This is a genomic window from Buttiauxella cochleicola (assembly GCF_021282435.1).
GTDB lineage: Bacteria > Pseudomonadota > Gammaproteobacteria > Enterobacterales > Enterobacteriaceae > Buttiauxella > Buttiauxella massiliensis.
On record NZ_JAJSOT010000001.1, the window covers coordinates 576,716 to 807,401 of the forward strand.

Consider the following 230,686-nt stretch of genomic DNA (forward strand, 5'->3'; position numbering starts at 1 on the left):
TCTATCACACCATTTGCCGGGTCGATGCGCATTAGAGACAGAGTGCCCAGCGCATCGCCGCTTTGGGTATCAACCACTGCGTAATGCATGGGATCGTGGCTTTGCGTCGCGCTCTCTATGAAATCGGCAAATTGCTGAAGGCCCACAAAGGGACCAACACTCAAATATGTCCAGCCGCTGTTGTCTTTTGCCGTATTCCACGCAGCCCAAAGTGAAGCGGTATGAGAAGGTGCCAGCGGTTCAAGGCGGCTATAACGCCCTTCCAGCACTACACGCTGTGGTCGCGGGCAAGGCTGCCAATCCGGAAGTGCATGGCCAATCGGTTGTTGATGTTCATTTAGAGTCAATTCAGGCCTCCACGGGCGCAATAACGATAAGTTACCTGAATATAAACAAGTTATGGCATAACAAACAGAGCCATAATTTTTGTGGTAAACCAGACCATAATATCTAAATTGCCACCAGCCCCCTGACCCCATCGGTTTCCATATCGGTACCCTTGCCACGCTGGATAATCGAACCGCGCGACATCACCAAATAGTTATCGGCAAGCTGTGCGGCAAAATCATAAAACTGTTCCACCAGCAAAATAGCCATATCACCTTTAGCGGCAAGGCTGCCAATAACCTGACCGATCTCCTTAATTACCGATGGCTGAATCCCCTCTGTTGGTTCGTCCAGAATCAATAATTGTGGTTTACATGCCAGCGCACGACCTATTGCCAGCTGCTGCTGCTGGCCACCAGAGAGATCGCCACCGCGCCGTTGTTTCATCTCTTTAAGCACAGGGAAAAGCTGGTAAATTTCTTCAGGTACCTGCTTTGCATCTCGCCCTGCAAAGCGTGAAAGCCCCATCAGCAGGTTTTCCTCCACCGTCAGACGCGGGAATATTTCGCGCCCTTGCGGCACATAGGCAATTCCCGCCTGCACACGCTGGTGTGGTTTACGGCTGGTGATGTTGCTCTGCTGCCAATTTACGCTGCCTGATTTTGCCGGGATCAGCCCCATCAGGCATTTCAATAGCGTACTTTTTCCCACGCCATTGCGCCCCAGCAGGCAGGTGACTTCGCCGATTTTGGCCTCAAAGGAGACACCACGCAGAATATGGCTGCCGCCATAGTATTGGTTTAGATCGTTGACCTGTAACATTTCATCTCCCCAAATACACTTCAATCACCTGCTCGTTGGCCTGCACTTCACGTAGCGAACCTTCCGCCAGCACCTGGCCCTGATGCAATACCGTAACGTGATCGGCAATGGTTTCCACAAAGCCCATGTCATGTTCCACCACCATCAACGAATGCTTACCCGCCAGCCCGCGAAACAGCTCGGCGGTATACTCGGTTTCGGCATCCGTCATGCCTGCTGCGGGTTCATCAAGCAGCAGCAAATGCGGTTCCTGCACCAGTAGCATGCCGATTTCGAGAAACTGTTTTTGCCCGTGGGAAAGCAGCCCGGCTTTGCGATGGCGTTCCGCCCCAAGGCGCAAAGTCGCCAGCATTTCGTCGATGCGATCCCGCTGTTCAGAGTTGAGTTTCGCCCGCAGGCTCGCCCACACCGACTTATCGGTTTTCTGCGCAATCTCAAGGTTTTCAAACACCGTCAGCGCTTCAAACACCGTCGGCTTCTGGAATTTGCGGCCAATGCCGCGTTGAGCGATATCCGCCGGTTCTAAATGCAGCAAATCGGCCGATTGGTCGTAAAAAGCCCGCCCGCTTTGCGGTTTGGTTTTCCCGGTAATCACATCCATCAATGTCGTTTTACCGGCACCATTCGGGCCTATCACACAACGTAATTCGCCAACGCCAATATTGAGCGACAAATCCGTCAGCGCTTTGAAGCCGTCAAAACTGACATTAATGTTTTCCAGCATCAGCACCGGATCGGTTTGATCGCGGAATCGGTCAGCCTCGTACTGCCGAGTAAACAGCGGTTCACCTGGTTGCATTATTTTTCTCCCTTACGCAGCAAGCCAATTATGCCGCGCGGTAAAAACAGGGTAACGACGATAAAAATCAGCCCCAGGAACAGTTGCCAGTATTCCGGCACCGCCATGGTGAAATAGCTTTTTGCGCCATTGACTAAACCCGCACCGAGGATCGGGCCGATCAACGTCCCGCGCCCGCCGAGTGCCACCCAGATAGCCGCTTCGATAGAGTTGGTTGGCGACATTTCACCAGGGTTGATGATGCCAACCTGTGGCACATACAACGCCCCCGCCAGCCCGCAAAGTACCGCAGATAACGTCCATACCAGCAGTTTGAAACCTTTCGGATCGTAGCCGCAGAACACCAGGCGGTTTTCCGCATCGCGCACTGCCGTTAATACCCGCCCAAACTTGCTGCGCGCAAGCGCAAAACCTATTCCCAGACTTGCCAGCAACAACAGTGCCGTGGCGATAAACAACCCGATGCGCGTGCCCGTGGCGGTAATCGGTATACCTAAAATAGTGGTAAAACCGGTGAAGCCGTTATTGCCGCCAAAGCCGGTTTCATTACGAAAGAACAACAGCATTCCGGCGTAGGTCAGCGCCTGGGTCATAATCGAGAAATAGACGCCTTTGATTTTTGAGCGGAAGGCAAAAAAACCAAACACCAACGCGAGCAGCCCCGGCACCAGCACAATCAGTGCCAACGCCCAGGCAAAATGCTGAGTGCCCCACCAGAACCACGGCAGTTGCTCCCAGGAAAGGAACGACATAAACGCGGGTAGCCCGTCGCCTGCTGCCTGGCGCATCAGATACATTCCCATCGCGTAGCCGCCAAGGGCAAAGAAAATGCCGTGCCCAAGAGACAACAGTCCGGCATAGCCCCATACCAAATCCAGTGCAACCGCAACGGTGGCATAACAGAGGATTTTACCGACAAGGGTCAGCGTGTAAGTTGAAAGACTCAGTGGATGGCTGGCTGGCAACAGCGTCAGAAACGGCAATGTCAGCATCAGCACCACAATCAGCGCCCCCAACACCATTGAGATGCGCGGCGCTTTGCGGGTGAGTGTTAACGTCAGCGGTTGGCTCATCAGTCAATAACCCTCCCTTTCAGGGCGAACAGGCCTTGCGGGCGTTTTTGAATAAACAGAATAATCAGCACAAGGATGAGGATTTTGCCCAGCACCGCGCCAATTTGCGGTTCCAGTATTTTATTGAAGATACCCAGCCCGAATGCCGCAGCCACGGTTCCCGCCAGTTGGCCCACACCGCCGAGCACCACCACCAGGAAGGAGTCGATAATGTAGCCTTGTCCCAGTTCCGGGCCGACATTGCCAAGCTGCGACAGCGCTACGCCGCCAAGACCTGCAATGCCTGAGCCGAGGCCAAACGCCAGCATATCTACACGTCCGGTTGGCACGCCGCAGCAGGCGGCCATAGCACGGTTTTGGGTCACGGCTCGCACATTCATACCAAGACGAGTTTTGTTCAGCAGCAGCCAGGTAAACAGCAAAACCAGCATCACAAAACCGATCACCACCAGGCGATTCCACGGCAAAATCAGGTTCGGCAGCACTTGTACGCCACCAGACAACCACGAAGGGTTGGCGACTTCCATGTTTTGCGCACCAAACACCATGCGCACAATCTGAATCAGCATCAGGCTGATGCCCCATGTCGCCAATAGTGTTTCCAGTGGGCGACCGTACAAATGGCGAATCACCGTGCGTTCCAGCGCCATACCGATTCCGGCAGTAATCGCAAACGCGACGGGCAACGCGACAATCGGGTAAAACGTCAGCCATGCCGGGGCGTAGTGCTGAAAGACGCTTTGCACCAGCCATGCGGAGTAAGCTCCCAACATCAGCATTTCGCCGTGCGCCATATTAATCACGCCCAGCAAACCGTAGGTAATCGCAAGCCCGAGTGCGGCCAACAGCAAAATAGAACCTAACGAAATCCCCATAAACGCCTGGCCGAGAATGTCGCCGAGCATTAAACGATGCTGAATTTTTTGCAGGCCTTCGCTGGCGGCTTTGCGAACCTGCGCATCAGGTTCGGTCTGTGCGTCAGTCAGCGGTTTGAGCAATGCTTGCGTATCGGGATCGGCAGAATGGCTCAGCAACTCCACAGCGTTCAGACGTACTTTGGCATCAGTGCTTGCAAGCTGAAGTTGGGCAATCGCGCCTTCAAGAGCGGTGCGAACATTGTCGTCAGTCTCGATCTTGAGCCGCTGTTCCAGCAAGGGAAGCTGGTCTGGTTGCGCCTCGCGTTGTAAAACTTTCGCTGCCTGCAAACGTTGAGTGACGTTGTCACTCACCAATTGATGGCTGGCAAGCGCACTGCCTACAAGAACGCGTAACCGATTAGTCAGGCGGACTTTTTTATCGCCCACCACCAGGTTTTCTTGCGCTAAAGCGGTGAGTAACGGCAAACGTTTAGCGTCCGGTGCCGCCGCCCAGTTTTGCAGCAGTTTCGCCTGTTGCGTGCGGTTCGCTGCGGCAAAATCTTCGGCATCTCCGGCGCGGGCGAAGCACGGCAGCAGCCAGGCCATGATTAACAGCCAGCGTACATATTTCATGGGCGTCTCCTTGAACTCGATCGGTTCCCTCTCCTTGAAGGGAGAGGGAGAGAACTAGCTAGTTGCTCGCCATTTTCACAGGCTCTTCAGACTTCTTGTCGTTGCCTGCAATGAACGGGCTCCACGGCTGGGCGCGTACCGGTGCATCGGTCTGCCACACCACGTTGAACTGGCCGTTACCTTCAATTTCGCCAATCATCACCGGCTTATGCAGATGATGGTTGGTGGCGTCCATAGTGAGCGTAAAACCAGATGGCGCTTTGTAGGTTTGCCCCGCCATCGCCGCGCGTACTTTGTCGACATCTGTGGTTCCGGCTTTCTCCACCGCCTGCGCCCACATATGAATGCCGACATATGTCGCTTCCATCGGGTCGTTGGTCACTACCGTGTCGGCGTTCGGCAATTTATGGGCTTTGGCGTAGGCCTTCCATTCGGCGACAAACGCCTTGTTGGTTGGGTTATCCACGGATTCGAAGTAGTTCCACGCCGCCAGGTTGCCGACCAACGGTTTGGTGTCGATACCGCGCAACTCTTCCTCACCGACCGAGAACGCCACTACCGGCACATCGGTGGCTTTCAGGCCCTGGTTGGCGAGTTCTTTGTAAAACGGTACGTTGGAGTCGCCGTTAATGGTGGAGATAACCGCGGTTTTGCCGCCTGCGGAGAATTTCTTAATGTTGGAAACAATGGTCTGGTAATCGCTATAGCCAAACGGGGTATAAACTTCTTCGATGTCTTTATCCTGCACGCCTTTGGAATGCAGGAACGCGCGCAGAATCTTGTTGGTGGTGCGCGGATAAACGTAATCGGTGCCCAACAGGAAGTAGCGTTTCGCCGCCCCGCCATCCTCGCTCATCAGGTATTCCACCGCTGGAATTGCCTGCTGGTTAGGTGCCGCACCGGTATAGAACACGTTTGGCGACATCTCTTCACCTTCATACTGCACAGGGTAGAACAGCAGCCCGTTCAGCTCTTCAAACACGGGCAGCACCGATTTGCGCGATACCGAAGTCCAACAGCCAAACACCACCGCCGCTTTGTCCTGGCTCAGTAACTGGCGGGCTTTTTCAGCGAACAGCGGCCAGTTGGAGGCCGGATCAACCACCACCGGTTCGAGTTGTTTCCCCAGCACGCCGCCTTTGGCGTTGATGTCCGCGATGGTCATCAGTGCCACATCTTTGAGCGGAGTTTCAGAAATCGCCATCGTGCCGGAAAGTGAATGCATGATGCCTACTTTGATGGTGTCGGCGGCCTGAGCGCTAAACGCCAGACCCATGCTGATAACGGACGCAGAAAGCGCAAAAGCTTTAACAAATGTACGACGGTGCATAGTCTTCACTCCCAAAGTGTATTAACGAATAACCCCATGCTTCGCCTGATGAAGCATATGGAGAGTAATTTGACGGACCTCTTTCTGACTTGCGGCTATATGGTCGTGTAAGCGGGTCTGCGCCTCCTGAAGTTGACGGTTCAAAATGGCGAGCAAAATCTGTCCATGCTCGAGATATGTGGCACTTACGCGCGGTCGCTTGGTGAAATCCAGCCGCCGCACAATACGAATTTTTTCGGTGATTTCGCGATGTACCCGCGCCATTTCCGGGTTTCCTGTGGCCTCAACCAGCGTCATATGGAACACCTCGTCGTGGCTGGCAACTTCAGCGCCATCGGCCAGTTGCGGCGCATCAATCCAGAACTGCTTTAATGCCTGGAGCGGCAGCGGTCGCACCTCTGCGGGCAACATACACAGCCGTTTTACGGCTTCGAGCTCCAGCACAATGCGCAGATCGTAGAGCGACTCCAGATGGTCGAAATCCACCGTTTTAATTTGCCAACCACTACGCGGCTGCACTTCGACATAGCCTTCTTGTTCCAGCGCATACAATGCCTGGCGCACCGGCGTACGGCTCGCCGCCATACGCACCGCAATGTCGTTTTCGCTAAAGCGATCCCCTGGCAGAAGCTGGAAATCGAAGATTTCCTGTTTCAATAAGCGGTAGATACGCTCGGCGATGCCTTCGGGTTTCTTATTCACACCGCATCCAGCCACAGCAACGCATCACCGGGCCCTACCTGGCGACCCTGCTGGCAACTGATACGAATAACGGTGCCATCGCAAGGTGCGCTCACCATCAACTCCATCTTCATGGCTTCCACCACTATCAGCGGCTCGCCCTGCTTAACAACTTGTCCTGGTTCCACAAGGATCTTCCAGATATTGCCGTTGAGATCCGCGCTCACCAGCTGACCTGGCTGGTCTTCAACCACCTCTTGTGCCACTGACATTGCGCTCTCGACGGCGCCACTTTCCTGCTCCTTCCAGTGCGCGACTTCACTGACAAACGCTTGCTGTTGGCGTGAGCGGAAATCAGCAATGTCGTCGGCGTTGTCGGCAAGGAAGGTGGTGTAAGCGGCAAAATCAAACTCGACCTCTTCAACACGCACCTGGGCACGTCCTTCACGGAAGGCGGTGCGAAATTCAGTCAGTTCGTCTTCGCTGACCGGATAGAAACGCACCTGGTCGAAGAACTTCAGCAGCCATGGTTCGTCGCCAAACTGTTCGTTCTTGAGGAATTTGTTCCAGATAGGCAACGTGCGCCCAACCAACTGGTATCCACCCGGTGAATCCATGCCGTAGATGCACATATACATGCCACCGATACCCACGGTGCCTTCGGCAGTCCAGGTGCGGGCCGGGTTGTATTTCGAGCTAAGCAGGCGGTGGCGTGGGTCGAGCGGCACCGCGCACGGTGCACCCAGGTACACATCCCCAAGGCCGAGAATCAGGTAGCTGGCATCAAAGAGGATTTTTTTCACTTCGTCGCGGTGCGCCAGCCCATTGGTGCGCTGAATGAAATCGACGTTATTGGGCAGCCACGGTGCATCGGCACGCACGGTTTCTTTGTAACGCTCAACAGCGGCGAGCGTGGCGCTGTCTTCAAAGGCCATCGGCAGGTGCACAATGCGCGACGGGATCTTAAGTTTCGTGACATCGCCCAGCTGTTTTTCCAGGCTTAATAACAGCGTCAGTAATTGCGACTGGGAAATATGCTGGCTGTCATAACGCACTTGCAGCGAACGCACGCCCGGCGAAAGCTCTTCAATACCGGAAACACTGGCCTGCTTGATGGCTTTCATCAGCAGATAAATACGCAGGCGCAGCGCCAGATCCAGCACGTTGTCGCCGTATTCGATAAGCACGTAGTTGTCACCCGCCTGGCGATAAACCACGGCGGGTAAATCACTCTGCGCATCCAGTTCTGCGAGAATCGCCGCACTTGAGGTAGTAGTCGGTGTAATCGACGGGTGCAAATCCGGCAGCGTTAGCACATGCAGCAAATTGGTGACCGCCACGTCCTGGGCTATTTCCAACGACTGCGCATGTTCAAAGGTAATCGCGTGGAAGCGAATTCGGTCACCAGGCTTCACCTGCCCGACTTTCCATAGTTCCGCTTTCGCGATGGTAACCGGGCAGACAAACCCGCCCAGGCTTGGGCCATCACGCGTCAGGATCACCGGGAAGTCACCGGTAAAGTTCACCGCGCCAATCGCGTATTCACAATCATGAACGTTGGAAGGATGCAGCCCCGCTTCGCCACCGTCAGCCCGCGTCCATTGAGGTTTAGGGCCGACTAAACGCACGCCAAGGCGGTTCGAGTTGTAGTGAACCTGCCACTCGCTTTCAAAGAAAGTTTGCATGGATTCAGGGGTGAAGAAATCAGGTGCACCATGCGGCCCGTATAACACTCCGATTTCCCACACATCGCTGTATTGCGGGATAACTGCCGGTTCCGGGGTTTGTGGCAGTGAAATTGGTGCCGGTGTGGTGCACGCAGGTAAACACGGTTGGGAAATCGCCAGCACATCTGCCACGCGCAAAGTACGTCCGGCGTGGCCGCCGAATTGCCCAAGGGCAAAGGTCGAACGGCTACCGAGATAAACAGGCACGTCGAAACCATTGCGTACCGCCAGATAAGTTCGGCAACCGGAAGTCGCCCGCCCGAGTTTCAGCGTCTGCCCCGCTTTGACAATCACCGGTTGCCAGTATGGGATCGCTTCATCATCCAGCGTTGCCGGGCAATCAGCACCGGTTAATGCGATGGTCGCCGCGCTATGAAAGCGGAGCGTCGGCCCCTGTAGCGTAAATTCGAGCCCTGCGGCAGACGGATGATTCCCCACAATGCGGTTTGCGAGACGGAACGCAAAATCGTCCATTGGCCCGGATGGTGGCACACCGATATCCCAGTAACCAAGACGCCCAGGGCTATCCTGCACGCTGCTCCAGGTGCCGGGCTCCAGCACTTCAATGGCATGAGCCTGATAAACCACATCATCCAGCAGACGCGTCCACATCACCCCGGCTTTAAATTCCGCCATTTGGACAATTTGACGCAGGTAATCGAGATTGGTCGCAATACCGTGCAAACGTGTAGCGGCTAAAGCCGTGTTCAGTTTACTTAACGCCTGCTGACGATCGTCGCCGTAAACGATCACTTTAGCGATCATCGGATCGTAGAACGCGCTGACTTCGCTGCCGGTACTTACCCAACCATCAACGCGCACATCTTCCGGGAAGAAAACATCAGTCAGCACGCCCGGACTTGGCTGGAAGTTTTTCAGCGCATCTTCGGCGTAAATACGTACTTCAATGGCGGCCCCTTTTGGCGGCTGCGCCATGCGTTGCCAGTCAAGCGTGACGCCTGCGGCGACGTGAATCATGCATTCGATAAGATCCAGCCCGGTGACCATTTCGGTGACCGGATGCTCGACCTGCAAGCGGGTATTCACTTCGAGGAAATAGAACGCATCGAGGGCGGCGTCATAGATAAATTCCACGGTGCCTGCGCTGCGGTAATTCACCGATTCCCCCAGAGCCACTGCTGCTGCATGAATAGCTTCTCGGGTCGCCTGCGGTAAATTTGGCGCGGGGGTTTCTTCCACCACTTTCTGGTTACGGCGTTGCAATGAGCAATCACGCTCACCGAGTGCCACGACTTTGCCTTTACCATCGCCAAAAATCTGTACTTCCAGGTGACGTGCGCGGTCAACAAAACGCTCAATAAATACGCCATCGTCGCTGAAAAACTGCTGACCCATGCGTTTTACGCTCGACCAGGCTTCAACCAGGCTCGCGTCATCTTCACAGCGCGTCAGCCCAATCCCCCCGCCGCCTGCGGTGGTTTTCAGCATCACCGGGTAGCCAATTTCAGCCGCCGCAAGTTGTGCCTCTTTCAGGGTCAGCAACAAGCCCGTTCCGGGCGTCATCGGTACGTCAGCTTTAAAGGCCAGTTCACGCGCACGGTGTTTCAGGCCAAAGTCACGAATTTGTTCGGCGGTTGGGCCGATGAACACCAGCCCGTTATCAGCACAGGCCTGGGCAAACTCCGCGCGTTCCGACAAAAATCCGTAGCCAGGGAATATCGCCTGCGCACCGCTCGCTTTAGCAGCGGCAACGATCTTCTCAATATCGAGGTAACTGTCCGCTGCTTTTTCGCCACCCAGCGCAATCGCCACATCGGCATCAATTACATGCTGCGCGTTAGCATCAGGGTCGGAGTAAACAGCAACGCTGCCGATACCCATTTTTTTAAGCGTTTTAATTGCCCGAACGGCAATTTCACCGCGGTTAGCTATCAACACAGAGCTAAACATTGTCGTCTCCTTAAGCGCTATGGTGGCGGGCAAGCCAGGCTTTCCAGCCGCCCCACGCGGTGATATCCGTGGCATCAGAGAGTGCTGCAGGTTCGCAGATAAACCCTTTCACGTTGCGACCATCTTCAAGCGCCAATGTGCCAATCCCCAGAGGGGCCGGGATTTCCGCCACAAACTCACCAAAGCGCGCCAGCGGGATATCCCAAAGCTCCACGGCAATCGGCTGCCCTTCGGAACTACGTGCAAGGCCCGGTTTCGGCGGCTGAGTGTTGGCAAGCGCGTAGAGGCGGTAATTGGCAGCGGTGTGCGATTCTTCGATAAACACCGCATTACGCGTGGTGAGCTGGTGGTTAAGCGGCATTCCGCGCAGATGTGCGCCCACCACAGCAACGCGAACGTGATTGGCTGATGGTTTTTCGGCATTACTCGCAGGCAGCGTTTTATCGGTCGCGCCCAATGGCAAATTCAGCGCCTGCTGCCAGCTTTTCCCGAAGTGACTCAACGCCTGGTCATGCCATGCGGGTGCGATAAGCGTTATCCCGGCAGGGATTCCATCTGCGCGGAAATCACCCGGCAGTGCCAAAGCACAAAGGTCAGCCAGGTTAGTGAAGTTGGTATAAGTCCCAAACTGAGAGTTGTAGCGCACCGGTTCCTGCGCCATTTCAGCGAGGGTATGAATGGTCGGAGACGTTGGCACCACCAGCGCGTCAAACTCGCTGAGCTGTGCGTTAATTTTCTGCGCCAGCTCAGCACGGGTGTATTCCGCCTGCCAGGCATCGCAGGCCGTGTAATTCAGACCATTTGCCACAATGCCGCGCACGGTTGGGTCCATGGCTTCAGGCATGCTTTTAAAAATCTCGCCAACCGCAACGGTGCGCTCAGCCACCCATGCGCCGTAATACAGCTGCTCGGCTAACTGGTTAAAGACGTTAAAATCAATCGGCACCAGTTCCGCACCTTGCTGTTGCAGACGCGCCAGGGTTTTGGCGAATGCGTTTTCGCTTAAGGTGTCGCCGAAAAATTCAAGACGGTCGGGAATGGCAAAACGGAGTTTTTCACTAAAGCGTGCCGGAGCAGTTTGCGGGTTGTTTCGAGAGTACGGATCTTGTGGATCGTAGCCACCAGCAACAGCGGCAACGGTTTGTGCATCTTCAACGGTTAACGCGAACACCGAAACACAGTCATTCAGGCGACACGCGGGCACCACGCCTGCGGTAGAAATCCAGCCTTTGGTCGGTTTCAGGCCGACGATATTGTTAAAACCAGCCGGGACGCGCCCGGAGCCTGCGGTGTCGGTTCCCAGCGAGAAACACACCAGGCCGCGTGCAACCACAGACGCCGAGCCCGAACTCGAACCACCGCTGACATATTCCGGGTTAAAGGTATTTTTCACCGCACCAAACGGTGAACGTGTGCCGACTAACCCGGTCGCGAACTGGTCGAGGTTAGTTTTACCTACCACAATTGCACCAGCCGCTTTCAGGTGTGCGATTACCGTCGCATCTTTTTCTGGTGTGTAGGTAAAAGCAGGACATGCAGCGCTGGTGGGCATTCCGGCGACATCAATATTATCTTTCGCCGCAAAAGGAACGCCTAATAAAGGAAAATCGGTCGCTTGTTTTTCACCAGAATTAATCGCCTGAAAAACCGTGGTTAATTGCGCATAGATTTCGTCATGCGTCGCAATATATATCCAGGCGTTATCATCACGGGATAAATCTGCATCTAATTGCTGATATGCCGCTACAAGTTGTTGCGGATGCTGGCGGTAACTGGCTACCCATTCAGACAAAGTCGCTACTGACATAAACTGGAATCCCATCTGGTATACAAGATGAGATGAATAAAGCATTTAGCGTGCCAGGTATTTACGGCGCTGATAATCAAGAGATTTAAATATACCTAACAACGCATCATTCATTTTTCGCACTCTTATAGAGCGAATGGTTAAGTTATTTATCCAGAAAGGTGCAAATAAACCATGTCATATTATTTTCTTATGTTTATTAATAAATCGGTCGTTTTGTAGAGTGGATAACCGCGGTGCACATAAAAAATGTCATGTTCATGATTTGATAGTGTGATCAACCACCAGGAAAGCAAATTAACCATACAATACCCTAAGTATTGTCTTAAATACGGCATTAACACCGAATTCGGATGCGCAAATAGAATACGATTCCATCACAGATCGAACTTAGGTATAGCGCCAATAGCTGCTTATACTTCCTTAAAATGTCTAAAGGCAAACGAACATGAATAAGCCCGCCTCTACCGGTTTATTGCAGCAACCTAAACCGTTTTTTATGATTTTTTTTGTTGAGTTATGGGAGCGTTTTGGATACTACGGCGTGCAAGGTATTCTGGCCGTTTTCTTCGTTAAAGAGCTCGGTTTTTCACAGGAACAGGCCTTTGTTACCTTTGGTGCCTTTGCCGCTCTGGTTTACGGGCTGATCTCAATCGGTGGTTACGTTGGCGATCATTTATTAGGAACAAAACGCACGATGGTTCTTGGTGCCGTGGTACTGGCGCTGGGCTACTTTATGACCGGTTTGTCGCTGCATAATCCTGATATGATCTTTATTGCCCTGGGCACCATTGCGGTGGGCAACGGGCTATTTAAAGCCAACCCGGCCAGTCTGCTTTCGAAATGTTATCCGCCAAAAGATCCCCGTCTGGACGGCGCATTCACCCTCTTTTACATGTCTATCAACATCGGTTCTTTGTTGTCTTTGTCTCTTGCTCCCGTCATTGCCAACAAATATGGCTACGCCGTTACCTACAACCTGTGCGGCATTGGCTTAGTCTTCGCATTGCTGGTTTATTTCTGCTGCCGTGGCATGGTGCGCGACATCGGCTCGGAACCCGATAGCAAACCGATGAGCTACAAAAACTTACTGCTGGTTTTAGCGGGAACTGTGCTGATGATTTACGTTTGTGCCTGGCTGATGCATAACGTAAAAGTGGCCAATATTGTGTTAATTGTGCTGTCCATTATCGTGATTTTCCTCTTCTTCCGTGAGGCCGCGAAGCAAAACAAAAGCGATCGCAACCGCATGTACGTCGCTTTTGTGCTGATGATTGAAGCGGTACTGTTTTACATTCTGTATGCCCAGATGCCGACATCGCTGAACTTCTTTGCTATCAATAACGTGCGCCATGATATTCTCGGTTTTACTATCAACCCCGTCAGTTTTCAGGCGCTGAACCCATTCTGGGTGGTGGTCGCCAGCCCTATTCTGGCTTCGCTGTATACCCGTTTTGGTGCCAAAGGCAAAGATCTGACGATGCCTGCCAAATTCACTCTCGGCATGTTCCTGTGTTCGTTAGGCTTTTTAACTGCCGCCGCCGCTGGTATGTGGTTTGCTGACGCGCAAGGGCTGACCTCACCCTGGTTTATCGTGCTGGTGTATTTGTTCCAGAGTTTGGGTGAACTGATGATAAGCGCGTTAGGTTTAGCAATGGTCGCAGCGCTGGTGCCGCAAACTATGATGGGCTTTATTCTCGGGATGTGGTTCCTGACCCAGGCCGCGGCCTTCCTGCTTGGCGGCTACGTTGCCACCTTCACGGCAGTGCCAGAATCCCTTAACGATCCGCTGCAAACGCTGCCGATTTATACTGGTGTGTTCAGCAAAATTGGCATCACGACCTTTGTTATCGCGCTGATTATGGCCGCAATGGTGCCGTGGCTAAACCGTATGATGAATATGCAACCGGAAGTGAAAACCGCTTAACTTCTTCGTCTTTGTTTCTTATCACGCCGCCTTCAACGAAGGCGGTTTGTGATAACACTTTCTGAAACTTAAATAATGGTGCCGCCTTTCGTTAAGGCTTCGCGGCGCTCTTCAGACTCCGCTTTATGGTGATGGCCTTTCTGCGCAATGGCGATACGCAAGCGCTGTTGCTGCGCATAACGATCTTCGCGACTTAATTCTGCATCATCGCTCAACTCAATCAGCAATTCGTTCATATGTTCAATAACATTCTCAGCGAGTGCTACATCTACGCGGGCAATTACGTCTTCAAGGTGCGCCATAACAATCTCCTCTATTTTTGTACCGACACCCTAACCTTTTCAGGTGAGGAATCAATAAATTTATCTCTATCGCTATGACTCGGAAGCAATTTTTACAAGGGTAAGCATCACCGTCCTGCCCGCTCACTCATGCATTTTGCAGAACGCGTCCAGAGCATGGGACAACGCAGCCGGATTTTCCCACGACATTGAATGCCCGCAGTCTGGTAGTACTGTAGTCGTGATTTTCAGGGTTTGAACTTTAGTGAAATCGCTATCGGGCAGGGAGCTTTCACCGAATATTAGGTTTTTGGGTATCTTCAGATGAGCGAACATTTCAAACCAGTTATTCCCGGTTATCAGGCTATCGGCCCCTCGCCAAACAGCCCAGGGTGCGGCAACCGATAAACTTCCTGCCCAGGGGCCCTTTTCTTCTGCAACCAAAGACGCATGGATGCAAGCGACATAATTATCTTCTGTGTAGCTGCATATTTGTTTGCTGAAAAATCCGCCTCCTGGGTGGAAGTTGGGTTCAGAAACAATCAATGCGCACTGACCTTCAGTTAATTGTTGAGAAGCCTCAATACAGATACTGCCTCCCATACTGTGGCCATAGAGAAAGAACTTTTTCAGATTGAGATGGGAAATCAGTTCGGCAACGACTGCAGCCTGCTCGGCAATGGAATAACTGAAATCTTTAGGTTTCTCGCTGTAGCCGTAACCCGGAAGGTCGATAAGAATCGCTCTTCTGCCGGAAAAGTTTTTATCGGCAACCACTCGAGGGTATTCATAAGAGGCAGCACATCCAAGACCGTGAACAAACACCAATGGCGTTCCTGTTCCGGGCAGATCCAGCCAGCGAACGCGGCAGTTTGCTATAGAGGAGAAAAATGATTCCATACCATTAATCTTCAGAAGCAGGATGGGAATAAACACCCAATATTTTGTTCATATTGATGCCGGTGACAGCAAAACCGTTAGTTTCATAGACCTGTCTGGCTCTGCGGTTATCAGCAGCTACGCGAAGTTTGATCTGGTTATAACCTTGCTGAATTAGCTGCTCTTCCAGACATTTCATCGCCTCACTACCCAGCCCCTGGCCACGAAACTGGGGAAAGAGATAAAAGTCGTTGATGTAAATAGATTTAAGTTCTGAGTCCGGCTTATACCATAGATAGCCAATATGCTGTTCTTCACCCAAGTGAGTTTGTGTAATACATAACACAACCTGCCCGGCACTCTTTTCACCGTCCGGGAAACTTGCCTCTGTCTCACGTCGTGCCTGTAACAAAGCATCCGCTTCCGACAGTCGATAACTACTGGCTATCTCACTTGCATAATCCACAACGAAGTAATCAACAAATGCCAGAAAATCATGGCTTAACATAGGTTTGAACGTAACCATTTTTCATCCTTGTTTGTGTTTTTGCCGAGTCCAAAATATGACGCCTCCCAAAGCAGGAAGCGTCAGTTGAGATTAATTCAATTTCGCTTTCGAGAAATCACTGCCATTCAGGCTAACGCTATAACCTGTCACATTACTGCGTGTTGCGTAGAAAGTTTTACCGTTAGCCAGTGGTATCCACGGGGCTTGTTGGTAGAACACTTCTTGCGCCTGCTCATAGAGTTTAGCGCGCGCAGCCGGGTCGCTGGTCAGTTTCGCTTTTTGGGTTAACGCATCGTAATCTTTGTCGCACCAACGTGCTGCGTTAGAGCCGCTCTTGATACTGCCGCAACCAAGCAGCGTATCTGCGAAGTTATCCGGGTCGCCGTTATCGCTCATCCAGCCAAACAGTGCGGAGGAGTGTTCGCCCTTACGCATGCCTGAAAGGTATTCGCCCCACTCAAAGGTGACGATTTTCGCGTTCACACCCACTTTTGCCCAGTCATGCTGAATCATCTCGGCAATACGACGTGAGTTCGGGTTATATGGACGCTGCACCGGCATTGACCACAAATCCGTATCGAAGCCCTTCTCAAGCCCTGCTTGTTTTAACAGTGCTTTGGCCTTTTCAGGATTGTAGGTGCGATCGTAGAGATCTTTATTGAAACCCAACATTGTTGGCGGGATTGGGGATTTCGCAATCGTACCTGACCCCATAAATACCGCATTGATAATAGCTTGTTTATCCACGGCGTAGTTCAACGCCTGGCGTACCAGCACGTTATCAAATGGCTTTTTGGTGGTGTTAAACGCCAGATAACCGACGTTCAGGCCATCTACCGTGTGTAAAGTCAGATCTTTGTCAGCTTTAATAGCGTCAAACTGCACCGGAGCCGGGGCTGGGATAATCTGGCATTCGTTCTTCTGCAATTTTGCCATACGCGTCTGGACGTTGGGTGTAATGGAGAAGATCAGATGTTTAGTCGGCACTTCACCATTCCAGTAGTTCGGGTTCGCGACATAGCGAATCAACGAATCTACTTTATATTCCTGCAACGCAAACGGCCCTGTGCCGATTGGCGCAGTATCTACTTTTTCAGGCGTGCCCGCTTTTAGCATCGCATCAGCATATTCTGCTGAAAGAATTGAAGCGAAATCCATCCCCCAGTCTGCGAGGAATGCCGCGTTAGGTTCACTCAGGGTGAACTGAACGTGATTATCATCAAGCTTTTTAACTTCGGTTATCAGCTTATCGAGTCCGACATCATTGAAGTATTCGTAAGTCGCCTGCGACACATTGTGGTACGGGTTTTTCGGGTCCTTCTGGCGCATGACTGAGAAAACGACATCGTCAGCATTGAAATCGCGGGTCGGCTTAAACTCTTTATTGCTATTGAACTTCACGCCTTTGCGCAGGGTAAAAGTATACGTTTTACCATCCGGGCTGATTTTCCATTCGGTCGCCAGTGACGGAACCGGTAAGTTGTCGCTTGGGCGAAATTCAACCAGGCGGTTATAGAGCGTTTGCGAACTGGCAACAAACGTAGGGCCGGAGCTGGCAATTTGTGGGTTGAAGGATTCTGGTGAGGCCTCTGAACAATAAACTAGCGTGTTATTCGCTGCAGCCAAAGCAGCCGTTGCGGGTAAGAAACTGCTGAGCAACAGTGCGAGAAGTGTTTTCCCTGTCGACATAGTTGTGCCTTTTGTATGCTTGCCAAATGAAAAGTGAACTTATAATTTTGAGCGTCAATAACACCATAGCTCTTAAATTCTGACAAATAACAAAAGGCTCTCAGGTTATTCATTAATAGTGATATTCGTGCATTTTTACGCCACCAGCAGCACAATACACCACCATATTCATTTACAATGACGTAACAAACCTCTGTAAGATCGCACGCGAAAAAGGCGTATCGCTCACTGCGGCTAATAACGCATCACGGTCTTTGCCTTTCATCGCCACTCTTTCACTACGGCTGGTAATGATTTTATTCATCACTGGCGTACTAAATTCTGGGTGGAATTGCACCGAAAGTGCAGTCGATGAATAGCGGATAATTTGGTGCGGATCGTGACTGGATGCTGCAAGTACCACGGCACATGACGGTAGCGTGAGCACGCTTTGCTCGTGGCTTAAAAACGTATAAAAAGATGTTGGCAAACCTTCAAGTAACGGGTCATGAAGTGCTGCATCATTCAAGCTGACGGCAATTTGCCCCACTTCGCTGCCTTGCGGATGGTAATCCACCGCACCGCCTAGCGCGTATGCCATCAATTGGTGCCCGTAACAGACACCTAATACCGGAACCCCCGCGCCGATAATCTCACGCAACCAGTTGGCCGTGCGCTCACTCCACTCTTCATGGTCGGTGACCATCGCCCATGAACCCGAAATCACCGCACCGCTAAACGTACCCGTCGCTGGCAGCGGCTCACCTTCGAACGGGCAAACAACTTTAATTGGGCCAACATCACCTAATGCGGCTTTAAACCAGTCAGGCTGTTCGCCAACAGCCGCGCGAATATCAGTGGGAGGATGGCCCATTTGAACCAGCAATAAAGGTAGTGTTTCTGACATTGATTGAACGCCCTTTTGATTTTGGGATGACTTTAATCAGTAGCACAAAACCTGCGGTCGCCCCAAAGACTTAAGTGCAATCGCCCGATAATTAGAAAAAAGTGTCATCTCTTCCGCCGTTTGCCTGTGCCGGAAATCCGTAAAATGGAAAGTGTGAAAATGGCTCAAGCGGAGCTGAAAACAGCAGGATTGATGACGTGGCAAAAACATTATTGCGCAGCGGATGCTTAGATGACTTCCTTTCGCTAGGCGAAAACGGGCAAACGGTTTTCGACTCAGCGCTACAAATTCGCGAAACATTACGCTTACGCAAACAGCAAGCGGTGGTCGACAGCCTTGCGATACCTCAACCAAACGATGAAGGCGATCGTGTTGACTGGTACGCCCCCTTTGAAGGCAGCGTTGTCAGTTGGGCTGCTGCCAGTGATGAGCAACGTAAAAAAGCCCTGCGCTATCTCGATAACTGCCAGGCCAATATCGCCTCGCTGATTCAGCGTTGCCAACAGGCGGAAAAAACGTCCATCCAGCTTTTTGGCTCGTTACTCGCCAATACATTGCAGTTTCCGGGTAGCCAGCATGTTTATCTGGTAGACGGGAAACCGGTCATTACTTTTTGGGGCTTTGTGACGCTTAATAGCAGTGCCCGTCCTGATCCACTGGATTGCTTACGCATTGCTGAAGAACACGAACCGGTTATTGAGTTCCTGCCCGAACCGCCGCCTGCTGCGCCACCTGTCGTGGTGTTAAGCGAGCCCGATGAGCCACTCTATTCCGTGGCGGCACTCACACCTGTGGCAGTTCAAAATGATGAGCCATTGGTATCAGCGCCAGAGCCTGAAGTCGTGCGTGAAACTCCCGTCACGAAAAAGCCGAAGCGTTGGTTGCTACCTGTTGCAGCCGCCATTATCGCCTGCATCGCTGCTCCACTTTCTTATTATCTGGTATCGGCACCCCATGCCGAACCTTTAGCTCAGAAACAAGCGGAAGTTAAACCTCAGACCATCGCTCCAGCAGCCATTCAGGCAGCACCGGTGGCCCATGTGTCAACTTTGCCTGTCACTCAAGCCGCGGTCGTTGAACCACCAGCGCCGGAACCAGAACCTGCTGCTGTTACAACGACAACACCGGCAGCTGAAATACCTAAAGGCGCACTAGTTTTACCGGCTGATTCGCTAAAAATTGGCTCGACTAAATTCCTCAACGGCAACTGGCGTGTGGCCATCAACGTTAAAGATTCCATCACCGGCAAACCGCCTACGCTGCGTTATCAAATTGCCAACAACAAAGGCAATGTGCGGCTGGTGCATGGCGACAATATTGTCTGCAAAGCAGAAGTTTTCTCAGGGCTGATGCAGTCCGGTACGTTGATGATCAAAACCCGTGGCAATGCGCGTTGTAGCGATGGCTCACGTTATCCGCTGCCGGAAATATCCTGCAAACCTGGCGAGAACGATGTCGCCGAGTGCAGTGGGCGCTACGAGGAGGACACCGTGGTTCCTGTGACATTTAAAAAAGTGGGTGATTAATCAATGTTTGCCACTCTGTATCCCTATAAGTCGAGCGTGACGCTCATTAAAGACAGCGGCATTCAGTTTCTGGATTTCGGCCTTGCTCCGCAGCCTAATGCTCCGCATACCGGGCGCTTTGTGCGTAAAACGGCGAACGGCCCGCTTTTGCGCCTTGATTACGATGTGATACCGGGCAAATTTACTCTGCCAGGCTCGCAGGGCTCGGCTCCAGAGGTAGTGAAACCGGAAAGCACCATTACGCTTGGCCATTCCCTGAAACTACTGGATAAAACCTGGCTGCCGCTGCCATTCCTGCGTTTTAATCCGCCACGTACTTTTGTGGGCGGCCCGGATAACTGGGCACGAGTGCAGATTCGTTGCCTTGAAACACCGGACTCGGCTGGAAACACCGTACGCATTACCATCGCACTGGATACAAAAATCCTGGCCGATGATAACCCTGCGGCCCATTTGGCTCCCACGCAAAATGATGTCCGTAACGGAGCCCGTTTTGCACTTGCGTGGCACAACGAAGAGATTAACGACTTTATCGATCAAACCTGGGTTGATGGCTGGCTGCGTGAAGTGTTCACGCAATTCGCCACCCGCCATGAATCCAGAACAGAGCGTGAAATCAGCAACGCGCTGAAAACCTTCGAGTACCAGGCGCACTATCTCAATATTATCGAAATGCTCGGCGCACAGCTTTCAGTGCCAGAAGTGAAAATTGTCACCGCCACGCTGCAAGCCCCGGCGATCCCTGTTGATCTGGTGCTGGATGTCGGCAATACCCACACCTGTGGCGTATTGATTGAAGACCACGGCGAAGCCAATGACGGCCTGCGCCAGACTGCCGAGCTGCAAATTCGCTCGCTCAGCGAACCACAAACCATCAACGAAGCGATGTTTACCAGCCGCCTCGAATTCTCTGAAGCTAAATTCGGCAAACAGCATTTCTCGGTGGAAAGTGGCCGTGACGATGCGTTTGTCTGGCCATCGATTGCCCGCGTTGGCGATGAAGCTCGCAGCATGGCTTCTGCCCGTTTAGGGACCGATGGCGCAAGCGGGATCTCCAGCCCGCGCCGTTATCTATGGGATGAAACCCCGGCCAACCAGGATTGGCGTTTTAGCCAAATGGGTGTGAAAACCCAGCGTGAACCACTGGCGACCGCTTATCCCCTGATGAACCTGATGAATGACGACGGGCAGCCGCTCTATTCCTTACCGCTGGAAGACCGCCTGCCAGTGTTTTCGCCACAGTACAGCCGTAGTTCGTTAATGACGCTGATGCTGTGTGAGTTGTTGGCACAGGCGCTGATGCAGATTAACAGCGTCGGCTCACGCCAGAGTATGGGGCATCTCAATGCACCACGTCAGCTACGCCATCTGATTCTAACACTGCCTTCGGCGATGCCAAAACAGGAGCGTGAGATCTTCCGCCAGCGAATGCAGGAAGCAGTAGGTCTGGTGTGGAAAGCGATGGAATGGCACCCGACAGATGATGGTTTCACCAGCGAGCGTGATTTCCAGAAAAGTGTCGTCCCAGTCCCTGATGTTCAGATGGAGTGGGACGAAGCCACTTGCGGGCAACTGGTGTGGCTGTATAACGAAGCGTTGGTCAATTACGCAGGGCAAACGGGCAACTTCTTTAAAAGCCTCGCTCGCCCTGACCGCGAGTTAGCCGCTGATGAGCTGCCGGGCAAAACGCTACGCGTCGCATCCATTGATATCGGTGGTGGCACGACCGATATGGCTATCACCCAGTATCATCTTGATGATGGTGTCGGCAGCAATGTGAAAATTGCTCCACGTCTACTGTTCCGCGAAGGCTTTAAAGTCGCAGGTGATGACATTTTGCTGGATGTTATCCAGCGCTGTGTGCTCCCTGCATTACAGGCACAAATTCACCAGGCAGGTGTGGTTGATACCACCGGACTGATGACCACGTTATTTGGTGAGTCCGGGCGCATGGACACGCGAGGTACGCTGCGCCAACAAACCGCGCTGCAACTGTTTATCCCTCTTGGGCATGCAGTGCTGTCTTACTGGGAAAATAGCGATCCCGACGATCGCCACGCAACACTCGAGGCGACATTTGGCGAACTGTTGGCCCAACGCCCAACAGATAACGTGATTAATTACGTTCAACAGGCTGTGCAGCACGCGCTGCCTGCTGATGCTCCGGCGTTTGATCTGTTCAGCGTGCCATTACAGGTTGAACTGGCATCACTACAAGAGGCGTTACTTGCAGGGCAATTCACTCTGACCGCCCCGCTTCAGGCGCTGTGTGAAGTGATAAGTCACTATTGCTGCGATGTGCTGTTGGTCACCGGGCGTCCGGCCTGCTTGCCAGGCGTGCAGGCATTATTGCGCTACCAACAACCGGTTCCAGTGAACCGCATAGTCTGGTTGGATAATTATCAGACTCATGAATGGTATCCATTTAGCCAACAAGGCCGTATTGGCAATCCGAAATCTACTGCCGCTGTTGGTGCCATGCTGTGCAGCCTGGCGATGGACTTGCGCCTGCCAGGTTTTAATTTCAAAGCCTCTGACATCCAGGCGTACTCCACTGTGCGCTATCTGGGTATGCTCGATGGCAACAATACATTGGTTGAGAAAAACGTCTGGTATCGCGATATCGATCTCGACGATCCGAAGTCAACGCTTGATACCCGTTTGCATTTCCCGCTACGCGGCAATGCTTGTCTCGGTTTCCGCCAGCTTGATGATGCCCGCTGGCCTGCCACGCCGCTGTATACACTGGCGATTAACTCACCACAGTTGGCAAAAGAGATAGCCGGTGAAGGTGTGCTAAATGTACGCCTGCAACAAACTCGCGAAGCCGATGCTTTTGTGCTGGCGGAAGCCTGGTTGCAGGATGGCAGCAAAGTGCCACTTAACCAGCTCAGTTTTAAATTGAATACCCTGGCAGGAAGCTACAGCGGAGCCAGCCATTACTGGATTGACAGCGGGAGCGTGTATCAAAAATGAATCCAATAACCTCAACGCTGCACCCTTTAGTGGACTGGGTACAACAGACGCGCCAGACTGTTACCCTGGTGGAAAATGAAGCAGATGGGCTGCTGCATAAACTGGCTACACTCCAACAGCGTCAGCACCAACTTGACTTACAGGCGGAGCAACCGCTAACAATTGGCTTATACGGCCACTCGATCGCGGGCAAGCATCACCTATTGACCACGCTACTGGGCGATAATCATGAACGTATCGAGATTATGCTCGGCGGAAAAGTGCTGGATTATCTGACGCACATTAACCCCGGGCATGCGCCAGGTATTGCCGTGCGTTTTACTCGCCGCGAACTACCGGTTGCGGAACATTATCCGTTGCTCATCACGCTGTGCAGTACCAGTACGCTTGCCCAACGTATGATTCGCCAGTATCACACCAACAGCGCTACCCGTTTTGCGCAGCCTGAGGTGATCGCATTAAAGCTTAAAGAGTTACAGTCTCGCCGCCAGGCACAACCGATGCCAGGGCTGACACAGCTGCACTTCTCCGATATTACACAAACTTACCAGCAAGTGGTTCGCCGCCAACATCATCTGGATAACACGCTGTGGCAGCAAATGGCCGAGCTCCTGCCGTGGCTGAGCTGCGCCGATCAAGCCACATTGCTGGCACCACTCTGGGGAGATAACGCCACTATTACCGCTCACTGGCAGCATCTTGCACAGACGTTGAATCATTTAGGTTATGCCCATCAGGTTTTAGCTCCCGCCAGCCTGCTGGTGGATACCTTCCTGCTTCCGGTAGAAGGCTTCTTGATCCCCACCACGCCTGACGAACCAGAGATGAATGCGGATGTGCTGGTTTGCCCTCTGGTCAATCAACAAGCCGGGACACAGACCAGCCTCGCTCAGCAGGATTTACAGCAGTTGAGCGCTGAAATCACGCTTTCGCTTAACTATCAGCCGCGCCTGGCACAGGTTGAAGTGGTCGATATTCCCCTCGCGCAACTTGATGATTATGCACAATATCTACAGCCCGATAAATTAGTGGTATGCAATGCGGCAGCCGAGCGTCGGGAAGTGAATGCAGTTGGTAAAATGCTGGCGCGTTGGGTCGATAAAACCCAGGCCAGTAATGCCACAACGCCAGGTCTGATTTGGGCGATTACTCCGCGCGATGCCCGTTTTAGCGGCGCTAACCTTGATGAAGGCGTGCAACGTGTTATAGGTCTGCCGGGTAAACGTTGGGGGACTTTGCAAGCGCTGGATAGCCGTAATATGCACCGTTTGCTGGAGTGGCTTGCCGATGCGCTGGTTCCGGCACAGCGGACACTGCGTATTGAGATGTTGCAGGCCGCGCTGAATGCGGAAGTCAGCGCCCTATTCACCCATATGATTGAAGACGAAAACCTCACGCCGGAAAGCGCACGTTCTCAGGCTGAAGGTCTGGTGCGCGCGCTGCAATCCCACGCGGCCCTACATGGCGAACTGCTGGCAAGCTTATTGCCGGAGCGCCATGTCTTACAGCAACGTTGGGTAAGCCACCAGCAATTACGTAGCCAGCAGCCAGCAGGTTTCCATCTGGATATCGATCTGTTTACAGACGTAGACAGCAGCGAAACGCAAACGCGCAGCCCTGACAGTTTTGCCACCGTAGTACATCTGTTGTGGATTAATCATTTGCGTCAGTTGGCAACTCGCCACGAGGTTGCTCATCTTTCCGGGCTGGATAACACTCAACTTCAGGCACTTTGCCAATTGTTGATTGTCGCCAGTTATCGCCTGAAATTACCCGAACAGCTAGAGTCGGCATTGCGCCACGGTGATGGCAGCATGGCGCAAGAAATCACCTGTGTGACAGCCGTATTAGGCGATTTTGTTAGCTGGTTGGGTTATGCCCACGTTGATCCAGCTTTGCGCCCGGCAAGTCGGGTGAATAAAGGCTCACCTGTGTTTGCACCACAAAAACAGGCTACAGCCAGCACCCGCCTGGTGCGCTTAGGTGAGCAACCTGCGCGCGGCAATACGCTTTACGTCTATGACTGGCTGGTGGCGCTATATACCCGCGCGGTGGAAAACATCGGCTATCGCCATCCGCTGGATGTGAGCGATGCTCAGAAAGAAGCATTGAAAGGATTGCTGAAAAAGGTAGATAAACAGATTCCGTAAAAAGAATAAGCAATAGCGCCACCCGGCACTCATTCACATTAAGTCGGGTGGCGCTGCACTTATCCCCCTGCAAAAGAGTTTGTTACCACGCGATCACAAAACAAAAGTATCGCCTGTTGCAGGAGCGATCACATCCGGCAACCACAACCGTCCCCATGCACCGGTACAATGGCACCCCATTACTTTCTGAATTTTTTGCTGGTGTAAAAAACGTCTGATTCGCAGTAATTCTGGCGGCAACGCGCTGCGCAGATGGAAACCGCCAATCAATGCATAGATCTGCTTAATCCCCGTGATATTTTGGCAATGGCGCACAATATTTATAATTCCCCGATGCCCACAGCCAGTAATAATCACTAGCCCATGGTCGGATTTATAAATAAGCACACCTTCATCTATAACGTAATCCATAGCAGCACTGTTACCACTTATAATTCCGTATGCCCTGGGTTCATCCACGTTGATTTCCCCCGACCACAAAAAACGCTCGCTGATAGGCACAGGTATGCGGCTGTACTCCATTTGATGGCGAGAATAATCAATGTCTAACGAGAGCTTTTTTATTTTTCGGCTAAAACCCGCCAGTTTTAGTGCTGCAAAGCGTTCATTGGCTATCTGAGGATGGCAGATAATACGACTGTTATTGGGCAACCAGGGTACACCACCACAATGGTCATAATGGCCATGTGAAAGTACCGTCGCAGTAAGAGCTGTGAGATCAACGCCCATCAAGGCCGCATTATGCAGAAAACTATTATCAGGGCCGGTATCGAACAAAACCGAGGTTGTTTCATCCTTAATCAACAGGCTAAGCCCAGCTTTAGCAAGCAACGATTTCTCTGCCCCGGCAGCCCGCCTATTTTCCAGTAATACCTTGATAGTTAATGGCATGTTCGCCCCTTCCTGAGAAAAATCCATCATCGCCCAGTATAGGGAGTTATGTCGAATGGCGCACTGACAAGGTGCTCAGAAATCGAAGGAGTGCCTCATTCCGAAGGGATTGAGAGTTGAGCTGATTCCTTTCCCCGTAAGCACATTAAATTGCTGGGAAAAGCATTTAATCCTCACTACACTCGATGACACCTTAACATTTAAATAACAAAAGAGGTGTCACATGCCAGGAACATCCCCTGTCTCTATTTCGATGCTTATTAATGGACTGCCCGTTGATGCACAAAACCAGGCAACTTTTGAACGCCGCAATCCGCTAGATGAGCACGTCGCGACAATCGCACCTGCTGCCACCGTCAATGACGCTCGTGCAGCCGTTGAAGCTGCAAGCCTGGCATTTGTCGCCTGGTCACAAACTCCGCCAAACCAGCGCCGGGCTTTGCTTTTAAAAGCCGCTGATGCGCTGGAAGCCAAACAAGCCGCATTTGTCGCCGCGATGGCGGCCGAAACAGGTGCTACCGCTCAGTGGGCTGAATTCAATGTGCATTTAGGTGCCGGGATTCTGCGTGAAGCCGCAGCCCTCACCACACAAATTAATGGTGAGGTTATTCCATCAGATGTGCCAGGAAATCTGGCAATGGCAATCCGCCAACCTGCGGGTGTCGTGCTGGGAATGGCACCGTGGAATGCCCCAGTGATTCTCGGCGTGCGGGCTATCGCCACACCTCTGGCCTGCGGTAACTGCGTAGTACTGAAGGGTTCCGAAATCTCCCCCGCAACACATGGTTTGATTATTGATGCACTCAATGAAGCCGGATTCCCGGCGGGTGTGGTCAATTTTGTCACCAATGCGCCACAAGATGCGGGAACCGTTGTGGAGGCGATGATTGCTCATCCCGCAGTGCGCCGGGTGAACTTCACCGGTTCAACGCACGTCGGGAGAATTATTGCGCAAACTTGTGCTCGCTATCTCAAGCCCGTGGTTTTAGAGCTGGGCGGCAAAGCACCGTTGTTGGTTCTGCATGATGCTGATATTGATTTGGCGGTGAACTGCGCGGCGTTCGGAGCCTTCGCCAATTCAGGGCAAATCTGCATGTCAACCGAGCGCATTATCGTTGACGAACGGGTAGCCGATGAGTTTGTAGCAAAATTTGCAGCTAAAGCCGCCAGTTTACCCTGCGGTGACCCGCGCCTCGGCCCAACTGTTCTGGGCTCGGTTGTCGATGTGCAGACGGTTTCCCGCTGCAATGATTTGATTGATGATGCGCTGGCAAAAGGTGCAAAACTGGTAGCCGGTGGCAAAGCGGACTCAACCCTCATGCCTGCTACAGTGCTGGATTTTGTCACTAATGAAATGCGCATTTACCACGAAGAGTCCTTCGGGCCGGTAAAAGGGATTATTCGTGCGAAAAGTGATGACGAAGCGCTGGCTATCGCCAATGACAACGATCTTGGCCTGTCTGCTGCGGTTTTCAGTCGCGATACCGCTCGCGCATGGAATATTGCCAGCCGCATTCAAAGTGGAATCTGCCACATCAATAGCCCAACGGTACACGATGAAGCGCAGATGCCATTTGGCGGTGTGAAAGACTCAGGTTACGGACGTTTTGGTGGGCAGGCAGGCGTACGTGAGTTTACCGAACTGCGCTGGATAACGATGCAAACACAGCCGCGACCGTTACCATTCTGATGCGGTAAGAAACGTACGTTAACCTATTCTGGCGTACGTTTTTCGGCAAACAGCCGTAATGCTGCTGAAATCGGGCTGTAAATCGTGAACTTGAAAGATACCCGCTGCGTGAGGCAATTTCGCCAATCGGCAGCGCGGTGGTTTGCAACTGAGGCAGCGCATACGACATGCGCACCTCTTTGTGCCCTTATGATTTCATTTTGTGCCGAAACGCTCAGTGATTATTAAATTCCCACAAGCGGTTGAAATTTACATCATTCAAATTTCTGTCGGCGGCATTATTACCGTTAAATGGCCGTGCGGTCGTGGCAGCACTTCCCCACGGCGACAGAGAATCATAACCACTATCAATCGTTGAGTTCATCACCACCACCTGGCTGTTCGAGGTTTTACCCGGCAAATAACCGGTCGTTTTTGCGCCTTGATCCCAGGCCCGTCCAAGTTTTGCAAAGTAGCCGTTTTTGAAACCGCCATCGCTGGTAAAGCGGCTGTTTTTCACCAGGAACCCGTAAGGGTTATCCGGCAGCGTGTTAGGTGCCAACACAAAGGCTTCCTGGGACTGTCGCGATGAGACAGTATGGAAATGCACGTTATCAAACACTGCATTCGCGCGGCCAAACACGTAATCCACATCGCCTTCAATGTAGCTGTCTTTGATGAATACGCGGCTGACTCTGTCTGTTACGTAGCGGTTTTTCTCATCGCTGGTATTAACAAAAAAAGTATCCTGGCGGCCAATCAAACGCACATTTTCAATCTGCACTTTGTCGCCATCGGTTCGCAGGGCCACGCCCTGATGCGCGTTACCATCCACGGTGTCGAGCAGGGAATTAACCACCGTCAGATTGGCAAGCTGGAAACCATGATTTTGCGACCAGAGAACGGCTGCACACGTGGTGGCGACCACCGGCGTGGTTTTGTTAGCACAGGTTTGGTACATCTCCCAGGCCGGATCACCCGGTTGATATTGCCCGCTCGGGTTGACGGTTTTGCGCCAGACTTCCGGTGAAATCATTGAGTCGAGCGCCAGTTGAATCGTCACCTGCTGCGGGTTTTCACCTGCGCCAAACAGCGTGACTGGCGGTGCATTCATCGGAATGTAAACCGTGCCTTCATAGACGCCTGGCAGGATTTTTATCACAACGCGCTGGTTCGATTTCGCAGCCTTTAATGCGGCATTCACCGCCTGCTGCACTGTTTGGTACGGCGCGTCTTTGCCGACAACCCATGGCGTATCAATATCTTTTAAATTCAATGCCTCCGGTTGCCACGGCTCATTTTTCGCCATCGCAATTATTCCGGCACGGGCGAAGACGTTTTGCTCCGTAAAATGAGCCGCCTCGCTCTGGCTAAGAACCGGGCGAGTGCTGCTCCCTGGTGCCTTGTGAGAGGTGAGGTTTGGTGAACTGCATCCTTGCAGTACCAGAGGGATACAAAGCACAGCTAAAGCAGAGTAGCGAGGTAATGACATACGTTAAGCCCCGGTCTTTTATAAATGTTTTATTTGAAAAACCAAAGGCCAATTTAAATAAAACATCATTTTAAAAACATGAGGAGCGCGGCATTTTCGCAATTGCTCCCAGGGAAATATCGGTAGCTGGTATTTATTTCTGTTTTCTGCCAGGATTTGTTTATTCATCAACCAACTGAATATATAAGGAGGAACCCATGCTGCTGTTTCGTGAAATTTTGTTTATTTCACATACCTTTGGTGATCGTCATAGCTCAAGCGTTATCGATATCGCACTGCGATAATCCGGCTTGAGCGAAGCAACCAACTGCAATCCCTTCCCTCGGGCTTACCGGGTTATCGTCAGCCATATTTGACGAGGCGTTTTCGCGCCTGTAACTCTTGAGTAAGCAACAATGAGCACATTATTAACCGCACAATCCCTTAGTCTTGATACCGCTTTCGGCCCGCTGCTGGCTGATATCACCTTTACGCTTAAAAAAGGCGATCGCCTGGGCTTAATCGGCCACAACGGCTGTGGTAAAAGCACCCTTCTTAAATTGCTTGATGGCACAATCGAACCCAATAGTGGCAGCGTGACGCGCGCACATCACTGCTTATTGGCGCGTGTCGAACAGCATTTACCTGAAGATTTACATTCACTCACCTTGCTTGAAGCCGTGATAGCGAGACTGAGTGAAGCACAACAACATACCGATGGCTGGCGAGCACAGGCGCTCTTAGCCAGCATGGGTTTTGATGAAAGTGCCTGGCAACTCACCGCCGGAACGTTAAGCGGTGGGCAACACACTCGTTTATTATTGGCGCGTGCGTTGATCACCGAGCCGGATCTCTTGCTGCTTGATGAACCAAGCAACCACCTCGATTTGCCCACACTACTGTGGCTGGAGCTGTTCTTACGTAACTGGAACGGCAGCTTTGTGCTGGTTTCTCACGATCAACATCTCTTGGATAACGTCACCAACGGAACATGGATCCTGCGTGACCACGGACTTAGTTTCTTCCAGCTACCCTGCTCTGCAGCCCGCGCAGCGCTTGAAGAGCGTGACCGTACCGATGCACACCGCCATCAGGCCGAGCAAAAGGAAATTGACCGCATTGCGGCCAGTGCGAAACGTCTGGCAATTTGGGGCAAAGTCTATGACAACGAAGACCTCGCCCGTAAAGCTAAGCAAATGGAAAAACGCATCGACAAACTTAAGGACAGCCAAACCGAGCTAAGTGCTGCGAATCTGTGGCAACTGATACTCAAAGGCGAGGCATTACCCGCTAATCGCCTGCTGGAAATGGAAAATCTGTCGGTAAGTCCGGCACCGGATTGTCCTCCACTGTTTAACCTGACTATGCAGCGCCTGAAAAGTGGTGATCGGGTGGCAATAATCGGCAAGAACGGTTGCGGAAAATCATCTTTATTACGCCTGCTGTGGCAGCATTATCAGCAGTCGCAAGATGAGTCCTCAATCCGCCTGCATCCACGCGTAGAGATGGGTTATTACGACCAGACACTTCATCAGTTACGTGACGGTGACACCTTGCTCGAAGCACTCGAACCTTTTGCGCCGTTATCCGAGCGCGATCGCAAAATGGCGTTGATCAGCGCCGGTTTTGCCTGGTTACGCCATGGCCAAACGGTCAGCACTTTGAGCGGAGGCGAACGATCCCGATTGCTGTTTGTTGGCCTGACTCTTGCGCGGTATTCACTATTACTGCTTGATGAGCCAACCAACCACCTGGATATGGAAGGCAAAGAGGCGCTGGCAGAAACGCTGCAAAGTTTTGAAGGTGGCGTGTTGCTGGTCACACACGACAGGACATTAATCGCCAAAAGCTGTAACCGCTTCTGGTTGATTGATAATGGCGAATTGAGCGAGTGGCACTCACTTGAGGGGCTATATTCGCAGCTGACAAATGACAATGTCGATATCGTGACAACGTCACAGAAAGACGAGTCATCTACGGCGGTTCAGGTTCATTCGGAAACTGAAAGCTGGTTGGAACGCCTGGTTGAGCTGGAGGAGAAGCTTGCGCAGGATTTAGCACGCAAGCAAAGCCACCAGAAACCAGCGCTTCAGCAGCAATGGCGGATGGAGATTGCCGCGCTTAATCTCCGGCTGGAACTCGAGTAAACGTTAGCGTCGGATGTCGCGGAGCTAATCCGGCCTACGAGGTAACACCATTCATTTAAGCTAATGAATTAGGGGAAACGCCGGGATTTGGTTCCCCGGAGGGACGCCAAACCCGGTGGTCGCCCCGGATATCTCATTCTTAAACTAACGGTGTAACCTACGAGGGGCATTTTCTGGGAGTTTATAGGGTGGATTAGCGCAAGCGACATCCACCGATTCACATCATCTAAAATGTTGCCCAGTTATCGTCTTCGTCTATAACGGTTTTAGCGGCCTTAGCTGTGGTTTTCGGCTTTTCAGGTTGCGTTTTTACAACGTTGGGCTGGTGGCTTAAACGAAATGTTCCTACGGCGGTAGTCAGGCGTGCTGCCTGCTCCTCGAGAGAATTCGCCGCAGCACTGGCTTCTTCAACCAGTGCCGCGTTCTGCTGCGTCACATTATCCATCTCGTTTATCGCGATCCCGACCTGCTCAATACCACGACTTTGCTCATCCGATGCCGCCGCAATTTCTTGCATGATATCGGTGACACGTCGCACCGCGCCGACAATATCCGTCATAGTTTCGCCTGCATGGGCAACCTGACTTGAGCCACTATCAATGAGCGATACTGATTCACTGATAAGCCCCTCAATTTCTTTGGCAGCTTGTGCACTGCGCTGTGCCAGAGTGCGTACTTCAGTCGCTACAACAGCAAACCCGCGCCCTTGTTCACCGGCTCGCGCCGCTTCAACCGCCGCATTCAGTGCCAGAATATTGGTCTGGAAAGCAATGCTGTTGATGACCGCAGTTATCTCGGAAATTTTCTTCGAACTGGTAGAGATATTGGTCATGGTTTTCACAACACTTGAGACAATGCGCCCACCGTCACCGGCTTTGTGGGAGGCTTCTTCGGCAAGCCTGGTCGCGTGATGGGCGTTATCTGCGTTCTGTTTCACCGTAGCCGTTAACTGCTCCATACTGGCCGCCGTTTCTTCAAGTGCCGCCACTTGCTGTTCAGTACGCGCCGACAAATCGGTGTTCCCGGCAGAGATCTCGCTGGTGCCCTGATAAATCGCTTCGGCCCCCATGCGCACTTCGCCAACCGTATTCACCAATGAAACCTGCATATCCTGCAAGTTCTGATTCAGTTTGCCGATTTCACTGTTGCCGAACGATTGCAATGGCTGGGTTAAATCGCCTTTGGAGATATGTTCGATGCGCGTTGCAGCCTGTTGCAGAGGTTGAATAACCACGCGGCGTAATACGACAAAGGTAAATATCGTCAGGAGCAGCGCGACCGCAAATGCGCATGCCATGACCATCACACTTAAATGTGAGCGGGCCTGGGCTTGCTCATGAAGTGCAACTGCGCGCTCGGTACGAATCTTCGCCGCTTGCTCTAACACCTTGTTATAGTCGGAATCCAGCTTGCGGGCCTCTTCATTTTCATGATTGATGATGGCCTCAAACATGCCGTTTTTGGCATATTTCATCATCGGCGCCATACCTTTATTCAGATATTCATCAAAGCGTGTGCGTAGCTGGCTATCCAGTGCTTCACCCGCCTCAACTTTGTCGGCACGAGCCATATAAATATCGAAACTGGCCTGCGCTTGTTTAATCAGCTTTTCTGCCTCAGCGATATTAAATTTCATATCATCCATGTCGGCCACACGCCCTGCGGCCCCTGCATGGATGATATTCAGTCGCGCACTACGCAAATTAGTCGAGCTTTCCGAAAGCCCAATCCGTACCTGAATTTCGTTGGTCACATCTTGCAGCGCTTTGTCGCTCTGGATCAAAAAATAGCTCGCAAGCCCTACACATAAAGCGAACAGCACTAAAATCCCAACCAGAATTGATGTAAACAGCGGCACTAATCGGATGTTGTGCCAGAAACGAACAGCCCCTTGTGGGGAGATTTTTGTAGTTGCCATGTCCTTGGTTTCTCTTTTTGTAAAAAGGTGTTTCTGTAAAAGAGTCATCGGCCATGAGAAACAAAAGATTGAACAAAAAGTTGTCGTTTTGTGGAGGGGTTAACAAATCATCGATGAATAGTTATACAGATCACAGTTTAGCCCTGAAATTAGTAAGGCTTACATTCAGGTTAAACCGGAGTAAACTGACTGTAACGGTAAATGGCGTAACCGCGTGCGGTCGCTCAAAGGACAACAATTAAGCGTTATGAAATTTAAATCTGCAATCAAACCCTATCGCGCTGCAGCCGGTGGCTGGGGCTCTCTTGAAGCAACTACCCGCTTTGTTATCGACAGTAAACATGCCATCAAAAACCTGCGCAACTTGATGCGCATGAACAAAGCCAAAGGGTTTGACTGCCCAGGTTGTGCATGGGGCGATGACAATAAAAGTACTTTTAGCTTCTGCGAAAATGGCGCGAAAGCAGTGACATGGGAAGCAACTCGCCGTTTTATCGATAACGAGTTTTTTGCTAAACACAGTGTCAGTAATCTGTATCAGCAGAGCGATTATTTCCTTGAATATCAAGGACGACTTACTGAGCCGTTGCGTTACAACCCGCAGACTGACCATTACGAAGCCATTAGCTGGGATGACGCACTGGCGCTTATCGGTCAGCATATTAAGGCATTGGATAATCCCGACCAGATGGAACTGTACACCTCAGGACGCGCCAGTAACGAAGCGTCTTATCTGTACCAATTATTCGGTCGCATGATGGGAACCAATAATTTCCCGGACTGCTCGAATATGTGCCATGAAGCTAGCGGCAGCGGGCTTAAACGCAGTATCGGCGTCGGTAAAGGCACCATTCATTTAGATGATTTCGACAAGGCTAATGCCATTTTTGTGTTTGGCCAAAACCCAGGTACTAACCACCCGCGTATGTTGCATAGCTTGCGCCACGCAGCTGAGAACGGCGCACAAATTGTGACTTTCAATACCCTGCGTGAACGCGGTCTTGAGCGTTTTGCCGATCCGCAAAAGCCATTAGAAGTTGTGACACCACTGGCCGGTAAAATCAGTAGCTACTATTACCAGCCGAATTTGGGCGGTGATATGGCCGCGATTCGCGGCATGGCAAAAGCGCTACTGGAAACCCATCGTCAGAAACTTGAGAACGGTGGCACGGGTATTTTCGATGAAACCTTTATTGCTGAGCACACTCTTGGCGTGGAAGCATGGTTTGCTGAAATCGACAACACGTCCTGGGAGCACATTACCCAGCAATCCGGATTGAGCGAGCAGCAATTGCGTGATGCCGCGACTATCTGGCAGCAGGCCGAACGTGTGATTTGCACCTGGGCGATGGGCATTACGCAGCACAAACACTCCCTGAACACCGTACGTGAAATCGTTAACCTGCAACTTCTGGGTGGCCATCTCGGAAAACCTGGTGCGGGCCTGTGCCCAGTGCGCGGTCACAGTAATGTACAAGGCAACCGCACGATGGGCATTGATGAAAAACCATCGGCTGCATTACTCGATAGCCTTGCAACTCATTTCGGTTTTGAGCCTCCGCGCGCGCAAGGCCATAACACCGTTGAAGCTATTGCGGCAATGCTACGTGATGAGGTCAAAGTCCTGATTACTCTTGGTGGCAATCTTGCGGCAGCCGCACCAGATAGCCCTCGCACCGAGGAAGCTCTGCAACGTTGCGGCCTGACGGTTCATATCAGCACCAAACTTAACCGCAGCCATGTCGTACCCGGCAAAGAGTCACTGATTTTGCCAACGCTTGGGCGTACTGAAGAAGATATGCAGGCCAGTGGGCGGCAGTTCATCACCGTTGAAGACTCATTCAGCATGGTGCACGCATCTGAAGGTATCGGGAAACCGATTGCTGTAACGCAGCGTTCAGAAACCGCCATTGTTTGTGGGATTGCTAACACCGTTCTGGGGCAAGAAAATCTCGACTGGCTGGCATTATCAGCGGATTACAATCTGATTCGCGACCATATTGCGGCCACCCTTCCTGGCTTTAAAGATTTTAACCAGCAGTGTGAAAAACCAGGTGGTTTCTACCTTGGTAACGCGGCGGCCGAATTACGTTTTAATACCCCAACGGGGAAAGCGGAATTCAGTGCCGCCCCTCTTCCGCAATCATTATTTGGTGATTTAAAAGCCCCATTTGCGCTGCAAACCTTACGCTCGCACGATCAATATAACACCACAATTTACGGGTTGGACGACCGTTACCGTGGTGTTTACGGGCAGCGTGAAGTGTTATTTATTAACCCGGAAGATCTTGCGGCACTTGAGTTGCACGAGGGCGACCAGGTAGATATCGAAACGATATGGAACGATGGCATCACACGCAAAGTCAGCGGTTTTAAAATCGTGCCTTACAACATCCCGCGCGGCAATCTGGCAGCCTATTACCCTGAAACGAACCCATTGGTTCCTCTGAGCAGCGTCGGCGACGGCACCGGGACGCCAACATCGAAATCAGTACCGGTTAAAATTTGCCGTACTGCTCCCGTTGAAACCCTGCGTATAGCTTAAACAAGCAGTTCCTCTCTGCATTTGTCGGGTAGCCCACGTTACCCGACCTCCCAACCCATCCCGCTACCAATTCGCAATAAATGCGAGATTTCTCATTAACAACTTTGCAATATCATAACGGAAGATTATGATACCCCAACATTAACCATTTGGTTCGTTATGCGTAATTCACTTTCGAGATAACGCTAAATACAGTCACCACATGCGTTTTTGTTTACACCAAAAGGTACAAATCAGGCGATCTCCTGCAACAAGGAGACGTTGTTGCATATGAAGCTGAAGGAACACGCTTCAACAGGAGAATGTTATGGCAAATCTTACTCCCCCGCGCGGCCTGGCACTTGGGCTGCTGTGGGTTCTTGGCGGGCTAATGGCACTTATTGGCCTCGCGATCGGTATTGGTGGGGCTTATTTAGTTGCCCTGGGCGGCAGTTGGTATTTCTTGCTGATGGGCATTGTGATGCTCATTTCTGCCATTTTGATTATCAAGAAGAAAATCGCCGGGCTGGTGCTCTATGGCCTGGCATTCGTCTGCTCAATATTTTGGGCAATTAGCGATGCCGGTTGGGACTTCTGGCCGCTGTTCTCGCGCCTGTTTACCTTTGCGGTGCTCGCCTTCCTTGCTGCCATTGCATGGCCCATTTTACGCACTGCCCAAAGCACGGTTCCGGTAAAAAAAGGGCCGGCATATGGTATTGCGGCTTTGCTCGCAGTTTGTATGTTGGTAAGCGCAGGCTGGATGTTTGTGCCGCAGGTGCAAGTTGCCGCCAATGAAGACGTCCCGGTAAAACCCGTCGCACCTGATGAAGTACAAAAAGACTGGAAGCACTGGGGCAATACCACCCACGGCGACCGTTTTGCCGCCCTTGATCAAATCAACAAGGGTAATGTCTCGGAGTTGCAAGTAGCCTGGACCGCGCATACGGGTGATATTCCCCAAAGCAACGGTTCGGGCGCAGAAGACCAGAACACCCCATTACAGGTTGGAGACACACTTTTTGTCTGCACACCGTACAGCAAGGTGCTGGCGTTGGATGTCGACTCCGGTAAAGAAAAATGGCGCTATGACAGTAAAGCTACAGCACCGAACTGGCAGCGCTGCCGTGGTTTAGGTTATTTCGAAGAAACGACTCAACAAGCTGCCGCTACTCTTGCCGAACCAGCGCAGCCCGCTGCATGCCCTCGCCGTCTTTTCCTGCCTACTACCGATGCGCGCTTAATTGCGATCAACGCTGATAACGGTAAGTTGTGCGAAGACTTTGGCGACCACGGTACGGTCGACCTGAAAGCTGGCATGGGTGAAGTTAAACCGGGCTATTACCAGCAAACCTCTACACCTCTTGTTGCCGGTAACGTGGTGGTAGTTGGTGGCCGTGTGGCAGATAACTTCTCCACCGGTGAGCCTCCGGGTGTGGTACGCGCTTATGACGTTCACACCGGTAAACTGGCATGGGCATGGGATCCGGGTAATCCGGCTATCACAGGGTTGCCACCTGAAGGCCAGACTTATACACGCGGCACACCAAACGTCTGGTCTGCCATGTCTTATGATGCAAAACTCGGTCTGATTTACCTACCAACTGGTAACGCCACACCTGATTTCTTTGGTGGAACGCGTACTGCACAGGACGATAAATACAGCTCATCTATTGTTGCAGTTGAAGCAACAACGGGCAAAGTGCGCTGGCATTTCCAGACTACGCACCACGATTTATGGGACTTCGATTTACCATCACAGCCACTGCTTTATGATTTACCCGATGGTAAAGGCAGCACTACGCCAGTGATTGTTCAGACCTCCAAACAGGGCATGATTTTCATGCTCAACCGCGAGACTGGCGAGCCGGTAGCGAAGGTAGAAGAACGCTCTGTGCCACAGGGCAATATCGAAGGTGAGCGTTATTCGAAAACCCAGCCGTATTCGGTCGGGATGCCCATGATTGGCAACGAAACCCTGACTGAATCGGATATGTGGGGTGCGACACCAATCGATCTGCTGATTTGTCGTATCGAGTTCAAAGGCATGCGCCACGAAGGGGTTTACACGCCACCGGGCCTTGACCGCTCCTTGCAATATCCAGGGTCGCTGGGTGGGATGAACTGGGGTAGCGTTTCTGTTGACCCGAATAACAGCCTGATGTTCGTCAACGATATGCGTCTGGGTCTTGCAAACTACATGGTGCCTCGTGCCAATGTGGCGAAAAACGCCAGCGGTATCGAGATGGGTATCGTTCCAATGGACGGCACGCCGTTCGGCGCAATGCGTGAGCGTTTCCTCTCACCACTGGGTATTCCATGCCAGAAACCACCGTTTGGCACGATGTCGGCCGTTGATCTGAAGTCAGGGAAAGTTGTCTGGCAGGTTCCGGTGGGGACGGTACAAGATACCGGGCCACTGGGGATTCGTATGCATTTACCGATTCCAATTGGCATGCCTACGCTTGGTGCATCGCTGTCGACTCAGTCGGGCCTGTTGTTCTTCGCAGGTACGCAGGATTTCTATCTACGCGCGTTTGATACTGCAAACGGCAAGGAAATCTGGAAATCCCGTCTGCCAGTTGGTAGCCAATCTGGGCCGATGACCTATGTGTCACCAAAGACCGGCAAGCAATACATTGTGATTAACGCAGGCGGCGCACGTCAGTCTCCTGACCGTGGTGATTACATCATTGCTTATGCGTTGCCAGACGCGAAATAAGCCATAAAAAAACGGGTGCTTATCGCACCCGTTTTCAGTTACTTCACATCCACCTGATAGAAAATGTGCTTACCAAACGGATCGACTTCATAACCGCTCACTTCTTTGCGAACAGGTTCGAAAATCGTTGAGTGAGCAATCATCACCGCAGGCATTTGGTCATGCATCATCTGCTGTGCTTCTTTATACAGTGCCACGCGTTTTTCGTGATCGCTTGAAGTACGCGCTTCAAGAATCAACTTATCAAATGGCTGATAACACCATTTTGCCGAGTTAGAGCCGCCATCCGCTGAACGACAGGTAAACAGTGGGCCGAAGAAATTGTCCGGATCCCCTGTGGCCGTGGTCCACCCCATCAACGCCGCCTGATGCTCACCACTTTTCACACGTTTTAAATACTCGCCCCACTCAAAGGTGACAACTTTTGCCGTGACGCCAATTTTCGCCCAGTCGGCCTGAATCATCTCCGCCATCCGCTTAGCGTTAGGGTTATACGGACGCTGTACCGGCATCGCCCACAGATCGATGGTCAGGCCATTAGCAAAGCCCGCCTCTGTGAGTAACGCTTTGGCTTTTTCCGGGGCGTATTCGTAATCTTTGAGCGAATCATCAGCACTCCACACGCCTGGTGGCAGCAGATTTTTCGCAGCCGTTCCGGTGCCACGGAATACCGCGTCAATAATTGCCGGCTTGTTAATAGCCATTGCCAGCGCCTGGCGTACTTTCACATTATCCGTCGGTGCTTTTTGGGTATTGAATGCGAGGAAACCGGTATTTAGCCCTGCTTTTTGCATCAGGTTGATGTCAGCATTTTCCTTCATGCGCGGCAAATCGGCAGGATTTGGGAATGGCATCACCTGGCACTCATTTTTCTCAAGCTTAGCTAAACGCACTGAGGCGTCCGGGGTAATGGAAAATACCAGCTTGTCGATTTTTGCCTTGCCCTGCCAGTATTCAGGGAATGCGGTGAACAGAATGCGTGAGTCTTTTTGGTACTGCGCAAGACGGAAAGGTCCGGTGCCGATAGGGTCCATATCCACACGTTCTGGAGTGCCCGCTTTTAGCATCGAATCAGCGTACTCGGCGGAAAGTATCGAGGCAAAATACCAGCCAAGGTCAGCAATAAATGGCGCTTCTGGGTGAGTCAACGTGAATCGAACGGTATTATCGTCAACTTTATCAATCGAGGTAATTAATTTGCCAAACTCGAGACTTTCAAAATTGGAATAGTTTCCATTAGAAACGTTGTGATAAGGATGCTTTGGATCTTTCTGGCGCATAAACGAGAAAATGACATCGTCAGCGTTAAAATCACGGCTTGGTTTAAAGTATTTATTACTCTGGAACTTCACCCCTTTACGCAGATGGAAAGTATAAACTTTGCCATCTTCGCTGACATCCCAGCTTTCTGCGAGGCTCGGCTGTAAGTCGGTAGTACCTACTTTAAAATCTACTAAGCGGTTATAAACCGGTACAGCGCTCGCATCAACACTGGTTCCCGATGTATATAACTGCGGGTTGAAGTTTTCTGGTGAACCCTCGGAGCAATAAACTAATGTTTTAGCTGTAACAGTAGAACTGACTGTCAGCGCGGCTATTATCAATGCAAGTTTTGTGGTTTTTGTTGTGATGGAAGTTTTCATGCCTGCCCTATTATTTATAATTTTCACCCAGGATAGTGCTTGTACAAAGCGACTTAATAAATAACATTAAAAGTCGATTTCAAACAAATGAATATATCCAGTAAAGAGGAAGTCATGGCATCACAACTCTCAGAACAATTAACACAACGTTTCTTCCGTTATCTGGCGATCACCAGCCAAAGCCAGGCCGGTGCCAGCACCCTACCAAGCACTCCTGGCCAACATGAAATGGCACAATTGCTGGCGCGTGAACTCCGCGAACTCGGTCTTGACGATGTGATTATCGACGAACATGCCACTGTCACTGCAGTCAAAAAAGGCAATGTTCCCGGCGCACCACGCGTTGGGTTTATCACACACATCGATACCGTCGATGTTGGGCTTTCACCGGATATTCACCCGCAAGTGCTGCGCTTTAACGGAGTGGATCTTTGCCTTAACCCGCAACAAGATATCTGGCTGCGCACCGCTGAACACCCGGAAATTCTCGCGTACCCGAACGAAGAGATAATTTTTAGCGATGGCACCAGTGTGCTCGGCGCAGATAATAAATCTGCCGTAACCGTGGTGATGACGCTACTGGAAAATCTGACACCAGAGATGAAGTACGGCGATATCGTTGTCGCTTTTGTACCTGATGAAGAAATTGGTCTGTGTGGCGCAAAAGCGTTGGATATGGCCCGTTTTAACGTTGATTTTGCCTGGACTATCGACTGCTGTGAATTAGGTGAAGTGGTGTATGAAAACTTTAATGCCGCGCACGCCGAAATTCGTTTTACAGGCGTGACCGCGCACCCGATGTCAGCAAAAGGTGTTTTAGTTAACCCACTGCTGATGGCACATGATTTCATCAGCCATTTCGACAGAAACCAGACACCGGAAAATACCGAAGATCGTGAAGGTTATATTTGGTTTAACGGTATGCACACCACACAAAATGAAGCGATATTGAAAGCCAATATTCGTGATTTTGACACTCAGAATTTTGAAGCGCGTAAACAGCAATTGCGCGATGTCGCAGAAATAATTGCCGCGCAGCACCCTACCGCGAAAGTGGATATTTCAATCAGCGACACTTACAGCAATATTAGCAATGCGATTAATGACGATCGTCGCGCCATTGATCTTATTTTCGAAGCGATGAAGGCGTTAGATATCGAGCCTAAGATCATTCCTATGCGCGGTGGCACCGATGGTGCAGCACTTTCGGCAAAAGGGTTATTAACGCCAAACTTCTTCACGGGCGCGCATAATTTCCATTCTAAGTTCGAGTTTTTACCGCTGAGAGCTTTTGAAGCATCTTATAACGTGGCGCTGAAGTTGTGTTTGTTAGCAGCTAAATAAGTCCGGTCTTTTCGTAGGTCGGGTAAGCGCTAGCGTCACCCGACAAAACGGCGAATGACGCCTTCAGCCGAACCACCCTACACAATAAAGACTAAACTCCGTTGATTGATGCGCCGCCATCCACCAGTGAAGCGGTGCCCGTCACAAATGACGATTCATCAGACGCGAGCCAAAGTACCGCTCGCGCGATTTCTTCCGGTTTACCTACCCGTTTGAGCGCGTGCAACCCGGTAATGAATGCCTGCGATTCCGCCGTATTATTCATATCGCGATACATATCGGTATCCACCGCGCCCGGTAAAACTGAATTCACGCGAATATTCTGCGGGCCAAATTCCGTTGCTAACGCCTGCGTCAGCCCAATTAACCCGGCTTTGCTGGCGGCATATGAGGCGACTTGTGGGAATGCGAAGGAATAGCCGACGAACGTAGACGTAAAGATCACTGAGCCACCGCCGTGTTTGAGCATTTCGGCAATCTGGTGTTTAGCTCCGAGGAAAGATCCAGTTAGGTTGATGGCAACCGCATTGGCAAACCCTTCCGCTGAGACTTCAGTACTCGGGCCATTTTCACCTAACGTCCCCGCATTGTTGAAAGCGATATCGAGACGCCCCCATGTTTGCACCGCTTTTTCCACCAGCGCTTTAGCGTAGGCTTCTTCGCGTACATCGCCCGTTACGGCGACGGCCTCGCCTCCCGCAGCTATGATTTCATCAACCAGTTGAGCAAGTTCGGCTTCACGTCTGGCACCAACGACCACTTTTGCGCCTTCAGCGGCGAACAGTTTGGCGGTGACATATCCGATGCCAGAACTGGCTCCGGTAACAATGGCAACTTTATCGGCTAATCGTTTCATGAGAGGACCCCAGTGGAGCGGTCAGAATTTGACCGCTCATGGAGTATAGAAGTGGAGTCGGGCTTACGCCGTAATCTGTTCCATCGCCTGTAAAATACGCTTATCAGAAATCGGATAAGGCGTACCCAATTGCTGCGCAAAGAAGCTCACACGCAGCTCTTCGATCATCCAGCGGATCTCCTGCACGTCTTCGTCAACCCGGCGTGCTGGCGGCAGTTTGTTCAGCCACTGCTGCCAGGTTTGCTGCACGTGTTCCACTTTCAGCATTTGCACGCGGTCACGATGCGGATCGACGGCCATTTTCTCGAGGCGTTTCTCAATGGCATTCAGGTAACGCAGCGTATCGCCCAAACGTTTGTAGCCGTTTCCGGTGACAAAACCGCGATAAACCAGCCCGCTCATTTGGGCTTTTACATCCGACAAACCCAGCGCCATGGTCATATCCACGCGCCCTTTCAGCCGTTTGTTAATGTTGAAAACGGCAGTGAGGATTTGTTCGACCTGCTTCGCAATCTCTACCACCGTGTCATTGAGCTCGGCGCGTACCTTCTCATGCAGCGCGGCAAAGCCCTCTTCGCTCCAGACCGGGCCGCCTGCCTGCGCGATAAGTTTATCGACGCCACAAGAAATGCAGTCATCAATCAAATCCAGCACCTTGCCGTACGGGTTAAAGTACAGGCCGAGTTTGGCTTTGTTCGGCAGCTTTTCATGCAGGTATTTAATCGGCGATGGGATGTTAAGTAGCAGCAAACGGCGCAAACCACGCCACATTGCCTGTTGCTGTTCAAGCGGGTTATCAAATAGCTTGATTGCCACGCTCTCTTTTTCATCCACCAGCGCCGGGAACGCCTTCATGCGGTAATTGCCGCGTTTCTGCTCGTAGCTTTCCGGAAGCTTACCAAAGCTCCAGATATGCAGGCCACTTTGTTCAATACCGTCATCGGCAACCGCCGAGAGCGTTTGCTGGACTTTCTCTTTCAGCCCACCTTTCAACTCGGTGAGGTCTTTACCCTCTTTGAGTTTCTTATTATTTTCATCGACGATACGGAAAGTCATTTTCAGGTGATCGGGCACCTGATCCCAATGCCATTCTTCGCGGTCGATAGTAATGCCCGACATGCGGCGGAACTCACGCTCTAAACTTTCCAGCAGCGGCAGTTCCAGCGGCGTCGCTCGGCCTAAAAACGCTTCGGCGTAGTTTGGCGCAGGCACAAAGTTACGGCGTACTGGCTTAGGCAATGACTTAATCAGCGCAATAACCAGTTCACGGCGCACGCCCGGAATTTGCCACTCAAACCCGGCCTCTTCGACCTGGTTTAATAGCGGCAGCGGAATATGCACCGTCACACCATCGGCATCAGCACCCGGTTCAAACTGGTAAGTCAGGCGCAGCTTGAGATTGCCCTGATGCCAGAAGTTCGGGTAGTCGAGTTTGCTGACCTGTTCTGCACCCTCTTTAATCAACATGCTCTTTTCGAAATTGAGCAGGTCCGGGGTCTCTTTGCTGACCTGTTTCCACCAGTTATCAAAGTGGCGCGCAGAAATCACATCGTGAGCAATGCGCTGGTCGTAAAACTCAAACAGCGTGTCGTCATCCACCAGAATGTCGCGACGACGGGATTTGTGTTCAAGTTCTTCAATTTCATTACGCAGCCTGAGGTTGTCGCGGAAGAACGCATGGCGCGTCTGCCAGTCACCTTCCACCAACGCGTGGCGAATAAACAGCTCACGGCAAAGTGCCGGGTCAACCTGGCTGTAATTCACGTTGCGGGCAGCAACAATCGGCAAGCCGTACAGCGTGACTTTTTCTGTCGCCATCACCGCACCCTGCGATTTCTCCCAGTGCGGTTCGCTGTATGAGCGTTTTAATAAGTGTTGCGCCAGCGGCTCAACCCATTCCGGGTCGATACGAGCGGCAATGCGCCCCCACAGGCGGCTGGTTTCCACCAGTTCAGCAACCATCGTCCATTTTGGCGGTTTCTTAAATAAACCGGAGCCAGGGAAGATAGAGAAGCGAGCATTACGCGCGCCGGTGTATTCCTGTTTATCGGCATCTTTCTGGCCGATATGGGAAAGCAAACCGGTCAATAATGCGCAGTGAACCGAGCGGAAATCCGCAGGTTCGCTGTTAATTGGCAAGCCGAGTTCTTTCACTACCTGGCGCAATTGGGTGTAGATATCCTGCCATTCGCGCACACGCAGGTAGTTCAGGTAATCGAGCTTGCACTGGCGGCGGAACTGGTTCGATGACAACTCTTTTTGCTGCTCGCCGAGGTAGTTCCACAGATTCACAAAGCTAAGGAAATCAGATTCTTTGTCCTGGAAGCGACGATGTTTTTCATCCGACGCCTGCTGTTTGTCCATCGGGCGCTCGCGCGGGTCCTGAATCGACAAACCGGCGGTGATAATCATCACTTCGCGCACGCAGCCAAATTTCTGCGCTTCCAGAACCATTCGCGCAAGGCGCGGGTCGACTGGCAATTGCGCCAGCTGGCGGCCTGATGTTGTCAGTTTATAAACGCTGAGATCGGCATCGCTGGTGATAGCACCAAGCTCTTCAAGCAGGCGCACGCCGTCCTGAATGTTGCGTTTATCCGGCGCTTCGACGAACGGGAACGCGGCAATATCGCCAAGGCCAAGCGAAGTCATCTGCAAGATAACGGATGCCAGGTTGGTACGCAGAATTTCCGGATCGGTAAATTCCGGGCGCGACAGGAAATCGTCCTCGGAATAAAGACGAATACAGATCCCGTCAGAGACACGGCCACAACGACCTTTACGCTGGTTTGCCGAAGCTTGCGAAACCGGCTCAATAGGCAAACGCTGGACTTTGGTACGGTAGCTATATCGGCTGATACGCGCCGTACCCGGGTCGATAACGTATTTAATGCCCGGAACGGTAAGCGAGGTTTCCGCGACGTTGGTTGCCAACACAATTCGACGCCCAACATGCGACTGGAAGACGCGGTTTTGCTCGCTATTCGATAAGCGCGCATACAGCGGCAGCACTTCGGTGTGCGGCAGATTCAGCTTGTTGAGCGCATCAGCGGTGTCGCGAATTTCACGCTCGCCGCTCATGAAGATCAGAATGTCTCCGGCACTTTCGTGGCCGAGTTCATCTACCGCATCAAAAATAGCCTGCAGTTGGTCACGGTCGGTATCGTCGGCATCTTCAACTATCGGGCGATAACGCACTTCCACCGGGTAAGTACGGCCCGAAACTTCGATAATCGGCGCATTATTGAAATGGCGCGAGAAGCGTTGCGGATCGATGGTCGCAGAAGTGATGATGATTTTTAGGTCCGGGCGACGCGGCAATAACTCACGCAAATAGCCCAGCAGGAAATCGATGTTCAGACTACGTTCGTGCGCTTCATCGATGATGATGGTGTCGTACTGCATCAACAGGCGGTCTTGCTGAATTTCCGCCAGCAGGATGCCGTCGGTCATCAGTTTAACCATGGTGTTTTCACTGACATGATCGGTGAAACGCACTTTATAACCGACGCAACCGCCCGGCTCCGTTTGCAGCTCTTCCGCAATACGATTGGCAACGGTTCGCGCCGCCAGTCGACGAGGCTGCGTATGGCCAATCAAGCCTTTTACGCCGCGCCCCAGATCCATACAGATTTTTGGAAGCTGCGTGGTTTTACCTGAGCCAGTTTCCCCCGCCACGATAACCACCTGATGGTCACGAATGGCATCGAAAATGTCCTGCTTTTTCTGACTTACAGGCAGATTTTCTGGGTAAGTGATTTTTGGGCGCGAGGCTTCACGCAGCAGGACCTTACCGGCGGCGGAGTCAATCTCTTGCGCAAGTGAATCAAGCACAGCCTGCTGCGATTCAGGATTTTTCACCTTCTTCGCGCCATGTAAACGGCGCGAGAAGCGTTGTCTGTCGCGTAGCATTAAGCCATCAAGGCGAGAGAATAATGAGGACAGTGAGGGTTTTATGTTTTCCATTACGTAATCATCTGGGCAGCGCACTGCCTGGTAAGTCTGTATCGTCAATTAGCGCTAGATTAGCACATCACACCTTTTGACGCCTTGTTCAATAAAATCGAACATTGAGTTCGATATATTGCGCTATCACTGCAAGCGGATTGTGAATAATCTACACCACAGCAACGGGCAATCAGTCCCGAATGAACACAACAAAGGAATCACCCATGAGCAAAGTATTAGTCCTGAAGTCCAGCATCCTGGCAGGTTACTCTCAGTCAAATCAGCTGTCCGACTATTTTGTTGAACAATGGCGTGAAGAGCATAGCGCAGATGAGATTACCGTGCGTGATCTGGCTGCGAACCCAATCCCAGTATTGGATGGCGAGCTGGTTGGCGCACTGCGTCCAAGCGATGCGCCACTGTCACCACGTCAGCAAGAAGCTCTGGCGCTGTCTGATGAACTGATCGCCGAGCTGAAAGCTCACGACGTAATTGTTATCAACGCACCAATGTACAACTTCAACATTCCAACACAGTTGAAGAACTATTTCGACCTGGTAGCCCGTGCTGGCGTGACTTTCCGTTACACCGAAAAAGGCCCAGAAGGTTTGGTAACCGGCAAACGTGCTGTGGTTCTGACCAGCCGTGGCGGTATTCATAAAGATACTCCTACCGATCTGCTGGTTCCGTATCTGAACATTTTCTTAGGCTTTATCGGTATTACCGATGTGAACTATGTGTTCGCTGAAGGTATTGCGTACGGCCCTGAAGTAGCGACTAAAGCGCAAACTGACGCGAAAGCGGCAATTGATAGCATCGTTACTGCGTAATTTTTAGATGGTAATTTTTGAAAACGGCAAACTTTATGTTTGCCGTTTTTTATTTCTACAACAAAATAAAGATCAATAAGAACGACGAGACTAAAAAAGAAAGCCCAAACCATTCAGTATAAAGTAATGCAAAAGCGAACAAAGTATTCATTACCCACCAAAGGAATATGCGTTTTCGCAGTCCATGCCAGTCATATTCTGGATAACAGAGATTTAGAATATAAATAGTTAAAGTTGTCAGGATAATCAAAATGTTATCATCCGTGAAACGCAGGCACAGCTAGTGAGTGGGCGCTGTATACGTTCATTATGCGAGGGAGGTAATTTAAGCAATGTTAACTGTGTGAAAATTGTTTTGCAATTAGTGTTATTTGATATTGATAAACAAAAATAAGCACATTAAATCAATGAATTGCATTTAATTAACACATCAATAAATACTTTATACCTATGCATTACAAGAAATGCATTCACGGAACGGATTATATTGAGATAAATATTAATGGGGAATAAATAAGAAATGGGAAATAAGAGAGGCGGTTTATAACCGCCTCTCCTGGGGAACTTAATTAGCCAATTAATTGCTGGGCTGTTTTCTCAACCAACGCCAGCAGGACTTTAATATCCTCAAGCGTAACGGTCGGATTGAGCAGAGTCAGCTTCAGGCAAGTGACGCCGTTATGCTCAGTCACACCTACGTTTGCGCGGCCAGAGTCCAGCAATGCATCACCAATTTTCTGGTTCAGCAGTGCAATTTCTGCGTCGCTAGTAGAGGCCATTTGCTCAGGACGGAAACGGAACAGAACGCTCGCCAGTTGTGGTTTCATCACCAATTCAAGAGACGGCTCTTCAGTAACGTACTGCGCAACTTCTTGTGCAAGTGTCACACCATGATCGATGATCGCGGCGTATTGCTTCTGACCTAATGCTTCCAGACCCATCCACAGTTTCAGTGCGTCGAAACGGCGAGTCGTCTGCAAAGATTTAGACACCAGGTTTGGCACGCCAGCGGCTTCATCGAACTCAGAGTTCAGATAAGCCGCCTGATAGCGCATCAACTCGTAGTGGCGCGCTTCTTTCAGCAAGAAAGCACCACAGCTGATGGTCTGGAAGTATTGTTTGTGGAAGTCCAGGGTGATGGAGTCCACTAACTCAATACCGTCCAGATAGTCGCGATATTTCTCGGACATCAACAACGCACCGCCCCACGCTGCATCAACATGCACCCAAATCTGGTGCTCTGCTGCCAGGGTGGCGATTTCACGCAGCGGATCAATTGCGCCAGCATCGGTAGTACCCGCTGTTGCAACAATCGCCAGGATCTGTTCGTCGTTTGCCTTAGCCTGTGCCAGTTTCTCGCGCAGATCGTTAATATCCATACGCGCGAATTCATCGGTTTTCACCAACGTCACTGACTGGTAACCGAGGCCCATTAAAGCCATGTTCTTCTGCACTGAGAAGTGTGCGTTTTCAGAACACAGGACTTTAATCTTTTTCAGGTTGCCTACCAGGCCATCTTGCTGGATGGAGTGGCCCTGGCGCGCAAAGAACGCGTCACGAGCCAACATCAGGCCCATCAGGTTGCTCTGGGTGCCACCACTGGTGAACACGCCAGCATCGCCTGCCTGATAACCCACTTGAGCACGCAGCCATTCAATCAGCTTCATCTCAATGATGGTCGCAGACGGGCTTTGATCCCATGAGTCCATGCTCTGGTTTGTGGCGTTGATCAATACTTCTGCAGCCTGGCTGATAACCAGACTTGGGCAATGCAAGTGCGCGACACACTGCGGGTGATGCACCGACAGGCTGTCTTTTAAGAAGTATTCGATCGCACGCTCAATAGCGACCTGGTTGCCCAGGCCCTGAGGATTAAAATCCAGTTGAATGCGTTCACGCAGTTCAGCAACAGATTTACCCTGATACATCTCAGGTTGCTGCAACCACTGCACAACAGCCGCGCTGGTCTGTGCAATGGCCTGCTGGTAGGCTTCAGTGCTTTGCGCTGAGCCTGCCAGGATAGGATTTAATTCAGACATCGAGGTCATTAACTCCACTCAAACAGGCTTGATGCCAGCCGCTAACAGCGCCTGCTCAAACTTATCGAGGAAAATAGCCAGCTCATCATTAGTGATAAGCAAAGATGGTAGCAGACGCAACACGACGCCATTACGGCCACCACGCTCCAGAATCAGCCCTGCTTTGAAGCAGTTCTTCTGCAGCAATGCGGACAACTCAGCATCAGCTGGGTAGCAACCCATATGATCTTTGGCTTCGTTTGGTTTAACGATTTCGATACCGATCATTAAGCCAAGACCACGAACCTGGCCAATGACCGGGTAACGTTTTTGCAGCTCAGCCAGTTTGCTTTTCAGCCACTCGCCCTGTGCTGCAACTTTGTCAGCAATCTTGTTTTCGGTCAGATGCTTCAGAGTTGTCAGACCGGTTGCCATCGCCAGTTGGTTACCACGGAAAGTACCGGTGTGGTGGCCTGGTGACCATGCATCAAACTCTTTCTTAATGCCCAGAACAGCCAGTGGCAAACCACCACCAACCGCTTTAGACATAACAATGATGTCCGGCTCGATACCAGCATGTTCGAAGGCGAACAATTTACCGGTACGGCAGAAGCCAGCCTGAACTTCATCGATGATCAGCAGAATGCCGTGTTCTTTGGTGACTTTGCGAATGCGCTGCAGCCACTCAACAGGAGCTGGGTTCACGCCGCCTTCACCCTGAACCGCTTCCAGAATGACGGCCGCAGGTTTGCGCACGCCACTCTCAACGTCGTTGATCAGGTTTTCGAAGTAGTAAGTTAATGCTTTCACGCCAGCTTCACCGCCAATACCCAGCGGGCAGCGGTACAGGTGCGGATAAGGCATAAACTGAACTTCAGGCATCATGCCATCAACCGCTTCTTTCGGTGACAGGTTACCTGTTACGGAAAGTGCGCCATGAGTCATGCCGTGATAGCCACCAGAGAAGCTGATGATGCCTGAACGACCGGTAACTTTCTTAGCCAGTTTCAGCGCAGCTTCAACTGCATCCGCACCGGATGGACCGGTGAATTGCAGGCAATATTCTTTACCCTGACCTGGCAATAAAGAGAGAAGATATTCCGAGAACTGATCTTTCAACGGTGTTGTAAGATCCAGTGTATGTAACGGCAAGCCGCTGGTAATGACATTTTGGATGCTTTGCAGCACGTCAGGATGGTTATGCCCAAGAGCAAGCGTACCCGCACCGGCCAGGCAATCAAGATATTGATTATTCTCAACATCAGTGATCCAAACACCGTTGGCCTGCGCAATTGCTAAAGGCAATTTACGTGGATAACTTCTGACATTCGATTCAAATTCAGCTTGACGCGCCAAATAGGTTTCATTGTTACCATTGAATGAATTAGCACCTAAACTATCAATACGGACTTTATCCGTCATCATATCTCTCCCACAGCTGCCGGTTCGTTAATTTGGCAGTTGAATTAATGAATGTAGAAAAACTGAGCACCATGTAAAAAACGCCGTCAATATAGGTTCTTTTTACTCCCTACTCAATATTTTATTTTGTGAATGTCTGTATGTTGTCCTAATGTTTTTATCTTGTACTTATTTTATGAAAATCAGTGCATTATCTACGCACCAGCTTCTTGTGCTGTGCATTTGCCTTTGCGTAGTCATTAACTTCACTTATTTGCATTTTTACAGCTAAATAATTCGATACGCCCAATCTCAGTATGAGATGCAACGAGGTACTGTCACGTAAATCCTACCTAACAGATACGACCGTTCATGAGGAGGCTGTTTTCTTAATCGAGAATGTACTTAAAAAATATAAGGTGAATATTTTAAATAGAATAAAAACCAATCACTGGTTTTAAATTAAGCTGCTGAGAAAATAAGCTTTTTATTTCGGATGCTATATAAATATATGTTTATAGCACCTAAACGAGACCAGCATTAAGACCTCTGATTGGTAACCGTTTGATGCTATACAACAACTGATCCACTTATTCCTTAATGACGGATTGAACCAGGTTGCCTGAGGTTGCCCGTGTGCCCAAAAGCCGGCATTGGCGAGGATGAGGATGTAGGGTTGATAGTCTGCGAATCGCTCCCACTAAGACCAGCTACGGTATCGCTAGTCCCAAGGCCGGCAACTGTATCACTGCCTATTAAGTCGACGGTTCCCGTTTGTTGACTGCTGCTCGATGAACTGCCTGAGCCCGTATTACTTGCTCCAGAGTTCATCGTTAATTGCGCGAACGCCGCTGTGGTAACCAGAGATAGCACCACGGTCAAAATAATCTTTTTCATTAGTTGTTCCTCATCCAGTACTCATATCTGTATCCATAGTACGGAAGAAAAGAGTGGCTTTTTGTCCCTATACTATTTCACGCATACAGGTAAATGAGCGGACTTCAGAACAACGGTATCGCTAATACATGCGTGTACAATCCGTGTCATCAAAGCAACTTCAGTGTAGCCCAGCGCCTTGTGTCACGAGTTATTTTTTCATCCATTGGCCGTTAATGCCGCGTACGAATTCGCCCGGTTGTGCGCGAGCCACCAGCTTCTGCCCGGCCAATTCTGCGACCTGGTTTGCTGAGATATTGTTGCTGTCTGCCAGTTTCTGATAATTTTCCGCACGCGCTTCGTTAATGCTTTTCACCAACGCCAGCGTCTCTTTATCTTGTTTGATTGGCGCAACATAACCGCTTAGTGTCTCCCCCACACGCCCTTGCTGGCGTGCTTCAGACAGAGTTAACGCCAATGCCTGTTGGCTAAGTAATATGCTTGCCAGTAAAACACTCTTAACGATTTTGTTCATGAGCTTCACTCCTGACCAAACAAATCGCTGCGGTTTTTAAGCAACGTTTCAACGTCTTTATCGACTTTAATATGAATCTCATGCTCGATTTTCACGTTCATATTAATGGTGATAGGTTCTTTTGGCGCCGCGACTTCAATACGCGGCGTGCATCCCGTTAACCCGGCAATCCCTGTCACCAGGAGCATAGCGATGACGATTTTCATTGTGTTTCCTCACAAGCTTTATCGCGAGCCTGGCAGCGCACATCCGGCAGTTCGGTATGTTGCTCAAGCCAGGTTTGCAAATTGTCCCCAAAACGCAGGCTGCGCCAAAGCGTAAAGAGGTTTTCCTGATGGCTGTAGTTCAGCCGCACTTCATTCCTTTTCCCTTCAACCTGGCTTGTGCCCTGCACATTCGCCCGCAAAGTTAGCACGCCAAGGTTATCTAAATTGATATCTGTCCAGGAATGAGAAATCTCCATATAACGCAGCCAGTTAACCGCAACACCTGCAGCAATATTGTTCTCAACAATGGCATCAGCCATATCTTTATCCAGCCGCAATGTCAGTGGGCCAGGGTTTGTCAGCCAGCCACCTTTAATGATCCATTGTGGATGGTTAAGCCACAGCGGCAAGGCACCATTCACACGCCCGGACATAGTGAACTGCTTGGGATTGACCGCAGTAATCAATTCGCTCGACGAGATATTTTCTAAGCGTAGCAAGGCTGCATCGCGTTGCGGCATGCGCAACTGCTGCATTCGTAATTTTCCACCCAGAAGATCCACATTAACGTTACTGAGCATCAACGGCTGCTTTTCACTCCATGGATACCAGCCTTCGAGATCGGCCGTGACATTGGTCGCGGCAATCTGATTTTTAACTTCGGCTATCCGCAATGTGACCGGACCATCAGTCCCTAATCGCCAGGTGCTGTGGCTAAAACGGAATGGCAGCACAAAATCAACACCATTGATTTGGTTATCCGGCAACCAGACGCTGCCATTTTTCACCACGCCATGGCCGCCGGCCTCAAACCCTTGCCCTGCGGCTGCGGAAAAAGCAACCTGTGAATAGAGCGAGCCATCTTTTAAAGTCATTTTCCAGTCAGCGGGGATAAGCGACTGGAACACAGTTAAACCTTGCTGTGGCCACCACGCATTACCGCGCAGGCGCACACCATCCCAGCGGCCATTCACACGTACCGGGCCAATACTCCCTGCGTGGAGGTCACCTTTATACTGGAATGAAGAAGGATCTTCGCCCGTCACGCTAAAGGTTAATGTTGACGGCGGTAACGTACTGCCACCGCTGAAAGTCGTTTCTCCCGCATTGAGGATAAACGCGCCATCAAAAGTTGGAGCTGTTTGTGCACGCTGCCAGTGAAGAGGCCTCTCCAGGTTCAAGCGTGGTTCAGTGACCAGCATTGAGCCATACTCAAGCTTGTCAAAGCCGGTAGAAAGCGAGCTAAGTTCAATCACGCTATCGCGCCACACTCCTTGCCCACGCACATCCCACTTAGCCTGCATCGGGGTAAACTCACCCTTGCCCCAATACTTCCACCGCCATAGCCCAGCATCTGGCAAAAAGTCATCCGCTTTACCATCCAGATGCAGCTCGAAATTACCCATCTGGTTTTCGTGTGCGCGAACAATTGCCTGCAACCGCCCATCGACACCGCGCTGCGTGACACTGACTCCGGCCAGTGGCCAACGAATTTCATCGACATCGATGGAATCGATGACTCGCCCACGTGATCGCAGTAGAGCGCCTGGACGGAACAACAATTTTGGATCGGCAATCGCCCCGCTAATTTCACCCGGCAGCACTGCGTAAAACACCATGCCATCTTGTTTTGCTTCACCGGTTAATTGCACCGGTAAGGAGCTGTTGATCATGCTGAGCTTCCCGGGGCCAATATTTAACACCGCGTTGGCTTTCCCGGCACTCCCCTGCGTGACGACGTTCATACGCCCGCTGATTAAGGCCTTTTCCAGCCCCTGCTTCCAGTCATCAACCCGTAAAGCAATGCCACCTCGCAGCGGGAACCCGGCATAGGGCCAGAACCACTGCCCACCATTGACTTCAAAAATGTTCTCACTGATGGTCCATGGCAGCGTCAACAATGCCTCAGCCGCAGCAGGCTTCTTCAGTGAAAATGAACCCTGATCATCGTTCCAGTTCAGAACGACATCGACCAGTTCAGGCTCTTGTGGAATGCGTAATTTAGTTGCGAGATGACCCTGTTCAGGCAGTTTATCGGTAAGCGGAGGTAAGGTAATGGTGCCGACAAGTTCCAGCGGGTCCATACCAGCAAAAGCCTGAATCTTTAACTTTTGCAGATTGAGCATTTGACCGTTTAGCTGCGCATCAACGCTGAGCGATGGGCCTTGGTAGTGAACCGTTTGCTGCTGCGGTGTTAACGTTAAACGTAAACCGCCGGAGAACTGTTGAAAGGGGGTTACATTGACCCTATCTATAGTAAGCAGGCTTTCAGGCAGCAGTGATTGCCACTCGGCCAAAGTACGCGGTGCGGCAGGGCCAGATTCGTCGAGAGGAATTTTACTCAGGCAATCAACGTTAAGATTGAGCGTATCAAGATGAATGCGCCAGCGTTTGGGGTGGCTAAGAGTGGCATCTTTTATCGTCGCCAGCTCGCAATCCCCGGCAAGATAACGCAAATCAGGAACGATTATCGCACCACGCGTAAATCGTGGGCTGGCTTCCATAGCAATGCGTGTCCCTTGCGGCAGCCAGATACCGGCAAGCGTTGGCAGCCAATGGGCTATAGTCATCAGAAGCGTTAACGGTAGTAGAATGAGTATCAATACCAACGCAATAATGGCTTTATATTTACCCTTCATGGGTGGTTAATATCCTGATTCTGCGACAATTATGTGCCCATTTAAACAACATATGCGATCATTCTTGCATTATTTGGACCGGGCGTGAAGGTCGTGCCTGGTATAAGCGTAGCCAACCTTGCGTTAGCAGTAGAATTTCATGCTTGAAAATAAATTTTAATATTTGTAAGAATATTTTAAGCGTGATAATTTTACATCAATATTATTCTGGAGATAAGTCTCATGAAACTGGCAGTGTATAGCACAAAACAGTACGACAAAAAGTATCTGGAGCAGGTTAACAATGAATATGGCTTTGATCTTGAATTTTTCGACTTCCTGCTAACCGAAAAAACAGCCAAAACTGCTCATGGTTGCGATGGTGTTTGTATCTTTGTGAATGACGACGGTAGCCGCCCTGTTCTCGAAGAACTCAAAAGGCATGGTGTGAAGTTCATCGCATTGCGCTGCGCGGGCTTTAACAACGTCGATCTCGACGCTGCTAAAGAGTTAGGCCTGCCGGTGGTACGAGTACCAGCTTATTCACCAGAAGCCGTAGCAGAACATGCACTCGGCATGATGATGTGCCTGAACCGTCGTATTCACCGCGCTTATCAGCGTACCCGCGATGCGAACTTCTCTCTTGAAGGGCTGACTGGCTTCACCATGTACGGCAAAACCGCCGGTGTGATTGGCACCGGTAAGATTGGTATTGCTGCGCTGAGAATTTTGAAAGGCTTCGGGATGCGCTTGCTGGCGTTCGATCCGTACCCAAGTGCAGCCGCACTTGAACTGGGTGTGGAATATGTCGATTTGCCAACGCTGTTCGCACAGTCAGATGTTATTTCACTGCACTGCCCTCTGACGCCTGAGAACTATCATTTACTTGACCAGGCTGCATTTGCACAGATGAAAGATGGCGTGATGATTATCAACACCAGTCGTGGCGCTTTGATTGATTCCCAAGCCGCTATTGATGCGCTGAAGAACCAAAAAATTGGTGCACTGGGAATGGACGTTTACGAGAACGAACGCGATCTGTTCTTTGAAGATAAATCTAACGATGTGATTCAGGATGACGTGTTCCGCCGCCTGTCGGCCTGCCATAACGTGCTGTTTACCGGCCACCAGGCATTCCTGACTGCGGAAGCGTTAACCAGCATTTCCGAAACGACGCTGGAAAATTTGCGTCAGTTAGAGAACGGCGAGCCTTGTGTTAATCAGGTGAGCTAATCAATGGCGGATGGCGCAACGTCATCCGCCATTTTTAAGATTATACCCAGTGGATGAATCCATAAATTTGCTACAATCCCCAGCAACTCATTGATGAACTGAATAACTTAGGGAAAAGAAGATGAAAAAATTAGCTTCAATTGCTCTGGCTGCAATGGTACTGGCCGGTTGCGCCCAATCGAACGACAAATCCTCTGTCACCGCACAAGACCTGCAACACCACCGCTATGTTCTGCAAAGTGTTGACGGCAAGCCGTTAACCGGCATTGATCGTACGCCGGAACTGAGTTTCGGTGAGAACATGCACATTGCAGGCAGCATGTGTAACCGCTTTATGGGCCAGGCGACGCTTGAAGGCGATACGCTGAAAGCGAAAGGTCTGGGAATGACCATGATGATGTGCGCGGAACCGCAGCTTAACGGGCTGGATCACATGATTAACGACATGCTGACTACGGGCGCAAAAGTTGACTTAGCTCCGCAACAACTGACGCTCAAAACCAGCCAGCATACTTTAGTTTATAAACTGGCCGATCTGGTCAACTGATTAGGCTAGTACGCCCCACAAGTCCCGGCGGCAAGCGCATTTTCACTACAGCGTTTGCCGTTCGGCATCGCACACATACCGATTGCTGAACCATCAAGCTGACGAGCAACACTCAACGTCCCACCAATCATTGCACAACTCGCCTGCCCCTGATTTGACATTGCTGCGCGCATACCAGGCGGTACGTGAGCTGCAGTGGCTTGTTGAGGTGGTTCACTACTACATGCCGACAATAACAGTACGGCAAATCCCGCTAAAAACGCAGCTCGCATTACTCTTCTCCCCCTGAACGTTGCAAAACCTAAGAATCATAAGCGCAGGCGTTGCGTTGCGTCGAGGCCGTAAAGCCATAAAATGTGTGTGATTTTGCAATAGAGATCACTTTATTGCGCAAAACATAACCACCCACCCCTTTTCACGACTTCAATCAAGGTTCAACACAAGACACAAAAGCGAAAATCACCTCCTGTGAGCTTTGCTAGAATTAAAAGATTATTCTTCGACTCGCGCAGGCATGCGGGTCTTTTTCAGTATTTATTGCGCAATGTAAGGGTGTCTCCATGATCACAATCGACGGCAATGGTGCAGTCGCGTCAGTGGCATTTCGCGCCAGTGAAGTAATTGCCATCTACCCGATTACTCCCAGTTCAACCATGGCAGAGCTTGCTGATGCATGGTCGGGGGACGATCGCAAAAACGTGTGGGGCGATACGCCACGCGTCGTAGAAATGCAGTCTGAAGCGGGCGCCATCGCCGCCGTTCACGGCGCGCTGCAAACCGGCGCGCTTTCCACATCATTTACTTCATCGCAGGGTTTACTGCTGATGATTCCGACACTCTACAAACTGGCAGGTCAACTGACGCCGTTTGTGCTACATGTCGCGGCGCGTACTGTTGCCACCCACGCGCTCTCTATTTTTGGTGATCACTCGGACGTGATGGCGATTCGCCAGACCGGCTGCGCTATGTTGTGCGCCAGCAGCGTTCAGGAAGCACAAGACTTCGCGCTGATTTCGCATATCGCTACCCTAAAGAGTCGCGTGCCATTTATTCATTTCTTCGATGGTTTCCGCACATCACATGAAATCAATAAAATTGTCCCGATGGCCGACAGCACCATTCTGGAACTGCTGCCGCAAAAAGAGATTGATGAGCACCGCGCCCGTGCGCTAAATCCTGAGCATCCGGTGATTCGTGGTACCTCCGCTAATCCGGATACTTATTTCCAGTCACGGGAAGCCAGCAACCTTTGGTACGATGCGGTGTACGAGCACGTTGAGCAGGCGATGAACAGCTTCGCCGCCACCACTGGCCGCCAGTATCGCCCGTTTGAATACTACGGCCACCCGCAAGCCGAACGCGTGATTATCCTGATGGGCTCTGCCATCGGGACATGTGAAGAAGTCGTCGACGAATTACTGACGCGCGGCGAGAAAGTCGGCGTGCTGAAAGTTCGCCTGTTCCGCCCTTTCTCCGCCGACCATCTATTAGAAGTGCTGCCAGAAAGCGCGCGCCAGATTGCCGTGCTCGACCGCACCAAAGAACCCGGTGCGCTGGCAGAGCCGTTGTATCTCGACGTGATGACTTCACTTGCCGAAGCATTTAACCGTGGCGAACGTGAAACGTTGCCACGCGTGATTGGCGGGCGCTACGGCCTCTCTTCAAAAGAGTTTGGTCCGGATTGTGTGCTGGCGGTATTTAACGAACTGAAAGAAGCTAAACCGCGCCCTCGCTTTACGGTCGGGATTTACGACGACGTCACTAATTTATCCCTGCCATTGCCAGAAAACACTCTGCCGAACCGCGCCAAACTCGAAGCACTGTTTTACGGCCTGGGCAGCGACGGCAGCGTGTCAGCCACCAAAAACAACATCAAAATCATCGGTAACTCGACGCCGTTCTTCACCCAGGGTTATTTCGTCTATGACTCGAAAAAAGCCGGTGGCCTGACTGTCTCTCACCTGCGCGTCAGCGAGCAGCCGATTAACTCGACCTACCTGATTGATAAAGCAGACTTTGTTGGCTGCCACCAGTTGCAGTTTATCGACAAGTATCAGATGACCGAGCGCCTGAAACCGGGCGGTATTTTCCTGCTCAACACGCCTTATAGCGCGGACGAAGTGTGGCACCGCCTGCCACAAGAAGTGCAGGCAGTTCTGAACCAGAAAAAAGCGCGTTTCTTTGTGGTCAACGCGGCGAAAATCGCCCGTGAATGCCAGTTGGGTGCGCGTATCAACACCGTTATGCAGATGGCATTCTTCCACCTCACCAATATTCTGCCGGGCGACAGCGCGCTGGCGGAACTGCAAGGTGCGATTGCTAAAAGTTACAGCAGCAAAGGTCAGGAACTGGTCGAACGTAACTGGCAGGCGCTGGCATTAGCGCGTGAATCCCTCGCCGAAGTGACCTTGCAGGAAGTGAACGAAAGCAGCCCGATGCGCCCGCCAGTTGTTTCCGATGCGGCACCGGATTTCGTCAAAACCGTCACCGCCGCGATGCTCGCTGGGCTTGGCGACGCGTTGCCAGTTTCTGCACTGCCACCAGACGGCACCTGGCCGATGGGCACCACGCAGTGGGAAAAACGCAACATCGCCGAAGAAATCCCTATCTGGAAGCCGGACATTTGTACCCAGTGTAACCACTGCGTTGCCGCCTGCCCGCACTCGGCGATTCGCGCCAAAGTGGTGCAGCCAGAAGCGATGGAAAACGCCCCTTCCGCCTTGCAATCTCTGGATGTGAAATCACGCGACATGCGTGGGCAAAAATACGTGTTGCAAGTGGCACCGGAAGATTGCACCGGCTGTAATTTATGTGTCGAAGTTTGCCCGGCGAAAGATCGACAGAACCCGGAAATCAAGGCCATCAATATGATGTCGCGCCTTGAGCACGTTGAAGAAGAAAAAGAGAATTACGATTTCTTCCTCAAGCTGCCTGAAATGGATCGCACCAGCCTCGAACGCATTGATATTCGTACTTCTCAGCTGCTGACGCCGCTGTTCGAATACTCCGGCGCCTGTTCTGGTTGTGGCGAAACACCGTATATCAAACTGCTGACCCAGCTTTACGGCGATCGCATGTTAATTGCCAACGCCACAGGTTGCTCGTCAATTTATGGCGGTAACTTGCCTTCAACACCGTACACCACCGATGCCAATGGGCGCGGTCCGGCCTGGGCGAACTCACTGTTTGAAGACAATGCCGAATTTGGTTTAGGTTTCCGTCTGACCGTCGATCAACATCGCGCCCGCGTGATGCGTCTGGTCGGTAAGTTTGCCGACAAACTGCCTGCTGAACTGAACGAACAGCTTCACGCCGAGGCCACTCCAGAAGTGCGCCGCGAGCAGGTTGCTGCCCTGCGCCAGCATCTGGCAAATATCGACGATCCGGACGCGCGCCAGTTAATCACCGACGCCGACGCGATGGTCGAAAAATCAATCTGGCTAATCGGCGGCGACGGCTGGGCGTATGACATCGGTTTTGGCGGCCTCGATCACGTGTTAAGCCTGACCGAAAACGTCAACATTCTGGTGCTCGATACCCAGTGTTATTCCAACACCGGCGGCCAGGCGTCGAAAGCCACGCCGCTGGGCGCGGTGACCAAGTTCGGCGAACACGGCAAGCGTAAAGCACGTAAAGATCTCGGCGTCAGCATGATGATGTACGGGCATGTTTATGTGGCGCAGATTTCGCTCGGCGCGCAGCTTAACCAGACGGTGAAAGCGATTCAGGAAGCGGAAGCCTATCCGGGCCCATCGCTAATTATCGCCTACAGCCCATGTGAAGAGCACGGTTATGACCTGGCGCTCAGTCACGATCAGATGCGCCAGTTGACGGCGACCGGCTTCTGGCCGCTATATCGCTTCGACCCGCGTCGTGCCGATGAAGGCAAACTGCCGCTGGCACTCGACTCTCGCCCACCGTCGGATGCATTGGCTGATACGTTGATGAAAGAGCAACGTTTCCGCCGCCTGAATGCACAGCAGCCAGAAGTTGCCGAACAGTTATGGAAAGATGCCGCTGTAGATCTGCAAAAACGCTACGACTTCCTGGCTCAGATGGCAGGAAAAGCGGAAAAGGCTGACAGCGAGTAACCGCTCTGTTTCGCGCTTATCTTCCTCTCAATAATGGAGTGAAGATAAGCGCGAGCATCATTTCAAAACAACATTTCAACTTAATCGGCCTCTTGATTCATAAATGAGCACCACCTCGCCTTTTTCTTATTAACGGCATGTTATATCTCAGTTAATCATTCGAAAAAGGAAAGGTTATGTTAGGTCGCTCTCTACTCGCAACGTCAATATTGCTGTCTATGAGTGGTGCCGCACTGGCACTACCTGAATTTCCTGTCTGGCCCCAGGGTGAAGCACCGGGTGCAAAAAACAGTCTGGTTAAACAAGAAACGGTCGACAGACGCAAGGATGGCGGGCTGGCTGACCGCGCGGTAACAGGTATTCGTACCCCAACCATCACTGCTTATTTGCCTAAAAAACCCAACGGTGTGGCGTTGTTAGTCACGCCTGGCGGCTCCTACCAACGCGTGGTTCTGGACAAAGAAGGCAGCGATCTGGCCCCCATTTTCAATGCCCACGGCTACACCCTATTTGTGATGACTTACCGTATGCCGGCTGATGGACATGCGGAAGGTTCAGACACGCCACTGGTCGATGCTCAACGAGCTATTCGTACCCTGCGTGCCGATGCTGAAAAGTGGAAAATCGATCCACACCGCATTGGGGTACTGGGGTTTTCGGCGGGCGGCCATGTCGCAGCAAGCCTGGGAACGCGTTACAACGAGTCCGTTTACCCAGTAACGGATGAAACAGACAAACTCAGTGCGCGCCCTGACTTTATGGCACTGATGTATCCGGTGATCACCATGCAGGAAAGCATCGCCCATCCCGGGTCGCGTAAAGCCTTGATTGGTGAGAAACCCACGCCTGAGCAGATAAAGAAATATTCACCGGAGCAAAATGTGACGGCCCAGACGCCGCCAACGTTTATCGTTCATGCGGTGGATGACCCTTCTGTGCCAGTTGATAACAGCCTGGTGATGTTCTCGGCCTTACGCGCCCAGCACGTTCCGGTGGAAATGCATCTTTTCCAGGAAGGTAAACATGGGTTTGGGATTCGCGGTGCAGCCGGTTTGCCTGCCGCCAGCTGGCCGGAATTATTGATGAACTGGATTAAGGCGTTGCCCGCTTCTGAATAATTCGAGTTGCAGCCAGGCGACAAGGGAACATAGCCAACACCGCTGCAACTCGTGTTAAGAAAGGTATTACTTAAAGCTAATACGCACAACATCATCCGGGCTGGTCGGTTCTTTCTCACGGCTACCCGGTTGCTTCACGCTGACAAACAGCTGCTGCCCATCTGGTGACAACGCCAGGCTATTTGGCAATGCAGGCGTGTCGATGGTTTCCAGCACTTTGTAGCTTTTCGCATCAATCACGCTGACTTTGCCTGCTTTGCGATGCGTCACGTAAACTTCGTTGCGCGTCGGGTTGAACAACACATCCAGACCCAGCGGCACATCCACTTTGTTCAGCACTTTGCTAGTTTTGGTATCCACAACCAGTAGCTGCGGTGTCTTAGAATCGCTGACAAACGCACGGTTGTTGGCGGTATCCAGCGCAATATTCAGATAAAAATGCTCGCCTTCGGTATCCAGTTTTGTGCGCGAGATAACCTTGTTGGTTTTGCTGTCGATAACAATAAATTCGTTGTCGGCATTGGTCATATAAATACGCGATGATTTCTCATCAATAGCCAGCCCTGTCGCCATTTTGCCCAGATCTTTAATGGTATCGCGCAGCGTGAGCTTATCGCCATCAATCACCCACAGTACGCTGGACTCACCCAACCCACCCATATACAGCGTGTTGGTGGCTTCGTTAACCACTAACTGGCGCGGCATTAGCGGGCGCACAGTTTCAGTTCGTTTAGTCTCATCCACCACCAGTGATTTAATCACATCACTTGTTTTGCTGTTGATGGCCGTCACCGCGCTGCTGGTGGTGTTGCCAAGGAACAACGTACCAGTGGTTTTGTTGAACGCCACGCCGAACGGCTTCAGGTTGTTATGAATAGCCTGAGTCACTTCGAGCGTTGCCGGGTCAAGGCGGTAAACCACACCGCCTTTATCCAGTTTGCGGCTTTGGGAAGTGGCAACATACAGTGCGGATTGGTCCGCGCTATAGGCCATTTCATACGCGCCTTTGCCAACGGGTTTTCTTTCGACCGTGAATGAGGTATCGGCAAATAGTGAACTGGAAAACAGCAGGCTGGTGAGCATTAAAGCAGGCAATGCACGCAGGCGGGTTTGTGGTAAAGCAGACATAAATATCCTTATCAATAGCACGGACAAACCCTTTGCTAACAGCACGTTAGCAAAGGGTGAAAAATACCATTGATAATTATTATCATTTATAAATGAGAAAGTAAATCATTACACCTGCAAATAGACCACCTGTGTTTGCAGATACTCATTCAAACCGTGGCGGCCATCGGCACCACCAATACCCGATTTACGCCACCCGGCATGGAAGCCCTGCATTGCTTCAAAGTTTTCACGGTTGATGTAGGTTTCGCCGAACTTAAGGCCCTTAATGGCCTTCATCGCGACATTTAAATCACGCGTGTAAATCGAAGACGTCAGGCCGTAGTCACTGTCGTTCGCCATTTCAAGCGCCTGCTCCAGCGTTTCAAAGGTGGTGACGGGCAGCACCGGGCCGAATGTTTCATCATGCATGATGGCCATATCCTGGCGCACATCCACCAGCAGCGTTGGCGGGTAGAAATACCCTTTGCCTTCCGGCGCTTTACCACCCAGCACCACTCGTGCGCCTTCGCTAACAGCTCGCGCCACTTTCTGCTCGACGCGTTCCAGCGCTGCGGCGTTAATTAGTGGCCCCATCGACACATCATTGCGCTCTCTAGTATTCCCAAAACTCACCTGTTTAAACGCTTCGCTTAGACGGGTAATAAATTCGTCGTAAATGCCTTTTTGCACGTACACACGTTCCGCACAGTTGCACACCTGCCCGGTGTTGATCATGCGTGAATCAACAATCGATTTCACCGCGATATTAAGGTCAGCATCGTCCATCACAATGGCTGGCGCTTTGCCGCCCAGCTCAAGGCACACTTTGGTGATGTTTTTAGCCGCCGCCGCCATGATTTTTTCACCCGCGCCAACGCTCCCGGTCATGCTGACCATCGCGACTTTCGGGTTACCCGCCAGTTCTTGCCCTACCGTTTCACCGCGCCCCAGCACCAGGTTAAACACCCCTTTTGGCAGCCCGATATCATGGACAATCTCCGCAAAAGCGATGGCGTTGTTTGGCGTAAATTCGCTGGGTTTGATAACAATGGTGTTGCCGGTAATCAGCGCTGGTGCGAGTTTGCGGGCAATCAGGAAGAACGGGAAGTTCCACGGCAAAATCCCGGTGGTCACGCCAAGCGCACGTTTGAACACCAGAATGTTTTCACCCGGGCGGTCACTTTGCAGAATTTCACCTTCGTAACGGCGCGCCCATTCCGCCATGTAATCGAGATAATCTGCGGTGAAGGCCACTTCCACTTCAGCCAGTTGCTGGGTTTTCCCGCCTTCGGCAACAATCAGTGCGCTGATGGTTTTTGCACGCTCACGAATCCCGGCAGAAATTTTACGCAGCCAGCCTGCGCGCTCAATGGCGGGCAAAGCTTCCCAACCGGCCTGTGCTTTATGCGCCGCGTCAATCGCATCACGGGCGTGCTTTGCGTCACCGTCAGGAATGCGGGAAATGAGTTCTTCTGTTGCAGGGTTAATCACATCAATCCACTGATCGCCCTGCCACTCTACAAATTGACCATCAATATACATCGGGTGTTGTACAGGTGCTGTCATGACCGGTTCCTCTGTGCTTGCTGTTTTTATGTTTCGCTTATGTGAAATTAATGTAAATACTCTAGGTGTCACAAACAGCCAGTCAGCATAAATGATGATGAACTGTGATGGATCTCAATAAAAACAACGGAAAAGAAGCCGTTTGGTTATAGCTGGAGAGGAGAAAAATGACCGTTTTAAGAATCTTCAGCAGAAAACGGTCATGATGTGAGAATTAGAGCAGTTGGCGGGCTGTCGGATAGTCAGTTATCAGCACGTCGATATAACCGCCGTGCAGCGCACCACGAATGGCATTGGCTTTGTCATTCCCGCCTGCAAGTGCCACCACATGCGGGCAGTCGTGAACCTGGCTCAGTTCCATGCCGATAACCGGATCTTCTTCTTTGCTCAAAACCGGCTCGCCCTGCGCATTGAAATAATGCAGGCAGATATCCCCCACCGCACCGCGTTCGGCGAGGGTTTTCAGCATTGCTTCGCCATAATAGTTGCCCGAATTTTTCAGCAATTGCGACGGTTCAAGCTCACCGATACCCAGAATAGCCACGTCCACTTCGGCGAATTTATTCACTACTTCGGCGACATCGTCGCTGGCGACCAGTTTTGCGCGCTCTTCAACAGAATGCTCGATGCTTTGCGACGGCAGCAGCCAGGCCGGGCAGTCGAGTTGCGCGGCGAGATTTTGCGTCAGAATCGTCGCCTGCACGTTGCCGTTCGGCCCCACGCCGCCGAGAAGTTGAATCACGCCACGCGCTTTAATACTTTGCGGGTGCAGCTCATCAACCATCGCGCGAATGGTGGAACTCCAGGATGAAATCCCCACCAGATCGTTTGGCCGCAAACGTGTTTCCACATAATGCGCCGCCGCACTGCCAATCGCGTGTTTGATTTGCGAGGCTGGAGCTGATTCGTCGACATCCACCACAATCGCCTGGCGAATACCGTACTTTTTCTCCAGCGCCTGTTCGAGCGAGAGAAAAATATTGGCGGGCTGGATAACACTGATTTTTACCACGCCCTCTTTCTGGCAGCGTGTGATGGCGCGTGAGACAAATGACTGCGACAGGTGCAATAACCCGGCGATTTCTGACTGCTTCATCCCTTCTACAAAGTAGAGCGTCGCAATCTTGACCAACAAACGTTGTTCATCCTGCTTTGACATGTGCGCCTCCTGATTCTCTACCTGATATTTTTATTCAAGCCTGCATAAATAACAAGACAGCATTCCTTTTGCCGTTAATTCGTACAATTTGTGATCACATTCGCCTTTTTATCATTTTGATCAATTCCACATGGACAGAACCATGAGTGGGGCATATCGTTACATTGAATAATAAATCATGCTTGAATATATATTCAATGTGGAGATAAAAATGAAACGTACCCTACTGAAGACCTCACTCGTTGCCGCTCTGCTTGCTTCATCTGCCAGTCTCTATGCCGCTGATAATGGGCTGATTGCCATTATTACCCCATCGCATGACAACCCATTCTTTAAAGCTGAAGCCGATGGCGCGATGGCAAAGGCAAAAGAGCTGGGCTACACAACGTTGGTCGCGTCGCACGATGATGATGTGAATAAACAAAACCAACTGATTGAAACCGCTATTGCCCGCAAAGCAAAAGCCATCATTCTGGATAACGCGGGAGCGGATGCCACCGTCGGCCCATTAGAAAAAGCCAAAGCCGCTGGAGTCCCTACTTTCCTTATCGATCGTGAAATCAACAAAACTGGCGTCGCCGTGGCGCAGATTGTTTCCAATAACTACCAGGGCGCGCAGTTGGGTGCCGAGAAGTTTGCCAAATTGCTTAACGGCAAAGGCAAATACGTTGAATTACTGGGCCGCCAGTCAGACACCAACGCCCACGTGCGTTCACAGGGCTATCACGACATTCTCGACGACTACCCGGATATGAAAATGGTGGCCCAGCAAACAGCAAACTGGAGTCAGACCGAAGCCTTCACCCGCATGGAATCCATCTTACAAACTCAACCTGACATCGTCGGTGTGATTTCGGGTAACGACACTATGGCCCTGGGTGCAGAAGCCGCCTTAAAAGCAGCTGGCAAGACCAATGTCATCGTGGTGGGTTTTGACGGTAGCGACTATGTGCGCGACTCGATTATCGCCAAGAGCAATATCAAAGCCACCGTGCTGCAACCGGGTTGGGAGCAAGCGCAAATGGCGGTGGTGCAAGCAGATTATTTCCTGAAAAACGGCAAACCACAGCTACAGGAAAAACAGTTGATGGACTGCGTGTTAATTGACGATAGCAATGCCAATCAGCTGAAAACCTTCAAGCTGGCTAAGTAGTCCAGGAGGCTGTATGTCGCTCAAACAATGGGGTATTGGCTGGTTATGTTGCAGTGCCCTGTTGCTCACTGCCTGCCGGGTGGTGGATCTGGATGAAAACGGGCAACCGATTATTCCTCCCGATCCGAATGCGAAAGCGAGTTTCGCAAACCAGACACCCGCGCAGATAGCGCAACAAACCTGGAACAGCAAAGTACTGACTCCCGCGCAGAGCCATGCACTGGATAGTACTGCCCTGAAAACCCGCGCTGCCAACGCCAACAACGAAAGTGTATTCGTCAAAGTTCAAGGCAAAGTCGACAGCGTTTCCCTGGATAACGAACGCGAACGCACGTTGACCGTGACCGTCAATGACCAACCACTGCAGGTGCAAGTTGGGCCGATGATTCGCGGCAATGCAATCCGCGATGCGACCGGCTACAAGTTCGAAGATTTCACTAACCAGGTGCAGTTCGCGCAGCTGTCAAAAGCCTATAACCGCGAAGCAGCAAAACACCTGCCGAAAGTCGATGAAAGCTGGCAGCAGCAACCCGTCACCGTAGTGATGGCGGTGACAATGCGCAATGGCGCACTGAGTGACGCGGCGGCAATTTCACTGGAACGGGGGCAACCATAATGTCGCAAGATCCTATCATTCTGCGCACCCGTGGTATTTCGATGCTGTTCCCCGGCACCGTGGCGCTGGACAACATTGATTACAACGTCTGGCGCGGCAAAGTGAATGTCATCATCGGTGAGAATGGCGCGGGTAAATCAACGCTGATGAAGATTCTGGCGGGCGTTCAACAACCGAGCCTCGGTGAAATGCGCCTGAATGGTGAAGTTGTGCAGTTTAACAGCACCCGCCAGGCCGCCGCGCATGGCATCGGCATGGTTCACCAGGAGTTAAACCTGTTCGAAAACCTGACGGTTGCCGAGAACATTTTTCTCGGGCGTGAACTGCAACACGGTTTGTCACCAATTGATGAAGCCAAGCAGCAGGCACGCAGCGCGGAATTGCTCCAGCGCCTGGATCAGCCGATTTCCCCGAAAGAGATAGTCGCAAACCTGAAAGTCGGTCAACAGCAATTGGTAGAAATCGCCAAAGCGCTGGCTGAAGACGCGGACATCTTAATTCTTGATGAACCGACCTCGGCGTTAAGCAAAACCGAAGTGGATATTCTTTTCCGGGTGATTCGCGAACTCACCCGCCAGGGCGTCACCATTATTTATATCTCCCACCGTCTGGAAGAGTTAATGGCGATTGGCGATGTGATTACCATTCTGCGAGATGGCAAATTCCAGGCCGAAGCGCAGGTCAGTGATATCGACGTGCCGTGGATTGTGCGCGAAATGTTAGGCAGCGAGCCGGTGTCCAGTTTCCTGAAACCCGGGCGTGATTTTGGTGCCGCGATTCTGGAAGCCGAACACATCACCTGCGTCAATTCGGCAGGAAACACGGTGGTGAACGACGTCAGTTTTCAGGTACGCGCGGGCGAAATCGTCGGTATTTATGGGTTGATGGGCGCCGGGCGCACGGAACTGTTTGAATGCCTGTTGGGTACGCAACGTAACTATCTGGGCAAATTATGGCTCGACAGCAAACCGGTGCCGCCGCGCCTTGCCACCGCCGAACGCATTCGCATGGGAATGAGTCTGGTGCCTGAAGACCGCAAACGTACCGGAATTTTCCCGATATCGTCGGTCGCAAGCAACCTGACGATTGCCAGTTTATGGCGGCGTTTGCAGCGTGGTTTTGCGATTTCGCAGGTTGATGAAACGGCGGTGGTGGCCAGCACCATTGGCAACCTCTCGATTAAAGTTTCATCACCGGAAGTGGAAATTCAGGCGCTGAGCGGTGGGAACCAGCAAAAAGTGGTGATTGGCCGCTCGCTGCTGACCAACCCGAAACTGCTGCTGCTCGATGAACCAACGCGTGGAATCGACGTGGGTGCGAAAGCCGACGTGTTCCGCATGATGGTTCAGCTTTCCGCACAAGGGATAGCCGTGGTGTTTTCCACCTCCGATCTCAAAGAGATCATGGCGGTTTCCGACCGCATTCTGGTGATGTCAGGCGGGAAAATTACCGCTGATATTCCCCGCGAACACGCCGAAGAGTCGGCATTGGTTTCCGCTAGTGCACAAGGGTTCTGATATGAAAACGAATGATACTGTCGCGCTCAACGCCAGACCAGGCTCGCCGTTCAGCTCGCGGGAAAATCTGCTGCTGTTACTGCTTAAACTTCGCACTTTTATTGCGCTGTTTTTGATAGTTGGCTTCTTCGCCATCATGGTGCCGGATTTTCTCGCCATGGGCAGCATGGTGATCATGATTAAACACATTGCTATCAACGCCTTCCTGGCGCTCGGCATCACTTTTGTCATCATCACGGCTGGCATTGACCTGTCGATTGGCGCCACGCTGGGCCTGTGCGGCATGATTGCCGGTTGGCTTATCACCAAAGGCATTGTGCTGCCGATGTTCGGCATCGCCATTTTCCCAAGCGTGTGGGTGATTGTGCCGCTGGTATTACTGATTGGCGGGCTGATTGGCGCGGGAAATGGCTGGATTATCACCCGCTATAACGTCGCACCGTTTATCTGCACCCTCGGCACCATGTACGTGCTGCGCGGGGCCGCCATGTTGACCTCGGGCGGTGAAACCTTCCCCGGACTTTCCGGCAACCCACAGCTTGGCAACACCGGTTTCGACCTGATTGGCTCCGGCAATTTGTTCGGTATCCCGTGGGCGATCTGGATGATGATTGTGCTCGCCGTCGCCATTGCTTATGTGGCTCGCCGCCTGCCCTTTGGCCGCCATGTTTATGCGATTGGTGATAACGAACGCGCTGCTGAACTTTCAGGTGTCAAAGTTCGCCAGGTGAAAATTTGGGTCTACACGTTGTCCGGTTTTTGCGCCGCTATTGCCGGGATCGTGGTTTCCGCTCAACTGGTTGCCAGCCACCCGGCAAACGGCACGGCATTTGAGATGAACGCCATCGCTGCGGTTGTGCTCGGCGGAACGTCGCTGGCAGGCGGGCGCGGCACCATTCTTGGCACCCTCGTCGGCGCATTCGTGATTGGCTTCCTCGCTGACGGCCTGGTGATGATGGGCGTGAGTGAATTCTGGCAAATGGTCATCAAGGGCATCGTGATTATTGTGGCGGTCATCATCGACCAGATGCAAAACCGCATGCAGCAAAAAGCGGCGGTCGTGGCCCAGAAAGCGATCATGGAAAGTAGCGGGAAGGTGTAGCGCGTCACAGATCCTGAATGGCGGGTATTTTTTTACCCGCACGGAATAATTATTCATCTATGATTTTTAATGCAAGAGGTAACACTATGAATCCGTTCGCACTGTCAGTTACGGATCTTGAAAAGAGAGCACGCGCCGTCCGTCGCCGCATCGTCCTGCTCAATGCCAATAGCCCGGCCGGCGGCCATACCGGGGCCGATTTATCGCAGGTGGAAATCTTAACCGCCCTGTACTTCCGGATACTGAATTGTTCGCCACAGCTTATCAACAGCGACGAACGTGACATCTACATTCAGTCCAAAGGCCATGCGGTTGGCGGTTATTACTGCGTGCTGGCTGAAGCCGGGTTTATTCCCGTGGAGTGGCTGCCGACTTATCAGCATGCCGACTCTCACCTGCCCGGCCACCCGGTGAAACACAAAACGCCAGGTGTGGAGCTGAACACTGGCGCGCTCGGGCACGGTCTGCCGGTCGCCGTTGGCATTGCGCTTGCCGCCAAACGCAACAACAGCAAACGTCGCGTCTTTGTGGTGACCGGCGATGGCGAGCTGGCAGAAGGCAGCAACTGGGAAGCGGCGTTAGTCGCGGCGCATTACCAGCTCGATAACCTGATCATTATTAACGACAAAAACAATCTGCAACTCGCAGGCTCGACCAAAGACATTCTCAATACCGACCCGCTGGATGAGAAATGGCGTGCGTTCGGCATGGAAGTCACCGAGTGCCGTGGCAACGATATGGCTGATGTGGTCGCCACACTCGAAGGGTTACAGCCGCACGGCAAACCGCACGTCGTGATTGCCAACACCACCAAAGGCGCGGGCATCTCCTTTATTCAGGGGCGCGCGGAATGGCACCACCGGATACCGAAAGGTGACGAAATCGAACTGGCGCTTGAGGAACTGAAAGATGAGTAATAGCGAACATCTGGCAACCGTAATGGTGAATGCCTTTATTGACGCCGTGGAGCGCGGCGTAGACCTGGTACCGGTGGTTGCAGACTCAACTTCCACGGCAAAAATATCCCCGTTTATGAAACAGTTTCCCGACCGACTGGTGAACGTCGGGATTGCAGAGCAGACGCTGGTGGGCACCGCGGTCGGCCTGTCGATGGGCGGAAAAATTGCCGTGACCTGCAACGCGGCACCGTTTTTAATTTCCCGCGCCAATGAACAGATCAAAGTCGACGTCTGCTACAACAACAGCAACGTAAAACTGTTTGGCCTCAATGCCGGGGCCAGTTATGGACCGCTCGCCAGCACCCACCACAGTATTGACGACATCGCCGTGCTGCGCGGTTTTGGCAACATTGAAATCTATGCGCCATCGTGCCCGATTGAATGCCGCCAGATTATTGACTACGCGCTGGAACACGTTGGCCCGGTCTACATTCGCCTTGATGGTAAAGCGTTGCCGGAACTACATGATGCGGCTTACCGGTTCAAACCAGGGGCTGTTGACCAACTGCGAGAAGGCGACGATGTGGCATTAGTCGCCATGGGCTCAACGGTGCATGAAATCGTAACGGCTGCGGCACAACTTGCAGATTTGGGTATTAATGCGGCGGTGATCAACGTTCCGTCTATCCGCCCTTGCGATACCACGCAACTTCTCACCATGCTTAAAAATTCACGCCACGTGATTACCGTTGAAGAGCACAACGTAAATGGCGGTGTTGGCAGTCTGGTCGCTGAAGTGTTAGCGGAAGCCGGATGCGGCATCCCTTTGTTGCGGCTCGGAATTGCAGACGGTAGCTATGCTATTGCGGCGGATCGCAAGGAGATGCGTGCCCATCATGGAATTGATGCCGCAGGAGTCACACGTTCCGCCACGGCGCTTTGCAAAGGAGCATAGCCATGTCCAGCCCGGTAATTCTGGCTATTGATGAGGGCACCACTAACGCCAAAGTGGTGGCGGTGAATAGTAACGGGGAAATCTGCGCCCGTTACAGTGTCGGCGTGGCAATGACGCACCCGGCACCAGGGCTTGCAGAACAAGACCCCATTGCGCTGTGGCATGCCGTGTGTGAAGCATTGAGCGGCTGCCTGCAACAACTCGGCTCGGTCACCGTCGCAGGCGTTGCGATAAGCAACCAGCGTGAGTCGGTGTTGGTGTGGCAGCGCCATGATGGTAAACCGCTAACACCTGTTGTGAGCTGGCAAGATCGCCGTTCAGAACAAACTTGCGAGCAACTGTTAACGCAGGGCCATGGCGAGCTGATCACTCGTCTGACTGGCCTTCCCGTCGACCCACTATTCCCGGCGGCGAAAATTCGCGCCCTGCTCGATACCATTCCTGACGGCATGAAACGTGCCGAAGCGGGCGAGCTGTGTATCGGGACCATCGACTCCTGGTTGAACTGGCAACTGACCGCCGGGCATTCGTTCACTACCGACTACTCCAATGCCGCCCGCACGCAGCTGTTTAATATTTACCGGGGCGAATGGGACGACGAATTACTCAAATTATTCGGCATTCCGCGTGCAGTACTTGCTGAAGTGCGACCTTCTGCCGGGCATCACGGCGAAGTGCAAATTGACACAATTGCAGGTTTGCCCATTGGCACACCGGTGCTGGCGCTTATCGGTGATTCACACGCGGCACTCTACGCGCAGCGCAGCGTCTGTGGTCAGGTGGTGAAAGCCACTTATGGCACCGGATCTTCTTTGATGCTTTCGCTCCCGGAACCGGTTAACCGTAGCAATCGTCTGAGCACTACGCTGGCCTGGCACGACGGTGAGCTGAACTACGCGCTGGAAGGCAACATCACCCATACCGGATCGGGGGCCGCCTGGTTGGGGAAAATGTTGGGTATAAACGACCCCGCAAAACTCACCGAGCTTGCGCAATCTACAGACAGCAATCAGGGCGTCTATTACGTACCGGCACTTTCCGGGCTTGGTGCACCGTGGTGGGATCTCCACGCCCGCGGCATGATTTGCGGCCTGACGGATGCCGCCACCCCTGCGGTACTGGCGCGAGCCGCGCTGGAGTCGCTGGTCTATCAAATTGCCGATGTTTTTTTTGCTATGGAACAGGCGACCGGTGAGCGTCTTGAATCATTGTGTGTGGATGGCACCGCGACCCAAAACCGCTGGCTGATGCAGTTACAGGCAGATGTGCTGCAACGCCCGTTAATTATTCAGCCCGCGGCTGAAATCTCCGCACTCGGCGCGACGCTGTTAGCCGGGAAAACTCTTGGCTGGTGGCAAGACGGCACACCGCTTGCGGCACTGGCCAACTGTGGCGAGCGTTTGCAACCACAGGCAGAACAACAAAAAACAATGCAACAAAACTATAAGCAATGGCTTGAAGCAGTGGCGCGCTGCCGCTTTCAGCCAAATTAAATCTATTTTGAGCGGAGTGAAGCTATGTCCAGAATCCCTAAACAACTGACCTTCGGTGTGATCATCGGTAACCGCGGGTTCTTCCCAAGCTATTTAGTGGCGCAGGCGCATGAACAGGCCGAAGCGCTGTTTGGCAAACTGGGTATCAAAACCGTGATGTTAAAAGATGGGCAAACGCATCTCGGCGGTGTGGAAACCCGTCAGGATGCCAAAGTCTGTGCCGAACTGTTCCGCCAGCATCGTGACGACATTCATGGTGTGGTGGTGCTGTTGCCAAACTTTGGCGATGAAAAAGCGGTGGCAGAAGCGATTCGCCTTTCCGGTTTGAAAGTCCCGGTGTTAATCCAGGCCGAAGAGGACAATCTCGATAAAATGGGTCTGGCGACACGCCGCGATAGTTTTTGCGGGAAAATTTCCCTGTGCAACAACCTGCGCCAGTACAACATCCCCTTCACGCTCACCACGCAGCATGTTTGTGCGTTAAGCGGTGAAGTGTTCGAACAAGATTTACAGCGCTTCGCGCAAATCTGCCGGGTGGTGAAATCAATGCAGGGCGTGCGCATCGGGGCGATTGGTGCGCGTCCGGCCAGCTTTAATACCGTGCGTTACAGCGAAAAACTGCTCGAAAAAATGGGTGTGGCGGTTGAAACCCTCGACCTGTCTGAAATTTTCACCCGCATCAAACATATCAGCGATGACGATCTGCGTGTCCATGAGAAGCGCGGCATATTAATTGAAAACGCCGATGCCAGCGGCATCCCCGCCGAGAAGTTAACCCAAATGGCAAAACTGTTTGTGGTGATCAGCGAATGGGTAGTGGCAAACGACATCGACACCACGGCGATCCAGTGTTGGACGTCGCTTCAGGAAAACCTCGGCATTAACGTCTGCTCCATTATGAGCGTGATGTCCGGGCAACTGATGCCAAGCGCCTGCGAAGTCGACGTGATGGGCGCGTTGTCGATGTACGCCCTCGCAAGTGCGTCGCTTAACCCAGCCTCGATTGCCGACTGGAATAACAACTTCGGTGACGATCGCAACAAATGCGTGCTGTTCCACTGCGGGAACTTTGCCAGCAGCAGCCTGGAATCTCCATCGATGGGTACCGCCGATATTATCGGCACCACCGTCGGCAAAGAGAACACCTGTGGCGCGGTGCATGGTCGCCTGAAAAGCGGTCCGCTAACTTACTTCCGTCTGTCGTCTGATGATTTTACCGGCGAAGTGAAAGCCTATGTGGGCGAAGGGCAATCTGTTGATGATGCGTTAGATACCGTTGGCTGCCGCGCGGTCATTGAAGTACCACATCTGGAGAATTTACTGGCGTGGATTTGTAATAACGGCTTTGAACACCACGTCGCCATGAACCACTCGGCGACGGGTGTGGTATTGCAGGAAGCATTCAGCAAGTATTTAGGGGTTAACTGTTACCTGCATCGTTAATGACTTATAAGCCGCGCTCGTGCATTAATTGCGCCAGCGCGGCGTCATTGGCGAGAATTTCCCAGGCATTCATTACCGTAAGCGGAATATCAACATGGCTAATAAAGTCACGCCCATTCGGCCCGTAGCCCTGCGCATCATCTCTGATACGCGGGATTTCCCCCAGCGCCAGAGAAATAAATCGCTCAACCGGCCATAAGCCCTTTTCATGCAGGCTAAATGCTGTATGGGTTTCGTCACTGACTAAGTGCGGCACAAAACCCGGCCAACTTTTCCACTGCGGCTGATGCGCATCACTTTGCCAAACGCGTTCAAAGGTCGCGACGGTACGTCGCTGCATGGTCGGGTCCTGAATAATAATCGCGCGAGCGGGCGTTATTTCCCGCGTTTGCATTAATTCATAAGTGAAGCGCGCGTTCTCGCCACAGTTGGTGGACTTCTCTTCGGTCAGCACTTTTTCTGCCGGGACTTTCCAGAACTCGGTCGCGATGTCTTTGAGAATGGCGGCTTCTGCTCGGCCAGTGGTGGGAATGGTGTTGTAGCGCGGGTGCTTCGCAATCGCCGCATACAAAAAAGTGGTCGAATGGCCAATCCCGCCGGTAATCAGCAGCGGCAATTCACTATTGGCCGCAAGCTCACAGGCTGCATTAATGGTAGGGATAACGGCATTACCCGCGAGGATAATCAATTCGCCATCGCAAACCGCAGGTGGCGCGGCAAACTCATTGTGAGAAAGCCACTCGCCAAGCGTATTAATGGCATTGATGGTCGTCGGCTGCAAAGCTGGAAATGTTGTCATCAACATAACCCCTCCTTGTTAAAAACCAGCGCACATCATACCGCAGGCAATGCCGTTACTACATCAGGTTGCTCTGAGTCTTGTGTTTACGCTAGCCTGTAAATTCGCGCCTCCCACGGGTGCAGCCGATAAAGCTCATCAACCTGCGGGTAATTCCCCAACACACATTCTGCCCATTCGAGCGGCAACTCATCGCTCGTCCAGCGCGCCGATTTCGAGGACATATTGCATAGCACCACGAACTCCCCGCCGTCGAGCACGCGTCGGTAAGCGTAAATTTGCGGGTTGTCTGCCAGTTCCAGCTGATAACGCCCGTAAATCAGCGCGCGCTCCTTTTTGCGTAGCTGAATTAACGCGCGGTAGAAATTCAGCACTGAATCCGGGTCTTGCTGCTGGCTGGCGACGTTAATCATTTCAAAGTTGGCATTCACCTTAAACCACGGCTCACCATCGCTAAAACCAGCGTTCGGCCAGGCGTTCCACTGCATTGGCGTACGGGAATTGTCGCGCCCGGTGTTGGTGAGAAACGCGATAATCTCCTCTTCGCTTTTGCCCTGCGCTTCCATTTCACGCCACATATTTTTCGCTGACACGTCATCAAAATCGTCGTGGCTGTTGAATCGGGTATTGGTCATACCGATTTCCTGGCCCTGGTAGATAAACGGCGTGCCCTGCATCAGAAAATAGAGTGCGGCGATGCAGGTCGCGCTTTCCCTCCAGTGATGTTCCGTGTCGCCCCAGCGCGAGGTGATACGTGTCAGGTCGTGGTTTTCCACATACAGCGCGTTCCAGCCTTTTCCTTCCAGCGCCTCCTGCCAGGCGGTGAAAATTTTCTTTAATACCGCAGGTTCCGGGCGCAAACCGGCTTCTGGTTCCCACAGCCGCACATGTTCAAACTGGAATACCATGCTCAGGCGGTTGCGGTGCTCACCCACCCACTCTTCGGCATGGTCGGCAAACAGGCCGTTCATTTCGCCCACGGTGACAATATCGTAGTGCTGCAAAACGTTACGGCTCATATCGTCGACGTAATCCAGCAGCCCGTCGTAGTTCAGATGGCTTTTCATCGACGGCGCATAGCGCAGTTTATCGGGGTTAGGCACATCAGCCAGCAGCGGCTCTTTTTTCAGGTGCGCGATGGCGTCGATACGGAACCCGTCGATACCTTTATCCAGCCACCAGCGCATCATGTCGTACACGACGCGGCGCACATCGTGGTTTTCCCAGTTAAGATCCGGCTGGCGACGGGTAAACAGATGCAGAAAATATTGCTCGGTTACCGGGTCAAATTCCCAGGTTGAGCCTTTAAAAATCCCTTCCCAGTTGTTGGGTTCTGCACCATTTTTACCGTCGCGCCAGGTGTACCAGTCGCGTTTTGGGTTATCGCGTGAGGAGCGAGACTCAAGGAACCACGGGTGTTCATCGGACGTGTGATTGACCACCAAGTCGATAATTAGCCGCATTCCACGGGCATGAACTTCGCTCAGAAGGCGGTCAAAGTCAGCCATCGTGCCAAATTCCGCCATGATCTCCTGATAATCGCTGATGTCATAACCGTTATCATCATTTGGCGATTTGTACATCGGGCAGATCCAAATCAGATCGATTCCGAGGTCTTTCAGGTAATCGAGTTTTTCGGTGATTCCGTTCAGGTCACCGATGCCATCGCCGTTGCTGTCCTTAAAACTGCGCGGATAAATCTGGTAGGCCACCGCCTCTTTCCACCAGCTCGCCATCGTTTACCTCCCGATTAATAAAGCAAAAGATTCATAAGGTTGTAGCTCGATACTCACCGCCAACTGGTCGCGCGGTGCATAGTTGCTGATCAAACATTCCCCGTGCCAGTTCTGCATTTCAGGCGGAATGTCGAGCGTCAGGTGCTCGGCGGTAAAGTTGTTGATCACCAGCAAACGATCGTCACCCAACGTTCTGAGCCAGGCGAAAACCTGCGGATGGTCGCGCAAAACAGGCTGGAAATCGCCATAAACCAAAACCGGGTACTGTTTACGCAGCGCTACCATTTTCTGGTAATGCCACCAGATTGAATCCGGTTCAGCGAGGGCCGCGGCCACGTTGATCTCGTGGTAATTCGGGTTCACCGCAATCCATGGACTGCCGGTGGTAAAACCTGCGTTCGGACCGTTGTCCCACTGCATCGGCGTACGGGCGTTATCGCGCCCGTTAGCATGAATGCCGAGCATCATCTCTTCATGGCTGACACCTTGCGCCAGTCGCTCGTGATAAAGATTCAGACTTTCAATGTCGCGGTATTCATCGATGTTCCCAAACCGCACGTTGGTCATGCCAATCTCTTCACCCTGATAGATATACGGCGTGCCCTTCAGGCAGTGCAACGCGGTGGCGAGCATTTTGGCCGACGGCTCACGAAACACCCCTTCGTCGCCAAATTTAGATACCGCACGCGGTAAATCGTGGTTGCTCCAGAACAGTGAATTCCAGCCCTGGTGCGCAAGCGCGGTTTGCCACTTCTCAATTACCGCTTTGAAACTTGCCAGTTCAAACGGCTTGCTGCGCCATTTCCCGGCGTGCTCATCCCAGAACTGTTTGATGTGGTCAAACTGGAAAACCATGGAGAGTTCTTCGCGCTCTTCCCCGCTATAGAGCAGCGCGTCCTCAGGTGTGGCACTCCAGGCTTCACCCACCGTCACGTAATCCCCTTTGCCAAAGGTGGCGCGGTTCATCTGGCGGATCAGCATGTGCAGATTTTTGCCGTTCGCCATAATCTGTGCGTCCACTTCTTTACCGATCAGGTCGATAACGTCCATGCGGAAACCGCCGATGCCTTTAGCAAGCCAGCGGTTCATCATTGCATGGACTTCATCGTGAACGCGCGGGTTGTCCCAGTTCAAATCCGGCTGGCGTTTTGAGAACTGGTGCAAGTAATATTCACCGCTGGCTTCGTCCAGTGCCCAGCCGCTGCCGCCAAAGTACGAGCGGAAATCGTTCGGCGGGCCGCCGTCTGCCGCAGGTTTGCGCCAGATATAAAAATCACGGTATGGGTTATCTTTCGATTTCAGCGCTTCAAAAAACCAGGGGTGTTCATCAGAGGTGTGGTTGACGACTAAATCCATCAGGATATGAATATCGCGCTGTTTCGCCTGCGCAATCAGGGTTTCCATTTCCTCCATGGTGCCAAATTCTGCGGCGATGTCTTCGTAGTCGGAAATGTCGTAGCCATTGTCGTCCATCGGCGAGCGGTAAACGGGCGAGAGCCAAATCAGGTTGATGCCAAGCTGTTGCAGGTAGTCGAGTTTACTGATGATACCGTTGATGTCGCCGATACCATCACCGTTGCTGTCCATAAAACTGCGCGGATAGATTTGGTACACCACCGCATTGTGCCACCATTTTTTTTCCACTTATTGCTCCTTTTTCTGTCGTTCCATTCACCTTAAATTCGCACAAACGCCCGCCCGTCGCTGTTAAACAAATAGCAATTCTCAGGCGGCAGCCTCAGGCCGATGCGTCGGTCAGCTTTTATCTCAAGCCTGAAAGTATGGCGCATCACCAGCGGTTCGCTACCGTAACCACTATTTACGTAGAGCAACGTCTCGTTGCCCATCTGCTCAACGAATAAAATTTCCCCTTCGATATCCGCCTGCGCCAGTTCCGTTATCTGGATATGTTCCGGGCGGATCCCCAACTGCACTTTCTGCCCCTCAGGCACACCCGCGCCGTTGACCGGCAGCGAAATAAGCTGGCGGTTTTCCAGCATTACATCGGTGCGCTGGGCGTTGCCAGAAACCAAAACGCCGGGGATCAGGTTCATTTTTGGTGAACCGATAAACTGCGCGACAAACACATTTGCCGGGCGGTCGTACAATTCCAGTGGCGTGCCCACCTGCTCGATTTGCCCCTGGTTAAGCACTACGATGCGGTCGGCAAGCGTCATCGCTTCGACCTGGTCGTGAGTGACGTACAAAATAGTGGCGTTGATGCGTTTGTGCAGCGCGGCAATTTCCATGCGCATCTGCACGCGCAATGAAGCATCAAGGTTTGAGAGCGGTTCATCGAACAAAAACAGGCTCGGTTCGCGCACAATCGCTCGCCCGATCGCCACGCGCTGGCGCTGGCCGCCGGAGAGATCTTTGGGGCGGCGGTCGAGCAAATGCTCGAGTTGCAAAATACGCGCGCTTTCTCGCACTTTTTCATCAATCACTTTCACCGGCAGCTTCGCCATTTCCAGCGCAAACGCCATATTCTGGTACACCGTCATATGCGGATAGAGCGCGTAAGACTGGAACACCATGCCGATACCGCGCTCTGACGGGGAATCATCGTTGACGCAAACCCCGTCGATGCGCATCTCACCGCCGCTTATCTCCTCAAGGCCCGCAACCATGCGTAGCAGCGTAGATTTCCCACAGCCGGACGGCCCAACCACCACCACAAATTCCCCGCTGTTGATTTCCAGATCGAGCGGTTTGATCACCTCAGATGCCGCGCCGTAGCGTTTTTGAATTTTATCGAGTACGAGTTGCGCCATGGTTATCCCTTAATCGCTCCACTGGTAAGCCCGCTGACAATGCGTTTCTGGAAGATAAGCACCAGCACGATAATCGGCAGCGTCACCACCACCGACGCCGCCATAATGCTGCCCCAGGGCAGCTCAAACGTTGAAGCGCCGCTGAACATGCTGATGGCGACCGGCACCGTGCGTTTGTCGCCAGAAATAATAAACGTCAGCGCAAACATGAACTCATTCCACGCGCCGATAAAGGCCAGCAACCCGGTGGTGACCAGCGCGGGGGCGAGAATTGGGGCAAACACCCGGCGAATAATGGTCCAGGTTTTCGCACCATCTACAATCGCCGCCTCTTCCAGCTCAACGGGAATCGACTTCATAAAGGTAGTTAAAACCCAAACGGTGAACGGCAGCGAAAACGTGGTATACGAGAGCACCAGCGCGCCGAGCGAGTCATAAAGCCCGAGGAAACGCACCAGCTCAAACATGCCCGTCAACACTGCCACTTGCGGGAACATCGAGACACACAGAATGGTGAACAGCAGGAATTTACGCCCACGGAACGGCACACGTGCCAGCGCAAAAGAGGCGGTAATAGACACCAGCAGGCAGATGCCGACGGTAATCGTCGCCACCAGCACCGAGTTAAGCAGGCTGCGGGCGATGCCGTTATCTACCAACGCGGTGACGTAGTTGCTCCAGTGGTAGCCGCTAGGTAAATAGGCGGGTAAAAATAGCTCCTGCCCGGTGCGTAACGACGTGATAATTGCGTAATAAAACGGGAAAACGCAGAACAGCACGGCACAGGTCGCGCCCAAAAAAATCACCATGCTATGGCCAAATTTGCGCTGCCGACGGGTTATTTTCATCACCGCTTCTCCTTCTCGTTTAAACGTGAGACGCGGATAAAGCAGGCGGCAATGCCCGCCACCATCATAAACACCAGCACCGATGCCGCCGAACCCATGCCCATATCCTGATAGGAAATAATCTGCTCACGGGCATAACCGGAAACCGACATCGTCGCCTCGCTGTTGGAGGTCAGCACGAAGATCAGATCGAAAATGCGCATCGCGTCCATCACGCGGAAAATCAGCGCCACAATCATCGCGGGCATAATCAACGGCAGCGTAATACGTTTAAACCGCTGCCACGGGCTGGCACCATCCACACGCGCCGCCTCGTACAGATCGCTGGGGATCAGTTGCAGTGCTGCCAGTAACATCAGCGCCATAAACGGCGTGGTTTTCCAGACATCGGCAATCACCACCGCCCACATGGAAAGCGACGGTTCGGCAATCCACGCCAGATGTGCCTGATAGCCAAATATTTTCGCCAGTAAATCGTTTACTACGCCGTACTGGTCATGGAACATCCAGCCCCACATTTTGGCGCTAACAATGGTCGGAATTGCCCAAGGCACCAGAATCGCGGTGCGAACCAAACCCTGGCCGCGAAATTTCTGGTTCATTAGCAGCGCGAGCAACATCCCCAGAAATAGCTCGATGCCAACCGATACCACGGTAAACCACAAGGTATTGCCGACAGCCTGCCACCACAGCGGGTCAACCAACACGCCGCTGCTGTCGCCGTCATGTGTCGCGTAATAGTTTGCCAGCCCCACCATCTGGTACTCGGACGGGTTGTCGAGCATCGCGTTGGTGAAGCTGAAAAAGAAGGTACGCACCAGCGGCCATCCCGCCGCCAGTGCCAGAAGTAACAGCGCTGGCGCCACCAGTATCCATGCGATACGGCGACGCCGTTGTTGATAGCCTGTATGTGCCAATTAATGCCAGTCCTTACCCTTCACGCGCTCAAGGCGTTTTTGCAGATCGGCTACTGCAGTTTTGCCATCGCTGCTGCCGTTGAGCACTTTAAAGGTCACGTTAAAGATGGCGTTAGAGACGCGCGGATACTGGCTTTTGGTGGCCGTTGCCGGACGAGGAACTGCATTGGCGAAGATATCCTTAAACATCGTCAGATGCGGTGCGGTTTCCAGAACCGCTTTGTCTTCATACAGGGCCGAACGCGTAGGTGCGAAGCCGAGATATTTCAGCTGCATTTTCTGCGAATCAGCATCGGTGAGGATTTTCAGCAGCGCAATCGCTGCATCTTTGTTTTTGGTGTTGGCATTGACGGACCACTGCCAACCACCCAGGGTGTTGGCTGATTTACCATCCGGCCCGGCCGGAAGCGGTGCAACGCCCACTTTGCCTTTCAGCGGGCTATCAGCGCCCTGTGAGAGCAGATATGCGTATGGCCAGTTGCGCATAAACAACGCGTCGCCATTCTGGAACACCGCTCGCGATTCTTCTTCTTTGTAACCCAGCGCTCCTTTCGGCGTGATTTTACCAATCCAGCCAGCGACCATATCCAGCGCCGCAGCCGCTTTCGGGTTGTTAATGGTCACGTTCCCTTTTTCGTCGATAAAGGTGCCGCCGCCATAGGAATCAATCCACTCCAGCGCGTTACAAGTCAGCCCTTCATACGATTTGCCCTGGAAGATCATCCCCCAGAAGTTTTTGTGCCCCGCTTTGCGCTCTTCTTCCTGAATTTTGGTCGCGATGTGCGTCAGATCTTCCCAGGTTTTCGGCGGCTGCTCGTTGTACTTTTCCAGCAGGTCTTTGCGGTAATAGAGCACACCGGTATCCAGATACGCCGGCACCGCTTTCACTTTACCGTTCACCGTGTCGTTCGCCCACGGGCCAGGGAAGAAATCGCCTTTCATATCGCCGACTGCATCGGTTAAATCGAGAGTCTGTTTATCAAGTAACCCTACCCAGATGGTGTCCGACTGGAACAAGTCCACCGCCTTTTCATCTTTGGCGGCAAACAGTTGTTGTAGCAGAGCCAGCTTTTCGTCAGACGCCGCCGGGAACTCGATAAACTCCAGCTTGTTGCTGGTCTGTTTTTCAAAACGGTCTTTGACGTATTTGCAGTATTCCTTACCGCCAGGCGAGATCGGGCATTCCATGCGCAGGGTATCGGCAAACGCAGCGTTAGAAACGCCCGCAAGCGCTAAGGTAATAAGACTTAACGTCAGCTTTTTCATTGTTTCCTCTTTTGTTCAGACAAAACCGGAGGGAGTGAGTTTTAAACGCACCAATAAAAAAGCTAGTTAACAATCGAGCCAGACGGCAACTTAGCTGGCTAACCTTTGCGCGATTTTTCGACGCGGTGCACGTAACGTTATTTTTTATTTCACTTTTGCGTGAGACGGGCTACAAGGATTTTCATACGGTTAATAGCCGTACTAATTGACAGGAATTTATGACTAGCGTAAATTGTGAACATACGGCTGTTAGCCGTATAAGAATTCTAAGTAAAGGCATATTCCGCGCCAGGTAAAAGTTTAGAGAGGTAAATATGTCCAAAGTAGCGGTATTTCCGGGTGACGGTCGAAGCGTCAAAAATGCGCGGGTGGAACTCAAAACCAGCGCCGAATTAAAAGATATGCTTCGCGAAGCGGCTACGGCTGCGGGTTTGGATTTGAGTGCGTTTATCTTAAATGCAGCTTTGGAAAGAGCAGAAAGCGTGCTGGACAATCAGCGTCGCCGACAGCTTTCCACTCAAAGTTGGCAGCAAGTGAACCAACTTCTTTCTGAACCTGCGGCACCAACGCTGGCGTTACAAGCGTTAATGCGGAGAAAGAAAGATGGTCGACACACTAAATGATCAATTCGATGTCATGGTTTGTGCCTACCAGGCTGATATCACCTACCCTGGTAATAAGCATTTTGATTGCGGGAATGCAGTCATTAACTCTTATGTGCGCAATTCTTTAAAGAAAAGTGTTAAGGATGGAAATTGCGCTGCTAAGGCGTTAATTGATTCAAGGACAGGTGAACTTCTTGGGGCATGTACCTTCACTGGTTACTCTCTCGATAAGGGAAAGTTAGCGGGTGTTTTCTCAGGTTCCTTACCCAATGAGGTCAGTGTAATACGCCTGATAATGTTAGGCGTGGCCACTAAAGAACAAAATAAAGGCTACGGGCAAGACTTGCTTATGGAGTTTTTTGAGCAAGTGAAATTAATCCATGAGTCACTACCTGTGAAAGGTGTGTATTTGGATGCGGATCCGCAGGCGATCAATTTTTACTCTCGTCTTGGATTTGTGCAACTCAAAGAACCGCCAAACGCGTTTGGTGCAGTTCCGATGTTTCTGGCTATTCAGCATATCCTGGCTGCTTAGCGAAAAAACACGCTTCGGCGTAACACCGTTCACTTAAGCCAATGAATTAGGGGAAATACCGGGATTTGGTTCCCGGAGGGACGCCAAACCCGATGGTCGCCCCGGAAATTTCGTTCTTAAACTAACGGCGTTACGCTTCGGTGGGTTTTCATCTTCACTCCATGGCTGAGTGAAACATGAAACTCACCACTCCAGCCATTCCCCCCCGCGCTTGCTACTCTCTCGCACAGTCTCGATAAATTTCATCCCCGCAACCCCTTCGGCAATGCCCGGTAGCCACGGTGCATCGCCACCGCGAACTTTAACCGCGGCTTCACGGTAGATTTGCGCGAAACCTTCCAGATACCCTTCCGGGTGCCCAGCGGGGGTGCGGCACTGGTGGCGTACGGAATCATGGTTATTGACACCATTTCGCGTGACAACGTAACTGTTTCCGTGATGCGGATGGATTTCCAGAATTTCTGGCTGTTGCTGGCGGAAACTGATTGTCGCCCTGCTTCCCACGATACGCAGGCGCAGATCGTTTTCAAAACCGGGAGCCACCTGGCTTGCCCACAAACGCCCGCGCGCACCGTTGGCGTAACGCATTTCGGCGTACACTTCGTCGTCCAGCACGCGGCCCGGAATACGTGTCAGCAGCTCGCCGCGCACGGTTTCTGGCTCCATACCGCTAACAAAGGCCGCCAACTGCCAGGCGTGCGTGCCGATATCACCAATCGCACCGGCACCCGCCATCGCCGGGTTTCCGCGCCAGCTCGCCTGTTTATTGTCGGTCAACTCCAGTCTGTCGTTGAGCCAGTCCTGCAAATACTCCACTTCGATGGCGCGAATATCACCGATTTCACTGTTAGCAATGCGCGCTCGGGCTTCGCGCACCATCGGTAACGCGCTGTAGTTATGAGTCAGAATAAATTGCAGACCGGTAGCGTCGATAATCTGCGCCAGGGCCTGGGCCTCGGCAAGCGTTACCCCAAGCGGTTTGTCGCAGATAACGTGAATACCGTGTTCCAGGAAGACTTTTGCTACCGGAACGTGCAGATGGTTGGGGGTGACAATCGAGACGACTTCAATGCCGTCCGGGCGCGATGCCTCGCTTTGCGCCATTTCCAGCCAACTGGCATAACAGCGAGAGTCTTCGATAAACAGCGCTTCACCGCTGCGTTTTGCCACTTCCGGCGAGGATGAAAACGCCCCGGCCACCAGTTCAAACTGGTCATCCAGGCGTGCCGCGATACGGTGCACGCCACCGATAAACGAGCCTTCACCGCCGCCGACCATACCTAAACGAATACGTTTCATGGTTACTCCTCCAGCCCGAGCATACGACGCACCGCTGATTTGTCGCTGTCACGAAGCGCAAAGTCGTCAAAGGCATATTCGGCAACCGGAATAATGTGTTCCGCGATAAATTTTGCCCCTTCCCGCGCGCCCGCATCGCCTGCTTTCAGACAACACTCCCATTCAAGCGTAGCCCATCCGCTGTAGTCATATTGCGCAAGTTTGCTGAAGATCCCATTGAAATTAACCTGCCCGTCGCCAAGGGAACGAAAACGCCCAGGGCGCTCAATCCATGGCTGATAACCGGCATAAACACCGCTTTTTGCCGAAATCTGAAACTCGGCATCTTTGACGTGAAAAGCTTTGATTCGTGCATGGTAGTGGTCGATAAAACCAAGATAATCCATGTGTTGCAGCAGCATATGACTTGGGTCATAGAGAATATTGCAGCGCGGGTGGTTATCAACCAATGCCAGAAAACGCTCGAACGTGACACCATCATGCAAATCTTCGCCGGGGTGCAGCTCAAAACAGACATCTACGCCCGCGTCGTCGAAGCAGTCCAGAATCGGCTTCCAACGGGCAGCAAGTTCATGAAACGCTTCATCAAGCAGTTGCTCATTGCGCGGCGGCCACGGGTAAAAATAGGGCCAGGCCAGTGCGCCAGAGAATGTCGCGTGCGCATTTAAGCCTAAGTTTTGCGAGGCTCGAGCGGCTTGTTTCAGGCTGTTTACCGCCCATTGCTGACGCGCAATGGCATCGTGCGCCAGTTCCGGTGGAGCGAATCCGGCAAATGCCGCGTCATATGCCGGATGCACGGCGACCAGTTGCCCCTGCAAATGGGTTGAAAGCTCGCTGATTTCCAGTCCAACATTTGCCAGCATATTGCGAATTTCAGCACAGTACTCCTGGCTTTCAGCGGCTTTGGCGAGGTCGAATATATGTGGCAGATGCGTGGGGATTTGCACCGCTTTATAGCCCAGACCCGCAGCCCAGGCCGCTAAGGTGTCGAGTGAGTTAAACGGCGGCTGGTCGGATATAAACTGTGAGAGAAATATGGACGGCCCTTTCAGGGTTTTCATTACAACATCTCCTTAATTAAAACCGTGCGTTGCTCGCGAACGGCAAGGTCTGCCGCCAGCACTACGGCCAGGCTTTCAACCGCCTGCTGCAAGTGCTGCGAAAGATCGCTATCGTCGAAAATGGCGCGGGCAAAAAACTGTTGTTCGAGTTGGCACAAGGCAAAGTGATCGGGCTCATCGCTTGCCGTTACCCATTCATCCAGGTGAACAAACTCGCCCTGTGCGTTTAATTGAGAGTGATGAACGCGCAGTGATTCAGTGCGCGTGTGCGCCTCGACATTGGCGGATTGCCCTTCGCCAGCGGCTTCGCGGGCGATAATCGAAACAGAACCTTGTGGGCCAATCACATCTTTAATAAAGAATGCCGTCTGGCTCATCATCGGCCCCCATCCCGCCTCATACCAGCCGACGGAGCCGTCTTCAAAACGTACCTGAAGCTGGCCGTAGTTGAACTGCTCGGATGGGATTTCATCGCTTAAGCGCACGCCAATAGCGCTCACCGACTGTGGGGTGGATTGCACCATTTGGCACATCACATCCAGATAATGCACACCGCAATCGACGATTGGCGAAAGCGACTGCATCAGCATTTTATGGGTGTGCCAGGCGCTGGCGCTGCTTTGCTGGTTGAGGTTCATGCGCATCACCAGCGGTTTGCCCAGTCCGTGGGATAACTCAATAAACTGCTGCCACACCGGGTGGTGGCGCAGGATGTAGCCGACCACCAGTTTTTTACCTGCCAGCCGCGCGGTGGCAATAACGCGTTTCGCCCCGCTCACCGTGGTGGCAAGCGGTTTTTCGAGGAACACATGGCAGCCTGCGGCGAGCGCCGTTAATGCCAACGCTTCATGAGAGTCGGGCCAGGTGGCGATGCACACGGCATCGGGCTGAGTTTGTGCAATCGCCAGTTTTAAATCATCAAATAGTGGGATATCCGCTGCGAGTTGAGCTTTCAACCGGGTTTTAGAATCCCCACGGGCCACCAGCCCACAGAGAGTAAATTCGTCCAGGTGCTGATACGCAAGGCTGTGGGCAGCCCCCATATTCCCGCAGCCCACAACCAGCACGCGCAGCGGCTTATTTGCCATGCTGCTCGCCCTCTTTATAGTTGAAACTAAAGAAGAAGATCGCCGCAATCACCACGGCTGCTATCGCTGGCATCCACCAGAATTGTTGCCATTGCAGCAAGCCTTCGGCCCCTTGTGCGGTGACCGAGCGGTTAAATACCGCGCCGCTAATTTGCGAACCGATCAACATCCCCAGTCCGTAAGTGAACAGTACCAGCAGGCTTTGCGCCTGGCCTTTCACTTTGTTGCCCGCCACTTTATCGGTATAGATAAAGCCGATCACAAAGAAGAAGTCGTAACATACCCCATGCAGAATGATGCCGATGTAGATCATCCAGCGTGTCTCTTCGGTGATGCCCAGAGCAAACATCGCGTAACGTGCAAACCATGCCAGCATACCGATAAGCAGCATCATTTTGATGCCCAGACGGCGGAAGAAGAACGGAATCAAGAGCATAAACAGCAGCTCAGACATTTGCCCTAACGCCATCACGCCGCTGACGTTCTCGAAGCCAACCGCGGAAATAAACGGTGCGGCGTAAGCGTAATATGCCGCCAGAGGAATAGAGATAAGCGTGGCGCAGATGATAAACACCATAAAGTGGCGCTGTTTAAGCAGTGCGAAAGCATCTGCACAAACCAGGTCGCGCATCGACAGCGGTTTGCCGCGATCTGGCGCGGGCGTATTGGGCAGCGTAAAGCTGTAAATCCCCAATACCACGGAAGCGACTGCCGCCAGAGTGAAGATGCCAGTGCTGTCTGAAAGGCCGCTGGTGCCGACAATCAGCCCCGCCACAATCCAGCCGATGGTGCCGAACGCACGCACAATCGGGAACCCTTTTTCGCTGTTTGCCAGGCTGTGGAACGCCACGTTGTTGCTCAGCGCAATGGTTGGCATGTAGCAAAGCATGTAGCCGAAGATTATCCACAACAGGCCGCTTTGCCCGCTTTCAAAAGCGCCCGGCAACCACCACAGCAATGCCGCGCCAATCAGGTGCAACACGCCGAGGACTTTTTGCGAGGCAAAGAAACGGTCCACCAGCATGCCGAGAACAAATGGCGACAAAATGGAAGCAATCGGCCCGGTGGAATACGCATCGCCAATCAATGCGCTCAGGCCGTATTTACCCATCACCACTCCGAGGGTCACATACCAGGCCCCCCAGACGAAAAACTCAAGAAACATCATTAACGACAGGCGTGGGATCACCCATTTATGAGTGACCACTTGTGCCCCAACGGCCGAGTGAGAAGACATAAATCCTCCGGTACAGAGTTTGCATTTGTTATTGTTGTTTACCCTAAATAATTCGTGATGCAGGAAGGCGGCAATCGAAGGCATCCCGATGAGCTTACTCAAGTAAGTGATTCGGGTAACTGAGTGCGGCCAACGAACCTGCAACGCGAAGTATGACGGGTAAATTTTGTAATCGATTACATTCGCATATCAATAAAAATGTAATCGATTTCATTGAGACTTCCATCATGCGGGTGAATTATTTGGTAGTATTGATTCGAATCTGGAATGTGGTTCACAAATCAACCGATCGTGCAAAGGATCAACATGTCGATAGATAAAGTGGCGCGAATTGCTGGTGTTTCTACCGCGACTGTTTCCCGGGTGTTAAACGGCAACCCTGCCGTTAAACCGGACACGCGCGACAAAGTGCTGGCGGCGATCGAGGCGTGTGAATACCAACCTAACCTGCTGGCACGCCAGTTACGCACTTCACGCAGCCGTATGTTGCTGGTGCTGGTGTCGAACATCACTAACCCTTTCTGCGCGCGCGTGGTGCGCGGCATTGAAGAAGAAGCGGAAAAGCACGGCTACCACATTCTGCTGTGCAATTCTGAATCCCGCCTGACGCGTGAATCGGCCTATTTGCGCCTGTTAAGCGGCAAAGTGGTTGATGGTGTTATCACCATGGATGCCATCAGTTGCTTGCCAGGGTTAACCACGCTGATTGGCGATTCGCCGTGGGTGCAATGCGGCGAAGGCGATCCAGGTTATAACGCATCATCGGTGACCATTGATAACTTCAAAGCGGCTTCCGCCGCGGTCGATCACCTGATGACCTCAGGTTATAAGCGCATTGCGCTGATTAACGGCGATTTGCGTTATCTCTATTCGCAACAGCGTGAAGCCGGTTATCGCGCAGCCTGTGGCAAAAACTGGCAAGCGGTAGTCTATGCCGACAGCCTCGAATACCAGGCTGGCATACAAGCGATGGCCGAACTGTTTACCCTGCCGGAACCGCCAGATGCGGTATTTGCCATTTCTGACGCACTGGCAGGTGGTGCGCTGCATTACGCCCACGAACGAGGGCTGCGCGTACCTGAAGATGTGGCAATTATGGGCTTTGACGGCGTGCCGTTTGGCTCCGTCACCTACCCGCCGCTCACCACCATCGAACAGCCGATGCACCAGCTCGGTGTTCGCAGCGTGCAGTTGCTGCTCGAGCGCATTGATAACCCGGAAGTTGAAACCGTGAATGAGATTCTGGACTGGAAGTTATTGGTACGGGGATCGGTGTAGGTTTTTGTAAAAAAATAAACGCTGAATCTGCATTCAGCGCTTTACTTATATTCCGTTATTGATAGTCAATAATACCAACCTGCTTCGCCATGAATAATTCATTTCTCTCGACGATCTCTTCGACTACTTTCCCTTCGGCATTAAAGCGGAAATACGTCAGTGCGGTCCACGTCACATCTTTGCCATGGACATCAAATCCATGCCAGGTATTAGAACCACGCGCCACATGTTTCAGATGAACCACGACGACATCTTCAGTGATGACTTCTTTGCTGAATGTTGTGACAATAGATTCATAGCGATTAATTACATGTTCAAGCAGTGCATTTTTGAAGTTTTCAACGCCATGAATAGGTGCGTCACAATCAGGGCGATGAATAATAACGTCCTTGTCAAAATACTCTTTAACGCGATCTGCATCTTTTCCATCAACGCAATATTTAAAGTATTTTTTCACTGTCTCAAGATTATTTAAACTCATCGTAATAACTCCGGGGCGATTAATTAAAATCGAGTATATGGATGTTTGTGGTATTCGTAAATAACATATATATTGCATGTGGTATGCAAAAAATGGATATCTTATGAAACTCGATAGACTTGAACGCTGGGCAACAGTCAGGCACTTTCGCCTGGCAATCGCCCTTTTCGAATACGGCAGTGTTCTTCACGCTTCCCGATCGCTGAATGTCTCGCAACCTACAGCCAGTAAGCTACTTCTCGATCTTGAAGATGCGGTCGGGGCAAAACTATTCCTAAGAAATCGCCGTGGGGTTACCCCCACTGAACTGGGGCGCGCATTTGTTGACCGCAGCAAAATGGTGCTGGCACAGCTCGACCATGTCTCGCAGGCCATCAGTGCGTTGGGAACGGGTCATGCCGGAAGAGTCGCTATTGGCAGTTTATTAACCGGTTCGAGTTATCTGGTTCCCGCAGCTATTGCTAAGCTGAGTATTTCACGGCCCGAAATACGCATAAAAATTATTGAAGGTGTCAGCGGAGAGTTATTACCGCGACTGGTTTCTGGCGAACTGGATTTTTTAATTGGTCGATTATCGGATATTAGTTCCAGTGCTGTAGTTTCTCAGGAAGCCTTGTTTAGTGAAAACGCGATAGTTGTCGCCCGTAAAGGCCATCCACTGGAACAAAATCTACACATATCCCTTGAAGAATTAAAAAAGGAAGCATGGATATTACCGCCAATTGAAACCACTCTACGTAAACAATTTGATAATACATTTTACAATGAAAATATCGATCCGCCCCATGCCACTATCGAGACTGTTTCATTCTTTAATATATTATGGCTTTTAAAAAAGACTGACTTATTAGGCATTCTGCCGCATTCCATCGTTACGGATATTACTTATAGTAATGATCTTGTACGCTTGCCGTCATTTGAACCGCTGGTTCTTGAGCAGATAGGTATTTCCAGGTTGATGGGAAGTGAACTCTCACCAGCTGCAACGGCGTTGGTGGAGTCCATTCGAAATGTAATGGCAAGTTCATCGGCAGAATAAGTAAAGGGCAACGTAGTCGTTGCCCCTATAAAAACTACTTTAACGCTTCCGGTAGCTTAATAACCCAAAGCTCATTTTGTGACTCGGGTTTTTCCAGCGGTTTTAAGGATATTTTTGTCGCGACTTCTTTTCCTTCGCGAGTTAAATGCCCTTTGCCATCCACTTCGTAATCGTCGGCTTTTTTTGCATCGGCATCAGGGTTTTCCAGCACCGGCTGTAAACCGAAATCATTGTCGTTAATCACCGCAATAGTTTGGTTATCAATCAATGTCATCCCTTCGGCTTTTTCCTGCTGCCAGCCGAGTTTGCGCAAGTCGACGACTTGTTTTTTCTCCGCCAGTTTGATGCCACGCGCTTTCAATTGTGCGGCGTCGTCAAACTCGGGTGCTTTGTCTTTATCAAACGAACTCAGATCGCTGGCCTGGCTAAGATCAACCACATAAACCAGGTTGCGCATGACTTTGTTTTTGTCGCCACCCTGCTCAATCAGCAACAGGCGGTTGTTATCCAGTGCGACGATGTCACCAATTTTAGCGTCTTTGGCTTTCTTATAGACATCTACGTCAATCGGATAACCGTACATTTCCGTTTTGCCGGTTTCCGGGTTAAAGCTCACCAGACGGGTAAACTGTGCGCTGTTTTTGCTTTTCCCGTCGATATCCAACGTACTTTGCACGGCGGCGATAATACGCCCGTCGGGCATGCGTGTAATCCCTTCAAAACCACGGTTAGCCTGACGCCATTTGATAATATTCGGCAAGCCACCCGCCACACCCTGCTCACCTTGTTCTGCTTGCGGGCCATATTTTTTGAGGATTTTGCCATTAGCGTCGATATTGATGATGAACGGGCCATATTCGTCACACAACCAGTAACCACCCTTGCCGTCCGGGGTGATCCCTTCGGTATCCAGACCACGTTTATCACTCGATAACTGCTGCAAGGTTTCGCTCAGAGCGATTTCGTTGGTTGCACCAATCAAACCTTCCGGCAGCGGTAAACCGCTGATAGGGCCATTCTCATCATGTAACGCATGTGCATCGGTAGCCTGGGCTTTGCCATCAGCAACGCGGATGGTCATCAGTAATGGTGTAAATTTCGGGTTGGCAAAAATCTTCGAGTCTTTTTTACCGGCTTTCGGGGAATCAGCATTCGGACCGCGATCCGTCACCGTAGCAAACACCAGCGCATCACCATCTTTACGAATAAATTGCAGCCCCGAACCCACGCCAACCGGTAAACCGTCCGGGAAGTTGCTGGCATAAGCCCCTTTGTATTCAACATGGTCACCTTGCGGAAATGTGACAACGTAACGGTCAACCTGCGGTTGTGCTGCCTGACTTGCCAGAGGAAATAAAGAGGTCAATAACAGCGCAAATGGTTTTAATTTCATGATGTTCGCATCCCTTATTTTGGTCATCGATTTATAAAGCAGCCTTATGACAGAAATATGACGAAAATAAGTCCGCTAAATTTCTCGCCCCGAATGCCGATAACCCACAAGCACTGGCTGAAACGAGTCAGGTTTATTTCTAACGATAAGGGTATTTCATGTCCGTAAGGCGTTTTTCTATTTTAGTTTTCAGCACATTGCTGCTTATTTTCTTAATCAGCACAGCTTCCAACATCTGGTCACTCACCCGTAGCAACCAATCTCTGGATAATGTAAATCGCGAAATCCGTGTGGTGTTATCGGTAATCGACCCAATCAACCACAGCCGCACCATGCGTGTTCGTGCCATGGAAGCGTTAGAAGAGCGTGAACAAGGGTTAAACGATCAGGGGCAACAGGCACTCAACGGCGCACAATCGGTACTTGAGAAGGCAAACGCCGCATTTCAGGCTTATCTTGAGGAACCAAAACAGCCTGGTGAACAGGTGTTGACTGATTCCTACCAGAGCGCGTTTGTGAATTATCGTGAGCAAGGCTTACAGCCTCTGCTGGATGCTGTCCGCGCCAACGACATTCCGCGTGCTCGTGCGCTGGTGACATCCACCCTGCCACAACTGGATAAGCAATTTGAAGTCGCACTGGATAAATTACTGGCATTCCGCCAGCAGTATGCGCAGCAGCTCAACAAAGATGCTCAATCTGGTTTCAAACAGAGCCTGATGAGTATCGCGATTTTTGCACTGATCTTCGCCGTTATTCTCGGTGCCGTGTTCTGGCTGCTGAAAAAACGGGTACTCAACGAACTGGATAAAGCCAAAGAGCATTGCACTGAAATCGCCAGCGGTATGTTGCATACGCCGATTGTTGCCAGTGCCAATGACGAGATTGGTGCGATGATGCGCGAGCTTGAGCAAATGCGTGTATCACTGGCAAGCATTATTGGCCAGGTGCGCGAGTCCAGCCAAACCGTAGCATACGCCTCCGAAGAAATTGCCGCCGGTAACACCGACCTTTCTGCACGCACCGAAGAGCAAGCGTCATCGCTGGGTGAAACTGCGGCCAGCATGGAACAGTTAACCGTGACGGTGAAATCTACTTCCGACAATTCTCACCAGGCAAATAAGCTGGCAAATGGCATGTTGATTGCCGCCAATGACGGCAACGAGATTGTTAGCGAGGTGATTGATTCAATGCGTAATATTGAGTCCAGTTCCAGCAAAATCGACAACATAATCAGCATTATCGAAGACATTGCTTTCCAGACCAATATTCTGGCGCTGAACGCCGCGGTTGAAGCCGCACGCGCAGGCGAACAAGGCCGCGGGTTTGCCGTTGTAGCAACAGAGGTACGCAACCTGGCTCAGCGTTCATCGGTGGCCGCAAAAGAGATCAAAGAGCTTATTGAGCTTTCTGGCGAGCAGGTCAATATCGGTAGCAGTCTGGTGAACCGTGCGGGCGAAAGCATGCAGCGTATTTCCAACGCTATCAAAGAAGTGACCGGGCTGATGGAAGAGATTGCGGTGTCTACAGGCGAGCAAAGCCGCGGTATCGAGCAGATTAACCAGGCTGTGGTGCAAATGGATGTGGTGACGCAGCAGAATGCCGCGTTGGTTGAACAGGCATCGGCGGCGGCAATGTCGCTTAAAGAGCAGTCGCAAGCGTTAAATGAAACGGTTGCGGTGTTTAAGCTCGCGTGATGTGTATTAGCTCAGACCTTATCTGACATTGTCATACCATCGAGCTTAACCTTATGTGAAAGTCCGCTCTGTGCCAGGAGCGGACGTTTGAGAGACATCCAAACCCATCTCCTGTACGCTATTGTTCATAATTTTTATGGTCGATAGGTGTCGGTTTATGGTTAGCCCAAAAGAAATAATGCAGCATTATGTCATTGATCCTCAGGATAGTTATTTTGTTAATGGCGTACCGCCGATTGAGAGTGTAGTGGTCGTTGCGTATGATCCTTTGTGGCCGGATATATATTCAACACTGGCATCTAAAATTAAGAATAAATTAGGTTCGCATGTACTAAAAATTGATCATGTGGGTTCTACAGCAGTACCTGGTCTCGCTGCCAAACCCGTTATTGATATTGATTTGACAGTTGCTGACGCTACAGATGAAAAAACTTATGTGTTAGCACTTGAGAGTCTTGGGTATAAACTAATTGTACGTGAGCCTCGCTTCCATGGACATCGTCTTTTTCATTACGATAATCCCAGAGTTAACCTTCATGTTTTCACTCAAGACACTCCTGAAACAATCCGACATGTGCTTTTTCGAGATTGGTTGCGACAGTCAAAGAAGGACTGCCAGCTATATGCTGACGTTAAATTAGATGCAATTAAAGGTTGTAGCTTAGATATTCAACAATATCACGAAAATAAAAGCAAAGTGGTGCGTGAAATCTATCAGAAAATATTCAAACATTTAGGCTATATCTAATATGTTTCTTGATCGTTATTGTTTGATATTTACTGCAAATATTATGGTTGAAAATCAAAAGCTGAAAAATACAGATAAAGAGATGTAGGGAGAATGATGCAAATTTCTTTAAGAATCGCCACCAACGCTGATCTCGCCATCGTTAACGAGCGCTATGCTGAGATTGATTTTGTTCCGTCACATGCAGGGGAACTAATCGTATTGGCGACTGATGGCGATAATATTGTTGGTCAAGGTAGAGTTGTAACAATCGATACAGAAAGCGGCGAGCTTGGGGGAATTTATGTTTTTCCCGGCAATGAGGGTCTGGGGATCGCCCGTAAGGTGGTAGATTTCCTAATTAAGAACTCAGGTCTGTCAGTTCTTTACTGTTTACCTTTTTCTGAGCTTGAAGGTTTTTACGGCTCAATGGGGTTTGGTACCGTCAAAGATATAGAGAAAATCCCACCGGCGGTTATCAAAAAGCATGAGTGGTGCCTGAGTAACTACGATAAAACCGTACTACTTCTGAGTAAGGAGATGAACGTATGCAGATAACGTCGACATCCCGTTCAACACAGCCCCTGGATCTTTTCACAGGCAGGTCTGTGCCAAAAGCTGTCTGTCAATGTAGCGTTGAAGGTAGTCAGCTTTTATGCTGGAGAAGAGTGGTTACATAACATTAACTGGTCCTTTATCAGGTAACCGCAATTCATCAAGAAAGTTACTTGGATAATGAAAAAAAAATCTCAAAGCTCATAAAATGGAAGCCGCAGCATTAAAGAATCGTGTTTTCAGGGAGACTTATGGCCAACAAAACGATTTACTTTATCCATCGCCCAAGCCCAATGTTAGGTCGTTCGCCTTTACAAGGCGGATATTTTCCTTACTTTCTTACCGAGAAGTTTATCAAAGCGTTGCAAAGAGAGCTCGACAGAAAGGGGTTGCTTTGGGAGGTAGTCCCAGATGACACGGAGTCTGATATTGATGTACTGATTGCCCGTAAGGCTGCTTTGCTTGTCTGTGCTCCAGGGCTTAAATACCAGTTTCATTATCAAGGTTTTGATAAAAGTAACATTATTTGGTTAGGTGTAATGGAGTACGTTTCTATGGATACCTCAGAGATCATCAACAAGATTAACGCGTTTGTAACAGCTGAGACTTAGTGTAAGTCTCGATACCTACGAAATCCTGCTGGAACTTTTTCGTAATGCGGGAGTTATGCCGAATATTATTATGCATATCACTCACCCCGGAGCCATCCTTGATTGGCTGGACGCAGGTTTTGAAGCTGCGACCTTGCTTCCGACTTCAGAAGTAAACGCTGCTCAGTTAACACACTGCCACGTTATCGATATTTTCCCGGCATCGCAGATCTTCTTCCCCGCAATGGTAAAAATGACCATCACACCTTACATACCAGAATTGATGGAATTAATCTCTAAAGGAAATCCATTCCAGAACGTTGAATCGTTACCGCATTAATAGACATTTCAAAGGCCTTTATCGTTGTCATGTGTGGAAATCGTAAAGCATCCCCGTCTAAATTATTCTCACCAGACCTCCCTCCCTGACTAACGACGCAGGAACAAATCATCTGCAGTTTGTTTCCAGTCAAAAGGTTGAAGGGTTTCCCATACCACGCCTCGTTGTGCCATTCTTTCTGGTAACCTCTGCTGCGTGGCTATTGTGCCAATGCACATACTGGCGGGAAGGCCCGCGTCTTCTATCATTTTCACCACTTCTCGTATTTCCTCGGCACGTCGAACACCATGTTCTGCTACCCGGCTTATCATGTAGTGAGGGAAATCTCCGTCCCAGCCCAGCGAAGGAAAACTGGCGTGCAGCGAGGCTAAGACTTCGTCTTCGACGCCGTAATGTCGAGCTGCAAGAAGGCATTCAGTGGTTAATGCCTCCAGCCCTTTTATCATCACACTGCGGCACATTTTAATCGCTGATACATCACCCACTTGATTGCTGCCAAAGCTTGCATTGAGCCCTGATTGTTGTAAAAACTGCACAGTTTGTAGCGCAGTTTCACCGCCAATCAGCAGTGGTGTCGCGGCGCGTTTCGGTGGAACAGGTGCCATCACTGCCACATCGACATAGTTTGCACGCCCAAGACAACCTTCGGCAGCCTGCCGCTTTGTGCCCGGCGCAACAGAATTACAATCCAGAAAAGACTGCCCCTTGTGCAGTAATGGCTGGCATTCAAGCACCAGATTGAGCGAGTTTCCCGCCGTCACCAGGGAAAAAATCCACTCAGCATTTTCCAGTGCTTCGGCCAGGGAGCCCGCCGCGTGTACACCACAGATGCGGGCTTTATTGCGCATCGCCTCGCCTGCATCACCAATCAGTTTACTGTCCCAAACTGTCACCTGGTGGTATTTCACCAGTTCGCTGGCGAAAATCGTGCCTGCTTCGCCGAAACCAATAACTGTGAGGTTCGCCATACTGTTTTCCTTATTACATGTCCTGAGGCCAGATCGTGCCTGAGATAGCCACTTGCCCTTCAAAAATCAGGCGGGCAGTGCGCAGCAGACCGCAACCCGCAATATGTTGCCCTTCAAGCTGTAACAACACGCTGAATTCTCCAGTGGGATGTTCAACACTGACGCGCTGTGATGGGGTATCGCTGATTCGCGCCACTCCTTCAGCTACGGTGTTGGGAATAAGGCAAGCAGTAGCAATACTGACTGCACCGAGCACCCCCACTGACGCATGGCAACGATGCGGTATAAAAGTACGGCTGGAGATAGCGCCGCCGTTGCGCGGCTCTGCCAGTAATGTCATTTTCGGAACGGTGCGGTGAGTGACATCACCAAGATGCATTTTCGGCCCCATCTGCAAGCGAATGGACTCAATCTTTTTTTTCAGTTCTGAATCGTCATCCAGCGCTTCTCGGCTTTCATAACCACTGCGTTGCAGATCTTTAGCACGCATCAGTATCACGGGCATGCCGTTATCAATACAGGTAACAGAAATGCCGTCGACGTAATCCTGGGCATTGCCAGTGGGCAGTAATGCACCGCAGCTTGAACCTGCAATATCCTGGAACTTCAGAACAATTTCCGCAGCACTACCAGGAACACCATCTATGCGTAATTCCCCCTCATATTCCACGCCTTCGGTTGTAGTTGGGATAATTGCGCGGGCAATTTTCCCGGTGTTTTCCATGTAGATACTGACTTGTGTGTTCCCTTCCTGTGGCGCGATAAGCCCGCGTTCAATGGCAAATGGCCCTACCGCTGCGAGGATGTTGCCGCAGTTTTGCCCATAATCCACAACTGCGGAATTCACATTCACTTGAGCAAACAGATAATCAACATCTACGCCTTCGCGTGAAGATGGCTGAATAATTGCTATTTTGCTGGTCAAGGGATCGGCACCGCCAAGGCCATCAATTTGCCGAGGGTCCGGTGATCCCATCACAGCTAATAACACGCTATCGCGGACTGCCGGATCATTGGGTAAATCGGAAGCCAGAAAACAGGCCGCTTTCGACGTGCCTCCGCGCATATACAAACAAGGGATTTTGCGCTGTTTCATTTCAATTCAACTCATCAAGAGTATCGATGTAGCGAAGGCCCTTTTCCGCTAGCCGTTGGCGCATATGATAAATATCCAATCCTAACTCACCGTCAGCCAGGCGCTGGCGTTTGCCCTCTTCCAGGGTTTCACGTTTGAGTGCATTTTCCAGCACTGGCAAGGCATCGATAAATGGCACCACCACGACGCCGTCATCATCTGCGACAACGACATCGCCTGGATAAATCACCTGACCGGCACAAAGAATGGGCACATTCACCGAACCGAGCGTTTCTTTCACCGTTCCCTGGGCACAGACGGCCCGGGACCAAACGCGGAAATCCATCTCACGTAATATATGACTATCCCGGATGCCAATATCGCCAATCAGCCCGACGACACCGCGCGCTTTCAGCGACGTTGCCAGTAAGTCGCCAAAGAAACCATCGCGGCAAGGTGAGGTTGGCGCAACAACCAGCACATCACCGGGGCGACATTGCTCGACAGCCACATGGAACATCCAGTTATCACCAGGTGTTACCAGCACAGTGACCGCATTCCCCGCGATAGCTTTCCCCTGCTGAACAGGGCGGATAGCGCTATCCAGTAGCCCTTTGCGACCTTGAGCTTCATGTACCGTCGCGACACCCAATCTGCGCCATAACTCAAACTGGGAAACATCACTGCGTGGAATATTGCGCACCACAAGACCACTTTTATTAATCAGGTTCATGACAAATCCTCCGTCACGCGCGGGAAGATGCTCTGGAACCCTTCGGCATGAGTGAGCGTTTTCGCCGCAGTAATACCGATGTTACGTTTTGCCTGGACTCCGCGCTGTAAAGCGACACGCGTGTAGTATTCCCAAAGATGCTCCTGGCCCGCCATGCATTGAATAGCCTGATACTTTTTCTCCCACACAGAGGTAATGTCCAGCAGTACATCAGGCTTCCAGTTGCACTGCTCGGGTTGGTGCGGTTCAAAACAGTAAACTGGCGGTGCGCCGATAATCGGCTCACCAGGGCGATACCCTTCAGCCTGGGCGATAATGCGTGCTTCCTGCGCCAAATGTGTTGCCAGCGGGTGGTCGTAGTTATAAGGATCGTGCAGTGAATGGCTTAGAACAAAGTGTGGCTGAACACGGCGGTAAACATCTGCCAGGCGGAATAACGAGTCTTTATCCGCGCGCAGTGGGTAATCGCCCATATCAAAAAATTCAATGCTGGCCCCCAACACTTCCGCAGCCGCCATCGCTTCTTCTTTGCGTACGGCTTTGACGTTTTCTTCCGTCATCTCACCTTTACGCCATAGCTTTGCCGATTCACCGCGTTCGCCAAAAGAGAGACACACAACATGCATGTTGTAACCGCGTGATGTGTGTAATGCGATGGCACCGCCTGCTCGCCAGACGAAGTCTGCTGAATGTGCGCTGACCACTAACCCCGTTTTTGTTGCTGTATTATTTGTCATGTTGGGTTCCTTGTTGTGCGTATGAGTAAATACTGTCATGCGTTATTCAGGGCGGGTAATCAGTTTAATTGCCTGAGGTATGATTTTTATTTATGTTGTTTATTCATCGGCTCTGGATAAATGGCGAAAGCATGAAAAAAAAACCCTCCTGTGAAATGATTAATATCATGCAAATCAGAGCCTTCTGTCAGGTTGCGGCTCACGGTACCGTTTCCCGCGCGGCGGATAATTTATTTCGCACACAATCCGCAATCACTCGTTCAATTCGTGATTTAGAACACAGTTTGTCGTTAAAATTATTCGAGCGGCATGCCAGCGGAATGTTATTAACCGAATTTGGAAAATGTATTTTGCCGCGCGCACGACAAGCTATTGATGAGCTGTGCGCTATTCCGAAAATTATCGCCAACGTCAGGGGGAAAGAGATCGCCGGACGTGAACTTGCCGAACCCATCTGGCTGTATAACACCCGTCGTCTTGAAGTCTTTATGGCGCTGTTTCAGGTGCATCACACCCAGACAGTGGCTGACATGTTTCATGTCAGCCAGCCTGCCGTCAGTGCTGCATTGAAAATACTGGAAAAAGGCGCGGGTTTAGCGCTGTTCCAGCGCACGCCAAAAGGAATGATGCCAACCCGCGGAGGGCAGGAAATTGCCAGTAATATCAGTCGGACATTGAATGAATTACGCCATATTCCAGCAGATATTGCCGCCCGCCGGGGGATTTTACGCGGCACGGTGCATATTGGGGCGCTGCCGCTAGGCCGTACGCGCTTGCTACCAGAAGCTATTCTCAGCCTGCTGGCGCGCTATCCGGGCGTGAACGTGATAACCAATGAAAGCGCATTCACTGCGCTGATTTCGGAATTACGTGCAGGCAATGTCGATTTTATTTTTGGGGCGCTGCGCGATGGTGTGGCAGACATCACCAACGAAGCGTTGTTTACCGAAGAGATGGTTATTCTTGCCCGACGCGATCATCCGTTATCTCGGGGTACCGTCAGCATGCAACAACTGGCTGCGGCACAATGGATTTTGCCACGCGCAGCCACGCCAGCCCGCAAACTGTTAAGCCAAGCATTTGTACAATTGGGAATTGCTGAACCCCAGCCACTAGTGGAAACAGGTGATCTGGCGATTGCGCGTAATCTGTTGCTGAATTCGGAGATGATAACGGCGATTTCCAGCCACCAGCTTGAGTATGAGCTGGCAGCTGACGTACTGGTAAAATTGCCGGTCGAGTTGCCGGATACTCACCGGGCCATTGGGCTTACCTGGCGCCAGGGGGCGCTGCATTCTCCTGCCGCGCAGGCGTTGTTGCAGGCCATCCGTGACGTGGTGAGTAAGTACCAGCCTGCACAGCAGAAAACCGAGAGTTACTCTTTGCCTGCAACGGAATAAATCACCTGCTGATTGCGCGTTTTCTGAAAATCATCCAGTGACATACCACGCATCGCGGCATAAATGTGCAGGTTTGAAACACCCGTTACGGCACCGAATTTTTCCAGCAGGAAAAAGCTCGCGCCATACTGAATCAGTTTGCGCCAGTCGCGGTCTCGCAACATCTGCTGTTCCTGGTCCGTAAGCCCTTCTTGCTGGTAGAGTTGTTCCGGCTGTTGGCGATAACGGGCACGCCATTCTGGCTGGACCAATTTGTGTAAGAAACTGTTCAGGCGCAGCGCATTTAGGCTGCGTTGTTGCGTAAAGGGATATGTGCCTTCCAGTTGCTCCACTCCCGCCAGTTCCTGAGCAATGTGAGCACGATGGCGGGCGGCGGTATCGACGGGTAAGGTACGGGCATGGTTTTCCAGAATCAGCGTCGCGATACCGGTCATTGACGGCAAATAATAGGACTGGTGCGTTACCGCCACGTTTGCCGACAATGCGCCACGCATCACCAGCCACATAATCACTTCCGCCCCTTCCATTCCGCCTAACTGGGCATATTCCGCCACGGTCATTTGTGCCAGGCTTTCAGGATCGTTTGCCAGCGCATCAACAAACTGGGCATCCCAGTCAGGATTATTAAATCCGCAACGTTCACCGTGTACCTGATGCGACAACCCGCCTGTTGCCACCAGCGCCACAGTAAGATCTTCCGGGAAACTTTCAATTGCTCTACGCAAAGCCTGGCCAAGCTTGTAACAGCGGCGAGCGCTGGGGATAGGAAATTGCAGCACACCTATTTGCAGCGGCACCACTTGCGTCGGCCAACCACCCTGCGAAGGTAACAGCGCTGACAATGGTGAGAAAAGACCATGATCGAGCGGCTTATTCATAAAGAAGCTCATATCAAACTCATCGCTCATCAGGCTGGTGCCTATATGGCGTGAGAGTGCCGCATGGCCTTTTACCGGCGGTAAATCACGAGGGCCGCCGCCTTCATCCGCAACCTGATATTCGTCGTCGATACCCAGCGCGAAAGTGGAGTAATGGTCGAAGAAAAACGACGTGACATGGTCGTTAAACACATACAGCAGCACATCTGGTTTTTTCTCGGCTAGCCAACGCTGCATCGGCTCAAAACTTGAGAATATAGGCTCCCATGCCTGCTCTTTTTGTTTGTTGTGGTCGACCGCGAAGCCGATGGTTGGCGTATGTGAAACGGCTAGTCCGCCAATAATTTTTGCCATGATGTCTACTCCACGTATCGTTAATTAGGATGTTTTTATTAGATTATTTTTGGCACTGCTGCATGCAATCTGGCGTCCACCCTGCTTCAGCCACCGCTAAATCATGCAGGATGCGGCGCATCATCAATCCCGGACGGTCCGGCGCAAAGTTAAGATCGAACTGCGGTTCGCTATCTTTGCGAACAACGTCGAGTATCCACTCAAGCGCGTCGACATCTTCGGTATAAGCCTTGGCTGACGAAACATATAAGTGCTCATCAGTGGCGGTGTTTTGTAGGTCAAAATCACGCGTACAGAACCACCAGTAATGAATGCTGCCATTGGTTTCCGGGGTGAAAATGTGCGAAATGTTGAAGCGGTAAGTGATGTCCCGGCCCGCGCCTTTCGAGGTATCAACGATACGGGCAAAGGCAACGTGCATAGCGGGCGACTGGAAACGAGCTTCTGAATAACGATCAACCGGTATTCCCGTTAACCCGGTTGGAATGGCATAGACGCCTGGCGGCGGCGAGTTTTTCAATACGCGGTCAATAATGACTACATTCCCTTCCTGGCGCACTTTCAGCTTCGAACGGGCATATTCCGGTGTGCCTATCGCACCAGGATGCAAGAACGGGAAATGCGTCTGATCGAGCAAGTTTTCGTGCATGGAAATGTAGTCAGATTTAAAGCTGAACTGGCCATTAACACTTTTCCACTCCGGGCTACTCAACCAATGCGTGTCAGGAATAGTCGCGGGGTCGGCGCTGTCGGGGTCACCCATCCAGATCCAAATCAGCGGTGCCCGTTCTACGACTTCGAAAGTTCGCACCTGCGCATTGCTCGGCACGTTGGCCATCGACGGTAAATTGACGCAACGCCCGCTCGTATTGAACTGCATCCCATGGTAACCACAGACCAACGTGTCACCATCCAGTTTGCCTTTTGCCAGCGGAAACGAACGGTGTGGACAGCGGTTACGTACCGCCACAGGTTCCCCCGCAAGAGTGCGGTAAAGCGCAACATCCGTCCCCAGAAAGCGGCGGCTGATTATCTCGCGAGAAACTTCATGACTGAGTGCTGCAACATACCAACAATTACGGATAAGCGGCGTGCTGTGATCAGCGAATCCACCCGCGCTAAACGTATCATCCTCAAAGGGATGTCTTGGATGATCAATAACCATATCAAATGAATGATTCATAATTTACCCTATTGCAAATCAAGCACTAAACGTTTTCCGCGTAACCGTGAGACACAGATACATATTGACTCACCAGACTGTTTTTCCTCTTCGCTGAGGTATTGATCCTGGTGCACCAGCGGCCCATCGGCAGAAATCACTGTTTGCTCACAAAGCCCGCATTCACCCCGGCGACAATCCCAAAGCACATCCACTTTTACGGCATTCAGCGCATCAAGAATGCTGGTATTGCGGGCAATCGGAATGATGCGACCAGAGCGTTTAAGCTCAACCTCAAATGGCTGGTTTTCTGACATTACCGCTGGGGCAAAACATTCATAGTGCAGATTCTCTTGCGGGAAATTACGTTCACGAGCCGCGGCGCATACGCCGTCAATCAACGATGAAGGGCCACAAATATAGAGGGCTGTCTCTGGTGCCAGCGTTCCCAGCAGTGCATGCAAATCAATTCGCCCGGCTTTTTGGCTGTAATGAAAACGCACACGGCCAGGGATCAGGCTGGAGATGTCATCGTGAAAAGCCATTGATGCCGCGGTACGCCCGCAGTAAAGCAATGAGAATGGCTTCTGGCGTTTCATCAGGCTGCGCATCATCGAAAATATCGGCGTGATGCCTATGCCTCCGGCAATCAACAATACCGGCTGTGTGGTTCTTTCCAGTGCGAAAGCATTTACGGGCACCGAGACACGAAGCCGGCAGCCAGGTAGCAAATGCTGATGTATCCAGCAGGAGACCGTTCCCTGTTGCTCCCGCTGAACAGCAATGCGGTAAAGATGACGGGCATCGTCACTGATACCATCACCACCGAGCAAAGAGTAATGCCGGACAAACAGGCCGCCTTCATGGTTATCAAGAAACAGCGTGATATGTGCGCCTGCTGTGTATTCCGGTAGCGGCGTTTTGTCTGGTGTCGCCAGCTGATACTCGCGGATGGAGGGAGTGAGCTCACGAACCGCGACCACCTCCACTTCTATTTGTTTAAATGCCATCTCGTTTCTCCGTTTATTTCATTTCACGGGTCGCTGCAACGAAATCACTTCCGCTAACGGTTTGCGCACGGCCATCACGATGATTAATCACCACCAGCATTGCTAACAACGCCGGTAGCGAGAGGATGTAAAAGATAGCGCCTGGCCCGGCAAACAGACCGATAAGCAAACCACCCGTCGTGGTGCTGAGAATCGCCCCGGTACGACCGATTCCATGCATCCAACTGACTCCTGTTGCACGAATCCCCGTTGGGTAGAACGCTGGTGCAAAGGCTTGCATGCCAGTCTGTGCACCGTTAATACATACGCCACTGATAAACACGAACAAGCCGAGCATTAAAGGGGAAAAATTGAACATACCAAGCGTTAATAAACTGAGACTACCAAGTAGATAAAATGCGCCTATCACTTTTTTACGCGACATGCGATCCATCAGCGAGCCCACAATGATGCCGCCGCCAATACCACCAAGCTGGAAGACACCCGTAATTATCGCGGCATGTTGCAGGTTAATTCCGCCGTCACGCAGCACCGTTGGCAACCAACCATTGAGCATGTAAATCACAAACAGCCCCATGAAATAGGTCAGCCACAACACAACCGTGCCCCACGCATAGCTCGGCGTGAACAGTTGTTTCACGCGTGATGATTTTTCTACGACGGGGTTAATCAGGAAAAACTGCGTTTCTGCGGTGAACGCCCCGCCCATGCGCTGCAAAGTGGCCGCGATTTTTTCTGATGGGAAATGACGAGCCACCATAAACATAGGGGATTCCGGCAAGAACCACAGCAGCAATGGTAAAAGCACCAGCGGGATAATGCCGCCAAAGATCAGCACAGATTCCCAGCCCCATGCCGGTATCATCCAGGCCGCAATGAAACCTGCAATGCCCGAGCCGATACTGAATCCGCTGTACATTAAGGTGATCATCACCCCCTGACGACGAGCAGGAATATATTCAGCGATCAGCGTGACACAATTTGGCATAGCTGCACCAAGCCCTAGACCTGTGATAAAACGCATCAACGCCAGTTCTTGCGGGGAGGAGGAAAATGCCGACAGCAGGCTAAAAAGTGCAAAAACAGCAACGGAAAGCAGCAACAAACGTTTGCGCCCATAGCGATCAGCCAAAGGCCCGGTGATCAGCGCTCCAAGTGCCACGCCAAACATGGCACAACCGAGTACAGGGCCTATCTCCGCACGGCTCAAACCCCACTTCGCCAACAGTTCCGGTACAATAAAGCCCATGATTGCGGTGTCATAGCCGTCAAACATGATGATCAGCAACCCTGCCGCCACGACCAGCCATTGATAGCCAGTAATGGGCCGTGAATCTATCCATGCTTTAACGTCTACATTATTTGAAATACTCATAACGTTGTTCGCCTGTTTTTATGATCGTGTTGCGATTACCGCCACTTGAAGGGACTGAGCGGTTTGTCGTGTAGGGTCTGTTTAAGGTAAAGCAACACTGTCAGGCTCGTGGGCTGAAAAAATTTTAGAGATATGAGTTTTATTTATACTGTGAGGTTTACAACAATTTTCAATAATAAAAAAGCGAGTTAAACATGTCAGATATAATCAAATAAATCAGATAGTTGAAGCCAGTCTCTAGCGTGAGACCTGCATACAGAGGAATTATAGTTTTTGCGGGGAACATGATTAACTAAGTGAATAGCCATGAAAATTTGGACACTTCCGAACTACTCATGATATTGGTGTGCATCTTCAGCGAACTACCCTGAATCACTTCAAAGTGTAATTCTCAGGGTACGAATGACTATAGTTCGCTCATAGCTGACTGTAAGATGTAATTGTGTCGAATCTCGCGTCAGCAACATCCGACACAATCACCGTTTTACCAAACCTTTTCGGCAAGTTCCGTCACCAGGCGCACTTTGTCCCACTGCTGTTCAGGCGTCAGACTGTTACCCTCTTCTGTTGAGGCAAAGCCGCACTGTGGGCTGAGGCAGATTTGGCTGATATCGACATATTGTGCCGCTTCGTTAATTCGCGCCTGAATCAACTCCGGGTTTTCCAACTCACCATTTTTGGTGGTGATCAAACCTAACACGACCTGCTGATGACCCGGACGCACAAAGCGCAGCGGTGCAAAATCACCGGAACGGTCGTTATCGTATTCAAGGAAGAATGCATCCACATTGACGCTGCCGAATAACACTTCAGCAACTGGCTCGTAGCCACCCTCTGAAATCCACGTGGAACGGAAGTTTCCGCGACAAACATGCAGGCCGATAACCAAATCATCCGGCTTTCCCTCCAGCGCTTTATTCAGTACCTGAGCATAGATTTGCGCCAGTTGGTCTGGGTCATCTCCACGCTCGCGGATCTCTTTACGTTGTGCATCGGAACACAGATAAGCCCAAACGGTGTCATCAAGTTGCAGATAGCGGCAACCGGCAGCGTAAAAAGCCTGAATCGCATCACGCCATGTCGTCGCCAGATCGTCAAAATACTCTTTTAAATCAGGGTATACATTACTGTCGATAGCATTGCGGCCGCCACGGAAATGCAGCACGCTTGGGCTTGGAATAGTCATTTTTGGCACCGCGTTGCCGCTGATACTTTTCAGATAACGGAAATCTTCCAGCATTGGGTGCGAACCAAACCCGAGTTTACCCACCACACGCACGCTATGCGCCTTGGTCTGTACCCCATTAAACTGGATACCCTGCTCTGATTCATAACGTTCCACACCTTGCAGGCCGTCGAAGAAATCAAAATGCCACCACGCCCGACGGAACTCGCCATCTGTCACCACATGCAGACCGCAAGCACACTGCTGCTCGACCGAAGCACGAATTGCATCATCTTCAACTATGCGCAACTGACTGGCATCGATTTCACCTGCAGCAAACGCGAGGCGAGCATTTTTGATAGTGGCTGGACGTAAGAAGCTACCGACGATGTCGGCACGGAATGGAGCGCGATGTAGTGTTGACTGTGGCATGTGTTTTCTCCGCTAACCCGGCTAATTAATTTAGTCAGGTGATAATTCATTATTTGAATATTTAGCCATCTGGACGGCTATTTGTGTGATTGAGAATGGCAGATGCTGAACATGAGGACAAACGAAGATCTTTCATGGTTATTGAAAATAATTCATGTTGTTAAGGCAATGTGAATTGCAAGTTGATCTACATCACACTTTGCCGTCTAATATGACGTCCTGTTTTTGAGCCTCCCGATTATGATTGTTCGCCCGCATCAACACTGGTTTATTCGCTTATTTGTCTGGCATGGTTCGGTTCTACAAAAAATCTATTCACGCCTATTACTGAACCTCGCGCTTTCCATAAGCGTCATTTTCTTTCTCCCCTGGTATGAAACCCTCGGCATTAAGCTGACTACAGCCCCCTTTAGTATTCTTGGTGTGGCGATAGCGATTTTTCTCGGGTTCAGAAACAGCGTCTGTTACGCACGCTTTAACGAGGCTCGCACCTTGTGGGGGCAACTGGCGATTACTCAGCGTTCGTTTTTGCGCGAGACAAAAAGTCTGTTGGGTGAAAACCAGAGTCAGATTACGTCGTTTGTGAATTTGCAGATTGCCTTTTGCCACGCACTCAGGCTCACATTGCGTAAGCGCCCGATGGAAGAGACGCTGAAAAAATTCTTAACTGCCGATGAATTACAGTGGGTGATGAAAAGCCACGCACCCTGTAACCGCATACTCTTGCTGATGGGTGACTGGCTCGCCGATAAGCGTAAACAGGGCCTGATTTCCGATGTAGTGTGGAGCAGCCTGAATCATCATCTGAACGATCTTTCCGCGGTTGCCGGTGGTTGCGAGCGTATTGCCAACACTCCGTTGCCGTTTGCCTACACGCTGATTTTGCACCGCACCGTTTACCTGTTCTGCATCATGCTGCCGTTCGCTTTGGTCACCGACCTACACTACATGACACCGTTCTTGTCGGTATTTGTTTCATATACCTTTATTTCGCTTGATACGCTGGCTGAAGAGCTGGAAGAGCCGTTTGGCACCGAAGACAACGACCTGCCGCTGGATGCAATTTGCAACACTATTGAGCGGGATTTGCAGGATATGGATGAGAGGGAAGAACTGCCTGAGAAGTTGCGCCCGAATCGCTATTATCGGCTGAGCTAGGCGCACTATTTATTCATGCATACCCTAAATAATTCAAGTTGCAGGTAGGCGGCAAGAGAGCAAATCCCCAGGAGCTTACTTGAGTAAGTGACTGGGGTTTGTGAGTGCAGCCAACACCCCTGCAGCTTGAAGTATGACGGGTAAAGCGGCTTAGAAGATTGGGCCGACAAAATCACGCTTACCTAACGGCACCCCCGCCTGACGCAAGATGTCGTAAGCGGTAGTGAAGTGGAAATAGAAGTTCGGCGTAGCGAATTTGTACACGTAGTTACGAGCGGTGAAACGCAATTCGTGTTCACGAGCCATCACAACAATTGGGCGCTCGTCGTCGCCAGCAAGTTGCTCATCGCTAATGCCTTTCATGAACTCAACCGTTGCTTTGATACGGGTCTGAAGCTGTTCAATAGTGGTTTCGTTATCTTCCATCACCGGAGCATCAACACCTGCCAGGCGAGCAACGGCACGTTTAGCCATATCGGTGGTAATTTGCACCTGACGCACCAACGGATACATATCTTCCGCCAGTGATGCAGTCAGCAGGCTCTCTTCCGTTTTGCCGTTCTCTTTCGCCCAGTTAGCCGCTTTCTCAAGGATTGCAGACAGGTTGCTTAGACCCAGGATGAACTGCGCATTGGTTTCACTGTAAATCGACATTGTGGCTTCCTTTAGATATGACAAATTTGAGGCAAAGATTACACCCTGTTAGCGCCCTGCGGATAGCAAATTCACGGCTCAGGCAAAGCTAAATCCTTCATCTGCCCAACCGGTGATTCCACCTATCATAATTTTCACCGGACGGCCCAGACGCGCCAGTTTTAACGCTGCGCGATCCGCACCGTTGCAATGTGGCCCGGCGCAATAAACCACGAATAAGGTATCGGCGGGCCATTCGGCCATGCGTTCAGCCGACATATCACGATGACGCAAATGCAACGCGCCCGGAATATGGCGACGGGTGAATGCTTCCGGGGAGCCGACCACATGCAGCAGAACAAAATCCATATCTTCATCTTTCATCGCGCTATGGACATCATCGCAGTCTGTTTCGAGACACAAACGCTGGAGAAAATGAGCAGCGGCGATTTCTGGGGCGGCGGCTGGATAGTCAGTAACGTAACTCATAAATACTCCTCATGATGGTGAGATCTCACTATAGAGCGCAGCGTGTAGCTTGACGTATGGCAGAAATGACAGATAACGTGAAGATCATGACAATCGTTCGGGATTCCCCTTTGCAAAACCCTCTAGTTGTTGCGCTGGCATATGACGGTCTGTGTACCTTTGAATTTGGTGTCGTTGTTGAAGTGTTTGGCCTGCCGCGTCCGGAAATGGGTGATAACTGGTATCGGTTTGCAGTCGCAGGAATCGAACCTGGCGAGCTTAGAGCGACCGGCGGTATCCGACTGACGGTCGATGGTGGTCTTTCTTTGTTGGAAGACGCCGGAACGATTATTGTGCCCGGCTGGCGAGGTGTCGACGAGCCGGTTCCACCACAATTGTGCGAAGCGTTACGCACGGCACATTCACGCGGGGCGCGGATTATGTCGATATGCTCAGGCGTATTCGTGCTGGCAGCCAGCGGCCTGCTCGATGGGTTACAAGCCTCAACCCACTGGCGTTATACTGAAAAACTTCAGCAACGCTATCCTGCCATTCAGGTGATGCCAGATGTGTTATATATCGATAACGGATCGGTGCTGACCTCTGCCGGAAGCGCCGCCGGTATCGATTTGAGTTTGCATCTGGTGCGGCGTGATTACGGCCAGGCTGCCGCAAACAGCGTGGCGCGTCGCCTGGTCGTCCCCCCTCATCGCGTTGGCGGGCAGGCTCAGTTTATCGAGCAACCTATTCCAGTTGCCTATGAGAGCAAGCGTCTAAGCCCACTGTTCGATTATCTGCAAATCCATCTGGCTGATGAACACTCTGTAGAGTCGCTGGCGGTGTTTACCGGCATGAGTCCGAGAACATTTTTACGCCGTTTTGCCGCAACAACCGGCACCACGCCCGCACGCTGGCTGCTGAATATGCGCCTGGCACGCTGTCGGGATTTACTGGAAATCAGCACACTCTCCATTGATGAAATTGCCGAACGTGTTGGATTTGGCAGTGCGGCAACCCTGCGCCACCATTTCCGCGCTAAGTTCTCCACCACACCCGCCGCATACCGCAAGTCATTTACTTCAAGTAACGAAAAATTGATTATCACCAGTGAAACAACGTGATAGAGATAACGGCATTATTTGAAAGTTAGCAGATGAATGTATCTGGAGAAGATATGCGTAAATTGAAGGTGTTTGTTTTTTCTGTGGCCCTGATGGCCGGTTCTTTGCCATTGGCGATGACTGCTCAAGCAGCTGATGCGCCTGCTGTCGCACCTGCGCCAGCCGCTCCACAGCCAGCGTCCTCGTTTGAAATTCAAGAATTTCATGCCGATTACAAGCCATATAAAATTGGCGACATCGTACCGGATTTGTATCGCACCAAGGAGTACCGCATTGATGCCTGGCAAATCAGGCACCTGCCAGCACCAGAGGCGGGAAGCCACTGGACATACATGGGCGGGAATTACGTGTTGATTACCGACGCGGAAGGCAAAATTGTGCGTGCCATGAAAGGTGAGATTTTTTACGGCCACTAACAGAACAAACCCCGGTCATCGCACCGGGGTTTGGTTTTCAAACAGGCGTTAATTAAGCGCGCAGCATAGCTTTAATCTTCGAGTAAGCGTGCTCAAAAATCATATCCGTCGTACACATAAAGACAATCACATCACCGGACTCGCACTCGTCGAGCGCTTCGTTTAATTCCGCATCAAAATCTTTAGATAACTGTGGCATCAACATCTGCATATCGCCCGGATAATCCTCATCTTCATCAGGTGGCATATCGTCAATTTTCGAGCCACGCACCACGTAAATCAGCAGATTTTTATCGTTGGATGTAATTGGGGCGCGCAAATATTTACCCGTTGGATGCTTAGCCATATCGTTACCTTTTGTTGATAGCTGTAAATTCCGCGCTATCCTCGCAAAAGATGACGCGAAAAGACAGCCTGAGCGTAATGACAAGACTCAGTTAACCACTAAACTCAGGAGAATTAAAAATCTGGACTGAGGTGGGCTATGCAACAAAAAGTTTCTGCTCAATGTCATTGTGGTGCTGTCGCTTTTACCGTCGAGCTTAGCGATGGTTTTAACACTATCCGCCGCTGTAACTGTTCATTTTGCCGTATGCGCGGCGCGGTTGCTGTCTCTGCTCCGTTGTCGGGGATTAAGATTACTAAAGGGCAGGATAAACTCACCGAGTATCGTTTTAACACCGGAGCGGCGGTGCATTTCTTCTGTTCCGTATGCGGGATTTATACTTTTCACCAGCGCCGCTCAAACCCTGAGCAATATGGCGTTAATGTCGCCTGCATTGAAGGCGTTTCACCTTTCGATTTCCCGAAAGTCACGGTGATGGATGGCGTCCATCACCCGAAAGATGGCGGCGGTGGCGTGGCCGGGTATCTGACTTTTACACCTGAATGATCTGTGCGGCTCGCTGGCGGGTAATGTTGTGCTTACCCGCCAGGCGAATGTCACTTCTCCCCCAGCCGCCAAATCTTCTCGGCATAGCGCCCGACAAGGGCCAGCGAGATGGCGAGCAGCAGGAAGAAAATCACTTTATTGGTATCGTCCCAGAACATCTCGAAATAGCGGGTGTAGAGGTTAATACCGAGGAACGTTAGACCGAATCCGCGCAGCATGCCATCGTCTGTTTTCAGGCTAATCCAGATACATGCACCTGCCGCCAGGGCGAACAGCAATGACCAGTGCAACAGCTCAATCTGGCGCACACTTTGCCAGATATCCAAATCGTAATTGCCAAAGATCGACAAAATCCACAAGGCGATAAACAGATACAGCAGCCCCATCGCTTTGCTGACTGCAAACACGTTACGTTGCAGTAAAGGTTTTTTAAGCAGGTAACATGCCGCGAGTAATACCCCGCCGAATAATACAAAACGAATTGGGTAGTTCATACCGAGCCAGTAAGCACCCCAACCGGAAGCGTAACCTGTTGACGTGCCGAAATAACTGCCCAGCGCCAATAAACAGAATAGCCAGATAAGCCCGGAACGGCTCAAATAGCCAATGACGCCGTAAATCGCGCAGCCGAGTAAAAAGAGTGGTGCGACGTTGCCGCTGCCGGTATCCAGCGCCATGCCGAGCTGCCATAAAAATAGTGCGGTGAACAATACGCCCAGGAACAAAATGGCCTCATTGCTGTAGCGTTTATCCGGCGTCTTTCTCTGGCGGTAGAATCCCCAGCAATAAAAGGCGATTGCGATAAGCAACAAAATGACCGCACGCGTGAGGTAGCTAAAATTAAATAGCAACGCCATCAAATATTCATCAGCAACCAGGCTGCCCATTGCGATAATGAAGCAGGCCAGCGCTATCCAGAATGCATAGCGGCTCATTCGTTGCCAGTCGAACATCTGAACCGAGAGGTTTTGTTGCAAACGCTGCTGTTCTGGGGCATCAATCACCCCTTCCTTACGCCAGCCCTCCAGTGTGCGCTTGACGATCTTTTCCTGTTTGCGAGTCACTTTCATAGCGGTTTTCCTTACCTGAGTTTAGTCACTACGTTACAGTAATTAATCAGATTCTAAACCATGCACAATTTCTTAATTCATCACTACGCTTAATGCAATTAAGTCACTGGAGAAACCTATGCAGGACTGGAACCCCGCCCTTTACTTGCAGTTTGCAGCTGAACGTACGCGCCCGGCAGCAGAACTCGCCGCTCGCATTCAACACCCCGAAGCAAAACATATTGCAGATTTAGGCTGCGGACCGGGCAACAGTACCGCTTTACTGCACCAGGCCTTCCCGAATGCAACTGTGACCGGCATCGATAGCTCTCCTGCGATGCTGGAAAAAGCTCGCAGCGCCCTGCCCAATTGCCAGTTTGAACAAGCAGATGTGACATCCTGGACGCCCGCGATAAAGCCAGATGTTATCTATGCTAACGCGTCATTGCAGTGGGTAAGCAACCATCCTGAGCTGTTTCCCCACCTGGCTGCACAGCTTGCCGAAAATGGAGTATTAGCGGTGCAAATGCCGGATAACTGGCAGGAGCCAACGCATACATTAATGCGCCAGGTCGCTGCTGAATTGGGAAGCCCTGACTCCGGGCGAGAAGCGTTGCTACCTGCACAACAGTATTACGATTTGCTGGCGCAGTCGGGCTGTACGGTGGATATCTGGCGTACAACCTATTTCCACGTCATGCCGTCAGCGCAGGCGATTATTGAATGGCTGAGCTCTACCGGTTTACGGCCTTATCTCGCAAACCTGGACGCTATCCAGCAGGAGGCGTTTCTTGAACGTTACCACCAGTTGTTGCAACAGGCCTATCCACCGCGACACGATGGCAACGTGCTGATGCTGTTCCCACGCCTGTTTATTGTGGCAAGAAAAACTATAGCGTAACGCCCATCTGGCGTAGCGTTTCGACATCCTGCAAAGGCGCTGCGCCAAACGAACGACGATATTCACGGTTAAACTGCGACGGCGATTCATAGCCTACTTGCCAGGCGACATTCGCCACATCCTGGCCGCCACTGAGCAACAACCGCCTGGCTTCGAGCAGGCGGACCTGCTTTTGATATTGCAACGGGCTCATCACGGTCAGGGCTTTAAAGCGATGATGCAGGCTTGAAGTACTCATGCCGACACGCTTTGCCAGTTCATCAATTTTTAGCGGCTCAGCGAAATGGCGCTTAATCCAAGCCAGAGCTTCCCCCGCACCTTTGCCCTGGTTCCAGGAGAGCGTCTGTTTCCAGAACGTCGCACCTGATGGCGATGTCACCAGGCGATAAAGAATTTCCTGCTTAATCAGTTTAGACATCACCGGTAAATCATCAGGGGTATCCAACACTTTCACCAGCCGTAAAAAGGCATCCTGCAACGCTTCATCTGATTGCGTGACCCAGGCTCCGACATTCGCCGCTTCTTGCTGTTTTTCTGGCAGGGTGATTTGCAAAGAAACGATTAAGTCGGCGATTTCTTTGCTGTCCAGATCGATACGCAAACCATAATAAGGCGCGGATTCGGATGCTTGCGTGACCTGCCCGGAAACCGGCATGTCGACTGCCGCCAGCGAATAACTGCCCGGTCCATATTCAGTGACGTTGTCACCGATTAACATCTTTTTGCGCCCTTGCAACACGATGCACATCGAGGGTTGCAACATGCCGCGATTGAGCACGGTCGGCTCAGGCATGCGCACAAAACTCAGCCAAGGCAACGCCGTCACAAAATCGCGTTCCGACGAGCCACTACGCTGATAATGTTCCGCCACCCGCTGGCAGAGCTCCGCTAAAATGCGGCCCTGAGGCCGCTGAATATTCACTGCTTCTGGCATATCACTGCCCCATAATGGCTTTCGGTTCAAGATACCCTTCCAGCCCGTAAGTGCCAAACTCGCGCCCAAGCCCTGATTGTTTAAAGCCGCCAAACGGCGCATTCGGTTCGTCATAAACCCCGTTTACAAACACCCGCCCGGCAATTAACTGGTTCGCCACCGCTGCGGTACGCGCCGCATCTTTGCCGCTCACATAAGCTTGCAAGCCGTAAATCGTGTCGTTGGCGATTGCCACAGCCTCGGCGTCATCTTTATAAGTGATTACTGATAACACCGGGCCAAAAATCTCTTGCTGGGCGATAGTCATATCGTTGCGAACATTAACAAAAACAGTCGGTTTGACATAGTAACCGCGTTCGAAACCTTCTGCGCGCCCTTCGCCACCACACAGTAATTCAGCACCTTCTTCTATGCCCTTGCGGATATATTCCTGCACGCGTTGAAACTGCTGCGCCGTCACCGAAGCACCGATGTTTTCGCCCGGGATCAGTTGCGAAATATGTTTGCGTAGTTGCGCTTTCACCGCCTCGAGTTGGCTTTCCGCCACCAGCAATCGGGTGCCTGCAATGCACGCCTGGCCGCTGTTCCACGACATCACCTGTAACGCGAGCGGAATCGCCCGTTCCAGATCGGCATCATCAAGCAGCACATTGGCTGACTTCCCGCCCAATTCCAGCGTCACACGTTTGAGCGTATCCACCGCGCCACGAGCAATGGTTTTGCCAACAACGGTTGAGCCGGTAAACGAAATTTTCGCGATATCAGGATGACGGGTCATTTCCGCTCCCACCACGTCGCCACGCCCGGTCACAATGTTAATTACGCCATCCGGCAAGCCCGCGGCATGCAAACATTCGGTGATCAGCGCCGTTTGTTGGGCGCTCAGTTCGCTGGGTTTGATGACGGCGGTTGAACCCGAGGCAATCACCGTTGAGAGTTTGCCCGCAATAAAACCGTAATTAGCGTTCCACGGCGTGATCAGGCCGACAACACCGTGTGGCTCCATCACCACGTTTGCGCCGCCGACGCGGGTTTCAAAAGCATAGTGGGCAAGAATATCGCGCATTTGTAAAAAACCGAGGTAAGAACGTTGAACGGTACTTTCTGCAAAGGATCGCGGGCAACCATACTCTTCAACCATGGTGTCGATAAGCTCGGCTTCGCGAGCTTTTAGCGCATCATGCAATTGTTGCAGCCAGGCCATGCGCTGTTCACGCGTTGATAGACGCATCGCCGGGAATGCAGCTTTCGCGGCGGCAATGGCGAGGCGCGTATCGTCCACATCAGCCAGTTGAACCTCGGCCATTTTCTCTTCGTTAGTCGGATTAATCAGGTCGATGGTTTCTTCACCGTGCGGGATAACAAACTGGCCGTTAATATAGATTTTATTGATGGTTTTCATGTTGCGCTCCAGGTGTGTTTTGACCGGTTTAGTGTCGCCTGGAGGCTAATTTTTCCTTTAGAGCAATGCTGTCAGATGATTGCACAATCCTGCAAATATCCTCGTTTAGCCCCTCAGCCGCAGCGGTGGCAACTGGTCAAATACCGAGCGCAGGCAACTGCCCCACATATTGCGAATCTCGCTGAAATACTCATGTTGCGCAGTGATGGCGTATTGTTGTGAATCATCAAAAGTTTCGGCGTGATACATCATCACATCCAGCGGCAGGCCGACGGATAAGTTCGAGTTGAGCGTCGAGTCCATGGAAATCAACGCGCACTGCACCGCCTGTTCCAGACTGGTGTCGTAACTCACAATCCGGTCGATGATCGGTTTGCCGTATTTGCTTTCGCCAATCTGGAAATACGGCGTGTCGCTGGTCGCTTCGATGAAATTCCCTTCGGCATAAATGTGGAACAGGCGCATGGATTCGCCGTGAATTTGCCCGCCGAGAATAAAGGTGGCGGTGAAATCTGCGCCGTCACGCGCAATCACCTCTTTTAAGGTTTGCCCCACCAGAACGGCGGCGTCGTAAAGTGAGCTGACGGTGTAGAGATTTTGCGTGGTGGCGTCTTGTGCGCGGTGCTGCAACAGGTTGATGACGCTTTGAGTGGTCGCCAGATTACCGGCACTTTGCATAATCAGCGTGCGGTCATCGCCACGCTGGAAGACATGCAGTTTTTTGAACGTTGAGATGTGGTCAACGCCCGCGTTAGTGCGCGAGTCGCTGACAAAAATCATGCCGCTGGCTAAGCGCATGGCAACGCAGTAGGTCATGGTTGATTCCTGATGTGAGTTATTGCTGGCCCTGCATGCGCTGCACCGCCGCCACCGTTTCCATCCCTTCGTCGCCACCGCCAATGCGCACGCCGCGCACCGGGCAGGCATCGAGATAATCAAACCCCACCGCCAGCTTCAGGTGGTGGCAGGTGTTGCGCGTATTGTTGGTGATATCAAAACTGCGCCAGCGCCCTTCTACCAGCGCTTCAACCCATGCATGCATCGCCACATGCGCGCTGTCCGGCGTGTAGAGATAACCGCTGATGTAACGCGCCGGGATATTCAGGCTGCGGCAACAGGCGACAAACACATGCGCGTGATCCTGGCAAACGCCCACGCCAGCCTCGAATGCTTGCGCGGCGCTGTCTTTAACGTCGGTTCCGCCCGGTGTATAGGGCATGCGTTCCAGCACTTCACCCATCATTACTGTCAGGCTTTCCAGCGGCGCGGATTCGCGCCAGTGCAGATTGGCAAAGGCCAGAATCGCGCCATCCGGTTGCGTTAACGGCGTATGGCGCAACCACACCAGCGGCGAAAGTGCTTCGTGAGTGCCATCGTCCAGCGCTTCACCTTCGGCAATTTCCACCACGCCCGTGGCTTTAATGCTGATCGACTGATGCGGGCGGTCGAGCGTCAAAACATGCAGAATATTGCCAAAAGCATCGGTGGTTTGTACCGCCTCTTCCGGTAGCGCCAGCTCCCAGGAAATAATGTGCTGATGCAGCGATTCCTGCGGCGTGAGGCGCAAATATTGCGTGCTGTGCTTAACCAACTCGTCATAGCTGTAGTGCGTGCTGTGTTCGATTGTCAGTCTCATTGTGCCTCCAGATAGGTGTATTGGATGCTTTCGGAAATCGCGTTAACCTGGCTTAAAAAGCGCGTCAGCCAGGGTTGCAGGCCGGAATCTATGACGTCATCCAATGTGCTAAAGCGTAGCTCGGCATGCAGAACATGCGCCAGGCGACGTGGAGCGTTGGCGCTGTGGCCGCCGATCAGCTCCAGTTGGTTGACCACTTCTTCGATGCACGACCGCAAAGAACGCGGGCTTTCGCTACGTAATATCAGCAAATCAGCCACCATTTCGCGCACCAGTTGCTGCTTGTAGATACTGTGATACGCCTCGCGCGCACTCACCGCCCGCAGCAATGTGTCCATGCGGTAATGCTCGCGCACCGCGTCCGGGTCGTTATCCAGCAGTTGGTTTTTCACGCCCAATAAACGCGCGGTGCTGTCGGCGCGTTCCAGTAATGTGCCGATGCGGATAAACGACATTGCATCGTTGCGCAGCATGGTGCCAAACATCGCCCCGCGAAACAGGTGCGAACGCTCTTTCACCCAGTCAAAAAAGTCATCGGCATTGCTGCTGTTCACGCCCTCTTTGCGCAGCCGTTTCATCTCAATCCACGCCGAGTTGATGCTTTCCCACACTTCTGATGACAAGCTGCCGCGAACCGCATGGGCGTTCTCCCAGGCCGACTGAAAGCAGCTATAAATGCTGCTCGAGTTGCGCGTATCTAACGCAAAGTAGTCGAAAATCCCCGGCATGGTGAGTTGCTGGTAATACTCCCAGTACGCCGCCCCGCTGCCGGTTAAATTCAGCGGCACCTGCAAATCCTGATGCCCGGTTTCGCGAAATGGCATCATTGATAAACGGTTGGTGACGTCTAATACGCGGGCAATGTTTTCGGCGCGTTCCAGATAACGAGCCATCCAATACAGTTCACTGGCGGTGCGGCTTAGCATGATGTGTCGTCCTCCAGAACCCAGGTGTCTTTGGTGCCGCCGCCTTGCGATGAGTTCACCACCAGCGAGCCTTTTTTGAGCGCCACACGCGTTAAGCCGCCTGCGATTAAACGCGTTTCAGCGCCATACAATGCGAACGGGCGCAGATCGATATGGCGCGGTGCCAACCCTTCTTCGACAAACGTCGGGCATGTTGACAGCGCCAGCGTGTCCTGGGCGATATAGTTTTGCGGGCGAGCTTTGAGCACCGCACGGAAGGCTTCGATTTCCGCTTTGCTGGCCGCCGGGCCAATCAACATGCCGTAACCGCCTGCGCCGTGAACCTCTTTCACCACCATTTGCTCAAGGCGCGATAGCACGTAACCGAGTTGATCCGCATGGCGACACTGCCAGGTTGGCACGTTATTCAGAATCGGTTCTTCGGAGAGATAAAAACGGATCATGGCGGGCACATACGGGTAAATGGATTTGTCGTCGGCCACGCCGGTGCCAATCGCATTCGCCAGCACCACGCCGCCAGTGCGGTACACCGACAGCAAACCCGGCACGCCGAGCATCGAATCCGGGCGAAACGCCAGCGGGTCGAGAAACGCATCGTCCACCCGGCGGTAAATCACATCGACTTTGCATGGCCCAAGCGTAGTGCGCATAAACACCGCACCCTCTTTGACAAACAAATCAGCGCTTTCCACCAGCTCGACGCCCATTTGTTGCGCCAGGAAACTGTGTTCAAAATAGGCGCTGTTAAAGCGGCCAGGCGTGAGAACGACGACGGTCGGGTCATTAACCGGCGAGCTTTCCCGCAGGGTTTGCAGCAGGTGCGAAGGGTAACGTTCGACCGGGCGAATGCGCTGTTGAGCAAATAATTCAGGGTATAGCCGCATCATCATTTTGCGGTTTTCCAGCATGTAGGAAACGCCGGATGGCGTGCGCAGGTTGTCTTCCAGCACGTAATATTGCCCGTCACCGCCGCGCACCATATCCACGCCAATGATGTGCGCGTAAATATCGCGATGCAGATTAATGCCCTGCATACACGGCTGATACTGATCGTTTGCCAGCACTTGTTCAGCCGGGATCACGCCCGCTTTGAGGATATTTTGATCGTGATAGATATCGTGCAAAAAGAGGTTTAGCGCCTGCACGCGCTGGCGAATCCCGGCATCGAGCATTGCCCATTCCGTGGCGGGAATGATGCGCGGCACGCTATCAAAAGGAATTAAACGCTCGGCTCCGTCTTCGTCGCCATAAACGTTAAAAGTAATCCCGACGCGGTGAAACAGCAGCGCCGCTTCCTGTTTCTTGCGCATTACCGCCGAACTGTCGGCACGCTGTAGCCAGTTCCAGTAATTGCCGTAATGGCCACGATGATTGCCGTCGAGCGCAAACATTTCATCAAAAAAAGACGCAGCACCAGGGTCCATATTGATCATAATTCCCTCGCTTAATGTCATGTAGCCGTTTCATGATTTAAGCAGGAAATATGCCATGTCAGTTTTAGTGCATTTTGCGGGGGGATTTGCGCGATTTAGTGGCAAAAGGCGCGGGCAAAAAAAAGAACGCACCGTGACGGTGCGCTCTTAGGGAAGTTATTGCGCCTGGCACTGCGTCCAGCGAACACGCAGGGTGTCGTACGCCCAGTTGTAAATCACGCTATACGGCAGGAAGAACAGGAAGAAACCAATCTCCACCATAAACGCCTGCAGCAAGGATATATTCAGCATCCAGGCCGCCAGCGGTAGGCCAATCAGAATAAAGCCCCCTTCAAAGCCCAGCGAGTGCGCGATGCGCAGCGGCAAGCGGCGTTTTTGCCCGACCGGGAAGAATTTGTCGAAACCGGCGTTATAAATCATGTTCCACACCATCGCGACGGTGGACAGCATGAGCGCCAGCGCCCCCATCTGGAACAGCGGCTTATTCATAATCCACGCCGCCAGCGGCGCACAAATCGCAATAGCGATAACTTCAAAACCCACCGCATGCAGGATGCGTTCGGCAAATGTTCTCTTTTGGGACTGCATAACTCACTCCAGACGAAATAAAAGCAATATGGCTCTGCGGCGTATTATTATCGTTATTAGTGATAGTATTAAGTTAATACCCATCGAGAAAAGCGATAGACGATGAAATATTCCCCCGAATCCCTCGAAGCGTTTTTACATGCGGTTGAGACCGGGTCGTTTTCTGCGGCGGCTCGCAAACTCAAAAAAAGCCAGTCAACGGTGAGTAGCGCGATTGCCAATCTCGAGGCCGATCTGGGCGTGACCTTATTTGATCGCCAGAGCCGTCAACCCGTATTGACTGACCAGGGCAAGCACGTTTTGCCATACATCCAGTCGATTATGGCGGCGAGCGAGCGGTTGAATGAAGTCTCGGTACGCCTTGCAGGCAACGTTGAGCCGCGCCTGAGTTTTGTGCTGTCGGATGTCTGGCAAACGTCACATCACGAGTCCATCCTGCAGCGTTTTTCACAGCGCTTCCCCGATATCGAATTCGAGTGTCTGATTGCTGAGGATGAAGATGTCATCGACCTGATACAAATTGGCCGGGCGCATGTCGGCGTCTTGCGCGTGCAGCCACGCTACCCGGTTGATGTCACGGTGGCGCGTTTGCAGGTCGGTGCGGAGATGGCGATTTTTATTCACCGTCAGCATGAGTTAGCCCGTCTGCCTGCGGTTGAAATGGATATGCTACAGACCGAACGCCAGCTTTGTTTGAGTACATTTACCGATCCGACCCGCAATAAAAGCGGCGGCCCGATGTGGTCATCACCATCGTTATTGATGCTATTGGAAATGGCCGAGCAAGGGTTTGGCTGGGGGATTTTGCCGCGCTGGTTGGTGGAGCAGTTTGGTCACGATGTGTTGCAGGAATTGCCGGTTGCGGGCTGGCCGCAGCGCATTGATGTGGATGTGTTGTGGTCAAATAAAACGCCGCCAGGCCCCGCCGGGCGTTGGATGATTGACCAGTTGCGGGCGCAGAATTAAAAAGAGAGGGCATTGGATGCCCTCTCTTATATGGCTTACTTGTTGCGCTTCGGCATTGTCTTCAGCAATTCATCCGGGCTGATGGACGCCACAATATCGCTGCCTGGTAATGGCATCTTGAGAATGTGGTTCTTCATTTTGCCGATCACGTGCATCTCACACGGTTTGCAGTCAAATTTCAGCGTCAACACTTCATCCTGATGCACCAGCTGCATTGGTGTGGCTTTCCAGCTTTTCACTGAACCCTTCGCTTGTTTCGGACACAAGTTAAACGCAAAACGCAGACAGTGTTTAGTGATCATCACCGGCACTTCACCCTTTTCTTCATGGGCTTCATAAGCGGCATCAATCAGTTTCACGCCATAACGCTGATAAAACTCACGCGCTTTATGGTTGTAAACGTTGGCGAGGAACGTCAGATGCTCATCCGGATAGACCGGTGGCGGAACGCTAACAGGTTTACGGGTGCCGCGCTGATACTGTTGCAGACGAGCATCGGTCAACTCGTCGATAGCTTCACGGCGTAGCTGATTCAACTGGCTGTTTGGCACGAACAATGGAGCGGGAAGATTCAACTCTACTTTTCGCGCCTGATACATGGTTTGACCCAGTTTCGTCAGGCCGTCGCGCAGGTTCGAGTACGCTTTTTCCGGGTTGTTCGCCACTTCGAATTGCCCTTCCAGCGTTTTAGTTACACTGACACCATCTTCACTGGTGAGGGTCAAAATCAGCTGTTCTTCCCAACCACCTAGCTCCAAATCCACCGCAATACGGCGTTCGCTGGACGTTTTCGTCAACGCCTGCTGCCAGTTATGGTCAAGGTTACGGTTGAGCGGATGGTTCGGGCGCACATTTTTTAGTGTCTCCGGCATCTCATTTGGCCAGACGCGATACTGATTTTTACCGGTTTTCTCCACCGTATTGGCACGGAAGCCAACGATATCGCGCTTGATCAACACGTTCAGACCATCACCATTGGTCAGCGTGTCGGTCACGCTAACATCCAGGAAGTCTTTGCCCACCTTCAGGACTTCACCTACCGGTAAGCCGATATATTTTGGAGAATCAAAAGCGCCGATATCGATTTTGCGCTCGTTAACAAAATAGTCCGTGCTGCCACGGTGGAAGGTCTTATCCGGCGACGGAATAAAGAAGTGCGAAGTCTTTCCGGCGGAGGCACGAACCAAATCGGTGCGCTGCTCCATTAATTCATCCAGCAACTGACGATAATAAGCGGTGATATTTTTCACATAACTCATATCTTTGTAGCGCCCTTCAATTTTGAAGGAACGCACGCCAGCATCTACCAATGCTGCAAGGTTGGCGCTTTGATCGTTATCTTTCATCGATAACAGATGTTTTTCATAGGCCACTACGCGGCCCTGATCGTCTTTCAGGGTGTACGGCAAACGACAAGCCTGGGAGCAATCACCACGGTTTGCGCTGCGCCCGGTCTGGGCGTGGGAAATATTACATTGCCCTGAATACGCCACACATAGCGCACCGTGAATAAAGAACTCAATCGTCGCGTCAACGTTGTCGTGAATCGAACGGATTTGGTTGAGGTTCAACTCACGCGCCAGAACGATTTGCGAGAAGCCCGCATCAGACAGGAATTTTGCTTTTTCTACGCTGCGAATGTCGCACTGAGTGCTGGCATGAATTTCAATCGGCGGCAGATCCATTTCCAGCACGCCCATGTCCTGCACAATCAGCGCATCAACGCCCACCTGATACAGGTCGTGGATCATACGTCGTGCAGGTTCCAGTTCGTTGTCATGCAGGATGGTGTTAAGCGTAACAAAAATCTTCGCCCCATAACGGTGAGCAAACGGCACCAGCTCAGCAAGATCTTGCAGACTGTTGCCGGCATTATGGCGAGCGCCAAAGCCAGGCCCACCGATGTAGACCGCATCCGCACCATGCAGAATGGCTTCGCGGGCGATGGAGGTGTCACGGGCTGGGCTGAGTAATTCAAGATGATTGGCGTGCAGGCGCATAGTGGGTCTGTTTCTATGTTATGGGTGAAAGGCGGGTATTGTAGTCAGATTGGCCGCGTAAGCATATAGCCGTCATACTTCAAGTTGCATGTGCGTTGGCTTCCTGCAACTTGAAGTATTTTGGGTATAGATCTGCACAGGCCAAAGCAAATGAAACATCCAGCAACCTTCAATTTGTTAGTTTCCAACATATATGAAACGGCGCAACAACATAGGCTAATAATAATGCTGGCGGCTGCTAAAGACGGTGTATTACAAAATGTTTTCACCTATACTTCCATAAGGAATAATTACAAAGAGTGATCATATTAGACCTATTAAAGTGGGAGCTAGTTGAATGACTCAGTTACGATGATTGGAAATGACCATAAACATAGAACATTCAAGGCTTTATAAGTCAGAAGGCGTTAAGTTGTTATACAACAACTCATTACCAGGCATTCTGATTACTTTTATTGCGTCTACCACTCTTGCCTTCACTTTTACCGACCATAATAATTTTTACGCCAAAATGACCTGGTGGCTGATCATGACCCTGGTTCTGGTCATTCGAGTCATTGATACCCATATGTGGATAAAAAGTGACGCCGACTGTAAAGGCAGAAAGGACTGGGTCGTGCGTTTTTCAATAGGCTGCTTAATAACGGCCATGTTGTGGAGCGTCTATGCGGTCACTTTCTATCCGCAATTTACTATTGAAGAACTTAGCTCTACGAATGTAATACTTGCCGCGATGGCTGGCGGAGCCACAAGTATCCTCTCGGCAAGCTTTCTGCTATCCGCGCTCTATAACATTATTATTTTAATGCCGATGTCCGTCTTGCTGATGCTGCAGCCAGAACAATATAAAATTAACCTCGGCGGGCTGGGCGTCTGTTTTACTTTAATCATGATTATCTCTTCTGCACGCTCAGCAAATTATATTAAAGAAGCTATCTTGTTGCGTTACCGAAACAAAAAACTTGTTTCCAGCATGGAAGAGACCATCCGAGAAAGAACGCAGGAAGTGTATGTTATATCCAATATAGACTCCCTCACGGGTCTGTATAACCGCACTGCTTTTTTGTCGGCAGTAGAAGGCATTGAGCGCGAATTTGAGCAGAACCATATTGCTGGCTTCTCCATTTTCTTTATCGACCTTGATGGTTTTAAAAATATTAATGACACCCTCGGTCACAATGTCGGCGACAAGGTACTGATTGCATTAAGTACCAGACTTAAAAGCTTTATCGGGGACGGTAACTTTATGTGCCGTTGGGGTGGTGATGAATTTATTCTGTTGGTTAAGGAAAGTTCTCATGACATTACCAGTGAGCTTGCTGAGAATATCATCGCCAGCCTCTCCCTACCGATCCGTCTTGATGACCAAACCATTGCCCTGAATGCAACAATCGGTATTTCAGTTTGTCCTGAGCATGACTTTTCCATCACGCGACTGATTCAGCTTGCGGATATCGCCATGTATTCGCAAAAAGGCAAATATCCTGAACGTTTTGCTTTCTATAATCTCGAACTAGAACACAACCTGCGCCGCAAGATGACTCTCAATGAAGCACTAAAAGGTGCACTTGAGCGTGATGAGTTCCGCCTTGTGTATCAACCGATTGTTGACGCAACCGGCCAAATAGTCAGTTTTGAAGCCTTGATGCGCTGGCGTTATCAGGAGCAGGAGATTTCGCCAGTTGAATTTATCCCATTAATGGAACAAAGCGGCCGCATTGTTCAGGTGGGAAGCTGGGTACTGGAAGAAGCCTGTAAAACACTGGCGCAAATGCATAAAACAAATGCTCAAATTTGCATGTGCGTAAATATCTCGCTGATTCAATTTTACGACAAAGGGTTCGTCAATAACGTCAACCGGGTTATCGAACGCTATGCAATACCAGGGCATTTACTGCATCTGGAAGTCACTGAATCACTCTTCCAGTCTGAACAGATGATGATTAATGAAAAGGTCAGTCAGTTACAACAATGTGGCGTGAAATTCTCAGTAGATGATTTTGGGACGGGCTACTCAAGTTTGTCAGTTATCCAGAATATGAATATTGATTACATCAAAATTGACCGCTCGTTTATTCAGCATATTGAACACAAAGGTCTATCTATTGTTCAGGCGATGATGAATATGTCCAGAAGCCTCAACTTCAGTGTTATCGCCGAAGGTGTGGAGACGGAAAAACAGCGCCAGTTACTTGAGCAATGTGGCATCCCTTATATGCAGGGTTACTATTTCTCACGACCACTGGAACGCCCAAATGCGTTGGTTTATATCAACAAGGCCGTAGAACAAGAATCCTGTAACGAATACGCATAAGACGTTTAATTGCTCTCCCCCCGGAGAGCAATCCCCCTATTCGTGCCCTTGCCAAATATTTCGCATAACAACGAACTTGCAGAGTTTTCAACATCATCACGTCTGTTGTTAATGAGTTGTGATGTTATAGTTCGACGACGCTATAAACATGAAGGGATAAAATGCGCACAATATCCATCCCATTGCCGACGATCCTGGCTGGATTCGTTGCTGTTTTAGTTGGCTACGCCAGTTCGGCGGCAATTATCTGGCAGGCGGCGGAAGCTGCTGGTGCTAACACGCTGCAAATCGCGGGTTGGCTGACGATGCTTGGGATTGGCATGGGGGTGAGTACTCTCGTGCTGACGATTTGGTATCGCACCCCTATTCTCACTGCCTGGTCCACTCCGGGTGCGGCTCTGCTCGCGACCAGTTTGCCAGGCCATTCGCTCAATGAAGCTATCGGCGTGTTTATTTTCGCCTCATTTTTAATTCTGCTGTGCGGTGTGACCGGTCTCTTCGCCCGTTTGATGCGCCTTATTCCCTCAACACTTTCCGCTGCGATGCTGGCAGGCATTCTGCTGCGCTTCGGCCTGGACGCATTTACTTCTTTGCAGGGGAATTTCTTACTCTGTGCCAGTATGTTGTTCGGCTGGCTACTGGCAAAAACCTGGGCGCCACGTTATGCCGTTGTGGTGGCAATGGTGGTCGGCCTGCTGGTTTGCATCATGAGCGGAAGCCTACAAAGCGGCAGTGTGCCGGTCGCAATGGTTATGCCAGAATTTACCGCACCACATTTTTCACTTTCGAGCCTGTTAGGCATCGGCATCCCTTTCTTCCTGGTGACCATGGCGTCACAAAACGCACCAGGTATTGCCACACTCAAAGCCTCCGGCTATGAGATTCCGGTATCGCCACTGATTGTGGTCACCGCGGCGATAGCTCTGTTACTGGCACCTTTTGGCGTATTTTCTATTTGTATTGCTGCGATCACTGCCGCAATTTGCCAGGGTTCTGAAGCGCATCCCGATCCGTCGAAGCGCTGGCTTGCCGCCGCTGCGGCGGGCGTGTTTTATTTGCTGGCGGGTGTGTTTGGCGGTTCGATCACCACGCTGCTCACGGCTTTGCCTGTCGCCTATATTCATACGCTGGCGGGGCTGGCGCTGCTGAGTACCATCGCCGGGAGTTTGTATCAGGCGCTTAATCATGAACGTGAGCGTGATGCGGCGATAGTGACGTTTCTGGTCACCGCTTCGGGCGTCAGTTTGCTGGGGATTGGTTCTGCTTTTTGGGGGTTGGTGGCTGGCGGGATATGTTACGCGTTGTTCTCATTTACCCGCCGCGCGTAGCTGTGACGGTGTTACGCCTATCGTCGCTTTAAAACGATTGCTGAAATGGCTTGCCGAGCTAAACCCGCAGGCCATCGCAATATCCGTCAGCGATAACTGGCTATTTTTCACTAATGCTTCGGCGCGTAACATGCGTCTTTGCATCACAAATTGGTGTGGTGCAAGTTGGGTTGATTGCTTAAACATGCGCGCAAAGTGAAACTCGCTGAGCCCTGCTTCTTGAGCCAGTTCGGTCAGTGTTAATGGCTCACTAAGGTGCTGTTCAATATATGCCTGGATATTTCGCAACACCGCAGGTGCCAGGCCTCCGCGCACATTAGGTAAACGCCACTGCACGTTGCTGTACGTCTGAACCAGGTGGGTCAGCAGCAGTGTTGATGCCGTACTCAACATCAAATGGTTCGCCTGCTGTTGCCAATCACTGCTGAGTAGAAAGTGGCGATACAACTGAGTAATACGCGGGTCCTCGCTGAAGATTTTTTCATCGAGCTGAAGAGCGGCCGGGCTGCGATCCCAGATTTGCTCCGCAATATGACGCAGATGTTCATCCGTACAATACAGATGCACAAATGAAAAATGGTTGCGAATATCCCAGGTAGTTTCTCCGTCTTTTGGCATCAGACAGAATCGATCTGGCCCACCACCATTTTTCCAACCTGAATTGGTTTTTTGGTAGGTTTCATAACCTTCATTCACATACATGCTTAACGTATGGTGATCGCTGCATTGCGTCACACGGTCGAGACTGTTTGACCAGGCCGACAGTTGAATCCCGGAACCCAGTTGCACATTATCTTCCAACACGGCGTTGTGCTGGCGAAGATTTTCAAATGCGTGATACGGCTGGGTCATGACTTACACCATCGAAGTTCGGGATAAACAGTGTATGTAGTGGCCGCCTCCGTTACCAGCCATTAACAAACCATCAGGTAAAAAAACCGCAAGAATATGCAAGCCAGGCAAGCAGGTGAAAGCATCTGCACGCGCAGATGTGGATACTCCCGCTATCGGTACAGGGAGATAACAAAATGAATGCAATACTTTATATTTCGGTGGTGGTTATTTGGGGAACGACCTGGCTTGCTATTTACATGCAGCAAGGCGTGGTGTCGGTGCCCGTATCAATTTTCTGGCGGTTTGCCGTGGCGGCAGTCGTGATGCTGGTGGTGTTACTGGCACTTGGGCGCTTGCGCCGTATCAGTTTGCGCGATCATCTGTTTTGTATGCTGCAAGGTGGCTGCGTTTTCGGCTTTAACTTTTTGTGTTTTTACCATGCCGCGGCGTATATCAGCTCAGGTCTTGAGTCGGTGATTTTCTCCATGGCTGTGCTGTTTAATGCAGTCAATAGTATGGTTTTCTTCCGTCAGCGCCCGAGCAAAAATTTACTACCGGCAGCGGTGCTGGGGATTGCAGGGGTTGTTGCGCTGTTCTGGCATGATTTGATCGCCACACAACTCGCGCCATCATTGCTGTTGGGCATTGGTTTAAGCGCCCTGGGCACCTTCGGTTTTTCACTGGGGAATATGATCAGCACGCGCCATCAGCGCCGTGGGCTTGAGACACTGTCCACCAATACCTACGCGATGTTTTACGGCACCATTATTATGGGTGTGCTGGCGCTGGTTCGCGGAGATTCGTTTATGCCGGAATTGACGCTGCGCTATCTTGGTTCGCTGTTCTACCTGGCGATTTTTGGTTCAGTGATTGCGTTTGGCGCTTACTTCACGCTGGTCGGGCGCATTGGTGCCAGCCAGGCGGCTTACAGCACCCTGCTGTTCCCGCTGGTGGCGCTGAGTCTTTCGACGATTTATGAAGGGTATGTCTGGCACAGTAATGCGATTATCGGGCTGTGTATGATTTTACTCGGCAACCTGGTGATGTTCTCAAATCCGGGGATGTTTAGCGCTCTGCCATGGCGCAAGCGGGCAGCATAAGAGGTAAAAAAAGGGAGCTTAGCTCCCTTTTCCGTGTAATAGCGCGTTATTTAACTTCAAACATGGACGCATCTGTCGCCATGTCATCAATCACTGATTTCAGCGAGTCTACGGTAATCGGTGCACTTTCATTGCTTACCGTTTTACCTTCGCCTTTACGTACGACTTTCATTACAACTTTGTTGGTTGAGGAGTCAATAAGCTCCCCTTCAAAATAGAGGTTTGTTTCCATCGTACGGTGGCCTGTTGCTGCTTCAGTACCCGCAACAATCATTGCCACTGGAATCACTTCATAGAACTGCAAACCTTGTTTGCTGCTGTCTACACCCGTAATTGCACCATGGAAAATCAAAGTACGCGGACCTGGCTTGCTGACCAGTTGGATGCGCTTCTCGGCACTCGCTTTCAACTGTTGATTGGCGTAAGCAAGGATCTTATCCAGTGTCTGAGCACCCAGTTGGGTAGTTGGTTTCGGCACCGGGTAGTAAGTCAGTGGATTGAAGATAAGTTTGTCGTAGTTGCTGCTTTTGAAGCTCGGATCAACCCAACGTAAAATCGTTTTCCCAGATGCAGATTTTGTTTCCTGAATACCGGAATAATTTTTTAAAAAACCCGAATACTTCTCAGGAGCGGTAACAGATGATGAACAGCCGGCCAAGGCTAACAGGCCTGTCAGGCAGGCGGCTTTAACACATAAAGAAGTGCGCATAATTTATCCCTGTAAATTGCATGTAAGCCTTTCAGTTATAGCAAAAAATTGGGATTACGCATGAAGTTATAAATGCTATTTTTCATAATTCAGATAACAGCCTCGAAATTTATTTTTAACATGCTCATTATTTAACTCGAACTACATAGTTTTTCGTATATAAAATAATCTTACATACAGTGAATAAATATGGAGTAACCATGATTCCACATCTGCGTATTGCTCGTCCGGTGACCGATCTTGCTCAAAGCAAAGAAATGTACTGTCTGGGATTGGGTTTGCAAGAACTCGGGGATTTTAGCGAACACGACGGTTTTAGCGGCGTGATGCTGGGTCGTGATGATTTAAGCTGGCATCTTGAATTTACTGTTTGCCACCGCCACCCGGTCGAACCCGCCGCAACAGTTGATGACCTATTAGTGCTGTACTACCCGGATAACACTCAATGGCAAAAAACCTGCCAGCAAATGCTGAATGCAGGTTTTGTCACCATTAACAGTTTTAATCCGTACTGGGATATCGCCGGGCGCACTTTTGTTGATAACGATGGTTATCGCGTTGTGTTGCAAAACCGCGCCTGGCCTACAGCTTAGACTTTGCGCGCCAGCATAGTGGCGAATCTCAGTTTAATGCGGTTACCTTCCGCGTCGGTTTTATGTAATTCGCCGATATCTTCGTTGTATTTCAGCAATTCCCAACCCGCGTAATAATGACTCAACTCACCTTCAGTAAAAGCAAACGGGAAGCCGACGGTGCAAGGGAAATCTTCGGTATCCATCGCAGCAACAATCAGGTTGTAACCACCAACTTTGGTGCAGCGCTGCATGTTGCTGATAAGCCCTGGTATGGTATTGCGCTCTAAAAACATCATCACCACGGTTGAGAGAATGAAATCGTATTCACCGTCGAAATGTAATGTATTGAGATCGACCACATCTGCAGTGATGTTTTTCAGCCCCTCCGCTTCAATAATTTTATTCAGGTTGCTAATGCTCATCGGGTTTTTATCCCACGCTGTTACATCAAACCCTTTTTGATTCAGATACAGGCTGTTACGTCCGCTACCGCAACCGAGATCCAATGTTTTCCCAAGCGGGACAACCGTTACCGCATTCACCACGTCAGAATGGGTACGAGTTAGGCCATATTTCTCGGTGAAATAATTCTCAGAAAGCATCTTAGTTTGTCCTTTTTGCAGGCCGTTCGACACGCAGCAGTAATTTACCCTGATAAAGGAGGATTACCGTGCGCACCAGCAGCAGGCCAATAATGAAATTAGTGAAGATAAATAGCGGCACAGCGAGTGCGGTAAAAAGCCCGTCGTTACTCCCCATGCCCAGATGAAGGGCCGTGGCAGCAAGTGCTGAAATACCGAACGAGAAGCTCCAGAACGAGGCATTAAAGGGCTGCATCAAATACCACGGCATCAGGCGCAACATAAACAGTAATTGCAGCAACCCGTAGCCAAACAGCATCTTGGCAAAGAAATCAGGTTGCCCACCGTTAACACTCAAATAAGCGTTGCAAGCAACCAGCGCAGGTGCGAGTTGAATGCCAAGTGAAGTTCGCGTCGATTCCGGGAGCTCACCAGCGCTACGTAAACGATGCAAAATCGCCGGTTCCAGGCTTAACCAGGAAAATACCCCCGCACCAAAAAACAAAATACCGAGGTCGTGGAAGCCAAGCGCACCACAGGCCATCGCACTAATAAAATTGTTGGCAACAGTCGGCAAATAGAGTCCCGGCGTGGTGTCAGTATGCGGATGGCTGCCACGCCACAACCCGGCACTTTGCCATGCGGCGTATACCAATTGCACTGTCGCCCCAAAAGCAAACATACCCACGGCTAACGGGCGAATAAATGGCACTATGGCGATGGACACTAACATCGTTGTCGCAGGAAAGAGACTCACAAAACTGCCCTTTAACGGGTGGCGAGCCTCATCGATAACCGTGTGCGGATATTTCACCAGTCGCACTATAAAAGCCAGCGCCAGAGCGAGCCAGATAGCAATTGCCAGGCTTTCGAATGCTTCACCAATCACCGGGGATACTGGCCAAATCGTAGCAGCGTAGCGCCAGGCAAAACCCATGCCGATGGTCCCAAGAACCATACCAAAATACCCGGCCGGGAGATTAAGCATGGTTCGCGTTACTGATTTATTCATTTCGTTTAAAACTTAAAATGTATTTTAGATGCATTTTATGTGATTGCACCGAAGAACGCCATCTGAGGATTTACCTGCTAAGTTTTAAACAGAAAGAAAACTAAGGCGAAGATGATGAACAAGTATCAGTTAACGGGTGATTCGCAGCTACATGATTATCTGGTCGATGGCAAAAAACAGCAGGTCAAACTCTGGCAAGTCATGGCCCTGTGTGATTTCAGCGACATCAAAACCGGGCAACTGGGCGGCTGGATTGAAAACGAAGACAACCTTAGCCAACAAGGAAATTGCTGGATTTATGGCGGCGATTGCATGGTATACGGCGGCTCAAGTGTTAACGATGATGCGCAAGTTCATGGCAGTTCCACCCTTTGCCACCAGGCGCATATCAGCGGGAAAAGCATCATTAAAGAATCACTGATTAGCGGTGAATGCCGTATTTACGATGCCGCGCGCATTGTTAACGGCAGCCAGGTGATTGCGGTTCGTGGACTGACTGCCGACAACGATAAAGTGCTGCAAATTTATGGCAACGCTACGGTAAACGCATCGCGCGTGGTTCATCAGGCACAGATCTTTGGTAACGCGGTGGTGAACAATGCCTTTATTGAACACCGCGCTGAAGTGTTCGGACAGGCAATTCTTGAAGGTAATGACGAGAACAATATCTGGGTTTGCGACTGTGCTCGGGTCTTTGATAATGCGCGGATTATTGCAGGACGTGGTGATGACCAGATCCCAACCATTCGCTACTCCTCGCAGGTCTACGGCAATGCGCTTATTGAAGGCGACTGCGTGCTAAAACACCATGTGCATATCTTCGACGATGCCACACTCATTGGTGGCCCTATCCAATTAGATAACCAGGTGCAGATTTACGGCCAGGCGCGGGTCACCGGCAATGTTCTGATAGAGAATAATGTGCAGATCTACGATAAAGCGGCGGTTGATGGGCTGGACGGTGAGCTCATTCATATACGTGGGATTAAGGATATTAACGGCGAGCAGCGTGTTACTCGCTCACCGTTTTATGGCGTGTTTTGAGAACCGTCGCGTTAACCAATAATCCGCGCGTAGATGTTCTGGTCATGGAACTCGCCATTTAAAAACTCAGCTTGTTTCAGGCGCCCTTCAAGCAGGAAACCATTACGCAACGCCACCTGATTACTGGCGACATTACTGACAATGCATTTGATCACAAAACGGCGGGCCAACCCTTCTTTGGAGTACTTACGAATGACCGCGTCTAAAGCTCGCGAAATGATTCCCAATCCCAGGACATCTTTATCCAGCCAATAGCCGATATAGGCGGTTTTATTGGTCGGCTCTATCTGGTTAAACGAGAACACCCCCACCATTTTTTCATCCTGGAAAATCAGGAACATTTTCGCGTAGCCACGATGATGGAGGATATAGTTGCCCTGCGCCATTTTGCGCGAGTCCTCAACCGACAACACGAACCTCGGCCAGTCCATCGCTGTTTGTAACCAGGCTTTGTTCTTTTGTACCAAAGCAAAAATCTCATCCACATAACGTTCATTGATTGAATGAAGTGTTATGTGGTCATCAATGTTAATCACGTCGTCTTGCCAGTTATCAGAATCGCGCACGCACCCTCTCCTTCTTTTTATCTGTGGAAAATAATGGTGCAGAAAAATAGATTGCACCACAGACGATCCCCACCAATGCACAAATCAGTTTAACGCACGCCTCGCGCCGCTGCTGGGCTGCTTCACATGCTGGTATAGATATTGCTTAACATCTTTGTAACCCAAAGGAGACTTAGATGAAAGCGATCATAATTGGCGGCGGCATTGGTGGACTCTCGGCGGCAATTGCCCTGAAAAGATGTGGCATTACAACGGAAGTCTATGAAGCGGTCAAAGAAATCAAACCGGTTGGTGCGGCGATTTCGATTTGGCCAAATGGCGTGAAGTGCCTCAACTGGCTCGGCATGAAAGAGCAGCTCCAGCAATTGGGTGGGCCTATGGAATTTATGGCCTATAAAGAATTTGTCCACGGCCAAACCCTGACGCGCTTTAGTCTCGATCCTTTAATTCAAAGTGTTGGCGAGCGCCCCTATCCGGTGGCCCGTGCTGAATTGCAAGATATGCTGATTGATACTTATGGGCGTGCAGATATTCAGTTTGGCAAGCGCGTGGCGCGTATCGAAGAGTTCGATGGCGGCGTGCGGGCTTATTTTGAAGATGGTCATGTTGCCGAGGGCGACGTTTTGATTGCCGCCGACGGTACGCATTCCGTGATCCGCCCTTATGTGCTCGGCCACCAGACAGAGCGCCGTTATGCCGGTTACGTTAACTGGAATGGTCTGGTCGATATTGATGAATCTATTGCACCTGCCAACCAGTGGACGACATTTGTCGGCGAAGGCAAACGCGTGTCGCTGATGCCTGTTGCGGGCAATCGTTTTTACTTCTTCTTTGATGTGCCATTAGAAAAAGGACTGCCGGAAGATCGCAGCACGGTAAAAGCCGATTTAACCCGTTATTTTTCTGGATGGGCAGAGCCGGTGCAAAAACTGATTTCCACAATTAACCCCGACACGACCAATCGCATAGAAATTCATGATATTGAGCCATTTATGCAATTGGTTCGCGGGCGAGTTGCACTGCTTGGTGACTCAGGCCACAGCACCACGCCGGACATCGGCCAGGGCGGATGCGCTGCCATGGAAGACGCAGTGGTACTGGCCGTCGCGCTGCAAACCAACTCGCTAGGCGTAGAGGATGCTCTGCTACGCTATCAGGAGAAGCGCGCGTATCGCGTAAAAGACCTGGTGCTCAAGGCGCGCAAACGCTGCGATGTGACCCATGGTAAAGATATGAACATCACTCATAGCTGGTATGAAGAACTAAAAAGCGAAACCGGCGAGCGCGTATTGTCGGGCATGCGCGAAACGATTCTCGGTGGGCCGCTGGAATAAGTTGCACAAAATTTCACTCAAATCCTGAAGGATGTTCCAGAAATGACGTCAGAAATTGACGTCATTTTTTTATATGCTAGCATGACTTCATAAATTGACTTCACGGAAGGGTTCATGGGCTATGGCAAGGATTACCTCAGAAATAAACATCAAGGCACGTTAAAGCAGATTTTCAGCAAACCCACGTCAACGAGCGTCAAATGGCAAGATGTGGAGATGTTGATACTCGCGCTGGGTGGCGAAGTCAGTAACGGAAACGGTTCGAGAGTGCGCTTCCTGCTAAAAGGTAGCATTGCACGTTTTCACCGCCCCCACCCATCGCCTGACACTGACAAAGGTGCCATCGTCAATTTACGAGAATGGTTTGAAAGTATTGGAGTAACACCATGACGGATTCACATTCAATTCCAAACACAATGGTGATTTGCGGGCAACCGGCGTTAATCACCTGGGTTCCTGAAATCAGCCTATTTCGCGGCAAATTTCTTGGGCTTTCAGGCTACTGCGATTTTGTGGCAGATAGCGCTAAGGGCTTGATGCAGGAAGGTGAGATTTCGCTGAAAGCGTATCTTGCGGATTGCAAAGAAAGCGGCATTGAGCCGTATGAGCGCGAAGAGAAGATCAAAACCTTTACTCTGCGCTACCCCGAGTCATTTGGCGAACGCCTGGCGATAGCCGCCGCCGAACAGCGCATGTCGGTAAATAGCTATATTGTTGAAATGCTCAGCAAGCAGATGAAACTAAAGTGAATTTGTAGGATGACGCTGCACTTATCCGACCTACAAAAGATAAAGCCCCGTATTTGTTACGGGGCTTAAGCTGTTACTTCATGATCCGGTCATCAACGTATTTACGTTTATCCGGTGCTGGCGGGAAGTAATGATACAGCCAGGTTTCACTGATGGCATCGCCCTGGCAACGCAGGAACATGCGCATATCGACCGGCGCAGTTGAGTCGTCCGTTGGATACCAGTCAAACAAAATACGATAGCCGTCGAATGGCTCAACATACAGAATTTCAATTTGTCGCGCTTCGCCGTTAGACAGCGTGATAACCGGCTCGATACCTTTCGGTGCCGCAGCTTTCAAATCCCCACCGATGAAATCAATGGCGAAACGGCGCGACCATTTTTCCGGGAAGTGTTCGCCAGGTGCCCAACCTTCCGGGAAGCTGCCCATACCGGTGCGGGTCGCGTAAACACGCGCCAACGGCGACTGAATCGGCGGCAAACCGCTCCAGTACAGACGGTATTTGAATTCCAGCTCATCACCGGCTTTCACCGGTTTCTCCGGCTGCCAGAAGCAGACGATATTATCGAGCGTTTCCCCTGTAGTCGGGATCTCCATCAGACCAATCGCGCCTTTACCCCACTTATTCAGCGGCTCAACCCACAGACTTGGACGCTTGTTATACCAGCCCATGATGTCCTGGTAATTGGCAAACTCGTGGTCGAGTTGCAGCAAACCGAAGCCTTTCGGGTTGTTATCGAGATAAGCGTTGAACTGTAATTTCTGCGGGTTATTCAACGGGCGTGTCACCCACTCGCCGTTGCCACGCCACATTGCCAGGCGGTCGGAGTCATGAATTTGTGGGTGAATGGTGTCGCACATACGACGTTCATTAGTGCCGCAGGCAAACATACTGGTCATCGGTGCGATGCCCAATTGCTTAATATCTTCACGGGCATACAGGTGATTATCGACATCCATCACCACGCGCTCAGCTTCACAGCTGATAGTGAATTTGTACGCCCCGGTGACGCTTGCGCTATCTAACAATGCGTAGACCACAAACTTCGTATCGCCTGCTTTCGCGGTTTCAAACCAGAAAGAGGTGAAGTCCGGGAACTCTTCCAACTGATCGGTATAGGTGTTTACCGCGAGGCCTCGAGCAGAAAGCCCATATTGGTATGTATTATCGACCGCACGGAAATAGCTCGCACCGAGGAAGGAAACCACATCGCGGCGCGCCAGTTCTGGTGCTTTAAATGCTTTAAACCCGGCAAAGCCAAGATCAATCTGGCCTTCGAGTTGTTTGGTATCAACACCTGCGTCGTTATAGTTGAACAGCTCAGGGCGGAAGTGAATTTCACGTGCCTGATGGCTTGCTGAATCTACGGAGAACATGCGTACACGGCGGCGGAAGCCCATACCAACGTGGAAGAACTGCACGTCAAGTTGGCGGTTTTCGATGTTGTTCCACAGCGAGTGTTCAGCATCATACTGAATCGCGTTGTAGGCCTGTGGGGTTAAGTTTGCCAGTGTGTCCGGCAACGGACGCGGTTTGCCAACCCATGGTTTCTTCGACAAATCATGGGCCATTGACTGGAGCACGGAGAAATCGAATGCGGTGGTGCGACCATCGGCAATTTCAGACTCACCCGCATAAGCTGCGCGCGAGAAAAGCGTGGCAATTGAGGTCGTGCCGCTGACTGCGGCGAGAGCCATTGAGGCTTTGATAAAACGTCTGCGGTTCATGCCTGAAAGATTGTCCTTCATGTCGATGTATTTCGCTCCGCTCGGGCAGCACAGCGGCAAATTCCAGACCGCACACTCTAGACAAAAATCACTGAAAAACCAATCGCAGACACAGACCTTTACGAAGCGTCCGGCATTTTTTTCATGTACATGAGAATTCGATGAAAAAACGGCCCACAAAGTGAGCCGTTGGACGAATAAAGCGGTTACTTCACGGCGACATCAATACCCGGGAAATATTTCTTCGCAAGAGTCGTAATCGTGCCATCAGCACGTACTTTATCGATAGCGGCATCAAGCTGTTTTTTGGTCGCTTCATCGCCTTTACGCAATCCGTAACCAATACCACTGCCCAGAATCGTATCGTCGCTCACCGGCTTGCCGATAAAGCCAAAACCTTTGCCCTGCGGCTTGCTTAAGAAGCCTGCCTGACCTGCTGCTGACATCACCAAAGACGCATCGATACGGCCATTGAGCAAATCGCCCCACGCCATATTTTGGTCTTTATAGGAAACCACTGTTACACCTTCTTTTTCCCAGTGTTCTTTCGCATAAGTTTCCTGAATGGAACCTTGCAAAACACCGATAGTTTTACCTTTCAGCCCGGCAGGCGTTGCTTCCATACCGCTGTCGGCCTTGCCGACCAATTGTGATGGAATGCGGTAAATTGGCTGGGTAAAGTCGATGCTTTTACGACGCTGCTCGGTGATATTCATTGCGGAGTTAATCGCATCGAATTTCTTCGCCATTAGCCCTGGAATCAGCGCATCAAACGACGTTTCAACCCATGAACATTTCAGGCTCGCCGCTTTACAGATCGCGTTGCCTAAATCGATATCAAACCCTTCCAGCTCGCCCGCCGAGTTACGGCTTTCAAACGGTGGGTACTCCGCTTCCACGCCGTAACGCAGTTCGGTTGCTGCGAATGCCGAGAATGACGCACACATCCCAACCAACAAACTTAACGCATAAACTTTTTTCATTATGACCTCGTATCAGCGTGGCTTAACCTGGCAAAGTGCTTGAGCACCCGCACGTAACGTAGCTTCATCTTTTGCAAATGACAAACGAATCAACTTGTTGTCTGTTCCGTCGGTATAAAACGCGGAGAGCGGAATGGTCGCCACGCCATATTGAGTAATTAAACGTTTTACTAATTCGCTGTCTGATTCATCAGTGAAATGATCGAATTTCGCCAGCAGGAAGAAAGACCCGGCACTTGGCAGCAATTTAAACGGAGACTCAGCCAACAATGTCTGCATTAAATCGCGTTTGCGTTGGTAAAACTCCGCCAGCGACAGGTAGGTATCTGGGTTCGCCATATATTCAGCAAAAGCATATTGCATAGGAGTATCGGCTGAGAACATCAAAAACTGATGCACTTTGCAGATTTCAGTCATTAATTCTGCCGGAGCCAGGCAATAGCCCACACGCCAACCGGTCACGTGGAAGGTTTTGCCGAATGACGAAACAATCACGCTACGCTCGGCCAGCGCCGGATGTGTTGCCATGCCGTGATGGCGCTCACCATCAAACACGATGTGTTCGTAGACTTCATCGGACAAAATAATGATGTCGGTATTACGCGTAAGCTCCGCCAACATTTCCAGGTCTTGTGCGCTAAACACCTGCCCGCTTGGGTTGTGCGGTGTGTTAACAATGATCATACGGGTACGAGGCGTAATAGCCGCGCGCACTTCATCCCAGTTGACGGTGAAATCTGGCAACGCCAGTTTCAACGCTACTGGTGTTGCACCTTGCAGGCGAACAATGGGCGCGTAGCTATCAAAAGATGGCTCGAAATAAATGACTTCATCGCCAGGATGCACTAACCCGCTAATCGCCGAATACAGCCCTTCGCTGGCGCTGGCGGTAATTAAGATTTCATCGTCTACGTCATAATTCGAGCCGTATAGCGTGGCGACCTTTTCTGCAATCAGGGTTTTTAACGGCCTGAAACCGGTCATCGATGCATATTGGTTATGGTTGTCCTGCATCGCTTTGGTGACACCGGCGATTAATTTCGGATCTGGCGAAAAGTTTGGTGCGCCCTGCGAAAGATTAATGGCGTTATGTTGCGCCGAGAGTTGGCCGATAACAGTAAAGATGGTGGTTCCAACATCCGGTAATTTTGAACGAAATTGCACCGGGGTTTGCATAGTCATGGCCTCTCATGTGAAAACGCGATTTGCATAACTATTCAATATGCAACAGGTTGCTACCACAACCGAATTGTTGTCATAATAGCCATGCAAAAAACTCATAGCTCAGCGGAGAGCAATCGAATGCGGCGCAACTTCCCTCTTAATACTGTTGATGCTTTCCTGGTGACAGCCAAACATCTGAATCTGACTCGCGCGGCAAAAGAACTCTGTCTGACACAAGGTGCCGTCAGCCGCAAAATCTCCACGCTTGAGGAATGGCTCGGCTATGCCCTCTTCGATCGTCATGCTCGCGGGCTGCATCTCACACCGCAAGGCTCTACGCTGTTGCCGGAATTACAGCAATCTTTTGAGCACTTGCTGAATGTCGCCAGTAATGCCTGCCACAAATCCAGTGTTATCCGCCTGAAAGCCCCGACCTGCGCCATGCGCTGGCTAGTGCCGAAACTTGTGCAACTGGAAATTGCATCACCTGAGATTCAGGTTGCGTTAACCACCACTGTTGAACACGGCGTGAATTTCAAAAATGAACCTTTTGATGCAGCGATTATTTTTGGTAAGCCTTCCGCGAACGGCACATTGCTGTTTGAAGAAAGACTCACACCGGTCATCAGCCAGCACTTGTTGCCGGACGGAGAATTAACGCCAGAAGATTTGAGCCGCTACACCTTCCTGCACCCAACACGCGACCGCACCGACTGGTCGTTATGGTTTGAGCAGAATGTCTCTAACCCGCCTGCTATGAATAAAAATCAACACTTCGACACCATGGACTTAGCCATCAGCGCGGCGATTCAGGGTTTTGGCATTGCCATTGCCGATGCCACGTTAGTCGCGGAGGATTTGCACCGTAGACGGTTGGTACAGCCGTTTGCGGAAAGCGTGAAGACAGGGGCATGTTATTGCCTGGCATTGCGGCCGGGGGAGGAAAGCCATGCGGGGCTTGAGGCATTTAAGCGGGGGTTGTTGGCGGTAAGTTAGTGGGTGGTAAGCTGGATCTGCCAGTCCTGCTTTTTTCCGTTCACCTGTAAGCTCTCCTTTCTCTTGTAGTCCAGTGCACGGTGAACGTGTCAAGGAGAGAACGCCCTCTCCTTGACAATCCTGGCGCCCGGCAAATCAATCGCCGCAAGCGGTAAACACCATTTTTCACCCAACATTCGCGGTCGTTCGCGACTCGTTCCCGACGATCGCTCTCTCACGTGGCTCCCGGCCACGTGACCCCGACTGAAGGGTAAAAAACGGCGCGATTGAAGCCGGAACCAAAGGTCAACTTCAAAACCGAAAGACAGCACCGACCCGGTTTTGACCTTGTTCCCGGTATAAATTGCCCCAGTGTTCCCCATAAGGCAGGGTGGCGCCGTCGGGAACGGCGCCAGTGAGCGATCCGCCGGGAGCGAGTCGCGAACGACCCTGAACGTTGGGGATAAACTGGGGTTTACCGCGAAGCGGCAATTTAATCACCGGGCGACGGGGTCGCCAGGGGGATGTCGTTATCCACCTGGCACGTTCACCGTTCGCTGATCCATGTAGGAACGGTGAACTTTCGGGTGAACGGAAAATCTCGATCCACCATAAGCCATAAGCCTACGCCCCCATTTCTGTTACCCCCGTAACATAATCCCAACATCCCCATTGCGCAGAATCCATTCACCCTCATGATGTCGCCAGACTCCCTTCTGATGAGCAGAACGATGATTGCCGTTGCTTTAGTTGATGACCATGTTGTGGTGCGCTCCGGTTTTGCACAGTTACTTAGCCTCGAAACCGATATCGAAATCGTCGGGCAGTACAGCTCTGCCGCCGAGGCCTGGCCCGCGCTGATAAAAAATCAGCCCGATGTAGCCGTGCTCGACGTGGCGATGCCGGACGAAAACGGTCTAAGCCTGCTCAAACGCCTGCGCCAACAACGCCCCGGTTTCCGCGCCATCATTCTGAGCATTTATGACACAACCGCATTTGTGCAAAGTGCGCTGGATGCCGGTGCCAGCGGTTATCTCACCAAACGCTGCGGCCCGGAGGAGTTAGTACAGGCGGTTCGTTCCGTTGGTATGGGCGGCCATTATTTATGTGCGGATGCATTACGAGCGTTACGCCACGCAGGGCAACCAGCCAAAGTGCTGGAAGTTCTCACTCCACGCGAGCACGAAGTTTTCGACTTGCTGATCAAAGGCGAAAGCGTGAAGCACATTGCCGAACAGCTCAACCTTAGCCACAAAACAGTGCATGTGCATCGCGCTAACATCCTCGGCAAGCTGCAATGTGAAAGCACCATCGAACTGGTGCATTTTGCCCTTGAACACCAACTGTTAACCGGGCACTAAATGTCTCGTGCGTGGCGTCATCTGCTGTTATCGCTGTTTATCGTCTTTGCCTGGGGGCTGACCTGGCTTGCCCTGTGGACGATAAGTTTTTACCTCACCGATAACGGCCAGCAGGCTACATTACTGCTACCGCAGGGCGTCCATCTCGCATTATTGATTTTGCTACATCGCCGCTATTGGCCAGCCCTTTTTATTCCGGTGATCGGGCTGCTTATTTGGCTTTGGCTACAACAGTTAATGACAGAACCCGTCATGTTGCTTTCCCCACTACTTAGCGCCATTCCTGCGCTATTAGTTCAGCACTACTGGCACCGTTTTACGCTGTACTGGCAGCGGCTTTCGCTGCTGATGGCGGCAATTACTGGCGATGCGCTACTACACACCCTGGTGCTGACACCATTTCTGTCGAGTTCCGCTTCACAAACACTTCTGGCAGCGTTTACTGGTGGTGTGGTGCTGACGCCGTTCGTCTATTTGATTTATGAATATCTGCGTCAACAGCATCTGGAAAGCCTGCTGGCACAAGAAACACCCAATCCCCCGCTACGCACGTCGTTGCTGATCTGGTGCAGCCTGTTTTTCATCATCGGTGTAGGCGCGCAAATGGTGGTGTCGCCGGAAATCGAGCGTTTGTTGCTGATTGTGGTTTTCCTGCCAAACGTAGTCATGGCCTACAAATTTGGCTGGCAAGGCGGCGTTCTGGCAGCACTCCTTGGCAGCATGATGATTACCATTGCCCGGCAAATTGGCAGCGGCTTTAACGGCTTGATGGAGATGGAGCTTTTTCTCTCAACCCAGGCACTGTTGGGCATTGGTCTCGGGATTGCCATCAGTCGCCAGCAGCATCTGGCAAATAACCTTCATCGTTACCGCCAACGGCTGGAAGTTGAGTTACAGGCGCGCCGCGAGTTGATGGAACAACTGGTGCACACCGAAGAGGACACGCGCAAAGATCTGGCGCGGGAACTGCACGATGAAATTGGCCAGAATATTACTGCGATTCAAATCCAGTCGATGCTGGTTAAGCGCACTGCCAGCGGTGATGCGACGGTACTCGCCGCCGAGCAAATCAACCAGCTTGCCCAACGAATCCACCACTCGACCCGCCACTTATTGCGCCAGCTTCGCCCGCCGGTACTGGACGAAATTTCCCTCGATAAAGCGCTTCATCATCTGATTCAGGAGTTCGCCTTTGACGAACGCGGTATCACCTGCCGTTTACATTATGATTTACCTGGCCAGCCCGCCAGCGACCCGGTGGTGTTTACGCTCTATCGTCTGGTGCAGGAGTTGCTCAATAACATTTGCAAACACGCTGACGCACACAAGGTTGAGATCGCGTTAACTCAGCAACCCCACGGTGTGCGCCTTGAAGTCAAAGACGATGGTATCGGCTTTAGCGGCAGCACTCACACCGGCCATGGATTACAAGGGATTGCCGAACGAATCCGCGCTTTAGGCGGAGATTTGCAACTCGAAAGCCAGTCCGGCACACGCGTAATTGTTAACCTGCCCACACTTTTCCAACAAACTCAGGGATAACCAGGAATTATTCCTGGTCGGCTAAAACCTTGTCTCATCCCCTTTGCATCCGCGTTTTCTATAGTCATTTCAACCGGGAGGAATCAGATGATTTCCGAGCAAACAATCGGCCGTGATTATCGTTACTGGCGTCCACGTTTGCTGCTGTCGATGGTCGTGGGATACGCCGCATTTTACCTGACACGCAAAAGCGTCAGTTTTGTCCTTCCGGCGATGCAGCTCGATCTGGATTTAAGCAAAAGTGATATCGGCCTGCTGGGCACGCTTTTTTACCTCTCCTACGGCTTGTCGAAATTTGTCGCAGGATTGTGGCACGACCGCCGGGGCGCACGCTGGTTTATGGGCGCGGGATTACTGGCAACCGGGGTACTGAACATTCTTTTTGCCTTCGGCACTAATCTGCCGATGTTGCTGATTATCTGGACGCTCAACGGGTTCTTCCAGGGCTGGGGATGGCCGCCGTGCGCAAGGTTGCTAACGCACTGGTATTCGCGCAACGAACGCGGTTTCTGGTGGGGATGTTGGAATACCTCCATTAACCTTGGTGGTGCTGCCGTTCCGCTGATTTCCGCGCTGATGGCGCTGTGGTTCGGCTGGCAGGCATCGTTATTCGTCTCAGGGACTATTGGCATCGTCATAGGGATTTGGCTGTGCCGAAGCCTAACTGGCACACCGCAAGAGATGGGGTTACCGGCGGTTGGCGTCTGGCGACATGACCCGCTGGAAATGCGCCAGGAACAGCTCAGTCCGCCAATGCCGCAGTGGCAGATGTTTCGCAGCTCGGTGCTGCAAAACCCGATGATCTGGCTACTCGGCGTAAGTTATGTGCTGGTGTACCTGATTCGTATCGCATTGAACGACTGGGGCAACATCTGGCTTTATGAAAGCCACGGCGTGAATTTACTCAGCGCCAACGCCACGGTCATGCTGTTCGAAATGGGCGGGTTACTGGGCGCACTGTTTGCCGGGTGGGGTTCAGATTTACTGTTTCGCGGCCAGCGCGGGCCTATGATTTTACTCTTTGCGCTGGGGCTGTTTGTTTCGGTTGCCGCACTTTGGTTATCGCCAGTGCACCACTACGCATTATTAGCAGTCTGCTTTTTTGCCATCGGCTTTTTTGTTTTTGGCCCGCAGATGCTGATTGGCCTCGCCGCCGTGGAGTGCAGCCATAAACAGGCAGCAGGCAGCGTTACCGGGTTTCTGGGTTTGTTCGCCTATTTAGGTGCTGCCCTGGCTGGATGGCCGTTGTCACAGGTGATTGAGCGTTATGGCTGGTCCGGGATGTTCGCGCTGCTCACCGTTGCCGCCGCATTGATTGGATTTTTGCTGATGCCCCTGTTAATGGCGGGCATCAGCGCGCAGGACAGGAGTGTTGGTGCCATGGATCCGGCAGTTACCTTACCTCAGGACACTTAGGATAATAATATGAAACTGACCGTGCTCTCTTCTCTGGTTGCTGCGGGTGTTGCGTTGGCTACCCTGTCAGGTGCCGCGCAGGCCAAAGGCCGCTTAGTCGTGTATTGCAGCGCTACCAACGAAATGTGTGAAACCGAAACCAAAGCGTTCGGTGAAAAATACGATGTCAAAACCTCGTTTATCCGCAACGGCTCGGGCAGCACATTAGCGAAAGTCGATGCCGAGAAGAAAAACCCGCAGGCTGATGTCTGGTATGGCGGTACGCTAGACCCGCAATCGCAGGCAGGAGAAATGGATCTTCTGGAGCCGTACAAATCGGCAAACCTCGCGCAAATCATGCCAAAATTCCAGGACCCGGCTAAACGCAAAGGCAACTACTCCTCAGCAGTGTATATCGGCATTCTCGGTTTTGGCGTTAACACCCAGCGCCTGAAAGAGAAGAACCTGCCGGTGCCGAAATGCTGGAAAGATCTGACCAACCCAATTTATAAAGGCGAAATCCAGGTTGCTGACCCGCAAAGCTCGGGCACCGCTTATACCGCGCTGGCAACGTTCGCCCAACTGTGGGGCGAAGATCAGGCATTCGATTACCTGAAAAAACTCAACGGTAACATCTCTCAGTACACCAAATCTGGTATTGCTCCGGCGCGTAACGCCGCGCGTGGCGAAACGGCGATTGGCATTGGCTTCCTGCACGATTATTCGCTTGAAAAAGAGAATGGCGCACCGCTGGAATTGATTTCCCCATGCGAAGGCACTGGCTATGAAATCGGCGGCGTCAGCATCCTGAAAGGCGCGCGCAATATGGACAACGCCAAACTGTTTGTTGATTGGGTGCTGTCGAAAGAAGCGCAGGAACTCTCCTGGAAAAAAGGCAAGTCTTATCAAATTCTGACCAACACCACCGCCGAAAGCTCACCGTTGTCGCTCAAGCTTGATGACCTGAAGCTCATCAACTATGACATGGACAAATACGGCGCGACTGACATGCGCAAAGCATTGATCAACAAATGGGTTAGCGAAGTAAAAATGGGTGACTAACCCATTCGCAGGTGACGGCGTCACGTCACCTGCTCCCCTCCTTTTCTTTTGGCCGATGAGGCACTTATGTCTGAAACTTTACTTTTGCGACCTACGCGAAAGCGGGACGCTATTATCTGGTGGGTGGCGCTGTGCTGGCTGGCGTTTGCCCTGCTGCCTAGCTGGAGCCTCGATTACGGGTTATTTGAATCGACAAGTGATGAGCTAATCAATGCTTACAGCTGGTCTGAAATTAACATTAGTCTGCTGTGGTACGTACTACCTTCGCTGCTGCTGTTGCGCCCGTTTAATGAACTGGGGCCAGAAAAGCGCCAGCGCCACTATTTCGACGCAGGCTGGGCACTCTTTTGCATGGCCTTTGTGGTAGTCAGTGCAACCCTTACCGAGCGGGGAATGGGTTACGCCACTATTGTGCTGTTTATCGCGCTTGGTATGGTTATCACCCTCGCCCTGACCCGCCTCGAATGGCTCGGTGGCGACAGCTTTGTGATTGGTTCGCTGGTCACAATTATCGCACTGATTGGTGTGTTTATTGTCTGGCCGAGTGTCGCGATTTTCATTCCGATGTTTACCAATGATGCCGGGGAGTTTGCACCGCTGGCGTTTATGGCGGTACTCAGTCAGGCGCATATCATCCAGGTAATTATCAACTCCATCGCGCTTTCGATTGCGGTGGGGATTGGCTGTACCTTCTTTGGTCTGGTGCTGGCGATTTACACCACGCGCATCGCCAAACGTAGCGCTATTATTGGCCGCATTTTCTCCATTCTGCCTATCGTGACCCCGCCGTTTGTCGTCGGCCTTGGCGTCACGCTGATGATGGGTCGTTCGGGGTATATCACCGAGTTGATGGTCGACTGGTTCGGACTGACCAACACTAACTGGCTGTACGGTTTTACCGGTATCTGGCTGGCGCAGGTTTTAGCCTTCACGCCGATGGCATTTATGATCCTCGATGGCGCGATTAAAACCATTCACCCGTCGCTGGAAGAAGCCTCTTATACCCTACGTGCTACGCGCTGGAAGACCTTTAAAGGGGTGTTTTTACCGCTGCTGAAACCAGCGCTGGCTAACGCCTTCTTGATTGTGATTGTGCAATCGCTGGCGGACTTCAGTAACCCGCTGGTACTTGGCGGTAACTTCGACGTGCTCGCCACACAAATCTATTTCTACATCACCGGCTCGCAACTCGATTACCAGGCCGCCAGCACACTCGGCGCATTCTTGCTGGTCTTCTCACTGCTGGTGTTCTGCATTCAGTATATGTGGATTGGAAAACGCTCCTACGTCACCGTTTCCGGTAAATCCAATCGTGGCGACGTACAGCCGCTTCCAGTGACGCTGGTGTGGGCGGTTGTTGCATTATTAGCGGTGTGGATTGCCTTTAACGCCCTGCTTTACGGCAGCATTTTCTACGGCAGCTTTACCGTCAACTGGGGCGTGGATTACACGCTAACGTTCGATAACTTCATCAAGCTCTTCGGCCAGGGAATGAGCGATGGCGCGTGGCCTTCACTGCTCGACACACTGCTGTACGCCGGGATTGCCGCACCGATCACCGCCTTCTTCGGCCTGCTTATCGCATGGATTGTGGTGCGCCAACAGTTCCGTGGCAAAAAGACCATCGAGTTCACCACCATGCTGTGCTTTGCAGTACCTGGCACCGTAGCGGGCGTGTCCTACATCCTGGCGTTTAACAGTGCGCCGGTTTACCTGACGGGCACCGCCGCGATTGTGATTATGTCGATGGTGATGCGTAACGTGCCGGTGGGGATTCGTGCCGGTATTGCCGGGCTTGGGCAAATCGACAAATCGCTCGACGAGGCCTCGCTTAGCCTGCGTGCCGGTTCAATGCGCACCATTATCAACATCCTGCTGCCATTGCTACGCCCGGCGATTCTATCCGCGCTGATTTACAGCTTTGTGCGTGCCATTACGACCGTGAGTGCCATTGTCTTCCTCGTCACACCGGATACCCGTGTGGCAACCGCCTACATTCTTAACCGCGTGGAAGATGGCGAATACGGGGTGGCGATAGCCTACGGCTCGATACTTATCGTCGTAATGCTGACCATCATTTTCATTTTTGACTGGCTGATTGGTGAAGCGCGCATTTCGCGTTCAAAAGCCAAAACCAACGCGTGATTATGGAGTAACACATGACACAACCTCATTTTGTAGAACTGCGCAATGTCACGAAGCGGTTTGGTAATAACACCGTCATTGCAGGCATTAATCTGGCAATCCCTAAAGGGGAAATGGTAACCCTGCTTGGGCCATCCGGCTGCGGGAAAACCACGGTTCTGCGCCTGGTTGCCGGGCTTGAAAAGCCCACCGAAGGGCAGATTTTTATTGATGGCGAAGATGTAACACACCGTTCCATTCAACAGCGTGACATCTGCATGGTGTTCCAGTCCTACGCCCTGTTCCCGCATATGTCGCTGGGCGATAACGTCGGTTACGGGCTGAAAATGCTGGGCACGTCGCGGGGAGAAATTAAAATACGCGTCAAAGAAGCGCTGGCAATGGTGGATTTAGAGGGTTTCGAAGACCGATTTGTTGACCAGATTTCCGGCGGCCAGCAGCAACGCGTGGCACTGGCGCGCGCACTGATCCTGAAGCCGAAAGTACTGCTGTTTGATGAGCCGCTCAGTAACCTTGACGCCAACCTGCGCCGTAGCATGCGTGACAAAATCCGCGAGCTACAAAAGCAGTTCAATATCACGTCGCTGTACGTTACTCACGATCAGAGTGAAGCGTTTGCCGTGTCGGATACGGTACTGGTGATGAACAAAGGTGAAATCATGCAGATTGGCAGCCCGCAAACGCTATATCGCCAGCCCGCCTCACGCTTTATGGCGAGCTTTATGGGGGATGCAAACGTCTTCCCGGCGCGTTTTGGCAGCGATTTTGTCGAGATCCATGGCTACCGTTTACCACGCCCGCCGCAGTTGACCATCACGCAGGCGGAAGGCACGGTTGGCGTGCGTCCGGAAGCGATAACGCTGAGTGAACACGGCGACGAAAGCCAGCGTTGCGTGGTACGACATGTGGCATATATGGGGCCGCAATATGAAGTGACTGTGGAGTGGCATGGCCAGGCGCTGTTATTGCAGGTGAACGCAACACGCTTACAGCCTGACGTAGGTGACAATTATTATCTGGAGATCCATCCGTACGGCATGTTTATGCTGGCTGATGCGGCGTAAAAATAAGGGCCGCAAAATGCGGCCCTACTGGTGATGACAAGCTGTTCAGAAATGGCCACCGTGACGGGAGGCCATTTTCGATATCAACCGATCAACGCTTTTACTTTCGCCCGGATATCAGCCAGTTCTGTGGCGTTAACTTTGCTTTTTTTCTCGACTTTTCGCGCTCGCCAGTCCACACAGGTGACTTGATCTGCTAGTGCGACGCCTTCCCGGCTCTCGGTTATTTCGACCTCAAAAGGATATCCCTTTGCTTTTGTGGTGCAAGGCACACACAACAACAGCCCCGTTTTGTTGTTATAAGCAAACGGGCTAAGTACAACCGCCGGGCGATTCACCCCTTGTTCATGCCCTTCAACAGGGTCAAAATTAATCCAGATTAAATCGCCTGCATCTGGTACATAGCGAGAAACCATCAGAGCATTTCCTTGCCAACTGGTGCGCCAAACTCCGCTTTCTCATGCTGATTTTCCGGGGTGATTCCGGCTAACAACGCATCAAGCGAATAGGCTTTCGCTCTCACCGGAACAATAATGATACGGCCATCTTCTACGGCAATATCCACAGTATCATCAACATTCAAACTAGCGGCCTGCATGATAGCGGCGGGAATGCGAACTGAAGGGCTATTACCCCATTTTTTGACGACAGATTGTGCCATGCGAGAATTCCTTTGTTGATACGTTTGTAGCAACACTAATTCAGCCAATCCAACGTGTCAACAATGTATCTACACTGTAGATTGGCAGACTAAACGGAAGAGCTCTGACTGAGTGGTCGGCGTTGCGCACAATACCGACCATTATCTGAGGTTTTGACGCGGCTACAGCAACCCGCAGCGCTTTTTACTGCGGTCTGTAGCCTGTTGGTACAACGCAAACTCATTTGCAACCGGCGCACCGAGCGCTTGTTCAAACTCCTGGCGGCTGGAGTGACCGTGGCTGCGCGCGCCACCTTCACTCCCCAGATTCGACTGGAAAATTCCCGCAGCACTCACCGGGAGGAAATCTTCATAAATAATCGGCTGCGCCACCAACCAACCCCGTTCAATCAGCGACTGCGGATCATCACCTGGTTTGATTGCCTGGCGATGCATCTCGCCCACAGGGGTTAAACGGTAGCGGAAATAAGCCAGATCCTGGCAGCGCATTAGCGTTTCGCTATCGGGCAAGCGGCTGAATACTTCCTGCAAATGCTGCTGATGGCTGAAATTATCCTGCCCGTTACCTGCTTCGTTTAGCAACTCATCGTATAACGCACGCCCTTTTGGCGTTAACGCTACACCACGCTGCTCGATTTCCCCGAAACGGGCAGTATGTGTGCCGTGATGCACACCGGCGAAAATAATCGGTTCTTCCAGCGCTTTAAAGCTGGTCTGGCGCAGCAAGATTGGGAATGTGCGGCGTGGTGGGCCTTCAATAATCGCTTTTGGCGCAATACCATATTCCGGCATCAATGCCTGAACGCGGTCGATATCCAATGTGCGTGGAGTCAGGTGATTAATGTGGCAGCCACGGAAACAGACGACATCGGCAATCAGGCGATGCTGCTGGTGAAATGCCTGGTAAGTTTGCGCATCGACCGTGGCATGACTGTGCCAACGGAAGGTTTCCAGCGCCTGGCTCACAAACTCGTCGGCTTGCTCTTCGCTAAATACGCCCTGCTGGTCGTAAATATCCAGTAATGCCCGGCAACGAGGAGTGAAAATGTCACGTTCTGCGAGAATAGCTGCCGCCGTTTTACGCAATTCAGCATCGTCAATCAGCTCAAGGCGTAGCAACGAGGTGAAAATACGGAACGGATTACGCGCCAGGGCCGCGTCATCAATTGGACGAAACGCAGTGGAATGCACTGGCACGCCCGCCTGCGAAAGGTCGTAATAGCCGACTGGATACATACCCATTACCGCAAAAATGCGCCGTAACGTTGCCAGTTCTTCCGCTTTACCCACCCGAATTGCGCCGTGGCGCTCCACATTCAGGCGCGCCAGTTCATCGGCATTTTCTAATTGCTGTTGCAGATCGGGGTTATTTTCCAACACCGCCAGATTTACGTCAGCGACTAACTCTAACAAGGTTCCGTATTGAGGTACTTCTTGCTGGTACATCGCCGACATTGCGTGCGAAAATTTTTCCCGAATATCATCAGCCGTGATGTTGTTCGCCATAATGTCGTACTCCTGTGAATATTGCTCAAAGAGTAGAATGTCGCGCGGGGGTTTTGGGCTAAGAATTTTCGTTTTGTGATCGACTATACAGCCATAGATTATAAGTAATGTTTTTCGGGTATTTCATAGCTACAGGTTATGTAAATCAGTCTTTAAATTCACTTTAATTTAACAAGCCATTAACTGAGACTGTCGGTGGCGATATTTAAAATTAGAATGCATCGCCTCCTGTATCCCACAACTGGAGCTGGCTATGTCACAGATTTGGCAACCTCGTGAACTTGTACATCGCGACTACGATTCCCATCCTCCGGCTTTCGCGCCGGGGTATAAAACCAGCGTGTTACGCTCACCGCGCAATGCGCTGATCTCCTTGCAGAACTCGTTGTCTGAAATTACCGGGCCAATATTTGGCGCCAAAGATCTCGACCCGCTTGATAACGACCTGATTATGAATTACGCCAAAGACGGCCTGCCGATTGGCGAACGCATTATTGTGCATGGCTACGTTCGCGATGGATTCGGCCGCCCGATGAAAAACACCCTTGTGGAAGTGTGGCAAGCCAACGCAGGCGGGCGTTATCGCCACAAGAAAGATAAGTATCTCGCCCCTATCGACCCAAACTTTGGCGGCTGTGGACGTGTGTTGACCGATGAAAACGGCTATTACTTCTTCCGCACCATCAAGCCGGGTCCGTATCCGTGGCGTAACCAGGCAAGTGACTGGCGCCCTTCCCACATTCACTTTTCACTCTCCGGTGACTCTTTTGCTCAACGTCTCATCACGCAGATGTATTTCGAGGGCGACCCGCTGATTAAACAGTGCCCGATTGTGAAAACCATTAATAACGATGACGCAATTCGCACATTGATTGCCGAACTGGACACCCATGCCGCGGTGCCGCTTGATTGCCTGGCGTATCGCTTTGATTTAGTTCTGCGTGGCCAGCGAGCCACACTGTTTGAAAACCGTACTCAGGGGGCCGCGTGATGAAAGATTATTTAGCAGAAACCGCATCGCAAACGGCTGGCCCATACGTCCACATTGGTCTGGCTCCGCAAGCTGCTGGTTTTAACATTTTCGAGAAAAACTTCAGCCATGTGCTGACAAATTCCCACACCCAAGGCGAGCGGATTATCGTAGAAGGCCGGGTGTTTGACGGCTCAGGAACGCCTGTGCGCGATGTGTTGCTGGAAGTGTGGCAAGCCAACGCGGCCGGACGTTACAACCACCCTGCAGATAAGCAAACAGATAAAGAACTGGATGAAGATTTCCGTGGCTGGGGACGTACCTGTTCGGATTTTGACAGTGGTATCTGGCGTTTTGATACCATCAAACCGGGTGCTGTAACCGGGCGTGATGGCCGCATTATGGCCCCGCATTTGAACCTGTGGATTGTGGCGCGTGGCATTAATATCGGCCTGAATACGCGGATGTATTTTTCCGATGAGCAAGCAGCGAATGAGACCGACCCGGTGCTCAATCTCATCGAGTGGGAAGTGCGACGTAATACGCTGATTGGGAAGCGTGAGAAGCGCGGTAATGAGGTGGTGTACACGTTTGATGTGTTTCTTCAGGGGGAGAAGGAGACGGTGTTTTTTGATGTATAGGTGGGTCACAATTCACTTGTTGGGTTGTGTCCTTTGTTAGAGTAGCGATTGTTCCGTTCACTAAACGTTCAGTGTTCCCTGTACTTACCGAAACGGTGAACGTATCAAGGGTGCTACCGCAGCACCCTTGATAATCCCGGCTCCCGGCGATTAAATCGCTGCTTCGCAGTAAACCTCCGTTTTTCCTTTCAGTCCCAGGGTCGGTTGTGACGCGCTCCCGGCGATCACAACCTCTCGCCGTTCCCGACGGCTCGACCCGGCCTTACAGTCAAAACGGAGGCGATTTATGCCGGACTCAAAGGTCAACACCGAAACCCAGGGTCAAAAGCTAGTCTGGTTTTGACCCTGGGTCCCGGTATAAATTGCCCCAGTGTTCCCCATAAGTCAGGGTTGAGCTGCCGGGAGCAGCGAAAGAGAGCGATCGCCGGGAGCGAGTCGCGAACGACCCTGAACGTTGGGGATAAGCTGGGGTTTACCGCGCAGCGGCAATTTAAAACCGGGCGGCGGGGTTGTCAGGGGGATGCCGTAATCCCCCTGACACGTTCACCGTTAACAAGTGTATCCGGGAACGCAGAATTTACGGGTGAACGGAAAACCTCCGATCACTATATATTTATTGGAACCCACCCATTTCCAATAACCCCCTCCTGACTCGAATCATTAATTTAAATTAACCTTCCCTCACCTATTGTTATAAAATATCGAGTGATGTTAATGAAATTTTGCTAGCAAGTTATCAAAATCAAACAACTTATCTTGTCAGCGCTACGGGTCTGTTTTTAACATCAGGTTATGGAAAAAAACGGTTTGTTTAGTCAGCGCATTCGCTTGCGCCATCTTCATACTTTCGTGGCTGTCGCTCAACAGGGAACGCTGGGGCGCGCGGCTGAAACACTTAATCTTAGCCAACCTGCATTATCGAAAACACTTAATGAATTAGAGCAGCTAACCGGCACGCGTTTATTTGAGCGTGGACGTCTTGGCGCACAAATGACGCTGATGGGTGAGCAGTTTCTGACACATGCGGTAAAGGTGCTTGATGCGCTCAACCACGCCGGGCAATCGTTTAATCAAAAAGATGGGCAAAGTACTACCGTTATCCGTGTTGGTGCGTTGCCAACGGCAGCTCTGGGCATATTACCAAAAGTTATCGGCCAGTTTCACAAGCAGCAAAGTGACGTTACGCTGCAAGTCGCCACCATGAATAACACCATGCTGCTGTCGGGTTTAAAATCAGGTGAGCTGGATTTAGGCATTGGCCGAATGTCAGATCCTGAATTGATGACCGGGCTGAACTATGAACTGTTATTTCTTGAATCGTTAAAACTGGTGGTTCGTCCTGGGCACCCGCTACTGCATGAAAACATCACACTTAGCCGCGTGATGGAGTGGCCAGTGGTGGTGTCGCCAAAAGGAACGATTCCACGCCAGAATGCTGAATCGCTGCTTTCCAGCCAGGGTTGTAAAATGCCTGCAGGCTGCGTCGAAACGCTTTCCGCATCTCTTTCTCGCCAGTTAACCGTGGATTATAACTACGTTTGGTTTGTGCCATCTGGCGCGGTGAAAGAAGATTTACGCCAGGGAACTTTGACCTCGTTGCCGGTGGCAACACAAGGTGCTGGTGAGCCGATTGGTATTTTGACTCGCGTGGATAAACCGCTTTCAGCGGGCGCACAAATTCTGCTCTCTTCGATTCGGAAATCTATTCCGGGTTAAGTAACAAGGGTGGATGGCGCATGCGACTCATCCACTCTACAACACCGTTTTCGTAGGTCGGATTAGCGTTAGCGCCATCCGACATTAATTAACCAGCAGCATCCATCTCATCAAACACCTGTTGTGCAAGATGCATAGTAGCGTTGGCTGCGGGTAAACCGCAGTACAGTGCTGAATGCATAATCAGTTCTTTGAGCTCATCGCGCGTCACACCGTTGTTAAAAGCCGCTCGCAGGTGCATTTTCAACTCAGCCTCACGGTTAAGCGCAATTAACATCGCGATGGTTATCATGCTGCGTGTGTGGCGCTCAAGCCCCGGACGCGTCCAGATATCGCCCCAGGCATAACGCGTAATGAAGTCCTGAAACTCCTCATTTAGCGGCGTAAGCTGCGACAATGTACGATCGACGTGGCTATCACCCAGCACCGCACGGCGCACTTCCATGCCTCGTTGATAATGTTCTTCGTCCTTCATCTCAGTCGCCCTGTTGAATAAAGTTAAGCAACGCGATGTTGAAACCGTGCGCGTCTTCAATGCTGGAGAGGTGTGAAGCCTCGATAGTGACAAGGTGCGAACCATGCACCTGCTGATGCATAAACTCACTGTCAGCCACGGTGCAAACCGGGTCGTTGGCTCCGGCGATAAACTGCATCGGTAGTGTGATATTGCCAATTTCTGCACGTAAATCCGCGGCTGCCAGAGCTTCACAACAGGTGGCATAACCTTCTGGGTTGGTCTGGGCCAGGGTTGCGCATAACGCATCGACTTGCGCATGATGGTGGTGAACAAAATCATCAGTAAACCAGCGTGACGGCGCACTTTTGGCAATCGCCGACATTCCTTCCAGGCGAACAGTTCGCGCGCGTTCCAGCCAGCCACTTTGCTCACCGATTTTCGCGGCACTGTTGGCGACGGTTATCGAAAGGAACCGCTCCGGCGCAAAACGCGCCAGCCAAAGGCCGGTCAAACCACCCATTGAAATCCCGCAGAAATGCGCCTGCTTAACGCCCGCATCATCCATCACGCTGAGAACATCTTCCGCCAGTTGTGGCAGTGTAGTTTTCTCGTTTTTGGTAGTACGTCCGTGGCCATGCGTGTCGTAACGCAGCACGCGAAAATTCTCAAGCAATGCCGTCATTTGCGGCTGCCACATTTCAAGCGTGGTGCCGAGCGAGTTCGACAACACTACGACCGGTGCGCCGCTGCGCCCTTCCAGTTGATAATAAAGGCTCATTTTACCCTCCTGGTTTGTTGTGCCGCCCGCACCAGAACCTGGCTGATAAAGGTGTCGTTACTGCCAAGAGCTTGTTGCGGGTCGAGCAAATGTTCGATTTGTGTTGTGGAAAGATGGGCGCTGACATCAGGATGCTGTGCGAGAAATGTCGCGAGGGGCTGATTTTCGTCCAACGCGCGATGACAAAGTTGTTCCACCAGATGGTGTGCGGCCTGTTTTCCGATTGATTTCGCCAGCGCCAGAGTCACAGATTCCGCCATAATCAAACCGTGAGTGATATCCAGGTTAGTCCGCATTTTCGCGGTGTTAATCTGCATTCCCCGCATCAAATCCAGCGAGGTTTGCATCACACCGCCTGTCAGCATAATCAGCTGTGGGAGCGTTTCCCATTCGGCCTGCCAGCCGCCAAGCGCCCTTTCATGTTGCTGATTCTGACTGGAGTAGATCGTTGCCATCATTCCCGGAATACGCATGGTGGCAGTCAGAATAGCTGCACAGCTCACCGGATTGCGTTTATGGGGCATGGTGGATGAACCACCGCGGCCTTCAGCAATCGGCTCGCCTACTTCTGCAACTTCGGTTTGCATCAGTAACGAAAAATCGTTGGCGAATTTGCCCAGTGTGCTGCTGACACCTGCGAACCAGGTGGCTGCTTCCAGCAATCTGTCGCGCTGGCTATGCCACGGCGTGTCTGACTGGTTAAGCGCCAGGATATTTGCTAACGCTTTCGCCACAGGCATGCCCTGATCTTTAAGCGATGCCAGAGTGCCCGCCGCACCGCCGAATTGCAGAACCAAAACACGCGGTTTTATCTCATTCAAACGCTGCTGCCAGCGCAAAAGTGCATCGAGCGTTCCGGCCAGTTTAAGACCAAAAGTAATCGGCAATGCCTGCTGCATCCAGGTGCGGCCTGCCATCACGCTATGCTGGTGTTGTTGGACTTGTGCGGCTAAAACATCGATCAACTGGCCGATAAGTAACTCAGAGGCATCGAATGCCGCGCGCAGTTGGAGCATCAGACCGGTATCAATCACATCCTGGCTGGTTGCGCCCCAGTGAACGTATCGTGCGGCCTGTTCATCTTGTTGTTTTACGTTGGCAGTGAGCTGTTTCACCAGAGGAATCGCCAGGTTTCCAGCACCTGCCGCCGCTTGCGCTAAGGCTTCACTATTGAGTTTTGCGGCCTGACACTGCCCGGAAATGACGTTAACCGCCGACTCCGGGATCACGCCACATTGCGCACAGGCCTGCGCCAGTGCTGCTTCAAAATCCAGCATCCCTTGTAACGTCTTCTCATCGCTGAAAATTTCAGTGAGCGATGAAGCACGCAACATTGGGGTAAACAGTGTCATGCCAGCTCCTTAAACGCGTTCAATAATCAGTGCAATCCCCTGACCGACACCAATACACATGGTACATAGCGCGTAACGTCCGCCGCTACGCTTGAGCTGATACGCGGCGGTCATCGCCAGACGCCCACCCGATGCACCAAGAGGGTGCCCAAGCGCAATGGCCCCGCCATTCGGGTTTACATGTTCGGCATCATCAGGCAGACCCAGGTCGCGCATCACCGCCAGCGCCTGTGCGGCAAAAGCTTCGTTTAATTCAATCACGTCCATTTGTGCCAACGTTAACCCGGTTTGCGCCAGCACTTTGCGCACTGCCGGAGCCGGGCCAAAACCCATAATTCGTGGCGCGACACCTGCGGTCGCTACACCAACGACTCGCGCCAGCGGCTGCAAATCATGAGTGTTGAGCGCCTGTTCGCTTGCGAGCAGCAACGCACAAGCCCCATCATTAACACCTGATGCGTTTCCTGCGGTCACGGTGCCGTCGGCTCGTACCACGCCTTTGAGTTTTGCCAGTGCCTCAATCGAGGTGGAACGAGGATGTTCGTCGCGGTTAAACAGTAGCGCTTCGCCTTTACGCTGATTGATGGAAACCGGGATCAGTTCGTCGTCGAAGATTCCTGTTTCCTGAGCGCGAGCGGTGCGTAACTGGCTGCGTAAGGCAAAGGCGTCCTGATCCTCACGGTTAATATTAAAGTCGGTCGCGACGTTTTCTGCCGTTTCGGGCATCGCATCAACGCCGTATTGCGCCTTCATCAGCGGGTTGATAAACCGCCAGCCGATGGTGGTGTCTTCCATTTTCATATTGCGACTAAATGCGCTTTCCGCTTTGCCCATTACAAACGGTGCGCGCGACATACTTTCCACGCCACCTGCAATCATCAGCTGCGTTTCACCGCTTTTAATCGCCCTTGCCGCAACACCCAGCGCATCAAGGCTTGAACCACATAAACGGTTGATGGTGCTTCCCGGTACCGTCTCTGGTAGCCCCGCCAGCAACAAAGCCATACGCGCCACGTTGCGGTTATCTTCCCCCGCCTGGTTTGCGCAGCCGTAAATCACATCATCAACCGCCGACCAGTCGAGATTTGGATGGCGCGCGATCAAGGCTTTCAGCGGTAATGCAGCTAAATCATCACTACGAACACTGGACAGTGTGCCACCAAAACGACCGAACGGAGTACGCACTCCATCACAGATAAATGCTTGATTCATCATAGTTCCTTACGCGCTTTCTGCCAGTTGTTCGAAGCCCAGTGTGACCGGGGTAATACGTTGTAATTCTTCAAAAGAGAGGCCGTTGAAGATTTCGCGTACCACGGGTCCCTGTGCAGTGATATCAATCACTGCGAGGTCGGTATAAATACGACTGACACAGCCGATTCCGGTGAGTGGATAAGAACAGCTATCCACCAGTTTGCATTCGCCGTCGCGGGTCAGATGATCCATCATCACAAAGACCTGGCGTGCGCCAATGGCTAAGTCCATCGCCCCGCCGACGGCAGGAATGGCATCCGGTGCGCCAGTGCTCCAGTTTGCCAGGTCACCTTGCGCGGAAACCTGGTAAGCGCCGAGTACGCAGATATCGAGATGGCCGCCGCGCATCATGGCGAACGAGTCGCCGTGGTGGAAATAGCAGCCACCGGTCAACAAAGTCACAAACTCTTTCCCGGCATTGATAAGCTCAGGATCTTCTTCCCCTTCAGCCGGTTTTGGCCCCATACCTAACAGACCATTTTCGCTGTGCAGGAAGATTTCTTTATCTGCCGGAAGGTAGTTGGCAATGCGCGTCGGCAGGCCGATGCCGAGGTTCACGTATGCGCCTTCGGGAATATCACGCGCCACGCGCTGCGCCATTTCATCACGAGTGAGTTTTTTCATTTCCAGCTCCTTAGGCGCTTTGCGCCAGCGAGTTTTCGACGGCGACCAGGCGTTTAACGAAAATACCGGGGGTGATGATGTTTTCCGGGTCAAGTTCGCCCAACGGCATAATTCGGCTGACTTCCGCGATGGTGACGGTGGCAGCTGTCGCCATGATTGGCCCAAAGTTACGCGCCGCTTTGCGGTAGACAAGATTGCCCCAGCGGTCGCCTTCATAGGCTTTGATTAAAGCGAAATCAGCTTTTAGCGGGTATTCGAGAACGTACTGGCGGCCATCGATTTCACGGGTTTCTTTACCTTCTGCGAGCGGCGTTCCAAAACCGGTTGGCGTAAACACCGCACCTAACCCCGAACCTGCCGCCTGAATACGCGCCGCCAGGTTGCCTTGTGGCACCAGCTCCAGTTCGACTTTGCCGCGTCGATACAGGTCATCAAAAATTTGTGAATCCACCTGACGTGGGAAGGAACACACCATTTTGTGCACGCGCCCGGCTTTCAATAATGCCGCCAGCCCCACTTCGCCATTGCCTGCGTTGTTGTTGATGATTGTCAGGTCGCGTGCCCCCTGTTCTATCAGGGCATCAATCAGATGGGTGGGCTGCCCGGCGGTGCCAAAACCACCAATCATAATGGTGGCTCCGTCGAAAATTCCGGCAACCGCTTCTTCAAGCGAAGCCACAGTTTTGTTGATCATCACGGTTCTCCCTGGGGTGCTTTATTCGCACAAGATTGCGTTTCTTGAACAAAATGTGACTCGCTTAACGAAGCTGGTCAAGGGCGATAATCGAAATGTAGTGCGATTATCGAACATCATGTATCTTTGTTTTCAGAGTGTGATCAACGGCGAAATTTGAGGAGAACGGAATGGAAATTCAACGTGATGAACCGGTAGCAGGTGAAGTCGATCCCTTTAAGGGCGACCCGAATTTTATGGCATCCCTGGCTCGTGGATTAGAAGTAATTCAGGCATTCACTCCACAGCGGCGACAAATGTCTATTTCGCAAATTAGCCAGAAGACCGGGATCCCTCGCGCTGCGGTGCGACGCTGTTTGTACACTCTGGGCAAGCTTGGTTTTGTCTACGCCGAAGACGGAAAATACTACCAATTACGCCCGCGAATTTTATCGCTGGGCCACGCTTATCTGGCCTCTACGCCACTGGCGAAATCAACGCAACCGGTGCTCAAACATCTGAGTGAAATGCTCAACGAGTCCTGTTCAATCGCAACGCTGGATGGCGACGATATTCTGTATATCGCCCGCGCTTCCAGCTCACGCATCATGACCATTGATTTGGATATCGGCAGCCGCCTCCCCGCGTGGTCAACGTCCATGGGGCGCGTGTTGCTGAGTTATTTGCCGGAAGAACAACTCAATGATTTCCTGGCGCGGATTACGATGATTCGTTATACGCCGCAGACGGTGGATTCGGTCAGTAAGCTTCGCGAGGAGTTGAAGCGTGTGCGCCAGCAGGGCTACGCGCTTAACGATCAGGAGCTGGAGATGGGGCTGCGTTCGATTGCTGTTCCACTGGTGAATCCTGAAGGAACGGTGGTTGCCGCACTCAACGTTGGCGTTCACGCAGGCCAGGTTTCGGCGCAGGAATTGCTTAACCGTGTACTGCCTAAGTTGCAGGAAGCAGCGCAGGAATTGTCGTTGTTGTTGAAGGCAGATTAACGGCTGCGTTTAGCGTGGCGCTCCCAGTTCTCGGCTTTCGCCTGCTCGGATTTTTTGAGCGCCACGTAACACGCCCCGCTGCCACCGTGATGCGGCATGGCGCTGCAAAACGCCTGCACTTCTTCAAATTCCACCAGCCAACGAGCGAGATAACTGCGCACGATATTGGCATGTGATTTGTCTTCACGCCCTTTGCCATGAACGATCAGCAAATTACGCAAACCGTCTTTTTTGGCTTCCTGAATATAGGCAAAAATCATCTGACGGCACTTTTCAACCGGCTGGCGAATCAGGTTCAGGCTTGCTTCTTGTTTGTATTTGCCATGTCGCAGTTTATCCAGTACGCCGGTTTGTAGCCCTTCACGCTTAAATTCCAGCGGTGCGGCGAGCGGAATAATTTCCAGAAAACCGGTGGTGAGGAAGTTATCTAATTGAAGCGTGTCGGGCTTTTGCACCACTTTCTCTTTGACCGGTTTTAACCACTGGCTGCTGTTGCAATCTTTCAGCGGTTTCACGTCTTCCATCGCGTCGAGAAACAGCGATTTTTCGTCAAGGTTCATGGGCAAAATCCTCCAGGCTTTATTCAGGAGTCACTATAGCCGCCGATGTGCCGTGGCTCAACGGCATTCGCGGCGAAATTGATTGATAAGCGCGGTGGTTAACGGAGCCTGGGTCACATCACGCCGCTGAATCAAATAGTAAGTGGCGTTCGGTAGCGTTTCGACGATTTTGATTTGTTTGAGTCGGTGCGCCAACAACGGGTCATCGCCTAGTTCGGCGGGCAAAATACTGAGGAAATCACTTTGTGCCACCAGGCTGATGCAGGCCGAAAAGGTTTCGCAGAACACGCTGACATTGGGAATTTCTGAGCGCTTATGGAATAACTCTTCCAGTTGTTTGTAGTAACTGCCGCGTGGCGTTGGCAGCGTCCAGTTGTAGTGCAGGAGTTCTTTTATTGATGTGGCGTTAATTGCCGGATGATCCTCGCGACCAAAGATGGCGAACGGTTTTTCAAACAGCCGTTCAAAGGTAAATTCCTGGTCGTAGGGTCCCTGATAATAGGTGTTGATGGTGAAATCCAGCTCGCCCTGGCGCAGCGAGTTGATCATCGACACCAGTTGCCCTTCCATAATGCGCACTTTCACTTGCGGGTGTTTTTGATGAAACGCGGTGATAACTGGCGGCATTAATGTGCGGGAAACACTCGCCCCCAAACCGATATTGATTTGCCCCGCAAGTTGCCCCTGACGCTGCAAAATATCTTCCTGTGCGGCGCGTAACTCTTCGAGAATCAAGCGTGCGTGAGAGTAAAAACTTTCGCCGCATTCGGTCAACGCCACGCCCTGGCTGCGCCGGATAAACAGACGTGCCGACATCCCTTCTTCTAATTCTTTTATCGATTTTGTGAGCGCGGGCTGCGAAATGTTTAACGCCCGGCTGGCTCCGCGAATGCTGCCATTTTGCGTCACCGCCACGAACGCGCGGATTTGATGGAGCTTAACCTGGAAGGTCACATTGCCTCCTGATAACCATTAGCTATCAGCCGAAAGAATTTAGCATCTACTGTAATTCAATCTCCTGTGCCAGGGTAATCCCATGACGGCGAAAACTACCAAATATCGCTGAGCGATAAGTAAAAACTATCACAGCGTGAAGTTGATCACAGAAGATGCTTATACAGGATGGGTTATGTCGCAATTAGAACTGGCAGTACATGAACTGGCTCCGCGCATGCAGCACTGGCGGCGTGATTTTCACCATTTTGCCGAGTCTGGCTGGCTGGAGTTTCGCACCGCCACGCTGGTTGCTGAGACGCTACATCAATTAGGTTATCAGCTGGCGTTAGGTCGTGATGTGATTGATGACGCAGCGCGCATGGGGCTGCCATCGGCTGAAGTACTGGCACGTGAAGAACAACGTGCGCTGGAACAAGGCGCATTACCGCAATGGCTCCACCATTTTTCCGGCGGATTTACCGGGGTTGTAGCCACTCTGGAAACGGGCCGCCCCGGCCCAACTATCGCGTTTCGCGTGGATATGGACGCGCTGGATTTAGGCGAGATGCTCCAGCCTGCGCACCGCCCGTTTGCCGAAGGTTTCGCTTCGTGTAATGCCGGAATGATGCACGCCTGCGGCCATGACGGACACACGGCGATTGGCCTCGGGCTGGCCACCGTTTTGCAGCAGTTTTCCAGCCAGTTAAACGGCACTATCAAACTCATTTTCCAGCCTGCCGAAGAAGGTACTCGTGGCGCTCGCGCCATGGTGGCAGCTGGTGCGCTCGATAATATCGACTACTTTACGGCGATTCACATCGGCACTGGCATCCCTTCCGGCACAGTGGTGTGCGGCAGTGATAACTTTATGGCAACCACCAAGTTTGATGTGCAATTCACAGGCATCGCGGCACACGCGGGCGGCAAGCCGGAAGAAGGCCGTAACGCCCTGCTCGCCGCCGCGCAAACCGCACTGGCTTTGCACAGCATCGCGCCGCACAGTGCGGGCGCATCACGCGTTAACGTCGGCGTTTTGCAGGCTGGCAGCGGGCGCAACGTGGTTCCCGCGCAGGCTTTATTGAAAGTGGAAACTCGTGGCGAAACCAGCGCAATCAATGACTATGTGTTTGACCGGGCACAGGAAATCATTCGCGGAGCGGCAACGATGTATGGCATCGAAGCTGACGTGAAGTTAATGGGTGCCGCGACCAGCAGCGTGCCATCTCCAGAATGGGTGGCATTTATCCACCAACAGGCGTTAGAGGTGAACGGCGTAAAAGAAGTGGTCGACACCGTAAAAGGCGCAGCAGGTTCCGAAGATGCGACGTTGATGATGGCGCGCGTGCAGGAACAAGGCGGCAAAGCCTCTTATATGGTGTTCGGCACCGAATTGAGCGCCGGACATCACAATGAGAAGTTTGATTTTGATGAAAACGTGATGGAAGTTGCCGTGAATACCATGGCCCGCCTTGCACTTAATTTCCCATGGCCGCGAGGTGTGTGATGAGTTCGATTTATCAGTTTGTCGATGATGCGATTGAAGCAAAACGTGGCGAGTTTACCGCCATTGCCGATGATATCTGGGATCACCCGGAAACTCGTTTTGAAGAGCACTGGTCTGCGGAACGCCTGGCCTGCGCGCTGGAAGCAGAGGGTTTCAGTGTTGAGCGCAATGCCGGGAATATCGAAACCGCGTTTGTGGCAAGTTTCGGTTCCGGTAAACCCGTTATCGCCCTGCTCGGCGAATACGATGCGCTGGCGGGATTAAGCCAGTGCTCAGGCGAGGCATCACCAAATCCGCTGGTTGAAGATGCTAACGGACACGGTTGCGGTCACAATTTACTCGGCACGGCGGCCTTTGCAGGTGCGGTGGCGGTGAAGAACTGGCTTGAACAGTATGGCTCTGGCGGAACGGTACGATTTTACGGCTGCCCAGGCGAAGAAGGCGGTTCCGGCAAAACCTTTATGGTGCGCGAAGGGTTGTTTGACGACGTGGACGCGGCCGTGACCTGGCACCCGGAAGCGTATGCCGGGATGTTCAGCACCAGTTCGCTGGCGAACATTCAGGTGGCGTATCGCTTCCACGGAATTGCGGCACATGCCGCAAACTCACCGCATCTCGGGCGTAGCGCATTAGATGCGGTGACGCTGATGACCACCGGCACTAACTTCCTCAACGAGCACATCATCGAAAAAGCGCGTGTGCATTACGCCATTACGAATACCGGAGGGATTTCGCCGAATGTGGTGCAGGCGCAGGCCGAAGTATTGTATTTGATTCGTGCCCCGGAAATGGCCCAGGCACAGCATATTTATGAGCGCATCAATAAAATCGCCGAAGGTGCAGCGCTGATGACTGAAACCTCGGTGAAAGTGCGTTTTGATAAAGCCTGTTCAAATTACCTGCCCAACCGCCAGCTTGAGAGCGTGATGTACGAGGCTTTACAAGCCCTTGGCCTGCCACAATGGAGCGAGGAAGAACTGGCATTCGCCAAACAAATTCGCGCGACGTTGACCGAAAATGACCTGCAAAACAGCTTAAATAATATTGCTAATACCTCCAATGAAGAGGGAAAAGCGTTTGCGCGTCGCCATCGTGAAACGTTGTTGATTAACGAAATTGCGCCCTATGCCCCAAATGACAAAATTTTGCCGGGTTCCACGGACGTTGGCGATGTGAGTTGGAAAGTGCCAGTCGCACAATGCTTTAGCCCGTGCTTTACCGTCGGCACCCCGCTGCACACCTGGCAATTAGTGAGCCAGGGACGCACGTCGATTGCCCATAAAGGGATGTTACATGCGGGTAAAGTGATGGCGGCAACCGCTCTGCAATTGTTTGCAAATCCGAAGATATTGGAAGGCTGCCAAAGCGAGTTGCACGCACAACTCGCCGAACGCCCTTATCAGTGCCCGATCCCGGAAGGCGTGACACCGTCACCTTTAAAATAATTATATAAAACACAATATCGCAACTTCACCCGAGGTAAGCCCATGAGTATGTCCTCCATACCCGCGCACTCCGGCTCTGGCAAGCTGTACAGCCTTGTAGAAAAAATTGGCAATAAAGTGCCCCATCCTTTTTTGCTGTTTGTTTATTTGATTGTTGTTTTGTCTGTGAGCACCGCCGTGCTTTCTGCTTTCAACGTCAGTGTTCGTAACCCCGCTGACGGCAGCATGGTGCAGGTCAAAAACTTGCTGAGCGCAGATGGTGTGCACTGGTTTTTGCCAAACGTGATTAAGAACTTCAGCGGGTTTGCGCCGTTAGGAGCGATTCTGGCTTTGGTTTTAGGGGCGGGCCTGGCGGAGCGCGTCGGGTTGTTACCGAGTTTGATGGTGAAAATGGCGTCCCATGTGAGTGCACGTTACGCCAGTTATATGGTGCTGTTTATCGCCTTCTTCAGCCATATTTCTTCAGATGCCGCGCTGGTGATTATGCCGCCGATGGGGGCGCTCATCTTCCTGGCGGTGGGTCGCCATCCGGTCGCCGGATTGCTGGCAGCCATTGCGGGCGTGGGCTGCGGGTTTACCGCGAATTTACTGATCGTGACAACCGATGTGCTGCTTTCGGGCATTAGCACCGAAGCCGCGCATACCATCGATCCCGCGATGCACGTTAGCGTGATTGATAATTGGTATTTTATGGCGACCTCGGTGTTGGTTCTGTCGATTGTCGGCGGCCTGATCACCGATAAAATCGTCGAGCCGCGCCTGGGGAAATGGCAAGGTGAAAACAAAGAAAAACTGCAACAACTTGATGATGTACAACGCTTTGGATTACGCGTCACCGGGATTGTGTCGCTGTTGTTTATTGCAGTTATCGCCCTGCTTTTAATTCCGGAAAACAGTTTGCTGCGTGATCCGGTGAAAGGCACGATTATCCCATCGCCATTTATTAGCGGAATTGTGCCGCTGATTATTATGTTCTTTTTTGTTATCTCGCTGGCTTATGGGATCGCGACGGGGAAGATTCGTAAACAGGCTGATTTGCCGCAGCTCATGATTGAGCCGATGAAGGAGATGGCCGGTTTTATCGTGATGGTGTTCCCGTTGGCGCAATTTGTGGCGATGTTCAACTGGAGCAATATGGGCAAGTTTATGGCGGTCGGGCTGACCGACGTGCTGGAAGGCTCCGGGCTAAACGGTATTCCTGCTTTCCTGGGTCTGGCATTGCTTTCGTCGTTCCTGTGTATGTTTATCGCCAGCGGTTCGGCTATCTGGTCGATTCTGGCACCGATTTTCGTGCCGATGTTTATGATGCTGGGCTTCCACCCCGCGTTCGCGCAAATTCTGTTCCGCGTGGCAGACTCTTCGGTTATCCCGCTGGCACCGGTTTCGCCGTTTATTCCATTATTCTTAGGCTTCCTGCAACGTTATAAACCCGATGCCAAATTAGGGACTTATTACTCTTTAGTATTACCTTATCCCCTCATCTTTTTGGGTGTCTGGTTGCTGCTATTGGTGGCGTGGTATCTTGTTGGCTTGCCGATTGGGCCGGGAGTTTACCCGCATCTTTAATTAACCGGAGCGAACAATGCTGACATTGCTGGAAGACAAGATCGTTACACCATTAGGGCCGTTATGGGTCATTTGCGACGAGCAGTACCATTTGCGTGCGGTGGAATGGGAAGAACATAACGACAGAATGGTGCAATTACTGGGTCTTCATTATGGCTCTGGCGGCTATCAACGTGTGGCTTGCACGGATCCAGATGGGTTAAGCGGCAAGCTGCGCGATTATTTTGAGGGTGATTTAGCGGTGATTGAAACGCTCCCTACCGCGACGGCGGGAACGGCATTTCAGCGCGAAGTGTGGCAAACGTTGCGCGCAATCCCTTGCGGACAGGTTATGCATTACGGACAGTTAGCAGACCAACTTGGCAGGCCGGGTGCAGCGCGTGCAGTGGGTGCTGCAAATGGTTCAAACCCGGTCAGCGTGGTGGTTCCATGTCATCGAGTGATTGGCCGTAATGGCACAATGACGGGTTATGCGGGAGGCGTAAGCAGGAAAGAGTGGTTACTGCGGCATGAAGGATATTTGTTGCTGTAGCACCCTAAGCGCAGAGGAATGTTCTTTATTCACACAATAATAATATGGATTAATATACAGTTCTATTAATTTCAATAGGATAGCTCTATAACCACAGGGTTATTAGCTGATATATTCTGAATGCGCTTTCATCATACTTACGTGCTCAAGAAAAAGATGTTAAAATTGACCAATATCAATAACGGCCCGAGCATATCTATGATCCCTGAAAAGCGAATTATTCGACGCATTCAGTCTGGCGGTTGTGCTATCCATTGCCAGGATTGCAGCATCAGCCAATTATGCATCCCCTTCACGCTCAATGAACATGAGCTTGATCAGCTTGATAATATCATCGAGCGTAAGAAGCCTATTCAGAAAGGACAAACCCTGTTTAAGGCTGGTGATGAGCTGAAGTCGCTGTACGCAATTCGTTCAGGGACCATCAAGAGCTACACCATTACTGAGCAAGGTGACGAGCAAATTACCGGCTTCCATTTAGCAGGCGATCTTGTGGGCTTTGACGCTATTGGCACGGGTATGCACCCAAGCTTTGCGCAAGCACTTGAAACCTCAATGGTTTGCGAAATCCCATTTGAAACCCTTGATGATTTGTCGGGTAAAATGCCAAATCTGCGCCAGCAGATGATGCGTTTGATGAGCGGCGAAATTAAGGGTGACCAGGATATGATCCTGCTGCTTTCCAAAAAGAATGCAGAAGAGCGTCTGGCCGCATTTATTTATAATCTTTCACGTCGCTTTGCCCAGCGCGGTTTCTCCCCTCGGGAATTCCGTCTGACCATGACTCGTGGCGATATCGGTAACTATCTTGGGCTGACGGTGGAAACCATTAGTCGCCTGTTAGGCCGTTTCCAGAAAAGTGGCATGCTGGCGGTGAAAGGTAAGTACATTACCATCGAAAATATCGATCTTCTTGCACAACTCGCTGGTCAATCGCGTAACGTTGCCTAGTATCTGCTTTCCTATGTGGGATCATAAAATTTTCCTGATTTATTGATCCCACAGAGACTTATCACCTGTTTCATTCATCACATATGGGTTAATCTTAATTTACAGACTGTGGTTAAGCAGTTGTAAGGAGACCTGTATGGCAAAGTATCAAAACATGCTAGTCGCTATAGATCCTAATCAGGACGATCAACCCGCCCTGCGGCGTGCTGTTTATTTGCATCAACGGATTGGTGGCAGGATCAAAGCATTTCTGCCTATCTATGATTTTTCCTACGAAATGACCACCCTTCTGTCACCAGATGAACGCACAGCTATGCGCAAAGGCGTGATTAGCCAGCGTGCGGCCTGGATAAAAGAACAAGCCCAGTACTACATCGATTCGGGTGTACCGATTGAGATTAAAGTGGTTTGGCATAATCGTCCCTTCGAGGCGATTATTCAGGAAGTGATCAGCGGTGGTCATGACCTGGTGCTCAAAATGACGCATCAGCACGATAAACTGGAAGCGGTAATTTTCACACCAACCGACTGGCATCTGCTGCGTAAGTGCCCAAGCCCGGTATGGATGGTTAATGAAAAACCGTGGCCTGAAGGCGGCCGAGCGGTCGTTGCGGTCAACCTTGCCAGTGAAGAGCAATACCACAACGCGCTCAATGAAAAGCTGGTTAAAGAGACTATTCGCCTGGCCGAGGATGTTAACCACACTGAAGTTCACCTCGTTGGTGCTTATCCAATTACTCCAATTAACATCGCCATCGAACTCCCTGATTTTGATCCAAGCGTTTATAACGATGCCATTCGCGGCCAGCATTTAGTTGCGATGAAAGCGTTACGCCAAAAATTTGGAATCGATGAGAAAATGACTCACGTCGAGAAAGGATTACCAGAAGAGGTTATTCCTGATCTCGCGGAACATTTGCAAGCGGGTATTGTGGTGCTCGGCACTGTAGGACGCACCGGTCTTTCTGCTGCATTCCTTGGCAATACTGCCGAACAAGTTATCGACCATTTGCGCTGCGATTTGCTGGTCATCAAACCTGATGATTACCAAACACCGGTAGAAATGGATGATGAAGAAGACGATTGATTTGTCGTTCAATCGGTAAAGAAAAGCCCGTTCATTAATCTGAACGGGCTTTTTGTTGGGTGGCGTGCTGAATCTCATACCAGATACCCATGTGTGGCGGGAAATGTTCATTCCCGCCACTGACCTCAAAACTTCACGATTACGACTTGTGACAAGCTAAGAATGCCGCCATCTCAATGCCTCCTTTTCGATAGTGAAATTCACACAGTGAATCTTTCACCAGAAAAATAATCATGAGAATTGTCAAACAGATAATGATAACGGTGAACAACCTGTTCTTTGACGACATCTTCGCCTCCTGCGTTGCAAACACAAAGTGAAGAGGCTACTATCATGGTGTCTATGCATGAGAGGGCCTCGGGTTGGTTTAACTAACTCGGGGCTTTTTTCTGTCTGCTTCTCACCACTGGCATTGAAGCAAACAGCTTCAGCACCCGGTGATACTTTACTCCTCACACCTTCTCTCATCTACATTATTTTTCTATATATTCAGTCAGTTAAATGTAATATTTCATTCACTTGAGTGATGGACACGCGGAAAAAAACCGCCCCGAAAGGCGGTTATGGTATGCGGCTCGCACTATTATAAAAAAAACTAGAGCGCTTTAAGAATCGCTTCAACGCTGGCTTTGGCATCGCCAAACAGCATTTGAGTATTCTCTTTAAAGAACAGCGGGTTCTGCACACCTGCGTAACCTGTGTTCATTGAACGTTTAAAGACGATTACGTTTTGCGCCTTCCACACTTCCAGCACTGGCATACCAGCGATTGGGCTGCGCGGATCTTCAAGCGCGGCCGGGTTAACGGTGTCATTCGCGCCGATAACCAGAACTGTGTCGGTATCGGTGAAATCATCGTTGATTTCATCCATTTCCAGAACCACATCGTACGGAACACGAGCTTCAGCCAACAGAACGTTCATATGGCCTGGCAAACGCCCAGCAACCGGGTGGATACCGAAGCGAACTTTGATACCACGCGCACGCAGCTTCTCAGTAATCTCTGCCACCGGATATTGCGCCTGCGCAACAGCCATGCCGTACCCTGGAGTAATGATCACAGACGTTGAGTTTTTCAGCATGTCTGCTGTGTCTTCAGCTGTGATTTCACGATGCTCACCGACTTCGTCATCTTCACCAGTAGAAGAACCGTCAGTACCAAAACCACCGGCAATTACGCTGATGAAGGAACGGTTCATTGCCTTACACATGATGTAAGACAGAATCGCACCGGAAGAACCAACCAATGCACCGGTTACAATCAGCAAGTCATTGCTGAGCATAAAACCAGCTGCTGCTGCTGCCCAACCGGAGTAGGAGTTCAGCATTGAGACGACAACTGGCATATCTGCACCACCAATTGACGCAACCAGGTGCCAGCCAACAATCAGTGCGATGATAGTCATCACCAGCAATGCTAATACTTGCAAGCCAACGCTTTCAGTACGCACGAAGATGATGAGCATAGCGAAGGAAACAACCAGCGCCGCGAGGTTCAGTTTATGACGATGTGGCAACATTAACGGTTTAGAGGAAATCTTACCGCGCAGCTTACCAAACGCCACAATGGAACCCGTGAAGGTCACCGCACCAATAAAGATACCGAGGAAGACTTCCGTTAAGTGGATGTTTTCCATAATCGGCTCAAGGCCAGGAGCATGATCCAGATAGCTGTTAAAGCCAACCAGAACCGCAGCCAGACCCACGAAGCTGTGCAAAATTGCTACCAACTCCGGCATCTCGGTCATTTCTACTTTCTTGGCAAGATGGATACCGATGGCACCACCAATCACCATGGCAACGATAATCCAGACAACGTTGCCAGTTTCTGGCCCGAAGATGGTCGCAACCAATGCGATACCCATACCGGCCATACCGAACAAGTTGCCCTGCTTAGATGTTTCGTGTTTTGACAGCCCCGCCAGGCTGAAAATAAACAGAATAGCGGCAACAATGTATGCTGCTGTAACTAATCCACCAGACATGTGTTACCCCTTAGTTCTTCCGGAACATTTTCAGCATGCGCTGAGTGACGGTGAAACCACCAAAAATATTGATACTGGCAATCAGTACGGCAACAAAGCTCAGGAAGCTAACCCAGCCGCCATGACCAATTTGCAGCAATGCACCCACCACAATAATCCCTGAAATGGCGTTAGTGACCGACATCAGGGGCGTATGTAGAGCGTGTGAAACATTCCATACAACGTAGTAACCAACAACACACGCCAGCGCAAACACGGTGAAGTGGCCGAGGAACTCTTTAGGCGCAACGTCAGCAAGCCAGCCGAACAGAATGATCGCCAACGCCATAAACGCATATTTGCGCCATGGTGAAGCCGGTTTTTTATCTTCGACAGGAACAGCGGCTTTCTTCGCCGCAGCTTGAGGCTGTGCAGAAACCTGAATTGGCGGTGCCGGCCAGGTGACTTCTCCATCACGAATAACCGTCACACCACGAATGACAACATCTTCAAAATCAATCACGGTATTGCCATCTTTCTCTTTGCAGAGCAGTTTCAGCAAGTTAACCAGGTTGGTACCGTAAAGTTGAGAGGATTGCGTTGGTAGGCGTCCTGGCAGATCGGTGTAACCAATAACTTTCACACCGTTTGGCGTTACAGTCACCTGGTCGGCAACGGTATATTCGCAGTTACCACCGTTTTGCGCTGCAAGATCGACAATCACGCTGCCCGCTTGCATGGAGTCAACCATTTCACGGGTGATAAGTTTTGGAGCCGGTTTGCCTGGGATCAACGCCGTAGTAACGATGATGTCGACTTCTTTCGCCTGGGCTGCAAACAACTCCATTTCGGCTTTAATGAAGGCTTCAGACATCACTTTGGCGTAGCCATCACCGCTGCCTGCTTCTTCTTTAAAGTCCAGTTCAAGGAACTCAGCACCCATACTTTGCACTTGTTCTTTAACTTCTGGACGAGTATCGAAGGCGCGCACAATAGCACCAAGGCTGTTGGCTGCACCAATCGCCGCAAGGCCCGCAACACCAGCACCGATGACCATCACTTTCGCCGGTGGTACTTTGCCCGCAGCGGTAATTTGCCCGGTAAAGAAGCGGCCAAATTCATGAGCGGCTTCAACAATTGCCCGATAACCCGCAATGTTAGCCATTGAACTTAGGGCATCGAGCGACTGCGCACGTGAAATACGTGGCACGGAATCCATCGCCATTACGGTGACATTTTTAGCGGCAAGCTTTTCGAGCAACTCAGGATTCTGAGCAGGCCAGATGAAGCTCACCAGCGTGGAACCTTCACGCAATAGCTCAATTTCGCTATCTTGCGGTGCATTCACTTTCAGAACGATGTCAGATTGCCAGACGTCAGCGGTATCTGAAATGGTCGCGCCAACTTGTACAAATGCTTCGTCATCAAAGCTCGCCAGTTTACCCGCGCCGCTTTCGACTGTGACGGTGAAGCCCAGTTTCAGCAATTGCTCCACTGTTTTTGGCGTGGCTGCCACGCGGGATTCGCCCGCCCACCGCTCTTTTGGTACCCCAATACGCATAGTATTCCCTTCCATCTGATTTTTTGTTGATGGTTTGTCAGACATTGCCTTGGCAATCGTCAGTTCCGTTACCAGGTCAATTAAAAATACATCTGTAACAAACTATTTATAACCTACTGAAAATAACGCCTGTGATCTAGATCAGGATCTCAGTATTTGTATCATTATCGTAAAAATTTAGCTCCAGGGCCTTAAGACAGCTCTTTTCGACTAATTTTCATCTACAACACCTGATAATACGCTTCATCAGTGCGGCAATTCACGATTCTGCGCCGCTGTAAATTGCACATTTAACATTACATTAACCAATTAAGTTGTAAGCTTTACCACTTTTACTGGTCAAAGCACTCTTTTATGAAGCTATAAATTTTCGTTATGAAAAGTAGCTGAAATCAATAATTGCAGGGTGCGAGATACCGCAGGCAGTTACACGTTGCAACCTACAACCTTAAGCCTGCCAACTTACACAATTTTTTCCACTTTTCATGCCCCTTTCGTCATAGAACACCGAATTTTAAGCCCTTTATCTGAAGCCTCAGTCCGCGATAAAAGCAATGAAACAAACCAATCCTATGCGGAATTAACACACGCCATAAAGTTGCATGAATGATGAGAGAACATTACGATGAACTGATTAAAACACGCGCAATCTACAGACGTCTCAAGCAGCCGCCTTTGATCAACCCCACTTTCAAATAAATTAGCTAATAAAAGCATGACCCTACAGTACCAGTATCCAGAGCATCTTCGTCATATACTTAAAACTCTTCCATCAAGTCCTGGTGTATATATTTTCTACGGTTCGGATCAAAGCTTTCCTCTCTACATCGGGAAAAGCATCAACATTCGTAGTCGTGTTCAGTCGCATTTCAGAACACAATCTGAAGCGAAATTACTGCACATGACCACTCGTATTGAATTTCACCAAACCATTGGTGAGATTGGCGCCCTGTTACTTGAGTCCCAACTCATAAAGAATCACAGCCCACTCTTCAACAAAAGGTTACGAGTGACGAGAAAGCTTTGTTCTCTTCGTATTACTGACCAAACAACACAATTTGTATTCAGCAGCGAAACCGACTTCACAAATGTTAATGGCTTATTTGGGCTGTTTAAAACCAGGCATGCAGCTATAGACCAGTTAAGAGAGTTGGCAGACAAGGAACAACTTTGTTGTGGGGTATTAGGCCTTGAAAAGTTGACTGCTGGCAGGCCGTGTTTCCGTTTCTCGTTGAACAAATGTGCGGGTGCGTGTTGCGGGAAAGAGACTATTGAGCATCACCAGGAACGGCTTAGAAGTTCTCTTGAATCGATAAGAGTCCGGAGTTGGCCATACCCTGGACGCATTGCTATAAAAGAGAAATCAGGAGATCAAACTGAGTACCATATATTGAATAACTGGCTGTATTTGGGAACGGTAAACACTCTGGAGTCAGGTAAAGCAATGGTTACTCCCCCCTCACATTTTGACCGGGACAGTTACAAGATTCTTTGTCGATATGTTTTCCAGAGCGATGCCGTAAAAATCGTTGAGCTAGACTGACTGGCAAATTCTACTGCTCTTTGCTTCATATCTTTGTTGAGATAACCACCGTACTTACCAAACTCGGCATATATACCCTTACTGGGCGGTTTCAGCTGGTACAAATCCTGCTTTTATCGCCGGACAGATGGGACACGAGAATGCGCAAATGGTATATACGGTCTACTCTGCGTGGATTTCAGGATTAGATGCTGATCAAGTCAGTCTTTTGAATAGCAAGATTGGTAATGCATAAACGGCTACCATGTCCCTATTATGCCATTTTATCAATAAGTTAACTTGATAACGCAAGCTAAATCAATCAGTTGTAGATTAGCCACTATTTCAATGCAATAATCGGCGGCTAACAGGTAACCCTCAGAGAATGCGGTATTTGTATTCATTTTGCGCAAGGCGAAGGACTATTTTTATGAAGCTCAAGAACACCCTTCTGGCATCAGCACTGATTTCCTTAATGACGCTGTCTGCTCAGGCGGCAACGGAACTGACACCGGATCAAGCTGCAGCTCTTAAACCATTTGATCGCATTACTATCACTGGTCGTTTCAATTCGATTGGTGACGCTGTCGATGCTGTTTCCCGTCGTGCGGATAAGATCGGCGCCGCATCTTTCTATGTTCAGGGTACAAGTGATGCCAGCAGTAGCGGTAACTGGCGCGTAGTCGCTGATGTGTATCATGCTGATGCCCCTAAAGCCGAAAAGACGTCCAACCGCGTTATTAATGGTGTGACGGAGTTGCCGAAAGACCAGGCATATGCTCTTGAACCATTCGATACAGTGACAATTCAGGGCTTTTATCGCAGCCAACCTGAAGTTAATGATGCAATCACTCGTGTAGCTAAAGAAAAAGGTGCGGACTCCTTCTTTATTGTGCGCCAGATTGATGCTAACTCCGGTGGTAACCAACGTATTACCGCTTTCATCTATAAAAAAGATGCCAAGAAACGTGTTCTGCAAAGCGCTGACGTGATTCCTGCTGATTCAGAAGCAGGTAAAGCGGCGCTGGCTGCCGGTGGTGCTGCAGCCGCCAAAGTTGAGATCCCAGGGGTTGCAAGCTCCAGCACACCAAGCTCTGATGTTGGTCGCTTCTTTGAAACACAAACCACTCAAGGCGGGCGTTACACTGTAACGCTACCAGACGGCACTAAAATTCAGGAACTGAACAAAGTGACTGCCGCTCAAATGGTTCCATTTGATAGCGTGAAATTCACTGGCCACTATAGCAGCGGTACTGAAATTTCTTACCAGGTTGCAAAACGTGCGGCCAAGAAAGGTGCGAAGTACTACCACATCACTCGTCAATGGGATGAACGTGGCGGTAACATGACAATTAGCGCTGATTTGTATAAATAAGCGCAGCTTTTGTAGCAAAAAGGGTGGCTTTGCCGCCCTTTTTTTATTTCCCGAGCATTTTATGGCTCATGTCATTGCAAGCAGCGTCTACACTCCGTAAAATTCCGCGCCTTAGTGTTACCCACCATTTTTATGCATAAAAACATGATAATTATTCTGGGTCTTATTTGAATATCACGGGACTGCTATGGAAAAGAAACTTGGCCTCGCCGCATTAACTGCATTGGTATTGAGTTCGATGCTCGGTGCTGGTGTATTTAGCCTGCCGCAAAACATGGCGAGTGTAGCCAGTCCCTCAGCATTACTGATTGGCTGGGCCATTACCGGTGCAGGTATTTTGTTGCTGGCGCTGGCAATGTTGGTGCTAACCCGCCTGCGGCCCGATCTGGACGGCGGAATTTTTACTTACGCACGCGAAGGTTTTGGTGAACTGATCGGATTCTTCTCCGCATGGGGCTACTGGCTTTGTGCAGTGATCGCCAATGTCTCCTATCTGGTTATTGTTTTCTCCGCACTGAGTTTCTTCACCGATACGCCGGAACTGCGCTTGTTTGGTGATGGGAATACCTGGCAGTCGATTATTGGGGCATCGGTGCTACTGTGGATGGTTCACTTCCTGGTACTTCGCGGCGTGCAAACGGCGGCCAGTATCAATCTGGTTGCCACACTTGCGAAGTTATTGCCGTTAGGTCTGTTTATCGTTCTCGCCGCTTTGGCCTTTAAACTTCGTACCTTCACCCTAGATTTTAGCGGGATTGCGCTAGGTGTTCCCGTTTGGGAACAGGTCAAGAACACCATGCTGATTACCCTTTGGGTATTTATTGGTGTTGAGGGTGCAGTGGTGGTTTCTGCTCGTGCGCGTAATAAAAATGATGTCGGGCGAGCAACACTTCTTGCTGTGACTGCGGCATTAGGCGTGTATCTGCTCGTCACATTGCTTTCGTTGGGGGTAATTGCCCGTCCGGAACTCGCCGGTATGCGCAATCCTTCGATGGCCGGATTAATGGTCGAAATGATGGGCCCTTGGGGTGAAGTTATTATCGCTGCTGGACTTATTGTTTCAGTGTGTGGTGCCTATCTGAGCTGGACTATCATGGCCGCAGAAGTGCCATATCTTGCAGCCACACATAAAGCCTTCCCGAAGATTTTTGCTCGTCAGAACAAGAATAATGCACCGTCTGCTTCGCTGTGGCTTACCAATATTAGTGTCCAGATTTGCCTGGTTTTGATTTGGTTGACGGGCTCAGATTACAACACGCTGCTGACAATCGCTTCAGAGATGATTCTGGTTCCCTACTTCCTGGTAGGTGCCTTTTTGCTAAAAGTGTCGACCCGCCCTCTGCATAAAGCAATTGGCTTTGGGGCATGCATTTATGGCTTATGGCTGTTGTATGCATCAGGCCCCATGCATTTACTGCTTTCGGTGGTATTGTATGCGCCGGGATTATTAGTCTTTATGTATACGCGCAGCACGCATACGCATGACATCAAACTTAATTTCAAGGAAAGATCTGTCATTTTCCTGATGCTGGTGGCTGCGTTTCCTGCAACATGGGTACTGGTGAAGTAAATCACCAGAAAACAACAGTAAGGAGTCGTCGATGGAGATAACATCATCCGCCCGTCCCATTTTGATTACTGGTGCCGGTAAACGAATTGGCCTGGCACTGGCGCGACACTTCCTGGCTCAAAAGCAACCCGTCATTATCAGCTACCGTACGCGTTATCCGGCGGTAGATGAGCTAGAACAGGCAGGGGCAACTTGCCTGTTCGCAGATTTCTCAACTAATCAGGGTATTGAGCAATTTGCCCTGAACGTCACACAGTGTTGCGACGGCCTGCGTGCCATTCTGCACAATGCCAGTGCCTGGCTTCCCGAGCCCTCTCACTCGTCACCCGCTCAGACCCTGGCTGAAATGCTACAAATTCACGTTAATACCCCCTATCTTCTCAATCATCTTCTTGAGCCGCTATTGCGTGGAGGTGGGCATTCCAGTGCCGATATCATTCATTTCACCGATTACGTTGTAGAACGTGGAAGCGATAAGCACATTGCCTATGCAGCCAGCAAAGCTGCTCTTGATAATATGACTCGCTCGTTTGCCCGCAAACTGGCACCTGAAGTCAAAGTGAATGCCATTGCGCCAGCAATGATCATGTTCAATGAGCATGACGACAGCGAGTACCGAAAAGCAGCATTGAATAAATCGTTGATGAAAATAGTGCCTGGTGAACAAGAAATAGTTGGGTTAGTAAATTATCTGTTGAACAGCAGCTACGTGACAGGCCGCACCCATTGCGTAGATGGCGGCCGCCCACTTAGATAATTTTGTTTACCCTCGATTTATGGCATTAAAACCTATTGCAGTGTATGTTTTCTTTTTGATCCAATGTATCGGGCTATGAGCAAAATCGTATACGTAGAAGACGATCCTGAAGTAGGAGCGTTAATCGCCGCCTATCTCGGCAAACATGACATTGACGTTATTGTTGAAAGCCGTGGTGATTGCGCTGAAGCAACAATTCAGCAGCAGCGCCCTGACCTTGTGTTGCTTGATGTCATGCTCCCCGGCAAAGATGGTATGACATTGTGCCGTGACTTGCGTCCTCAGTGGGATGGCCCGATTGTGCTGCTTACCTCTCTGGACAGCGATATGAACCACATATTGTCACTGGAGATGGGCGCTAACGACTATATCCTCAAAACCACGCCTCCAGCCGTTCTTCTTGCACGCTTACGCTTGCATTTACGCCAACGCGTTTCTGCGCAACATACTGTCGAAAGTAGCCCTACAGCGCTCAAACCTCACAAAGCTATGCGCTTTGGTGCGTTGTGTATTGACCCGGTCAATCGTCAAGTCACCCTTGGTTCAGAGAACATCACACTTTCCACTGCTGATTTCGATCTACTTTGGGAACTGGCGACTCACGCGGGGCAAATTATGGATCGCGATGCATTGCTTAAAAATTTGCGTGGGGTGACCTACGACGGTCTGGATCGTAGCGTTGACGTCGCTATTTCACGCCTGAGAAAGAAACTCTACGACAGCGCTACTGAGCCATTTCGTATCAAAACGGTGCGTAATAAAGGCTATTTATTCGCCCCACATGCCTGGGAAAGCGAAGTTTAGGTGTTCAATATTTTATTTGCTTAACACTATAAGTAACCGTTCATTTAATGAGCGGTTACTTTGATGCAACTACTTCCTTTCGAAATCCCTCCTCATATATTTCACAGCCTCACCCGACTAGTTTTAATTGTGTAAACTTATGTATAGAAATACACCTAACTTATATGATAGATTTCTGTCTGTGATTTGCTTCAAAAAATCAGATTAATATTTCACAAAAAAACTATTTTATTATTACTTTGTGTTCTTTTTGTTACTTATCTGAATTAACAAAAAAAACTTTAAATTTCATTCACGGGCAAAAATCCGTGAATGTAGAAAAATAGCTAATTTCACCTTGCCGTAACACCGGATAACTCGCTCTGACAATCCAGTTATCTGTTTAAAAACACCATTATGAGCGTAATTGCTTCAGGTAATTTTGTGATAAAAGTGTGGCTACAAAATAATTTTTTGCATCGTTTGAATAACAGTCAAATCAAGTTATTAAACAATCGTTATGCCCATGCCATTATTGCCAGCACCATGGCTATTGTTCCCTTATCGATTGTTCGTGGTTTGGTTATCACTGCGTCGGTACTTTGTGATACTGCAGGGTTTAACCAGGCAGCTCTGTGGTTTATGCAGCTACAGATTGGTTTCTTAGCGCTAGCACCACTGGTGATGAATATCTATGTTGCGGTTCACTGGGCCGTCAGAAACCGCCTGTCGCAAATATACTGTATCGCGTTAAGCATCAGTACGTTGATGATCTTCCGACGAATCATGGATGATAACGCACAATTTTTCCTGGATATCAGCATTCCTATGGCTTTGGCCTCCGGAATAATTGGTAATGTATTACAGGAAATCGTCAGTAAGAATCTGTTAAAAATTCGCCAATGGAAGGATAACAATAACGTCACAATTGTTTCGTTTTTTGTTACGTTAATGGTAATTGCCCTATTCAGCAGCATTATAAAATTAGCTGCTGAAGCTGGCTTACACCATACAATGAATTTATTCAGCCAACTGTCACTTTATTTTTACCCAACTAATTTTCTAAATGGCATTTCATACGTCCTGTTGCGCAGTGTTCCATGGTTCTTTGGTCTACATGGCTATTATCTATTTATGGACATTGATGTTGCTTTTACTGCAGCAGCAAAATTAAATATTAATGATTGGTATTCAGGTCGTGGCGCACTCAATATTCTCAGCCCTGTCTTCTACGACATGTGGTGTAATTCTGGTGGTACAGGAAATACACTGAGTTTAGTCATCTGCATTTTAATGCAGAAAAACAGTCCGCACCGCCGCCTGTTGACCATCGCCGGGCCAATGGCATTGTTTAACATCAACGAACCACTGATTTTTGGTTTTCCGATTGTTCTCAACCCGGTAATGATTATTCCGTTCGTCCTGACCCCGTTAGTCTCTTACATCGTGGCGTACGGGGCGACTTACTATAGTTTCATCCCGCGGATTACCGCAATCGTTAGTTGGTCAACGCCAGGGCCTATCAAGGTGTGGTTAGCCAGCGGGGAATCCAGTGCTGCCGTGATGCTATATATTGCTCTTGTCGCTCTAGGCGTGGCTATTTATTACCCATTTGTCAAAAGTACATTAAAACAAAAAAGCGCTGTAAATAATGACATGGACTTACTGACCGGTGAGGTAAAAACCAGCCAACCGACAAACTTTGAGATGGTGCCTAACTACAATCATGTTGTAGAAGAAAACAGTAACCTTGAAGCACAAAGACAGATAGAAAAACTGCAAACCAGCGGTCAATTCATCCTGTATTTCCAGCCGCAGATACGTTTATCTGACAATAAAATCTTTGCCGTTGAGGTTTTGATCCGCCATCAGGATGACCACGGAAAGATAACGCCACCAACATTCCTGAAATATTATGAGCGTGCTGGTTTGATGCCGGAGATAGATTTCTGGGTGATGGAAAACGCACTGGATTATGTGCGAGAAAATATGCCTGAAACAGAGGGCATGACTCTATCGGTCAATATTTCCCCACAAACGTTGGTCGACTATCGACTTCTGCACATTGTGAATAAAGTGCTGACTAAACCATTACCTGCTGGCTGGAATCTTGAGTTTGAGATAACAGAATCACAAAAGGTTCACGAACCTGTGCGTGCCGCAGAAGTGTTAGAAAAGTTGCGCAGTCTCGGTATCAAAATCGCCCTTGATGATTTTGGTTCTGGCTATTCAACACTGCACTATTTGACCCGCTATCCGTTGGATAAGATTAAGCTAGATAGGTCGATGGTTCTCGGTTTGGCCAAGCCTGATGGGTTTAGCTTCCTGCAACAGGTAGTTAAATTATGCACGGTTGTTCAATGTGAAATACTCATCGAAGGTGTTGAAACCGAGCAAGAATTAGAACTTGTGAAAATGGCCGGCATTGAATTGTGCCAGGGTTTCTTGTTCCACCGCCCTTTGCCGGGAGAAACCGTGTGTCAACTTTTGGCGGAACAACACAAGATGGAAATGCAGCCAGGCCATACTCTGCCTGAGGTTGAAGTTATAGCTTAAGCCACCATTGTCATTAAACACCGCGTTTATACACACCAGATATTGTCAGCAGGGGCAAACCCTGCTTTCATACCCTGCCAACTGGGGTAAGAAAATTCTAAAATGACATCGCTCATATCCCCGTAGCGCTCCTGTAAAGCAGGAGCCAGTCTTCAGATACGTAATAACCCGGTGATTTTCATTGAAAAAGTTATTTATACAATTCTATCTTTTACTGTTCGTCTGCTTTTTGGTGATGACCATGCTGGTTGGCCTGGTATACAAATTCACCGCTGAACGTGCAGGTCGCCAGTCGCTAGATGATTTGATGAAAAGCTCACTGTATTTAATGCGTAGCGAGTTGCGAGAAATTCCTCCTCGCGACTGGAACCGCACCATTAAAGATCTCGACCTCAATTTATCCTTTAAGCTGCACATTGAGCCAATGGATAAATTCAAGCTTGATGAGATGACCATGCATCATCTGCGCGCAGGCGAAATTGTCGCTCTCGACGATGAATATACATTTATCCAGCGTATCCCTCGCAGCCACTATGTACTGGCCGTTGGGCCAATACCGTATCTCTTTTTCTTACACCAAATGCGCTTATTGGACGTCGCACTGATGGCCTTTATTGCTATCTCCCTCGCCTTCCCCGTATTTATCTGGATGCGACCGCATTGGAAGGACATGCTCAAACTGGAGACGGCAGCGCAAAGATTAGGGCAAGGACATCTTGATGAGCGAATTCATTTCGATAGCGCCTCAAGTTTTGAGCGCCTGGGCGTCGCGTTTAACCAGATGGCCGATAGCATTAATGCGCAAATCGCCAGTAAGAAGCTCCTGATTGACGGGATTGCTCATGAACTTCGTACACCATTAGTCCGCTTACGTTATCGCCTGGAGATGAGTGATAATCTTACCGAAGCGGAATCACTTGCGCTAAACCGCGACATTGGACAACTGGAAGCGTTAATTGAAGAATTGCTAACCTACGCACGTCTGGATCGCCCGCAAACTGAGTTACAACTGGCAAGTGTCAACGTTCCTCGCTGGCTTGATGAGCACATTGCCGACGTCAGAATTATTCATCCCCATCTCGATATCTTGCTGGATACCCCACCTAGCGGCAATTTTGGCCTGATTGACCTACGCCTGATGGAACGCGTGACAGATAACCTGGTCAACAACGCACTACGTTACAGCAATGAGAAATTACGTATTAGCCTGTGGCTTGACAGACAAACCGCGATTTTGCAGGTAGAAGACGATGGCCCAGGTATACCCGCAGAAGAACGCGAACGAGTATTTGAACCATTTGTTCGCCTCGACCCAAGCCGTGACCGCGCTACCGGTGGCTGTGGCCTTGGGCTGGCAATTGTGCATTCTGTCGCAACCGCTATGGAGGGTTCTGTAGTCGTTGATAGCGGTGCCTTGGGTGGTGCTCGTTTTCGCTTTAGCTGGCCAATTAAGACTGAATCCGCAATGTCACTGGCCTCTATCAAGCCAAGCCGCTAAAAATCACATTGTCCCCATGCCTGACTTTCGCAACACTGATGGTCAGGTTCATCTCCTTGTGTTATAAACAATAAATAGTATGTTGTAACTAATGTGGTGGCGAAATGACAAAATATGATTTGATTGAGCGCCTTAACAGTACATTTCGCGAGCTCGAGCGAGATCTCCGTCTGTTTAGTGAACAACTCGACAGCTACAGGTTGTTAGTTGGTCGCGTCTTTCAACTGCCTACGGTTGATAAAGGGAATGAACACGATGCGGTAAGCAAAATCGAGGTGACACAACGACTTGGTAGAGAAGCACATCAGGCCACCCTCGCCCATTTCACTCATTTGTTTATCCAGCAGCAGTCCGAGAAAACCAGCAGCAAAGCCGCTGTGCGCCTGCCTGGTGCGGTTTGCTATCAGGTTGACGAAACCTCCCGTCTTCAGACTCAAACCCTGGTAGTACGCATTAATCAGCGTAAACAGGAGCTTGAAAACATTATCAGTGTGGAGTCGGGGCTGCCCAGCGTGCAGCGCTTTGAGTGGGTTCACCGCCAGCTTCCTGGGCTTATCACCCTAAATGCTTATCGCTCTATTACACTGCTGGAAAACCCCACTACGTTGAATTTTGGCTGGGCAAATAAACAAATCATCAAGAATTACTCACGCCGGGAAGTTATCGAAATACTCGAAAAGAGCCTCAAAGCGAATCGCGCTGTACCGCCCTACACCCGTGAGCAATGGGCGGAGCAAATTACCCGTGAGTTAAATTCCATTACCAGCCTTTCAGATAACGTACGCTTGAAGATTAAACGACCGGTAAAAGTACAGCCCGTTGCCCGCGCCTGGTACCAGGAGCGTAAAAAACAGGTACAACATGCCTGCCCGTCACCTTTGGTGGTGCTGTGTAACCGTGATAATGGCGAAATGCCACCGGATATGGGGGAGTTACTGAATTATGATGCGGAGAATATTCGTCATCGCTATAAGCCGGATGCGCAACCACTACGGCTGGTAATCCCGCGCCTGCATTTATACAGCGAGGAATAAATGCAGGCGCGTCGGCCTTACTGTTTCATGTTGCCAACCATCTCTTCTGGTCGTACCCAGGCATCAAACTCGTCTTCACTTAGATAGCCAAGTTTCAGCGCTGAAGCTTTCAAAGTTAGCCCTTCTTTATGGGCTTTCTTGGCAATTTCTGCTGCTTTGTCATAACCAATATGCGTATTGAGTGCAGTCACCAGCATCAGTGATTCGTTCAGTAATTGCGTAATGCGGTCACGATTCGGCTCAATACCCACCGCGCAATGTTCGTTAAAACTTTCCATACCATCTGCCAGTAAACGCACCGATTGCAAGAAGTTATGAATCACCATCGGGCGATAAACATTGAGCTCAAAGTTGCCTGACGCCCCACCCATATTTACCGCCACATCGTTACCCATCACCTGGCAGCAGAGCATCGTCACCGCCTCACACTGGGTAGGATTCACCTTACCAGGCATAATTGAGCTGCCCGGTTCATTCTCAGGAATAGCGATTTCACCAATTCCACAGCGCGGGCCAGAAGATAGCCAGCGCACATCGTTGGCAATTTTCATAAGCGACGCCGCCAGCCCTTTTAGCGCACCATGCGAATGAACCAGCGCATCACAGGTCGCCAGTGCTTCGAATTTATTCGGCGCGGTGATAAACGGTTGCCCGGTAATTTCTGCGAGTTCTTTGGCGACGCGTACTGCGTATTCGGGATGGGTATTCAGCCCTGTTCCAACAGCCGTACCGCCTAATGCTAGTTCGGCAACGTGCGGCAGACTGTTTTCAACATGCCTGAGATTATGCTCAAGCATCGCTACCCAACCGGAAATCTCCTGGCCCAGGGTAAGCGGGGTTGCATCTTGTAAATGAGTACGGCCAATTTTAACGATGTCACGGAAGGCTTCCGCTTTACCCTGCAATGTCTCTCTCAATAGGGTTAGCTGCGGGATAAGTTGTTCGCGCACTGCAATGACAGCAGCAACATGCATCGCCGTTGGGAAAACGTCATTCGAACTTTGGCTCTTATTCACATCGTCGTTCGGGTGAACTTTTCGATCCATGCCACGCACGCCGCCAAGAATTTCGCTCGCCCGGTTTGCCAACACTTCGTTCATATTCATATTGCTCTGTGTACCCGAGCCGGTTTGCCAGATAGCCAGTGGGAATTCATCCGGGTGTTTGCCCGCCAGAACTTCGTCGGCCGCCTTAATAATGGCGTTGCCACGATCCTCCACCAGCAATCCGAGATCCATATTTACCTTCGCGGCAGCTCGCTTGGTTAATGCCAACGCGTGGATCAGCGCCGTGGGCATTTTTTCGGTGGAAATACGGAAGTGCTCAAGTGAGCGCTGAGTTTGCGCGCCCCACAGTTTATCTGCCGGGACGTCGATTGGGCCCATTGAGTCTTTTTCACTGCGACTTGATGCCATTTCATTCTCCTTAGACATAGAGCATCCCCCAAAATAATTCGAGGTGCGTCAAGGCGACAAAGGAGCTTATCCCGATGAGCTTACATAAGTAAGTGATTCGGGTAAGCGAGAGCAGCCAACACAGACGCACCACGAAGAATGAAGGGGGATAAAAAAACCGCCCTGATGGGCGGCTTGAGTGTCTTACTTCACGCACCGTGTGCATTGCGAGGCGTGTATTTTCTGGAAGAAGTCATTGCCCTTATCATCCACCAGAATAAAGGCCGGGAAGTCTTCAACTTCAATCTTCCAGATGGCTTCCATACCTAATTCCGCATATTCCACGCAATCAAGGCTCTTGATGCTCTGCTGCGCCAGAACTGCCGCCGGGCCGCCGATACTACCAAGATAGAAACCGCCATGTTTATGGCAGGCATCCGTCACTTGCTGGCTACGGTTGCCTTTTGCCAACATCACCATGCTGCCGCCGTTGGCTTGCAATAAGTCGACATAGGAATCCATACGCCCGGCGGTTGTTGGCCCAAGTGAACCTGATGCATAACCGTCTGGCGTTTTTGCAGGCCCCGCGTAATACACCGGGTGATCCTTAATGTATTGCGGCAAACCTTCGCCGTTGTCGATACGTTCTTTGAGTTTAGCGTGGGCGATGTCACGTGCCACAATTATCGTGCCGCTTAAAGAAAGGCGAGTTGAAACAGGATACTGCGCCAGTTGTTTTAGGATCTCACTCATCGGACGGTTCAGGTCGACTTTAACTGCCTCCCCTTCACCCGCCTGACGCAATTCCTGCGGGATAAATTTTCCTGGGTTGTGTTCGAGTTTTTCGATCCAGATACCATCGCGGTTGATCTTCGCTTTAATGTTGCGATCGGCTGAGCACGAAACACCCATACCAATCGGGCATGACGCACCGTGACGCGGCAAGCGCACAACACGGATATCGTGGGCGAAGTATTTACCACCAAACTGCGCCCCAAGGCCAAGGTTCTGAGCTTCTTTTAATAACTCGTTTTCAAGTTCTACGTCGCGGAATGCCTGGCCGTGTTCGTTACCTTCGGTTGGCAGACCATCATAGTATTTGGTTGAGGCGAGTTTTACGGTTTTAAGCGTCGCTTCAGCCGATGTACCGCCAATCACAAACGCCACATGATACGGTGGGCACGCTGCAGTCCCGAGGCTACGCATTTTATCGACCAGGTAATCTTTAAGGCGGCCAGGACTCAACAGCGCCTTCGTTTCCTGATAGAGATAGGTTTTGTTTGCTGAACCGCCGCCTTTGGCGATACAGAGGAATTTGTATTCAGCGCCATCAACACTGTAAAGATCGATTTGCGCAGGCAGGTTTGTGCCGGTATTCACCTCTTTGTACATATCCAGCGCCGCGTTTTGCGAGTAGCGAAGGTTATCTTCAATAAAGGTGTTATAGACGCCGCGGGAGAGCGCTTCTTCATCACCACCGCCGGTCCAGACGCGTTGGCCTTTTTTACCCATGATAATTGCCGTACCGGTATCCTGGCAGGTTGGCAAAATACCTTTTGCAGCGATTTCGGAATTACGCAGGAATTGCAGCGCGACATACTTATCATTTTCGCTGGCTTCAGGGTCATTCAGGATATCGGCTACTTGTTGCTGGTGGGCCGGGCGCAACATAAACGAGGCATCGTGGAAGGCGTGTTTGGCGAGTAACGTGAGGGCTTTAGGATCAACTTTCAGGACTTCCTGCCCTTCGAACTCTGACACGGAAACATAATCACTGCTGAGCAGGTAGTATTCTGTTTCATCTTTTTTTAACGGGAACGGTTCTTGATAATGAAAGTCTTTATTCGGCATTGTTCTCTCACTTACTACGTTAATTATTATCTTTTATACCCTTTAGATTTCAAGCCTGAGCCAACCCCGCTGTGGCTTGAAAGATAACGGGTCTAACATGCTACACAATTTTTTAACAAAAACTGAGACTAAACCGACTTTTTAATCCCCTGGTTACTTCACTGCGGATAATTGGTTTAATAGCAGTAACTTTGTTTAGATTACTATAGGGCTTGATAATGCAAAAACTCATTAACTCAGTGCAAAACTATGCCTGGGGAAGTAAAACTGCGTTAACGGAACTTTACGGCGTGGAGAACCCAGAAAACCTGCCTATGGCAGAACTTTGGATGGGGGCTCACCCGAAAAGTAGCTCAAAAATTCTTGATAATGGCCAGGCTCGTTCACTGCGTGACGTGATTGATGCTGACAAACCCGCACTGTTAGGCAAGGCCGTTGCAGAGCGTTTTGGTGAGCTACCGTTTCTCTTCAAAGTGCTGTGTGCCGATCAACCCCTTTCTATTCAGGTTCATCCTAACAAAAAAGCTTCTGAATTGGGCTTTGCCAAAGAGAATGCAGCAGGCATTCCATTAGATGCCGCAGAACGTAATTACAAAGATCCAAACCACAAACCAGAACTGGTGTTCGCGCTTACCCCATTCCTGGCAATGAATGCGTTCCGTGAGTTTAGCGATATCGTCTCTTTGCTGCAGCCCGTTTCTGGCGCACACCCTGCCATAGCTCATTTCTTACAAGAGCCAAATGCGGAACGTTTGTCACAGCTTTTCGCCAGCCTGCTGAATATGAAAGGCGATGAGAAATCCCTGGCACTCGGCGTGTTGAAGGCAGCGTTAAATAATCAGCAAGGCGAGCCGTGGGAAACCATTCGCGTGATTTCTGAGTTTTACCCGGACGACAGTGGCTTATTCTCACCACTGCTGTTGAACGTGGTGAAATTACAGCCGGGCGAAGCGATGTTCCTGTTTGCGGAAACCCCGCACGCTTATCTGAAAGGTGTGGCTCTTGAGGTGATGGCAAACTCGGATAACGTCCTGCGCGCAGGGCTCACGCCAAAATACATCGACATTCCTGAGCTGGTCGCAAACGTTAAGTTTGTGCCAAAACCTGCCGCTGAATTGCTGACTCAGCCGGAGAAAAATGGCAGCGAGCTGGACTTCCCTATTCCAGTTGATGACTTCGCCTTCTCCTTGCACGATCTCAGTTCTCAGCAAGTTCAGCTTGCCCAGCCAAGTGCGGCCATTGTGTTCTGCACTGAAGGTGAAGCAATTTTAAGCAAAGACCAGCAGCAATTGACGCTCAAACCTGGTGAGTCTGCGTTTATTTCTGCGCAAGAATCACCGGTATCTCTCAGCGGTGTAGGTCGTGTGGCTCGTGTATTCTCTAAAATCTGACTTTAAAGCAACTTACTGATCTTTTTGGGTAGGATTGCTAAGCTGTGTAGAATCAGTTTCTTCAATGCCCGCGGGCATTTCAATCATCTGCCGGAGGACTACCGGCAGATGCACTTAATATGGACTACGACAGAATGAAAAAATCACTGGTTGCAGTAGGTGTTATTGTGGCTTTGGGTGTGGTGTGGACTGGGACAGCCTGGTACACCGGTAAACAGCTCGAAGGCCGTATGGCGGAGATGATCAGCAACGCTAATACCGCATTGAATAAAGCCTCACCCGAAGCTGGCTTGACGCTGGGCTACCAGGATTACCATCGTGGTCTGTTCAGCAGCACCATGCAGTTAGTCATCAAGCCAACCGCAGGAATGACAAGCGCGATCCTCAAGCCTGACCAAACTATCGTATTTAACGAAACCATTGATCATGGCCCGTTCCCGTTTGCACAACTGAAAAAATTCAATCTGTTGCCATCCATGGCGTCAGTTCATACCACATTGATGAATAACCCAACCACCAAGCCATTGTTTGATATTGCTAAAGGCCAGTCCTTTATTGATGCCCAAACGCGCATTGGCTATAGCGGTGACACCTCTTCTGATATCAACTTGCTGCCACTGAATTATGAAAATGGCGAGCAAAAAGTTGCCTTTAGCGGTGGTGAGTTCAAGGCTGATGTTGATTCCCAGGGTGATAAAATTGCCGTGAGTGGCGAAGCGCAAAGCGGCCTGGTCAATACCGTCAATGAATACGGCCAGCACGTACAGATGACCTTTAACGGTATCAAAACCGAAGGCAATAGTGCGCGTAGCGAATTTATCGAGCGAATTGGTATCCAGAAAGCCTCGATCGACAAGTTATCCATTTCCATCGAAGGCAAAGAAATGGCCGTTGTGGAAGGTTTTAACATCAACGCCAAATCTGAGCTTCAGGAAGATAAAAAGCATCTTTCCGGCCAAATCGATTACGCGATTAATTCTTTGAAGATACAGAACAAAGATATTGGTAGCGGCAAGCTAACGCTCAAAATCGGCAATCTTGACGGAGCGGCGGTGCGCGAATTTAGCCAGAAATATAATGCTGAGTCGCAAAAATTACTGGCAGATCCTGCTGTTGCGCAGAATCCAGAAGCTTACCAGCAGCAAATTGTTGAGCTGTTTGCCGCCAACCTGCCGCTGTTGTTGAAAGGTGATCCGGTGATTACCATTGCACCATTAAGCTGGAAAAATGCTAAAGGCGAAAGCAGCTTCAATCTGTCTTTGTTCCTGAAAGACCCGGCGCAATCAACGGGTGAACCAACAACTCCGGAAGAACAACTGAACCGTGTGGTTAAATCTCTCGACAGTAAGCTGGTTATCCCAGTAGATATGGCGACTGAGTTAATGACTCAAGTTGCGCAGTTTGAAGGCTACCAGCCTGCCGAAGCAGCTAAACTTGCCGAGCAGCAAATCAAAGGTCTGGCCGCAATGGGCCAAATGTTCCGCGTGACCACTATGGAAGACAATAATGTGGTTTCCAGCCTGCAGTACTCCAACGGTCAGGTGACACTGAACGGCCAGAAAATGGCACTGGGCGATCTGTTAGGAATGTTTGGTATGCCGACTATGGGTGAGCCAGAAGCGGCCCCGGCACCAGAACTTGAAGCACCTGCCACACCAGACGCGCCTGCTGTTCCTCAGCAATAATTATGAGCGATGCCTGGCTAAGAGCCTCCCTTTAGGGAGGCTCTTTAACTTTTTCTCACCACTAATCGTGCTGGCATAATCTGACTGAGCGCACTGGTATCACCTTGTTGTGTACGTTGCAGGATACGCTGCCCAGCCATACGGCCTATCTCACGAGCAGGTGTAGAAACCCAGGTTAATGGCAAGTCATCCAGTTCATCGTCCATCACTTCAGCGAACGCTGCTAGTGCCACATGGCGGTCATAGTAACTGTCGATACTTCCCTCACCGCTTTGTCTTCCTGCGCGCAGTAAACCAAACCATGCCCCCATCGCCACAGTGCTGTTGTGGCAGAGCACAGCAGTAATTGTCGGGTTGTGCTGTAGAAGTGTGGTGATCGCGTCCGCCGCTTTTTTCTGACTCGGCTCGCATTCGATTATCCACTCACTGTGGAATGGCAAGCCGTATTGCAGAAGTGTGGAACAATAACCACCCACGCGCTCGGCGCGAGTCAAAGAGGCACCATCACCACCGAGCCAGGCAATCCGTTGATGCCCACGCTTGATCAAGTGTTCGGTGACAAGCTGAGCGGCCTGCATATTGTCAGGCCTGATAATATCGGCCTCATCGAGGTAGCTGGCGCGAGAGGCAAATACCAGGGGTAAATTTTTCTGTTGCGCAATAGTACGCATATCCGCCCCCTGTCCTGCTGCTCCGGCGACAATAATGCCATCCACTCCTTGTGCAATTAACATGTCAAAGCAACGCTGCATATGCTGCCCCTGCGCGCCACTTTGGGTCAGGAAGAGTAGCTTGCCCTGCTTTTCTAGTTCATCCGTTAAACCTGCGGTGAGCTCGGCATAAAAAGGATTGCATAGATCACGCACGATCAACCCAATAACCCCACTTTGGCCACCACGTAATGAAACAGCCTGGCGATTACGCACAAATCCTAACTTTTCTATGGCTTCATTCACGCGCAATCCGGTCGCTGGTGAAATGCGCCCTTTGCCACTGAGAACCAGAGAAACTGTCGTAACAGAAACTCCAGCGGCTTCAGCAACTTCGTTAATTGTTATTTTCTTTTCCTGAGTCGTCATTAGGCCGACGGACCCTCCATGAAACAAAATTTAGTGATAAAACGTTTAACCTCATATGAGGTATTAAGCACTCTAGTGAGCTTTAGATCTGTGAACTATAGCGCAATAAAGGCTGGTAAAACGTTTTATCATCCGCTTCGTTCTTTACCACCACCCATCTATCAACCAGGGTTTAAGGAGTCGTTATGGCGGCTAATACACCACAAAAAATTACGCTTTGGGAGTTTTTTCAAAACCTTGGCAAAACCTTTATGTTGCCCGTGGCACTTTTGTCGTTCTGCGGCATCATGCTCGGTATCGGGAGTTCACTCAGTAGCCACGATGTAGTGACTCTGCTTCCAGCATTAGGTAATCCTGTTTTACAGCTAATTTTCACCTGGATGGGGAAAGTCGGCTCGTTTGCGTTTAGCTTCCTACCAATTATGTTCTGTATCGCAATCCCACTTGGGCTGGCGCGTGAAAACAAAGGTGTAGCGGCGTTCTCCGGTTTTGTCGGTTACGCGGTAATGAACCTTGCAGTGAACTTCTGGCTGACGGCTAAAGGCATTTTGCCGACAACAGATGCCGCCATCCTGAAAGCAAACAACATCCAAAATATCCTGGGTATTCAATCTATTGATACCGGCATTTTGGGTGCAGTTATTGTCGGTGTGATTGTATTCCTGCTGCATGAGCGTTTCCACAACGTGCGCTTGCCTGATGCGCTGGCATTCTTTGGTGGTACCCGCTTTGTGCCGATTATCACGACTCTGGTCATGGGTATTGTTGGTCTGGTTATCCCGTTAATCTGGCCAGTTTTTGCCGCTGGGATCAACGCCCTGGGTAACATGATCAACAGCGCTGGCATGTTTGGGCCGATGATCTTCGGTACCGGTGAGCGCTTATTGCTGCCGTTCGGTTTGCACCACATCCTTGTTGCGCTGATTCGCTTTACTGATGCAGGCGGAACGATGGATGTTTGTGGCCATAGCGTCAGCGGCGCACTGACTATCTTCCAGGCGCAATTGAGCTGCCCAACGGTTCATGGTTTCTCTGAAAGTGCGACCCGCTTCCTGTCACAGGGTAAAATGCCTGCGTTCTTAGGCGGTTTACCTGGTGCGGCACTGGCGATGTATCACTGTGCTCGCCCTGAAAACCGTCACAAAATTAAAGGCCTGCTGATTTCTGGCGTGATTGCCTGCGTGGTTGGTGGAACGACTGAACCGCTGGAATTCCTGTTCCTTTTTGTCGCTCCTGTGTTGTATGTCATCCACGCTTTGTTGACTGGCCTTGGCTTTACCATGATGGCGGTATTGGGTGTGACTATCGGTAATACTGATGGCAACATCATCGACTTCGTCGTGTTCGGTATCCTGCACGGCCTGGCGACAAAATGGTATATGGTGCCTGTGGTTGCAGCTATCTGGTTTGCGGCATACTACGCAATTTTCCGCTTTGCCATAACCCGCTTCAACATCAAAACGCCGGGTCGTGATATCGATAACACCACCAGCGTTGAAAAAGCGATTGCCGGCCAGGTGGGTAAATCGGGTTACAATGTTCCAGCCATGCTCGCAGCTCTGGGCGGTGCCGAGAATATTGTTTCTCTCGATAACTGCATCACTCGCCTGCGTATGTCAGTGAAAGATATGTCTCTGGTCGACAGCGCAGCGCTTAAAAACCTCCGTGCCATCGGCGTGGTGCAACTCAACCAGCACAATCTGCAAGTGGTGATTGGTCCGCAGGTCCAGTCGGTGAAAGATGAAATGGCGCATCTGATGCAAACTGCTCAGGCGTAAATCATAACGGGCGCTACGGCGCCCGTTTGTTGCGAGGTAATATGTTCGATTTCTCCACCCCTGTTGACCGTCACGGAACCTGGTGTACTCAGTGGGATTATGTCGCTGACCGTTTCGGTGCCGCCGATCTCCTGCCCTTTACCATCTCCGATATGGATTTCCCTACCGCTCCAGTCATTCTTGAAGCTCTGCAACAACGTTTATCTCACGGTGTATTAGGTTATAGCCGCTGGAAGAATGAGGAGTTTCTAGGCGCGATCGCGCATTGGTATCACACTCGTTTTAACAGTGTGATCGATAAAGAGTCGATAGTGTACGGCCCGTCGGTTATCTACATGGTATCGCAACTCATCCGCCAGTGGTCTGAACCTGGCGATGCAGTGCTAGTCCATACCCCTGCGTATGACGCATTTTATAAAGCCATTGAGGGCAACCAACGCCAGGTATTTAGCGCTCCGTTGCATAAAACCGAAGGCAGTTGGATGTGCGATATGGTTGCTCTCGAAGCGCAACTGGCGAAGCCTGAATGCAAGATCATGCTGCTTTGTAGCCCGCAAAATCCTACCGGCAAAGTCTGGATACGTACTGAGCTTGAAACCATGGCAATGCTCTGCGAACGCCATGGCGTGAGGGTTATCAGTGATGAAATCCATATGGATATGGTATGGGAAGGCCACCAGCACACGCCGTGGAATGAAGTAGGCAAAGGCCAGTGGGCTCTATTCACATCGGGTTCCAAAAGCTTCAACATTCCTGCATTAACAGGTGCTTATGGCTTGATTAATGATAGTGATGAGCGCCAGAAATACTTAAATGTGCTGAAAGGTCAGGATGGATTATCATCCCCCGCCATTCTTGCCGTTGTCGCACATATCGCGGCCTATCAAGAAGGTTCAGTCTGGCTTGATGAGCTTCGAGTTTACCTGCAAAGTAATCTGCGCTTTGTCGCCGATGCGCTGAATGGAGAGTTTGCGCAACTAAACTGGCAACCGCCGGAATCCACTTATCTTGCATGGATAGATTTACGCCCATTGGGCATTGATGACAACGCGCTGCAAAAAGTGCTTATAGAGCAGCAAAAAGTCGCCATCATGCCGGGATATACCTATGGCGAGGAAGGAAAAGGATTTGTACGACTGAATGCCGGCTGCCCACGCGTTAAGCTTGAAGAAGGTGTGAAGCGCCTGATTGCGGCGATTAAATCTCTGCAGTGAAGCTAAGGGGAGAAAACTCCCCTTTTTGTTTGCGCAACGTAGCTATTTAGGTGCGTTTGTTCTTATACTGTTGCGCACTTTAATCAAAAAAAGAGTGCGACCATGATTGATACCACCCTGCCGTTAACCGATTTGCACCGCCACCTTGATGGCAATATTCGTGCTCAAACTATTCTTGACCTGGGCCGCCAGTTTAATCTGCCGCTCCCGGCTGATTCCCTTGAAGCACTTCGTCCTCATGTACAAGTTGTGGAAACAGCACCTGACCTGGTGAGCTTCCTGCAAAAACTGGACTGGGGCGTTAAAGTCCTCGCGGATCTCGATGCCTGCCGCCGCGTAGCATGGGAAAACATTGAAGATGCAGCCCTGAATGGCCTGCATTATGTCGAATTACGTTTCTCCCCCGGCTACATGGCCATGACCCATAACCTGCCGGTTGCGGGTGTTGTGGAGGCGGTGATTGAAGGCGTTCGCCAGGGCTGCCGTGATTTCGGTGTTGAAGCCCGCTTGATTGGCATTATGAGTCGTACTTTCGGTGAGGCGGCATGTCTGGCTGAGCTGGAGGCCCTGCTGGCACATCGCGACAGCATTACTGCCCTTGACCTTGCCGGTGATGAACTCGGTTTCCCGGGTAGTCTGTTCCTGAGTCACTTTAACCGTGCACGTGATGCGGGTTGGCATATCACCGTTCATGCCGGTGAAGCCGCTGGCCCGGAAAGTATCTGGCAGGCAATTCGTGAGCTGGGTGCCGAGCGTATCGGACATGGTGTTAAGGCAATCGAAGATCCAGCGCTTATGGATTTCCTTGCGGAACATGGAATTGGCATCGAGTCCTGCCTGACGTCCAATATCCAAACCAGCACGATAGCTTCAATGGAAAAGCACCCGTTGATTACCTTCCTGGATAAAGGCGTGCTGGCTACGATCAACACTGATGACCCAGCCGTCCAGGGTATCGATATTATTCACGAATATAATGTGGCTGCACCGCAGGCAGGTTTGAGTGCGGCACATATCCGTACCGCACAAGAGAATGGTTTAAGAATTGCCTTCTTATCTGATGCAGAAAAACAGGCGCTGATTGCTAAGGTTCGCGCCGCGTAGCTCCGACAAGAGCTTGAGTCAGCTTGCTGACTCAAGCTCTCTTTTTTCTTTTGCTGTTTCGCGCGCAAACCCAGTGCCATTAAGACGAGGCTTTACCCTAAGCATCAATAATAATTGATGCTATTTTTAATCGTATAGCTTTCAACTTTCGGTGGTTTGACACTTTCATCGGTGATGTTCAGCACACATTCCAGTGGGTTGAAATACCCGTCGTAATCGCAAGTTTGTTTGACCAAAGCGATAGACTTGCCGTTGAGTGTGCTCTCAGAGGTGTAATCGAGTTTTTTCTTATTGTCGCTACCGGATTTCGCCTTGATAGCCAGGGTGTCATTTTTTGCTGTAGTTACCTTACCTAACGGATATCCATCTGCGTCGTAGTTATAAACAATGGATGTCGCTTCACTGTGCGCTGCCACCACAAAACCTTTATCGTCCGTCTCATAGGTAATAGCGACACTCGGCAATTCTGCCAACTGGCATTTCCCCTGAAGCTTTACCCGTTTTTCTCGGGTGATAGCGTCAAGATAGTAATTAGCATCCAACACCAGGGTTGCCCCGGTATTGTTTTCCAGATCGTGAAATTCTAGCTCGTTGAAACACCCTTCTTCCGATATCAGGCCAACAATGCGTTTCACGACTTCGCCTTTTTCATTGATTAATGTCTGACTGAAGTCTTTTACCGGCCCACGCAGCGGGTCAAAATCAAATTCATTCGAGAAACTCGCCATTTCTGGCGTGTAAGAAAGCGTATTGTTCTGATCGTCACACCCGGCAACAGAGGCTGCCAGCGCACAGAGGATAATGATTTTCTTCACGTAATACCTGTCCCCGACTTGAAATGTAACAACAATGATGTACCCAAAATAATTCGAGTTGCAAGAAGACGGCAAGAGAGCGAGTCCCGATGAGCTTACTCTGGTAAGTGATGCGGGTGAGTAAACGCAGCCAACGCACATGCAACTTGAAGTATGAAGGGTATAAGCAAATACAACAATTTACACTGCAGATACTATTCTTACTACAGCCCCTCAACAGAAGGAAGATACGATGAAACGTTCAATTTGGCTTGGTGTATGCCTGTTGGCTGCAGCAACTCCCGTACTGGCCGCACAGACTTCCTGCGATACAGTCAAGGCCGACATTCAGCAAAAGATAATCAATAACGGTGTCCCTGAATCAGGCTTTAGCTTAACAATTGTTCCTAACGATCAAGCTGATAAGCCTGATGCCCAAGTTGTTGGCCATTGTGGTAATGATACGCAAAAAATCCTGTATACGCGTACCAGTAGCGGAAACTATCCGGTAAGCGGTGGTAGTACCCAGGATGGGTCACAAAGTGAGCCACAATAGTTATTAAAACGGATGTCGATGTCGAATGCATAGCAATTGCCAGGCAATCCGTAGAGAATGCGCGGCATAACTCGCGCAACAAGGAAGAGAATGATGTCTGAAACAACGCAACGACTGGCGACTATCGCCCTGACAGGAAGAGTGCTCGGTGCGCTTTTTTATCAAGAACCCAAAAGCCGGGATGTCGCATCACTGTATGCCTCACTTCAGGACACATCGTGGACTGAGCAATGGCCAGTGCAGCATGAAGAGCTGGCGAGTATCGCGCAGCGTATGGCGGAAGGTTTTAGCTATGAGCCAGAATCTTTGAGTGAAGCCTGGCAGCGCCTGTTCATCGGCCCGGACGCTTTACCTGCCTCGCCCTGGGGTTCGGTCTATCTCGATAAAGAACAAGTGCTTTTTGGTGATTCGATGCTTGAGTTACGCCGCTGGATGCGTAAAAACGACATCTCCAACGAGCAAGAAAACAACGAACCCGAAGATCACTTCGGTTTGCTACTGATGCTGGCCGCCTGGCTTGCTGAAGAAAGATTGCAGCCTAAAGTTGACGAACTTCTTGCCTGGCACATCCTGCCGTGGAGCGGGCGTTTCCTGGAGTTGTTTATCGCCAATGCTGAACATCCGTTCTATCAGGCGTTAGGCGAACTAACTAACCTGACACTTGCTGAATGGAGCAAAGGTTTGCAGATTCCTGTCGCACAAAAAGAGCTCTATTCCTAAGAATCTGAGTAACGGTGGATGACGTTTTCGCTTATCCACCGACTATTTCTCTAATATCAAACCGCATATTAACCCCTCATTATCCGACATTTACTCTCAGTCACTTTCCCCCGTAAAAGTTACAACGTAACTTCACTCAAACACTTTTAAGACAATTCTTTACAACCACGTTTCAAGCGAGGCGGCACAAGGCTAACTCGTTAATTTACACGCTAATCATTCGCCTGGTAATTTCCCTGTTTACTGGAATCATTCCCATTGCGTTGCTATAGGTCAAAACACCCTGCCGACACAAGGCATAACAACAAGCGACCTCAAGGTTGCTATAACGTGCACCCAGGGAGACACACTGCAATGCATAATACTTCCATCGTAAAACGCACTTTTTTTGGTGCACTGGCAATAATCGTCGTCCTCGGATTATTGATTTGGGGAATTGGCCCCGAAACTATAATCGCGCGTAAAGTGGATTTACTTTATCTCGGGCAACAACACTTAATTTTGGTGTTTAGTTCGATGGCGCTGGCTCTACTGGTGGGGATCCCGAGCGGAATTCTGCTCAGTCGCCCTGCTGCTCGCCGTTTCGCTGAATATGCGATGCAAATCTTTAACGTCGGAAATACCTTGCCGCCGCTGGCCGTCTTAGCGCTGGCGATGGTGTTTATCGGGATTGGCGACAAACCTGCAATAATCGCACTGTTCCTCGCTTCGCTGCTGCCAATTGTCCGTAATACGTACTCGGGTTTATCCGGCGTCCCTTCTTCGCTTATTGAAGCTGCCAACGGCATTGGCATGACTAAATGGCAACGCTTGTGTCAGGTCGAATTACCCAACGCATGGCCTGTCATGCTTTCGGGCATCCGTATTGCAACCGCAATTAACGTTGGCACTGCACCGCTGGCGTTTTTGATAGGTGCCAGCAGTTACGGTGAGCTTATTTTCCCGGGCATCTACCTCAATGATTTCCCGACACTGATTTTGGGTGCAGCTGCCACAGCACTCTTTGCCCTGATCCTTGATGTTGCACTCGCGGGCTTAGGACGCGTGTTAAGTCCTCACACAGTGAAATAAAAAGGAGCCCGTCATGAAACCATTTAAACCGTTACTTGCCGCACTCACCACAACGCTGCTATTCGCAGGCGCAGCAAAAGCCGAACCTATCGTGCTGGCAACAAAAAGCTTTACCGAACAACATATTTTGTCTGCCATGACCACACAGTACCTGCGTAAGAAAGGCTTCCAGGTGACGCCGCAGACCAACATTGCCACCGTAATTTCCCGTAATGCGATGATCAACAAACAGGTGGATATGACCTGGGAATATACCGGTACCTCATTGATTATTTTTAATCACATCAACAAACGTATGACCCCACAGGAGTCCTACGACACCGTTAAAAAACTCGATGCCAAACTCGGATTGGTGTGGTTGAAACCTGCCGATATGAACAACACCTACGCCTTCGCGATGCAGCGCAAACGCGCTGAAGAAGAGAACATCAATACCATGTCGGAACTGGTGGCAAAAATTGAACAAATCCGCAAAACAGACCCGGACAACAACTGGATGCTCGGACTAGACCTGGAGTTTGCCGGGCGTAGCGATGGCATGAAGCCATTGCAGCACGCCTACAACATGCCGCTCGACAGACCGCAGATTCGCCAAATGGACCCAGGACTTGTGTATAACGCGGTGCGCGATGGGTTTGTGGATGCTGGGTTGATTTACACCACCGACGGGCGCGTGAAGGGCTTTGATCTGAAAGTGCTGGAAGACGATAAGGGCTTCTTCCCAAGTTATGCCGTGACGCCTGTTGTGCGTAAAGAGACGTTAGCGGCGAACCCTGGGCTTGAGGAGGCTCTCGACACCCTCTCCGCATCACTCAATAACGATGTGATATCCACCCTGAATGCCAAAGTGGATATCGACCATGAAACCCCACAAAAAGTTGCGCAAGAATTCCTGCAGCGTAAAGGCTTGCTCTAAGGAGGCATCATGGAAACGTTACATTATATGGTTGATAACGCGGGCTATCTTGGCAGCCTGACGCTACAACACTTGTGGCTAGTCTTATTAGCTGTGGGGCTGGCGATAGTTATTGGCGTGCCGTTGGGAATTTTAATTGTGCGACACAAATGGCTCGCCACGCCCGTTTTGGGTATCGCCACCATCGTGCTGACGATCCCGTCTATCGCGCTGTTTGGCCTGATGATTCCGCTATTTTCGCTGGTTGGACAAGGGATTGGCGTATTCCCCGCCATTACCGCGGTCTTCCTCTATTCGCTCTTGCCGATTGTACGCAACACTCACACCGCATTAGATAGCCTGCCGCCCGGATTACGCGAAGCGGGACGCGGTATCGGCATGACCTTCTGGCAACGCCTGCGTTGGGTTGAAATCCCAATGGCTTTACCGGTGATTTTTGGTGGTATTCGTACCGCAGTGGTCATGAATATTGGTGTGATGGCGATTGCTGCGGTGATCGGTGCTGGCGGCTTAGGGTTGTTATTGCTAAACGGCATCGGCAGCAGCGACATCCGTATGTTGATTGCCGGTGCGGTGATGATTTGTGTTTTGGCTATTGTGCTTGATTGGTTATTGCACCGCCTTCAATTGGTGCTGACTCCTAAGGGGATTCGATAATGATTAAACTAGAAAATCTCACCAAACAGTTCGTTCAGAAAAACGGCCAGACGTTTAACGCCGTTGATAACGTCAGCCTGAACGTGCCTGAAGGCGAAATGTGCGTGCTGCTCGGCCCTTCCGGCTGCGGTAAAACCACTACGCTCAAGATGATTAACCGCCTGATTGCCCCAACCGGCGGCAATATTCTGATTAACGGTAAAAACACTAACGAGCTGGATACCGTGACGCTGCGCCGCAATATTGGCTACGTTATCCAGCAAATCGGTCTGTTCCCGAATATGACGATTGAAGAGAACATTACCGTCGTGCCGCGAATGCTGGGTTGGGATAAAGCGCGCTATAAAGAACGCGCCAGCGAATTAATGAGCATGGTGGCGCTTGACCCGAGCAAGTTCCTGAACCGGTATCCGCGTGAAATGTCAGGCGGCCAGCAGCAACGTATTGGCGTGATTCGCGCCCTGGCGGCGGATCCTCCGGTGCTGCTGATGGACGAGCCGTTTGGTGCGGTCGACCCTATCAACCGTGAAGCAATCCAGAATGAATTTCTGGAAATGCAGCGTCAACTGAAGAAAACAGTCATGCTGGTCAGCCATGATATTGATGAAGCACTGAAATTGGGTGACCGTATCGCCGTATTCCGTCAGGGGAAAATTGTGCAATGTGCCAGTCCCGATGAACTCTTAGCTAAGCCTGCCAATGAATTTGTAGGCTCGTTTGTTGGCCAGGATCGCACCCTGAAACGCCTGTTGTTGGTTCAGGCAGGTGACGTCACCGACCAACAACCGACAATTACCGCGCGTGAGTCCACACCGTTACCGGAGGCATTTTCTACTATGGATGATAACGACATGCGCTCGATAACCGTTGTGGATGGTGAAGGTAAACCATTAGGCTTTGTGAAGCGCCGCGAAGCGCGTGGGGCCATCGGTTCTTGCTCTGAGTTACTGCATCCGTTCCGCGTGACCGGGCGTGCGGAAGATAACCTGCGAATCGTGCTATCTAAACTTTACGAGCACAACATGGTATGGATGCCGATTACTGACGAAGATGGCCGCTACAGCGGTGAAATTTCGCAAGATTATATCGCCGATTACCTCAGTTCAGGCCGCACCCGCCGAGCACTGAATATTTCGTAGTTTAACAACACCAACATTAGTCGGGTTAGCGCCAGCGACATCCGACAAAACAGCAACAAACGGTGGATGACGCTAACGCTCATCCACCTTACAATACCTGGATGCACCATCTAAACCACTTCCCCGATATGAAAGGCATGCTTCGACGGCTAATATTCGCCGTCTGGATTGGCGTTGCCTCTGCATTAGTCGTCTGGCTGTTTCGCCAGTCAATGTATTTCCTTGAAGGCCTTTTCCTTGGCGACCATAGCGGAAGCCTCGTTGCAGCCGCTGCAGCACTCCCGCCGTGGCGCAGATTACTCACCCCGGCTATTGGTGGTTTACTTGCGGGCACACTACTTTGGGGCTGGCAACGCGCCACACGCCAGCGCCCTTCTGCTCCCACCGACTATATGGAAGCCATCGAAACCGGCGATGGGCGTCTTGATGTATCCGCAAGTCTGGTCAAATCGACCGCGTCATTGATTGTGGTAGCAAGCGGCAGCGCCATTGGCCGTGAAGGGGCCATGATCCTGCTGGCCACCGTGTTTGCTTCGGTATTCGCCCAGCGTTTCACCAATAAAGATGAATGGAAACTATGGGTCGCCTGCGGAGCTGCCGCCGGGATGGCAAGTGCTTATCACGCGCCACTAGCGGGCAGTTTGTTTATCGCCGAGATTCTGTTTGGCACACTGATGCTCGCCTCGCTGGGTCCAGTAGTGATTGCCGCCGTCAGCGCCTTGTTGATGACTCATTTACTCAATGACGAACAAGCATTGCTTTATACCGTGCGAGCGTTAAGCGCTCCGCAACCTATACAGTATTTGCTGATGGCAACCTTCGGTGTGATAGCCGGTGTCGCCGGGCCGTTATTACTCTGGCTGATGTCCCACAGTAGTAAATTGTTCCAACGTTTGCATTTAACGCCGCCGTTGCAACTGGCGCTGGGTGGTTTGCTGGTTGGGCTGCTTTCGCTGATTACGCCATTGGTTTGGGGAAATGGTTACAGCGTGGTGCAATCGTTCCTTTCTCAGCCTCCGGCGCTGCTGTTTGTGGCAGGGATTCTGGTTTACAAACTAGCAGCGGTGCTGGCAAGTAGCGGTTCCGGCGCGCCCGGTGGCGTGTTCACACCGACACTGTTTGTAGGTGCAGCGCTCGGAATGCTGGTCGGACAATGGTTTGGGATTTGGACGTGGAGTGGCGATAGTATCGCTATTTTGCTGGCATTAACCGGAATGGCAACGCTTTTAGCGGCGACTACGCATGCACCGATTATGTCCACATTGATGGTTTGTGAAATGACCGGGGAATTTACTTTACTCCCCGGCTTACTGCTGGCGTGCGTAATTGCTTCAGCACTTTCGCGCTGGTTACGCCCGCAAACGGTCTACAGTCAGAACGCTGCTAAGACGGGATAAATCGATGTAACTTGCCAGTTCACGCTGCTCTGCTCGAGGCAAATAAGGCAGTTCGCCCACCAGCGGTGCAGGCAATTTCTTGCTTAATACATCGATAATTTCTGCGTAGTGTGCAAGCCCTGGATTGATACGGTTTGCCACCCAACCAATCAGTGGCAAGCCATCATTGGCAATCGCCTGAGCTGTCAGTAAGGCATGATTGATGCAGCCTTCCTGAATCCCAACCACCATCAACACCGGTAACTGTTCCTGAACCACCCACTCCGATAATGGACGTAAGTCGTTCATCAGGCTGCGCCAACCGCCAGTGCCTTCGACAACAACATGATCCACCTGCCCGGCCAAACGCTGAAGCCCATCAGACAGCAGCGAATAGTTAATCTGGCAGTTATGGCTCACGCTGCTTTCTTCTTCGCTAAGAGCGATAGGATTGATGGCTTCATAAGGTAAATTGACAGTGGAAACGCTTTGTAGAACTAACGCGTCTTTGTTGCGTAGGCCCTCTGGCGTCTCTTTACTGCCTTTGGCTACCGGCTTATAGCCGACGACACTTTTGCCACTGGCTGCAAGAGCCTGCAACAAGGCGCGAGAAACCACAGTCTTCCCGACTGCAGTATCGGTACCCGTTATAAAGAAACGCGTAAGCATGACTAACTCCCAAGGTAATGCTTTAAGTACCCATCAAACTTAAGGTTGCAGGTGTGGTTATAACCCGCCCGCAGCTCAAATTATTCAGGGTATGAGTGATTAAAAATTGAATAATTCAGGAGTGAAAGTCTAAAAGAATAGTCATTCGACCAGATTGAGATAGCGCAATTTTTAGTGGATCAGGCAATGACATTAACCTTGCAGCAAGCGAATCAATAATGAGCCGTTATACATTGCATCTTTTACCAGCGCCGCGCCCGCCATTGTTCCACGATGATTGTACTGGGTACTTTCAACAACCATATGTTCGCTATATGCAGGGAGTGCTTGTTGGCGAATACAACTGGTGATTGCCGGATGCAGAATCTCTGCGGCTCGGTTAAACGGGGAACCAATCAGGATTTTTTGTGGATGGAACAGATTCACCATTATCGCAAGTATACGGCCGACGTTAGTGCCAATACCGAGAATGATATCTTTCGCTAATAGATCGCCACTTAATGCAGCATCACAGAGAGACTCGACTGTCAGAGGTTGTTCATGCAGCATGGAACCCATCGACTGGCTCATGCGAAGCTGCGCCAACTCAAGCACGCTGTCGATACTGGCAATCGTTTCCAGGCAACCGTGGTTACCGCAATAACAACGTTTGCCATAAGGATCGACTTGCGTATGGCCAATTTCAACCAGGCTGCTGCTGCCCGCATGGAGCAGGCGGCCATCGGTAATCACACCGGCTCCGACGTTATCATCAATAACAACCTGAATCACATCACGAGCGCCCTTTGAGGCGCCAAACAGCCCTTCCGCCATCGTCCAGGCGCTGATGTCATGCTGAATATAGACCGGCACACCGGTGTAGTTCTCCAGAATCTCACCGAGCGGCATATCACAGACTTCATAAAACGGCATCCGATGCACTATGCCGCGCTTGGTGTCGATAATACCCGGCATAGTGATAGCTATCGCCGTCAGGCGCTCAAGTTTTTGCTGATGGCGGATAAAGAACTGGTCAATCTGCGCGATGATTCGTTCAATAAGCGGTTGTGCGTCATTTATAGCAAGGTCAACCGTATCTTCAACTATCAGCTTGCTGCTTAAATCATGCAGGCCAAGCGAGATTTCCCCACGACTAATACGCACGGACAAGTAGTGCCATGCTTCAGTTTCCAGCATCAAACCCACTGCTGGACGGCCCCGGCTACCGGGGTCTTGAATTTCCGTTTCCTGCACCAGATGAGCTTCAATCATTTCACGAACAATTTTCGTGATGCTGGCAGGCGCAAGTTGCGCCAGGCGAGAAAGATCGATGCGCGACACCGGCCCATGGGTATCAATCAAGCGATAAACTACGCCCGCATTAGTTTGCTTGATCTGATCAATATGGCCCGGTTGACTATCAGCAACCACTTGCGACTCCCTTTATTTTCGCGCTTCGAAATAAACTTTGGGCTATGGTGAAACACTTCAAGTGAAGGAGTCAAATATTTAGGTAGGGTTGTGATTTACCGCACATAATCTGCTGTATTAACCCTCTTTTAACGTCGTTATTGACTCAGTGAGCAGCGCAGAGATGCGAAGTGCCGCCGCAGAAAGTTCACGGTGCTTTGGCCAAACCAGCCACATTTCAGATTGCGCTTCCGGCTCATCAATGGGTAGCCACACCACTTCAGATAGACGGACGCGTTTAAATGAAGCCGGAAGTATCGACACCCCTAACCCGGCGGACACCAACCCAATAATCGTCATAGCCTCGCCCACTTCCTGGGTGATGTAGGGTGAAATCCCGTGGCGTTGCAGCAGGCCGAGAATATCCTCATACAGCCCGGTCCCAACGAGCGGGTCAAAGAAGACAAAAGGTTCATGTGCGAGCTGTTGCAGTGAAATTTTTGAGCATTGGGCCAACGGATGGTCACGATGCACCATTGCCAGTAGTGGCTCACGTAGAACCAGACTCCAGTCGAGCGTATCCGGAAGCCGCGTGTTGCGCATTAAACCGAGTTCGAGTTCACCGTCGTTTAACGGTGCAATTTGCTTGCGAGTGTTGATTTCCCGCATCTGGAGATGTACGTCCGGGTAGCTGCGGCGAAATGTCGAAAGACTATCGGATACCGTTTTAATAAAGGGCGCGGATGAGGTGAAACCAATACGCAACTCGCCGGTTTCCCCTTGATGAAGCCGGGCTGCGCGCCCTGCCGCTGCATCAACCTGGCTTAAAATCTGCCGGGCATCTTGCAAAAACTGGCTGCCTGCGGCGGTCAGATTCACGCTGCGATTAGTTCTCGCCAGTAGACGCGCACCAATTTGCTGTTCCAGGATTTGAATTTGCTGGCTCAAAGGTGGCTGAGAGATACGTAAACGCGCGGCAGCCCGTCCAAAATGCAGCTCTTCAGCAACGGCAATAAAGTAACGCAGATGGCGCAATTCAATATTCATACTTTTAAAATATTAATTGAGATTATTAATATATTAGACAGAACAATTACAATTTTCTACTCTGAAAAGAAGACTTCATTTGTGGATTTTTAAGGACCGATTTTGAGCCGTACAACCCTCGTCAACACCGCCCCGGCAGCAGATATTGACGAAAGACGATCTCCCCAGCCGGTCACTTACATCAAGCGTGGTTCACCTCAATTTATGCGCGTTACGCTTGCGCTCTTTTCCGCAGGACTTGCCACCTTCGCGCTGCTTTATTGTGTACAACCAATACTGCCGGTTCTTTCTCATGAATTTGGAGTCTCACCGGCCAGTAGCAGTATTTCGCTATCTGTTTCTACCGCTATGCTGGCGATTGGGCTGCTCTTTACTGGCCCGCTGTCTGATGCCATTGGTCGTAAACCCGTGATGGTTACGGCGCTATTACTCGCCTCATGCTGCACGCTGCTTTCAACCATGATGACAAGTTGGCATGGCATATTGGTGATGCGTGCCCTGATTGGGCTGTCTCTTAGCGGTGTTGCTGCGGTTGGTATGACTTACCTGAGTGAAGAAATCCACCCAAGCGTAGTGGCATTTTCGATGGGGCTGTATATCAGTGGGAACTCGATTGGTGGCATGAGTGGCCGCCTGTTAAGCGGCGTGTTGACCGACTTCTTTAACTGGCGTATTGCCGTTGCGGCTATTGGCTGCTTCGCACTCGCGTCAGCGTTAATGTTCTGGAAAATACTGCCAGCCTCAAAACATTTTCGCCCTTCTTCGCTGCGGCCAAAAACGCTGTTTATCAACTTCCGACTGCACTGGCGTGACCAGGGGCTACCGCTGTTATTTGCGCAAGGCTTTTTGCTGATGGGGGCGTTTGTCACCCTGTTTAACTACATTGGTTATCGCCTGATGCAGGGGCCGTGGTATTTAAGCCAGGCGGTGGTCGGGCTTTTGTCGGTAGCGTATTTGACCGGAACATGGAGTTCGCCAAAAGCCGGGGCAATGACCGCAAAATTTGGCCGAGGCCCGGTGATGGTCTTTTCCACCGCGGTGATGCTGGCAGGCGTGGTGTTAACGGTCTTTTCACCGTTGCCGATTATCTTCATCGGCATGCTGCTCTTTTCTGCTGGATTCTTCGCCGCACACTCCGTCGCCAGCGGCTGGATTGGCCCGCGAGCTAAACGCGCAAAAGGGCAAGCCTCGTCACTTTATTTATTCAGCTATTACCTTGGTTCAAGTCTTGCCGGGACGCTCGGCGGTGTGTTCTGGCACCAGTTTGGCTGGCCGGGAGTCGCGAGTTTTATTGGCTCACTCCTGGTCATCTCCTTAATGGTGGGGACACGTTTGCATCATCGCGCACAATAACCCCGTTACGGCCTCGTTTTCGGGATGGCTTTTTGCTATTTTCGCAGCGTAAACCATCTCTTTATGAGGCTCTATGGAAAAGCAAAACTATAATCATCTCACCCGCACCTTCCAGCGTCTTTCCCGTTTTGGACATCTCTCAGCCATCGCTGGCTGGGATATGTTCACCAATATGCCACCGAACGGCAGCACAGCGCGCGGCGAAGCCCTGGCCGAACTGAGTGTTTTGCAGCACCAAATCCTGACCGATAAAAAAATCGCCACGCTATTGCAGGCCGCGGTTCAGGAAAATTTGAATGATGTAGAACGTGCAAACCTGCGTGAAATGACACGCCAGTACCAGGAAGCCATTCTATTACCCGCCTCACTGGTAGAAGAAAAATCGCTGGTTGGGACGCGCTGTGAACATGGCTGGCGCACGCAACGCCCAGCCAACGACTGGCAGGGTTTTTCTACCAATTTAAAAGAAGTGGTTCGTGTTAGCCGTGAAGAGGCGAAACTGCGCGCCGAAGCAAAGGGGAAATCCCCATACGACGCGCTGTTAGACATTTATGAACCAGGGATGACCAGCGCTAAACTTGACGTTCTGTTTGGCGACTTGCGCACCTGGTTGCCAGCATTGCTGCAAAAAGTTGTCGATAAACAAGCAAAAGAGTCGGTCATCACTCCTGTTGGCCCATTCGCCACGCACGACCAACGCGAGCTTGGCCTGGAAACCATGAAGTTGTTGGGCTTTGATTTTAACGGCGGCCGGCTTGATGTTAGCGCGCATCCGTTCTGTGGTGGCGTGCCGGAAGATGTACGCATCACCACACGTTACGATGAAGCAGATCTGGTCAGTGCACTGTTTGGCGTTATCCACGAAACGGGCCATGCGCGTTACGAGCAGAACCTGCCACGTGAATGGCTCGGTCAGCCTGTTGCTCTTGCGCGTTCCACTGCGATTCATGAGTCACAAAGTCTCTTCTTTGAGATGCAGTTGGGTCGCAGCAAAGAGTTCCTTAAACTGCTGCTACCGATGGTTACATCGCGCTTTGGCAAACAACCTGCGTTTGAGACGGCAAACTTTATTGCCGTTAACCAGCGTGTTGAGCGTGGTTTTATCCGCGTTGATGCGGATGAAGTGAGCTATCCAGCCCATGTTGTGTTGCGTTACGAAATTGAGCGCGCGCTGATTGACGGCGAAATTGAAGTGGAAGACATCCCGGCACTGTGGGATGAAAAAATGCAGCAATGGTTGGGACTTTCTACCAAAGATAACTTCCGCAATGGCTGTATGCAGGATATTCACTGGACTGACGGTGCTTTCGGTTACTTCCCTTCGTACACGCTGGGCGCAATGTATGCCGCTCAATTGTTCAATGCTGCAAAACTTGCGCTGCCGCAGCTCGAAAGCGATATTGCGGAAGGAAACTTCAGCGCATTGTTCGACTGGCTACGTCAGAATATCTGGCAACACGGCAGTCGCTTCACAACGTCAGAGTTGATTACCAATGCAACCGGGGAAGATCTTAACCCGTTGTATTTCCGTAGGCATTTAGAAGCGCGTTACCTTTAATCTTCCTCACCTGTCCGCGCCCTAAATAATTCGGATTGTAGGGGGGATTAGCGTTAACGACATCCACCATTGACGCAGGTTATGTCGGATGTCGCTGCGCTAATCCGACCTACGAAGGAATTTCGTCATCAATTCCCCGGCGTGTACAAACCGTTACACGCCGAAACCAATCACTCACTGAACGCATTGATCCACAAGTCTATAGTTCATCTCAACGGCCCCGCAGGGCTTCAAAGAAACATAAATTCAAACATGAATTGAGGATGTCGAGATGAATAAAGTACTAGCTCTGGTTGTTGCCGCTGCAATGGGTCTGTCTTCTGCTGCTTTCGCTGCTGAAACTACTGCGACTCCAGCTCCTGCTACCACTTCTGCTGCAGCTAAAGCCCCTGCTGCAAAAACTACTCATCATAAAAAGCACAAAAAAGCAGCTACCGAGCAGAAAGCACAAGCCGCTAAAAAGCACAAAAAAGAAGTGAAGAAAACTGAAGCAGCAAAACCTGCGCAGACCGAACAGAAAGCTCAGGCTGCTAAAAAACACAAAAAAGCAGTAACCAAAACTGAAGCGGCAAAACCAGCTGCACAGAAAGCCCAGGCTGCTAAAAAGCACCACAAAAAACCTACCGCTAAAACTGAAGCAGCAAAACCTGCAACTCAGCCAGCTGCATAAGGTTATCGGGGTTATCCCGAAAGCATAGCCACACTACTAACCTGCATAATTCGAGTTGTCGGCAGGTGGCAAGCAAGTGAGTCCCCAGAAGCGTAGATAACTATGTGACTGGGGTGAACGACCGACGCCAACACACCGATAACCTGAAGTATGACGGTTAAAAACACCCGGTTCGCCGGGTGTTTACTTCCGGAGTCTGGATGATGTTGCGACGCTACAGCTTTGAAATCATCCTCACGCTGCTTATTCTTTGCGGCATTATTACGCTAAGCTTCTGGCTGTAATGACTTTTTACTCCCACTTTTTGTGCGACCCGTCTATAGTTAGTCCATTCGCTGGGTTTATATAACAATCAAAATTAATCGCCCCACAGAGAGTGATATGCGCAAAAAAGTTGTGATGTTGTTAGGTGTACTGTGCTTGTTGCCTGCCCTTTCTCATGCTGATGACGAAAGTGCTGCAAATGTCAAAACGCTGTTTTTTGGCAAGGATGACCGCACAAGAGTGAATGATCCCGCAACACCGCCGTGGGATGCTATCGGTCAACTTGAGACGGCCAGCGGCAATCTTTGCACCGCGACCTTAATTTCCCCTCACCTGGCACTTACCGCCGGGCACTGTTTGCTACAACCACCCCGTGGAAAACCCGATAAAGCCATCGCTTTGCGCTTTGTATCTAATAAAGGCAAATGGCGTTATGAAATTCATGATATTGAAGGCCGGGTTGAATCTACGCTGGGTCGTCGCCTTAAACCCGATGGTGACGGTTGGATTGTCCCCGCCAGTGCGGCGCCTCATGATTTTGGTCTGATTATTTTGCACAACCCGCCTTCTGGTATCACGCCGTTGCCATTGTTTGAGGGTGACCGTGACGCACTAACTGAAGCGCTTAAAAATCAGAATCGTAAGGTCACACAGTCGGGTTATCCCGAGGATCATCTGGACGATCTCTATACCCATAACGATTGCCTGATTACCGGCTGGGCACAGAAAACTGTACTCTCACATCAGTGCGATACTTTGCCTGGTGATAGTGGCTCACCCTTGATGCTGAAAACGGAAAATGGTTGGCAGCTGATTGCGGTACAAAGCTCAGCGCCTGCTGCGAAAGATCGTTATCGGGCTGATAATCGTGCGATTTCTGTGACCGGGTTTCGTGACCAGCTACAGAGTTTAGCCAGCCAATAATTTCACCGCCGGGTATCACTCCCGGCGGTTTTCTTTTAAGCCAGTTTGATTAGCACCATGCCCGCTAGTAATAAAACCAGCCCCACCCAGCCTTTACGATTTAGCCGCTGGCCGAATAAAATCCAGCCCGCCGCCACGGTGGCGATAATGCCGAAGCCACCCCATAGTGCATAAGCTACCGACAGCTCAATTCCTTTTACTGCCTGCGCCAGCGCGCTGAAGGCTGCCAGAACTGCACACAGCGACAATATGCCATAGCCAAAACGGCGAAAACCATCAGAGTGTTTCAAGAAAATATTAGCGGCAATTTCTAACACGATTGCCAGGAACAGCCATAGCGCGTGAACCCATTCAAATGATTGCATGTTCGCTCTCCTTTGCTGGTTTTACCGTTCGCGTTTTTTTAGCGCTGGTTCCCGATTTAATCAAAGCAATTCCCACCACCAGCGTGGTCAGACCGATGATTTTCAGTAGCGAGATCGATTCGTCGAACAACAGAACACTGAAAAGGGTAATAAATAAAATACCAATTCCTTCCCACATGGCATACGCGACGCCAAGGGCGATTTTTTTAACCGAAAATGATAATAAAATATAAGACAAGGTGATCATCAACAGCATAAAAATATAGCCGAGATTATCATCACTGACGCTGGACCATTTCATGGATAACGTGCCGGTAATTTCGGCAATAATAGCCAATGCTAATAATATCCAATAGATCATGATTCCTCTCCTGATAGAGAAAATAGCCGTACTAATGCTTGTAATGTGCTAAATAAAGCGCACAAGCCGAATAAAAAATAAGCTTATTTACCCGCAATAATTCGTGTACCAGTAAGGCGACAAGACCGTAAGCAAGCGGGTGCAGTCAACGCAACTGGGGTGCGAAGTATCAAGGGAAAAACAGGAGAGCGAATCTACAGCGCGTTACGCCAGTGTTGTTCACCGGAAAGCGAAAAAGCAGAAGAGAAAGATGGGGCTTGATGGGTTATTAACATTTTGAACAGCTTGTTCATAAGCATAATGTCCATAGTTTTCACAACGTATCCGCGGTGTTGCTTCTCATCAGTTGCGGATAGTAAATTGTCCTCAGTAGTCAAACACGCTGAATTTGTACCATATTTCGCAAGATGCCTGACTTCCCTTTTCAATTCTTTACGCTTGAACAGCAGAAAATAAGTGTATACCCCTCCTTTCCTCACCCGTACTATATACACAATTAAGGAACGGATTATTCTGATGGAGACCGTCAATAATGGCAAAACCCATTATTACGTTAAGTGGATTAAAAGCAGTCATTATGTTGGGGATGTTAGTCATCATCCTTGCGGGTATAAAAGTGGCTGCCGAGATCATCGTGCCATTTATTCTGGCACTGTTTATTGCCATTATCCTCAACCCAATGATTCGTCGTCTGGAGCGCATACGGGTACCGCGCGTGCTGGCGATTACCTTCGTCATTTCAGTAATTATTTTCTTTATGGCTGTGTTACTCGCCTACCTGGGAACCACGCTTAATGAGCTGACGCGCACGCTGCCACAATACCGTTCCTTGCTAATCTCCCCTCTGCAAACATTGGACCCGTGGCTGCAACGGGTCGGGATTTCTGTGTCGGTGGATGAACTGGTTAAGTATATCGATCCTAACGCGGCAATGACGTTAGTCACAAGTCTTATTACGCAGCTTTCCAACGCGATGACCTCAATCTTTTTGCTGCTTTTGACCGTCGTATTTATGTTGATTGAAGTACCGCAATTGCCGGTAAAGCTCCAACAATTGATGTCTCGGCCGGCAGAAGGCATGGGTGCTATCCAGCGAGCTTTAGACAGCGTCAGCCATTATCTTGTACTAAAAACCGCTATCAGCCTGGTGACGGGATTGGTGGTCTGGATAATGTTAGCCATGCTGGATGTGCGTTTTGCCTTTGTCTGGGGGCTACTCGCTTTCTCGCTCAACTATATTCCCAATATTGGCTCCGTTCTCGCAGCAATCCCACCGGTTGCACAGGTGCTGGTATTTAGTGGACTGTATGATGCGTTGCTTGTCGTTGCTGGTTATCTGGCCATCAACCTGGTGTTTGGCAATATCATCGAACCACGCATGATGGGGCGAGGATTGGGTTTATCGACTCTGGTGGTTTTCTTATCGTTGATTTTTTGGGGCTGGCTTCTGGGCCCGGTGGGAATGCTACTGTCGGTTCCACTGACTATCGCGGTGAAAATAGCACTTGAACAAAACGAGGGTGGCAAGAGTATTGCCGTGCTGTTGAGCGATGTGACCAAAAACTAAAGAGCCATAGCCGCTCCGGATAACAGAGCTGCTATGGAGTGAGACTACATACTGTAACCCGGTTTTTTGGCCAAAGTATCCAGTGCCGGAGCTATCTCTTTATCGTAGACATCCTCTTTCCAGCGATCTTTCTGGATAGGTGTTAGCGCAACAGAGAGCGACTCGTCAGATGAATTAAAGTGCTTCTTCAGCACGGCACAAATATCAGCGGCAAGCGCCTCTTTTTGTTCTTCAGTCAACTCACGCGGGAAGTGTTTTACGGTGATATGCGGCACAACAGATCTCCTTTGAATGGCGAACTCTATTCTTACGTTAAACAATCAGGTTATAGCAACAGAAAATCATTTGGGGCAGATGGGGGCAAACTCATCAAAGCTGATACCGTACTGCTCGTGGTCCAGTCGCAAGCCAAACTTTTCTTGCAGTAGTTGATACACAGCCCTCTCATCTGCCATTTCTTCGCGTTGCTCACCGCTAAACTGCCGGTTACTCAGCGTTAACGTTGTGCCATCGGGTTTATGCAAACACAACATTAAATGATGACGGAAATACGATTCAGGCCAGGTCGAAACATAGTGATTTGCGACCTGAAAATCACTGAAATATTGGGGTTGCAGATCAAACCGATACAGAGGCATCCAGCCATCTTGTTGTTTGATGCTCAGCAAGTAATCGCCGTCCAGATGCGTTAAGCGATAGACACCATGCGCCGTAGGCTGCTCAACATCAGTTTCCAACCGCAAAGGGGAAGTCAGCGTTTTCCCGCCAAATCCTACATCAGCCAGATAACGCTGTTGATTTATCGTCACCAGCAATAGGCGGTGCGTTCTTGGTGGCATTTCAGGCGGTTGCGTGATCAACACTCTCGCCGCCAGGTCTTCCACTTCAAAACCAATGTCTTCAAGCGCTGCGCGCAGCAAAGCATTTTGCTCATAGCAATAACCTCCTCGACCAGCAACGACGAGCTTTTCAAAAACATTATCGAGTTCAAGCCTGATGGTTCGACCAAGAAGCGCATCTAAGTTTTCGAAAGGAATGGAACAAGCATGCAGCAGATGAATACGTTGCAAGGTTTCTAAGGTGGGTATGGCTTCACCATAAAAACCGATACGCGCAAAATAGGTTTGTCGCTCGAAAGTCATTATCTCAACCTCTTAAAATCCGATGTCTTTACTATAAAGCGTTTTTTTCATGGCAAATGATCGATAATGCTCTGGCTACAACAGGCCTGTAGACTATTCCCCGGAAATTAAGTGCCAGAAGGATGCGCCATGAAACCCAAGTCGATGACTCTCTATGATGTGGCAAAACACGCCAATGTTTCCTATCAGACCGTTTCACGGGTTATCAATCAGGCAGAGCACGTTTCTGATAAAACGCGCCGTAAAGTCGAAGCAGCGATGCAAGCACTTAACTACGTTCCTAACCGGGTGGCGCAGCAACTGGCTGGAAAACTAAGCCAAACGATTGGGCTTGTGACCAGCAATTTGTCCCTCCACGCTCCGTCGCAAATCGCCGCAGCCATTAAGTCTCAGGCCAGCAAACTCCACTTTAACGTGGTGATATCGATGATTGAGCAGCCTGATTTGAGTGCCTGCAAAGGTGCAGTGAATAGCCTACTCTCCCAGCGGGTTGATGGGCTGATTGTGAATATTCCTCTGGAAGATGACCAGGTTCGAGCCATCACTGACATGTGCGGCAATGTGCCGGTATTGTTCCTCGATGTCTCCCCGACTCTCAATACCCACAGCATCACATTCGATGCCACCACCGGCACGCAGTTGGCAGTAACTCATCTCGTCCAACAAGGCCACCAGCATATTGCTTTACTGAGCGGGCCGTTGACCTCAGTTTCAGCCCGCCTGCGTCTGGAAGGTTGGCAACAGGCTCTGGCAAAGCATCAGCTGATGGCTATCGCGCAACTGCAGGGCGACTGGAGTTCAATCTCCGGTTATCTCCAGACACTGGCGCTCATTAGTACGGGATCGAAGTTTACCGCCCTGCTGGTCGCTAACGATCAAATGGCGTTAGGTGCATTACGTGCCTTCAATGAGTCAGGCTTATCCGTTCCTGGGCAAGTCTCAGTGGTGGGTTATGACGATACCGAAGACAGCGCCTGTTTTATCCCGCCGCTCACTACCATCAAGCAAGACTTTAAAGCACTGGGGAATACCAGCGTTGACCAACTGATTGCCCAAATCCGCACGCCCGCTTTACCGGGCCTTGCCACCGTTCTTCCCGTCACGCTTATTGAGCGTAAAACGACGGCAGCACCAAATGCTGAAACTGTGTCACCACAAGCCCTGGCCGATGCGCTTGCGGTACTTGCCCACCAGGTCGCGCGTCTGAAGTAATTTTTGTGAATCGCCTCACCTGAAGTTGTTTTACTGCTTTACATCTGCGCAGGTAAAAAACATATTAATTAATAATTGTGAGCGCTTCGCAAAAATGTAAAGGAACATCAAGTATGACCATCAGATCGGGTTCTGTTGCGGCCACTTTGGCCGCGATCCTTGGGCGACGCGACTGGGAGAACCCAGCAGTGACGCAATTAAATCGCTTGCCTGCCCGCCCACCATTTTCCAGTTGGCGTGATGCTCTCGCCGCGCGCGACGACTCATCATCTGAAAGTCTGCGCAGTCTTAACGGTAAGTGGCAGTTTAGCTACTTCACTCAGCCCGAGTGTGTTCCCGAAAGTTGGCTTGAGGTTGATTTAGCCGATGCTCAAATCTTACCAGTCCCATCAAACTGGCAAATGCATGGCTTTGATGCCCCGATTTATACCAATGTCACCTATCCCATTCCGGTTACACCGCCATTTGTGCCACAAAACAACCCAACCGGATGTTACTCGCTCACATTTAACATCGAACAGTCATGGCTTGATGATGGTCAGACGAGGATTATTTTCGATGGTGTGAATTCGGCATTTCATCTTTGGTGTAACGGCCACTGGATCGGGTACGGACAGGATAGTCGCCTGCCCTCTGAATTTGACCTCAGTGAAGTCCTTCATGCGGGGCAAAACCGCATTGCGGTGATGGTGCTACGTTGGTGCGATGGAAGTTTTCTGGAAGATCAGGATATGTGGCGCATGAGCGGTATTTTCCGCGATGTGACGCTACTGCATAAACCTTCCACCCAGTTGAGCGATGTGCACATTGCCACCCATTTAAACGAAGATTTCAGCCATGCGATACTGGAAACAGCTGTTTCGGTGAAAGGCGAAACCGACGGCGCGTTACAGGTAAAAGTGCAGCTGTGGCACGGTGACGAATGCGTGAGTGAGCGGCAACAAGCGCTGGCCAGCGAGATTATTGATGAACGTGGAGCATATAACGACCGCACTACCCTCCGAATGCCTGTCGCAAACCCTCTGCTGTGGAGTGCGGAAATCCCCAACCTCTATCGCGCTGTCGTTATTTTGCTGGATAGCGCAGGCGCGACAATAGAGGCAGAAGCTTATGACGTGGGTTTTCGTAAAGTCGAAATCCATCAAGGGTTGTTGAAACTCAACGGCAAACCTTTGCTGATTCGCGGTACCAACCGCCATGAACATCACCAGGAATTTGGCCAGGTGATGGATGTGGAAACCATGCGCCAGGATATTCTGTTGATGAAGCAGCACAACTTCAACGCGGTGCGCTGTTCCCATTACCCAAATCACCCGTTGTGGTATCGCTTGTGCGACCGTTACGGCCTGTACGTGGTGGATGAGGCAAACATTGAGACCCACGGAATGGTGCCGATGAATCGCCTGAGTGACGATCCTGGCTGGCTGCCCGCGATGATGGAACGTGTCACACGTATGGTGAAACGCGATATTAATCACCCATCAATTATCATCTGGTCGCTTGGTAATGAGTCCGGTCACGGTGCCAATCATGATGCGCTTTATCGCTGGATAAAATCTGTCGACCCCACCCGCCCAGTGCAGTACGAAGGGGGTGGTGCCAACAGCGCGGCAACCGATATTATTTGCCCCATGTATGCCCGCGTCGACCAGGATCAACCCTTCCCGGCGGTGCCTAAATGGTCAATTAAAAAGTGGATAGGTATGCCGGATGAAACCCGCCCGCTGATTCTTTGCGAATATGCCCACGCCATGGGCAACAGTTTTGGCGGCTTCCATAAATACTGGCAGGCATTCCGCCAGCACCCGCGGCTGCAAGGTGGTTTTGTCTGGGACTGGGTCGATCAATCGCTGATTAAACGCGATGAAAATGGCGAACCCTTCGCAGCCTACGGCGGGGATTTTGGCGACAAACCTAACGATCGTCAGTTCTGCATGAACGGCCTTGTTTTTGCCGACCGCACAGCGCATCCGGCACTGTATGAAGCACAACAAGCACAACAGTTTTTCCAGTTTGAACTTCATCGTGAAACCCCGTTGCGCCTCGAAATAACCAGCGAGTACCTTTTCCGCCATAGCGATAACGAACGCCTGATTTGGCAGGTTTCGCAAGCGGGTGAACGGCTTGCTGAAGGCGAAGTGCTGCTTGATATCGCGCCAGCTGGAACGCAGACAATTACCTTTGATTCACTGCCAACCATCGTGCGTGGCGGTGACGTGTGGCTGACCGTAAAAGTGCAGCAAATCAACGCCACAGACTGGTCAGATGCCGGGCATATTTGTGCATGGGATCAGTGGCAACTGCCGAGTATTCTCAGCGCAACCCCGCTGCCTTTTAATGGTAAAGCGCCAGAACTAACAACCAGTAACTGCCATTTCGATATTCACCTCGGCCTGCATCACTGGCAGTTCAACCGCGAAACTGGTTTGTTAAACCAGTGGTGGAAAGCACAGCAACCTGCGCTCATCACACCGCTGCAAGATCAGTTCACCCGCGCGCCGTTAGATAACGATATTGGCGTCAGCGAAGTGACGCGCATTGACCCGAATGCGTGGGTCGAGCGTTGGAAGGCAGCAGGAATGTATGAGCTTGAGTCGCGTGTGGAGAGCTGCGAAGCGGAGGTTCTGGCCAATGAAGTGCAGCTGCGCACCGTTCATAGCTGGCATCACCATGGTAAAACGCTGTTTATCAGCCGTAAGCTTTGGCGAATTGACTGCCAGGGCGAACTCCACGTCAGCGTAGATGTTGAAATTGCTTTTGGCACACCTCCACCTGCACGCATTGGCCTGACCTGCCAGTTAGCGGAATTGTATCCTGAAGTGAGCTGGCTCGGGCTCGGGCCCCATGAAAACTACCCCGATCGCAAGCAATCTGCCCTCTTCGATAGTTGGCAGCTTCCACTGGAAGAACTGTACACACCGTATGTTTTCCCAACGGAGAATGGCTTGCGCTGCGATACCCAAACATTGGAATACGGCGGCAACCAGTGGCGCGGGAATTTCCACTTCAATATCAGCCGCTTTAGCCAACAACAACTGCGCGAAACCTCACATCGCCATTTGCTTGTTGCGGAAACAGGCACCAGTTTAAACCTGGATGGTTTCCATATGGGTGTTGGTGGCGATGACTCCTGGAGCCCAAGCGTTTCACCGGAATACTTGCTTGATAAGCAGCATTATCACTACCAGTTAAGTTGGCAACGCCGCTAACGTCCCTTCTTCAGCGATGGCCTGTGTAGTTGCAGGCCATCTTCGAATAACCGCTACAATCTGTACTCTTTGAAAAAAGGCATTAGCGTCCTTAACCATTTATGGATAGGATCTGTCGCCCTATTTTGTCATGACGTTGAAGTTATAAAAATGTCAGGCATTACACAGGGGTCTTTTAAACAAAGGAACAGGGTCTACATGAACACAACACACAAAACGGAAGCGGAAAAGCACGCAGCTAAACGCCGCTGGCTTAATTCGCATGATTCCGGGTATCACAAAGCAATGGGTAACCGCCAGGTACAGATGATTGCCATCGGCGGCGCAATTGGCACAGGGCTTTTCCTGGGCGCTGGCGCACGTCTACAAATGGCAGGCCCGGCTCTGGCAATCGTCTATCTGGTCTGCGGCATCTTCTCTTTCTTCATTTTACGCGCGCTAGGTGAACTGGTACTTCATCGCCCTTCGAGCGGCAGTTTTGTTTCTTATGCCCGTGAGTTTCTCGGTGAGAAAGCCTCCTACGTGGCAGGCTGGATGTACTTCGTGAACTGGGCAATGACAGGCATTGTCGATATCACCGCCGTGGCACTTTATATGCACTATTGGGGCGCTTTTGGCGATGTCCCGCAGTGGGTATTTGCTCTCGGTGCGCTGGGTATTGTCGGTGCCATGAATATGATCGGCGTGAAATGGTTCGCAGAAATGGAGTTCTGGTTTGCGCTGATAAAAGTCCTCGCAATCGTCGCCTTCCTGGTGGTCGGAACGGTGTTCCTTGGCAGCGGGAAAATGCTTGATGGCAACACGACAGGTTTCCACTTAATTACTGATAACGGTGGTTTCTTCCCGCATGGGTTACTGCCTGCATTAGTGCTTATTCAGGGCGTGGTGTTTGCTTTTGCTTCAATCGAACTGGTGGGGACGGCAGCGGGTGAATGCAAAGATCCAAAAACAATGGTGCCAAAAGCGATTAACAGCGTTATCTGGCGTATCGGGCTTTTCTACGTCGGCTCCGTGACATTGTTGGTTTTATTACTGCCCTGGAACGCCTACCAGGCAGGGCAAAGCCCGTTTGTGACATTTTTCTCTAAACTCGGTGTGCCATATATTGGCGACATCATGAATATGGTGGTTCTGACTGCTGCGCTTTCCAGCCTAAACTCTGGCCTCTATTCCACCGGGCGTATTTTGCGCTCAATGTCGATGGGTGGCTCAGCACCTCAGTTCATGTCGAAAATGAGCAAGCAGCATGTACCCTATGCCGGGATATTGGTTACGCTTGGGATATATGTGATTGGTGTGGTACTGAATTATCTTGTGCCATCACAAGTGTTCGAGATAGTTCTCAATGTTGCCTCACTGGGAATTATCTCTTCCTGGGCATTTATCATGGTTTGCCAGATGCGCTTGCGTAAAGCGATTAAAGAGGGGAAAGCTGAAGACGTTAGCTTTAAATTACCTGGCGCACCATTTACCTCATGGTTAACCCTGCTCTTCCTGTTTAGCGTATTGGTATTGATGGGGTTCGATTACCCGAACGGAACTTATACCATTGCATCTATTCCGCTGATTGCTTTGTTACTGGTGATTGGCTGGTTTGGCGCACGTAAGCGTGTTCAAGAACTTGCCCACAATCCCGACGCTCACCCTGAGGAAGCGCCGCAAAAGGTGAAGTAAACCCATACTGAGCCAATGTTTCGTAGCGATAAAGGGCAGAATATTTTCTGCCCTTTTTGCTGCTCTTTACAATGTCCCGCTAAATAGGACTGGCCCGGTCGGTTGCCCCGTTGGAGAACCACCTTGCGGTTCGAGGCTGATTGCAATCGTTGTACCTGGAGATAAAGCCACGCTGGTTGCAGTAAGTTGCGTAGGTTCACTGGCATTCACTAAGCCAAGTGAAATCGGTTTTGCACCTGAAGGTATCGCCCATAACTGCAAGCTGTTATTGGCCGCAATTGCGCGAGGCTGAACCGGAACCAACTGGAGCGTTTTACGTTCACTGTCAGCACTGACAACCCATTGACCTTTGGCTGTATCGCTGCTGTTTAACACTACCAGCGGTGCGAGATCGGGTGAGCGGTTCGCGAAATACGGCACCAGAATAACCGCGGCGAGTCCGGCTGCCAACGCCCACCCCAGGTAATTCCAGTTCCACAATGACGTTGGTTTTTGCGTCGGTAAGCTAAGCTGTATTTTTTTCCACACCCGTTCTGGTGGAATCTGGTGCTGTGTGTTGTTTTCAAATGGTGCCAGCAAGGTTTGCCAACGACCAAGTTGCTGTGCCAACTCTTGCTCCTGTGCAAGGCGTTTTTCGAAACGCAGACGCGCATTCCCACGCAGGGTGCCCAGGGCATACTGCGCGCTCAATGCGCTGTCGATATCTTGTCTGCTTTTCATAATCCTACGCAGTCCTTAAGGTGGTCCAGAGCACGGCGCACCCAACTTTTTACGGTACCAAGCGGTTGATGCATCCAGGTTGCAATTTCGCTATGCGACAACCCCTGATAGTAGGCCAGCACCACGCTTTGCCGTTGTTCCGGGGGCAGATGCGCAAGGCACAGTGTGAGTTTGTCGACTTGCTTATCGTCGTGCTGGCTATCTTCATTTTGATGGCTCGTTACTGGCGTATATTCATTCAGTTCATCTTCTAGTTCACTACTACGAGCGGCGCCACTTCTTAGCCAATCGATACAACGATTGCGCACAATGTGCGTAAGCCAGGTCATCGGGGAGCTAAAGGCAGGATCATAAGTTGCAGCACGATTCCAGACGGCAAGAAAACTATCATGCAGGACCTCTTCGGCCCATGCAGAGCGGCGCAACATACGCAACGCTACCGGGAAAAGCAGTGGTGACGTCTGGCGATAAAGTTGTTCAAAGGCGCGGCGGTCACCATCGGCAACCGCCCGCACAAGCGCTACCTGTTGTTGCACTTGCTGATTATCCATATCTTTCCTGATTGGGTGTGAGTCAGTCACTCACACCGAGTATAGACAGGATTTATTTAGGCATCAGGACAGTATCAATAACGTCAATTACACCGTTTTTCTGATTTACGTCATAAGTACTGATATTCGCGATATTTCCCTGAGCATCTTTCAACTGGATGTTATGCGGGCCGTTACTCATTACCCATAAAGGTTGCCCATTTACGGTTTTCAACTCCGCATGGCCGCCGCCATCTTTAATTTTTTTCTCAAGCTGCTTCATGTCGTATTTTCCTGCCACGACGTGATAAGTCAGGATGTTGGTCAGTACCGCTTTGTTTTCCGGTTTCACCAGATTCTCAACGGTCCCTGCGGGCAGTTTTGCAAATGCTGCATTAGTTGGTGCGAACACAGTAAATGGTCCTTTTCCCTGCAATGTGTCGACCAGACCCGCAGCTTTTACCGCGGCAACCAGGGTTGTGTGGTCTTTAGAGTTGAGCGCATTTTCTACGATATTTTTTGAAGGATACATCGCAGCGCCGCCCACCATCACGGAGTCTGACATCATGGCAGCCATGCTGGCGGCACTAAAGAGTAATGATGTAGAGATAGCAGCAGTAAGGATTCTGTTCATGGTTATTTCCTCATTGAGTCAGGAGCACGTTGTTGGCTCACACTCTGATATACGTTCGAGGAAATGAACTGGATGCAGGAATATGAAAATATTTTTTCACTTCTGAAAAATCACTCCTGGCGCCGCGTAAATACTCACAAAACACTTTCGTTCATAAAAACTTGCATTAACGTTATGTGCCGTTAACACTTTTCAAACATTCATCACAAGTATTAACATACCCTCTTGAATGTTCCAGATGGTTCGTCCGGAACGTAAAATGCTCCCACCTGTGAAAATGTCTGATGAAAATTGTGCACCATGGAAAGATCTCCCTGCCACTGATATTAGTCCCGGCCCTTTCGTCTTTTGCCCTTCCGGTACTTGCCGCCGAAGAGACGATGGTCGTTACCGCAACACAAGGCACGATTTCCGAGCTGGATACACCAGCGGCAGTGAGTGTCGTCAATGGCGACGATATGCGCCAGGCGGCACCACGCGTTAATCTTTCAGAAAGCCTTAGCAGCGTACCGGGTCTGCAAGTTCAGAATCGCCAGAACTATGCGCAAGATTTACAGCTTTCGATGCGCGGATTTGGTTCTCGCTCCACCTATGGTGTGCGCGGCATACGAATGTATGTCGATGGTATTCCCGCCACCATGCCCGACGGCCAGGGCCAAACCTCGAATATCGATATTAACAGCGTAGAAAGTATTGAAGTGTTACGCGGCCCCTTCTCGGCACTTTATGGCAACGCATCGGGTGGCGTGATTAATGTCAGCACAACAACGGGTACACAGCCGCCAACTTTTGAAGCGAGCAGCTATTACGGTAGCTTTGGAAGCTGGCGTAACAGTATTAAAGCAACCGGCGCCACGGGTGATGGTACGCAGGCCGGCGATGTCGATTACGCCGTATCAGCTTCACGCTTTACTACTCATGGTTATCGCGACCACAGCAGCGCCCAAAAGAATCTCGGCAATGCCAAACTGGGTGTGCGTCTCAATGAAGCAAGCAAATTAACACTACTGCTCAACAGCGTAGATATTGATGCTAACGATCCTGGCGGGTTAACCGAGCAGGAATGGCGCAATGACCCGACTCAGGCCCCTCGTGCCGAACAGTACAATACCCGCAAGACCACTAAACAGACTCAGGCTGGCCTGCGCTACGACAGGCAGTTAACCGCCAATGATGATTTAAGTGTCATGACCTATGCAGGGGTGCGCGAAACTACGCAATATCAGTCAATTCCCGTGGCCCCTCAGTTAAACCCATTAAACCCAACACATCCAGGTGGCGTGATTGAACTTTCACGCCATTACCAAGGGATAGATTCTCGCTGGACACATCGAGGCAATCTTCTATCTGTGCCGGTAACGTTTACCACCGGGCTTGATTACGAAACCATGTCGGAAAAGCGCAAAGGGTATGAAAACTTTGTGGTAGAAAACGGCACCACCGCTTTAGGCGAAAAAGGCGACCTTCGCCGTGACGAACGTAACCTGATGTGGAACGTTGACCCCTATCTGCAAACTGCCTGGCAACTCACCGATAAACTCAGCCTCGATGCAGGTGTGCGTTTCAGCTCGGTCTGGTTCGACTCGAATGATCAGTACATTACCGGTAAAAATGGCGATGACAGCGGCGATGCGAGCTACCACAAATGGCTACCTGCCGCCGCGTTGAAATACGCCGTGACCGATGCCTGGAATATTTACACCTCGGCAGGCCGTGGTTTTGAAACGCCGACCATCAACGAACTCTCGTATCGTGATAACGGCCAGTCAGGTTTGAATTTTGGATTAAAACCGTCCACCAGCGATACCGTGGAAATCGGCAGTAAAACGCGCGTCGGCAATAATTTGTTTACTGCGGCACTCTTCCAGACAGATACCGATGATGAAATTGTTGCAGACCAAAGCAGTGGTGGGCGCACAACCTACAAAAACGCCGGTGAAACCCGCCGCCGTGGGGTGGAACTCTCTGCAGATAGCCAACTTGGCTACGACTGGCGCGTTAAAATGGCATGGACTTATCTCGATGCGACCTATCGCAGCAACGCATGCGGTGATGACAACTGCGAGGGTAATCGTATTCCGGGCATCGCGCGTAATATGGGATACGCTTCGCTTGAATACGCACCGCCAGAAGGGTTCTATGCTGGAGCCGACGTGCGTTATATGAGTGATATTCAGGCCAATGATGAAAATACTGCGAAAGCACCGACTTACACGGTCGCCACACTCAATAGCGGTTATAAACTGCGGATTCAAGAAAGCTGGTTATTGGATATTTGGGGACGCGTCGATAACCTGTTCGATCGCGAGTATGTCGGTTCCGTTATTGTTAACGAAAGTAATGGTCGCTACTACGAGCCCGCACCGGGGCGAAATTATGGTGTGGGGGTGAACCTGAGTTACACATTCTTATAAGCATAAAAAAACGGAACCCCGACAGGTTCCGTTTTTATTTGGTGCCGGGAGATGGATTACTCCATCGTCGCGCCGCCGTTAAGTTTAAACACCACGTTGACAATCATACCTTGCCCTGGCTTGCCGCTTTCGTAGCGCCATTTTTTCATCGCCAGTTTCACTTCGCGTTCGAACATATTGGCAGGTGTCGCGGAAAGAATAGTCACATTGCTTACGCTACCATCTGCAGCAACATCAAACTTCACACGTACCTTGCCTTCAATGCGTAGCGCATGCGCACGCGCAGGATACTGTGGTGAATTACGGCTCAGCGCGCGCGGCCCAGTGACAACAGGTGCTGCTGAGGCAACAGGTGCAGTGTTTGCAACCGGTGCGGGACGTGCGGGTGCGGTGTTAGTTACCGGTGCGCTCGGACGCGGTTCAACCGGCCTTACTTCGCGCTTCGGCTCTTCAACCTTTTTCACCGGCTTCGGTTTTGGCTTAGGTTTTGGTTTCGGTTCTGGCTTATGAATGACAACTGGCGCCTCTTTCGGCGGCTCAGGGATCGGTTCAGGCTCAGGTTCGGCTACCGGCTCTGGCGGTGGCTGAACAACTTCAGGTTGCGGTGGTTCAAGCTCAGCCGGAGTCACCATGGTGATACTGATAGGCTGTGCAGGTGCTGGCAACTCAACAACCTGATGATGTACCGAGGTATAGAGAGCCGCCGCGACAATAGCACCATGAAGTACGACAGAGAGTGCGGTCGGCCACGGAAAGCGGCGGCGAGGTAAATCAAGGGTCATTGTATTTGAACTATTCGCTGAAAGTATCATTTGAAATTGTAGTGTTATTACGACTTTCAGAGATTGTACCGCAAATGAGAAGTGTTATCACCTATTTACGTTTCAGCAGCAAGTCCCTGATTTGAAATCAAGCTGAAACAAACCCAGATACGCAATACCCCTTTCACGACAATTTAGCTGTTCAAGTAGCAGCGCTTGGTTGCAAACAAGATCACCGTCCACTTCATTTGCTGGCTGGATGAGTTCAAATACTCAAAGCTTTATTCGTCGAGCCCCCACATATCCCTGTATGCTTCGTTGCCTGCATGCCAGGTCGCCATGATCCCCATACTCAAAAATAAAGTCAGCGGGAATAATGCCCAAAATAATACTGACCAACCCGAAACATTAGCCATTGCTTCCGGTTTACCGAAGCCGCATATCCCAACGAACAACGATCCTGAAAGAAACATTCCAAATAATCCTCCGTATTGCCAAGGGTACATATAGTCCACATACCAGGATGACGAAGGTGCAGTAGTTAAACGTGATGACACAGCAGCTAAACCTAACTTGTTATTATCAGAAGCGGCAACAAGCTGATCGCCTTGGGAATATTTGACAGCATCAGCAGCCAACGCCAAGACTAACCATCGATAACCCGCCGTTTTTCCCCCGAAAGAAGTCTCTACATCCAGCCGACTCGCCACCAGCTTACGATCATCGAGTATTTGCATGAGTGGATATTTTTCGACCTTAGATAAAGCGGTGTACCAGAGCGTTTTGGGCGAACTTACTGGGGCTATGTACAAATACACGGGTATGACTGTTTCCACGTCTGTTACATCCGTAATTGGCCGATACAAGTACATCGGTTTCTCACCTTCCGTTTTGCCATATATATTAGTCAGCCAAAAAGCACTAGCGTTTTCCATCGATTTCGATTCACTTCCCTCGTCATGCATATCCACTATGACAAGCAGCCGGTTCGTCACATAGTTAGTGGAACTATCTATCCAGTTGGTGACCAGCGAGTAATCCGGGCAGTCTTGTAAATATTCAATTTTGTTTGATGCCAGCCCCAGGCGTTCAAATGTACGGCGCAGATCGTCACAACACGATTCATCACCTCCGCGAACCCACAATGTTGAATCAAAATTTCTGTAATGGGGTGTTTTTAGCTTTTCTGCAAGTGGGGCCAATAAGCGATTCAGCAGTAGTTCGGTTTGGGTAAACTCAAAATCATATTCGCGGGGAATCTTAATAGGTGTTTTTGGCGCTAGGGGAAACTCCCCTTCCAGTTTAAGCATGTTTAATGCTGGTTCATCCAGTGGAGTCAGCGTAGCCCAACCAGCAATAATGAGGTGCCGCCTGGCGTACTGCTTTAACTGCTCTTCCCGCTCTTTTGCAATCGCCACCCGAGTTTCCTCGTAGTGCTTCCTGGTACTGACAGGTATCAGAAAGAGAAACACTACGCACAACAGCACGAGCAGTGGAAAAACGACGGATTGAGTAAAAAAATATTCATCGACGTGTTTATCACCTGGCCACGTCACCGCACGAACAGCAACACTGATGATAAGGACAAACAGGGCAATAATTACCGTCGCTAGTACTGGAAACTCTGATCGCTCAGGCTTTTTTTGCTCCTTAAATAACCACCAATTCATCATGCAGCTCCCGCAATCGTTAGTGTCGTTTTTATTACACAACCGCATTCAGCCTTACAACCATCCACCACAACGCCACGGTCGTGCATTGTCCATGACGGATGACATTCAGAAATGGCAAACACCCCTTTATGTTCTGGACACTCAACCTTATCGCCCTTCAGCGCGACAGATTTCCCCATAAAATCGGCCCCTGACGCGCTAATCACCTTCCCGCCACTCACCAGCGGGTCATTAAGACGGATAACTCCTTTCATTGCTTATATCCTTATCGCCCGGCGTTCATATCGCAGCCCATGTGGTCCCAGCCCGTATAGCCTTTAATATCGGGTATCTGGTCCGGTAAATTCTGGTAATTAGTCTCATGACTAATGACTTTTCCTTGTAATCCCTCTTTAGTGAAATACACCATCCCCCATTTCCACCCGGGCGAACGGGGATCAATCCTTTGAATGGTTCCGTCATCAAGCGTGTAAGTGATACCAGGGCCACCATCGACCACTCGAGGATCATCAAATGGTTTGGAGGACATATACAGTCGGTGTTTGGTTTGTAAAAAGCCCTGGTCGTTGACGACAGTAAAGGAAAGAACGTCATCGTAAGGGCCATAATTATCCCCATTAGGTTCATTTCCAGATGGTGAAAAGTGTGCATCAAACCATGTTTGACCATAATCTTTGGATACTCTGAATCCATCTGCACCCCAGCCGATAATTGCAATATAGCGCTCGGATGGATGGACGAGTTTTCGGGTAAATATTCGATAGAACTGAGAATAAATTTGCGAGTGTATTCCTCGTTGCATGTCCCCGTACCAGAGTTCACCCTCGCAGCCCCAGCCTTTCAGCTCCAGATAGCGATGGTCATCAAACCGGTAAACCACCTGCGTCGGCGGCTCTTTGACCTGGCATCCGGCAATCAGTAAAGCAGCGACAGCAGCAAGTCCTGCATTAAATCCTCTCATTGTTTATCCTTACGCCCCAAATCCATATCGCAGCGCATGTGGTCCCAGCCCGTATAGCCTTTAATATCGGGTATCTGGTCCGGTAAATTCTGGTAATTAGTCTCATGACTAATGACTTTTCCTTGTAATCCCTCTTTAGTGAAATACACCATCCCCCATTTCCACCCAGGCGAACGGGGATCAATCCTTTGAATGGTTCCGTCATCAAGCGTGTAAGTGATACCAGGGCCACCATCGACCACTCGTGGATCATCAAACGGTTTGGAGGACATATACAGTCGGTGTTTTGTTTGTAAAAAGCCCTGGTCGTTAACGACAGTGAAGGAAATCACATCCTGGCTTGGCGCACGATTATCTCCGTTAGGTTCATTCCCTGATGGAGAAAATTGCGCAAGGTGCCAGGTTTCACCATAGTCTTTAGAAACTGTAAAACCGCTAACATCCCAGCTTGTAATTGCAATATATTTTTCTGATGAATGGACAAACTTTCGCGTAAACAGGCGGTAAAACTGCGAATATGGTCGTGAGCGAATTCCTCGTTGCGTATCCGTGTACCAAAGTTCTCCCTCGCAGCCCCAGCCTTTCAGCTCCAGATAGCGATGGTCATCAAACCGGTAAACCACCTGTGTCGGCGGCTCTTTGGACTGGCATCCGGCAATCAGTAAAACAGCGACAGCAGCAAGACCTGCTTTAAATCCTTTCATTGTTTATCCTCAAGCCAACTGGCTGTCGCTCATCGGTTTTGGCATAGCCCATTGCAGATTCGGTGTTTCCTGATTCCCGGCGGACAAATCCCGGGAAGGTTGAATCGTCGTGGGATTGTTAAACTGGTTTTCAACACCAAAATCCCCTTTAGGAAGTACCTCATCGGGTCTATTCATATGGTTTTTTGTCTGTGCTTGTGGCAGTTTTCCGCTCCGGTAATACTCTTTAGTCGCGGAGTTACCATTCAGCGGGTCGCGCCAGTCAGCGCGGTGCAGTAGGTCCTCCCAGAATTTACCGGCTTTATAGTCAAATGCTTTGCACTGGCCGAGTGCCAGGTCAAAAGCCATCGCGTGAGATGGGGCAAGTTCGCTCATGACGATAGATGAGTGCTGGCTGTACCCTACCGGATCGGTTTTTTGCCATTCCGCCTGCAACTCTTCCGGGGTTTTCAGCCAGGTTAGGGTGACATTCTGAAAGTCTTTTGTTCCCGTAACGACACCGCGAATCACTTCATGTTTGCGGCCAACACTTTCCACCTTCAGCTCTTCAGGCGTCAGAACGTGACCGGGCCGCCAGTTGAGACTCTGATAATGGCTAACAGAATACGTGGCTGAGTCAGTACGTTTAACGGCATAGGCTTTTGCCGAATAGGAGATGTAGGCATCCGGGCTGTCTGGGTCGATATAGGCTTCATAAGGTGTATCCCACGTTGCTGGATCGTCGTCTTTTTTGTTTCTCTCGCCTTGCAGCTCAAAAATAAACGGCTCCGGCAGTTCTTCACCATTGATCACCACATCGCTATAGGAATAACCAGCGTTCATGACTGGCGTGGTGCTGAAATCGCCTTTATTTTTTGGGCTCATTTTGAACGGCTCCGTTTCCAGCCGTCCTACCCAGCGATGCTGGCAAAAAACGCGTTGACGGAGATTAGGCATGTTTTTGGCTATATCATTCGGAATACCACGCCAACCAAACCCCTGGATATTTTGTAACGACACCGTGCCATCCTGAGGGCAGAAGTAGTTATAAACTTTGCCGTTGTTATCACGGCGGTACTTCATATCTTTTCGTAGCGGATTATCTGACGGTTTACGCAGCGTACAGCTGGCCTCCATCTCCAGCATAGCGCCATCTGACAGCTCCCCGCCTTTGTACTGTGTCGCCATCAGTGCGCAGAAATTTTTAAACGTTTTCTGCCGCGCAAAAGCCGTCTGGTGATGACCCGGCTGGGCGTCTTCACTCAAGCGAGCTTCAAGAGAGTACGGTGAATGATTCAGGATG

The 230,686-nt window shown here is 50.9% G+C and carries 199 protein-coding genes and 1 pseudogene (2 of these 200 cut by a window edge); 93 read left to right on the forward strand and 107 right to left on the reverse strand.

Translation table 11 applies throughout. The annotated features are described in order from the left end of the window. The 9 genes from LVQ77_RS02660 to atzF form a co-directional block, all read right to left on the reverse strand. On the reverse strand, nucleotides 1-347 hold the beginning of the coding sequence (locus LVQ77_RS02660; RefSeq protein ID WP_232903581.1) for a GNAT family N-acetyltransferase. Its footprint begins 823 nt before the window's first position; 347 of the gene's 1,170 nt are visible here — the first part of the coding sequence; the start codon lies at nucleotides 345-347; its stop codon lies beyond the left edge, outside the window. Nucleotides 348-450: 103 nt separating this feature from the next. Next, nucleotides 451-1,149, reverse strand: coding sequence for an urea ABC transporter ATP-binding subunit UrtE (urtE, locus tag LVQ77_RS02665; protein ID WP_232903582.1), 699 nt, complete (start codon nucleotides 1,147-1,149; stop codon nucleotides 451-453). Nucleotide 1,150: 1 nt separating this feature from the next. Continuing rightward, entirely contained in the window at nucleotides 1,151-1,948 is a 798-nt protein-coding gene (urtD, locus tag LVQ77_RS02670; RefSeq protein WP_232903583.1) for an urea ABC transporter ATP-binding protein UrtD, read from the reverse strand. Continuing rightward, the gene (gene urtC / locus LVQ77_RS02675; protein WP_232903584.1) at nucleotides 1,948-3,021 is read right to left on the reverse strand and encodes an urea ABC transporter permease subunit UrtC; all 1,074 of its coding nucleotides are present in this window, start codon (nucleotides 3,019-3,021) and stop codon (nucleotides 1,948-1,950) included. Before urtC ends, urtD begins: the two co-directional genes overlap by 1 nt. Continuing rightward, nucleotides 3,021-4,511 (reverse strand): urea ABC transporter permease subunit UrtB, encoded by a 1,491-nt coding sequence (gene urtB / locus LVQ77_RS02680; RefSeq protein ID WP_232903585.1) that lies wholly within the window; start codon nucleotides 4,509-4,511, stop codon nucleotides 3,021-3,023. Before urtB ends, urtC begins: the two co-directional genes overlap by 1 nt. Nucleotides 4,512-4,569: 58 nt before the next feature. Then, entirely contained in the window at nucleotides 4,570-5,841 is a 1,272-nt protein-coding gene (gene urtA, locus LVQ77_RS02685) for an urea ABC transporter substrate-binding protein (RefSeq protein WP_232903586.1), read from the reverse strand. A gap of 21 nt (nucleotides 5,842-5,862) precedes the next feature. Then, nucleotides 5,863-6,543: a GntR family transcriptional regulator gene (locus tag LVQ77_RS02690; protein ID WP_232903587.1), complete on the reverse strand. Its 681-nt coding sequence runs from the start codon at nucleotides 6,541-6,543 to the stop codon at nucleotides 5,863-5,865. Beyond that, a complete protein-coding gene (uca, locus tag LVQ77_RS02695; protein WP_232903588.1) occupies nucleotides 6,540-10,160 on the reverse strand; it encodes an urea carboxylase in 3,621 nt (1,206 codons plus the stop codon). Before uca ends, LVQ77_RS02690 begins: the two co-directional genes overlap by 4 nt. A 10-nt stretch (nucleotides 10,161-10,170) precedes the next feature. Continuing rightward, complete coding sequence (atzF, locus tag LVQ77_RS02700; RefSeq protein ID WP_232903589.1) at nucleotides 10,171-11,967, reverse strand: allophanate hydrolase; 1,797 nt, start codon at nucleotides 11,965-11,967, stop codon at nucleotides 10,171-10,173. 448 nt (nucleotides 11,968-12,415) lie between these two features. Between atzF and dtpB the strand changes: the two genes are divergently transcribed. Then, nucleotides 12,416-13,894, forward strand: a complete 1,479-nt coding sequence (dtpB, locus tag LVQ77_RS02705) for a dipeptide/tripeptide permease DtpB (protein ID WP_232865841.1) — start codon at nucleotides 12,416-12,418, stop codon at nucleotides 13,892-13,894. Nucleotides 13,895-13,962: 68 nt separating this feature from the next. Here the strand turns inward: dtpB and LVQ77_RS02710 are convergent, their stop codons facing one another. The 5 genes from LVQ77_RS02710 to LVQ77_RS02730 form a co-directional block, all read right to left on the reverse strand. Next, on the reverse strand, nucleotides 13,963-14,196 hold the full coding sequence (locus LVQ77_RS02710; protein ID WP_232903590.1) for a DUF2526 family protein: 234 nt from the start codon (nucleotides 14,194-14,196) through the stop codon (nucleotides 13,963-13,965). 123 nt (nucleotides 14,197-14,319) lie between these two features. Then, entirely contained in the window at nucleotides 14,320-15,075 is a 756-nt protein-coding gene (locus LVQ77_RS02715) for an alpha/beta fold hydrolase (protein ID WP_232903591.1), read from the reverse strand. Nucleotides 15,076-15,079: 4 nt separating this feature from the next. Then, entirely contained in the window at nucleotides 15,080-15,580 is a 501-nt protein-coding gene (locus LVQ77_RS02720) for a GNAT family N-acetyltransferase (protein ID WP_232903592.1), read from the reverse strand. 72 nt (nucleotides 15,581-15,652) lie between these two features. Continuing rightward, nucleotides 15,653-17,251, reverse strand: a complete 1,599-nt coding sequence (locus LVQ77_RS02725; RefSeq protein ID WP_232865845.1) for an ABC transporter substrate-binding protein — start codon at nucleotides 17,249-17,251, stop codon at nucleotides 15,653-15,655. A gap of 172 nt (nucleotides 17,252-17,423) precedes the next feature. Then, nucleotides 17,424-18,137 carry a glutamine amidotransferase gene (locus tag LVQ77_RS02730; protein ID WP_232903593.1) on the reverse strand — a complete coding sequence of 238 codons (714 nt, stop codon included), beginning with the start codon at nucleotides 18,135-18,137 and terminating at the stop codon, nucleotides 17,424-17,426. A gap of 197 nt (nucleotides 18,138-18,334) precedes the next feature. On the opposite strand from LVQ77_RS02730, the gene LVQ77_RS02735 reads away from it, so the two are divergent. Genes LVQ77_RS02735 through LVQ77_RS02745 form a run of 3 tightly spaced genes read left to right on the forward strand, consistent with a single transcriptional unit; the run spans nucleotide 18,335 to nucleotide 24,789 of the window. Next, nucleotides 18,335-19,663: an SrfA family protein gene (locus tag LVQ77_RS02735; RefSeq protein ID WP_232903594.1), complete on the forward strand. Its 1,329-nt coding sequence runs from the start codon at nucleotides 18,335-18,337 to the stop codon at nucleotides 19,661-19,663. Nucleotides 19,664-19,666: 3 nt separating this feature from the next. Then, a complete protein-coding gene (locus tag LVQ77_RS02740; RefSeq protein ID WP_232903595.1) occupies nucleotides 19,667-22,639 on the forward strand; it encodes a virulence factor SrfB in 2,973 nt (990 codons plus the stop codon). Then, on the forward strand, nucleotides 22,636-24,789 hold the full coding sequence (locus tag LVQ77_RS02745) for a virulence factor SrfC family protein (protein ID WP_232903596.1): 2,154 nt from the start codon (nucleotides 22,636-22,638) through the stop codon (nucleotides 24,787-24,789). Before LVQ77_RS02740 ends, LVQ77_RS02745 begins: the two co-directional genes overlap by 4 nt. 93 nt (nucleotides 24,790-24,882) lie before the next feature. Here LVQ77_RS02745 and LVQ77_RS02750 read toward each other — a convergent pair whose 3' ends face one another. After that, complete coding sequence (locus tag LVQ77_RS02750) at nucleotides 24,883-25,680, reverse strand: MBL fold metallo-hydrolase (RefSeq protein WP_232903597.1); 798 nt, start codon at nucleotides 25,678-25,680, stop codon at nucleotides 24,883-24,885. A 223-nt stretch (nucleotides 25,681-25,903) separates the two neighbouring features. Here LVQ77_RS02750 and LVQ77_RS02755 point away from each other — a divergent pair, with 223 nt between their 5' ends. Beyond that, nucleotides 25,904-27,370: an aldehyde dehydrogenase gene (locus tag LVQ77_RS02755; protein WP_232903598.1), complete on the forward strand. Its 1,467-nt coding sequence runs from the start codon at nucleotides 25,904-25,906 to the stop codon at nucleotides 27,368-27,370. Between the two features lie 31 nt (nucleotides 27,371-27,401). On the opposite strand, the pseudogene LVQ77_RS02760 reads toward LVQ77_RS02755, so the two are convergent. Next, nucleotides 27,402-27,551 (reverse strand): annotated as a pseudogene (locus LVQ77_RS02760) (helix-turn-helix domain-containing protein); the annotation flags it as partial. 33 nt (nucleotides 27,552-27,584) lie between these two features. Continuing rightward, entirely contained in the window at nucleotides 27,585-28,841 is a 1,257-nt protein-coding gene (locus tag LVQ77_RS02765) for a putative acyl-CoA thioester hydrolase (RefSeq protein WP_232903599.1), read from the reverse strand. A gap of 395 nt (nucleotides 28,842-29,236) precedes the next feature. Between LVQ77_RS02765 and LVQ77_RS02770 the strand changes: the two genes are divergently transcribed. Further along, nucleotides 29,237-30,967 (forward strand): ABC-F family ATP-binding cassette domain-containing protein, encoded by a 1,731-nt coding sequence (locus tag LVQ77_RS02770; RefSeq protein ID WP_232903600.1) that lies wholly within the window; start codon nucleotides 29,237-29,239, stop codon nucleotides 30,965-30,967. Between the two features lie 226 nt (nucleotides 30,968-31,193). Here LVQ77_RS02770 and LVQ77_RS02775 read toward each other — a convergent pair whose 3' ends face one another. Beyond that, nucleotides 31,194-32,885 carry a methyl-accepting chemotaxis protein gene (locus tag LVQ77_RS02775; protein WP_232903601.1) on the reverse strand — a complete coding sequence of 564 codons (1,692 nt, stop codon included), beginning with the start codon at nucleotides 32,883-32,885 and terminating at the stop codon, nucleotides 31,194-31,196. A gap of 247 nt (nucleotides 32,886-33,132) precedes the next feature. Here LVQ77_RS02775 and LVQ77_RS02780 point away from each other — a divergent pair, with 247 nt between their 5' ends. Continuing rightward, a complete protein-coding gene (locus LVQ77_RS02780; RefSeq protein ID WP_232903602.1) occupies nucleotides 33,133-35,430 on the forward strand; it encodes an FdhF/YdeP family oxidoreductase in 2,298 nt (765 codons plus the stop codon). Nucleotides 35,431-35,737: 307 nt separating this feature from the next. After that, nucleotides 35,738-38,128, forward strand: a complete 2,391-nt coding sequence (locus tag LVQ77_RS02785; RefSeq protein WP_232903603.1) for a glucose/quinate/shikimate family membrane-bound PQQ-dependent dehydrogenase — start codon at nucleotides 35,738-35,740, stop codon at nucleotides 38,126-38,128. A gap of 38 nt (nucleotides 38,129-38,166) precedes the next feature. Here LVQ77_RS02785 and LVQ77_RS02790 read toward each other — a convergent pair whose 3' ends face one another. Then, nucleotides 38,167-39,771, reverse strand: coding sequence for an ABC transporter substrate-binding protein (locus LVQ77_RS02790; RefSeq protein ID WP_232903604.1), 1,605 nt, complete (start codon nucleotides 39,769-39,771; stop codon nucleotides 38,167-38,169). 114 nt (nucleotides 39,772-39,885) lie between these two features. Between LVQ77_RS02790 and pepT the strand changes: the two genes are divergently transcribed. Continuing rightward, nucleotides 39,886-41,115, forward strand: coding sequence for a peptidase T (gene pepT / locus LVQ77_RS02795; RefSeq protein ID WP_232903605.1), 1,230 nt, complete (start codon nucleotides 39,886-39,888; stop codon nucleotides 41,113-41,115). A gap of 91 nt (nucleotides 41,116-41,206) precedes the next feature. On the opposite strand, the gene LVQ77_RS02800 is transcribed toward pepT, so the two are convergent. Together LVQ77_RS02800 and hrpA are read right to left on the reverse strand one after the other, a co-directional pair. Further along, a complete protein-coding gene (locus tag LVQ77_RS02800) occupies nucleotides 41,207-41,971 on the reverse strand; it encodes an SDR family oxidoreductase (protein WP_232903606.1) in 765 nt (254 codons plus the stop codon). A gap of 63 nt (nucleotides 41,972-42,034) precedes the next feature. Continuing rightward, the gene (gene hrpA, locus LVQ77_RS02805) at nucleotides 42,035-45,934 is read right to left on the reverse strand and encodes an ATP-dependent RNA helicase HrpA (RefSeq protein ID WP_232903607.1); all 3,900 of its coding nucleotides are present in this window, start codon (nucleotides 45,932-45,934) and stop codon (nucleotides 42,035-42,037) included. 206 nt (nucleotides 45,935-46,140) lie between these two features. Between hrpA and azoR the strand changes: the two genes are divergently transcribed. Further along, nucleotides 46,141-46,746: an FMN-dependent NADH-azoreductase gene (gene azoR / locus LVQ77_RS02810; RefSeq protein ID WP_034455656.1), complete on the forward strand. Its 606-nt coding sequence runs from the start codon at nucleotides 46,141-46,143 to the stop codon at nucleotides 46,744-46,746. Between the two features lie 569 nt (nucleotides 46,747-47,315). Here azoR and LVQ77_RS02815 read toward each other — a convergent pair. The 5 genes from LVQ77_RS02815 to LVQ77_RS02835 all read right to left on the reverse strand — a co-directional run bounded on the left by LVQ77_RS02815 (nucleotide 47,316) and on the right by LVQ77_RS02835 (nucleotide 54,421). After that, nucleotides 47,316-48,785, reverse strand: a complete 1,470-nt coding sequence (locus tag LVQ77_RS02815) for a pyridoxal phosphate-dependent decarboxylase family protein (protein WP_232903608.1) — start codon at nucleotides 48,783-48,785, stop codon at nucleotides 47,316-47,318. 18 nt (nucleotides 48,786-48,803) lie between these two features. Continuing rightward, nucleotides 48,804-50,189 carry a diaminobutyrate--2-oxoglutarate transaminase gene (locus LVQ77_RS02820; RefSeq protein ID WP_232903609.1) on the reverse strand — a complete coding sequence of 462 codons (1,386 nt, stop codon included), beginning with the start codon at nucleotides 50,187-50,189 and terminating at the stop codon, nucleotides 48,804-48,806. A 1,063-nt stretch (nucleotides 50,190-51,252) separates the two neighbouring features. After that, nucleotides 51,253-51,576 (reverse strand): YdbL family probable chaperone protein, encoded by a 324-nt coding sequence (locus LVQ77_RS02825; protein WP_151993438.1) that lies wholly within the window; start codon nucleotides 51,574-51,576, stop codon nucleotides 51,253-51,255. Between the two features lie 5 nt (nucleotides 51,577-51,581). Continuing rightward, complete coding sequence (locus LVQ77_RS02830; protein ID WP_034455663.1) at nucleotides 51,582-51,782, reverse strand: YnbE family lipoprotein; 201 nt, start codon at nucleotides 51,780-51,782, stop codon at nucleotides 51,582-51,584. Then, nucleotides 51,779-54,421: a YdbH family protein gene (locus tag LVQ77_RS02835; protein ID WP_232903610.1), complete on the reverse strand. Its 2,643-nt coding sequence runs from the start codon at nucleotides 54,419-54,421 to the stop codon at nucleotides 51,779-51,781. The genes LVQ77_RS02830 and LVQ77_RS02835 overlap by 4 nt, the downstream gene beginning before the upstream one ends. A gap of 222 nt (nucleotides 54,422-54,643) precedes the next feature. Here LVQ77_RS02835 and LVQ77_RS02840 point away from each other — a divergent pair, with 222 nt between their 5' ends. Together LVQ77_RS02840 and hslJ are read left to right on the forward strand one after the other, a co-directional pair. Further along, entirely contained in the window at nucleotides 54,644-55,633 is a 990-nt protein-coding gene (locus LVQ77_RS02840; protein WP_064518747.1) for a 2-hydroxyacid dehydrogenase, read from the forward strand. Nucleotides 55,634-55,754: 121 nt separating this feature from the next. Next, the gene (gene hslJ, locus LVQ77_RS02845; RefSeq protein WP_232865863.1) at nucleotides 55,755-56,180 is read left to right on the forward strand and encodes a heat shock protein HslJ; all 426 of its coding nucleotides are present in this window, start codon (nucleotides 55,755-55,757) and stop codon (nucleotides 56,178-56,180) included. 5 nt (nucleotides 56,181-56,185) lie between these two features. On the opposite strand, the gene LVQ77_RS02850 is transcribed toward hslJ, so the two are convergent. Next, the gene (locus LVQ77_RS02850) at nucleotides 56,186-56,452 is read right to left on the reverse strand and encodes a putative hemolysin (RefSeq protein WP_151993434.1); all 267 of its coding nucleotides are present in this window, start codon (nucleotides 56,450-56,452) and stop codon (nucleotides 56,186-56,188) included. Between the two features lie 288 nt (nucleotides 56,453-56,740). On the opposite strand from LVQ77_RS02850, the gene nifJ reads away from it, so the two are divergent. Then, nucleotides 56,741-60,271 carry a pyruvate:ferredoxin (flavodoxin) oxidoreductase gene (gene nifJ, locus LVQ77_RS02855; protein ID WP_232865864.1) on the forward strand — a complete coding sequence of 1,177 codons (3,531 nt, stop codon included), beginning with the start codon at nucleotides 56,741-56,743 and terminating at the stop codon, nucleotides 60,269-60,271. Nucleotides 60,272-60,447: 176 nt separating this feature from the next. Next, nucleotides 60,448-61,389, forward strand: coding sequence for a pectin acetylesterase PaeX (gene paeX, locus LVQ77_RS02860; protein WP_232903611.1), 942 nt, complete (start codon nucleotides 60,448-60,450; stop codon nucleotides 61,387-61,389). Nucleotides 61,390-61,455: 66 nt separating this feature from the next. Here the strand turns inward: paeX and yncE are convergent, their stop codons facing one another. The 3 genes from yncE to LVQ77_RS02875 all read right to left on the reverse strand — a co-directional run bounded on the left by yncE (nucleotide 61,456) and on the right by LVQ77_RS02875 (nucleotide 65,224). Continuing rightward, nucleotides 61,456-62,517: a 7-bladed beta-propeller protein YncE gene (gene yncE / locus LVQ77_RS02865; RefSeq protein WP_232903612.1), complete on the reverse strand. Its 1,062-nt coding sequence runs from the start codon at nucleotides 62,515-62,517 to the stop codon at nucleotides 61,456-61,458. 108 nt (nucleotides 62,518-62,625) lie between these two features. Further along, nucleotides 62,626-64,065 carry an aldehyde dehydrogenase gene (gene aldA / locus LVQ77_RS02870; protein ID WP_232903613.1) on the reverse strand — a complete coding sequence of 480 codons (1,440 nt, stop codon included), beginning with the start codon at nucleotides 64,063-64,065 and terminating at the stop codon, nucleotides 62,626-62,628. 214 nt (nucleotides 64,066-64,279) lie between these two features. Then, complete coding sequence (locus LVQ77_RS02875; protein WP_232865871.1) at nucleotides 64,280-65,224, reverse strand: sugar-binding transcriptional regulator; 945 nt, start codon at nucleotides 65,222-65,224, stop codon at nucleotides 64,280-64,282. Nucleotides 65,225-65,435: 211 nt separating this feature from the next. On the opposite strand from LVQ77_RS02875, the gene LVQ77_RS02880 reads away from it, so the two are divergent. The 8 genes from LVQ77_RS02880 (at nucleotide 65,436) to LVQ77_RS02915 (ending at nucleotide 74,402) form a co-directional block, all read left to right on the forward strand. Then, nucleotides 65,436-66,377, forward strand: coding sequence for a D-ribose ABC transporter substrate-binding protein (locus LVQ77_RS02880; RefSeq protein WP_232865872.1), 942 nt, complete (start codon nucleotides 65,436-65,438; stop codon nucleotides 66,375-66,377). A gap of 13 nt (nucleotides 66,378-66,390) precedes the next feature. Then, nucleotides 66,391-66,993, forward strand: a complete 603-nt coding sequence (locus LVQ77_RS02885; protein ID WP_232865873.1) for a DUF2291 family protein — start codon at nucleotides 66,391-66,393, stop codon at nucleotides 66,991-66,993. Next, on the forward strand, nucleotides 66,993-68,510 hold the full coding sequence (locus LVQ77_RS02890; RefSeq protein ID WP_232903614.1) for a sugar ABC transporter ATP-binding protein: 1,518 nt from the start codon (nucleotides 66,993-66,995) through the stop codon (nucleotides 68,508-68,510). The genes LVQ77_RS02885 and LVQ77_RS02890 overlap by 1 nt, the downstream gene beginning before the upstream one ends. A gap of 1 nt (nucleotide 68,511) precedes the next feature. Further along, complete coding sequence (locus LVQ77_RS02895; protein ID WP_232865875.1) at nucleotides 68,512-69,612, forward strand: ABC transporter permease; 1,101 nt, start codon at nucleotides 68,512-68,514, stop codon at nucleotides 69,610-69,612. 86 nt (nucleotides 69,613-69,698) lie between these two features. After that, complete coding sequence (locus LVQ77_RS02900) at nucleotides 69,699-70,529, forward strand: transketolase (RefSeq protein ID WP_064546992.1); 831 nt, start codon at nucleotides 69,699-69,701, stop codon at nucleotides 70,527-70,529. After that, nucleotides 70,522-71,466 (forward strand): transketolase family protein, encoded by a 945-nt coding sequence (locus LVQ77_RS02905; protein ID WP_232903615.1) that lies wholly within the window; start codon nucleotides 70,522-70,524, stop codon nucleotides 71,464-71,466. Before LVQ77_RS02900 ends, LVQ77_RS02905 begins: the two co-directional genes overlap by 8 nt. 2 nt (nucleotides 71,467-71,468) lie before the next feature. Continuing rightward, complete coding sequence (locus LVQ77_RS02910; protein WP_232903616.1) at nucleotides 71,469-72,959, forward strand: FGGY family carbohydrate kinase; 1,491 nt, start codon at nucleotides 71,469-71,471, stop codon at nucleotides 72,957-72,959. 24 nt (nucleotides 72,960-72,983) lie between these two features. Then, nucleotides 72,984-74,402 (forward strand): L-fucose/L-arabinose isomerase family protein, encoded by a 1,419-nt coding sequence (locus LVQ77_RS02915; protein ID WP_232865878.1) that lies wholly within the window; start codon nucleotides 72,984-72,986, stop codon nucleotides 74,400-74,402. Nucleotides 74,403-74,406: 4 nt separating this feature from the next. Here LVQ77_RS02915 and LVQ77_RS02920 read toward each other — a convergent pair whose 3' ends face one another. The 7 genes from LVQ77_RS02920 to LVQ77_RS02950 all read right to left on the reverse strand — a co-directional run bounded on the left by LVQ77_RS02920 (nucleotide 74,407) and on the right by LVQ77_RS02950 (nucleotide 82,739). Then, on the reverse strand, nucleotides 74,407-75,207 hold the full coding sequence (locus tag LVQ77_RS02920; protein WP_232903617.1) for a YdcF family protein: 801 nt from the start codon (nucleotides 75,205-75,207) through the stop codon (nucleotides 74,407-74,409). A gap of 80 nt (nucleotides 75,208-75,287) precedes the next feature. Further along, nucleotides 75,288-76,937, reverse strand: a complete 1,650-nt coding sequence (locus LVQ77_RS02925; protein ID WP_232903618.1) for a glycoside hydrolase family 13 protein — start codon at nucleotides 76,935-76,937, stop codon at nucleotides 75,288-75,290. A gap of 3 nt (nucleotides 76,938-76,940) precedes the next feature. Further along, nucleotides 76,941-78,581 (reverse strand): glycoside hydrolase family 13 protein, encoded by a 1,641-nt coding sequence (locus LVQ77_RS02930; RefSeq protein ID WP_232903619.1) that lies wholly within the window; start codon nucleotides 78,579-78,581, stop codon nucleotides 76,941-76,943. A 32-nt stretch (nucleotides 78,582-78,613) separates the two neighbouring features. Then, nucleotides 78,614-79,708 (reverse strand): ABC transporter ATP-binding protein, encoded by a 1,095-nt coding sequence (locus tag LVQ77_RS02935; protein ID WP_232865882.1) that lies wholly within the window; start codon nucleotides 79,706-79,708, stop codon nucleotides 78,614-78,616. A 2-nt stretch (nucleotides 79,709-79,710) separates the two neighbouring features. Beyond that, nucleotides 79,711-80,556 (reverse strand): carbohydrate ABC transporter permease, encoded by an 846-nt coding sequence (locus LVQ77_RS02940; RefSeq protein WP_232903620.1) that lies wholly within the window; start codon nucleotides 80,554-80,556, stop codon nucleotides 79,711-79,713. Next, on the reverse strand, nucleotides 80,556-81,473 hold the full coding sequence (locus tag LVQ77_RS02945; protein ID WP_232865884.1) for a carbohydrate ABC transporter permease: 918 nt from the start codon (nucleotides 81,471-81,473) through the stop codon (nucleotides 80,556-80,558). The genes LVQ77_RS02940 and LVQ77_RS02945 overlap by 1 nt, the downstream gene beginning before the upstream one ends. Beyond that, nucleotides 81,474-82,739 carry an ABC transporter substrate-binding protein gene (locus LVQ77_RS02950; RefSeq protein WP_232903621.1) on the reverse strand — a complete coding sequence of 422 codons (1,266 nt, stop codon included), beginning with the start codon at nucleotides 82,737-82,739 and terminating at the stop codon, nucleotides 81,474-81,476. A 314-nt stretch (nucleotides 82,740-83,053) separates the two neighbouring features. Here LVQ77_RS02950 and LVQ77_RS02955 point away from each other — a divergent pair, with 314 nt between their 5' ends. Further along, a complete protein-coding gene (locus tag LVQ77_RS02955; RefSeq protein ID WP_232865885.1) occupies nucleotides 83,054-83,362 on the forward strand; it encodes a type II toxin-antitoxin system TacA family antitoxin in 309 nt (102 codons plus the stop codon). Then, nucleotides 83,343-83,879 carry a GNAT family N-acetyltransferase gene (locus LVQ77_RS02960; protein WP_232865886.1) on the forward strand — a complete coding sequence of 179 codons (537 nt, stop codon included), beginning with the start codon at nucleotides 83,343-83,345 and terminating at the stop codon, nucleotides 83,877-83,879. The genes LVQ77_RS02955 and LVQ77_RS02960 overlap by 20 nt, the downstream gene beginning before the upstream one ends. A 183-nt stretch (nucleotides 83,880-84,062) precedes the next feature. On the opposite strand, the gene LVQ77_RS02965 is transcribed toward LVQ77_RS02960, so the two are convergent. From LVQ77_RS02965 to LVQ77_RS02980, 4 genes are read right to left on the reverse strand one after another with little or no spacing between them, the layout of a single operon-like run. Further along, nucleotides 84,063-85,178 carry a Gfo/Idh/MocA family protein gene (locus LVQ77_RS02965; protein WP_232903622.1) on the reverse strand — a complete coding sequence of 372 codons (1,116 nt, stop codon included), beginning with the start codon at nucleotides 85,176-85,178 and terminating at the stop codon, nucleotides 84,063-84,065. A 2-nt stretch (nucleotides 85,179-85,180) separates the two neighbouring features. Continuing rightward, nucleotides 85,181-86,239: a sugar phosphate isomerase/epimerase family protein gene (locus LVQ77_RS02970; RefSeq protein WP_232903623.1), complete on the reverse strand. Its 1,059-nt coding sequence runs from the start codon at nucleotides 86,237-86,239 to the stop codon at nucleotides 85,181-85,183. Then, a complete protein-coding gene (locus tag LVQ77_RS02975) occupies nucleotides 86,239-87,327 on the reverse strand; it encodes a Gfo/Idh/MocA family oxidoreductase (protein WP_232903624.1) in 1,089 nt (362 codons plus the stop codon). Before LVQ77_RS02975 ends, LVQ77_RS02970 begins: the two co-directional genes overlap by 1 nt. Next, nucleotides 87,317-88,564, reverse strand: coding sequence for an MFS transporter (locus LVQ77_RS02980; protein ID WP_134182783.1), 1,248 nt, complete (start codon nucleotides 88,562-88,564; stop codon nucleotides 87,317-87,319). Before LVQ77_RS02980 ends, LVQ77_RS02975 begins: the two co-directional genes overlap by 11 nt. 306 nt (nucleotides 88,565-88,870) lie before the next feature. On the opposite strand from LVQ77_RS02980, the gene LVQ77_RS02985 reads away from it, so the two are divergent. Continuing rightward, nucleotides 88,871-89,842, forward strand: a complete 972-nt coding sequence (locus LVQ77_RS02985) for a LacI family DNA-binding transcriptional regulator (RefSeq protein WP_232865890.1) — start codon at nucleotides 88,871-88,873, stop codon at nucleotides 89,840-89,842. 55 nt (nucleotides 89,843-89,897) lie between these two features. Here LVQ77_RS02985 and LVQ77_RS02990 read toward each other — a convergent pair whose 3' ends face one another. Beyond that, a complete protein-coding gene (locus tag LVQ77_RS02990; RefSeq protein ID WP_151993410.1) occupies nucleotides 89,898-90,323 on the reverse strand; it encodes an ester cyclase in 426 nt (141 codons plus the stop codon). A 103-nt stretch (nucleotides 90,324-90,426) separates the two neighbouring features. On the opposite strand from LVQ77_RS02990, the gene LVQ77_RS02995 reads away from it, so the two are divergent. Continuing rightward, the gene (locus LVQ77_RS02995; RefSeq protein ID WP_232903625.1) at nucleotides 90,427-91,362 is read left to right on the forward strand and encodes a LysR substrate-binding domain-containing protein; all 936 of its coding nucleotides are present in this window, start codon (nucleotides 90,427-90,429) and stop codon (nucleotides 91,360-91,362) included. 34 nt (nucleotides 91,363-91,396) lie between these two features. Here LVQ77_RS02995 and LVQ77_RS03000 read toward each other — a convergent pair whose 3' ends face one another. Next, a complete protein-coding gene (locus LVQ77_RS03000; RefSeq protein ID WP_232903626.1) occupies nucleotides 91,397-92,755 on the reverse strand; it encodes an esterase-like activity of phytase family protein in 1,359 nt (452 codons plus the stop codon). A 158-nt stretch (nucleotides 92,756-92,913) separates the two neighbouring features. Between LVQ77_RS03000 and LVQ77_RS03005 the strand changes: the two genes are divergently transcribed. The 5 genes from LVQ77_RS03005 (at nucleotide 92,914) to LVQ77_RS03025 (ending at nucleotide 96,664) form a co-directional block, all read left to right on the forward strand. After that, nucleotides 92,914-94,452: a methyl-accepting chemotaxis protein gene (locus tag LVQ77_RS03005; RefSeq protein WP_232903627.1), complete on the forward strand. Its 1,539-nt coding sequence runs from the start codon at nucleotides 92,914-92,916 to the stop codon at nucleotides 94,450-94,452. A gap of 157 nt (nucleotides 94,453-94,609) precedes the next feature. After that, the gene (locus tag LVQ77_RS03010) at nucleotides 94,610-95,200 is read left to right on the forward strand and encodes a GrpB family protein (RefSeq protein WP_232865894.1); all 591 of its coding nucleotides are present in this window, start codon (nucleotides 94,610-94,612) and stop codon (nucleotides 95,198-95,200) included. Between the two features lie 96 nt (nucleotides 95,201-95,296). Next, nucleotides 95,297-95,737, forward strand: a complete 441-nt coding sequence (locus LVQ77_RS03015; RefSeq protein ID WP_232903628.1) for a GNAT family N-acetyltransferase — start codon at nucleotides 95,297-95,299, stop codon at nucleotides 95,735-95,737. A 248-nt stretch (nucleotides 95,738-95,985) separates the two neighbouring features. Next, nucleotides 95,986-96,345, forward strand: coding sequence for a hypothetical protein (locus LVQ77_RS03020; RefSeq protein WP_232903629.1), 360 nt, complete (start codon nucleotides 95,986-95,988; stop codon nucleotides 96,343-96,345). Between the two features lie 55 nt (nucleotides 96,346-96,400). Beyond that, on the forward strand, nucleotides 96,401-96,664 hold the full coding sequence (locus tag LVQ77_RS03025) for a hypothetical protein (RefSeq protein WP_232903630.1): 264 nt from the start codon (nucleotides 96,401-96,403) through the stop codon (nucleotides 96,662-96,664). 89 nt (nucleotides 96,665-96,753) lie between these two features. Here the strand turns inward: LVQ77_RS03025 and LVQ77_RS03030 are convergent, their stop codons facing one another. Genes LVQ77_RS03030 through galB form a run of 4 tightly spaced genes read right to left on the reverse strand, consistent with a single transcriptional unit; the run spans nucleotide 96,754 to nucleotide 100,177 of the window. Beyond that, nucleotides 96,754-97,632, reverse strand: a complete 879-nt coding sequence (locus LVQ77_RS03030) for an NAD(P)-dependent oxidoreductase (protein WP_232903631.1) — start codon at nucleotides 97,630-97,632, stop codon at nucleotides 96,754-96,756. 13 nt (nucleotides 97,633-97,645) lie between these two features. After that, nucleotides 97,646-98,728 carry a 4-oxalomesaconate tautomerase gene (locus LVQ77_RS03035; RefSeq protein ID WP_232903632.1) on the reverse strand — a complete coding sequence of 361 codons (1,083 nt, stop codon included), beginning with the start codon at nucleotides 98,726-98,728 and terminating at the stop codon, nucleotides 97,646-97,648. Nucleotide 98,729: 1 nt separating this feature from the next. Then, on the reverse strand, nucleotides 98,730-99,440 hold the full coding sequence (locus LVQ77_RS03040; protein ID WP_120064284.1) for a 4-carboxy-4-hydroxy-2-oxoadipate aldolase/oxaloacetate decarboxylase: 711 nt from the start codon (nucleotides 99,438-99,440) through the stop codon (nucleotides 98,730-98,732). After that, on the reverse strand, nucleotides 99,437-100,177 hold the full coding sequence (gene galB, locus LVQ77_RS03045; RefSeq protein ID WP_232903633.1) for a 4-oxalmesaconate hydratase: 741 nt from the start codon (nucleotides 100,175-100,177) through the stop codon (nucleotides 99,437-99,439). The genes LVQ77_RS03040 and galB overlap by 4 nt, the downstream gene beginning before the upstream one ends. Before the next feature lie 131 nt (nucleotides 100,178-100,308). Here galB and LVQ77_RS03050 point away from each other — a divergent pair, with 131 nt between their 5' ends. Beyond that, nucleotides 100,309-101,577, forward strand: a complete 1,269-nt coding sequence (locus tag LVQ77_RS03050; protein ID WP_232903634.1) for a LysR family transcriptional regulator — start codon at nucleotides 100,309-100,311, stop codon at nucleotides 101,575-101,577. Here the strand turns inward: LVQ77_RS03050 and LVQ77_RS03055 are convergent. The 5 genes from LVQ77_RS03055 to LVQ77_RS03075 all read right to left on the reverse strand — a co-directional run bounded on the left by LVQ77_RS03055 (nucleotide 101,553) and on the right by LVQ77_RS03075 (nucleotide 107,953). Beyond that, complete coding sequence (locus LVQ77_RS03055; protein WP_232903635.1) at nucleotides 101,553-102,809, reverse strand: gallate dioxygenase; 1,257 nt, start codon at nucleotides 102,807-102,809, stop codon at nucleotides 101,553-101,555. The genes LVQ77_RS03050 and LVQ77_RS03055 overlap by 25 nt on opposite strands. 43 nt (nucleotides 102,810-102,852) lie before the next feature. Next, entirely contained in the window at nucleotides 102,853-103,992 is a 1,140-nt protein-coding gene (locus LVQ77_RS03060; protein ID WP_232903636.1) for a Rieske 2Fe-2S domain-containing protein, read from the reverse strand. 8 nt (nucleotides 103,993-104,000) lie between these two features. After that, nucleotides 104,001-104,981 (reverse strand): PDR/VanB family oxidoreductase, encoded by a 981-nt coding sequence (locus LVQ77_RS03065; RefSeq protein WP_232903637.1) that lies wholly within the window; start codon nucleotides 104,979-104,981, stop codon nucleotides 104,001-104,003. A 13-nt stretch (nucleotides 104,982-104,994) separates the two neighbouring features. After that, a complete protein-coding gene (locus LVQ77_RS03070) occupies nucleotides 104,995-106,356 on the reverse strand; it encodes an MFS transporter (RefSeq protein ID WP_232903638.1) in 1,362 nt (453 codons plus the stop codon). Between the two features lie 484 nt (nucleotides 106,357-106,840). Then, nucleotides 106,841-107,953, reverse strand: a complete 1,113-nt coding sequence (locus LVQ77_RS03075) for a cobalamin-independent methionine synthase II family protein (RefSeq protein WP_232903639.1) — start codon at nucleotides 107,951-107,953, stop codon at nucleotides 106,841-106,843. A 240-nt stretch (nucleotides 107,954-108,193) separates the two neighbouring features. Here LVQ77_RS03075 and LVQ77_RS03080 point away from each other — a divergent pair, with 240 nt between their 5' ends. Then, nucleotides 108,194-109,111 (forward strand): bestrophin family protein, encoded by a 918-nt coding sequence (locus LVQ77_RS03080; protein ID WP_232903640.1) that lies wholly within the window; start codon nucleotides 108,194-108,196, stop codon nucleotides 109,109-109,111. Between the two features lie 150 nt (nucleotides 109,112-109,261). On the opposite strand, the gene LVQ77_RS03085 is transcribed toward LVQ77_RS03080, so the two are convergent. Next, nucleotides 109,262-109,765 (reverse strand): DUF1993 domain-containing protein, encoded by a 504-nt coding sequence (locus LVQ77_RS03085; RefSeq protein ID WP_134182823.1) that lies wholly within the window; start codon nucleotides 109,763-109,765, stop codon nucleotides 109,262-109,264. A gap of 78 nt (nucleotides 109,766-109,843) precedes the next feature. Continuing rightward, a complete protein-coding gene (locus tag LVQ77_RS03090) occupies nucleotides 109,844-110,233 on the reverse strand; it encodes a rhodanese-like domain-containing protein (protein WP_151993391.1) in 390 nt (129 codons plus the stop codon). A gap of 65 nt (nucleotides 110,234-110,298) precedes the next feature. Here LVQ77_RS03090 and ftrA point away from each other — a divergent pair, with 65 nt between their 5' ends. Then, nucleotides 110,299-111,333, forward strand: coding sequence for a transcriptional regulator FtrA (gene ftrA, locus LVQ77_RS03095; RefSeq protein ID WP_232903934.1), 1,035 nt, complete (start codon nucleotides 110,299-110,301; stop codon nucleotides 111,331-111,333). A 53-nt stretch (nucleotides 111,334-111,386) separates the two neighbouring features. Continuing rightward, nucleotides 111,387-111,749 (forward strand): RcnB family protein, encoded by a 363-nt coding sequence (locus tag LVQ77_RS03100; protein WP_232864508.1) that lies wholly within the window; start codon nucleotides 111,387-111,389, stop codon nucleotides 111,747-111,749. Between the two features lie 52 nt (nucleotides 111,750-111,801). Here the strand turns inward: LVQ77_RS03100 and LVQ77_RS03105 are convergent, their stop codons facing one another. Continuing rightward, on the reverse strand, nucleotides 111,802-112,095 hold the full coding sequence (locus LVQ77_RS03105; RefSeq protein ID WP_064518695.1) for a hypothetical protein: 294 nt from the start codon (nucleotides 112,093-112,095) through the stop codon (nucleotides 111,802-111,804). Between the two features lie 138 nt (nucleotides 112,096-112,233). Here LVQ77_RS03105 and LVQ77_RS03110 point away from each other — a divergent pair, with 138 nt between their 5' ends. Next, nucleotides 112,234-112,641, forward strand: a complete 408-nt coding sequence (locus LVQ77_RS03110) for a GFA family protein (RefSeq protein ID WP_232903641.1) — start codon at nucleotides 112,234-112,236, stop codon at nucleotides 112,639-112,641. A 50-nt stretch (nucleotides 112,642-112,691) separates the two neighbouring features. Here the strand turns inward: LVQ77_RS03110 and LVQ77_RS03115 are convergent, their stop codons facing one another. After that, nucleotides 112,692-113,711, reverse strand: coding sequence for a DUF2157 domain-containing protein (locus tag LVQ77_RS03115; protein ID WP_232903642.1), 1,020 nt, complete (start codon nucleotides 113,709-113,711; stop codon nucleotides 112,692-112,694). Nucleotides 113,712-113,829: 118 nt separating this feature from the next. Between LVQ77_RS03115 and tam the strand changes: the two genes are divergently transcribed. Next, the gene (gene tam, locus LVQ77_RS03120) at nucleotides 113,830-114,591 is read left to right on the forward strand and encodes a trans-aconitate 2-methyltransferase (RefSeq protein ID WP_232903643.1); all 762 of its coding nucleotides are present in this window, start codon (nucleotides 113,830-113,832) and stop codon (nucleotides 114,589-114,591) included. Here the strand turns inward: tam and LVQ77_RS03125 are convergent. The 7 genes from LVQ77_RS03125 to LVQ77_RS03155 form a co-directional block, all read right to left on the reverse strand. Then, the gene (locus tag LVQ77_RS03125) at nucleotides 114,581-115,525 is read right to left on the reverse strand and encodes an AraC family transcriptional regulator (RefSeq protein ID WP_232903644.1); all 945 of its coding nucleotides are present in this window, start codon (nucleotides 115,523-115,525) and stop codon (nucleotides 114,581-114,583) included. The genes tam and LVQ77_RS03125 overlap by 11 nt on opposite strands. 1 nt (nucleotide 115,526) lies before the next feature. Beyond that, on the reverse strand, nucleotides 115,527-116,927 hold the full coding sequence (locus LVQ77_RS03130; protein ID WP_232903645.1) for an aldehyde dehydrogenase family protein: 1,401 nt from the start codon (nucleotides 116,925-116,927) through the stop codon (nucleotides 115,527-115,529). Nucleotides 116,928-117,032: 105 nt separating this feature from the next. Continuing rightward, nucleotides 117,033-117,743 (reverse strand): proteasome-type protease, encoded by a 711-nt coding sequence (locus LVQ77_RS03135; RefSeq protein ID WP_232903646.1) that lies wholly within the window; start codon nucleotides 117,741-117,743, stop codon nucleotides 117,033-117,035. A gap of 19 nt (nucleotides 117,744-117,762) precedes the next feature. Continuing rightward, entirely contained in the window at nucleotides 117,763-118,563 is an 801-nt protein-coding gene (locus LVQ77_RS03140) for a transglutaminase family protein (RefSeq protein ID WP_232864502.1), read from the reverse strand. Beyond that, on the reverse strand, nucleotides 118,560-119,489 hold the full coding sequence (locus tag LVQ77_RS03145; RefSeq protein ID WP_232903647.1) for an alpha-E domain-containing protein: 930 nt from the start codon (nucleotides 119,487-119,489) through the stop codon (nucleotides 118,560-118,562). The genes LVQ77_RS03140 and LVQ77_RS03145 overlap by 4 nt, the downstream gene beginning before the upstream one ends. Further along, on the reverse strand, nucleotides 119,483-120,922 hold the full coding sequence (locus LVQ77_RS03150; protein WP_232903935.1) for a circularly permuted type 2 ATP-grasp protein: 1,440 nt from the start codon (nucleotides 120,920-120,922) through the stop codon (nucleotides 119,483-119,485). Before LVQ77_RS03150 ends, LVQ77_RS03145 begins: the two co-directional genes overlap by 7 nt. A 156-nt stretch (nucleotides 120,923-121,078) precedes the next feature. Next, a complete protein-coding gene (locus tag LVQ77_RS03155; protein ID WP_232903648.1) occupies nucleotides 121,079-121,510 on the reverse strand; it encodes a multidrug/biocide efflux PACE transporter in 432 nt (143 codons plus the stop codon). 102 nt (nucleotides 121,511-121,612) lie between these two features. On the opposite strand from LVQ77_RS03155, the gene LVQ77_RS03160 reads away from it, so the two are divergent. Continuing rightward, nucleotides 121,613-122,476 (forward strand): LysR family transcriptional regulator, encoded by an 864-nt coding sequence (locus LVQ77_RS03160; protein WP_232903649.1) that lies wholly within the window; start codon nucleotides 121,613-121,615, stop codon nucleotides 122,474-122,476. Between the two features lie 35 nt (nucleotides 122,477-122,511). On the opposite strand, the gene LVQ77_RS03165 is transcribed toward LVQ77_RS03160, so the two are convergent. Continuing rightward, nucleotides 122,512-124,476, reverse strand: a complete 1,965-nt coding sequence (locus LVQ77_RS03165) for a peptidase U32 family protein (RefSeq protein ID WP_232903650.1) — start codon at nucleotides 124,474-124,476, stop codon at nucleotides 122,512-122,514. 412 nt (nucleotides 124,477-124,888) lie between these two features. On the opposite strand from LVQ77_RS03165, the gene LVQ77_RS03170 reads away from it, so the two are divergent. After that, a complete protein-coding gene (locus tag LVQ77_RS03170; RefSeq protein WP_232903651.1) occupies nucleotides 124,889-126,790 on the forward strand; it encodes a putative bifunctional diguanylate cyclase/phosphodiesterase in 1,902 nt (633 codons plus the stop codon). A gap of 161 nt (nucleotides 126,791-126,951) precedes the next feature. Beyond that, a complete protein-coding gene (locus tag LVQ77_RS03175; RefSeq protein ID WP_232864496.1) occupies nucleotides 126,952-128,118 on the forward strand; it encodes a benzoate/H(+) symporter BenE family transporter in 1,167 nt (388 codons plus the stop codon). Here LVQ77_RS03175 and LVQ77_RS03180 read toward each other — a convergent pair. Next, on the reverse strand, nucleotides 128,098-128,970 hold the full coding sequence (locus LVQ77_RS03180; protein WP_232864495.1) for an AraC family transcriptional regulator: 873 nt from the start codon (nucleotides 128,968-128,970) through the stop codon (nucleotides 128,098-128,100). The genes LVQ77_RS03175 and LVQ77_RS03180 overlap by 21 nt on opposite strands. A gap of 176 nt (nucleotides 128,971-129,146) precedes the next feature. Here LVQ77_RS03180 and LVQ77_RS03185 point away from each other — a divergent pair, with 176 nt between their 5' ends. After that, the gene (locus tag LVQ77_RS03185) at nucleotides 129,147-130,052 is read left to right on the forward strand and encodes a DMT family transporter (RefSeq protein ID WP_232903652.1); all 906 of its coding nucleotides are present in this window, start codon (nucleotides 129,147-129,149) and stop codon (nucleotides 130,050-130,052) included. A gap of 46 nt (nucleotides 130,053-130,098) precedes the next feature. Here LVQ77_RS03185 and LVQ77_RS03190 read toward each other — a convergent pair whose 3' ends face one another. Continuing rightward, nucleotides 130,099-130,761 (reverse strand): DUF3313 domain-containing protein, encoded by a 663-nt coding sequence (locus LVQ77_RS03190; RefSeq protein WP_232864493.1) that lies wholly within the window; start codon nucleotides 130,759-130,761, stop codon nucleotides 130,099-130,101. 200 nt (nucleotides 130,762-130,961) lie between these two features. Here LVQ77_RS03190 and LVQ77_RS03195 point away from each other — a divergent pair, with 200 nt between their 5' ends. Further along, nucleotides 130,962-131,354, forward strand: a complete 393-nt coding sequence (locus LVQ77_RS03195; protein WP_232903653.1) for a VOC family protein — start codon at nucleotides 130,962-130,964, stop codon at nucleotides 131,352-131,354. Here LVQ77_RS03195 and tehB read toward each other — a convergent pair. Together tehB and tehA are read right to left on the reverse strand one after the other, a co-directional pair. Further along, nucleotides 131,351-131,938 carry a tellurite resistance methyltransferase TehB gene (gene tehB / locus LVQ77_RS03200; protein ID WP_232903654.1) on the reverse strand — a complete coding sequence of 196 codons (588 nt, stop codon included), beginning with the start codon at nucleotides 131,936-131,938 and terminating at the stop codon, nucleotides 131,351-131,353. The two genes, LVQ77_RS03195 and tehB, sit on opposite strands and share 4 nt — an antisense overlap. A gap of 1 nt (nucleotide 131,939) precedes the next feature. Then, a complete protein-coding gene (gene tehA, locus LVQ77_RS03205; protein WP_232903655.1) occupies nucleotides 131,940-132,929 on the reverse strand; it encodes a dicarboxylate transporter/tellurite-resistance protein TehA in 990 nt (329 codons plus the stop codon). A 114-nt stretch (nucleotides 132,930-133,043) separates the two neighbouring features. Here tehA and ydcK point away from each other — a divergent pair, with 114 nt between their 5' ends. Continuing rightward, on the forward strand, nucleotides 133,044-133,973 hold the full coding sequence (ydcK, locus tag LVQ77_RS03210; protein WP_232903656.1) for a YdcK family protein: 930 nt from the start codon (nucleotides 133,044-133,046) through the stop codon (nucleotides 133,971-133,973). Between the two features lie 11 nt (nucleotides 133,974-133,984). On the opposite strand, the gene rimL is transcribed toward ydcK, so the two are convergent. Beyond that, nucleotides 133,985-134,539, reverse strand: coding sequence for a 50S ribosomal protein L7/L12-serine acetyltransferase (rimL, locus tag LVQ77_RS03215; RefSeq protein ID WP_232903657.1), 555 nt, complete (start codon nucleotides 134,537-134,539; stop codon nucleotides 133,985-133,987). Nucleotides 134,540-134,715: 176 nt separating this feature from the next. Here rimL and hpxO point away from each other — a divergent pair, with 176 nt between their 5' ends. The 3 genes from hpxO (at nucleotide 134,716) to LVQ77_RS03230 (ending at nucleotide 136,622) form a co-directional block, all read left to right on the forward strand. Then, the gene (gene hpxO, locus LVQ77_RS03220) at nucleotides 134,716-135,873 is read left to right on the forward strand and encodes an FAD-dependent urate hydroxylase HpxO (protein ID WP_232903658.1); all 1,158 of its coding nucleotides are present in this window, start codon (nucleotides 134,716-134,718) and stop codon (nucleotides 135,871-135,873) included. Between the two features lie 114 nt (nucleotides 135,874-135,987). Beyond that, nucleotides 135,988-136,263, forward strand: coding sequence for a type II toxin-antitoxin system HicA family toxin (locus LVQ77_RS03225; RefSeq protein ID WP_232864488.1), 276 nt, complete (start codon nucleotides 135,988-135,990; stop codon nucleotides 136,261-136,263). Continuing rightward, a complete protein-coding gene (locus LVQ77_RS03230; RefSeq protein ID WP_151993365.1) occupies nucleotides 136,260-136,622 on the forward strand; it encodes a type II toxin-antitoxin system HicB family antitoxin in 363 nt (120 codons plus the stop codon). Before LVQ77_RS03225 ends, LVQ77_RS03230 begins: the two co-directional genes overlap by 4 nt. A gap of 73 nt (nucleotides 136,623-136,695) precedes the next feature. Here the strand turns inward: LVQ77_RS03230 and LVQ77_RS03235 are convergent, their stop codons facing one another. The 3 genes from LVQ77_RS03235 to LVQ77_RS03245 form a co-directional block, all read right to left on the reverse strand. Beyond that, nucleotides 136,696-138,351 carry a glucan biosynthesis protein D gene (locus LVQ77_RS03235; protein ID WP_232864519.1) on the reverse strand — a complete coding sequence of 552 codons (1,656 nt, stop codon included), beginning with the start codon at nucleotides 138,349-138,351 and terminating at the stop codon, nucleotides 136,696-136,698. A gap of 206 nt (nucleotides 138,352-138,557) precedes the next feature. Further along, the gene (locus LVQ77_RS03240; protein WP_232864487.1) at nucleotides 138,558-139,334 is read right to left on the reverse strand and encodes a transporter substrate-binding domain-containing protein; all 777 of its coding nucleotides are present in this window, start codon (nucleotides 139,332-139,334) and stop codon (nucleotides 138,558-138,560) included. Between the two features lie 12 nt (nucleotides 139,335-139,346). Further along, nucleotides 139,347-140,516: a pyridoxal phosphate-dependent aminotransferase gene (locus LVQ77_RS03245; RefSeq protein WP_232903659.1), complete on the reverse strand. Its 1,170-nt coding sequence runs from the start codon at nucleotides 140,514-140,516 to the stop codon at nucleotides 139,347-139,349. Between the two features lie 120 nt (nucleotides 140,517-140,636). Between LVQ77_RS03245 and LVQ77_RS03250 the strand changes: the two genes are divergently transcribed. The 7 genes from LVQ77_RS03250 (at nucleotide 140,637) to fbpC (ending at nucleotide 150,042) form a co-directional block, all read left to right on the forward strand. Beyond that, nucleotides 140,637-141,494 carry a LysR substrate-binding domain-containing protein gene (locus LVQ77_RS03250; protein ID WP_232903660.1) on the forward strand — a complete coding sequence of 286 codons (858 nt, stop codon included), beginning with the start codon at nucleotides 140,637-140,639 and terminating at the stop codon, nucleotides 141,492-141,494. A gap of 710 nt (nucleotides 141,495-142,204) precedes the next feature. Next, a complete protein-coding gene (locus LVQ77_RS03255; RefSeq protein ID WP_232864484.1) occupies nucleotides 142,205-142,834 on the forward strand; it encodes a response regulator transcription factor in 630 nt (209 codons plus the stop codon). Further along, nucleotides 142,835-144,376 (forward strand): MASE1 domain-containing sensor histidine kinase, encoded by a 1,542-nt coding sequence (locus tag LVQ77_RS03260; protein WP_232903661.1) that lies wholly within the window; start codon nucleotides 142,835-142,837, stop codon nucleotides 144,374-144,376. It abuts the gene before it with no gap. Nucleotides 144,377-144,463: 87 nt separating this feature from the next. After that, the gene (gene uhpC, locus LVQ77_RS03265) at nucleotides 144,464-145,792 is read left to right on the forward strand and encodes an MFS transporter family glucose-6-phosphate receptor UhpC (RefSeq protein ID WP_232864482.1); all 1,329 of its coding nucleotides are present in this window, start codon (nucleotides 144,464-144,466) and stop codon (nucleotides 145,790-145,792) included. A 9-nt stretch (nucleotides 145,793-145,801) separates the two neighbouring features. Then, the gene (locus LVQ77_RS03270; protein ID WP_232903662.1) at nucleotides 145,802-146,833 is read left to right on the forward strand and encodes an ABC transporter substrate-binding protein; all 1,032 of its coding nucleotides are present in this window, start codon (nucleotides 145,802-145,804) and stop codon (nucleotides 146,831-146,833) included. 66 nt (nucleotides 146,834-146,899) lie between these two features. Further along, entirely contained in the window at nucleotides 146,900-148,978 is a 2,079-nt protein-coding gene (locus LVQ77_RS03275; protein WP_232903663.1) for an ABC transporter permease, read from the forward strand. A gap of 14 nt (nucleotides 148,979-148,992) precedes the next feature. After that, nucleotides 148,993-150,042 (forward strand): ferric ABC transporter ATP-binding protein, encoded by a 1,050-nt coding sequence (gene fbpC, locus LVQ77_RS03280; RefSeq protein ID WP_232864479.1) that lies wholly within the window; start codon nucleotides 148,993-148,995, stop codon nucleotides 150,040-150,042. Between the two features lie 83 nt (nucleotides 150,043-150,125). Here fbpC and mazF read toward each other — a convergent pair whose 3' ends face one another. The 3 genes from mazF to hglS all read right to left on the reverse strand — a co-directional run bounded on the left by mazF (nucleotide 150,126) and on the right by hglS (nucleotide 152,209). Next, nucleotides 150,126-150,458 carry an endoribonuclease MazF gene (mazF, locus tag LVQ77_RS03285; protein WP_232903664.1) on the reverse strand — a complete coding sequence of 111 codons (333 nt, stop codon included), beginning with the start codon at nucleotides 150,456-150,458 and terminating at the stop codon, nucleotides 150,126-150,128. Then, the gene (locus LVQ77_RS03290; protein ID WP_064518659.1) at nucleotides 150,458-150,703 is read right to left on the reverse strand and encodes an AbrB/MazE/SpoVT family DNA-binding domain-containing protein; all 246 of its coding nucleotides are present in this window, start codon (nucleotides 150,701-150,703) and stop codon (nucleotides 150,458-150,460) included. Before LVQ77_RS03290 ends, mazF begins: the two co-directional genes overlap by 1 nt. A 162-nt stretch (nucleotides 150,704-150,865) precedes the next feature. Then, a complete protein-coding gene (gene hglS, locus LVQ77_RS03295) occupies nucleotides 150,866-152,209 on the reverse strand; it encodes a 2-oxoadipate dioxygenase/decarboxylase HglS (protein WP_232903665.1) in 1,344 nt (447 codons plus the stop codon). A gap of 253 nt (nucleotides 152,210-152,462) precedes the next feature. On the opposite strand from hglS, the gene pcaH reads away from it, so the two are divergent. The 3 genes from pcaH (at nucleotide 152,463) to pcaQ (ending at nucleotide 155,536) form a co-directional block, all read left to right on the forward strand. Then, entirely contained in the window at nucleotides 152,463-153,200 is a 738-nt protein-coding gene (gene pcaH / locus LVQ77_RS03300) for a protocatechuate 3,4-dioxygenase subunit beta (RefSeq protein ID WP_064518657.1), read from the forward strand. Then, on the forward strand, nucleotides 153,200-153,820 hold the full coding sequence (gene pcaG / locus LVQ77_RS03305) for a protocatechuate 3,4-dioxygenase subunit alpha (RefSeq protein WP_232903666.1): 621 nt from the start codon (nucleotides 153,200-153,202) through the stop codon (nucleotides 153,818-153,820). The genes pcaH and pcaG overlap by 1 nt, the downstream gene beginning before the upstream one ends. Nucleotides 153,821-154,612: 792 nt before the next feature. Beyond that, nucleotides 154,613-155,536: a pca operon transcription factor PcaQ gene (gene pcaQ / locus LVQ77_RS03310; RefSeq protein WP_151993351.1), complete on the forward strand. Its 924-nt coding sequence runs from the start codon at nucleotides 154,613-154,615 to the stop codon at nucleotides 155,534-155,536. A gap of 88 nt (nucleotides 155,537-155,624) precedes the next feature. Here the strand turns inward: pcaQ and pcaC are convergent, their stop codons facing one another. The 6 genes from pcaC to LVQ77_RS03340 are packed head-to-tail and all read right to left on the reverse strand — an operon-like array spanning nucleotide 155,625 to nucleotide 160,695. Continuing rightward, the gene (pcaC, locus tag LVQ77_RS03315; RefSeq protein ID WP_151993350.1) at nucleotides 155,625-156,011 is read right to left on the reverse strand and encodes a 4-carboxymuconolactone decarboxylase; all 387 of its coding nucleotides are present in this window, start codon (nucleotides 156,009-156,011) and stop codon (nucleotides 155,625-155,627) included. 1 nt (nucleotide 156,012) lies between these two features. Beyond that, on the reverse strand, nucleotides 156,013-156,771 hold the full coding sequence (pcaD, locus tag LVQ77_RS03320) for a 3-oxoadipate enol-lactonase (RefSeq protein ID WP_232903667.1): 759 nt from the start codon (nucleotides 156,769-156,771) through the stop codon (nucleotides 156,013-156,015). After that, nucleotides 156,768-158,123: a 3-carboxy-cis,cis-muconate cycloisomerase gene (locus LVQ77_RS03325; RefSeq protein ID WP_232903668.1), complete on the reverse strand. Its 1,356-nt coding sequence runs from the start codon at nucleotides 158,121-158,123 to the stop codon at nucleotides 156,768-156,770. The genes pcaD and LVQ77_RS03325 overlap by 4 nt, the downstream gene beginning before the upstream one ends. Nucleotides 158,124-158,132: 9 nt before the next feature. Continuing rightward, nucleotides 158,133-159,335: a 3-oxoadipyl-CoA thiolase gene (pcaF, locus tag LVQ77_RS03330; protein WP_232903669.1), complete on the reverse strand. Its 1,203-nt coding sequence runs from the start codon at nucleotides 159,333-159,335 to the stop codon at nucleotides 158,133-158,135. A 9-nt stretch (nucleotides 159,336-159,344) separates the two neighbouring features. Further along, a complete protein-coding gene (locus LVQ77_RS03335; protein WP_232903670.1) occupies nucleotides 159,345-160,001 on the reverse strand; it encodes a 3-oxoacid CoA-transferase subunit B in 657 nt (218 codons plus the stop codon). A 10-nt stretch (nucleotides 160,002-160,011) separates the two neighbouring features. After that, nucleotides 160,012-160,695 (reverse strand): 3-oxoacid CoA-transferase subunit A, encoded by a 684-nt coding sequence (locus LVQ77_RS03340; RefSeq protein ID WP_232864471.1) that lies wholly within the window; start codon nucleotides 160,693-160,695, stop codon nucleotides 160,012-160,014. 170 nt (nucleotides 160,696-160,865) lie between these two features. Here LVQ77_RS03340 and LVQ77_RS03345 point away from each other — a divergent pair, with 170 nt between their 5' ends. Continuing rightward, nucleotides 160,866-161,678: an IclR family transcriptional regulator domain-containing protein gene (locus tag LVQ77_RS03345; protein ID WP_232864470.1), complete on the forward strand. Its 813-nt coding sequence runs from the start codon at nucleotides 160,866-160,868 to the stop codon at nucleotides 161,676-161,678. Here LVQ77_RS03345 and smrA read toward each other — a convergent pair. Both smrA and LVQ77_RS03355 read right to left on the reverse strand, forming a co-directional pair. After that, the gene (smrA, locus tag LVQ77_RS03350) at nucleotides 161,675-162,238 is read right to left on the reverse strand and encodes a DNA endonuclease SmrA (protein ID WP_232903671.1); all 564 of its coding nucleotides are present in this window, start codon (nucleotides 162,236-162,238) and stop codon (nucleotides 161,675-161,677) included. The two genes, LVQ77_RS03345 and smrA, sit on opposite strands and share 4 nt — an antisense overlap. A 57-nt stretch (nucleotides 162,239-162,295) precedes the next feature. Further along, complete coding sequence (locus LVQ77_RS03355; RefSeq protein ID WP_232864468.1) at nucleotides 162,296-163,192, reverse strand: LysR family transcriptional regulator; 897 nt, start codon at nucleotides 163,190-163,192, stop codon at nucleotides 162,296-162,298. A 175-nt stretch (nucleotides 163,193-163,367) separates the two neighbouring features. Here LVQ77_RS03355 and LVQ77_RS03360 point away from each other — a divergent pair, with 175 nt between their 5' ends. The 6 genes from LVQ77_RS03360 (at nucleotide 163,368) to uspE (ending at nucleotide 170,259) form a co-directional block, all read left to right on the forward strand. Then, nucleotides 163,368-164,678, forward strand: a complete 1,311-nt coding sequence (locus tag LVQ77_RS03360; protein ID WP_232903672.1) for a M20 family metallo-hydrolase — start codon at nucleotides 163,368-163,370, stop codon at nucleotides 164,676-164,678. Continuing rightward, nucleotides 164,678-166,123 (forward strand): M20 family metallopeptidase, encoded by a 1,446-nt coding sequence (locus tag LVQ77_RS03365; RefSeq protein WP_232903673.1) that lies wholly within the window; start codon nucleotides 164,678-164,680, stop codon nucleotides 166,121-166,123. Before LVQ77_RS03360 ends, LVQ77_RS03365 begins: the two co-directional genes overlap by 1 nt. Nucleotides 166,124-166,165: 42 nt before the next feature. Beyond that, entirely contained in the window at nucleotides 166,166-167,689 is a 1,524-nt protein-coding gene (gene abgT / locus LVQ77_RS03370; protein ID WP_232903674.1) for a p-aminobenzoyl-glutamate transporter, read from the forward strand. 16 nt (nucleotides 167,690-167,705) lie between these two features. After that, a complete protein-coding gene (ogt, locus tag LVQ77_RS03375) occupies nucleotides 167,706-168,221 on the forward strand; it encodes a methylated-DNA--[protein]-cysteine S-methyltransferase (protein ID WP_232903675.1) in 516 nt (171 codons plus the stop codon). Nucleotides 168,222-168,419: 198 nt separating this feature from the next. Continuing rightward, the gene (fnr, locus tag LVQ77_RS03380) at nucleotides 168,420-169,172 is read left to right on the forward strand and encodes a fumarate/nitrate reduction transcriptional regulator Fnr (RefSeq protein ID WP_134183258.1); all 753 of its coding nucleotides are present in this window, start codon (nucleotides 168,420-168,422) and stop codon (nucleotides 169,170-169,172) included. 136 nt (nucleotides 169,173-169,308) lie between these two features. Then, a complete protein-coding gene (uspE, locus tag LVQ77_RS03385) occupies nucleotides 169,309-170,259 on the forward strand; it encodes a universal stress protein UspE (RefSeq protein ID WP_064554050.1) in 951 nt (316 codons plus the stop codon). Nucleotides 170,260-170,398: 139 nt separating this feature from the next. On the opposite strand, the gene LVQ77_RS03390 is transcribed toward uspE, so the two are convergent. The 3 genes from LVQ77_RS03390 to pntA form a co-directional block, all read right to left on the reverse strand. After that, entirely contained in the window at nucleotides 170,399-170,548 is a 150-nt protein-coding gene (locus tag LVQ77_RS03390) for a Hok/Gef family protein (RefSeq protein WP_232903676.1), read from the reverse strand. Between the two features lie 306 nt (nucleotides 170,549-170,854). After that, entirely contained in the window at nucleotides 170,855-172,243 is a 1,389-nt protein-coding gene (gene pntB, locus LVQ77_RS03395) for a Re/Si-specific NAD(P)(+) transhydrogenase subunit beta (protein ID WP_064518602.1), read from the reverse strand. Between the two features lie 10 nt (nucleotides 172,244-172,253). Then, nucleotides 172,254-173,783: a Re/Si-specific NAD(P)(+) transhydrogenase subunit alpha gene (pntA, locus tag LVQ77_RS03400; protein ID WP_151993336.1), complete on the reverse strand. Its 1,530-nt coding sequence runs from the start codon at nucleotides 173,781-173,783 to the stop codon at nucleotides 172,254-172,256. Between the two features lie 715 nt (nucleotides 173,784-174,498). Between pntA and cho the strand changes: the two genes are divergently transcribed. The 8 genes from cho (at nucleotide 174,499) to tus (ending at nucleotide 184,878) form a co-directional block, all read left to right on the forward strand. Then, nucleotides 174,499-175,326: an excinuclease Cho gene (gene cho, locus LVQ77_RS03405; RefSeq protein ID WP_232903677.1), complete on the forward strand. Its 828-nt coding sequence runs from the start codon at nucleotides 174,499-174,501 to the stop codon at nucleotides 175,324-175,326. Nucleotides 175,327-175,735: 409 nt separating this feature from the next. After that, the gene (gene ydgH / locus LVQ77_RS03410; protein WP_232903678.1) at nucleotides 175,736-176,680 is read left to right on the forward strand and encodes a DUF1471 family protein YdgH; all 945 of its coding nucleotides are present in this window, start codon (nucleotides 175,736-175,738) and stop codon (nucleotides 176,678-176,680) included. Nucleotides 176,681-176,867: 187 nt separating this feature from the next. Then, nucleotides 176,868-178,250 carry an amino acid permease gene (locus LVQ77_RS03415; protein ID WP_064518598.1) on the forward strand — a complete coding sequence of 461 codons (1,383 nt, stop codon included), beginning with the start codon at nucleotides 176,868-176,870 and terminating at the stop codon, nucleotides 178,248-178,250. A gap of 31 nt (nucleotides 178,251-178,281) precedes the next feature. Next, nucleotides 178,282-179,007, forward strand: a complete 726-nt coding sequence (gene folM, locus LVQ77_RS03420) for a dihydromonapterin reductase (RefSeq protein WP_232864462.1) — start codon at nucleotides 178,282-178,284, stop codon at nucleotides 179,005-179,007. Between the two features lie 75 nt (nucleotides 179,008-179,082). Beyond that, nucleotides 179,083-179,811, forward strand: a complete 729-nt coding sequence (gene rstA, locus LVQ77_RS03425; RefSeq protein ID WP_151993332.1) for a two-component system response regulator RstA — start codon at nucleotides 179,083-179,085, stop codon at nucleotides 179,809-179,811. A gap of 396 nt (nucleotides 179,812-180,207) precedes the next feature. Next, nucleotides 180,208-182,346 carry an EAL domain-containing protein gene (locus tag LVQ77_RS03430; protein ID WP_232903679.1) on the forward strand — a complete coding sequence of 713 codons (2,139 nt, stop codon included), beginning with the start codon at nucleotides 180,208-180,210 and terminating at the stop codon, nucleotides 182,344-182,346. Nucleotides 182,347-182,527: 181 nt separating this feature from the next. After that, nucleotides 182,528-183,844, forward strand: a complete 1,317-nt coding sequence (gene rstB, locus LVQ77_RS03435) for a two-component system sensor histidine kinase RstB (protein ID WP_232903680.1) — start codon at nucleotides 182,528-182,530, stop codon at nucleotides 183,842-183,844. A gap of 104 nt (nucleotides 183,845-183,948) precedes the next feature. Continuing rightward, nucleotides 183,949-184,878, forward strand: a complete 930-nt coding sequence (tus, locus tag LVQ77_RS03440) for a DNA replication terminus site-binding protein (protein WP_232903681.1) — start codon at nucleotides 183,949-183,951, stop codon at nucleotides 184,876-184,878. Between the two features lie 17 nt (nucleotides 184,879-184,895). Here the strand turns inward: tus and fumC are convergent, their stop codons facing one another. Beyond that, a complete protein-coding gene (gene fumC / locus LVQ77_RS03445) occupies nucleotides 184,896-186,293 on the reverse strand; it encodes a class II fumarate hydratase (protein ID WP_232903682.1) in 1,398 nt (465 codons plus the stop codon). Between the two features lie 183 nt (nucleotides 186,294-186,476). Next, a complete protein-coding gene (gene fumA, locus LVQ77_RS03450) occupies nucleotides 186,477-188,123 on the reverse strand; it encodes a class I fumarate hydratase FumA (protein ID WP_232864458.1) in 1,647 nt (548 codons plus the stop codon). A gap of 218 nt (nucleotides 188,124-188,341) precedes the next feature. On the opposite strand from fumA, the gene manA reads away from it, so the two are divergent. Both manA and LVQ77_RS03460 read left to right on the forward strand, forming a co-directional pair. Then, a complete protein-coding gene (manA, locus tag LVQ77_RS03455) occupies nucleotides 188,342-189,514 on the forward strand; it encodes a mannose-6-phosphate isomerase (protein WP_232903683.1) in 1,173 nt (390 codons plus the stop codon). Between the two features lie 134 nt (nucleotides 189,515-189,648). After that, nucleotides 189,649-191,199, forward strand: a complete 1,551-nt coding sequence (locus tag LVQ77_RS03460) for a YdgA family protein (protein ID WP_232903684.1) — start codon at nucleotides 189,649-189,651, stop codon at nucleotides 191,197-191,199. A 44-nt stretch (nucleotides 191,200-191,243) separates the two neighbouring features. Here the strand turns inward: LVQ77_RS03460 and LVQ77_RS03465 are convergent, their stop codons facing one another. Further along, complete coding sequence (locus LVQ77_RS03465) at nucleotides 191,244-192,278, reverse strand: Mal regulon transcriptional regulator MalI (RefSeq protein ID WP_232864455.1); 1,035 nt, start codon at nucleotides 192,276-192,278, stop codon at nucleotides 191,244-191,246. Between the two features lie 185 nt (nucleotides 192,279-192,463). Here LVQ77_RS03465 and malX point away from each other — a divergent pair, with 185 nt between their 5' ends. The 3 genes from malX to add all read left to right on the forward strand — a co-directional run bounded on the left by malX (nucleotide 192,464) and on the right by add (nucleotide 196,374). After that, on the forward strand, nucleotides 192,464-194,056 hold the full coding sequence (gene malX / locus LVQ77_RS03470; protein ID WP_232903685.1) for a maltose/glucose-specific PTS transporter subunit IIBC: 1,593 nt from the start codon (nucleotides 192,464-192,466) through the stop codon (nucleotides 194,054-194,056). A gap of 41 nt (nucleotides 194,057-194,097) precedes the next feature. Continuing rightward, complete coding sequence (locus LVQ77_RS03475; RefSeq protein WP_232903686.1) at nucleotides 194,098-195,270, forward strand: MalY/PatB family protein; 1,173 nt, start codon at nucleotides 194,098-194,100, stop codon at nucleotides 195,268-195,270. Nucleotides 195,271-195,372: 102 nt separating this feature from the next. Next, nucleotides 195,373-196,374: an adenosine deaminase gene (add, locus tag LVQ77_RS03480; RefSeq protein ID WP_232903687.1), complete on the forward strand. Its 1,002-nt coding sequence runs from the start codon at nucleotides 195,373-195,375 to the stop codon at nucleotides 196,372-196,374. Nucleotides 196,375-196,478: 104 nt separating this feature from the next. Here the strand turns inward: add and LVQ77_RS03485 are convergent, their stop codons facing one another. Next, nucleotides 196,479-197,189 carry a YnfC family lipoprotein gene (locus LVQ77_RS03485; protein ID WP_232903688.1) on the reverse strand — a complete coding sequence of 237 codons (711 nt, stop codon included), beginning with the start codon at nucleotides 197,187-197,189 and terminating at the stop codon, nucleotides 196,479-196,481. Nucleotides 197,190-197,421: 232 nt separating this feature from the next. Between LVQ77_RS03485 and LVQ77_RS03490 the strand changes: the two genes are divergently transcribed. The 7 genes from LVQ77_RS03490 to clcB all read left to right on the forward strand — a co-directional run bounded on the left by LVQ77_RS03490 (nucleotide 197,422) and on the right by clcB (nucleotide 203,624). Next, nucleotides 197,422-197,724 carry a DUF1161 domain-containing protein gene (locus LVQ77_RS03490; protein WP_134182927.1) on the forward strand — a complete coding sequence of 101 codons (303 nt, stop codon included), beginning with the start codon at nucleotides 197,422-197,424 and terminating at the stop codon, nucleotides 197,722-197,724. Between the two features lie 90 nt (nucleotides 197,725-197,814). Then, complete coding sequence (dmsD, locus tag LVQ77_RS03495) at nucleotides 197,815-198,444, forward strand: Tat proofreading chaperone DmsD (protein ID WP_370644943.1); 630 nt, start codon at nucleotides 197,815-197,817, stop codon at nucleotides 198,442-198,444. Between the two features lie 354 nt (nucleotides 198,445-198,798). Next, a complete protein-coding gene (gene osmY / locus LVQ77_RS03500) occupies nucleotides 198,799-199,515 on the forward strand; it encodes an osmoprotectant ABC transporter permease OsmY (protein WP_232903690.1) in 717 nt (238 codons plus the stop codon). 13 nt (nucleotides 199,516-199,528) lie between these two features. After that, the gene (osmX, locus tag LVQ77_RS03505) at nucleotides 199,529-200,431 is read left to right on the forward strand and encodes a glycine betaine ABC transporter substrate-binding protein (protein ID WP_232864449.1); all 903 of its coding nucleotides are present in this window, start codon (nucleotides 199,529-199,531) and stop codon (nucleotides 200,429-200,431) included. A gap of 9 nt (nucleotides 200,432-200,440) precedes the next feature. Beyond that, complete coding sequence (osmW, locus tag LVQ77_RS03510) at nucleotides 200,441-201,088, forward strand: osmoprotectant ABC transporter permease OsmW (protein WP_232903691.1); 648 nt, start codon at nucleotides 200,441-200,443, stop codon at nucleotides 201,086-201,088. Next, entirely contained in the window at nucleotides 201,088-202,227 is a 1,140-nt protein-coding gene (gene osmV, locus LVQ77_RS03515; protein WP_232903692.1) for an osmoprotectant ABC transporter ATP-binding protein OsmV, read from the forward strand. The genes osmW and osmV overlap by 1 nt, the downstream gene beginning before the upstream one ends. Before the next feature lie 101 nt (nucleotides 202,228-202,328). Then, nucleotides 202,329-203,624 carry a voltage-gated ClC-type chloride channel ClcB gene (gene clcB / locus LVQ77_RS03520; RefSeq protein ID WP_232903936.1) on the forward strand — a complete coding sequence of 432 codons (1,296 nt, stop codon included), beginning with the start codon at nucleotides 202,329-202,331 and terminating at the stop codon, nucleotides 203,622-203,624. Here the strand turns inward: clcB and bioD are convergent. The 3 genes from bioD to ynfL form a co-directional block, all read right to left on the reverse strand. Next, nucleotides 203,577-204,272: a dethiobiotin synthase gene (gene bioD, locus LVQ77_RS03525; RefSeq protein ID WP_232864446.1), complete on the reverse strand. Its 696-nt coding sequence runs from the start codon at nucleotides 204,270-204,272 to the stop codon at nucleotides 203,577-203,579. The genes clcB and bioD overlap by 48 nt on opposite strands. Nucleotides 204,273-204,464: 192 nt before the next feature. After that, on the reverse strand, nucleotides 204,465-205,682 hold the full coding sequence (gene mlc, locus LVQ77_RS03530) for a sugar metabolism global transcriptional regulator Mlc (protein ID WP_232864445.1): 1,218 nt from the start codon (nucleotides 205,680-205,682) through the stop codon (nucleotides 204,465-204,467). A 117-nt stretch (nucleotides 205,683-205,799) separates the two neighbouring features. Continuing rightward, nucleotides 205,800-206,708 carry a multidrug efflux transcriptional activator YnfL/SxtR(Kp) gene (gene ynfL / locus LVQ77_RS03535; RefSeq protein ID WP_151993313.1) on the reverse strand — a complete coding sequence of 303 codons (909 nt, stop codon included), beginning with the start codon at nucleotides 206,706-206,708 and terminating at the stop codon, nucleotides 205,800-205,802. A gap of 102 nt (nucleotides 206,709-206,810) precedes the next feature. On the opposite strand from ynfL, the gene ynfM reads away from it, so the two are divergent. From ynfM to LVQ77_RS03555, 5 genes are all read left to right on the forward strand, one after another. Beyond that, nucleotides 206,811-208,061: a multidrug efflux MFS transporter YnfM/SxtP(Kp) gene (ynfM, locus tag LVQ77_RS03540; protein WP_232864443.1), complete on the forward strand. Its 1,251-nt coding sequence runs from the start codon at nucleotides 206,811-206,813 to the stop codon at nucleotides 208,059-208,061. Between the two features lie 73 nt (nucleotides 208,062-208,134). After that, complete coding sequence (locus LVQ77_RS03545; protein ID WP_232903693.1) at nucleotides 208,135-209,619, forward strand: carboxypeptidase M32; 1,485 nt, start codon at nucleotides 208,135-208,137, stop codon at nucleotides 209,617-209,619. Between the two features lie 271 nt (nucleotides 209,620-209,890). Then, nucleotides 209,891-210,289 (forward strand): acid resistance repetitive basic protein Asr, encoded by a 399-nt coding sequence (gene asr, locus LVQ77_RS03550; RefSeq protein ID WP_154150155.1) that lies wholly within the window; start codon nucleotides 209,891-209,893, stop codon nucleotides 210,287-210,289. A gap of 179 nt (nucleotides 210,290-210,468) precedes the next feature. Further along, nucleotides 210,469-210,573, forward strand: coding sequence for a small membrane protein YdgU (gene ydgU, locus LVQ77_RS22450; protein WP_456061802.1), 105 nt, complete (start codon nucleotides 210,469-210,471; stop codon nucleotides 210,571-210,573). Between the two features lie 97 nt (nucleotides 210,574-210,670). Then, complete coding sequence (locus LVQ77_RS03555) at nucleotides 210,671-211,477, forward strand: trypsin-like serine peptidase (protein WP_151993309.1); 807 nt, start codon at nucleotides 210,671-210,673, stop codon at nucleotides 211,475-211,477. A 35-nt stretch (nucleotides 211,478-211,512) separates the two neighbouring features. On the opposite strand, the gene mdtI is transcribed toward LVQ77_RS03555, so the two are convergent. The 3 genes from mdtI to LVQ77_RS22455 form a co-directional block, all read right to left on the reverse strand. After that, nucleotides 211,513-211,842, reverse strand: coding sequence for a multidrug/spermidine efflux SMR transporter subunit MdtI (gene mdtI / locus LVQ77_RS03560; RefSeq protein ID WP_134182944.1), 330 nt, complete (start codon nucleotides 211,840-211,842; stop codon nucleotides 211,513-211,515). Then, entirely contained in the window at nucleotides 211,829-212,206 is a 378-nt protein-coding gene (gene mdtJ / locus LVQ77_RS03565) for a multidrug/spermidine efflux SMR transporter subunit MdtJ (RefSeq protein WP_232864516.1), read from the reverse strand. The genes mdtI and mdtJ overlap by 14 nt, the downstream gene beginning before the upstream one ends. A 191-nt stretch (nucleotides 212,207-212,397) precedes the next feature. Then, on the reverse strand, nucleotides 212,398-212,511 hold the full coding sequence (locus LVQ77_RS22455; RefSeq protein WP_503489108.1) for a protein YdgV: 114 nt from the start codon (nucleotides 212,509-212,511) through the stop codon (nucleotides 212,398-212,400). A gap of 224 nt (nucleotides 212,512-212,735) precedes the next feature. Between LVQ77_RS22455 and LVQ77_RS03570 the strand changes: the two genes are divergently transcribed. Beyond that, nucleotides 212,736-213,770, forward strand: coding sequence for an AI-2E family transporter (locus tag LVQ77_RS03570; protein ID WP_232864441.1), 1,035 nt, complete (start codon nucleotides 212,736-212,738; stop codon nucleotides 213,768-213,770). Nucleotides 213,771-213,814: 44 nt separating this feature from the next. On the opposite strand, the gene pptA is transcribed toward LVQ77_RS03570, so the two are convergent. Together pptA and LVQ77_RS03580 are read right to left on the reverse strand one after the other, a co-directional pair. After that, on the reverse strand, nucleotides 213,815-214,045 hold the full coding sequence (gene pptA / locus LVQ77_RS03575; RefSeq protein WP_034455817.1) for a tautomerase PptA: 231 nt from the start codon (nucleotides 214,043-214,045) through the stop codon (nucleotides 213,815-213,817). 66 nt (nucleotides 214,046-214,111) lie between these two features. Then, nucleotides 214,112-214,912: an arylamine N-acetyltransferase family protein gene (locus LVQ77_RS03580; protein WP_232903694.1), complete on the reverse strand. Its 801-nt coding sequence runs from the start codon at nucleotides 214,910-214,912 to the stop codon at nucleotides 214,112-214,114. A 129-nt stretch (nucleotides 214,913-215,041) separates the two neighbouring features. On the opposite strand from LVQ77_RS03580, the gene LVQ77_RS03585 reads away from it, so the two are divergent. The 3 genes from LVQ77_RS03585 (at nucleotide 215,042) to ansP (ending at nucleotide 221,007) form a co-directional block, all read left to right on the forward strand. Beyond that, a complete protein-coding gene (locus LVQ77_RS03585) occupies nucleotides 215,042-216,124 on the forward strand; it encodes a LacI family DNA-binding transcriptional regulator (RefSeq protein ID WP_232903695.1) in 1,083 nt (360 codons plus the stop codon). 113 nt (nucleotides 216,125-216,237) lie between these two features. Further along, complete coding sequence (locus LVQ77_RS03590; RefSeq protein ID WP_232903696.1) at nucleotides 216,238-219,333, forward strand: beta-galactosidase; 3,096 nt, start codon at nucleotides 216,238-216,240, stop codon at nucleotides 219,331-219,333. Nucleotides 219,334-219,531: 198 nt separating this feature from the next. Then, complete coding sequence (ansP, locus tag LVQ77_RS03595; protein ID WP_154150147.1) at nucleotides 219,532-221,007, forward strand: L-asparagine permease; 1,476 nt, start codon at nucleotides 219,532-219,534, stop codon at nucleotides 221,005-221,007. Nucleotides 221,008-221,073: 66 nt separating this feature from the next. On the opposite strand, the gene LVQ77_RS03600 is transcribed toward ansP, so the two are convergent. From LVQ77_RS03600 to LVQ77_RS03610, 3 genes are read right to left on the reverse strand one after another with little or no spacing between them, the layout of a single operon-like run. Beyond that, nucleotides 221,074-221,727 carry an anti-sigma factor gene (locus LVQ77_RS03600; protein WP_232903697.1) on the reverse strand — a complete coding sequence of 218 codons (654 nt, stop codon included), beginning with the start codon at nucleotides 221,725-221,727 and terminating at the stop codon, nucleotides 221,074-221,076. Continuing rightward, entirely contained in the window at nucleotides 221,724-222,278 is a 555-nt protein-coding gene (locus LVQ77_RS03605; protein ID WP_232864436.1) for an RNA polymerase sigma factor, read from the reverse strand. Before LVQ77_RS03605 ends, LVQ77_RS03600 begins: the two co-directional genes overlap by 4 nt. A 52-nt stretch (nucleotides 222,279-222,330) precedes the next feature. Then, nucleotides 222,331-222,891 carry a fasciclin domain-containing protein gene (locus LVQ77_RS03610; RefSeq protein ID WP_232903698.1) on the reverse strand — a complete coding sequence of 187 codons (561 nt, stop codon included), beginning with the start codon at nucleotides 222,889-222,891 and terminating at the stop codon, nucleotides 222,331-222,333. A gap of 284 nt (nucleotides 222,892-223,175) precedes the next feature. Between LVQ77_RS03610 and pqqU the strand changes: the two genes are divergently transcribed. Beyond that, nucleotides 223,176-225,305, forward strand: a complete 2,130-nt coding sequence (gene pqqU / locus LVQ77_RS03615; RefSeq protein ID WP_232903699.1) for a TonB-dependent receptor PqqU — start codon at nucleotides 223,176-223,178, stop codon at nucleotides 225,303-225,305. Nucleotides 225,306-225,361: 56 nt separating this feature from the next. On the opposite strand, the gene tonB is transcribed toward pqqU, so the two are convergent. The 6 genes from tonB to LVQ77_RS03645 form a co-directional block, all read right to left on the reverse strand. After that, nucleotides 225,362-226,087, reverse strand: a complete 726-nt coding sequence (tonB, locus tag LVQ77_RS03620; protein ID WP_232903700.1) for a TonB system transport protein TonB — start codon at nucleotides 226,085-226,087, stop codon at nucleotides 225,362-225,364. Nucleotides 226,088-226,347: 260 nt separating this feature from the next. Continuing rightward, the gene (locus LVQ77_RS03625) at nucleotides 226,348-227,739 is read right to left on the reverse strand and encodes a hypothetical protein (protein ID WP_232903701.1); all 1,392 of its coding nucleotides are present in this window, start codon (nucleotides 227,737-227,739) and stop codon (nucleotides 226,348-226,350) included. Further along, a complete protein-coding gene (locus tag LVQ77_RS03630; RefSeq protein WP_232903702.1) occupies nucleotides 227,736-227,993 on the reverse strand; it encodes a PAAR domain-containing protein in 258 nt (85 codons plus the stop codon). The genes LVQ77_RS03625 and LVQ77_RS03630 overlap by 4 nt, the downstream gene beginning before the upstream one ends. A gap of 11 nt (nucleotides 227,994-228,004) precedes the next feature. Further along, nucleotides 228,005-228,700, reverse strand: coding sequence for a T6SS immunity protein Tli3 family protein (locus LVQ77_RS03635; protein WP_232903703.1), 696 nt, complete (start codon nucleotides 228,698-228,700; stop codon nucleotides 228,005-228,007). Then, nucleotides 228,697-229,404, reverse strand: a complete 708-nt coding sequence (locus tag LVQ77_RS03640) for a sialidase family protein (RefSeq protein ID WP_232864428.1) — start codon at nucleotides 229,402-229,404, stop codon at nucleotides 228,697-228,699. Before LVQ77_RS03640 ends, LVQ77_RS03635 begins: the two co-directional genes overlap by 4 nt. A 9-nt stretch (nucleotides 229,405-229,413) precedes the next feature. After that, nucleotides 229,414-230,686: the 3' portion of a T6SS effector phospholipase Tle3 domain-containing protein gene (locus LVQ77_RS03645; RefSeq protein WP_232903704.1), read on the reverse strand. 866 nt of this gene lie beyond the right edge of the window; 1,273 of the gene's 2,139 nt are visible here — the last part of the coding sequence; the start codon falls outside the window, past its right edge; it ends in the stop codon at nucleotides 229,414-229,416.

What these genes read in the sequence shown, in the direction of transcription:
- LVQ77_RS02830 (WP_034455663.1), bottom strand. Translation starts at nt 51,782, where the DNA reads ATGAAAATCGTCATCGCTATGCTCCTGGTGACAGGGATTGCCGGGTTA.
- LVQ77_RS02725 (WP_232865845.1), bottom strand. Translation starts at nt 17,251, where the DNA reads ATGTCGACAGGGAAAACACTTCTCGCACTGTTGCTCAGCAGTTTCTTA.
- LVQ77_RS03230 (WP_151993365.1), top strand. Translation starts at nt 136,260, where the DNA reads ATGACGGATTCACATTCAATTCCAAACACAATGGTGATTTGCGGGCAA.
- LVQ77_RS03605 (WP_232864436.1), bottom strand. Translation starts at nt 222,278, where the DNA reads ATGGATAATCAGCAAGTGCAACAACAGGTAGCGCTTGTGCGGGCGGTT.
- LVQ77_RS02995 (WP_232903625.1), top strand. Translation starts at nt 90,427, where the DNA reads ATGAAACTCGATAGACTTGAACGCTGGGCAACAGTCAGGCACTTTCGC.
- fumA (WP_232864458.1), bottom strand. Translation starts at nt 188,123, where the DNA reads ATGCCGAATAAAGACTTTCATTATCAAGAACCGTTCCCGTTAAAAAAA.
- LVQ77_RS03235 (WP_232864519.1), bottom strand. Translation starts at nt 138,351, where the DNA reads ATGAACCGCAGACGTTTTATCAAAGCCTCAATGGCTCTCGCCGCAGTC.
- LVQ77_RS03180 (WP_232864495.1), bottom strand. Translation starts at nt 128,970, where the DNA reads ATGACCCAGCCGTATCACGCATTTGAAAATCTTCGCCAGCACAACGCC.
- fnr (WP_134183258.1), top strand. Translation starts at nt 168,420, where the DNA reads ATGATCCCTGAAAAGCGAATTATTCGACGCATTCAGTCTGGCGGTTGT.
- dmsD (WP_370644943.1), top strand. Translation starts at nt 197,815, where the DNA reads ATGATGTCTGAAACAACGCAACGACTGGCGACTATCGCCCTGACAGGA.
- LVQ77_RS02770 (WP_232903600.1), top strand. Translation starts at nt 29,237, where the DNA reads ATGAGCACATTATTAACCGCACAATCCCTTAGTCTTGATACCGCTTTC.
- ydgH (WP_232903678.1), top strand. Translation starts at nt 175,736, where the DNA reads ATGAAGCTCAAGAACACCCTTCTGGCATCAGCACTGATTTCCTTAATG.
- LVQ77_RS02965 (WP_232903622.1), bottom strand. Translation starts at nt 85,178, where the DNA reads ATGAAACGTATTCGTTTAGGTATGGTCGGCGGCGGTGAAGGCTCGTTT.
- LVQ77_RS03585 (WP_232903695.1), top strand. Translation starts at nt 215,042, where the DNA reads ATGAAACCCAAGTCGATGACTCTCTATGATGTGGCAAAACACGCCAAT.
- LVQ77_RS03240 (WP_232864487.1), bottom strand. Translation starts at nt 139,334, where the DNA reads ATGAAAAAAGTTTATGCGTTAAGTTTGTTGGTTGGGATGTGTGCGTCA.
- LVQ77_RS03630 (WP_232903702.1), bottom strand. Translation starts at nt 227,993, where the DNA reads ATGAAAGGAGTTATCCGTCTTAATGACCCGCTGGTGAGTGGCGGGAAG.
- LVQ77_RS02960 (WP_232865886.1), top strand. Translation starts at nt 83,343, where the DNA reads ATGGTCGACACACTAAATGATCAATTCGATGTCATGGTTTGTGCCTAC.
- LVQ77_RS02790 (WP_232903604.1), bottom strand. Translation starts at nt 39,771, where the DNA reads ATGAAAACTTCCATCACAACAAAAACCACAAAACTTGCATTGATAATA.
- LVQ77_RS03590 (WP_232903696.1), top strand. Translation starts at nt 216,238, where the DNA reads ATGACCATCAGATCGGGTTCTGTTGCGGCCACTTTGGCCGCGATCCTT.
- LVQ77_RS03055 (WP_232903635.1), bottom strand. Translation starts at nt 102,809, where the DNA reads ATGGCAAAAATTATTGGCGGACTAGCCGTTTCACATACGCCAACCATC.
- LVQ77_RS02840 (WP_064518747.1), top strand. Translation starts at nt 54,644, where the DNA reads ATGAAACTGGCAGTGTATAGCACAAAACAGTACGACAAAAAGTATCTG.
- LVQ77_RS03390 (WP_232903676.1), bottom strand. Translation starts at nt 170,548, where the DNA reads ATGTCGTCAAAGAACAGGTTGTTCACCGTTATCATTATCTGTTTGACA.
- LVQ77_RS02765 (WP_232903599.1), bottom strand. Translation starts at nt 28,841, where the DNA reads ATGTCATTACCTCGCTACTCTGCTTTAGCTGTGCTTTGTATCCCTCTG.
- fbpC (WP_232864479.1), top strand. Translation starts at nt 148,993, where the DNA reads ATGACACAACCTCATTTTGTAGAACTGCGCAATGTCACGAAGCGGTTT.
- urtB (WP_232903585.1), bottom strand. Translation starts at nt 4,511, where the DNA reads ATGAAATATGTACGCTGGCTGTTAATCATGGCCTGGCTGCTGCCGTGC.
- LVQ77_RS03365 (WP_232903673.1), top strand. Translation starts at nt 164,678, where the DNA reads ATGAGTTCGATTTATCAGTTTGTCGATGATGCGATTGAAGCAAAACGT.
- LVQ77_RS03085 (WP_134182823.1), bottom strand. Translation starts at nt 109,765, where the DNA reads ATGTCGATTTACAGTGAAACCAATGCGCAGTTCATCCTGGGTCTAAGC.
- LVQ77_RS02800 (WP_232903606.1), bottom strand. Translation starts at nt 41,971, where the DNA reads ATGAAACGATTAGCCGATAAAGTTGCCATTGTTACCGGAGCCAGTTCT.
- LVQ77_RS02815 (WP_232903608.1), bottom strand. Translation starts at nt 48,785, where the DNA reads ATGTCTGAATTAAATCCTATCCTGGCAGGCTCAGCGCAAAGCACTGAA.
- LVQ77_RS03325 (WP_232903668.1), bottom strand. Translation starts at nt 158,123, where the DNA reads ATGACACTGTTTACCCCAATGTTGCGTGCTTCATCGCTCACTGAAATT.
- LVQ77_RS03625 (WP_232903701.1), bottom strand. Translation starts at nt 227,739, where the DNA reads ATGATGAATTGGTGGTTATTTAAGGAGCAAAAAAAGCCTGAGCGATCA.
- ansP (WP_154150147.1), top strand. Translation starts at nt 219,532, where the DNA reads ATGAACACAACACACAAAACGGAAGCGGAAAAGCACGCAGCTAAACGC.
- LVQ77_RS02925 (WP_232903618.1), bottom strand. Translation starts at nt 76,937, where the DNA reads ATGGCGAGCTGGTGGAAAGAGGCGGTGGCCTACCAGATTTATCCGCGC.
- rstA (WP_151993332.1), top strand. Translation starts at nt 179,083, where the DNA reads ATGAGCAAAATCGTATACGTAGAAGACGATCCTGAAGTAGGAGCGTTA.
- mdtI (WP_134182944.1), bottom strand. Translation starts at nt 211,842, where the DNA reads ATGCAATCATTTGAATGGGTTCACGCGCTATGGCTGTTCCTGGCAATC.
- add (WP_232903687.1), top strand. Translation starts at nt 195,373, where the DNA reads ATGATTGATACCACCCTGCCGTTAACCGATTTGCACCGCCACCTTGAT.
- LVQ77_RS03195 (WP_232903653.1), top strand. Translation starts at nt 130,962, where the DNA reads ATGATTCCACATCTGCGTATTGCTCGTCCGGTGACCGATCTTGCTCAA.
- LVQ77_RS02970 (WP_232903623.1), bottom strand. Translation starts at nt 86,239, where the DNA reads ATGAAAACCCTGAAAGGGCCGTCCATATTTCTCTCACAGTTTATATCC.
- pcaF (WP_232903669.1), bottom strand. Translation starts at nt 159,335, where the DNA reads ATGAATCAAGCATTTATCTGTGATGGAGTGCGTACTCCGTTCGGTCGT.
- mazF (WP_232903664.1), bottom strand. Translation starts at nt 150,458, where the DNA reads ATGGTTTCTCGCTATGTACCAGATGCAGGCGATTTAATCTGGATTAAT.
- LVQ77_RS02730 (WP_232903593.1), bottom strand. Translation starts at nt 18,137, where the DNA reads ATGTCAGAAACACTACCTTTATTGCTGGTTCAAATGGGCCATCCTCCC.
- LVQ77_RS03475 (WP_232903686.1), top strand. Translation starts at nt 194,098, where the DNA reads ATGTTCGATTTCTCCACCCCTGTTGACCGTCACGGAACCTGGTGTACT.
- urtA (WP_232903586.1), bottom strand. Translation starts at nt 5,841, where the DNA reads ATGCACCGTCGTACATTTGTTAAAGCTTTTGCGCTTTCTGCGTCCGTT.
- LVQ77_RS03260 (WP_232903661.1), top strand. Translation starts at nt 142,835, where the DNA reads ATGTCTCGTGCGTGGCGTCATCTGCTGTTATCGCTGTTTATCGTCTTT.
- LVQ77_RS02820 (WP_232903609.1), bottom strand. Translation starts at nt 50,189, where the DNA reads ATGATGACGGATAAAGTCCGTATTGATAGTTTAGGTGCTAATTCATTC.
- LVQ77_RS02880 (WP_232865872.1), top strand. Translation starts at nt 65,436, where the DNA reads ATGAAACGTACCCTACTGAAGACCTCACTCGTTGCCGCTCTGCTTGCT.
- LVQ77_RS03010 (WP_232865894.1), top strand. Translation starts at nt 94,610, where the DNA reads ATGGTTAGCCCAAAAGAAATAATGCAGCATTATGTCATTGATCCTCAG.
- LVQ77_RS03145 (WP_232903647.1), bottom strand. Translation starts at nt 119,489, where the DNA reads ATGCTAAGCCGCACCGCCAGTGAACTGTATTGGATGGCTCGTTATCTG.
- tonB (WP_232903700.1), bottom strand. Translation starts at nt 226,087, where the DNA reads ATGACCCTTGATTTACCTCGCCGCCGCTTTCCGTGGCCGACCGCACTC.
- malX (WP_232903685.1), top strand. Translation starts at nt 192,464, where the DNA reads ATGGCGGCTAATACACCACAAAAAATTACGCTTTGGGAGTTTTTTCAA.
- LVQ77_RS03460 (WP_232903684.1), top strand. Translation starts at nt 189,649, where the DNA reads ATGAAAAAATCACTGGTTGCAGTAGGTGTTATTGTGGCTTTGGGTGTG.
- asr (WP_154150155.1), top strand. Translation starts at nt 209,891, where the DNA reads ATGAATAAAGTACTAGCTCTGGTTGTTGCCGCTGCAATGGGTCTGTCT.
- atzF (WP_232903589.1), bottom strand. Translation starts at nt 11,967, where the DNA reads ATGTCAGTAGCGACTTTGTCTGAATGGGTAGCCAGTTACCGCCAGCAT.
- LVQ77_RS03140 (WP_232864502.1), bottom strand. Translation starts at nt 118,563, where the DNA reads ATGAGACTGACAATCGAACACAGCACGCACTACAGCTATGACGAGTTG.
- pntB (WP_064518602.1), bottom strand. Translation starts at nt 172,243, where the DNA reads ATGTCTGGTGGATTAGTTACAGCAGCATACATTGTTGCCGCTATTCTG.
- uhpC (WP_232864482.1), top strand. Translation starts at nt 144,464, where the DNA reads ATGATTTCCGAGCAAACAATCGGCCGTGATTATCGTTACTGGCGTCCA.
- LVQ77_RS03155 (WP_232903648.1), bottom strand. Translation starts at nt 121,510, where the DNA reads ATGCAGTCCCAAAAGAGAACATTTGCCGAACGCATCCTGCATGCGGTG.
- azoR (WP_034455656.1), top strand. Translation starts at nt 46,141, where the DNA reads ATGAGCAAAGTATTAGTCCTGAAGTCCAGCATCCTGGCAGGTTACTCT.
- ogt (WP_232903675.1), top strand. Translation starts at nt 167,706, where the DNA reads ATGCTGACATTGCTGGAAGACAAGATCGTTACACCATTAGGGCCGTTA.
- LVQ77_RS03075 (WP_232903639.1), bottom strand. Translation starts at nt 107,953, where the DNA reads ATGCCACAGTCAACACTACATCGCGCTCCATTCCGTGCCGACATCGTC.
- LVQ77_RS03025 (WP_232903630.1), top strand. Translation starts at nt 96,401, where the DNA reads ATGCCGAATATTATTATGCATATCACTCACCCCGGAGCCATCCTTGAT.
- LVQ77_RS03060 (WP_232903636.1), bottom strand. Translation starts at nt 103,992, where the DNA reads ATGAATCATTCATTTGATATGGTTATTGATCATCCAAGACATCCCTTT.
- hpxO (WP_232903658.1), top strand. Translation starts at nt 134,716, where the DNA reads ATGAAAGCGATCATAATTGGCGGCGGCATTGGTGGACTCTCGGCGGCA.
- LVQ77_RS02900 (WP_064546992.1), top strand. Translation starts at nt 69,699, where the DNA reads ATGAATCCGTTCGCACTGTCAGTTACGGATCTTGAAAAGAGAGCACGC.
- LVQ77_RS03255 (WP_232864484.1), top strand. Translation starts at nt 142,205, where the DNA reads ATGATTGCCGTTGCTTTAGTTGATGACCATGTTGTGGTGCGCTCCGGT.
- LVQ77_RS03600 (WP_232903697.1), bottom strand. Translation starts at nt 221,727, where the DNA reads ATGAAAAGCAGACAAGATATCGACAGCGCATTGAGCGCGCAGTATGCC.
- LVQ77_RS03080 (WP_232903640.1), top strand. Translation starts at nt 108,194, where the DNA reads ATGATTGTTCGCCCGCATCAACACTGGTTTATTCGCTTATTTGTCTGG.
- LVQ77_RS03185 (WP_232903652.1), top strand. Translation starts at nt 129,147, where the DNA reads ATGAATGCAATACTTTATATTTCGGTGGTGGTTATTTGGGGAACGACC.
- LVQ77_RS02740 (WP_232903595.1), top strand. Translation starts at nt 19,667, where the DNA reads ATGTTTGCCACTCTGTATCCCTATAAGTCGAGCGTGACGCTCATTAAA.
- LVQ77_RS02910 (WP_232903616.1), top strand. Translation starts at nt 71,469, where the DNA reads ATGTCCAGCCCGGTAATTCTGGCTATTGATGAGGGCACCACTAACGCC.
- LVQ77_RS02890 (WP_232903614.1), top strand. Translation starts at nt 66,993, where the DNA reads ATGTCGCAAGATCCTATCATTCTGCGCACCCGTGGTATTTCGATGCTG.
- cho (WP_232903677.1), top strand. Translation starts at nt 174,499, where the DNA reads ATGACCCTACAGTACCAGTATCCAGAGCATCTTCGTCATATACTTAAA.
- LVQ77_RS03090 (WP_151993391.1), bottom strand. Translation starts at nt 110,233, where the DNA reads ATGAGTTACGTTACTGACTATCCAGCCGCCGCCCCAGAAATCGCCGCT.
- LVQ77_RS03150 (WP_232903935.1), bottom strand. Translation starts at nt 120,922, where the DNA reads ATGATCAATATGGACCCTGGTGCTGCGTCTTTTTTTGATGAAATGTTT.
- pcaC (WP_151993350.1), bottom strand. Translation starts at nt 156,011, where the DNA reads ATGAAGGACGAAGAACATTATCAACGAGGCATGGAAGTGCGCCGTGCG.
- pntA (WP_151993336.1), bottom strand. Translation starts at nt 173,783, where the DNA reads ATGCGTATTGGGGTACCAAAAGAGCGGTGGGCGGGCGAATCCCGCGTG.
- LVQ77_RS03345 (WP_232864470.1), top strand. Translation starts at nt 160,866, where the DNA reads ATGGAAATTCAACGTGATGAACCGGTAGCAGGTGAAGTCGATCCCTTT.
- LVQ77_RS02975 (WP_232903624.1), bottom strand. Translation starts at nt 87,327, where the DNA reads ATGGCAAATAAGCCGCTGCGCGTGCTGGTTGTGGGCTGCGGGAATATG.
- aldA (WP_232903613.1), bottom strand. Translation starts at nt 64,065, where the DNA reads ATGACAGCACCTGTACAACACCCGATGTATATTGATGGTCAATTTGTA.
- LVQ77_RS02920 (WP_232903617.1), bottom strand. Translation starts at nt 75,207, where the DNA reads ATGTTGATGACAACATTTCCAGCTTTGCAGCCGACGACCATCAATGCC.
- LVQ77_RS03430 (WP_232903679.1), top strand. Translation starts at nt 180,208, where the DNA reads ATGAGCGTAATTGCTTCAGGTAATTTTGTGATAAAAGTGTGGCTACAA.
- LVQ77_RS03555 (WP_151993309.1), top strand. Translation starts at nt 210,671, where the DNA reads ATGCGCAAAAAAGTTGTGATGTTGTTAGGTGTACTGTGCTTGTTGCCT.
- LVQ77_RS02715 (WP_232903591.1), bottom strand. Translation starts at nt 15,075, where the DNA reads ATGGAATCATTTTTCTCCTCTATAGCAAACTGCCGCGTTCGCTGGCTG.
- LVQ77_RS02915 (WP_232865878.1), top strand. Translation starts at nt 72,984, where the DNA reads ATGTCCAGAATCCCTAAACAACTGACCTTCGGTGTGATCATCGGTAAC.
- ynfL (WP_151993313.1), bottom strand. Translation starts at nt 206,708, where the DNA reads ATGAATATTGAATTGCGCCATCTGCGTTACTTTATTGCCGTTGCTGAA.
- LVQ77_RS02875 (WP_232865871.1), bottom strand. Translation starts at nt 65,224, where the DNA reads ATGTCAAAGCAGGATGAACAACGTTTGTTGGTCAAGATTGCGACGCTC.
- LVQ77_RS03290 (WP_064518659.1), bottom strand. Translation starts at nt 150,703, where the DNA reads ATGGCACAATCTGTCGTCAAAAAATGGGGTAATAGCCCTTCAGTTCGC.
- osmW (WP_232903691.1), top strand. Translation starts at nt 200,441, where the DNA reads ATGGAAACGTTACATTATATGGTTGATAACGCGGGCTATCTTGGCAGC.
- LVQ77_RS03250 (WP_232903660.1), top strand. Translation starts at nt 140,637, where the DNA reads ATGCGGCGCAACTTCCCTCTTAATACTGTTGATGCTTTCCTGGTGACA.
- uspE (WP_064554050.1), top strand. Translation starts at nt 169,309, where the DNA reads ATGGCAAAGTATCAAAACATGCTAGTCGCTATAGATCCTAATCAGGAC.
- galB (WP_232903633.1), bottom strand. Translation starts at nt 100,177, where the DNA reads ATGACAAATAATACAGCAACAAAAACGGGGTTAGTGGTCAGCGCACAT.
- LVQ77_RS02935 (WP_232865882.1), bottom strand. Translation starts at nt 79,708, where the DNA reads ATGGCGCAACTCGTACTCGATAAAATTCAAAAACGCTACGGCGCGGCA.
- LVQ77_RS02940 (WP_232903620.1), bottom strand. Translation starts at nt 80,556, where the DNA reads ATGAAAATAACCCGTCGGCAGCGCAAATTTGGCCATAGCATGGTGATT.
- folM (WP_232864462.1), top strand. Translation starts at nt 178,282, where the DNA reads ATGGAGATAACATCATCCGCCCGTCCCATTTTGATTACTGGTGCCGGT.
- LVQ77_RS03130 (WP_232903645.1), bottom strand. Translation starts at nt 116,927, where the DNA reads ATGAAAACCATCAATAAAATCTATATTAACGGCCAGTTTGTTATCCCG.
- ftrA (WP_232903934.1), top strand. Translation starts at nt 110,299, where the DNA reads ATGACAGATAACGTGAAGATCATGACAATCGTTCGGGATTCCCCTTTG.
- pcaD (WP_232903667.1), bottom strand. Translation starts at nt 156,771, where the DNA reads ATGAGCCTTTATTATCAACTGGAAGGGCGCAGCGGCGCACCGGTCGTA.
- LVQ77_RS02750 (WP_232903597.1), bottom strand. Translation starts at nt 25,680, where the DNA reads ATGCCATTAACTATCAAGGTATTACTGGAAAATAGGCGGGCTGCCGGG.
- LVQ77_RS22455 (WP_503489108.1), bottom strand. Translation starts at nt 212,511, where the DNA reads ATGGACATTATGCTTATGAACAAGCTGTTCAAAATGTTAATAACCCAT.
- LVQ77_RS03110 (WP_232903641.1), top strand. Translation starts at nt 112,234, where the DNA reads ATGCAACAAAAAGTTTCTGCTCAATGTCATTGTGGTGCTGTCGCTTTT.
- LVQ77_RS03175 (WP_232864496.1), top strand. Translation starts at nt 126,952, where the DNA reads ATGCGCACAATATCCATCCCATTGCCGACGATCCTGGCTGGATTCGTT.
- LVQ77_RS03465 (WP_232864455.1), bottom strand. Translation starts at nt 192,278, where the DNA reads ATGACGACTCAGGAAAAGAAAATAACAATTAACGAAGTTGCTGAAGCC.
- LVQ77_RS03275 (WP_232903663.1), top strand. Translation starts at nt 146,900, where the DNA reads ATGTCTGAAACTTTACTTTTGCGACCTACGCGAAAGCGGGACGCTATT.
- LVQ77_RS03070 (WP_232903638.1), bottom strand. Translation starts at nt 106,356, where the DNA reads ATGAGTATTTCAAATAATGTAGACGTTAAAGCATGGATAGATTCACGG.
- uca (WP_232903588.1), bottom strand. Translation starts at nt 10,160, where the DNA reads ATGTTTAGCTCTGTGTTGATAGCTAACCGCGGTGAAATTGCCGTTCGG.
- urtD (WP_232903583.1), bottom strand. Translation starts at nt 1,948, where the DNA reads ATGCAACCAGGTGAACCGCTGTTTACTCGGCAGTACGAGGCTGACCGA.
- urtE (WP_232903582.1), bottom strand. Translation starts at nt 1,149, where the DNA reads ATGTTACAGGTCAACGATCTAAACCAATACTATGGCGGCAGCCATATT.
- LVQ77_RS03160 (WP_232903649.1), top strand. Translation starts at nt 121,613, where the DNA reads ATGAAATATTCCCCCGAATCCCTCGAAGCGTTTTTACATGCGGTTGAG.
- LVQ77_RS02885 (WP_232865873.1), top strand. Translation starts at nt 66,391, where the DNA reads ATGTCGCTCAAACAATGGGGTATTGGCTGGTTATGTTGCAGTGCCCTG.
- pcaH (WP_064518657.1), top strand. Translation starts at nt 152,463, where the DNA reads ATGTCACAGATTTGGCAACCTCGTGAACTTGTACATCGCGACTACGAT.
- LVQ77_RS03340 (WP_232864471.1), bottom strand. Translation starts at nt 160,695, where the DNA reads ATGATCAACAAAACTGTGGCTTCGCTTGAAGAAGCGGTTGCCGGAATT.
- LVQ77_RS03415 (WP_064518598.1), top strand. Translation starts at nt 176,868, where the DNA reads ATGGAAAAGAAACTTGGCCTCGCCGCATTAACTGCATTGGTATTGAGT.
- LVQ77_RS03050 (WP_232903634.1), top strand. Translation starts at nt 100,309, where the DNA reads ATGAAAAAAAAACCCTCCTGTGAAATGATTAATATCATGCAAATCAGA.
- abgT (WP_232903674.1), top strand. Translation starts at nt 166,166, where the DNA reads ATGAGTATGTCCTCCATACCCGCGCACTCCGGCTCTGGCAAGCTGTAC.
- ydcK (WP_232903656.1), top strand. Translation starts at nt 133,044, where the DNA reads ATGAACAAGTATCAGTTAACGGGTGATTCGCAGCTACATGATTATCTG.
- LVQ77_RS03225 (WP_232864488.1), top strand. Translation starts at nt 135,988, where the DNA reads ATGGGCTATGGCAAGGATTACCTCAGAAATAAACATCAAGGCACGTTA.
- LVQ77_RS02745 (WP_232903596.1), top strand. Translation starts at nt 22,636, where the DNA reads ATGAATCCAATAACCTCAACGCTGCACCCTTTAGTGGACTGGGTACAA.
- tehB (WP_232903654.1), bottom strand. Translation starts at nt 131,938, where the DNA reads ATGCTTTCTGAGAATTATTTCACCGAGAAATATGGCCTAACTCGTACC.
- LVQ77_RS03545 (WP_232903693.1), top strand. Translation starts at nt 208,135, where the DNA reads ATGGAAAAGCAAAACTATAATCATCTCACCCGCACCTTCCAGCGTCTT.
- LVQ77_RS02985 (WP_232865890.1), top strand. Translation starts at nt 88,871, where the DNA reads ATGTCGATAGATAAAGTGGCGCGAATTGCTGGTGTTTCTACCGCGACT.
- LVQ77_RS03005 (WP_232903627.1), top strand. Translation starts at nt 92,914, where the DNA reads ATGTCCGTAAGGCGTTTTTCTATTTTAGTTTTCAGCACATTGCTGCTT.
- pcaQ (WP_151993351.1), top strand. Translation starts at nt 154,613, where the DNA reads ATGGAAAAAAACGGTTTGTTTAGTCAGCGCATTCGCTTGCGCCATCTT.
- pqqU (WP_232903699.1), top strand. Translation starts at nt 223,176, where the DNA reads ATGAAAATTGTGCACCATGGAAAGATCTCCCTGCCACTGATATTAGTC.
- LVQ77_RS03335 (WP_232903670.1), bottom strand. Translation starts at nt 160,001, where the DNA reads ATGAAAAAACTCACTCGTGATGAAATGGCGCAGCGCGTGGCGCGTGAT.
- LVQ77_RS03635 (WP_232903703.1), bottom strand. Translation starts at nt 228,700, where the DNA reads ATGAGAGGATTTAATGCAGGACTTGCTGCTGTCGCTGCTTTACTGATT.
- LVQ77_RS02785 (WP_232903603.1), top strand. Translation starts at nt 35,738, where the DNA reads ATGGCAAATCTTACTCCCCCGCGCGGCCTGGCACTTGGGCTGCTGTGG.
- LVQ77_RS03015 (WP_232903628.1), top strand. Translation starts at nt 95,297, where the DNA reads ATGCAAATTTCTTTAAGAATCGCCACCAACGCTGATCTCGCCATCGTT.
- LVQ77_RS02775 (WP_232903601.1), bottom strand. Translation starts at nt 32,885, where the DNA reads ATGGCAACTACAAAAATCTCCCCACAAGGGGCTGTTCGTTTCTGGCAC.
- hslJ (WP_232865863.1), top strand. Translation starts at nt 55,755, where the DNA reads ATGAAAAAATTAGCTTCAATTGCTCTGGCTGCAATGGTACTGGCCGGT.
- smrA (WP_232903671.1), bottom strand. Translation starts at nt 162,238, where the DNA reads ATGAACCTTGACGAAAAATCGCTGTTTCTCGACGCGATGGAAGACGTG.
- clcB (WP_232903936.1), top strand. Translation starts at nt 202,329, where the DNA reads ATGCACCATCTAAACCACTTCCCCGATATGAAAGGCATGCTTCGACGG.
- LVQ77_RS03030 (WP_232903631.1), bottom strand. Translation starts at nt 97,632, where the DNA reads ATGGCGAACCTCACAGTTATTGGTTTCGGCGAAGCAGGCACGATTTTC.
- LVQ77_RS03000 (WP_232903626.1), bottom strand. Translation starts at nt 92,755, where the DNA reads ATGAAATTAAAACCATTTGCGCTGTTATTGACCTCTTTATTTCCTCTG.
- pepT (WP_232903605.1), top strand. Translation starts at nt 39,886, where the DNA reads ATGGCATCACAACTCTCAGAACAATTAACACAACGTTTCTTCCGTTAT.
- LVQ77_RS03610 (WP_232903698.1), bottom strand. Translation starts at nt 222,891, where the DNA reads ATGAACAGAATCCTTACTGCTGCTATCTCTACATCATTACTCTTTAGT.
- LVQ77_RS03115 (WP_232903642.1), bottom strand. Translation starts at nt 113,711, where the DNA reads ATGAAAGTGACTCGCAAACAGGAAAAGATCGTCAAGCGCACACTGGAG.
- osmV (WP_232903692.1), top strand. Translation starts at nt 201,088, where the DNA reads ATGATTAAACTAGAAAATCTCACCAAACAGTTCGTTCAGAAAAACGGC.
- LVQ77_RS03360 (WP_232903672.1), top strand. Translation starts at nt 163,368, where the DNA reads ATGTCGCAATTAGAACTGGCAGTACATGAACTGGCTCCGCGCATGCAG.
- LVQ77_RS02950 (WP_232903621.1), bottom strand. Translation starts at nt 82,739, where the DNA reads ATGAAAAAGCTGACGTTAAGTCTTATTACCTTAGCGCTTGCGGGCGTT.
- LVQ77_RS02905 (WP_232903615.1), top strand. Translation starts at nt 70,522, where the DNA reads ATGAGTAATAGCGAACATCTGGCAACCGTAATGGTGAATGCCTTTATT.
- LVQ77_RS03105 (WP_064518695.1), bottom strand. Translation starts at nt 112,095, where the DNA reads ATGGCTAAGCATCCAACGGGTAAATATTTGCGCGCCCCAATTACATCC.
- LVQ77_RS02780 (WP_232903602.1), top strand. Translation starts at nt 33,133, where the DNA reads ATGAAATTTAAATCTGCAATCAAACCCTATCGCGCTGCAGCCGGTGGC.
- LVQ77_RS02850 (WP_151993434.1), bottom strand. Translation starts at nt 56,452, where the DNA reads ATGCGAGCTGCGTTTTTAGCGGGATTTGCCGTACTGTTATTGTCGGCA.
- bioD (WP_232864446.1), bottom strand. Translation starts at nt 204,272, where the DNA reads ATGCTTACGCGTTTCTTTATAACGGGTACCGATACTGCAGTCGGGAAG.
- LVQ77_RS03135 (WP_232903646.1), bottom strand. Translation starts at nt 117,743, where the DNA reads ATGACCTACTGCGTTGCCATGCGCTTAGCCAGCGGCATGATTTTTGTC.
- LVQ77_RS03040 (WP_120064284.1), bottom strand. Translation starts at nt 99,440, where the DNA reads ATGAACCTGATTAATAAAAGTGGTCTTGTGGTGCGCAATATTCCACGC.
- fumC (WP_232903682.1), bottom strand. Translation starts at nt 186,293, where the DNA reads ATGGCATCAAGTCGCAGTGAAAAAGACTCAATGGGCCCAATCGACGTC.
- hglS (WP_232903665.1), bottom strand. Translation starts at nt 152,209, where the DNA reads ATGGCGAACAACATCACGGCTGATGATATTCGGGAAAAATTTTCGCAC.
- LVQ77_RS02955 (WP_232865885.1), top strand. Translation starts at nt 83,054, where the DNA reads ATGTCCAAAGTAGCGGTATTTCCGGGTGACGGTCGAAGCGTCAAAAAT.
- LVQ77_RS02710 (WP_232903590.1), bottom strand. Translation starts at nt 14,196, where the DNA reads ATGGCGCACCTTGAAGACGTAATTGCCCGCGTAGATGTAGCACTCGCT.
- urtC (WP_232903584.1), bottom strand. Translation starts at nt 3,021, where the DNA reads ATGAGCCAACCGCTGACGTTAACACTCACCCGCAAAGCGCCGCGCATC.
- dtpB (WP_232865841.1), top strand. Translation starts at nt 12,416, where the DNA reads ATGAATAAGCCCGCCTCTACCGGTTTATTGCAGCAACCTAAACCGTTT.
- LVQ77_RS03270 (WP_232903662.1), top strand. Translation starts at nt 145,802, where the DNA reads ATGAAACTGACCGTGCTCTCTTCTCTGGTTGCTGCGGGTGTTGCGTTG.
- paeX (WP_232903611.1), top strand. Translation starts at nt 60,448, where the DNA reads ATGTTAGGTCGCTCTCTACTCGCAACGTCAATATTGCTGTCTATGAGT.
- LVQ77_RS02720 (WP_232903592.1), bottom strand. Translation starts at nt 15,580, where the DNA reads ATGGTTACGTTCAAACCTATGTTAAGCCATGATTTTCTGGCATTTGTT.
- tehA (WP_232903655.1), bottom strand. Translation starts at nt 132,929, where the DNA reads ATGAATAAATCAGTAACGCGAACCATGCTTAATCTCCCGGCCGGGTAT.
- osmY (WP_232903690.1), top strand. Translation starts at nt 198,799, where the DNA reads ATGCATAATACTTCCATCGTAAAACGCACTTTTTTTGGTGCACTGGCA.
- LVQ77_RS03190 (WP_232864493.1), bottom strand. Translation starts at nt 130,761, where the DNA reads ATGCGCACTTCTTTATGTGTTAAAGCCGCCTGCCTGACAGGCCTGTTA.
- manA (WP_232903683.1), top strand. Translation starts at nt 188,342, where the DNA reads ATGCAAAAACTCATTAACTCAGTGCAAAACTATGCCTGGGGAAGTAAA.
- LVQ77_RS02825 (WP_151993438.1), bottom strand. Translation starts at nt 51,576, where the DNA reads ATGAACAAAATCGTTAAGAGTGTTTTACTGGCAAGCATATTACTTAGC.
- pcaG (WP_232903666.1), top strand. Translation starts at nt 153,200, where the DNA reads ATGAAAGATTATTTAGCAGAAACCGCATCGCAAACGGCTGGCCCATAC.
- LVQ77_RS03100 (WP_232864508.1), top strand. Translation starts at nt 111,387, where the DNA reads ATGCGTAAATTGAAGGTGTTTGTTTTTTCTGTGGCCCTGATGGCCGGT.
- LVQ77_RS03065 (WP_232903637.1), bottom strand. Translation starts at nt 104,981, where the DNA reads ATGGCATTTAAACAAATAGAAGTGGAGGTGGTCGCGGTTCGTGAGCTC.
- LVQ77_RS03490 (WP_134182927.1), top strand. Translation starts at nt 197,422, where the DNA reads ATGAAACGTTCAATTTGGCTTGGTGTATGCCTGTTGGCTGCAGCAACT.
- LVQ77_RS03640 (WP_232864428.1), bottom strand. Translation starts at nt 229,404, where the DNA reads ATGAAAGGATTTAAAGCAGGTCTTGCTGCTGTCGCTGTTTTACTGATT.
- LVQ77_RS03035 (WP_232903632.1), bottom strand. Translation starts at nt 98,728, where the DNA reads ATGAAACAGCGCAAAATCCCTTGTTTGTATATGCGCGGAGGCACGTCG.
- LVQ77_RS02755 (WP_232903598.1), top strand. Translation starts at nt 25,904, where the DNA reads ATGCCAGGAACATCCCCTGTCTCTATTTCGATGCTTATTAATGGACTG.
- nifJ (WP_232865864.1), top strand. Translation starts at nt 56,741, where the DNA reads ATGATCACAATCGACGGCAATGGTGCAGTCGCGTCAGTGGCATTTCGC.
- LVQ77_RS03570 (WP_232864441.1), top strand. Translation starts at nt 212,736, where the DNA reads ATGGCAAAACCCATTATTACGTTAAGTGGATTAAAAGCAGTCATTATG.
- yncE (WP_232903612.1), bottom strand. Translation starts at nt 62,517, where the DNA reads ATGTCTGCTTTACCACAAACCCGCCTGCGTGCATTGCCTGCTTTAATG.
- osmX (WP_232864449.1), top strand. Translation starts at nt 199,529, where the DNA reads ATGAAACCATTTAAACCGTTACTTGCCGCACTCACCACAACGCTGCTA.
- hrpA (WP_232903607.1), bottom strand. Translation starts at nt 45,934, where the DNA reads ATGGAAAACATAAAACCCTCACTGTCCTCATTATTCTCTCGCCTTGAT.
- tus (WP_232903681.1), top strand. Translation starts at nt 183,949, where the DNA reads ATGACAAAATATGATTTGATTGAGCGCCTTAACAGTACATTTCGCGAG.
- LVQ77_RS03020 (WP_232903629.1), top strand. Translation starts at nt 95,986, where the DNA reads ATGGCCAACAAAACGATTTACTTTATCCATCGCCCAAGCCCAATGTTA.
- LVQ77_RS03245 (WP_232903659.1), bottom strand. Translation starts at nt 140,516, where the DNA reads ATGACTATGCAAACCCCGGTGCAATTTCGTTCAAAATTACCGGATGTT.
- LVQ77_RS02990 (WP_151993410.1), bottom strand. Translation starts at nt 90,323, where the DNA reads ATGAGTTTAAATAATCTTGAGACAGTGAAAAAATACTTTAAATATTGC.
- LVQ77_RS03125 (WP_232903644.1), bottom strand. Translation starts at nt 115,525, where the DNA reads ATGCCAGAAGCAGTGAATATTCAGCGGCCTCAGGGCCGCATTTTAGCG.
- LVQ77_RS03580 (WP_232903694.1), bottom strand. Translation starts at nt 214,912, where the DNA reads ATGACTTTCGAGCGACAAACCTATTTTGCGCGTATCGGTTTTTATGGT.
- LVQ77_RS02835 (WP_232903610.1), bottom strand. Translation starts at nt 54,421, where the DNA reads ATGAAGGGTAAATATAAAGCCATTATTGCGTTGGTATTGATACTCATT.
- tam (WP_232903643.1), top strand. Translation starts at nt 113,830, where the DNA reads ATGCAGGACTGGAACCCCGCCCTTTACTTGCAGTTTGCAGCTGAACGT.
- LVQ77_RS03165 (WP_232903650.1), bottom strand. Translation starts at nt 124,476, where the DNA reads ATGCGCCTGCACGCCAATCATCTTGAATTACTCAGCCCAGCCCGTGAC.
- LVQ77_RS02895 (WP_232865875.1), top strand. Translation starts at nt 68,512, where the DNA reads ATGAAAACGAATGATACTGTCGCGCTCAACGCCAGACCAGGCTCGCCG.
- LVQ77_RS02980 (WP_134182783.1), bottom strand. Translation starts at nt 88,564, where the DNA reads ATGTCTTCTCACTCGGCCGTTGGGGCACAAGTGGTCACTCATAAATGG.